The sequence below is a fragment of the Rhizobium sp. BK313 genome, assembly GCF_014193655.1.
GTDB lineage: Bacteria > Pseudomonadota > Alphaproteobacteria > Rhizobiales > Rhizobiaceae > Rhizobium.
In genome coordinates this window covers 113,894-344,579 of the sequence record NZ_JACHZQ010000008.1, presented here as the reverse complement: position 1 = coordinate 344,579, position 230,686 = coordinate 113,894, and the positions used below count along the sequence as shown (strand labels likewise).

Annotated in this window: 215 protein-coding genes and 12 pseudogenes (2 of these 227 cut by a window edge); 123 read left to right on the top strand and 104 right to left on the bottom strand. The window is 59.3% G+C overall.

Annotated features, from left to right (window positions below; all coding sequences use genetic code 11):
- The 4 genes from FHT86_RS32075 to FHT86_RS32060 all read right to left on the bottom strand — a co-directional run.
- Positions 1-458, bottom strand: the 5' portion of a protein-coding gene (locus FHT86_RS32075) for an NAD-dependent epimerase/dehydratase family protein (protein ID WP_133710703.1). The gene continues 439 nt to the left of window position 1, outside the view; 458 of the gene's 897 nt are visible here — the first part of the coding sequence; its start codon is at positions 456-458; its stop codon lies beyond the left edge, outside the window.
- A gap of 30 nt (positions 459-488) precedes the next feature.
- The gene (locus tag FHT86_RS32070) at positions 489-1,991 is read right to left on the bottom strand and encodes a sugar ABC transporter ATP-binding protein (RefSeq protein ID WP_133710704.1); all 1,503 of its coding nucleotides are present in this window, start codon (positions 1,989-1,991) and stop codon (positions 489-491) included.
- Positions 1,992-2,057: 66 nt separating this feature from the next.
- Positions 2,058-3,002, bottom strand: coding sequence for a sugar-binding protein (locus FHT86_RS32065; RefSeq protein ID WP_133710705.1), 945 nt, complete (start codon positions 3,000-3,002; stop codon positions 2,058-2,060).
- Positions 3,003-3,066: 64 nt separating this feature from the next.
- Positions 3,067-4,077: an ABC transporter permease gene (locus tag FHT86_RS32060; RefSeq protein ID WP_208116691.1), complete on the bottom strand. Its 1,011-nt coding sequence runs from the start codon at positions 4,075-4,077 to the stop codon at positions 3,067-3,069.
- Positions 4,078-4,391: 314 nt separating this feature from the next.
- On the opposite strand from FHT86_RS32060, the gene FHT86_RS32055 reads away from it, so the two are divergent.
- Together FHT86_RS32055 and FHT86_RS32050 are read left to right on the top strand one after the other, a co-directional pair.
- Positions 4,392-5,066: an aspartate/glutamate racemase family protein gene (locus FHT86_RS32055; protein ID WP_133710706.1), complete on the top strand. Its 675-nt coding sequence runs from the start codon at positions 4,392-4,394 to the stop codon at positions 5,064-5,066.
- 43 nt (positions 5,067-5,109) lie between these two features.
- Positions 5,110-6,171 carry an aldo/keto reductase gene (locus FHT86_RS32050; RefSeq protein ID WP_133710707.1) on the top strand — a complete coding sequence of 354 codons (1,062 nt, stop codon included), beginning with the start codon at positions 5,110-5,112 and terminating at the stop codon, positions 6,169-6,171.
- A gap of 15 nt (positions 6,172-6,186) precedes the next feature.
- Here the strand turns inward: FHT86_RS32050 and otnI are convergent, their stop codons facing one another.
- Both otnI and ltnD read right to left on the bottom strand, forming a co-directional pair.
- A complete protein-coding gene (gene otnI, locus FHT86_RS32045; RefSeq protein ID WP_133710708.1) occupies positions 6,187-6,981 on the bottom strand; it encodes a 2-oxo-tetronate isomerase in 795 nt (264 codons plus the stop codon).
- Positions 6,982-6,984: 3 nt separating this feature from the next.
- Positions 6,985-7,902: an L-threonate dehydrogenase gene (ltnD, locus tag FHT86_RS32040; RefSeq protein WP_133710709.1), complete on the bottom strand. Its 918-nt coding sequence runs from the start codon at positions 7,900-7,902 to the stop codon at positions 6,985-6,987.
- A gap of 188 nt (positions 7,903-8,090) precedes the next feature.
- Between ltnD and otnK the strand changes: the two genes are divergently transcribed.
- The 3 genes from otnK to FHT86_RS32025 are packed head-to-tail and all read left to right on the top strand — an operon-like array spanning position 8,091 to position 10,958.
- Positions 8,091-9,392: a 3-oxo-tetronate kinase gene (gene otnK / locus FHT86_RS32035; RefSeq protein WP_281413739.1), complete on the top strand. Its 1,302-nt coding sequence runs from the start codon at positions 8,091-8,093 to the stop codon at positions 9,390-9,392.
- Positions 9,385-10,026, top strand: coding sequence for a 3-oxo-tetronate 4-phosphate decarboxylase (otnC, locus tag FHT86_RS32030; protein WP_133710710.1), 642 nt, complete (start codon positions 9,385-9,387; stop codon positions 10,024-10,026). Before otnK ends, otnC begins: the two co-directional genes overlap by 8 nt.
- A gap of 35 nt (positions 10,027-10,061) precedes the next feature.
- Entirely contained in the window at positions 10,062-10,958 is an 897-nt protein-coding gene (locus FHT86_RS32025) for an NAD(P)-dependent oxidoreductase (RefSeq protein WP_133710711.1), read from the top strand.
- Positions 10,959-11,290: 332 nt separating this feature from the next.
- Here FHT86_RS32025 and FHT86_RS38285 read toward each other — a convergent pair.
- Both FHT86_RS38285 and FHT86_RS32015 read right to left on the bottom strand, forming a co-directional pair.
- A pseudogene (locus FHT86_RS38285) lies at positions 11,291-11,576 on the bottom strand (hypothetical protein); the annotation flags it as partial.
- A 71-nt stretch (positions 11,577-11,647) separates the two neighbouring features.
- On the bottom strand, positions 11,648-11,764 hold the full coding sequence (locus tag FHT86_RS32015) for a GntR family transcriptional regulator (protein WP_133710713.1): 117 nt from the start codon (positions 11,762-11,764) through the stop codon (positions 11,648-11,650).
- A gap of 386 nt (positions 11,765-12,150) precedes the next feature.
- On the opposite strand from FHT86_RS32015, the gene FHT86_RS32010 reads away from it, so the two are divergent.
- On the top strand, positions 12,151-13,536 hold the full coding sequence (locus tag FHT86_RS32010; RefSeq protein WP_208116692.1) for a uracil-xanthine permease family protein: 1,386 nt from the start codon (positions 12,151-12,153) through the stop codon (positions 13,534-13,536).
- A 99-nt stretch (positions 13,537-13,635) separates the two neighbouring features.
- Here FHT86_RS32010 and FHT86_RS32005 read toward each other — a convergent pair whose 3' ends face one another.
- The 4 genes from FHT86_RS32005 to FHT86_RS31990 form a co-directional block, all read right to left on the bottom strand.
- A complete protein-coding gene (locus tag FHT86_RS32005; protein ID WP_133710715.1) occupies positions 13,636-14,610 on the bottom strand; it encodes an XdhC family protein in 975 nt (324 codons plus the stop codon).
- A gap of 16 nt (positions 14,611-14,626) precedes the next feature.
- Positions 14,627-15,994: a class II 3-deoxy-7-phosphoheptulonate synthase gene (locus FHT86_RS32000; protein ID WP_133710716.1), complete on the bottom strand. Its 1,368-nt coding sequence runs from the start codon at positions 15,992-15,994 to the stop codon at positions 14,627-14,629.
- A gap of 29 nt (positions 15,995-16,023) precedes the next feature.
- On the bottom strand, positions 16,024-16,839 hold the full coding sequence (locus tag FHT86_RS31995) for an alpha/beta fold hydrolase (RefSeq protein ID WP_133710717.1): 816 nt from the start codon (positions 16,837-16,839) through the stop codon (positions 16,024-16,026).
- 80 nt (positions 16,840-16,919) lie between these two features.
- Positions 16,920-17,666: an isochorismatase family protein gene (locus FHT86_RS31990; protein ID WP_133710718.1), complete on the bottom strand. Its 747-nt coding sequence runs from the start codon at positions 17,664-17,666 to the stop codon at positions 16,920-16,922.
- A gap of 230 nt (positions 17,667-17,896) precedes the next feature.
- Here FHT86_RS31990 and FHT86_RS31985 point away from each other — a divergent pair, with 230 nt between their 5' ends.
- The 5 genes from FHT86_RS31985 (at position 17,897) to FHT86_RS31965 (ending at position 21,940) form a co-directional block, all read left to right on the top strand.
- Positions 17,897-18,892 carry an ABC transporter substrate-binding protein gene (locus FHT86_RS31985; RefSeq protein ID WP_166656967.1) on the top strand — a complete coding sequence of 332 codons (996 nt, stop codon included), beginning with the start codon at positions 17,897-17,899 and terminating at the stop codon, positions 18,890-18,892.
- 25 nt (positions 18,893-18,917) lie between these two features.
- Positions 18,918-19,694 carry an ABC transporter ATP-binding protein gene (locus FHT86_RS31980; RefSeq protein WP_133710720.1) on the top strand — a complete coding sequence of 259 codons (777 nt, stop codon included), beginning with the start codon at positions 18,918-18,920 and terminating at the stop codon, positions 19,692-19,694.
- A gap of 12 nt (positions 19,695-19,706) precedes the next feature.
- Positions 19,707-20,534, top strand: a complete 828-nt coding sequence (locus FHT86_RS31975; protein WP_133710721.1) for an ABC transporter permease — start codon at positions 19,707-19,709, stop codon at positions 20,532-20,534.
- A 146-nt stretch (positions 20,535-20,680) separates the two neighbouring features.
- Complete coding sequence (locus FHT86_RS31970) at positions 20,681-21,193, top strand: TIGR02444 family protein (protein ID WP_246779748.1); 513 nt, start codon at positions 20,681-20,683, stop codon at positions 21,191-21,193.
- 96 nt (positions 21,194-21,289) lie between these two features.
- On the top strand, positions 21,290-21,940 hold the full coding sequence (locus FHT86_RS31965) for a glutathione S-transferase family protein (RefSeq protein WP_133710723.1): 651 nt from the start codon (positions 21,290-21,292) through the stop codon (positions 21,938-21,940).
- Positions 21,941-22,042: 102 nt separating this feature from the next.
- Here FHT86_RS31965 and FHT86_RS31960 read toward each other — a convergent pair whose 3' ends face one another.
- The 3 genes from FHT86_RS31960 to FHT86_RS31950 all read right to left on the bottom strand — a co-directional run bounded on the left by FHT86_RS31960 (position 22,043) and on the right by FHT86_RS31950 (position 25,168).
- The gene (locus FHT86_RS31960; RefSeq protein WP_133710724.1) at positions 22,043-22,606 is read right to left on the bottom strand and encodes a UbiX family flavin prenyltransferase; all 564 of its coding nucleotides are present in this window, start codon (positions 22,604-22,606) and stop codon (positions 22,043-22,045) included.
- A gap of 32 nt (positions 22,607-22,638) precedes the next feature.
- Positions 22,639-23,319, bottom strand: coding sequence for a GntR family transcriptional regulator (locus FHT86_RS31955; protein ID WP_133710725.1), 681 nt, complete (start codon positions 23,317-23,319; stop codon positions 22,639-22,641).
- Between the two features lie 214 nt (positions 23,320-23,533).
- The gene (locus FHT86_RS31950; RefSeq protein WP_133710726.1) at positions 23,534-25,168 is read right to left on the bottom strand and encodes a UbiD family decarboxylase; all 1,635 of its coding nucleotides are present in this window, start codon (positions 25,166-25,168) and stop codon (positions 23,534-23,536) included.
- A 252-nt stretch (positions 25,169-25,420) separates the two neighbouring features.
- Here FHT86_RS31950 and FHT86_RS31945 point away from each other — a divergent pair, with 252 nt between their 5' ends.
- From FHT86_RS31945 to FHT86_RS31925, 5 genes are read left to right on the top strand one after another with little or no spacing between them, the layout of a single operon-like run.
- Positions 25,421-27,868 (top strand): xanthine dehydrogenase family protein molybdopterin-binding subunit, encoded by a 2,448-nt coding sequence (locus FHT86_RS31945; RefSeq protein ID WP_166656968.1) that lies wholly within the window; start codon positions 25,421-25,423, stop codon positions 27,866-27,868.
- Between the two features lie 19 nt (positions 27,869-27,887).
- The gene (locus tag FHT86_RS31940) at positions 27,888-28,823 is read left to right on the top strand and encodes an ABC transporter substrate-binding protein (protein ID WP_133710728.1); all 936 of its coding nucleotides are present in this window, start codon (positions 27,888-27,890) and stop codon (positions 28,821-28,823) included.
- A gap of 27 nt (positions 28,824-28,850) precedes the next feature.
- A complete protein-coding gene (locus tag FHT86_RS31935) occupies positions 28,851-29,501 on the top strand; it encodes a carbon monoxide dehydrogenase subunit G (protein ID WP_133710729.1) in 651 nt (216 codons plus the stop codon).
- Between the two features lie 17 nt (positions 29,502-29,518).
- Positions 29,519-30,010 (top strand): (2Fe-2S)-binding protein, encoded by a 492-nt coding sequence (locus tag FHT86_RS31930; protein WP_133710730.1) that lies wholly within the window; start codon positions 29,519-29,521, stop codon positions 30,008-30,010.
- Between the two features lie 27 nt (positions 30,011-30,037).
- Positions 30,038-30,853, top strand: a complete 816-nt coding sequence (locus tag FHT86_RS31925; protein ID WP_133710731.1) for a xanthine dehydrogenase family protein subunit M — start codon at positions 30,038-30,040, stop codon at positions 30,851-30,853.
- A 30-nt stretch (positions 30,854-30,883) separates the two neighbouring features.
- Here the strand turns inward: FHT86_RS31925 and FHT86_RS31920 are convergent, their stop codons facing one another.
- Together FHT86_RS31920 and FHT86_RS31915 are read right to left on the bottom strand one after the other, a co-directional pair.
- Positions 30,884-31,516 carry a GntR family transcriptional regulator gene (locus tag FHT86_RS31920; protein WP_133710732.1) on the bottom strand — a complete coding sequence of 211 codons (633 nt, stop codon included), beginning with the start codon at positions 31,514-31,516 and terminating at the stop codon, positions 30,884-30,886.
- Between the two features lie 242 nt (positions 31,517-31,758).
- Positions 31,759-32,778 carry a LacI family DNA-binding transcriptional regulator gene (locus tag FHT86_RS31915; RefSeq protein ID WP_133710733.1) on the bottom strand — a complete coding sequence of 340 codons (1,020 nt, stop codon included), beginning with the start codon at positions 32,776-32,778 and terminating at the stop codon, positions 31,759-31,761.
- 287 nt (positions 32,779-33,065) lie between these two features.
- Between FHT86_RS31915 and FHT86_RS31910 the strand changes: the two genes are divergently transcribed.
- The 4 genes and pseudogenes from FHT86_RS31910 (at position 33,066) to FHT86_RS31895 (ending at position 35,745) form a co-directional block, all read left to right on the top strand.
- Positions 33,066-33,593, top strand: a complete 528-nt coding sequence (locus FHT86_RS31910; RefSeq protein ID WP_246779747.1) for a hypothetical protein — start codon at positions 33,066-33,068, stop codon at positions 33,591-33,593.
- Positions 33,560-33,727, top strand: a pseudogene (locus FHT86_RS38705) (sugar phosphate isomerase/epimerase); the annotation flags it as partial. The gene FHT86_RS31910 and the pseudogene FHT86_RS38705, both read left to right, overlap by 34 nt.
- Positions 33,728-33,793: 66 nt before the next feature.
- The gene (locus FHT86_RS31900; protein ID WP_133710734.1) at positions 33,794-34,975 is read left to right on the top strand and encodes an aldose 1-epimerase family protein; all 1,182 of its coding nucleotides are present in this window, start codon (positions 33,794-33,796) and stop codon (positions 34,973-34,975) included.
- Positions 34,972-35,745, top strand: coding sequence for an SDR family NAD(P)-dependent oxidoreductase (locus tag FHT86_RS31895; RefSeq protein WP_133710735.1), 774 nt, complete (start codon positions 34,972-34,974; stop codon positions 35,743-35,745). The genes FHT86_RS31900 and FHT86_RS31895 overlap by 4 nt, the downstream gene beginning before the upstream one ends.
- 63 nt (positions 35,746-35,808) lie before the next feature.
- Here the strand turns inward: FHT86_RS31895 and FHT86_RS31890 are convergent, their stop codons facing one another.
- A complete protein-coding gene (locus tag FHT86_RS31890) occupies positions 35,809-36,501 on the bottom strand; it encodes a GntR family transcriptional regulator (protein ID WP_312862598.1) in 693 nt (230 codons plus the stop codon).
- Between the two features lie 83 nt (positions 36,502-36,584).
- Here FHT86_RS31890 and FHT86_RS31885 point away from each other — a divergent pair, with 83 nt between their 5' ends.
- From FHT86_RS31885 to FHT86_RS31835, 11 genes are all read left to right on the top strand, one after another.
- On the top strand, positions 36,585-37,727 hold the full coding sequence (locus tag FHT86_RS31885; RefSeq protein ID WP_133710737.1) for a mandelate racemase/muconate lactonizing enzyme family protein: 1,143 nt from the start codon (positions 36,585-36,587) through the stop codon (positions 37,725-37,727).
- 46 nt (positions 37,728-37,773) lie between these two features.
- A complete protein-coding gene (locus tag FHT86_RS31880; RefSeq protein ID WP_133710738.1) occupies positions 37,774-39,036 on the top strand; it encodes an ABC transporter substrate-binding protein in 1,263 nt (420 codons plus the stop codon).
- A 71-nt stretch (positions 39,037-39,107) separates the two neighbouring features.
- Positions 39,108-39,974 carry a carbohydrate ABC transporter permease gene (locus FHT86_RS31875; RefSeq protein WP_312862597.1) on the top strand — a complete coding sequence of 289 codons (867 nt, stop codon included), beginning with the start codon at positions 39,108-39,110 and terminating at the stop codon, positions 39,972-39,974.
- Positions 39,975-39,983: 9 nt separating this feature from the next.
- Positions 39,984-40,817: a carbohydrate ABC transporter permease gene (locus FHT86_RS31870; protein WP_133710739.1), complete on the top strand. Its 834-nt coding sequence runs from the start codon at positions 39,984-39,986 to the stop codon at positions 40,815-40,817.
- A 14-nt stretch (positions 40,818-40,831) separates the two neighbouring features.
- Positions 40,832-41,893, top strand: a complete 1,062-nt coding sequence (locus FHT86_RS31865; RefSeq protein ID WP_133710740.1) for an ABC transporter ATP-binding protein — start codon at positions 40,832-40,834, stop codon at positions 41,891-41,893.
- Positions 41,893-42,225: an L-rhamnose mutarotase gene (locus FHT86_RS31860; protein WP_133710741.1), complete on the top strand. Its 333-nt coding sequence runs from the start codon at positions 41,893-41,895 to the stop codon at positions 42,223-42,225. Before FHT86_RS31865 ends, FHT86_RS31860 begins: the two co-directional genes overlap by 1 nt.
- Before the next feature lie 13 nt (positions 42,226-42,238).
- Complete coding sequence (locus tag FHT86_RS31855) at positions 42,239-43,225, top strand: aldo/keto reductase (protein ID WP_133710742.1); 987 nt, start codon at positions 42,239-42,241, stop codon at positions 43,223-43,225.
- Positions 43,226-43,403: 178 nt separating this feature from the next.
- Positions 43,404-44,450 carry a LacI family DNA-binding transcriptional regulator gene (locus FHT86_RS31850; protein ID WP_133710743.1) on the top strand — a complete coding sequence of 349 codons (1,047 nt, stop codon included), beginning with the start codon at positions 43,404-43,406 and terminating at the stop codon, positions 44,448-44,450.
- Between the two features lie 122 nt (positions 44,451-44,572).
- Positions 44,573-45,766: a CaiB/BaiF CoA transferase family protein gene (locus FHT86_RS31845; protein ID WP_133710744.1), complete on the top strand. Its 1,194-nt coding sequence runs from the start codon at positions 44,573-44,575 to the stop codon at positions 45,764-45,766.
- A 1-nt stretch (position 45,767) separates the two neighbouring features.
- Positions 45,768-46,787, top strand: a complete 1,020-nt coding sequence (locus FHT86_RS31840) for a carbohydrate ABC transporter substrate-binding protein (RefSeq protein ID WP_133710745.1) — start codon at positions 45,768-45,770, stop codon at positions 46,785-46,787.
- 8 nt (positions 46,788-46,795) lie between these two features.
- On the top strand, positions 46,796-47,566 hold the full coding sequence (locus FHT86_RS31835) for an enoyl-CoA hydratase/isomerase family protein (RefSeq protein WP_133710746.1): 771 nt from the start codon (positions 46,796-46,798) through the stop codon (positions 47,564-47,566).
- Between the two features lie 90 nt (positions 47,567-47,656).
- Here the strand turns inward: FHT86_RS31835 and FHT86_RS31830 are convergent, their stop codons facing one another.
- Positions 47,657-50,308: a glycosyltransferase family 39 protein gene (locus FHT86_RS31830; RefSeq protein WP_166656969.1), complete on the bottom strand. Its 2,652-nt coding sequence runs from the start codon at positions 50,306-50,308 to the stop codon at positions 47,657-47,659.
- A 555-nt stretch (positions 50,309-50,863) separates the two neighbouring features.
- Here FHT86_RS31830 and FHT86_RS31825 point away from each other — a divergent pair.
- From FHT86_RS31825 to FHT86_RS31815, 3 genes are all read left to right on the top strand, one after another.
- Complete coding sequence (locus FHT86_RS31825) at positions 50,864-51,928, top strand: glycosyltransferase family A protein (RefSeq protein WP_133710748.1); 1,065 nt, start codon at positions 50,864-50,866, stop codon at positions 51,926-51,928.
- A 180-nt stretch (positions 51,929-52,108) separates the two neighbouring features.
- On the top strand, positions 52,109-53,395 hold the full coding sequence (locus tag FHT86_RS31820) for a DUF763 domain-containing protein (RefSeq protein WP_133710749.1): 1,287 nt from the start codon (positions 52,109-52,111) through the stop codon (positions 53,393-53,395).
- A gap of 130 nt (positions 53,396-53,525) precedes the next feature.
- Positions 53,526-54,611 carry a DNA topoisomerase IB gene (locus tag FHT86_RS31815; protein WP_133710750.1) on the top strand — a complete coding sequence of 362 codons (1,086 nt, stop codon included), beginning with the start codon at positions 53,526-53,528 and terminating at the stop codon, positions 54,609-54,611.
- A 182-nt stretch (positions 54,612-54,793) separates the two neighbouring features.
- On the opposite strand, the gene FHT86_RS31810 is transcribed toward FHT86_RS31815, so the two are convergent.
- The gene (locus tag FHT86_RS31810; protein WP_133710751.1) at positions 54,794-55,174 is read right to left on the bottom strand and encodes a GFA family protein; all 381 of its coding nucleotides are present in this window, start codon (positions 55,172-55,174) and stop codon (positions 54,794-54,796) included.
- 471 nt (positions 55,175-55,645) lie between these two features.
- On the opposite strand from FHT86_RS31810, the gene FHT86_RS31805 reads away from it, so the two are divergent.
- Positions 55,646-55,840 carry a hypothetical protein gene (locus tag FHT86_RS31805; RefSeq protein ID WP_133710752.1) on the top strand — a complete coding sequence of 65 codons (195 nt, stop codon included), beginning with the start codon at positions 55,646-55,648 and terminating at the stop codon, positions 55,838-55,840.
- 113 nt (positions 55,841-55,953) lie between these two features.
- Here FHT86_RS31805 and FHT86_RS31800 read toward each other — a convergent pair whose 3' ends face one another.
- The 3 genes and pseudogenes from FHT86_RS31800 to FHT86_RS38280 form a co-directional block, all read right to left on the bottom strand.
- Positions 55,954-56,682: an esterase family protein gene (locus FHT86_RS31800; protein ID WP_133710753.1), complete on the bottom strand. Its 729-nt coding sequence runs from the start codon at positions 56,680-56,682 to the stop codon at positions 55,954-55,956.
- Positions 56,679-57,638, bottom strand: a complete 960-nt coding sequence (locus tag FHT86_RS31795) for an acetylxylan esterase (RefSeq protein WP_133710754.1) — start codon at positions 57,636-57,638, stop codon at positions 56,679-56,681. Before FHT86_RS31795 ends, FHT86_RS31800 begins: the two co-directional genes overlap by 4 nt.
- 171 nt (positions 57,639-57,809) lie before the next feature.
- Positions 57,810-58,043: pseudogene (locus FHT86_RS38280) on the bottom strand (sugar kinase); the annotation flags it as partial.
- Between the two features lie 20 nt (positions 58,044-58,063).
- Here FHT86_RS38280 and FHT86_RS37690 point away from each other — a divergent pair.
- From FHT86_RS37690 to groL, 3 genes and pseudogenes are all read left to right on the top strand, one after another.
- Positions 58,064-58,264 (top strand): annotated as a pseudogene (locus FHT86_RS37690) (aldo/keto reductase); the annotation flags it as partial.
- A 246-nt stretch (positions 58,265-58,510) separates the two neighbouring features.
- Positions 58,511-58,825, top strand: a complete 315-nt coding sequence (gene groES, locus FHT86_RS31785) for a co-chaperone GroES (protein WP_133710756.1) — start codon at positions 58,511-58,513, stop codon at positions 58,823-58,825.
- A 54-nt stretch (positions 58,826-58,879) separates the two neighbouring features.
- Positions 58,880-60,508, top strand: coding sequence for a chaperonin GroEL (gene groL / locus FHT86_RS31780; RefSeq protein ID WP_133710757.1), 1,629 nt, complete (start codon positions 58,880-58,882; stop codon positions 60,506-60,508).
- A gap of 110 nt (positions 60,509-60,618) precedes the next feature.
- Here groL and FHT86_RS31775 read toward each other — a convergent pair whose 3' ends face one another.
- From FHT86_RS31775 to FHT86_RS31740, 8 genes are all read right to left on the bottom strand, one after another.
- Positions 60,619-60,951, bottom strand: a complete 333-nt coding sequence (locus tag FHT86_RS31775) for a cytochrome C oxidase subunit IV family protein (protein WP_133710758.1) — start codon at positions 60,949-60,951, stop codon at positions 60,619-60,621.
- A 10-nt stretch (positions 60,952-60,961) separates the two neighbouring features.
- A complete protein-coding gene (locus FHT86_RS31770; protein WP_133710759.1) occupies positions 60,962-61,684 on the bottom strand; it encodes a heme-copper oxidase subunit III family protein in 723 nt (240 codons plus the stop codon).
- A 12-nt stretch (positions 61,685-61,696) separates the two neighbouring features.
- Positions 61,697-62,401, bottom strand: a complete 705-nt coding sequence (locus FHT86_RS31765; RefSeq protein ID WP_133710760.1) for a cytochrome c oxidase subunit 3 — start codon at positions 62,399-62,401, stop codon at positions 61,697-61,699.
- Complete coding sequence (locus tag FHT86_RS31760; protein ID WP_133710761.1) at positions 62,398-64,176, bottom strand: cytochrome c oxidase subunit I; 1,779 nt, start codon at positions 64,174-64,176, stop codon at positions 62,398-62,400. The genes FHT86_RS31765 and FHT86_RS31760 overlap by 4 nt, the downstream gene beginning before the upstream one ends.
- 55 nt (positions 64,177-64,231) lie before the next feature.
- Positions 64,232-65,035, bottom strand: coding sequence for a cytochrome c oxidase subunit II (locus FHT86_RS31755; protein ID WP_133710762.1), 804 nt, complete (start codon positions 65,033-65,035; stop codon positions 64,232-64,234).
- 231 nt (positions 65,036-65,266) lie between these two features.
- Positions 65,267-65,656 carry a c-type cytochrome gene (locus FHT86_RS31750; protein WP_133710763.1) on the bottom strand — a complete coding sequence of 130 codons (390 nt, stop codon included), beginning with the start codon at positions 65,654-65,656 and terminating at the stop codon, positions 65,267-65,269.
- Between the two features lie 89 nt (positions 65,657-65,745).
- The gene (locus FHT86_RS31745) at positions 65,746-66,573 is read right to left on the bottom strand and encodes a DUF2189 domain-containing protein (RefSeq protein ID WP_133710764.1); all 828 of its coding nucleotides are present in this window, start codon (positions 66,571-66,573) and stop codon (positions 65,746-65,748) included.
- Positions 66,574-66,894: 321 nt separating this feature from the next.
- Positions 66,895-67,605, bottom strand: coding sequence for a GntR family transcriptional regulator (locus tag FHT86_RS31740; protein ID WP_133710765.1), 711 nt, complete (start codon positions 67,603-67,605; stop codon positions 66,895-66,897).
- A gap of 268 nt (positions 67,606-67,873) precedes the next feature.
- Between FHT86_RS31740 and FHT86_RS31735 the strand changes: the two genes are divergently transcribed.
- From FHT86_RS31735 to FHT86_RS31715, 5 genes are all read left to right on the top strand, one after another.
- Positions 67,874-68,962: an ABC transporter ATP-binding protein gene (locus FHT86_RS31735; protein WP_133710766.1), complete on the top strand. Its 1,089-nt coding sequence runs from the start codon at positions 67,874-67,876 to the stop codon at positions 68,960-68,962.
- Positions 68,963-68,992: 30 nt separating this feature from the next.
- Positions 68,993-70,291 carry a PotD/PotF family extracellular solute-binding protein gene (locus FHT86_RS31730; protein ID WP_133710767.1) on the top strand — a complete coding sequence of 433 codons (1,299 nt, stop codon included), beginning with the start codon at positions 68,993-68,995 and terminating at the stop codon, positions 70,289-70,291.
- Positions 70,292-70,360: 69 nt separating this feature from the next.
- On the top strand, positions 70,361-71,272 hold the full coding sequence (locus FHT86_RS31725) for an ABC transporter permease (RefSeq protein WP_133710768.1): 912 nt from the start codon (positions 70,361-70,363) through the stop codon (positions 71,270-71,272).
- A 1-nt stretch (position 71,273) separates the two neighbouring features.
- Positions 71,274-72,095 carry an ABC transporter permease gene (locus tag FHT86_RS31720; protein ID WP_133710769.1) on the top strand — a complete coding sequence of 274 codons (822 nt, stop codon included), beginning with the start codon at positions 71,274-71,276 and terminating at the stop codon, positions 72,093-72,095.
- Between the two features lie 4 nt (positions 72,096-72,099).
- Positions 72,100-72,843: an aspartate/glutamate racemase family protein gene (locus FHT86_RS31715; RefSeq protein WP_133710770.1), complete on the top strand. Its 744-nt coding sequence runs from the start codon at positions 72,100-72,102 to the stop codon at positions 72,841-72,843.
- Between the two features lie 93 nt (positions 72,844-72,936).
- On the opposite strand, the gene FHT86_RS31710 is transcribed toward FHT86_RS31715, so the two are convergent.
- Positions 72,937-73,245, bottom strand: coding sequence for a hypothetical protein (locus FHT86_RS31710; RefSeq protein ID WP_133710771.1), 309 nt, complete (start codon positions 73,243-73,245; stop codon positions 72,937-72,939).
- Between the two features lie 280 nt (positions 73,246-73,525).
- On the opposite strand from FHT86_RS31710, the gene FHT86_RS31705 reads away from it, so the two are divergent.
- From FHT86_RS31705 to FHT86_RS31680, 6 genes are all read left to right on the top strand, one after another.
- Positions 73,526-73,975 (top strand): ester cyclase, encoded by a 450-nt coding sequence (locus FHT86_RS31705; RefSeq protein WP_133710772.1) that lies wholly within the window; start codon positions 73,526-73,528, stop codon positions 73,973-73,975.
- Positions 73,976-74,113: 138 nt separating this feature from the next.
- A complete protein-coding gene (gene ada, locus FHT86_RS31700; RefSeq protein ID WP_133710773.1) occupies positions 74,114-75,205 on the top strand; it encodes a bifunctional DNA-binding transcriptional regulator/O6-methylguanine-DNA methyltransferase Ada in 1,092 nt (363 codons plus the stop codon).
- A gap of 7 nt (positions 75,206-75,212) precedes the next feature.
- Positions 75,213-75,854, top strand: coding sequence for a DNA-3-methyladenine glycosylase family protein (locus FHT86_RS31695; protein ID WP_133710774.1), 642 nt, complete (start codon positions 75,213-75,215; stop codon positions 75,852-75,854).
- Positions 75,851-76,504 carry a hypothetical protein gene (locus FHT86_RS31690; RefSeq protein ID WP_133710775.1) on the top strand — a complete coding sequence of 218 codons (654 nt, stop codon included), beginning with the start codon at positions 75,851-75,853 and terminating at the stop codon, positions 76,502-76,504. Before FHT86_RS31695 ends, FHT86_RS31690 begins: the two co-directional genes overlap by 4 nt.
- Positions 76,505-76,670: 166 nt before the next feature.
- Entirely contained in the window at positions 76,671-77,237 is a 567-nt protein-coding gene (locus tag FHT86_RS31685; RefSeq protein ID WP_133710776.1) for a methylated-DNA--[protein]-cysteine S-methyltransferase, read from the top strand.
- Positions 77,234-77,983, top strand: a complete 750-nt coding sequence (locus FHT86_RS31680; protein ID WP_133710777.1) for a 2OG-Fe(II) oxygenase — start codon at positions 77,234-77,236, stop codon at positions 77,981-77,983. The genes FHT86_RS31685 and FHT86_RS31680 overlap by 4 nt, the downstream gene beginning before the upstream one ends.
- Before the next feature lie 89 nt (positions 77,984-78,072).
- Here FHT86_RS31680 and FHT86_RS31675 read toward each other — a convergent pair whose 3' ends face one another.
- From FHT86_RS31675 to FHT86_RS31645, 7 genes are all read right to left on the bottom strand, one after another.
- Positions 78,073-79,083, bottom strand: coding sequence for a methyltransferase (locus tag FHT86_RS31675; protein ID WP_133710778.1), 1,011 nt, complete (start codon positions 79,081-79,083; stop codon positions 78,073-78,075).
- A 315-nt stretch (positions 79,084-79,398) separates the two neighbouring features.
- On the bottom strand, positions 79,399-80,469 hold the full coding sequence (locus tag FHT86_RS31670; RefSeq protein WP_133710779.1) for an ABC transporter ATP-binding protein: 1,071 nt from the start codon (positions 80,467-80,469) through the stop codon (positions 79,399-79,401).
- A complete protein-coding gene (locus FHT86_RS31665; protein WP_133710780.1) occupies positions 80,466-81,395 on the bottom strand; it encodes a PfkB family carbohydrate kinase in 930 nt (309 codons plus the stop codon). Before FHT86_RS31665 ends, FHT86_RS31670 begins: the two co-directional genes overlap by 4 nt.
- Positions 81,396-82,412 carry an SIS domain-containing protein gene (locus FHT86_RS31660; protein ID WP_133710781.1) on the bottom strand — a complete coding sequence of 339 codons (1,017 nt, stop codon included), beginning with the start codon at positions 82,410-82,412 and terminating at the stop codon, positions 81,396-81,398.
- A gap of 2 nt (positions 82,413-82,414) precedes the next feature.
- Entirely contained in the window at positions 82,415-83,260 is an 846-nt protein-coding gene (locus FHT86_RS31655) for a carbohydrate ABC transporter permease (protein ID WP_133710782.1), read from the bottom strand.
- Entirely contained in the window at positions 83,260-84,144 is an 885-nt protein-coding gene (locus FHT86_RS31650; RefSeq protein WP_133710783.1) for a carbohydrate ABC transporter permease, read from the bottom strand. Before FHT86_RS31650 ends, FHT86_RS31655 begins: the two co-directional genes overlap by 1 nt.
- Positions 84,145-84,218: 74 nt before the next feature.
- Positions 84,219-85,457: an extracellular solute-binding protein gene (locus FHT86_RS31645; protein ID WP_133710784.1), complete on the bottom strand. Its 1,239-nt coding sequence runs from the start codon at positions 85,455-85,457 to the stop codon at positions 84,219-84,221.
- Positions 85,458-85,683: 226 nt separating this feature from the next.
- On the opposite strand from FHT86_RS31645, the gene FHT86_RS31640 reads away from it, so the two are divergent.
- The 3 genes from FHT86_RS31640 to FHT86_RS31630 all read left to right on the top strand — a co-directional run bounded on the left by FHT86_RS31640 (position 85,684) and on the right by FHT86_RS31630 (position 88,748).
- A complete protein-coding gene (locus FHT86_RS31640) occupies positions 85,684-86,883 on the top strand; it encodes an ROK family transcriptional regulator (protein WP_133710785.1) in 1,200 nt (399 codons plus the stop codon).
- A gap of 659 nt (positions 86,884-87,542) precedes the next feature.
- Entirely contained in the window at positions 87,543-87,809 is a 267-nt protein-coding gene (locus FHT86_RS31635; protein ID WP_133710786.1) for a hypothetical protein, read from the top strand.
- 210 nt (positions 87,810-88,019) lie between these two features.
- Entirely contained in the window at positions 88,020-88,748 is a 729-nt protein-coding gene (locus tag FHT86_RS31630; RefSeq protein ID WP_246779746.1) for a DUF1194 domain-containing protein, read from the top strand.
- Between the two features lie 691 nt (positions 88,749-89,439).
- Here FHT86_RS31630 and FHT86_RS31625 read toward each other — a convergent pair.
- Both FHT86_RS31625 and FHT86_RS38275 read right to left on the bottom strand, forming a co-directional pair.
- Positions 89,440-89,775: a hypothetical protein gene (locus tag FHT86_RS31625; protein ID WP_133710788.1), complete on the bottom strand. Its 336-nt coding sequence runs from the start codon at positions 89,773-89,775 to the stop codon at positions 89,440-89,442.
- A 757-nt stretch (positions 89,776-90,532) separates the two neighbouring features.
- A pseudogene (locus FHT86_RS38275) lies at positions 90,533-90,633 on the bottom strand (SOS response-associated peptidase); the annotation flags it as partial.
- Between the two features lie 327 nt (positions 90,634-90,960).
- Between FHT86_RS38275 and FHT86_RS31620 the strand changes: the two are divergent.
- The 4 genes from FHT86_RS31620 to FHT86_RS31605 all read left to right on the top strand — a co-directional run bounded on the left by FHT86_RS31620 (position 90,961) and on the right by FHT86_RS31605 (position 95,185).
- The gene (locus tag FHT86_RS31620) at positions 90,961-92,205 is read left to right on the top strand and encodes an ABC transporter substrate-binding protein (protein ID WP_166656970.1); all 1,245 of its coding nucleotides are present in this window, start codon (positions 90,961-90,963) and stop codon (positions 92,203-92,205) included.
- A gap of 71 nt (positions 92,206-92,276) precedes the next feature.
- Positions 92,277-93,146, top strand: coding sequence for a carbohydrate ABC transporter permease (locus FHT86_RS31615; protein WP_133710790.1), 870 nt, complete (start codon positions 92,277-92,279; stop codon positions 93,144-93,146).
- 3 nt (positions 93,147-93,149) lie between these two features.
- Complete coding sequence (locus tag FHT86_RS31610) at positions 93,150-93,971, top strand: carbohydrate ABC transporter permease (RefSeq protein WP_133710791.1); 822 nt, start codon at positions 93,150-93,152, stop codon at positions 93,969-93,971.
- A gap of 56 nt (positions 93,972-94,027) precedes the next feature.
- Complete coding sequence (locus FHT86_RS31605) at positions 94,028-95,185, top strand: mandelate racemase/muconate lactonizing enzyme family protein (RefSeq protein ID WP_133710792.1); 1,158 nt, start codon at positions 94,028-94,030, stop codon at positions 95,183-95,185.
- 74 nt (positions 95,186-95,259) lie between these two features.
- On the opposite strand, the gene FHT86_RS31600 is transcribed toward FHT86_RS31605, so the two are convergent.
- Positions 95,260-96,075, bottom strand: a complete 816-nt coding sequence (locus FHT86_RS31600; protein ID WP_133710793.1) for an IclR family transcriptional regulator — start codon at positions 96,073-96,075, stop codon at positions 95,260-95,262.
- A gap of 224 nt (positions 96,076-96,299) precedes the next feature.
- Between FHT86_RS31600 and gloA the strand changes: the two genes are divergently transcribed.
- From gloA to FHT86_RS31565, 7 genes are all read left to right on the top strand, one after another.
- The gene (gloA, locus tag FHT86_RS31595; RefSeq protein ID WP_133710794.1) at positions 96,300-96,716 is read left to right on the top strand and encodes a lactoylglutathione lyase; all 417 of its coding nucleotides are present in this window, start codon (positions 96,300-96,302) and stop codon (positions 96,714-96,716) included.
- A 66-nt stretch (positions 96,717-96,782) separates the two neighbouring features.
- Positions 96,783-97,868, top strand: a complete 1,086-nt coding sequence (locus FHT86_RS31590; protein ID WP_133710795.1) for an ABC transporter ATP-binding protein — start codon at positions 96,783-96,785, stop codon at positions 97,866-97,868.
- Positions 97,869-97,915: 47 nt separating this feature from the next.
- Positions 97,916-98,638, top strand: coding sequence for a ribonuclease activity regulator RraA (locus FHT86_RS31585; RefSeq protein WP_133710796.1), 723 nt, complete (start codon positions 97,916-97,918; stop codon positions 98,636-98,638).
- Positions 98,639-98,699: 61 nt separating this feature from the next.
- On the top strand, positions 98,700-99,668 hold the full coding sequence (locus tag FHT86_RS31580) for an aldo/keto reductase (RefSeq protein WP_133710797.1): 969 nt from the start codon (positions 98,700-98,702) through the stop codon (positions 99,666-99,668).
- A 74-nt stretch (positions 99,669-99,742) separates the two neighbouring features.
- On the top strand, positions 99,743-100,741 hold the full coding sequence (araD1, locus tag FHT86_RS31575; protein ID WP_133710798.1) for an AraD1 family protein: 999 nt from the start codon (positions 99,743-99,745) through the stop codon (positions 100,739-100,741).
- A gap of 80 nt (positions 100,742-100,821) precedes the next feature.
- Positions 100,822-101,772: an NAD(P)-dependent oxidoreductase gene (locus tag FHT86_RS31570; protein ID WP_133710799.1), complete on the top strand. Its 951-nt coding sequence runs from the start codon at positions 100,822-100,824 to the stop codon at positions 101,770-101,772.
- A 44-nt stretch (positions 101,773-101,816) separates the two neighbouring features.
- Positions 101,817-102,596 carry an SDR family oxidoreductase gene (locus tag FHT86_RS31565; protein WP_409527637.1) on the top strand — a complete coding sequence of 260 codons (780 nt, stop codon included), beginning with the start codon at positions 101,817-101,819 and terminating at the stop codon, positions 102,594-102,596.
- A 113-nt stretch (positions 102,597-102,709) separates the two neighbouring features.
- Here FHT86_RS31565 and FHT86_RS31560 read toward each other — a convergent pair whose 3' ends face one another.
- The 12 genes from FHT86_RS31560 to FHT86_RS31500 all read right to left on the bottom strand — a co-directional run bounded on the left by FHT86_RS31560 (position 102,710) and on the right by FHT86_RS31500 (position 113,009).
- Positions 102,710-103,792 (bottom strand): ABC transporter ATP-binding protein, encoded by a 1,083-nt coding sequence (locus tag FHT86_RS31560; protein WP_133710801.1) that lies wholly within the window; start codon positions 103,790-103,792, stop codon positions 102,710-102,712.
- A gap of 2 nt (positions 103,793-103,794) precedes the next feature.
- Complete coding sequence (locus FHT86_RS31555) at positions 103,795-104,718, bottom strand: carbohydrate ABC transporter permease (RefSeq protein ID WP_133710802.1); 924 nt, start codon at positions 104,716-104,718, stop codon at positions 103,795-103,797.
- 5 nt (positions 104,719-104,723) lie between these two features.
- Positions 104,724-105,623 carry a carbohydrate ABC transporter permease gene (locus tag FHT86_RS31550; protein WP_312862593.1) on the bottom strand — a complete coding sequence of 300 codons (900 nt, stop codon included), beginning with the start codon at positions 105,621-105,623 and terminating at the stop codon, positions 104,724-104,726.
- Between the two features lie 70 nt (positions 105,624-105,693).
- Complete coding sequence (locus tag FHT86_RS31545; protein ID WP_133710803.1) at positions 105,694-106,938, bottom strand: ABC transporter substrate-binding protein; 1,245 nt, start codon at positions 106,936-106,938, stop codon at positions 105,694-105,696.
- Positions 106,939-107,050: 112 nt separating this feature from the next.
- A complete protein-coding gene (locus FHT86_RS38525; protein ID WP_312862592.1) occupies positions 107,051-107,281 on the bottom strand; it encodes a prolyl oligopeptidase family serine peptidase in 231 nt (76 codons plus the stop codon).
- The gene (locus FHT86_RS31535; RefSeq protein ID WP_409527636.1) at positions 107,278-107,529 is read right to left on the bottom strand and encodes a transposase; all 252 of its coding nucleotides are present in this window, start codon (positions 107,527-107,529) and stop codon (positions 107,278-107,280) included. The genes FHT86_RS38525 and FHT86_RS31535 overlap by 4 nt, the downstream gene beginning before the upstream one ends.
- A gap of 368 nt (positions 107,530-107,897) precedes the next feature.
- Positions 107,898-108,911, bottom strand: coding sequence for an NADP-dependent oxidoreductase (locus FHT86_RS31525; RefSeq protein ID WP_133710805.1), 1,014 nt, complete (start codon positions 108,909-108,911; stop codon positions 107,898-107,900).
- A gap of 54 nt (positions 108,912-108,965) precedes the next feature.
- On the bottom strand, positions 108,966-109,769 hold the full coding sequence (locus tag FHT86_RS31520; protein ID WP_133710806.1) for an SDR family NAD(P)-dependent oxidoreductase: 804 nt from the start codon (positions 109,767-109,769) through the stop codon (positions 108,966-108,968).
- Positions 109,770-109,832: 63 nt separating this feature from the next.
- Positions 109,833-110,261 (bottom strand): organic hydroperoxide resistance protein, encoded by a 429-nt coding sequence (locus FHT86_RS31515; RefSeq protein ID WP_246779745.1) that lies wholly within the window; start codon positions 110,259-110,261, stop codon positions 109,833-109,835.
- Positions 110,262-110,400: 139 nt separating this feature from the next.
- Positions 110,401-111,048 (bottom strand): isochorismatase family cysteine hydrolase, encoded by a 648-nt coding sequence (locus FHT86_RS31510; protein WP_133710807.1) that lies wholly within the window; start codon positions 111,046-111,048, stop codon positions 110,401-110,403.
- 18 nt (positions 111,049-111,066) lie between these two features.
- On the bottom strand, positions 111,067-111,612 hold the full coding sequence (locus tag FHT86_RS31505) for a hypothetical protein (RefSeq protein WP_133710808.1): 546 nt from the start codon (positions 111,610-111,612) through the stop codon (positions 111,067-111,069).
- A 71-nt stretch (positions 111,613-111,683) separates the two neighbouring features.
- Positions 111,684-113,009, bottom strand: a complete 1,326-nt coding sequence (locus FHT86_RS31500; protein ID WP_246779744.1) for an epoxide hydrolase family protein — start codon at positions 113,007-113,009, stop codon at positions 111,684-111,686.
- Positions 113,010-113,259: 250 nt separating this feature from the next.
- Here FHT86_RS31500 and FHT86_RS31495 point away from each other — a divergent pair, with 250 nt between their 5' ends.
- Positions 113,260-116,109 (top strand): ATP-binding protein, encoded by a 2,850-nt coding sequence (locus FHT86_RS31495; protein WP_312862590.1) that lies wholly within the window; start codon positions 113,260-113,262, stop codon positions 116,107-116,109.
- Positions 116,110-116,309: 200 nt separating this feature from the next.
- Here the strand turns inward: FHT86_RS31495 and FHT86_RS31490 are convergent, their stop codons facing one another.
- From FHT86_RS31490 to FHT86_RS31470, 5 genes are all read right to left on the bottom strand, one after another.
- Complete coding sequence (locus tag FHT86_RS31490) at positions 116,310-119,675, bottom strand: AAA family ATPase (protein ID WP_133710809.1); 3,366 nt, start codon at positions 119,673-119,675, stop codon at positions 116,310-116,312.
- 257 nt (positions 119,676-119,932) lie between these two features.
- Positions 119,933-120,541: a DUF2026 family protein gene (locus tag FHT86_RS31485; protein ID WP_133710810.1), complete on the bottom strand. Its 609-nt coding sequence runs from the start codon at positions 120,539-120,541 to the stop codon at positions 119,933-119,935.
- A gap of 306 nt (positions 120,542-120,847) precedes the next feature.
- Complete coding sequence (gene rpsU, locus FHT86_RS31480) at positions 120,848-121,090, bottom strand: 30S ribosomal protein S21 (RefSeq protein WP_133710811.1); 243 nt, start codon at positions 121,088-121,090, stop codon at positions 120,848-120,850.
- A 230-nt stretch (positions 121,091-121,320) separates the two neighbouring features.
- Positions 121,321-121,725 carry a hypothetical protein gene (locus FHT86_RS31475; protein WP_166656971.1) on the bottom strand — a complete coding sequence of 135 codons (405 nt, stop codon included), beginning with the start codon at positions 121,723-121,725 and terminating at the stop codon, positions 121,321-121,323.
- A gap of 213 nt (positions 121,726-121,938) precedes the next feature.
- Positions 121,939-122,133 (bottom strand): ATP-binding protein, encoded by a 195-nt coding sequence (locus tag FHT86_RS31470; RefSeq protein WP_246779743.1) that lies wholly within the window; start codon positions 122,131-122,133, stop codon positions 121,939-121,941.
- Positions 122,134-122,408: 275 nt separating this feature from the next.
- Here FHT86_RS31470 and FHT86_RS31465 point away from each other — a divergent pair, with 275 nt between their 5' ends.
- The 3 genes from FHT86_RS31465 to FHT86_RS31455 all read left to right on the top strand — a co-directional run bounded on the left by FHT86_RS31465 (position 122,409) and on the right by FHT86_RS31455 (position 126,997).
- Complete coding sequence (locus tag FHT86_RS31465; RefSeq protein ID WP_133710814.1) at positions 122,409-123,143, top strand: helix-turn-helix domain-containing protein; 735 nt, start codon at positions 122,409-122,411, stop codon at positions 123,141-123,143.
- A 72-nt stretch (positions 123,144-123,215) separates the two neighbouring features.
- Positions 123,216-124,847 (top strand): putative bifunctional diguanylate cyclase/phosphodiesterase, encoded by a 1,632-nt coding sequence (locus tag FHT86_RS31460; protein WP_133710815.1) that lies wholly within the window; start codon positions 123,216-123,218, stop codon positions 124,845-124,847.
- Positions 124,848-125,122: 275 nt separating this feature from the next.
- Positions 125,123-126,997 carry a methyl-accepting chemotaxis protein gene (locus FHT86_RS31455; protein WP_133710816.1) on the top strand — a complete coding sequence of 625 codons (1,875 nt, stop codon included), beginning with the start codon at positions 125,123-125,125 and terminating at the stop codon, positions 126,995-126,997.
- A 485-nt stretch (positions 126,998-127,482) separates the two neighbouring features.
- On the opposite strand, the pseudogene FHT86_RS31450 reads toward FHT86_RS31455, so the two are convergent.
- The 3 genes and pseudogenes from FHT86_RS31450 to FHT86_RS31440 form a co-directional block, all read right to left on the bottom strand.
- Positions 127,483-127,698 (bottom strand): annotated as a pseudogene (locus FHT86_RS31450) (ferritin-like domain-containing protein); the annotation flags it as partial.
- A 214-nt stretch (positions 127,699-127,912) separates the two neighbouring features.
- Positions 127,913-129,064, bottom strand: a complete 1,152-nt coding sequence (locus FHT86_RS31445; protein WP_133710817.1) for a CaiB/BaiF CoA transferase family protein — start codon at positions 129,062-129,064, stop codon at positions 127,913-127,915.
- 5 nt (positions 129,065-129,069) lie between these two features.
- The gene (locus tag FHT86_RS31440) at positions 129,070-129,867 is read right to left on the bottom strand and encodes a citryl-CoA lyase (protein ID WP_246779742.1); all 798 of its coding nucleotides are present in this window, start codon (positions 129,865-129,867) and stop codon (positions 129,070-129,072) included.
- Between the two features lie 272 nt (positions 129,868-130,139).
- On the opposite strand from FHT86_RS31440, the gene FHT86_RS31435 reads away from it, so the two are divergent.
- The 3 genes from FHT86_RS31435 (at position 130,140) to FHT86_RS31425 (ending at position 134,399) form a co-directional block, all read left to right on the top strand.
- A complete protein-coding gene (locus FHT86_RS31435) occupies positions 130,140-130,943 on the top strand; it encodes an IclR family transcriptional regulator C-terminal domain-containing protein (protein WP_208116693.1) in 804 nt (267 codons plus the stop codon).
- 313 nt (positions 130,944-131,256) lie between these two features.
- A complete protein-coding gene (locus tag FHT86_RS31430) occupies positions 131,257-132,555 on the top strand; it encodes an MFS transporter (RefSeq protein WP_208116694.1) in 1,299 nt (432 codons plus the stop codon).
- Positions 132,556-133,046: 491 nt separating this feature from the next.
- Entirely contained in the window at positions 133,047-134,399 is a 1,353-nt protein-coding gene (locus FHT86_RS31425) for a phosphatase PAP2 family protein (RefSeq protein ID WP_246779741.1), read from the top strand.
- A 367-nt stretch (positions 134,400-134,766) separates the two neighbouring features.
- Here the strand turns inward: FHT86_RS31425 and FHT86_RS31420 are convergent, their stop codons facing one another.
- From FHT86_RS31420 to FHT86_RS31390, 7 genes are all read right to left on the bottom strand, one after another.
- Complete coding sequence (locus tag FHT86_RS31420) at positions 134,767-135,921, bottom strand: sulfite oxidase (RefSeq protein ID WP_133710820.1); 1,155 nt, start codon at positions 135,919-135,921, stop codon at positions 134,767-134,769.
- 299 nt (positions 135,922-136,220) lie between these two features.
- Positions 136,221-136,682 (bottom strand): GntR family transcriptional regulator, encoded by a 462-nt coding sequence (locus tag FHT86_RS31415; RefSeq protein ID WP_166656972.1) that lies wholly within the window; start codon positions 136,680-136,682, stop codon positions 136,221-136,223.
- 128 nt (positions 136,683-136,810) lie between these two features.
- Complete coding sequence (locus FHT86_RS31410) at positions 136,811-137,890, bottom strand: ring-opening amidohydrolase (RefSeq protein WP_133710822.1); 1,080 nt, start codon at positions 137,888-137,890, stop codon at positions 136,811-136,813.
- A gap of 16 nt (positions 137,891-137,906) precedes the next feature.
- On the bottom strand, positions 137,907-138,719 hold the full coding sequence (locus FHT86_RS31405; protein WP_166656973.1) for an energy-coupling factor transporter transmembrane component T family protein: 813 nt from the start codon (positions 138,717-138,719) through the stop codon (positions 137,907-137,909).
- A complete protein-coding gene (locus FHT86_RS31400; protein WP_133710824.1) occupies positions 138,716-140,614 on the bottom strand; it encodes an ABC transporter ATP-binding protein in 1,899 nt (632 codons plus the stop codon). The genes FHT86_RS31405 and FHT86_RS31400 overlap by 4 nt, the downstream gene beginning before the upstream one ends.
- A 3-nt stretch (positions 140,615-140,617) precedes the next feature.
- The gene (locus tag FHT86_RS31395) at positions 140,618-141,319 is read right to left on the bottom strand and encodes an ECF transporter S component (RefSeq protein WP_133710825.1); all 702 of its coding nucleotides are present in this window, start codon (positions 141,317-141,319) and stop codon (positions 140,618-140,620) included.
- A gap of 451 nt (positions 141,320-141,770) precedes the next feature.
- Positions 141,771-142,958: an alanine--glyoxylate aminotransferase family protein gene (locus FHT86_RS31390; RefSeq protein ID WP_133710826.1), complete on the bottom strand. Its 1,188-nt coding sequence runs from the start codon at positions 142,956-142,958 to the stop codon at positions 141,771-141,773.
- Between the two features lie 269 nt (positions 142,959-143,227).
- Here FHT86_RS31390 and FHT86_RS31385 point away from each other — a divergent pair, with 269 nt between their 5' ends.
- From FHT86_RS31385 to FHT86_RS31360, 6 genes are all read left to right on the top strand, one after another.
- Positions 143,228-143,962, top strand: a complete 735-nt coding sequence (locus FHT86_RS31385) for a GntR family transcriptional regulator (protein WP_133710827.1) — start codon at positions 143,228-143,230, stop codon at positions 143,960-143,962.
- A 125-nt stretch (positions 143,963-144,087) separates the two neighbouring features.
- Positions 144,088-145,197 (top strand): ring-opening amidohydrolase, encoded by a 1,110-nt coding sequence (locus tag FHT86_RS31380; protein WP_133710828.1) that lies wholly within the window; start codon positions 144,088-144,090, stop codon positions 145,195-145,197.
- Positions 145,198-145,199: 2 nt separating this feature from the next.
- The gene (locus tag FHT86_RS31375; RefSeq protein WP_133710829.1) at positions 145,200-146,402 is read left to right on the top strand and encodes an NAD(P)/FAD-dependent oxidoreductase; all 1,203 of its coding nucleotides are present in this window, start codon (positions 145,200-145,202) and stop codon (positions 146,400-146,402) included.
- Positions 146,399-147,802: an amidase gene (locus FHT86_RS31370; RefSeq protein WP_133710830.1), complete on the top strand. Its 1,404-nt coding sequence runs from the start codon at positions 146,399-146,401 to the stop codon at positions 147,800-147,802. The genes FHT86_RS31375 and FHT86_RS31370 overlap by 4 nt, the downstream gene beginning before the upstream one ends.
- A 1-nt stretch (position 147,803) precedes the next feature.
- Complete coding sequence (locus FHT86_RS31365; protein WP_166656974.1) at positions 147,804-148,547, top strand: SDR family NAD(P)-dependent oxidoreductase; 744 nt, start codon at positions 147,804-147,806, stop codon at positions 148,545-148,547.
- Positions 148,544-149,452, top strand: a complete 909-nt coding sequence (locus tag FHT86_RS31360) for an NAD-dependent epimerase/dehydratase family protein (protein WP_133710832.1) — start codon at positions 148,544-148,546, stop codon at positions 149,450-149,452. Before FHT86_RS31365 ends, FHT86_RS31360 begins: the two co-directional genes overlap by 4 nt.
- Before the next feature lie 155 nt (positions 149,453-149,607).
- Here FHT86_RS31360 and FHT86_RS31355 read toward each other — a convergent pair whose 3' ends face one another.
- Positions 149,608-150,459, bottom strand: a complete 852-nt coding sequence (locus tag FHT86_RS31355; protein WP_133710833.1) for a sugar phosphate isomerase/epimerase family protein — start codon at positions 150,457-150,459, stop codon at positions 149,608-149,610.
- A gap of 337 nt (positions 150,460-150,796) precedes the next feature.
- Here FHT86_RS31355 and FHT86_RS31350 point away from each other — a divergent pair, with 337 nt between their 5' ends.
- From FHT86_RS31350 to FHT86_RS31335, 4 genes are read left to right on the top strand one after another with little or no spacing between them, the layout of a single operon-like run.
- Positions 150,797-151,684 (top strand): sugar phosphate isomerase/epimerase family protein, encoded by an 888-nt coding sequence (locus FHT86_RS31350; RefSeq protein ID WP_133710834.1) that lies wholly within the window; start codon positions 150,797-150,799, stop codon positions 151,682-151,684.
- Between the two features lie 58 nt (positions 151,685-151,742).
- Complete coding sequence (locus tag FHT86_RS31345) at positions 151,743-152,912, top strand: mandelate racemase/muconate lactonizing enzyme family protein (RefSeq protein WP_133710835.1); 1,170 nt, start codon at positions 151,743-151,745, stop codon at positions 152,910-152,912.
- Between the two features lie 2 nt (positions 152,913-152,914).
- Positions 152,915-153,607 carry a FadR/GntR family transcriptional regulator gene (locus tag FHT86_RS31340; RefSeq protein ID WP_133710836.1) on the top strand — a complete coding sequence of 231 codons (693 nt, stop codon included), beginning with the start codon at positions 152,915-152,917 and terminating at the stop codon, positions 153,605-153,607.
- A gap of 21 nt (positions 153,608-153,628) precedes the next feature.
- Entirely contained in the window at positions 153,629-154,603 is a 975-nt protein-coding gene (locus FHT86_RS31335) for a hydroxyacid dehydrogenase (protein WP_133710837.1), read from the top strand.
- Positions 154,604-154,683: 80 nt separating this feature from the next.
- Here FHT86_RS31335 and FHT86_RS31330 read toward each other — a convergent pair whose 3' ends face one another.
- The 7 genes from FHT86_RS31330 to FHT86_RS31300 all read right to left on the bottom strand — a co-directional run bounded on the left by FHT86_RS31330 (position 154,684) and on the right by FHT86_RS31300 (position 161,401).
- Complete coding sequence (locus FHT86_RS31330; protein ID WP_133710838.1) at positions 154,684-155,760, bottom strand: ABC transporter ATP-binding protein; 1,077 nt, start codon at positions 155,758-155,760, stop codon at positions 154,684-154,686.
- Entirely contained in the window at positions 155,760-156,869 is a 1,110-nt protein-coding gene (locus FHT86_RS31325) for an ABC transporter ATP-binding protein (RefSeq protein ID WP_133710839.1), read from the bottom strand. Before FHT86_RS31325 ends, FHT86_RS31330 begins: the two co-directional genes overlap by 1 nt.
- Positions 156,866-157,069 (bottom strand): hypothetical protein, encoded by a 204-nt coding sequence (locus FHT86_RS31320; RefSeq protein WP_133710840.1) that lies wholly within the window; start codon positions 157,067-157,069, stop codon positions 156,866-156,868. Before FHT86_RS31320 ends, FHT86_RS31325 begins: the two co-directional genes overlap by 4 nt.
- Positions 157,066-158,025 carry a carbohydrate ABC transporter permease gene (locus tag FHT86_RS31315; RefSeq protein ID WP_133710841.1) on the bottom strand — a complete coding sequence of 320 codons (960 nt, stop codon included), beginning with the start codon at positions 158,023-158,025 and terminating at the stop codon, positions 157,066-157,068. Before FHT86_RS31315 ends, FHT86_RS31320 begins: the two co-directional genes overlap by 4 nt.
- A gap of 1 nt (position 158,026) precedes the next feature.
- Positions 158,027-158,932 (bottom strand): carbohydrate ABC transporter permease, encoded by a 906-nt coding sequence (locus FHT86_RS31310; RefSeq protein ID WP_133711008.1) that lies wholly within the window; start codon positions 158,930-158,932, stop codon positions 158,027-158,029.
- A 159-nt stretch (positions 158,933-159,091) separates the two neighbouring features.
- On the bottom strand, positions 159,092-160,402 hold the full coding sequence (locus FHT86_RS31305; protein WP_133710842.1) for a sugar ABC transporter substrate-binding protein: 1,311 nt from the start codon (positions 160,400-160,402) through the stop codon (positions 159,092-159,094).
- A gap of 357 nt (positions 160,403-160,759) precedes the next feature.
- Positions 160,760-161,401 carry a TetR/AcrR family transcriptional regulator gene (locus FHT86_RS31300; protein ID WP_166656976.1) on the bottom strand — a complete coding sequence of 214 codons (642 nt, stop codon included), beginning with the start codon at positions 161,399-161,401 and terminating at the stop codon, positions 160,760-160,762.
- Positions 161,402-161,501: 100 nt separating this feature from the next.
- On the opposite strand from FHT86_RS31300, the gene FHT86_RS31295 reads away from it, so the two are divergent.
- From FHT86_RS31295 to FHT86_RS31275, 5 genes and pseudogenes are all read left to right on the top strand, one after another.
- Positions 161,502-162,698 carry a Tm-1-like ATP-binding domain-containing protein gene (locus FHT86_RS31295; protein ID WP_133710844.1) on the top strand — a complete coding sequence of 399 codons (1,197 nt, stop codon included), beginning with the start codon at positions 161,502-161,504 and terminating at the stop codon, positions 162,696-162,698.
- A 12-nt stretch (positions 162,699-162,710) separates the two neighbouring features.
- Positions 162,711-163,553 (top strand): phosphoenolpyruvate hydrolase family protein, encoded by an 843-nt coding sequence (locus FHT86_RS31290; protein WP_133710845.1) that lies wholly within the window; start codon positions 162,711-162,713, stop codon positions 163,551-163,553.
- A gap of 26 nt (positions 163,554-163,579) precedes the next feature.
- A complete protein-coding gene (locus tag FHT86_RS31285) occupies positions 163,580-163,993 on the top strand; it encodes a cupin domain-containing protein (RefSeq protein ID WP_133710846.1) in 414 nt (137 codons plus the stop codon).
- A 48-nt stretch (positions 163,994-164,041) separates the two neighbouring features.
- On the top strand, positions 164,042-165,214 hold the full coding sequence (locus FHT86_RS31280) for a M24 family metallopeptidase (RefSeq protein ID WP_133711009.1): 1,173 nt from the start codon (positions 164,042-164,044) through the stop codon (positions 165,212-165,214).
- 32 nt (positions 165,215-165,246) lie between these two features.
- Positions 165,247-165,390: pseudogene (locus tag FHT86_RS31275) on the top strand (helix-turn-helix domain-containing protein); the annotation flags it as partial.
- 300 nt (positions 165,391-165,690) lie between these two features.
- Here the strand turns inward: FHT86_RS31275 and FHT86_RS31270 are convergent.
- Both FHT86_RS31270 and FHT86_RS31265 read right to left on the bottom strand, forming a co-directional pair.
- Positions 165,691-167,379 carry an FAD-dependent oxidoreductase gene (locus FHT86_RS31270; RefSeq protein ID WP_133710847.1) on the bottom strand — a complete coding sequence of 563 codons (1,689 nt, stop codon included), beginning with the start codon at positions 167,377-167,379 and terminating at the stop codon, positions 165,691-165,693.
- Positions 167,380-167,407: 28 nt separating this feature from the next.
- Positions 167,408-167,710: a UBP-type zinc finger domain-containing protein gene (locus tag FHT86_RS31265; protein WP_133710848.1), complete on the bottom strand. Its 303-nt coding sequence runs from the start codon at positions 167,708-167,710 to the stop codon at positions 167,408-167,410.
- A gap of 841 nt (positions 167,711-168,551) precedes the next feature.
- On the opposite strand from FHT86_RS31265, the gene FHT86_RS31260 reads away from it, so the two are divergent.
- The gene (locus FHT86_RS31260) at positions 168,552-169,562 is read left to right on the top strand and encodes an alpha/beta fold hydrolase (protein ID WP_133710849.1); all 1,011 of its coding nucleotides are present in this window, start codon (positions 168,552-168,554) and stop codon (positions 169,560-169,562) included.
- A 685-nt stretch (positions 169,563-170,247) separates the two neighbouring features.
- Entirely contained in the window at positions 170,248-170,550 is a 303-nt protein-coding gene (locus FHT86_RS38700) for a hypothetical protein (protein WP_312862588.1), read from the top strand.
- A 27-nt stretch (positions 170,551-170,577) separates the two neighbouring features.
- On the opposite strand, the pseudogene FHT86_RS38695 reads toward FHT86_RS38700, so the two are convergent.
- Positions 170,578-170,628, bottom strand: a pseudogene (locus FHT86_RS38695) (hypothetical protein); the annotation flags it as partial.
- A 181-nt stretch (positions 170,629-170,809) separates the two neighbouring features.
- Here FHT86_RS38695 and FHT86_RS31250 point away from each other — a divergent pair.
- Together FHT86_RS31250 and FHT86_RS31245 are read left to right on the top strand one after the other, a co-directional pair.
- Positions 170,810-170,946, top strand: a pseudogene (locus FHT86_RS31250) (IS5/IS1182 family transposase); the annotation flags it as partial.
- Between the two features lie 22 nt (positions 170,947-170,968).
- Positions 170,969-171,745 (top strand): SDR family oxidoreductase, encoded by a 777-nt coding sequence (locus FHT86_RS31245; protein WP_133710850.1) that lies wholly within the window; start codon positions 170,969-170,971, stop codon positions 171,743-171,745.
- Positions 171,746-171,914: 169 nt separating this feature from the next.
- Here the strand turns inward: FHT86_RS31245 and FHT86_RS31240 are convergent, their stop codons facing one another.
- Together FHT86_RS31240 and FHT86_RS31235 are read right to left on the bottom strand one after the other, a co-directional pair.
- On the bottom strand, positions 171,915-172,709 hold the full coding sequence (locus tag FHT86_RS31240; protein ID WP_133710851.1) for a potassium channel family protein: 795 nt from the start codon (positions 172,707-172,709) through the stop codon (positions 171,915-171,917).
- A gap of 314 nt (positions 172,710-173,023) precedes the next feature.
- On the bottom strand, positions 173,024-173,926 hold the full coding sequence (locus tag FHT86_RS31235; protein WP_133710852.1) for a LysR family transcriptional regulator: 903 nt from the start codon (positions 173,924-173,926) through the stop codon (positions 173,024-173,026).
- Positions 173,927-174,089: 163 nt separating this feature from the next.
- On the opposite strand from FHT86_RS31235, the gene FHT86_RS31230 reads away from it, so the two are divergent.
- The 3 genes from FHT86_RS31230 (at position 174,090) to FHT86_RS31220 (ending at position 177,940) form a co-directional block, all read left to right on the top strand.
- Positions 174,090-175,034 (top strand): amidohydrolase family protein, encoded by a 945-nt coding sequence (locus FHT86_RS31230; RefSeq protein ID WP_183868984.1) that lies wholly within the window; start codon positions 174,090-174,092, stop codon positions 175,032-175,034.
- A 60-nt stretch (positions 175,035-175,094) separates the two neighbouring features.
- The gene (locus FHT86_RS31225) at positions 175,095-176,432 is read left to right on the top strand and encodes an MFS transporter (RefSeq protein ID WP_312862587.1); all 1,338 of its coding nucleotides are present in this window, start codon (positions 175,095-175,097) and stop codon (positions 176,430-176,432) included.
- Positions 176,433-176,548: 116 nt separating this feature from the next.
- Entirely contained in the window at positions 176,549-177,940 is a 1,392-nt protein-coding gene (locus FHT86_RS31220; RefSeq protein WP_133710855.1) for an MmgE/PrpD family protein, read from the top strand.
- A 602-nt stretch (positions 177,941-178,542) separates the two neighbouring features.
- Here the strand turns inward: FHT86_RS31220 and FHT86_RS31215 are convergent.
- From FHT86_RS31215 to FHT86_RS31200, 4 genes are all read right to left on the bottom strand, one after another.
- Entirely contained in the window at positions 178,543-179,232 is a 690-nt protein-coding gene (locus FHT86_RS31215) for a DUF982 domain-containing protein (protein ID WP_133710856.1), read from the bottom strand.
- The gene (locus FHT86_RS31210; RefSeq protein ID WP_133710857.1) at positions 179,229-180,047 is read right to left on the bottom strand and encodes a Ku protein; all 819 of its coding nucleotides are present in this window, start codon (positions 180,045-180,047) and stop codon (positions 179,229-179,231) included. Before FHT86_RS31210 ends, FHT86_RS31215 begins: the two co-directional genes overlap by 4 nt.
- Before the next feature lie 11 nt (positions 180,048-180,058).
- The gene (locus FHT86_RS31205; protein WP_133710858.1) at positions 180,059-180,958 is read right to left on the bottom strand and encodes a Ku protein; all 900 of its coding nucleotides are present in this window, start codon (positions 180,956-180,958) and stop codon (positions 180,059-180,061) included.
- A gap of 617 nt (positions 180,959-181,575) precedes the next feature.
- A complete protein-coding gene (locus tag FHT86_RS31200) occupies positions 181,576-182,199 on the bottom strand; it encodes a hypothetical protein (RefSeq protein ID WP_133710859.1) in 624 nt (207 codons plus the stop codon).
- Between the two features lie 161 nt (positions 182,200-182,360).
- Between FHT86_RS31200 and FHT86_RS38270 the strand changes: the two are divergent.
- Positions 182,361-182,545, top strand: a pseudogene (locus FHT86_RS38270) (SDR family NAD(P)-dependent oxidoreductase); the annotation flags it as partial.
- A 97-nt stretch (positions 182,546-182,642) separates the two neighbouring features.
- Here the strand turns inward: FHT86_RS38270 and FHT86_RS31195 are convergent.
- Both FHT86_RS31195 and FHT86_RS31190 read right to left on the bottom strand, forming a co-directional pair.
- Positions 182,643-183,836 (bottom strand): ZIP family metal transporter, encoded by a 1,194-nt coding sequence (locus tag FHT86_RS31195; RefSeq protein WP_133710860.1) that lies wholly within the window; start codon positions 183,834-183,836, stop codon positions 182,643-182,645.
- Positions 183,833-184,963 (bottom strand): multicopper oxidase domain-containing protein, encoded by a 1,131-nt coding sequence (locus FHT86_RS31190; RefSeq protein ID WP_133710861.1) that lies wholly within the window; start codon positions 184,961-184,963, stop codon positions 183,833-183,835. Before FHT86_RS31190 ends, FHT86_RS31195 begins: the two co-directional genes overlap by 4 nt.
- A gap of 159 nt (positions 184,964-185,122) precedes the next feature.
- On the opposite strand from FHT86_RS31190, the gene mntR reads away from it, so the two are divergent.
- From mntR to FHT86_RS31170, 4 genes and pseudogenes are all read left to right on the top strand, one after another.
- The gene (mntR, locus tag FHT86_RS31185) at positions 185,123-185,584 is read left to right on the top strand and encodes a manganese-binding transcriptional regulator MntR (protein WP_133710862.1); all 462 of its coding nucleotides are present in this window, start codon (positions 185,123-185,125) and stop codon (positions 185,582-185,584) included.
- A gap of 157 nt (positions 185,585-185,741) precedes the next feature.
- Positions 185,742-186,188: a hypothetical protein gene (locus FHT86_RS31180; protein ID WP_133710863.1), complete on the top strand. Its 447-nt coding sequence runs from the start codon at positions 185,742-185,744 to the stop codon at positions 186,186-186,188.
- Positions 186,161-186,544: pseudogene (locus FHT86_RS31175) on the top strand (ABC transporter permease); the annotation flags it as partial. The gene FHT86_RS31180 and the pseudogene FHT86_RS31175, both read left to right, overlap by 28 nt.
- 17 nt (positions 186,545-186,561) lie before the next feature.
- The gene (locus FHT86_RS31170) at positions 186,562-187,314 is read left to right on the top strand and encodes an SDR family NAD(P)-dependent oxidoreductase (RefSeq protein ID WP_133710864.1); all 753 of its coding nucleotides are present in this window, start codon (positions 186,562-186,564) and stop codon (positions 187,312-187,314) included.
- An 18-nt stretch (positions 187,315-187,332) separates the two neighbouring features.
- Here the strand turns inward: FHT86_RS31170 and FHT86_RS31165 are convergent, their stop codons facing one another.
- Entirely contained in the window at positions 187,333-188,010 is a 678-nt protein-coding gene (locus FHT86_RS31165) for a GntR family transcriptional regulator (protein ID WP_133710865.1), read from the bottom strand.
- Between the two features lie 113 nt (positions 188,011-188,123).
- Between FHT86_RS31165 and FHT86_RS31160 the strand changes: the two genes are divergently transcribed.
- On the top strand, positions 188,124-188,558 hold the full coding sequence (locus tag FHT86_RS31160; protein WP_133710866.1) for an aminotransferase class III-fold pyridoxal phosphate-dependent enzyme: 435 nt from the start codon (positions 188,124-188,126) through the stop codon (positions 188,556-188,558).
- A gap of 237 nt (positions 188,559-188,795) precedes the next feature.
- On the opposite strand, the gene FHT86_RS31155 is transcribed toward FHT86_RS31160, so the two are convergent.
- Positions 188,796-189,562 (bottom strand): IS5 family transposase gene (locus FHT86_RS31155; protein ID WP_133710867.1). Its coding sequence is split into 2 segments (ribosomal slippage): positions 188,796-189,250 and positions 189,250-189,562, totalling 768 coding nucleotides; the frame shifts between segments, so codons are not numbered across the junction.
- Between the two features lie 75 nt (positions 189,563-189,637).
- Positions 189,638-189,895: a hypothetical protein gene (locus FHT86_RS31150; protein WP_133710868.1), complete on the bottom strand. Its 258-nt coding sequence runs from the start codon at positions 189,893-189,895 to the stop codon at positions 189,638-189,640.
- A gap of 104 nt (positions 189,896-189,999) precedes the next feature.
- Between FHT86_RS31150 and FHT86_RS31145 the strand changes: the two genes are divergently transcribed.
- Entirely contained in the window at positions 190,000-190,338 is a 339-nt protein-coding gene (locus FHT86_RS31145; protein WP_183868982.1) for a hypothetical protein, read from the top strand.
- A gap of 57 nt (positions 190,339-190,395) precedes the next feature.
- Here FHT86_RS31145 and FHT86_RS31140 read toward each other — a convergent pair whose 3' ends face one another.
- Positions 190,396-191,223, bottom strand: coding sequence for an alpha/beta fold hydrolase (locus tag FHT86_RS31140; protein WP_133710869.1), 828 nt, complete (start codon positions 191,221-191,223; stop codon positions 190,396-190,398).
- 87 nt (positions 191,224-191,310) lie between these two features.
- Between FHT86_RS31140 and FHT86_RS31135 the strand changes: the two genes are divergently transcribed.
- The 5 genes from FHT86_RS31135 (at position 191,311) to FHT86_RS31115 (ending at position 195,512) form a co-directional block, all read left to right on the top strand.
- Positions 191,311-191,922 (top strand): TetR/AcrR family transcriptional regulator, encoded by a 612-nt coding sequence (locus tag FHT86_RS31135; protein WP_133710870.1) that lies wholly within the window; start codon positions 191,311-191,313, stop codon positions 191,920-191,922.
- Positions 191,923-192,214: 292 nt separating this feature from the next.
- On the top strand, positions 192,215-192,502 hold the full coding sequence (locus tag FHT86_RS31130; protein ID WP_208116695.1) for an alpha/beta fold hydrolase: 288 nt from the start codon (positions 192,215-192,217) through the stop codon (positions 192,500-192,502).
- A 124-nt stretch (positions 192,503-192,626) separates the two neighbouring features.
- Positions 192,627-193,490, top strand: a complete 864-nt coding sequence (locus FHT86_RS31125) for a dioxygenase (protein WP_133710871.1) — start codon at positions 192,627-192,629, stop codon at positions 193,488-193,490.
- A gap of 77 nt (positions 193,491-193,567) precedes the next feature.
- Entirely contained in the window at positions 193,568-194,269 is a 702-nt protein-coding gene (locus FHT86_RS31120; RefSeq protein WP_133710872.1) for an alpha/beta hydrolase, read from the top strand.
- 121 nt (positions 194,270-194,390) lie between these two features.
- On the top strand, positions 194,391-195,512 hold the full coding sequence (locus tag FHT86_RS31115; RefSeq protein WP_133710873.1) for an FAD-dependent monooxygenase: 1,122 nt from the start codon (positions 194,391-194,393) through the stop codon (positions 195,510-195,512).
- A gap of 585 nt (positions 195,513-196,097) precedes the next feature.
- Here the strand turns inward: FHT86_RS31115 and FHT86_RS31110 are convergent.
- Positions 196,098-197,030: an AraC family transcriptional regulator gene (locus FHT86_RS31110; protein ID WP_133711011.1), complete on the bottom strand. Its 933-nt coding sequence runs from the start codon at positions 197,028-197,030 to the stop codon at positions 196,098-196,100.
- Positions 197,031-197,165: 135 nt separating this feature from the next.
- On the opposite strand from FHT86_RS31110, the gene FHT86_RS31105 reads away from it, so the two are divergent.
- Positions 197,166-197,945 (top strand): alpha/beta fold hydrolase, encoded by a 780-nt coding sequence (locus FHT86_RS31105; protein ID WP_133710874.1) that lies wholly within the window; start codon positions 197,166-197,168, stop codon positions 197,943-197,945.
- A 497-nt stretch (positions 197,946-198,442) separates the two neighbouring features.
- Here the strand turns inward: FHT86_RS31105 and FHT86_RS31100 are convergent, their stop codons facing one another.
- Positions 198,443-199,024: a TetR/AcrR family transcriptional regulator gene (locus FHT86_RS31100; RefSeq protein ID WP_208116697.1), complete on the bottom strand. Its 582-nt coding sequence runs from the start codon at positions 199,022-199,024 to the stop codon at positions 198,443-198,445.
- Positions 199,025-199,644: 620 nt separating this feature from the next.
- On the opposite strand from FHT86_RS31100, the gene FHT86_RS31095 reads away from it, so the two are divergent.
- From FHT86_RS31095 to FHT86_RS31085, 3 genes are all read left to right on the top strand, one after another.
- Entirely contained in the window at positions 199,645-202,506 is a 2,862-nt protein-coding gene (locus FHT86_RS31095) for an ATP-binding protein (protein ID WP_133710875.1), read from the top strand.
- 66 nt (positions 202,507-202,572) lie between these two features.
- On the top strand, positions 202,573-202,986 hold the full coding sequence (locus FHT86_RS31090; protein WP_133710876.1) for a hypothetical protein: 414 nt from the start codon (positions 202,573-202,575) through the stop codon (positions 202,984-202,986).
- Positions 202,987-203,055: 69 nt separating this feature from the next.
- Positions 203,056-204,003: an ornithine cyclodeaminase family protein gene (locus FHT86_RS31085; RefSeq protein ID WP_133710877.1), complete on the top strand. Its 948-nt coding sequence runs from the start codon at positions 203,056-203,058 to the stop codon at positions 204,001-204,003.
- A gap of 42 nt (positions 204,004-204,045) precedes the next feature.
- On the opposite strand, the gene FHT86_RS31080 is transcribed toward FHT86_RS31085, so the two are convergent.
- The gene (locus tag FHT86_RS31080) at positions 204,046-204,939 is read right to left on the bottom strand and encodes a helix-turn-helix domain-containing protein (protein WP_166656977.1); all 894 of its coding nucleotides are present in this window, start codon (positions 204,937-204,939) and stop codon (positions 204,046-204,048) included.
- 172 nt (positions 204,940-205,111) lie between these two features.
- On the opposite strand from FHT86_RS31080, the gene FHT86_RS31075 reads away from it, so the two are divergent.
- The 4 genes from FHT86_RS31075 to FHT86_RS31060 all read left to right on the top strand — a co-directional run bounded on the left by FHT86_RS31075 (position 205,112) and on the right by FHT86_RS31060 (position 207,896).
- Positions 205,112-205,573: a triacylglycerol lipase gene (locus FHT86_RS31075; RefSeq protein WP_133710879.1), complete on the top strand. Its 462-nt coding sequence runs from the start codon at positions 205,112-205,114 to the stop codon at positions 205,571-205,573.
- Between the two features lie 156 nt (positions 205,574-205,729).
- Entirely contained in the window at positions 205,730-206,254 is a 525-nt protein-coding gene (locus FHT86_RS31070) for a hypothetical protein (RefSeq protein ID WP_133710880.1), read from the top strand.
- Positions 206,255-206,278: 24 nt separating this feature from the next.
- Positions 206,279-206,881: a DUF302 domain-containing protein gene (locus tag FHT86_RS31065; protein ID WP_312862584.1), complete on the top strand. Its 603-nt coding sequence runs from the start codon at positions 206,279-206,281 to the stop codon at positions 206,879-206,881.
- A 304-nt stretch (positions 206,882-207,185) separates the two neighbouring features.
- Complete coding sequence (locus FHT86_RS31060) at positions 207,186-207,896, top strand: response regulator (protein WP_133710881.1); 711 nt, start codon at positions 207,186-207,188, stop codon at positions 207,894-207,896.
- Positions 207,897-207,953: 57 nt separating this feature from the next.
- Here FHT86_RS31060 and FHT86_RS31055 read toward each other — a convergent pair whose 3' ends face one another.
- Complete coding sequence (locus FHT86_RS31055; RefSeq protein WP_133710882.1) at positions 207,954-208,658, bottom strand: hypothetical protein; 705 nt, start codon at positions 208,656-208,658, stop codon at positions 207,954-207,956.
- Positions 208,659-209,230: 572 nt separating this feature from the next.
- On the opposite strand from FHT86_RS31055, the gene FHT86_RS31050 reads away from it, so the two are divergent.
- The 3 genes from FHT86_RS31050 to FHT86_RS31040 all read left to right on the top strand — a co-directional run bounded on the left by FHT86_RS31050 (position 209,231) and on the right by FHT86_RS31040 (position 212,076).
- Positions 209,231-210,019 carry an alpha/beta fold hydrolase gene (locus FHT86_RS31050; RefSeq protein ID WP_133710883.1) on the top strand — a complete coding sequence of 263 codons (789 nt, stop codon included), beginning with the start codon at positions 209,231-209,233 and terminating at the stop codon, positions 210,017-210,019.
- Between the two features lie 202 nt (positions 210,020-210,221).
- Positions 210,222-211,103, top strand: a complete 882-nt coding sequence (locus tag FHT86_RS31045; RefSeq protein WP_183868978.1) for an SMP-30/gluconolactonase/LRE family protein — start codon at positions 210,222-210,224, stop codon at positions 211,101-211,103.
- A gap of 202 nt (positions 211,104-211,305) precedes the next feature.
- On the top strand, positions 211,306-212,076 hold the full coding sequence (locus FHT86_RS31040; protein WP_133710885.1) for an alpha/beta hydrolase: 771 nt from the start codon (positions 211,306-211,308) through the stop codon (positions 212,074-212,076).
- Positions 212,077-212,152: 76 nt separating this feature from the next.
- Here the strand turns inward: FHT86_RS31040 and FHT86_RS31035 are convergent.
- From FHT86_RS31035 to FHT86_RS31020, 4 genes and pseudogenes are all read right to left on the bottom strand, one after another.
- Positions 212,153-212,224, bottom strand: a pseudogene (locus tag FHT86_RS31035) (IS6 family transposase); the annotation flags it as partial.
- 132 nt (positions 212,225-212,356) lie between these two features.
- Positions 212,357-213,493 carry a DNA polymerase IV gene (dinB, locus tag FHT86_RS31030; RefSeq protein ID WP_133710886.1) on the bottom strand — a complete coding sequence of 379 codons (1,137 nt, stop codon included), beginning with the start codon at positions 213,491-213,493 and terminating at the stop codon, positions 212,357-212,359.
- Positions 213,494-213,815: 322 nt separating this feature from the next.
- Positions 213,816-214,439: a DUF5666 domain-containing protein gene (locus FHT86_RS31025; protein ID WP_133710887.1), complete on the bottom strand. Its 624-nt coding sequence runs from the start codon at positions 214,437-214,439 to the stop codon at positions 213,816-213,818.
- A gap of 224 nt (positions 214,440-214,663) precedes the next feature.
- Positions 214,664-215,068 (bottom strand): VOC family protein, encoded by a 405-nt coding sequence (locus FHT86_RS31020; RefSeq protein WP_133710888.1) that lies wholly within the window; start codon positions 215,066-215,068, stop codon positions 214,664-214,666.
- Positions 215,069-215,171: 103 nt separating this feature from the next.
- Between FHT86_RS31020 and FHT86_RS31015 the strand changes: the two genes are divergently transcribed.
- Positions 215,172-215,807, top strand: a complete 636-nt coding sequence (locus tag FHT86_RS31015) for a TetR/AcrR family transcriptional regulator (RefSeq protein WP_133710889.1) — start codon at positions 215,172-215,174, stop codon at positions 215,805-215,807.
- Positions 215,695-216,279, top strand: a complete 585-nt coding sequence (locus tag FHT86_RS38265) for an AAA family ATPase (protein WP_312862582.1) — start codon at positions 215,695-215,697, stop codon at positions 216,277-216,279. Before FHT86_RS31015 ends, FHT86_RS38265 begins: the two co-directional genes overlap by 113 nt.
- A gap of 446 nt (positions 216,280-216,725) precedes the next feature.
- Here FHT86_RS38265 and FHT86_RS31005 read toward each other — a convergent pair whose 3' ends face one another.
- Positions 216,726-216,890, bottom strand: a complete 165-nt coding sequence (locus tag FHT86_RS31005; protein ID WP_166656978.1) for a hypothetical protein — start codon at positions 216,888-216,890, stop codon at positions 216,726-216,728.
- A gap of 335 nt (positions 216,891-217,225) precedes the next feature.
- Between FHT86_RS31005 and FHT86_RS31000 the strand changes: the two genes are divergently transcribed.
- Complete coding sequence (locus FHT86_RS31000; protein WP_133710890.1) at positions 217,226-217,471, top strand: hypothetical protein; 246 nt, start codon at positions 217,226-217,228, stop codon at positions 217,469-217,471.
- Positions 217,468-217,590: a hypothetical protein gene (locus FHT86_RS38520; RefSeq protein ID WP_281413738.1), complete on the top strand. Its 123-nt coding sequence runs from the start codon at positions 217,468-217,470 to the stop codon at positions 217,588-217,590. The genes FHT86_RS31000 and FHT86_RS38520 overlap by 4 nt, the downstream gene beginning before the upstream one ends.
- A gap of 93 nt (positions 217,591-217,683) precedes the next feature.
- Here the strand turns inward: FHT86_RS38520 and FHT86_RS38515 are convergent, their stop codons facing one another.
- Positions 217,684-217,809, bottom strand: a complete 126-nt coding sequence (locus FHT86_RS38515) for a hypothetical protein (protein ID WP_281413737.1) — start codon at positions 217,807-217,809, stop codon at positions 217,684-217,686.
- A 111-nt stretch (positions 217,810-217,920) separates the two neighbouring features.
- On the opposite strand from FHT86_RS38515, the gene FHT86_RS38980 reads away from it, so the two are divergent.
- Positions 217,921-218,088 carry a DUF6362 family protein gene (locus FHT86_RS38980; RefSeq protein ID WP_409527632.1) on the top strand — a complete coding sequence of 56 codons (168 nt, stop codon included), beginning with the start codon at positions 217,921-217,923 and terminating at the stop codon, positions 218,086-218,088.
- A gap of 187 nt (positions 218,089-218,275) precedes the next feature.
- Here the strand turns inward: FHT86_RS38980 and FHT86_RS30995 are convergent, their stop codons facing one another.
- The gene (locus FHT86_RS30995; RefSeq protein WP_409527635.1) at positions 218,276-219,190 is read right to left on the bottom strand and encodes a hypothetical protein; all 915 of its coding nucleotides are present in this window, start codon (positions 219,188-219,190) and stop codon (positions 218,276-218,278) included.
- On the bottom strand, positions 219,183-219,416 hold the full coding sequence (locus FHT86_RS30990) for a hypothetical protein (RefSeq protein ID WP_133710892.1): 234 nt from the start codon (positions 219,414-219,416) through the stop codon (positions 219,183-219,185). The genes FHT86_RS30995 and FHT86_RS30990 overlap by 8 nt, the downstream gene beginning before the upstream one ends.
- A 90-nt stretch (positions 219,417-219,506) precedes the next feature.
- Between FHT86_RS30990 and FHT86_RS30985 the strand changes: the two genes are divergently transcribed.
- From FHT86_RS30985 to FHT86_RS30975, 3 genes are all read left to right on the top strand, one after another.
- Entirely contained in the window at positions 219,507-221,135 is a 1,629-nt protein-coding gene (locus FHT86_RS30985; RefSeq protein ID WP_133710893.1) for a winged helix-turn-helix domain-containing protein, read from the top strand.
- Positions 221,136-221,546: 411 nt separating this feature from the next.
- Positions 221,547-223,358 (top strand): ShlB/FhaC/HecB family hemolysin secretion/activation protein, encoded by a 1,812-nt coding sequence (locus FHT86_RS30980; protein ID WP_246779738.1) that lies wholly within the window; start codon positions 221,547-221,549, stop codon positions 223,356-223,358.
- Positions 223,359-223,368: 10 nt separating this feature from the next.
- Positions 223,369-230,686: the 5' portion of an MBG domain-containing protein gene (locus FHT86_RS30975; RefSeq protein WP_183868976.1), read on the top strand. The gene runs 1,382 nt beyond the window's last position; only the first 7,318 of its 8,700 coding nucleotides appear in the window; it begins with the start codon at positions 223,369-223,371; its stop codon lies beyond the right edge, outside the window.

Below are 230,686 nucleotides of genomic sequence, written 5' to 3'. Positions count from 1 at the left end.
GGATCCACGGGGTAGTCTTCTTCCAACGGAAAATGCACTGGATTGCGCGGTTCATTCGCGAAGACGAGACCGTATGTGGTTTCCGAAGAAGCGATGACGACCTTCTTGATGCCGAGCGTCACGGCCGCCTCGATAACGTTGTAGGTCCCCTGCGCATTGATGCGAAACACCTCGTTGTCCGGCGTGATCATGATACGCGGGATGGCCGCGAAATGGACCACCGCATCCACCGGCTGGCTTCGCAGCGACGGATCGAATTCGTGCAGTCCCATATAACTTGAGAGCGCCTTGAAGACCTGTCCGCTATCGGTGATATCGGTGATAAGTGTACGGACCTTCGGATTGTCGAGAGGCTTGGTGTCGATGTTCAGCACCTGGTGGCCCTGATCGACGAGATATTGAACGACGTGTTTGCCGGCCTTGCCGCTGCCGCCGGTGAACATGATGCGCTTTCCCATGGGGACTACTCCTTTATGTGATGCTGTTGCTCAGGCGGTGGCCGCGAGCATGATATTTTCCTGTGTCGCTTCCGCACGCGGGAAGGTCCCGCTTATGCGGCCTTCCTTAAGGACGATGACACGGTCACTGATAGCCAGCACTTCCGGCAGGTCCGACGAGACGACGATGATGGAAAGTCCCTCGGCGGCAAGCTCGTTCAGCAGTGCGTGAACTTCTGATTTGGCACCGATATCGATGCCACGGGTCGGCTCGTCGACAATCAGGATGCGTGGCTTTCTCGCCACCCACTTGGCGATCACCACCTTCTGCTGATTGCCACCCGAAAGATTGACCACCTTTTGATCCGGGGAAGGTGTCTTGATCCCGAGGGACCGGATGTAGTCGATGCAGCGCGTTCGCTCGCGGCGGCGGTCGACAAAATCGAGACGACAGTAGTCGCCGAGATGGGTGAGGCTGAAATTCTCGCGCACCGACATGCCAAGTACGAGGCCTTGTCCCTTTCGGTCCTCGGTGACGAAGCCCAGTCCCTGTTCGATTGCATCCGATGGGTTCTTGATGCGCACGGCCTGGCCGGCAATCCGGATTTCTCCGCTAGCCGGACGACTGCCGAAAATCATTTCCATGGTTTCGGTTCGGCCCGCACCGATCAGGCCGAAGAAGCCGAGAATCTCTCCCTTGTGGAGATCGAAGCTGATATCGCTGACGCTCGTGGAATGCGACGAGGCCTTCAGCATGTTGAGGTTCCTGACCGATAGCAGGATCTCGTTCGTCATATGCGTTTCGTGTTTGCCGAAGAGTTGCGACAGCTCACGATCGACCATTTTCCGCACGAGGAGATCCCGCGTCATCTCGCCTATCGGGCGACTGTCGACAGTTTCCCCATCACGCAGTACCGTCACGCGATCGGCAATCTCGAAAATTTCGTCCAGACGGTGTGAAATATAGACGATCCCGATGCCCTGCGCCGCAAGCCTTTTTACGACGGAAAGCAGGACAGTTGCCTCGTGATGGCTGAGCGAGGCCGTTGGCTCGTCCATGATGATCATTTTGGAGCGATACGATATCGCCCGGGCGATCTCGACAATCTGCTTGTGGCCGATACTGAGCTCGCTCACCCGTGTCGCCGGGTCTATTTTCATCTCGAGCTCGGAAAGCACGGCCGCGGCATCAGCATTCATCTTGCGGCGGTCGATCAGCCTGGAAGGCGTCAAAGGTTCGCGAGCGAGGAAGATATTCTCTGCAATGCTCAGATTGTCTACGACCGCGAGCTCTTGATAAATAATGCTGATGCCAAGCTGGCGGGCGTGAACAGGATCGCGGATCGTGACGGGTTCCCCCTCAACGCGAATTTCTCCGCCGGCATCATTGCGGTAGACGCCAGTCATGATTTTCATCAACGTGCTTTTCCCGGCGCCGTTTTCCCCCGCGACTGCGTGCACTTCACCGCGGTTGAGCGAGAGGTCGACGCGATTGAGAGCACGAACCCCTGGAAAGGTCTTCGAGATGTTGTGCATTTCGAGAAACGGCGGCATGGTAGACCTGTCTATGGCTAAGCGGCAGGAAAGCGGGTGCGAAGTGTCACTCCGCACCCGGACGGCTTACTTGGTGTAGCTGCCGAGGTTGGCAGCGGTAACGACCGTTACACCGGTGTCGATGTCCTTCGGTGCGGTCTCTTTTCCGTCGATCTGATCAACCAGATGCTCTACGGCAAGCTTGCCCATCGTTACCGGACGCTGGACCATGATGCCGTTGATGAAGCCGTCCTTGACACCGCGAATGGTGTCGGGAAGGTCGTCGAAGGCAAAGACCTTCAGCTTGCCCTTGCGATCCGAAAATTCCTTCTCGGCAAGAACCTTGGCGACGGCCGGTCCGCCGACCTGGCTGATACCGAAGATGCCCTTGAGATCCGGATTGGCGCGAAGCAGTGCCTCGGTTACGGAGACACCCTTGGCAAGATCGTCTTCAGTGCCTTCGGTCGCCGCAATCTTGATCTTCGGATAGGCTTCGAGCGCCTTCTTTACGCCGGCAATGCGTTCATTGAGGTTCGATGCACCCAATTCGCCCGTCACGATCGCGACCGTGCCTTCACCGCCGATGGCTTCGGCCATGGATTTGCCCATGGTCACGCCGGCCTGTTCGTTTACGGTGCCGATATACATGCTGCGGCCGCTCTTGGCGCTGTCACTGTCAAAGGTCAGCACCTTGATCCCGGCCTTGACCGCCTGCTTGATGATGCCTTCGACCGATTTGGGTTCGTTGACCGAAATCGCGATGCCGTCGACATGGCGCGAGATCAGGTCTTCAATGATCTTGACCTGTGTAGAACCCTGCGTGTTTTGCGGCACGACCCATTGGTATTTGACGCCGAGTGCTTCCGCCGCCTTCTGAGCGCCGGTGTTGCAGTCGTCAAAGAACGGAACTGCGACTTTCGGGACGACAGCGACGGTTATGTCCGCCTTGTCTTTTGCCGTCGCGGCCTGCGCCACCACAAGCAAGGAAGCTCCCACAAGCGCGAGCTTTACTGATTTCATAAAAAGATTCATTTCATTCTCCTCCTACAGGGCTCTCCTCGAGCCTCATCCTTTAAGTAACCGAGTGGCCTCAACGTCAGGCCCGTCCTCCCATGATCCGATTTCTGAGTACGTCGAGGCTGACGGCGATCAAGATCACGCCGCCCGTAATGGCCTGCTGCGCATAGGTATTGATGTTGAGCAGAACGACACCGTTTGCGATGACGCCGACAAGTGCTGCGCCGATGACGGCACCGGTCACGCTTCCCACGCCGCCGGACAGACTGGCCCCGCCGATGGCAGCTGCAGCGATCACGTCGAGCTCGGCGCCGAAGCCGGACGCCGGCTCGGCAGAAAGGTAGCGGGAAAATCCGATGACACCGGCGACGGACGCGATCGTGGACGAGATCACGTATACAGAGAGTTTGACGCGATCGACTTTGACGCCACTCAGGCGCGCCGCATATTCGTTGCCACCCGTCGCATAAATATGCCGTCCAAAGCGGGTGCCGCGCATGATGATTGCGAAGACGACCATCAAAATCAGCATCAGCACGACTGGCACCGGCACCGGGCCGATATATCCTTGGCCTAAAAATGCGAAGGAGTCAGGCGTGTCCGGCGTCACCGGGATGCCATGTGTGATCATGTACATCAGGCCGCGCCCGATGCTCAGCGTTCCGAGGGTTGCGATGAAGGGCGGCAACCCGATGACGGTAACCAGAACGCCGTTGATGAAGCCGAAGATGAGCCCGACGCCGATGCCCGCGGCAATGCAGATGCCCATCGGAAGGGCAGCGTCGAAGCAGAGTGCTGTCACCAGAGACGCGAGACCCATCGCCGAACCGACCGAGAGATCGATGCCGCCTGTGATGATCACCAACACCATGCCGATGCTCATGATCGCGGTCAGCGAGAACGCGCGAAAAACACCCATCAGGTTGTCTGTCGTGAAGAAGTAGGGCGTGAACAGGCTGATGATTATTCCGACGGCAATCAATGCAATCAAAACATTGAACTCTCGGACCTGAAACAGTTTCCGGATCTCATCAAGCACAGGCGACGATTGCGTACCTGCTATCGGATGATCTTGATTCGTTGTCGACACGTTGCTCCTCCACACAGGCGCTGCCTTCGAGACGGCGTGCTCCAATGCTGAGCGCTGTCATCCCATACTCGACCATTCTCAAGGCATTTTTCCTCAATGTGGCAGCGCTGTCATTAAATTCTCAGATTTTTTCGCTTGTCAACGAGGCGTGTGCAAGATTTTCGGCAATTATACAGGTGCTGGTGGCGTAGATTGTTCCGATTGCCACGCAGTCAATACAATCTCACGATGTGTTAGATGCACTTTTCTCTATTGTGACAGCGCTTTCATTGTGCTTATGTTGCGCCGACAACAAACGCTTCCGGATTGCCATCATGCCGTCGCTTGCCCTCATCCACACGGTTTCAAGCCTTGTACAGGTGTTCCAGCCGCTGGTATCGACCGCGCTGCCCGGTTGGGGTTCCTTCAATATTCTCGACGAGAGCCTGCTGCGAAACACCATTCGCGATGGTGCTCTGTCGCAAACGACGGTGAAAAGACTCGCTCAGTATGTCTTTTCGGCCACCGAAGCCGGCGCAGACGCGATCGTCGTGACATGTTCGTCGCTGGGTGACGCCGTTGATATCATTCGCCCTTTGGCGTTGGTTCCCCTGTTCCGGATTGATCAGGGAATGGCGAATGCCGCGGTCGCTTCGGCCCAGCGCATCGGCATTCTCGCGACTTTGCCGACAACACTCGTGCCGACCAGGACCATGATTCGAAGTGCTGCCGCGGCGGCCGGGAGAAATTGCGAGATCGTGGAGATGTTGTGCAATGGCGCTTTCGAGCGCCTGGCGCAAGGTGATCGGCATGGGCACGACGAATTGGTGATTGCGGGTTTCAAGGCGCTCGCTTCGCGATCGGAGATGATCGTTCTTGCCCAGGCATCGATGGCAAATGCCCTGGAAGCCCTGGGGCCTGGATCGCCCGACGTGCCAGTGCTGACGAGCCCTCAGCTTGGCATGACCTATGTCGGACAAGAACTGCTGGCTAACGCCGCAGATTCCTGACGAAGGCGATCCTTCGCCCGCATTCTGAACAATGGAGATCGAAATGGAATACAGGACACTCGGCCACTCCGGCCTGAAGATATCCGCGTTGAGCATGGGGACGTTCTCTTTTGCCGGGCGAGGCGATTTTGCCATGGTCGCAAGCCAGGGCGTCAAGGAAGCCCAGCGGCTGGTCGACGTCTGCATCGATGGCGGCATCAATGTCTTCGATACCGCAAACATGTATTCGCTCGGTGGTTCGGAGGAAATTCTCGGCGAAGTTCTGGAGGGACGCCGCGATCGGATCCTCATCTCATCGAAGGCTCGTATGCGCATCGGCGACGGTCCGAATGACGAGGGCGTGTCTCGCTACCACCTGATCCGGGAATGCGAGCGCAGCCTCAAGCGTTTGAGAACGGACCATATCGACATCTATTTCATGCACGAATGGGACGGGCTGACGCCGCTCGAGGAGATGCTTTCGGCGCTCGATACGCTCGTCCAGCAGGGCAAGATCCGCTACATCGGCTGCTCGAATTATTCAGGCTGGCATATCATGAAGGCGCTCCGCGTCTCCGAGCTTAAAAACTATCCGCGGTTCGTCACGCAACAAATCCACTACACGCTCGAAGCGCGCGAAGCGGAGTACGAATTGCTGCCGATCTCGGTCGATCAGGGCCTGGGCGCTATGGTGTGGAGCCCGCTGGCAGCCGGTTTGCTGTCGGGCGCTTTCGGCCGCAACAAGACACCGGCAGATTCTCGCCAGGCTGCCGGCTGGAGCGAGCCGCCGATTCGCGATCAGGAGCGGCTGTGGAACATTGTCGATGTGCTTGATGATATCGCGAGGGTACGCGGTGTCACGCCGGCTCAGGTCGCGTTGTCGTGGACGCTGTCGCGACCCGGAGTTACGTCACTGGTCGTCGGCGGCCTCACGGAGCAGCACTTCAGGGATAATATGGCAGCCGTCGATGTGAAGCTTAGCAGCGACGAACTCGGGCGCCTGAACGAGGTCAGCCGCTTGCCTTATCTCTACCCCTACTGGCATCAGCACAACTTCGCCAAAGAGCGGTTCTGCGCCGGTGATTGGGCGCTCCATGCCGATTACGAGGATCTCGGCAAGGTCTGAATGACGAAGGCGGCCCTAGAGGCCGCCTTTCGCTTTTCCGTTCCGGAACGTGTCCAACCAAAGGAGACCGGATCTCGTGTCGCCAGCCGGGCGGTATTCGCATCCGACGAAGCCCTCATACCCAAGGATGTCGAGTTCACGCAATATGCTGAAATCGTTCAGTTCGCCCGTGCCGGGCTCATGTCGCAGCGGAACGGCTGCAATCTGAACATGACCGATAATTGGCATTAGTTGGCGCAGTCCCGTCAACACGTCTCCGTGAATGATCTGGCGATGGTAGATATCGAACTGCAGCCGTAGATTGGGCTTGTTTAAATCGCGAATGATGTCAGCTGCAAAATCGAAATCATTCAGGAAGTAGCCGGGCATATCCCGTGAATTGATCGGCTCGATGACGACATCGATATCATGCTCGCCAGCACGATCGCATGCGAAGGAGAGTGAGTCGCGGTAGTCGGCAACAGCCTTCGGGCCGGTTCTCGAGGCAATTCCGCTCATCATGTGGAAGCGCTTCGCTCCGGTACTCTTGGCGTAGGAGAGCGCGATTTCGACCGATATCCTGAATTCGTCACGGCGCTCGGGGAGCGTCGCGAGCCCGCGCTCTCCGGCTTGCCAGTCACCGGGTGGAAGATTGAAGAGCGCCAATGTCAGGCCATTGGCCTGCAGCCGCTCGGAGATCACTTCCGGCGGATGCTCGTAGGGAAACAGGAATTCGACGGCGGAGAACCCCGCCGCCGATGCCGCCTCGAAGCGATCGAGGAACGGGACTTCGTTGAACATCATCGTGAGATTGGCGGCAAAACTGGGCATCAGTCAGGCCTTCGGTACACCAGGAAGATCGATGTCAGCGATGCTTGCGAGCAGTCGGGCGATCGAAGCATCGTCATCCCGACCCATCCCCGCCGCCGATGTCATGATGAACATCTGGAGCGCAGCCGAAGCGATCGGCAGCGGGAATTTCTTGTCACGCCCGAGGTCCGAGACGATGCCAAGGTCCTTGTTGAAGATATCGACGGCGCTATGCGGGCTGTAGTCACCTTGGAGGATGTGCGGCACCCGATTTTCAAACATCCACGAATTGCCGGCTGACGCCGTGATGACCTCGTAGACCTTACCGATATCGAGACCCAGCGCTTTGGCAAAGGTGATGGCTTCGCATGCGGCGGCAATGTGAACGCCGGCCAGCAGCTGGTTGACGATCTTGAAGGACGAGCCGATGCCGGGCTTTTCGCCGAGTTCATAGACCTTGAGGGCAATCGCATCGAGCACCGGCCGGACATGGGCAAAGGCCTTGCGTGAACCAGAGCCCATCACCGTGAGTTCGCCGGCAGCAGCCCGCTTCGCCCCGCCGCTGATTGGTCCATCGATATAGTCCAGGCCCAGCTTGTAAGCGCTGGCTGCCAACTGCTCGGCCAACTGGGGCGGCATGGTTGCGAAAGAAAGAATCGTGCCGCCCGTTGCCATGCCGGAGGCTGCTCCATTGTCGCCGAACAGCACACTTTCCGTTTGTACCCCGTTAACGACGACGGTGATCACCACATCCGCATCTTTTGCCGCGGCGGCAGGGTTTTCTTCGGCCTCTCCGCCAGCTTCCGAGAACCGTGCCAGTGTCTCGGCGTTGATGTCGTAGCCGCTCGTCCTGAAGCCCTTGCGCAGTAGCGAAAGCGCTACACCAAAACCCATAGACCCAAGGCCGATGACGCAGACCTTTGAAATCGCCCGTTCGCTCATGTTCCCAAATCCATTGTTCCACTTGCCCGATCGTTCACCAGAAATGGCTTGATTTACGACACTCGGAAAAGTAATGACAGCGTTGCCACTCTATGGTTAGCTTATCGGCGAAACGGATTGCAAGCCTTTATTTGTGACTGATTTGCGTTGCCGGTCGATCATATCGGCACTCATGACGGGAGAATGCCTTGGCGAGGAAAGACGATTTGCTGATAGGAGCAGTGGCCGACGATATCACTGGTGCGACGGACCTGTGCCTGATGCTCTCCCGAGAGGGCATGCGCACGGTGCAATTGATCGGCGTTCCGGAAGCCGGTCAGGAGCTTCCGGAGGCGGATGCCATCGTTGTTGCCCTCAAATCGAGAACCATTCCCGCCGAGGATGCCGTTCAAGAATCTCGCGCAGCGGCGACGGTACTGCTCTCGGCCGGCTGCGAACAGCTTCTGCTCAAATATTGCTCCACATTCGATTCCACCGACCAGGGCAACATCGGGCCTGTTGCCGAAGTGTTGCAGGACCTTACCGGCAACCGTCTGACAATTGCCTGCCCTTCATTTCCGGCCGCCGGCCGCACCGTCTATAAGGGGCACCTTTTCGTCGGCGACCGGTTGCTGTCCGAAAGCCCGCTGAAGGACCACCCTTTGACGCCGATGCACGACCCCGATCTCGTCCGGGTATTGCAGCGTCAGACGAACCGGGCGGTGGGGCTTGCCGATTGGTCAGTGATCTCGAAAGGAGAGGCAGCTATCCGCGCCGACTTCGCTGCCCAGCAAGCTGCCGGCAAGCGCATTCTCATCGTCGATACCTTGTCCGATGCCGACTTGCGCGCACTCGGCGCAGCATGCGATGGCATGAATTTGATTACCGGTGGTTCGGGCATTGCCATGGGGCTTCCGGAAAACTTCCGCAAACATGGAAAGCTCGCAAAGCGTGGCGCGCCGACTGCGATGGCCGGATCACTCGGCCGAGCCGTCATCCTCGCCGGATCGTGTTCGGTTGCGACGCGTGGGCAGATCGACAGGGCGAAGGATGCAGGTGCGCCCGTCTTTCGTCTGGATGTCGATGCGATCGTCAACGGCGGCCAGAGCGCGGCCCAGATTGCCGATTGGGTTCTCGCCCAAACTGGAGAGTCGCCCCCCCTTGTCTATTCCAGTGCCAGCCCGGATGATCTTGCACGGATACAGGGAAAAATGGGCCGGCATGAGTCCGGTGCGCTGGTGGAGCAGACGTTGGGCGAGGTGGCGAAGCAGCTGCTCTCAAGCGGCTTTACGCGTTTTATCATCGCGGGCGGTGAAACCTCGGGTGCGGTCATCAATAGTCTCGGCGTCAAGGCGCTTTCGATTGGACCGGAGATCGATCCGGGCGTACCCTGGACGCGCAGCGTACACGGGCCGGATGTGACGCTGGCGTTGAAATCCGGCAATTTCGGCGCCCCTGATTTTTTCCTGAAGGCCTGGTCCGTTCTCGACAGGAAGCCCGCCAATGAATGAGATCAACCGGGTGCGGGAAGAGATCTGCCGGACCGGGCAATCGCTTTTCGAGCGGGGCCTGACATCGGGTTCGACGGGAAATATTTCGGTCCGACTTGCTGACGGCGGCTGGTTGATGACACCGACCAATGCCTCCATGGGCTCGCTCGATCCTGCCCGGCTGTCGCTCTTCGATGCCGCGGGACGGTTGGTCTCCGGCGATGCGCCGACAAAGGAAGCGTTTCTGCATTTCTCGATGTATGGGGAACGCGGCGACGCCGGCGCTGTCGTTCATCTTCATTCCAGCCACGCGACGGCCGTCAGCATCATGCGCGATATCGATCCTGACGACGTCATGCCACCATTGACTGCCTATTACGTGATGCGGGTCGGGCGCCTGCCGCTCATCCCGTATTTTGCTCCGGGTGACATGGCGCTTGCCGATGCAGTGAAGTCCTTCGCGGGGCGGCATCACGCGATGCTGCTTGCTAATCATGGGCCGGTTGTTGCTGGCACGACGCTCGCCAACGCGCAATATGCGACGGAAGAACTTGAGGAGACCGCCAAGCTCTTTCTGATGCTGCAGCATCACGCCAAGAGAATCTTGACTTCGCAGCAGGTCGATGACCTGCGTAAGCGCTTCAATCTACCTTGAGCATTTCAGTCATCAAGAACGCACAGGAGAATCAAATGACGGCAGCAAACGAGAAGGTTGGCTTTGTTGGTCTTGGCCTCATGGGACACGGCATGGCGAAGAACATCGTCGAAAAAGGATATCCTTTGACGGTAATCGCTCACCGCAACCGCAAACCAATCGAGGATCTCGTTGGGCGCGGCGCTTCGGAAGCCTCGTCGCTCTCGGAACTGGCGGCCAATTCGACAATGATCTTCCTCTGCCTCACGAGTTCGAAAGAAGTTTCAACTGTTATTGAGGGCATGATGGCAACGCTGATACCAGGGACTGTCATCATCGATTGCTCGACCGGCGATCCGACTGTCACGGTCCGCATCGCCGAGGCGCTTGCCGGGCGTCAGGTGCAATTTGCCGATGCGCCGCTCAGCCGTACGCCGAAGGAAGCCTGGGAAGGCACGCTCGACTGCATGGTCGGCGCTGACGAGGCAACGTTGGCCCGTATCAAGCCCGTCATTTCGACTTGGGCGGCAAAAATCGTGCATATCGGTGGCATCGCCGACGGCCATCGCATGAAGCTACTCAACAACTTCATCTCGCTCGGCATGGGGGCGCTCTTTGCTGAAGCGCTAGCTCTGTCGCGAAAAGTTGGAATTTCCGTTGAGCGCTTCGACAGCGTCATTCGCGGCGGACGAATGGATAGCCCGTTTTACCAGACCTTCATGGGCCACGCCCTGGAGGGTAACCGCAATGCTCACCGCTTTACGCTTTCCAATGCCTACAAAGATATGAAGTATCTTGAGGCAATGGCCAATGACGCTACAGTCGCGACCCCTCTTGCCAGCACCGTAAAGAACTCCTACGCGGCGGCGGTCGCCGGCGGCGGAAGCGGGCCGGACGATTATGTCCCCCACCTTGCTGATTTCATTGCAAGGTTGAACAATGTTGTTGATTGAGCGAAGTGAGAACCGCCAGCATCATCCGATGCGTTATCGGCCAATCGAGCGGAGGGAAAGTTTTTAAGTCTGAGCTTTTTGAGAAACATAGAATACCTCAAGCCTCGATAGTACGAAGTATATTCGTTTTTTTGATCTTAGGGCGACGCAATCCACCGTTGAATTCTGCTTTTTCGAGCTTTGAAGAGAAGATACTGTTGAGCTTTCCTCGTATCAAAGCGCGTATACCCCGCGATGAACTATGACGTCCCAAAGTCGGTCTGGCTCGGTGACATGGCCGGCTTGCCGTTCCAGGATGTCGCACTGTGGAGCCCCCGCGCTAGACCGAACGTTCAATCGCACGCGATCCTCATCAGGCCGACATTGCCGCCTGGAGCCGCCGTGTTGATCGATGTCGAAACTTCCTGGACGAGCCAGTTCAGGCAATGGGCCCCGATATCGTTTTTGATCTCGGCTGTGGTCGCCGACTGAACCAGTACCAGAGGACCATCGAGCGCGGCGATCGCCTGGACCATCCTTGTTCCAGTCTGATGTCCACTTGATGCGATGGGCAACGCTCGCCCGCAGATTGTTCAGCACCGACCGAATGCTTGACGCCTCGTCGATGACGAGCTGGTTGCAAGGCAGCCTGATCGTTTCCGATTAGATCTCGCGGCACTGGAGATGGTGCGTCCAAGCGGGTTGAGGTCTCAACGGCAGGCAGTGCGGATGAGACCTTTGCCTGCCAACACTTTGACCGCCTCACGAAGAGCATTGCGGCCGACGCCGAATTGGGCCGCCAGATCTGCTTCCAGCGGAAGGTGCATGCCAGGCTGTTAGTTGCCCTGCACGATCGATCGCCCCATCGATTGGACGGTATCCGCGATGACGCCCTTGGGTAGCAAAGGCTCCTCCTTGAACCAGCAAAAGGCTTTAAAATTCGATCTAGTAATCAGTATCAACGAGGAGCTTGGCGCCATTACCTGCCTGCCGCCATGGTCCGGCAGGTACGCCGGGTCTGGAATGCCTTCTAAAAAGACCGGCAGGCACGCAAAGAGGAAAACGCCCTCTTGAGAAAAAGCATATTGTATGACAATCATACCAAATGACTGTGTAGCGAAGACGCGTTCTAAGCTTCACTATGGAAGGTTTTGACCCTGCGGGGGACGCGGTGTGGCGCGGCAGGCAGGGGATGGTTATGGAGGAAAGAAATTTGTCTGATCAGCCCACAGCGCAAGGCGTATTCGATATCGGTATCAATGGGCGGTTGACACCATCGCAATTCGTGCTTCTCGGCATGCAGAACGTGTTCGGCATGACCGGCATGTTCGTTTTCCCCGGCATCATGGGCCGGGCTTTCAATCTGCCGGCGGACCAGATTGCCTATCTCTATGGCATGACTTTCATCGTCTGCGGCATCATCACCATTCTGCAATCGGTCATTCTATTGCGGCTGCCGATTGCCCAGGGACCGTATGCCGGCAGCTTCGCTGCGCTGTTGACCGTCGGACATTTGCAGAGCGGTGGATTGGGCGTCGCCTACGGCTCGTTCTTCGTAGCATCGTTGATCTGGTGCGCATTGAGCCTACCGATCCGCGGCTGGAGCGTCATCAGCATTTTCGCGCGCTTTCTGCGGGTGCCGATCATCTCGGGCATGATGGTCATGCTGATCATGATCCAGATCGCAAGCGTCGCTTTGCCGAACTGGATCGGTCAGCCGACGAGCCCCGGATTTCCGACGATCAACCTGCTGTCGGGTGCCGTCGCCGTCGTCGGTATCGTCGCTGCCATGCTGTGGGGCGGCCAGCGGTTTCGCCGCGTCGCCATTCTCATCGGTCTGGCGCTGGGTACGCTGTGTTATGCTCTGTTCAGCCCCATTTCTCTTGCGCCGGTCGTCTCGGCGCCTCTTATCGTGGAGCCGAAACTTTTCCCCTTCGGCTACGGTGTCCGTCTGGATTTGGTCATCGTCTTCCTGCTGGTGCTTCTCCCAGCCGGCATGGGCTCCATGGCGCTCTATCAGACGGTGGCGGACTGGGGTGGAGAGAAGCTCACGCCGGGACGCATGTCTGAAGGCATCTTCGGTGTCGGCATAGGCTCGGTGATTGCCGGCCTGTTCGGCGGCTTCAGCACCATCGTCTATCCCGACAATATCGGTATGCTCAGGACGACGCGGGTTGGATCACGTTATGCGACGCTGGCGGCGGGGCTGCTGCTGATCGTCTTCGGTGGCTGCATCAAGTTCGACATGCTGCTGGTGGTTGTTCCCCTGCCGGTCATTTCAGCGGCGGCGACGCTTTTGTTCGGGATCGTCTTCATGCACGGCGTCCATATCCTGGCGCAGGTCGAATGGGACGACCGTCGGCTGATCGCAGCCGGCCTTGCCTTTCTGGTCGGCCTCGGCGGATTGTTCCTGACGCCCGATGCGCTGCATGCCATGCCGTTGGTGTTGCAGATGATCCTGCAGCAGCCTGTGATCTCGGGCGGATTGACGCTGGTCGTCCTGCATTCGCTGCTCTGTTCGGCTTCTCCGGCACGCGCGACCGTTGTCGGCGGAGCGGAGGCCAAGGCAGCCATCAGCAGTGGCCGGGCCAGACATTGAGATCATGTCGCCCTTGAAACGAATTGAGGCCGGTAGGTCAGCCACCGGCCTCAATCGTCAGGATACGAGGGAAACGTATCCCGCCTTTGATCGATAATTCTACGCGGCGGTATCGCGCGTCGGCACGCCGACGCTTGACTCGGCAACACCGCGACTGGCCTCGTCGGCCTGAGCGATCTGCACGATTTCGGCCAGGATCGAGAGTGCGATGTCGCCGGCGCTCTTATTGCCGGCAAAAAGGCCGGCGGGTCCGTGAATCCGGCCGATCTGGGCTTCAGAAATTCCCATTTCCGCCAATTGGCGAACGCGCAGGCGATGCGTCGCTCGGCTACCCATCGCGCCGATATAGAAGGCGCTGGTGCCGAGCGCGGACGGCATCATCTCCAGTTCCCATTCATGATCATGGAACATGAAAACGATGGCCGTCCGCGCATCGGCGTCCATCCTGGGAGGATGTTTCGATCCGGCAAGCGCCACTGTTTTTATCATCTGGGACGCCAGGCGTTGCAGCGTTGGTGGGTCATAGGACCAGACCGTGACATCGAAGCCGCCGATCGTCGCCATGCGCGCCAGTTGCACCGTGGCCGGGCCGACACCCGCCACAATCAATTTCCTCCTCGGCTGGTATTGCCGCAGCGTCCATTCGTCCCCGGCATCATCCGGCATGGGGACTTTCATGACCGCCGGCAATCGCTTCTCCAGCCGCGCATCGATGGCGGCGAGGTCCGCCTCTTTCGTCTCGACATCGAAGACCAGTTCGATGGCGCTGCCGCAGGGGAGTTGGATGTCGATATATTTCGAGCCGCGCCCATAACGGATGGTCCTGTTCTTGCCCTCGGCAATCGCATCCATCGCTTCGGCAACCACGGCGCGCTCGATGCAGCCGCCCGAGAGATAGCCGACCCATTCGCCAGTTTCCGACACCGCCATTTGTGCGCCAATGGGCCGGGGCGAAGAGCCTTCGATCTTGACGAGTGTGACAAGCGCGACCCTTTCGCCGAGCCGCATCCGCTCCAGCGCGAAATCGAGCACGTAGTCGTCAAAGGCTTCCCAACTGCCGTCAGCATTTTTCATGAGACCAGACCCTGTCCTATCGAAGCGACTTGTGTTCCGCCTCGTTCTTCAGAAGTCCGGCGATCATGAAGGCAAGTTCAAGCGCCTGATTGGCATTCAGCCTCGGATCGCAATGGGTGAGATAGCGGTTCGGCAGATCGATCTCGGTCAGGCCGCCGGCGCCGCCTGTGCATTCGGTCACGTCGCTTCCGGACATTTCGATGTGGACGCCGCCGGCGATTGTTCCCTCGGCCCTGTGGATGGCGAAGAAATCCTTTATCTCGCGGGAGATGCGCTCGAATGGCCGCGTCTTATAGCCGTTGCCGGCCTTGATCGTGTTGCCGTGCATCGGATCGCACGACCAGACCACCTGCCTGCCTTCGCGCTCGATGGCGCGAATGAGCGCCGGCAATTTGTCGCCGACCTGATCGTAGCCGAAACGGGCGATCAAGGTTAGGCGGCCGGGCTCGTTGGCCGGGTTGAGGATATCGGTGAGGCGCAAGAGCGTATCGGCCTCGAGCGAGGGACCGCATTTCAGGCCGATCGGATTCTTTACACCGCGGCAGAATTCCACGTGAGCGTGGTCCGGCTGCCTTGTACGGTCGCCGATCCAAAGCATATGGCCTGAAGTCGCATACCAGTCGCCGCTGGTGGAATCGACCCGCGTCAGGGCTTCTTCATAGCCGAGCAGCAGCGCCTCGTGGCTTGTATAGAAATCGGTCCGCGACAATTCCGGATGCAGTTCCGGATCGAGGTTAATGGCCCGCATGAAGGCGAGCGTTTCCGTGATGCGGTTCGCAATCACATGGTAACTCTGACCCTCGGGGCTACCTTCGACGAAATTGAGCATCCATGTGTGGACGTTTTCCAGGTTGGCATAGCCGCCTTGGGCGAAGGCCCGCAGCAGATTGAGCGTTGCCGCCGATTGCCGGTAGACCATCTCCTGGCGGGCAGGGTCCGGTGCACGTGCTTCGGGCGTGAATTCGATGCCGTTGATGACATCGCCGTGGTAGCTCAGCAGTTCGATATCGCCCTGCTTTTCCATCGGAGTCGAGCGTGGCTTGGCAAATTGCCCGGCAATGCGCCCGATCTTTACCACCGGGCGTGAGGCGGCAAAGGTCAGCACGACGGCCATCTGGAGGAAGACGCGGAACATGTCGCGGATGTTGTCGGCGCCGTGTTCGGCGAAACTCTCCGCACAGTCGCCACCCTGCAGCAGCAAAGCCTTGCCTTCGGCCACGCTGGCAAGTCGCGCCTTCAGCGCGCGGACCTCTCCGGCAAAGACCAGCGGCGGATAGGATGCAAGACGTTCTTCGACAAGGCGCAACTGTTCCTTGTCGGCGAAGTCGGGTACCTGCGCCATCGGCCGGTCACGCCATGTGGATGGGGTCCATATCTGCTGCATCTCTTCCTCCCCGATATCCTCTTTTGTTTTTAGGCAGCTTTTGTCAGCGTCTTGAGTGCGTCGGCGATCACCACGGGCACTTCCAGAGGCGAGAAGTGCCGCACGCCTTCCATGATTTCCATCTTCGCACCGGGAATGTGGTCAGCGAGGTATTTTGCCATCTCCGGCGGCGTGGCGTAGTCCTCGGAACCGACCTTGATCTCGCAGGGGAAATCGAATTTCGGCAGAAAGGCACGCAGGTCGGCGGCACCCAACATGGTGCATGTGGCAGCATAGGCGTTCAGATCGTTCGCCAGGAAAACCTGGATGGCGGCGTCGAGAACATCGGGGTTCGCTTCGCGGAAGGCATCGCCGAACCAGCGCGTTTTCTGGAAAGCGATGAGGGAGGAGAGACCTTCGGTCAGTGCCTTGTTGCCGCGCTCGGCCCAGGCTTCCGGTGCATTTTCGCCGTACCAGGCCGTGGTGTCGAACAGGCCGAGCCCATCGACACGTTTCGGATGCCGGCCGGCAAATGCCAGGGTGACGCAGCCGCCCATGGATGCGCCTGCGACCACGGCCGAAGTCCAGCCGACATGATCCATCACATCAGCGATATCATCGGCGAACTGTTCGACGCTGTAAGGACCTTCGGGCTTATCGGACTTGCCGTGACCACGGCAATCCAGGATCAAAACATCACATGCGCCAGCAAGGGCGGCCACAGTCGAATTCCAGAAGCTCTTGTCCATGGCGAGCGAATGCACCAGCACGCAACGGCCCCGACCGTTGCCGGGAACTAGCTGATAGGAAATGCGGGTGCCGTCACGGGTCGTGGCGAAGTCGGATTGTGTCGCTTGGGAGGTCATGTCGGTTTATTCCTGTATGAACGTGGGAAATGCTAAGGCCGCGGCAACGGATATTTCGGCATCCGCCCGCGATGGGAATCCTATTCTGCCGCCTTCCGCGCCGGTCCCTTCGGTAGGTTGAACATGCCGCGCGGCAGGCCCTCCATGAAGGCGAGAACTTCTTCGCTGTCGATCACGTCGGCATATTTGGCGTTGAGATCGCAGAGCGCGATCGCGTGGCTGGCTTCGGATCGCTCGAAACAGGCGTCCTCGACCATGGTGACCCGATAGTTGTAGCTGAAGGCGTCGACGACGGTGGCGCGGACGCAGCCGCTGGTCGCCGTCCCGGCAACGATCAGGCTGTCGCAGCCGAGCAGCGTCAGGTAGCTGACAAGATTGGTGCCATGAAAGCCGCTCGGCTTTTGTTTATAGATGACGAGATCCCGCGGACTGGGGGCGATCTGCGGCATGATCTCGTTGCCGTCCTGGTTGGTGCCTCCAGGCTTTTCGCCGCTGCGGCCGTTTTTCCAGGCCCAGGCGCCGGCATCCCAATTGTCGGCGCGGCGGACACCTGTGGTGTAGATGACGGGCAATTCACGGTCATGGGCGACGTCGATCAAGTTGCGCATGATCGGAAGCGCGTCCCAAGCGGCTTCACCGCCGGATTGGCGCCAGCGCTTGATCGATTCCAACAGAGGCTCGCGGCGATCGCCACAAAAGGCATAGTTGACGTCGACAATCAAAAGGGCCGGCCTTTTGCCAAAGCCCTGGCGCACGCCGTAGCCGGCCAGTTCGAACACGGCCTTGTCCCGCTCGGTCAAAAACTTGTCCCAAATTCTCTCGCCCATGTTCTCTCTCCCTTGAAAAGACGGACCGGAACCCTCTGTGACCAGCACATTACGCAACCCCGATCCGGAAACATTCGGTCCGCGGACTTGACTTATGACATAGTTATGTTTGTATGGCAAACATACACTATGACAAGATGACATCGAATTGCAGCGGGTGGTGAACGGGCTGAAGGTTTGTAATTGGTCAGGTGATCCGCGCGCTTGGCGCCTGTGGGAGGAGAATGCTTATGTTGGCGAAAACGATTATTCGTGGTGGCTCTTTTGCCGTTGCAGGAGCTTTGATGACAGCCGCCGGGTTTGCCTCCGCCGCGCATGCCGCGGATGTGTGGAAACACGGCATCGTCGAAGCGAAGGGCGATTCCGGATTTCTGTTCCAGGCTGCCGAAGGCGGCTTTGCCGCCAAGCGCAATCTCAATATCGACATGGTGGAATTCACCGGCGGCCCGACAGCACTGAAGGCTCTGATCGCCGGAGAACTGGATAGTTTCGAAGCGAGCCCTGTCGTCGCTTTCGCCGCCATGCATCAGCGGGCCGACATCAAGATCATCGGCTGTAACTGGCCGGGCATGACCTATACGATCTTCGCTGCCAAGAATATTGCAACGCCTGCCGACCTGAAGGGCAAGGCTGTCGGTGTTTCTGCGCCCGGCTCGCTTCCTGCGCTGTTCGGCCAGCTTGCTCTTGAGGCGGCGGGCATTTCCGACAAGGATGTCCGATACGCCAATGCCGGCGGCAGCGCCGACCGCGTACGCGCGATCAGTTCAGGCGTGGTCGCCGCCGCCGCCAGCTCGAGCGAGTTTGCCGTCAGCGCCGATACGCTCAACATCAAGCCGCTGCTTTCCGGCGCGGAAGTGACGCCAAAATTCGTCAAGGTCTGCATCATGACGACAGGCGCCAAGATCAAGGAGCGCCGACAGGACATGGTGAACTTCCTTGCCTCCGAGATGGAAGGATTGACTTACGCAGTCAACAACAAGGACGCGATGATCACGCTTGCCCGTAAGGTCGCCCATCTGCCCGACAGCGACAAGACGGCGGAATTCATCTATGACGAGGCCATCAAATACAAGGCGATTGCGACGGACCTGGCGATCCCGCTCGACAATCTGCAATGGACCGACGATCAGATGGTGCGCCTCGGCGCCCTGCGGCAGAGGGCCGATGTCCACAACTTCGTCGACGACAGCGTTCGTACGGAAGCCTTGGCGACCGTCAAGAAATAAGCCGATCTACCAAGGAGGACTCTGCATGGCCCATCTGGAGGTGCAGAACATCATCAAATCATTTCGCACACGCTCGGGCGTCGAATTCGCCCGCGCCCTCGATGGTATTTCGTTCGACGTCGAGAAGGGTGAGATCATCGCATTGATCGGCCCGAGCGGCTGTGGAAAGACCACCGCATTGCGCATCATCATGGGCCTCGAAACGGCAACGTCGGGTCAGGTGCGCGTTGCCGGCCGGCCGATTTCGGGCTGCGGTTACGATCGCGGCATGGTATTCCAGCATGCGGAATTGCTGCCTTGGCGAAGCACCTTGAGCAATATCGGCTACGGCCTCGAGATGAAGGGCGTCAAGGAGCCGGAATTGTCCCGCGCTGCCGGCCATTATCTTGAACTCGTCGGTCTCAATCATGCCCGTACGCTAAGGCCGCATCAACTGTCCGGCGGCATGAAGCAGCGCGCCGGCATTGCCCGGGCACTCGCCATCGACCCCGAGGTGCTGCTGATGGACGAACCCTTCGGCGCTTTGGACTCGCAGACGCGCGAAACGCTGCACGGCGAGCTTCTGTCCATTCACGCCAAGACCGGCAAAACCATCATCATCGTCACGCATGATCTCGATGAGGCGGTCATGCTGGCCGACCGCGTCGTCGTCATGCGCAAAGGCTCGGTCGGACAGATCGTTCCGGTCGAACTCGGCCGCGATCGAGCCGACATGCGCGCCGTTCGCACCTCCGAGGAATATTCGAGGAAGCGGACCATGATTTGGGAAGCCTTGCACGACAGCGAGCGGCAGGCCGCCTAAGGAGTAGGAACTATGACGACAACGGAAGCAGCAAGAACTGTTTCGAAAACCTCCGCCGGCGACAATGTCCGCTGGTCTATGCCGGGCTGGATGATCACGACCATATCGGTCATCATTGCGGTTGCGCTTTGGGAATATTTCGGCCGCAACGCCAACCCATTGCTCGGCACCTATCCAAGCGCAATCTTCGTCGCCTTTCTGGACATGATGCGGGATGGGCGGTTGCTTCAGGCCTTCATTGAAAGCAGCCAGCCTTTTGCGGCTGGTTATATCGCCGCAGCCATAGTCGGCATTCCGGTTGGCCTACTTCTCGGACGTTACCGTTTTCTGGAATCGGCTTTCGGCATCTATATCACCGCCGGTTATGCGACCCCGCTGATCGCTCTCGTGCCGCTGATGATCCTGTGGTTCGGCCTTGGCTTCATGGTCAAGGCCGTCATCGTTTTTCTGCTGTCCTTCTTTCCGATCTGTCTCAATACCTGGTTCGGCGTGAAGGCCGTTCCGAAGACATTGATCGAGGTCGGTACAGCCTTTTGCGCCCCGCAGACGCAGATCATGCGCGGCATCGTCCTGCCCGCGACGATCCCCTACATCATGGCCGGTCTGCGGCTCGGCATCGGCAAGGCCGTCATCGGCATCGTGATCGCCGAATTCCAGACGGCGATCTCCGGGCTCGGCGGTATCATCATCACATCGGCGAATGCTTTTCAGACGGCGGAGATGTTCGTGCCGATCGTGTTGATCATGGTCATTGCGGTGGCGCTGACGGCACTGGTCGGTTGGCTCGAAAAGATCGTTGCGCCGTGGCAGAGCGAAATTGCCGGCCATGACGCGGCCTGAGGCAGATCGCCCATTCCTGCCTATTCGGAACAATAGAAAAGCCGTCGTAGGGGATTTTCGGCGGCTTTTCGCTGTGGGACAGATTTATCCACCGTCATGTTCTTCCGGTCGAAGGCATGGGGGACGCGCCGTGGGGGTGAATGCCAATGCCTGGACCGGATCTATGGAATTTCTCTGTTTCCCTCTATGAAACGCTGGGCGTTTCGGATGCTTGCCTTTCCCTTCAGGACGAAAGCGACGTCGATGTCCCCGTGCTGTTGTTCGCGGCCTGGCTCGGTACCCGCTCCGTTCCACTGCCTGCCGACGATCTGGAGCGTATCGCCGAAAGCGTCGACGCATGGCATGACGAAGTGATCGTTCCCTTGCGAACTCTGCGCAAGCGGCTGAAAACCGGACCGGCGCCGGCGCCCGGCAAGCGGACTGAAGCTTTGCGCAATATGATCAAAGGCGCCGAACTCTCGGCGGAGCGTATCGAGCTCTATGTGCTGGAGGCGGCGGGACTTGCGCTCGCGAAGGCCGACGGTGCCAACCCGCTCGAAAACATGGCCGTCGCCGTCCGCTATTATCGGGGTGGAGATATGAGCGAGCGGGCATCTTCATTGATAGAGACAATCGCCAAGGCTTTACCGCTTCGGGGACGGCCATCTCAGATATCCTAGACATCGGGCGGGACCGCGAAGATTATCTCGAGCGTGGGGTGTCGGAATCTCGTTTAGCCAGTCGTCTTCAAGACAGACAGGTTATGGAGAACACCAATGACCATTACTATCACCGCCTTTGAACGCTCACCCGATCGCGGCAGAGGGCTGGCGCGTGACATGCGCGTTCGCTGGGCGCTCGAAGAAGTCGGCCAGCCTTACGACGTTCGTCTTCTTTCGTTCAAAGCGATGAAGGAACCCGCGCATCTCGCGCTTCAGCCTTTCGGGCAGATTCCGACCTATGAAGAGGATGATCTCGCCCTGTTCGAGTCGGGGGCGATCGTGTTCCATATCGCGGAGCGCCACGCGGGCCTGCTGCCAGACAATGCGAATGCCCGGGCGCGAGCGATCACATGGATGTTTGCCGCGGTTAGCACGATGGAGCCGCCGATCGTTGATCGCGAAGTCGCCAAGCTCCTGGAGGGCGACGAGACCTGGTACGAGCGGCGTCTGCCTTTTGTCGAGGAACGCATCCGTAATCGGTTGAACGAACTTTCCTGTCGCCTCGGCGATGCCGACTGGGTCGACGGCGAGTTCAACGCCGGCGACCTCTTGATGGTGTCGGTGCTGCTCCGGTTGAAAGGATCGGGTATTCTGGACGAATACCCAAACCTCTCCGCCTATGTCGCCCGCGGCGAAGCGCGGCCCGCATACAAGCGTGCGTTCGACGCTCAGTTAGCGGTTTTCACCGCCGCATCGGTCGGCTGACAAAGGTCCGCTCTGGACTCGAAGCCTTCATTCGAGTCTTTCGCCCAGTTTATGGGTCCTGACCCCAGAGCATCCGTGGTGATCCCACTGAAAGCGGATGCTTTAGTCTTCTTTCCAGCGCTTGACGATTGGCAGATGGATGTCGAAGAGGTCAAGGGCGCGGCCGACAGTCTGATTGACTATGTCGTCTATCGTTTGCGGCTTGCTGTAGAAGGCCGGCACCGGCGGCATGATGATCGCGCCGTTGCGCGTCGCCTGGTCCATCAGGGCAATGTGACCGGCATGCAAAGGCGTTTCACGCAGCAGCAGCACCACGCGCCGGCGCTCCTTGAGGCAGACGTCCGCCGCGCGGACGATCAGCTCGTCATTGTAGGAATTGGCAATGCCGCTCAGCGTCTTGATCGAGCAGGGAGCGACGAGCATGCCCGCCGTGCGGAAAGACCCAGAAGAAACGGCCGCGCCGATGTCCCGATAGTTATAGAGCTTGTCGGCAAGGCTACGAATCTCGTCTGCGCTCTGATCCACTTCGTCCGCTGCCGTTTTCAGCGCCGAGGGAGAGATGATCGCATGCGTTTCGACGTCGGATACGTCCCGCAGCAGTTGAAGCGCACGCACGCCGTAGATGACGCCGGAAGCCCCGGTGATCGCTATGATGATGCGTCGCATGCCCTTCGAACTTTCTATGCCTGCATTGAAATCTAGCCGTCGCTTGCGTGCAGTGCGGAGCGAGCGGAATTGGCGACATGGGTTTCCGCAGCGGCATGCGCCGCGCTCTTGTCGCGCTTGCTGATGGCACCGACAATCTGCTGGATCTCCGTAATGCTCTGTTTTCGCCGTTCCGGCCGCACGACCGAGCGTCGGCGAAGCGGCGAGGTGAGAAGCGTCAACTTCTTCAAGAGATCGAAGGCGATCGGATTGCGGGCGCCGGTGCAGATGAGGTCGTAGAAATCGCGCTTGGTGGCCACGATTTCTTCGGCGGTGCCGCTCCGGTAGGCGGCCGTGAGTTTTTCGCTCTGCGCCTTCAGCGCTGTCACTTCCGCATCGGGTGCGTTCTCGATGAACTGCTCGACGATCAGCGGCTCCAGCACACCGCGGATGCGGTAGATGTTTTCCGCATCCGCGGGCGTCACCGTGACGACGGCGAGCCCGCGATTGTTGAGGTCGGTCAGGATGCCTTCGGCCTGCAACTGGCGCAGGGCCTCGCGCAGCGAAGTGCGGGACACGTTCAGTTGCTGGCACAGATCTTTTTCGACCAGCCGCGTGCCTGCCTCGAGAAAGCCGGTCTCGATCGCCCGCCGCAGCGACTGGATGATCTTGTTCCGCAGCGGAGCGGATTCTTGTTTCAATGGCCCAAATGGTTCTCGTTCTGTCGTGTTCATTCTGTTCCCCGCTGACACCATGTCCGCAATTTAACGCCAACCCAATCCCGACGGACGAGCAGACGATCCCACTGTATTGCGCGAAATAGCGATTCACCGTCAAGCGATTGTATCGATCGGACAGATGTTGCGCCCCTCCGTTGTTCCTCCAGCGCCGTCATTGCGAGGGGACCATGGGCGGACACAGGCCTCTTCCCGTGTCCGCCCAAGGGAATCAGCGCTTCTTTTCTATGTCGCGCGCCGGCGTCTCCGGCTTCATGCCGCCCTGGCGGCGGGCATAGGTGTTTTCTCCCGTAGCCCGCCAGTCACCCGTGACGGCGGCATCGGCAAAACCGCTCCAGAGATCACTCCAGTCGCCGAGTGAATAGCCGTGCCACGGCGGCTGCGGCGAAAGACGCGGCAATTGCAGATCCTCCCAGATCTTGCGAGCGCGGGTCATGTAGGGTTCTGCCGGCAGGGCGAGCGGCGGCATCGGCGCCTTCAAGGTGGCGTCGATCAGAAGGGTACCCTCGGCGGTCTTGGCGGCGGATTTCGGACCGTGGCCGCCGGAGCGGTAGGGCGTGATGTGCACGTCGTCTATCATGTTGGCACGATAGGCCAGCGACCAGAACACGGCGTCAGCATTGCGCGAATCAATGTCGTCCGAAACCGCGATGACGATCTTGCCGCACTGGGCCTGCAACGTGGCCGCACCCTGAAGGCCGCGCCAGATTTCCGATTGCGGTGCGCTGCGGTCGAACTCGAGGAAGATGACCTTGCGGATATTGGTCAGCGGCTCATGCATGACGACGCGCTTGATGCCTTTGACGTTCAGCACCTTCTTCAAGTGGTTGAGGAAGAGCGGTTCGTAGGCAACGCGCTTCAGTACGCTTGATTCGCTTGGGGTTACCTGGCTGACGATTGACACCAGCACCGGCTTGCGCTTGCGGGTGATCGCCGTCACCCGCATCGACATGTTGAAGTCCTCGAGGGCGACATGGCCGTGGCTTTCACCGAACGGCCCTTCCGGCTCCAGAAGGTCGGTATCGATCAGGCCTTCGATGACGATCTCGGCGTCGGCGGGGACTTCGAGGTCGATGGTCTTGCACCGCACAATGCGGATCGGCTTGCCGGTCAGCCCGCCGGCAACGCCAAGCTCATCCTGATCGATCGGCAGTTTTTGCGGGCCGGTGAAGAGAACCGCCGGCGCGCAGCCAATGACGATGGCGCAGGGCATGGGCTCGCCGCGCTTCTGGTATTTCAACCAATGCTGATAGCCGCCGGCGCCGCTGAGACGGCTGGCCATCCGCACGCCGAGGCGATCTTCCGCCTTCAGGGCCGCGCGATATGTGCCCATATTGCGGATGCCGTTGTCGGGATCGCGGGTGACGCAGAGCGTCGCGGTAAAATAGGGAGCGCTGTCGAAGCCAGGTGTCGAGATCGGAACCGGCAGGCTGCCGAGGCCGCCGCCTTCCGTCTTCAGAGCGTCGCCGGTGATGACGATTTCCTGGCAGGGAGCGTCGTCGACCGTGACGGGATCGATCGGGTTTTCCATGGCGCGAACCCAGACGTCGCCGATCTCGTCTTCCTCGACGCCGAGGCCGGCGGCATAAATCGCCGGCGACGCGGCGAGAACGCCGACGGCGACCGGGATGTCGTATTTTTCGCCCTTCGCGCCGTGAACGTCAGTGAAAAGAAATCCGCGCCGCTGCTCGTCGGGGAGGCCACCCTGAAATTGCCAGCGCGCAAGCGGATGCAACTCGCTGTCCTTGTCGATCGGAACCTGGATTTTCGTCAGGAGTCCGCGGGCCTCCAGCCGTGCAATGTGCTCCTGGAGATCCAACGGAGCATTTTGCTCTTTCGTCGTCATGGAAATTACGCTCCCAAAAATGCGTCGTCGGGGCCTGAAATGGCCGCCGCCTCCCGCAGAAATGTGTCTGTCTAAACGCTCCCGAAAAGGCTCAATCGAGAAGCACGCGCGAAAACGTTCGTCTTTTTCGATTGCATTACACCGCCATACTGTCATACATTATGACGAAGAGCAACAGCGTGCCGATGGTGATGAAGGTCCGAACCGACCGAAATGTCCCGAGGCAGGTGTCAACGGGATCGAAGAGGTTTTATGGCGAGCCTACTCCAGCAAACTGCGTCGACTGATCGCGAAAACGCACAGGAAAAAATCAGCTATCCCGCGGTGACCCCCGAGATGAAGCTTGTGCAGGAGGCGCTATTCCGCCACGTCGGCAAGCCGATCCCGCGCAAGGAGGATGGACGCCTCATCACCGGCAAAGGCCGCTTCTCGGATGATTTCAGCCTGCCCGGGCAGACCTATGCGGCCATGGTGCGTTCGCCTTACCCGCATGCCCGTATTCTTGGCATCGATACGTCGGAAGCCTTGGAAAGCGCGGGCGTTCTGGCGGTCTTGACAGGTCAGGACATATTGGACGACGGGATTGCGCCGATACCGCACAGCCCCGTTCCCTCGACGAAGTTCGATATGAAGCTGACTGCACCGGACGGCGGCAAGCCGTTTGTCGGTCCACATTATCTTCTGCCGAACGACAAGGCCCGCCATGTCGGTGAGGCCGTAGCCATGGTGATCGCAGAGACGGCGGCACAGGCCGTTGATGCCGCCGAAAAGGTGGCCGTCGACTATGAAGAACTGCCGCATGTCACAAGCACAGCCGCGGCAGCAGAACCCGGCGCGCCGGCGGTGTGGGACGAGGTGCCGGACAATGTCTTCATCGAGACGAAGTTCGGAGATTGGGAGGCGACCGACGCCGCCTTCGCCAAGGCCGATCACGTAATTCGCGCCGATTTCCACATCGACCGCGTGACCGCCGTCACCATCGAACCGCGCTCTTCACTCGGCCATTTCGACGCCGAGACCGGCCGCTATACGCTTTACGCCGGCAGCGGCGGCGCCGTGCGGCAGAAGAACGAACTTTCCAAAGTATTGGGCATCGAGCCGAAAGATCTGCGCGTACTTTCCTTCGACGTCGGCGGCAATTTCGGCGCGCGCAACCGCGCCTATGTCGAGTTCGGCCTCGTGCTCTGGGGCTCGCGCAAGGTCGGCCGCCCCGTCAAGTTCACAGCGACGCGGTCGGAAGCCTTCCTGACCGACTACCAGGGTCGCGACCTCGTGACCAAGGTCGAGCTGGCATTGACCAAGGACGGCAAGTTCCTGGCCATGCGGGCTGATAATCTCAGCAATGTCGGCATGCGCTGCGTGTCGCTTTCGCCGCTGAGCAAGGGGTCGGGTCTGATCACCGGTTCCTATGATATCCCGCATGCCGCGTTGCGCGCCCGCGCCGTTTTCACCAACACCATGTGCACGCAGGCCTATCGCAGCTCCGGCCGACCGGAAGTCACCTATGCCATCGAGCGTCTGGTCGAGATTGCAGCGCGTGAACTCGGCTTCGATCCGCTGGAATTGCGCCGCAAAAACCTGATCCAGCCGTCAGCAATGCCTTACACCAATGCGGTCGGCTCGATCTATGACAGCGGCGAATACGAAAAGAACATGGACCGCGCGTTGGAGATTTCCGACTGGAACGGTTTCGAGGCCCGGCGTGCGGAAGCGAAGCGCCGCGGCAAGCTGCTCGGCCGCGGTTTCGCCAACTATGTCGAATCCTCCATCGGGTCGCCGAAGGAACGCGCCGAAATCGAGATCAAGGACGACGGCACCGTCGAAGTGGTCATCGGCACGCAGCCGAGCGGACAGGGCCATGAGACGAGCTTCGCTCAGGTGGTCGCCGACATGATCCAGGTGCCGGTCGAAAAGGTCTGGATCGTTCTCGGCGATACCGACATCGTCAGCGTCGGCGGCGGCTCGCATTCCGGTCGCTCGATGCGCCATGCTGGCACGGTCATGGCCATTGCGTCTGCCGATCTACTCGCCGAAGGCCGTCGCCGGGCTGCCGAGCTGTTCGAGACGACTGTCGACTCGATCGATTTCGAGGGCGGCTATTTCAAGGTCAGCAGCACCAACAAGGCGATCGACATCTTCGCCCTCGGTCGCCAGACGCGCGCCACCGCCGGGCCGCTTCGCGTCGGCCGCGACAATGAGATGCACACGCCGGTTTTTCCGAACGGTGCCGCCGTCTGCGAAGTGGAGGTCGATCCCGAAACCGGCCATGTGCAAATATCTGCCTATTCGACGATTGACGATGTCGGCCGTTGCATTAATCCGCTGATCGTTCACGGCCAGACCCATGGTGGCATCGCTCAGGGTGTGGGTCAGGCAATGTGGGAACTCTGCGCCATCGATCCGACGACTGGCCAGCCCCTGGCGGGCTCGCTGATGGATTATGGCATGCCCCGTTTCGACAATCTGCCATCCTTCAATTGCGAGATCGCAGAGGTGATCTCGCCGACCAATCCGCTCGGCATCAAGGCCGGCGGTGAGGGCGGCACCACGCCGGCGCTGGTGACTGTGACCAACGCGGTCATCGACGCCTTGAAGGATTATGGCGTCACCCAGATCCCCATGCCGCTGACACCCTTCACCGTCTGGCAGGCGATCCAGCAAGCTGGCACCCCAGGCCAAGCCATAGTGGCAGCCGAATAATTCAGGAGCGTTTTCGATTATGACCGATCTTCAAACCATCCGCATCATCGCCTTTCCGGGCGCTCCGAACCTGCCGACCTTCGCCGCCATTGAAAAAGGCTTCTTCGCAGAGGAAGGACTTGCGATCGAGCTCACGCTGACGCCGAACTCCGTGGCGCAGGCCGAGCGCACGGCCGCCGGCGAGTTCGACATCATCTTCACGGCATTCGACAACGTCGTTGCCTATGGGGAAGGTCAGGGGCCGGCCGGAGCCGCCGTCAATCCGGATTACGTCGTCATCATGGGAGCGACGCAGCTAGAACTTGCGATCGTCGCAGCACCCGATGCCAAGACCTATGCCGACCTCAAGGGCCGTACGATCGCGCTTGATGCGCTCTCCACCGGCTTCGCCTTCGTTCTCTACGAGATGTTTGCACGGGCCGGTCTCAAGCCGGAGGACACGACCTTTGTACCGGTGGGTGCGACGCCGCAGCGCTGGCAATCGGTCAAAGGCGGCGAGCATGCCGCAACGCTCACCATCGAGCCCTTCACCAGCATCGCACGCAAATCGGGTTTCAACGTGCTCGGTCTTTCGACCGAAATCTTCGACAGCTACCAGGGCGGTTCCGTCGCGGCACGGCGGCCATGGGCGAGCGCCAATCCGGAAACGGTGAAGGCATTCATCCGTGCTTATCTCAAGGGTCTTGCCTGGACACTCGATTCGCAGAATCGCGCCGAGGCCGAACAGATCCTGCAGGCGAAGATGCCGGAGATCCAGCCGGCCGCCCTGCAGTCGGTCATGACAAGCCTGCTGTCGCCGCGCTCCGGTCTGACGCCGGACGCCAGGATCCTGCCCGAAGGTATGATGCGCGTCCTCGATCTGCGCTCGCGTTTCGGCAAAAGCGGCAAGGTGCTGACCGATGCGGCAAAATATCTGGACCTTTCCTACTACGAGGCCGCCGACGGCAATCGATGACAAGAACGATAGTGAGGGAGGGGATCCATGGATCTCAAGGGTGAATACCGGATCAGGGCGTCACGCCATGACGTCTGGGCGATGATCAACGATCCGCAGGTGTTGAAGGACTGCATTCCTGGCTGCGACAGCCTCGACGGCAGCCTGGAAGACGGCTTTACGGCGCGCGTCACTACAAAAATTGGGCCGATAAAGGCGACCTTCGACGGTTCGGTGAAACTCAGCAATATTCAGGCGCCGGAGAGCTATACGATTTCCGGTGAGGGCAAAGGCGGTGTAGCGGGTTTCGCCAAAGGCGGAGCGGATGTGCATCTTGCCGAGGCCGAGGGCGAAACGATCCTCTCCTATACGGCCAAGGCGCAGGTTGGCGGCAAGTTGGCGCAGCTCGGAGCCCGCCTGATCGACTCGACCGCAAAAAAGCTGGCCGACGAATTCTTCGCGAGCCTCGCTGCCCGTGCTTCGGCGCCCGCCGCTGCCGTCGAGCAGGGGTCGGCAGCTTACGAAGCGGTCATCGTCGATGGCAATGCGGAGCCGGCGGTAGCGGTCGCCGCGCCGGCCGCTGCCGCACCACCCTCCGTTACGCAGCCGACCGCATCGTCCAACAAGTCCACGCTCTTGCTCATCGGACTTGCCGTTGTCGTGATCGCAGCCATCGTCATCGCTGTGGCTGTCCATTGAAATAATCGAGGTTACCCATGTCCACCGTCACCCTCACCGTCAACAACACGCCGCAGACCAGGGAGATCGAGGATCGCACGCTGCTGGTCCATTTCCTGCGCGATCATCTCGGGCTGACCGGTACTCATGTCGGTTGTGACACGACGCAATGTGGCGCTTGCACGGTCATACTCGACGGCCGCGCCGTTAAATCCTGCACCATTCTGGCGGTGGCCGCCGATGGCGGTTCGGTCACGACGATCGAGGGGCTTGCGACCGGCGACAGGCTGCACGATGTCCAGACGGCCTTCCATGAATGTCATGGCTTGCAGTGCGGCTTCTGCACGCCGGGCATGATCATGGCTTCGGTCGACATGATCCGTCGCCATGACGGCGTGCTCGACGAGCATACGATCCGTCACGAGCTCGAAGGCAACCTGTGCCGCTGCACCGGCTATCACAACATCGTCGAGGCAGTGCTGATGGCGGCGGAAAAATATCGCGGCGAGCATCACGTCGCAGTCGAGTAACAGGGGAGCCGAGGCAACGCCATGTACATGTACGAGACCAAATACCATCGGCCGAAGACGCTCGCAGAGGCCGTCGAGATCTATTCCAACACTGAAGAGCCGGCCTATCTCTCCGGCGGCCATACGCTGATCCCGGCGATGAAGGGCCGGCTTGCCGCGCCCGCCAATCTGATCGACGTGCGGCGGATACCCGAGCTTTCCGGTATCCGGATCGAGGCCGACGGCGTTATCATCGGTTCGGCGACCACGCATGCGGCCGTTGCTGCTTCGAAAGAGATCGCCGCCGTCATTCCGGCGCTGAGCGGCCTTGCCGGCTCGATCGCCGACGTTCAGGTCCGCCATGTCGGCACGATCGGCGGTTCGGTCGCCAACAACGACCCGGCTGCCGACTATCCCTCGGCCGTGCTCGGTCTCGATGCGACCGTCCACACCGACAGGCGTGCCATAGCTTCCGACGACTATTTTGCCGGCCTTTATACGACAGCGCTCGAAGAGGGCGAGATTCTCGCCCGGCTGGAATTCAAGATCCCCGAAATCGCCGGCTATGCCAAGTTCCGCAATCCCGCCTCGCGTTATGCTTTGGCGGCAGCCTTCGTCGCCAGGCATCGCGATGGCCATGTCCGAGTTGCCATTACCGGTGCCGGCAATTCCGGCGTATTCCGCTGGACGGCAGCGGAAGAAGCGCTGACGGCTCACCTTGCTCCGGAAGCCTTGATGGGGCTTCTGCCGGATCCCGCCGATATGATGGGCGATATGCATGCGTCGGCCGAATATCGGGCTCATCTCGTCGCTGTCATGACGCGGCGAGCCGTCGCCAGCCTCGGCGGCGTCGAGATCAACTGACACGTAAGGACTTTGTAGCGGAGGTTTCCGTTACTCCGCCGCAGCGGGTGATGCGGGTCGCATTGCGCGCATCATTGCATTTGCGCTGCGGGCCTCGATGGCCGACATGAGTGCGTGCAGCTCCGTCCGCCGTTTGTCCGCAGCCAGCTCGTCGACGAGTGACAGCCGGCGCAGAACGGTGATCCGGTTGTTCAACTGCGAAAGAATATCGGCGGCAACCCTGTTGCCACTGCCTTTGAGTAGCCTGGCGGTGAATTCGTCCTCGACCGCCAGGATGTCTTCGGGATCCACCAGCGAGTCGAGCTGATGGAGTATTTCCCGAAGCTGCCTGACTTGGAGCTCCGTCGCGTTGCGGCTGAAACCGTCGACAACAAGCCATTCGATCGCTTGGCGCACCGCATAGATCTCCTGCGCTTCTTCGGCACTGATATTTGCGACGACGCGGCCTCTGGGTGGGGCATTGACGATCATGCCCTCGGCCTCGAGATGCTGTAATGCTTCGCGCAGCACGGTCCGGCTGATCCGCATTTCCTCGCAAATCTCGCGTTCGATCAGTTTCTGGCCCGGGCGTAGCTTGCCGGAGAGGATCGATCCCCGGAGGCCGTCGGTCACTTGCTGACGCAACGAGACGGCGCGGGGTACGTTCAATCCGAGATTGGCCATAGACCTATTCCTTTCGAATATTCCCCAGGGCAACACCACCCGACCGTCCTGGCGACGTTCCCAACGGCTTTTGCATCCTGCTGAACATAGTCTTCGTTATATTCGTTCATATATAACGTCAAGTCCAGTGCAGGGCGCGGAGGTCGGCGTCAACCACGTCAGGGAACGCGGAAAAGGCAATTTGCGTATTCCGGCCTGCCCTCGAGACCGGAACGCTGTCGGAAACACGCGTCTGCGCACTTTCAGCTCTCGGGGATGTTTTCCCGAAAAATGACCTGCAGCCGTGGTGGATGATAATCCATCGGCAGACCGCGGATCGCACGGCTCAGCATGGCCAAAGCTTCGCGGGCTTCGACGCGCGGGTTCTGGTCGATAACGGCGTCCAGTGTGCCGTCCAGCAAAAACGCCTTGTTGTGGTCCGTCAGTTCGTGGCCGATGAAAATGATCTGGCCTGCACGGTTGGATTCGATCAAGGCCTGGCCGATCCCCTGATTGCCGGCGCCGATATTGTAGATGCCGGAAAGATCTGGATGTCGCTTCAGGAGAGAAATGGCTTCCTCATAGGCTCTTTCCCGGTCGTCACGAATTTCTCGCAACTCGACGATTTCCAGATTTGGAAAATCCTCGCCCAGGATGTGGCGGAAGCCCATCTCCCGTTCTTCATGACCACGGTAGGAGAGCGATCCGGCAAAGAGCGCAACCTTGTGTTTGATGCCGCCGCCGAGGAAGCGTCCGAGCAGATAGCCAGCAAGGCGTCCGGCGGCACGGTTGTCGATGCCGATATAGCCGATACGGGGCACATGCAGGATATCGGAGGCAAGCGTCACAATCGAGACGCCGGAAGCAGCCAGGTTGCGCATGGCTTCGCGTACCGTCGGATGGTCGAGTGCGATGACGCCGACCCCCAGCGTCTTTCCCTGCAATTCGTGAAGGGTCCGGGCCAAGGTATCGGGGTTGAAGCCCTCTATCGAATGGATATGGACATCGAGTTCATGTTGCCGCGCCGCTTGCCGCTCGATCTGCGCCAGGAGATTGGCGATGAAGGTGTTGGTGCCGGCTGGAAGGACGAAATCCAGCCGGATACGGTTTTGCGGCGACACAAGGGTCAAGCCGGAACCGGCGAGATAGCCGAGCCGCTTTGCGGTCTCGATCACGACCTCGCGCGTTCGCTCTTTGACGCCGTTGCGATTGTTCAGCACCCGGTCCACCGTGGCGCTGGAGACGCCAGCCTCGCGAGCAATGTCGGTCAATGTCGATCGCAAATCGATTCCCTTCTACGCGATGATGGGAAATGATGTATTTCTAATCGCAGGAGATGCAAGGGGCCGAGGGCTGCAAGCCGCGAATATTGCAAACTATCCCCTTGTTCTACACCCATTTTTTCGAGCGTTTATTCCATTGTTGCCTCAATGAGCGGTGACATATTCGTTAGTTTCGATGCATTGTGATGTAATATGATTTGTTATGATGTTGACATCGATCATTTGAGCCGTCAATAATCCTCACGGATCGGCAGAGGAGGAAGCTGCCGACGGGAGGGATCACCACAATGTCAAATCTGTTTCGCATGTCGCGCCGCGACTTGTTGGCGACCGGTGGCCGGGCGCTTGCCCTGACTGCCGCCGCGGGCATCGCCCCGCAATTCATTCGCCCCGGCCGTGCCTATGCTGGCGATGCTCTGGCGCCCGGCATGATCGGCGGCCCGACGGGCTTCGATGGCGCCGAGCGCTATCAGTACGGGCCGGACACGCCGGAAGGCCGCGCGATCGAGGCGATCAAGGAAATGAAGGGTGCCGGCAAGGCGCCGGCCAAGATCGTCCTCGGCCTTTCCGATGGTTCGATCGGGCAGTTGACCAAGCCATTCCCGGCAGGGGCGCCGTCGATCAAGGAGCTGTGGGAGAAGGAAACCGGCATCACGCTGGACATCGTCGGCGTGCCCAATGGCCAGGAATTCACCAAGACGATGCAGGACATTTCCACCAAGGGCGGGTCTTTCGACATCTACGCCGTCGAGTGGAACCGGCTGGGCGATCTCACGGAAACTGGCGGCTGCCGGCGCCTGGCCTCGGGGCACTGAATTACGATCTCTACCTGAAGCGCTTGGCACAGAAGCATCCGAATATCCCCATGATCATCGAGCATCTTGATGAATCGGATGTGCCGCGCGCCAAGAAATTCCTCGACGGCAAACTGCGCGCTCTAGGTCTTTGATGATATCGCGGCCGGGTTTTTATTGGCCCGGCCGTCTCCTACAATACCGAAAGACGGGATGACATGATGGTCGACTTATACGGAGGGACGAAATCGCGCCGCGACATTGCTGCCAGTGCCGGGGCGCTATCGCAATTTGCCGGCGTGCGGCTGATGACGCTCGGCGATGGCGTCGAGCGCGGTATTCGCATGCTTGAGTTCCACAGCGGCACCGGCCTGCGCTTCACCGTACTGATCGACCGGGCCTTCGATATCGCCGATTGCGACTATCGCGGCATGGCGATCGGCTGGCACTCTCCGGCGGGATTCAAGCATCCGGGCCTCGCCGAATATGAGGGCGAGGGTGGGCTTGCCTGGCTGCGCTCCTTCTCCGGCTTGATGGTAACGTGCGGTCTCGACCATATCCTCTTCATGTATGACGAGCCGGCCGATCATTACGTCTACGGTCCGAAGAAGACCGTCAGCCATTCGATCCACGGCCGCATAGGCACGATCCCCGGTAAGCTTTCGGGCTACGGCGAGCGCTGGGAGGGAGATGACTGTTTTCTCTGGTGCGAGGGAATTGTGTCGCAGGGCACCGTCTTCGGCGAACATCTTGAACTCGTGCGGCGCATCGAGATCAAGATGGGCAGCAACGATATCAAGCTCACCGACCGGGTGGTCAATCGCGGCTTCTACCGGACGCCGCATATGTATTGTTATCATATCAATGCCGGTCATCCAGTGCTGGCAGAGGGCTCGCGTTATCTCGCGCCGATCAAGGACGTCGTCTGGGCCGCGCATGCCGGTGAAAACTATCGCAAGCAGGGCGTCGGTTACCGCAGCATGCCGGCGCCGAAGATGAATTTCCACGAGCAGGTCTGGCAGCACGAAATGGCGGCCGATACGAACGGTGAGGTGCCGGTGGCGCTGGTCAACGATCGCCTGGGCATCGGCTTCGAAGTGGTGACGCGCAAGGACCAGTTTCCCTGCATGTATGAATGGCAGAACCTGCAGGCCGGACAATACGCCGTTGGCATCGAGCCCTCGACCAACCATGTGCTCGGCCATGGTGCCGCCCGCGAGCGCGGCGAGTTGATCTGGCTGGAGCATGGCGAAGAGCGCCGCTACAACAGCACCTTCCGCATCCTTCCCGACACGGCGGCGATTGCGGCAAGCGAGAAGCGGATTGCCGGTCTCGCAAAACAGCCTTCCGAAGATTTTCCTGAACCCTCGGGCAACCATCTGCCGATCGGCGGGCGTTCATGACGGAGATGGCGGCAATGATTTCCGTCGCGAACAAGACTATTCTCTATACCGGAGCGGCCGGCGGACTCGGCACAGAGACCACACTGAACTTCCTACGCGCCGGCGCTCCCGTCGTGGCGATCGACAACGATCCCAAGAAGATCGCCAATCTGATGGCTCTGGCCGAGAAGGAAGGTTTGAAGGGGTTGGTCGTGAAAGCGCTCGACCTTTCCGATCTCGCGCATCTGCGTCTTCAGTTGGAGGCGATCTCGGCGGAGGTCGGCGGTTTTGATGTCGTCATCAACAACGCGGCGATCTACCCCTCCAAGCCCTTCGAGGACTATACGATCGAGGAACACCAGGCCGTGCAGCGCGTCAATGTCGATGCCGGCATCATCTGCGTGCAGGTCGCCCTGCCGCATATGCGAGCCAAAGGCTGGGGCCGCATTATCAATGTCGCGAGCGTCACTGCTTATGGCGGTTGGGCCAATCTGTCGCCCTATGTGCAGTCGAAGGGAGCGCTGATCGGGCTGACGCGGGCCTGGGCAAGAGAATTCGGCGCCTATGGCATCACCGTCAATGCGGTCTCACCCGGTGCCTTCCCGACCGATGCCGAGAAAATCCACCCGGATCCCGAAGGCTATACACGCTTTGTGCTCGAGCATCAGGCACTCAAGCGGCGCGGCCGTCCTGAAGACATTGCCAATGCGCTGATGTTCTTCGCCTCGGACGCAGCCTCCTTTGTGACCGGCCAGACGCTGAACGTCGATGGTGGTTGGGTGATGCATTGATCGCCATGAGGTGTGATCCCGAAAGCTGCGAAGCGGTTGTCGAATGAGGTCATGCTCAATCACTCAGATGAAGCCGAGGCTGCGTTGCATGGCGGCCTGGAAATGGGCATCCAGCGCCGCCTTGGCAGCTTCTGCGTCGCGCGCTTTGCAGGCGAGGAGGATGTCGAGATGTTCGCGGAGCGTGCGCAGAACCACCGGCGCGGTGAGCTTGCGGTCGAGCCGCAGCAGGCGGAGATAGTTGTGCATGCGACGGTAGCTCGTCTCGATCAGCGGATTGCGCAGGCTGGCGATGACCGCATTGTGCAGCATCCGCTCCAGCGCCTCCACTTCCTTAAACTGCTCGGGCCTCAGCCCATCTTTTTCGATCGTGGCGATCAGGGCTGTGTGGCGGTCATGGATCGCGTCGATTTCCGCCTCGTCGCCCTGCTCGGCGAAAATCTGGATGGCGGCACGCTCGAGGATGGAGCGGAACTGATATGTTGAGCGCGTCAGCTCCAAGCCGGGCCGCACGAACTGGATACCCGACCGCGGATGGATCTTCAGAATGCCTTCGGCTTCCAGCATGCGCAATGCATCGCGCAGGGGGGCGACAGGAACGTCAACGATCTCAGAGAGTTCGCTCTGCGACACGAAGGCGCCGGCCGGCACCCTGCGCTCGAACAACGCCTCCAATATCCGCTCATAGGCCTCGTCGCTCAGGCGCCGTGCCGGCGCCGCATCCTCGGATCGATTGCTATTTTTTGTTCTCTTCGCCACTTGCACTGTTCTCGCGCTTGCCATATTACATTGCACATCTGATAGATCAGATAAACATTTTAATCGATCAAAGTCCAATCCTCATGAGCATTGTAGCTTTTCGCATCACCCGATTCCAATTCGCCCGCGATCGCGTCATCGGCGACAGCCAGGTACGCGCCGACGACGCGAATGTAGCAGCGCTGGAATTGGTTTCCGATAGCGGCCAGGTCGGGCTCGGTTTTATCCAGACGCTTTTTTCGCCTTTGCCGGACCAGACCGAGATCGAGCGCGTCTTCGCGACGGAGGTTTGGCCGGGCCTTGAAGGACAGAAGGCGATTGCGCTAGTGCATCGGGTCAATCGCCCGCGTGGCGGCAATCAGCGGGCAACGTCGCTGCCTTTCCATGAGGCGCTGCAGGTGGCACTCTGGGATCTGGCTGCGAAGGAGGTTGGACTGCCGCTGCACACCCTGCTCGGAAGTCGCCGCAATCGGGTCAAGGCCTATGCCAGTGGCCTCGATTTCCATCTGTCCGATGAGGACTATCAGGCGCTTTTTGCCCATGCCGCCGCAATCGGCTATCGCGCCTTCAAGATCAAGGTCGGCCATGCCGATTTCGAACGCGACCTGCATCGCCTGACGCTGTTGAAGCAGGTGGTGCCCGCCGGCTCCGAGGTGATGATCGACGCCAATGAAGGCTGGTCGTCGAAGGAAGCGCTGATGAAGCTTGAGGCGATCCGCCGGGCCGGCCATGATCTCCTTTGGGTCGAAGACCCGATCCTGCGGCACGATTACGAAGGCCTGCGCACGCTGCGGCACGCAGCGCCCTGGACGCAGATCAACTCCGGCGAATATCTCGACCTGCAGGGCAAGCGTTTGCTGCTCGAAGCGCACGGCACCGATATTCTCAATGTCCATGGTCAGGTATCGGATGTGATGCGCATCGGCTGGCTGGCGGCGGACATGGGCATACCGGTCAGCCTCGGCAACACCTTCCTTGAGGTTGGTGTGCACATGGCCGTGGCCCTGCCGGAAGTCGAATGGTTGGAGTACTCCTTCCAGAATTTCGATCATCTGGTCGATGAACCCGTCGAAATTCGCGATGGGTATGCCTATGCGCCCGACCGGCCGGGGCATGGCCTTGTTTTAAGTGAAACCGCACGGCGCGATTGGTCGCGGCCGAAGCTTTTGCCGCGCGACCAGCTGGGTGCAGCACCCGCCAATCCGCGTCTTGATCTGACGAAATAAATTTCCGGGCCGCAGGGCTCGCCATCAGTCTCTGGGAGGAACTGAGATGTTTAACACGTTTTCCGCTATGCTCTTGGCCGGGACGGTCCTGGTCGCTGCACCCGTCATGGCGCAGGAAATCACCGTCTGGGACTGGAAGTCCGGCGACCCGGCTGCTGCTGCCTATTATGAGAAGGCCAAGACCGATTTCGAAGCGGCTCATTCCGGCGTAACCATCAAATATGTGATGCAGCCGCTCGATCAATATTACACGCTGCTCGGCACGGCGCTGTCCTCCAATGCCGGCCCCGACCTTTTTCTCATGAACGGCGGCGCGCAAGCCAAGGCCCGCATCCCGGCGCTGTTGAAGCTCAACGACAAGGTGGCCGATCTAGAGAAGACGGTGGTCGGCTGGCCGGAATTTACCGGTGCCGATGGCGGCATCTATGCCATTCCGCTGTCGATCCAGGGCTTCGTCATCTATTACAACAAGAAGCTTTACAAGGACGCCGGCCTCGACCCTGAGAACCCTCCGAAGACTTGGGCCGACCTGACGAAGGTCTGCGCAGCGATCAAGGCGAAGGGGGCGGTTCCCTGTTTCTCGATGGGCAACAAGGAAGGTTACGGCGCCGAATTCTGGTTCTCGGAAATGGCCGCCAATCAATGGACGGCTCAGCAGCAGCAGGATTTCGCCGACGGCAAACTGAAATGGTCGAGCCCGCAGGTAAAAGCCATCCTGCAGAGCTGGGTCGATGCCAACAAGGCCGGCTGGTTCCAGGACGGGCCGAACTCGACTACCAAATTCATGGACGAATATGAAAGTTTCATGCGCGGCGAGGCGGCCAATACCATCGGCCTGATTTCGGATGTGGCGCATTGGAAGCAGTTCGACGATTTCCTTGGCGCTGACAATGATGGCGTCTTCCGGATGCCTTCGCCGACCGTTGCCGCCGACAAGAAGGAAGGCGATCCGATGTTGCCGGTTTCCGGCGGCATCGGTTACGGCATCAACAAGGCCTCGGCGAATGCAGACCTTGCCCTCGAATTCGCCAGGGAACTGGCATCGCCGGCGCCGATGCAGATTTTCTTCAGCGACACCGGCGCAATAGCCTCCAACACCGGGGTCGATACGACAAAGGTGGAGAGTCAGGCCGCCAAGTCCATTCTCGGCTGGCTAAAGACCTACGGTGTGCCGACGGCCCATGCCAACGCCACCGCCAAGGAGCTGGAAGAATGGCATCGCCAGAGCCAACTGCTGCTGAACGGCGACGCAACCGTTGACGCTGCCGCGGCCCGCATGGATGCCGTACAGGCGGATGCGCGGAAATAGCCACAGGATGGAATGACCGGCCGTCCGGGACAGACGTCTCGGCTCGGCTGTCTTGAGAAGGAAATATTCAAGTGGGAAGCAAGGCAGAAAGACGGATCGGCCTGTTGTTCGTGCTGCCGGCGATCGTGCTTGTCGGCCTCTTCCGTATATTTCCGCTGGCCTGGGGTTTCGTCCTTTCCTTCACCAATTCCGACGGCTTCGGCAAATCCGCCTTCGTCGGCATCGACAATTATGTTGCCGTCGCCAACGATCCGGCCTTTCGCGACAGCATCGAAAATACACTGATCCTGATCGCCACGCTGCCGATCTGGGTAATGTTGCCGCTGCTGCTTGCGATCCTCATCCATCAGGGCGTACCGGGCGGGAAAATTTTCCGTGCCGTCTATTTCTTCCCTGCCGTTCTTTCGACCGTCATCATCGGTTCGATCTTCAACGTCGTGCTGCGCTTCGACGGCAGCCTCAATGCCTTCCTCAAGGCAATTGGCCTGATTCCCGTCGATTGGCTCGGCAACGGTGCCACCGCACTCGGCAGCCTGATTGCCGTGCAGCTCTGGGCAACGTTCGGCATGAGCCTGTTGATCTTCATGGCCGGCCTTTCCACCGTCTCCAAAGAGCTGATCGAGGCCGCAAGACTCGACGGCGCCAAGCCGCTGCAGATCTGGGTTCACGTCATCATCCCGGCGCTGCGGCCGATCATCGAATTCGTCGCCGTGGTGACGACGATCGGCGTTCTGACTTCGATGTTCGGACTGATCTACGTATTGACCGCGGGCGGGCCGGGCACCGCAACGACGCTGCCGGAATTCCTGATCTGGCTGGAGCAGGGCAAGATGAACCAGCCGGGCTATGCGGCGGCGATTTCCATGGTGCTCTTTGTGGTGATGGCGGGTCTCGCCTACCTGCAAATCCGCATCATGTCCCGCAACGCGAATTTGTGAGGGGCTGATATGTCCATCTTGGCGAAACGGGAAAAGAGGCTGCTCTGGATTGCCTGCGTGCCGATGACGCTGCTGGCGCTCTCCTGCGTCTATCCGGTGTTCTTCTCCCTTAACAACGCGCTGAAGACTAACAAGGGCTATATCCTCGATCGTTTCGGCCTCGTGACCGATCCGACCTTCGATAATTTTGTGACCGCCTGGCAGCGGGCGCATCTGAGCGACTATTTCGTCAACTCCGTCATAACCACCGGCGGTGCGGTCCTGATTCTGCTGATCGTTTCCTCGCTTGCCGGCTTTGCGCTGGCCATGCTGCGTTTTCCCTTCCGGCGGTTCCTGTTCATGGTGATCCTCGCCTCACTGATGATCCCGGTGCAGGTGGTGCTGGTGCCGTTTTATCGGACGATCATCGCGCTCGATCTGGTCAATACCCGCATCGGGCTGATCATCTCCTATACGGCGTTCTTCCTGCCCTTCAGTGTCTACATGATGACCGCCTTCTATTCCCGCCTGCCGCGTGAGCTGGTGGAGGCCGCCCGAATGGACGGAGCGACCATCCTGCAGATCTGGTGGAATGTCATGCTGCCGATGGGCAAGCCGGCGCTGATTACGCTTGGCATCCTGAACACGCTCTATTGCTGGAACGACGTGCTGATCTCGCTGCTGGTCCTGCAGAAGGAGCGTACGGTCATGGTCGGCATTGCGGCGCTGCGTGGCGAATACACCACAAATGTCCCGTTGCTTACCGCCGGCATCGTGCTCGCCGCGGCCCCCATCGTCATCATCTACGTGGTTTTCCAGAGACAGATCGTCAACGGCATCGCCGTCGGCGCTGTCAAAGGCTGAAACGGATACTTTGAATGTCGCAAATCGTATTGGACAATGTCCGCAAGAAGTTCGGCGCCGTCGACGTCCTTCACGACGTATCGCTGACCATTGAAAGCGGCGAGTTCACCGTCTTCGTCGGTCCCTCCGGCTGCGGAAAATCGACCTTGCTGCGAAGCATCGCCGGATTGGAGGAGATTTCCTCTGGCGACCTTTTCATCGGTGGGAAACGCATGAACGATACCGAGCCCTCGCAGCGAGGCGTCGCCATGGTTTTCCAGTCCTATGCGCTTTACCCGCACATGACCGTCGCTGAAAACATGAGCTTCGGTCTGCGCATGGCCCATCGTCCGAAGGCGGAAATCGATGAAAAGGTCCAGCGCGCCGCCGCCATCCTGCAGCTCGAAGCGCTGCTCGATCGCAAGCCGGCTGCGCTCTCAGGCGGCCAGCGCCAGCGCGTCGCCATCGGCCGCGCGATCGTGCGCAATCCCGACGTCTTTCTGTTCGACGAGCCGCTCTCCAATCTCGATGCGGAACTGCGCGTTCAGACACGAGTCGAGATCGCCAAGCTGCACCAGTCGCTCGGCAACACCATCATCTACGTCACCCATGACCAGACGGAAGCGATGACCTTGGCGCAGAAGATCGTGGTGTTGCGGGCAGGGCGCGTCGAGCAGGTCGGTCCGCCGATGGAGATTTACGAGGACCCGGACAATGCTTTCGTTGCGGGCTTCATCGGCTCACCCAGAATGAATTTCCTGAAGGCAAAGGTTGGCGCCGATGGCCGCTCGCTGCATTTCGGCGATATCGAGGCCACAGCCCCGCGGCTGAACTCGGCACTGAGGCCGGGCGACATCCTGCAGCTCGGCATTCGCCCAGAACATCTGGATGAGGCTGATGGAATCGAGCTGCCGGCCATGGCCGAAGTTGTCGAGAAATTGGGGGGCACCGCCTTCGTTCACGGCAAGCTGGCCACCGGCGAGACGATCGTTGCCGAGAAGCGCGATGTTACAGCCCGCGTGGGAGACGCCTTGATGTTGCGCTTCGATATGGAAAAGGCACGGCTGTTCACCTTGGACGGAGCGAGAATTCGCTGATGGTTAAGCGCATGGGAATGATGATCGGCCTCAAGCCGGAAAAGATCGCCGAATACAAGGCCCTGCATGCCGCGCCCTGGCCGGAGATGAATGCAGCGCTGACCGCGGCCAATATCCGTAATTACAGCATCTTCCTGAAGGAGCCGGAGAACCTGCTTTTCGGCTATTGGGAATATCTGGGCAAAGACTTCGAGGCTGATATGGCTGCGCTCGGGGCAAAGGACGTGACGAAGCGTTGGCTTTCGCTGACCGACCCGTGTCAGCAGCCGATGGCGACGGCGCGACAAGGGGAGTGGTGGAGCTTCCTCCAGAGCGTCTTCCACCTGGATTGAGAGGAAAGACATCATGCGCAAGCGGCGGATCGCATCGGCGGGACTGGATCTGACGGAAATCGGCTTCGGCGCGGCAGGGATCGCCGGCCTTTATGTGGAGTGCACTGAAGAGACGGCGCAGGCAACGCTCGAGCTCGCCTGGCAATCGGGCATTCGTTATTTCGACACGGCACCGTTCTATGGCGCGGGTCTGTCGGAAGAGCGTGTGGGCCGCTTTCTGGTCGGTAAGCCGCGCGAAGACTATGTGATATCGACCAAGGTCGGGCGCCTGTTGCAACCGGCGCCGGCCTCCGCGGTTCCTTCCCATGGTTTCGTCGGCGCCCATGCCCGCGCGATCGAATATGACTATTCCGGAGACGGCATCCTGCGCAGCATCGAGGCCAGTATCAAACGTACCGGGCTCGATCGCTTCGATATCCTCTATGTGCACGACATCGGCACCTATGCCCATGCCGAGGGCGACAATGCTCGCCACATGCAAGCGTTCACGCGCTCCGGCATCGCCGTTCTCGATGAGCTGAAGGCAAGCGGCGTGATCAGAGGATGGGGGCTCGGGGTCAACGAAGTCGCCGTCTGCCTTGACGTGCTGGAGCGGAGCCATCTGGATTGCATCCTGATTGCCGGGCGTTACACCCTGCTCGACAGACGGGCGGAGGAAAGGCTTATTCCGCTCTGTGCCGAACGCGGCACGTCGCTTGTAGTGGGCGGCGTATTCAATTCCGGCATCCTGGCCACCGGGGCGGTCACCGGGGCACGTTTCGACTATGTGGAAGCTAATGCCGATATTCTCGAACGCGTGGGCAGAATCGAATCCATTGCAGCGGAAGCGGGAACTGATATCGCCACCGCTGCTCTGCAATTCCCGTTGCAGAATCCGGCCGTGGCCTCCGTGCTGATCGGTTCGGCCGATACATCGACGCTGGGACGCAATCTGATCTCGCTTACCCGTTCCGTCGAGCCGATGCTTTACGAAGCCTCAAGGGCTTTTACCTTGCGATGAGGCGGCCCCCTGTGTGGTGCCATCTTTTGCTTTGACCAAAATCGGGGATAACGACTAAGTAGTAGGATCGGGCGTTGAGAGGGAGTCGCATGGCAGCGACCATGTTTGTCATGCGAACAGCCGGTGGTGACGTAGCAAGCGGACGGTTGGCATTGCATCGCGGTGCAGAGGTGGCTTCATGACCGAGGTTACCCCCTCCGCCCGCAAAGCGCGGCGAAAGGGAAGCGGCGTCACGATGGCCGAGGTGGCTGCGGCTGCCGGTGTCTCCATGCAGACTGTCTCGCGATACCTCCGTTTTCCCGACACGGTGAGCACTGAGACCAGCAGGCAGATCCAGGATGCGATCGAAAAGACGCATTATGTGCAGAATCTTGCCGCCAGCCACCTTGCGTCCATGCGCAGCAATACGGTTGCGGCCATCATACCAACGCTTTCCGCATCGGTCTTCGCCGAAACGATTCAGCATTTCTCCGAGGTGCTGCACCGCGAAGGCTATCAGATATTTCTCGGCAACACGGATTATCGGTCCGATCGCGAAGAGGACGTGATCCGCAGCCTGCTCGGCCGCCGGCCCGACGGACTGTTCATCATCGGCACACATCATACCCGCAACAGCATCGCACTTCTCAAACGGGCCGGCATCCCGGTCGTCGAAGGCTGGGACATGACATCCCGCCCGATCGATCGGCTCGTCGGCTTTTCCAACGTAGCCGCTATCTCCGAAATGGCCGGTCATCTGACCAAAAGCGGCCGCAGGCGCATCGTTTTCGCCGGTGTCCTGCGGCGGGGCGACAGTCGTGCCGCCGAACGCCGCGACGGATTTGTCACGGCGATCAAGGCGATCTTTCCGGATGAGGAACCGAGACTTTGCATCGCAAGCGACCTGCCTCTTGAAATGGCGTCCGGGGTGGAGCTGCTCAGACGATCGCGTGCCACGTTTCCGGATGCCGATGCGGTGATGTTTTCGAGCGACGTGCTGGCATCCGCCGCGCTGCTCGAAAGCGTCCGGCTCGGCATCGCAGTTCCGGATAGCCTCGCCATTACCGGTTTCGGCGATTTCGAACTGTCCCGTCACCTGAATCCGTCCTTGACGACGGTTTCCGTACCCTCCGATGAAATTGGCCGGCAAGCGGGCCGCCTTTTGCTCGAAGGCATGCGCGGCAAGCTATCCTCGCCGAAACGCATCGACGTCGGTTTCACCCTGAAGATCCGCGGGAGCGGCTGAAGCGCTGCCATGTTTCCCTTGCCGGGAAAATGGGTCAAAAATGTTAGCGCTCACTCTGGACAATCGGAAAAGAAGGCGTAGTTTGCGGCCAATGGGAAGCATGTCGAGGGAGGAATGCGTTTATGGGAGTTCTGTCAGGCATACGCGTGCTCGATTGTTCGATCGCGATGGCGGGTCCCTTCGCCGCGCAGAGATTGGGCGATCTTGGCGCCGATGTGGTGAAGGTCGAACCGGTTACCGGCGAGTGGCAACGGCATGTCTCTGCCGGCGGTGCCGGTGGCAACAAGGTCAACGTCTCCTTCCTGTCGCTCAACCGCAACAAGCGTTCGCTTGCGATCGACCTGAAATCGCCCGATGGCAAGCAGGTGCTGCTGGAACTGGTGAAGAGCGCCGATGTCTTCCTCCAGAACTATCGGCCGGGCGTGGCTAAGCGTCTCGGCGTCGATTACGACTCGCTGTCGGCGATCAATCCGCGGCTCGTCTATGTCTCGATCTCGGGTTATGGCGAAGATGGCCCCTATATGAACCGTCCGGGCCAGGATCTTGTGTTGCAGGGCATGTCCGGCGCCATGCTTTCCGCCGGGCGCGAGGGTGAGGCGCCCACGGCCGCTGGCCAATATCTGGTGGACGCGATCACCGCCTACACGGCCTTCGAGGGCGCGCTTGCGGCGCTGTTCCATCGGGAACGCACCGGGGAGGGGCAGCTCGTGCAGGTCAATATGCTGGACTCGATCACGACGATCCAGATGCAGGAGCTCTCGGTCTTCACCGTCGGTCACAAGCCGCAGAAGCGGTCCACCGAGCCGCATGCGCATGTCTACATCCGCGCGCCCTATGGGGCATTCGCCACCAGCGACGGCTTCATCATCGTCGCCTTTCCCAAGCTTAAGACGCTTGGCCAAGTGATCGGCGAGGAAAGCTTCCTGACGATGGTCGACGAGATCGACACCTGGTCCCGTCGCGACGAAATCTTCGCCAAGACGCGTGAGAAATTGAAGGCAAAGACGACAGCCGAATGGCTGGAAGCGATGCGGGCGGCAGATATCTGGTGCGGTCCGGTCTATGGCTATGCCGATCTGGTCGAGGACGAACAGATCAAGCACAACGGCACCTTCGTGGAATACGAACATCCGACCGAAGGACTGGTGAAGACGCCGGGCTTCCCGATCCGCTTTTCCAAGACGCCTTCCGTCGTCGAGCGCGGTGCGCCGCTAACCGGCCAGCACACCCGCGAAATCCTGGGGGAGGCAGGCTACGATGCGGGCGAGATTTCGGCATTGGAGCGCGCGGGAGCGATCGCCTCGGGAGAGCTGTGACATGCAGCGGCTGGAGGCTCTGACCTGGGATCATCCACGCGGTTACAACGCCCTTGCCGCCGCCGCGCGTTTGCAGGCTTTTGCGGGAAGCGGCCTGTCGATCGCCTGGGACAAACAGCCCTTGGAGGGCTTCGAGTCCCATCCGATCGCCGATCTCTGCGCGCGCTACGATCTCGTTGTCCTCGATCATCCGCATGTCGGCGAGGCGGTTGCCGGCGAATGTCTGCGGCCATTGGAAGAGATTTTTGGCACAGAGGTTATTGCTGGAATCGAGGCTGATAGCATCGGACCGTCATTGTTAAGCTATCGTTTTGCAGGCTCGCATTGGGCTCTGCCGCTCGATGCCGCCACACAGGTGATGGCCTGCCGTGCGGATCTGACGGATGGCCTTACGCCGATCACCTGGGATGAGGTGACGGCACTTTCGGCTTTGACCGGTAAGGTGGCGCTATCGCTTGCCGGCCCGCATGCCATTCTCTCCTTCCTGTCGATCGCCGCCGCCTACGGTGAAGCGCCGGCCGAGGCCGATCCGGATACCCTGGTATCATCCGGGACCGGGAAGGCGGTCTATGAGCTGGTGCTCGATCTCGCCAACCGCAGTCCATCATCCGTGCGCGAGAAGAACCCGATCAGCATTCTTCAGCACATGGCCTCGCAGGACGACGTCATTCTCTGTCCGCTCGTCTATGGATACGTGAACTATGCCGCCCCGGGACAAGGCCGCCTGATGAGCCCTGAGGCCCAGATCGGCTTCATTCCCAGACATCAGGGACAGCCGTCGTTACGGGTGGCTTGGCACGATGCAGGCGTCAATGCGCACTGGGGCCGGTTTTATGACAATACTGCGGAGACCTTGGAGGCCGCCTATGTCCGTCCACGGCATAATGGCTACATCGCTTTCCAGACTCGAGCCTCCGCCTTGCTACGGCAAGCGTTCGATACGCGAGCGCCGGCGCAGGCCATCATCGATGAGCTGCAAACCATCTACCGCCAACACCGTGTCGCCGGTGGCGAACGATAGGAACTGCCATGACCGAAGATGTACAATTTTCCATTGATGGCGCCATTGCCACCATCACCCTCAATCGCCCGCAGAAGTTGAATGCGGTCACGCCCGAAATGGCGGATGACATCGTCGAAGCGGTCAAGACCTGCAACGACAGCGATACGATCCGCTGCGTCATCCTGACCGGTGCAGGGGAGCGTGCCTTTTGTGCCGGATCCGACATTCGCGAGCTCGATACCTATGAGACGCCTTGGCAGTTCCGTAACCGCCCGGATTATTGCGACGCCTTCCGCGCGCTGCTGAAGCCGACGATCTGCGCCGTCAACGGCTATGCGTTCGGCGGAGGTCTTGAAACGGCCATGTCCTGCGATATCCGCATCGCTTCGGACAATGCCCAGTTCGCAGCTCCCGAGATCAAGCTCGGCTGGATCGGCGGTGGCGGGATGGCGGCGCACCTTCTCCATTCCATCGGCGCTTCCAATGCCGCACTGATGCTAATGACCGGCGATCCCATACCGGCCGAAAAGGCATTGCAATGGGGGCTTGTCAGCGAAGTCTTGCCATTGGCGCAGCTTGTTCCGCGAGCCCGCGCCATCGCCGAGGTCATCGCCTCTCGCGCGCCGATCGCAGCCGAAACCGCCAAGCTCAATCTCAAGGCCGCAGTCTCGATGCCGCTTGAAAAGGCGATCGAATACGAACGCGACCTTCAGACGATCTGTTTTGCAACGGCGGACGCCGCAGAAGGGCGCGCCGCTTTCAAGGAAAAGAGGCCGCCGGTCTTCACCCGAAGGTGATGCGGCAGATCCCGACGATCGGATCGAGGCGTTCAGAGTGGGCGAGGTTCAGCAGAGATACCGGGCGACTGCCGAACACGGGTATTCGCCTCACTGCCTATGGCACGATATCCCCGATATCTGGGCCACAAGCGGAAGACAACTGCGAAGATCATATCCGATCCTGTAGAAGAAGCTTCCCACCGGCGCTCCGTGTTTCGTAACTTGTTGCTCTTTGATCTCGGTTATCCGGGAAAACAACGTGCTGAGAGATGCTTGCTCCAGGTCGCCCCTCTTCAGTCCGAAAAGAATGACGGTGCGCCCCTGCAGGTCGGCAGGTTTGAACCAGTAGCCGTACATCAGACTATCTTGGCCGAAAGCGCCCCGCCCCACGGAGGTCCGAACGGCATCGTCGTCCACACGATCATAGAAAGCGATCTCGCTTGCCACGAAATACTTGTCCATTCCAGCCAATAGGACCTGCTTACCCGTTTCCTGCTCGACGCTATGCTCGATCAATCCTGTTTCGCGGCCGAATTCCTGCCATGCGACAGGCAGCGTCCGGATGTTGCCGAAGTGACCGACCATCGGGAATCCGAGGACCAAATAATGCAGACCAAGCCCGTAGACCACGAGCATGGTCGTCACGGTCGGCACCCATAGCCGTTGTAGCACGCCGTCGAATCTCGACACGTTGCTGCTGGCTGCAACAATGGTCGCTGAGATCGCCGGCAGAAGAGCGAGCCAGAGCGGCCCCGTCCAATTCAGCTTGACCTCATGAAAGAGGCTGAATGCGACGAAGACCAGCAGGGGAACGATCGTATAGATCTTGATAAAGACAGATCGGCGGGTGGCGTCAGGGTCCGCCTTGGTGCCGAATATCCCGGCGTTTCTGGTTGTCAGCGCGGCGATCGCAGCCACCAATCCCAACGGTGTCAGCAGGATGGCGGCGCTGCTGATCAGGGCAGGAAGCGAGAAGGTGGTTGCGCTTTGTAGACGGCCCGAACTCTGGAATGCGAACGACGCCCAACCATGCGTCGCATTCCAGTAGATGACCGGCGAGAAAAGCAGGGCAGCGACCGCGACGGCAAGATAAGGTTCGGGACGCAACAACCAACGTTGCGCCCTGGCGTCAAGAAGAAGGAAGAGGAGCGTAGCCGGACCGAGGAGCGCGATCGTATATTTGGAGAGCATTCCGAGGCCCACGCATAGACCAATACCCCACCAGGCCCGACGCTTGTCCCCTATCAGCGCCCGCTCCAGAAAATAGAGCGTCCCAGCCCATGCAGCCGTCAGGGGTACGTCCGGCATCATCATGAAGCCGGTGGAAAAGAAAAACGGCAAGATGGCGACGAGCAGCACGCTGACGAACGCCGCCGATTTGCCGAACAGATTGCGCGAGAACCGGAAAGCGAAGAAGCCGGTCACGATCCAAGCGAGATAAGCGCCGATACGGACACCAAACCCCGTATTGCCAAACAGGCTCGTTCCCGCCCATATAAGCCAGGCGACCATCGGAGGATGATCGAGATATCCGATGTCGAGATGCTGAGAGTAGTTCCAGTAGTAGGTTTCCTCCGGCACAAGATCCACAAGCCCAAGGAAAACCAGTCGTAAAGCAAGGATATAACCCAGCACACCGATTGCCGCCACGCGCCATCGCACGTCGTGTGGCATGCGCGGTCTTGGGGACGGAAATACGAAGAAGGCGTTGCCCAAATAATTGACGATGGCGGCGGCTCCGACGCCGAGAATGATGGCGGCTTGAGGGGGCCATCCGAGAAGCTCGACAGCGCCGGCAAGCATGCCGCCCCGCAGGGCGAAAGCAAGCAGGCAGATGGTCATGAAGCGGATGTAACGTCTCCAATCCCGCTCATGGGGGCTTGGCTCGTTGCTGGCAAAAGCCCACTTGGAGTTCAAGAAATAGTTGGAGATCGTAGCGACGGCGAAGCTGGCGACATGCGCCGTTACCAACCCCAATCCCGCCCCGAACAGAATCTGGAAGATCAGGAGATCGATAGCCAGCCCAATGAGGCCGACGCCTGCAAAACGGGTCGCGTTTCCAAAGGAAACCGCGCCTCCACCAAGGACCAGTAGACGGCGGGCATAGTCTATCATGTGCCCCCATCCGATCTTCGTTTCCCCACGCACTCTGTCGCGAAAGATGATCGGGACCTCGGTTAGGCGAAGCGCATCGCCGCCTTCGGCTATGATCTCCAGACCGATCTTGAAACCGATTGCCTTTGGATCGATCGCCAAAAGCCGCTCTTTGCGCACGGCAAAGAATCCGGACATCGGATCGCGCATATCGGTCAAGGGCCAGGCCAAGGCACCGCCGAGGCGCGAGAGCAGCCGGCGAGACCGCGGCCAGTCCGGCGTGTCGCCGCCCGGCACATAGCGGCTTCCAACCACCATGTCGCTTGTCCCGTCGATGATAGGTCTGACAAGGTTGTGGATCTCCTGCGGCGGATGGCTCAAATCGGCATCCATGACCACCACGATGTCACTGCGGGCATATCTCGCCGCTGCCAAGACATCTCCCGCCAAACCTCCCTTCCCGCCTGAGGCAATAAGCCTAATGGGCGCCTTGACTTCCCATGACCGGACGCGCTCTATCGTGCCGTCGGTCGATCCTCCGTCGGCAATCAAGATCTCCAGTGCGAGGTCACCACCGGATTGCGAAAGCAGGGAGGACAGAAGAATATCGATATTGTCGGTCTCATTGAGAGTCGGAACGACAACCGAAACGGATTGCTGGTGCATCGCGTGATCGGGAGAAACCATAAGCTGAGATGCGTGGACGATACCGGCCGACTTTCGTGGCCGATCTGAAATGTTGTCGGAAGCGCTCACAGGTTTACAGACGAGGAAAAAGCGCCAAGGCGCGGGGACACCAGAGCAACCGTAAACCGGTGCGGTGAGGTCTGAATGCCCAAATAATACACTTGGGCCTGAACTTGCTTCATATGAGACGACTTTCTGTTTCAGTGGGGCGCGACTATCGGCAATGACGCTGACAGCCACCTGAAGACGTCTCTGGGCCTTTGCCGACACAATGGGACAAGCTGAATTGTAGAGCCGGCCGGCCGGTGCTCAGCCATGAGGTTCGAAAGCCATGGTCATTCAAAAGCCATAAAGCTCGGGAGGTTTGTAACGATACAGACAGATCAAGCATAATCTCCGCCACCCGCTGGCCAGCATGTCTGTGACGGCAGTTTTTCAGCTTTGAAGGACTGTTCTTGCTGGAACGGGTTTTATCCACAGGACCTGAATGAGTAGGTTCGCCGCGACCAAAGCAGATTTGCGAGGTTCAATGCGATGCACTCCATCACTGACCGTGTTCCGGTTTCCATCATCATCTCGAATTATAATTACGCGCGCTTCCTGAGACGCTCCATCGACAGTGCTTTGGAGCAAAGCTACGACAATACGGAGGTCATCGTCGTCGACGATGCGTCAACGGACGACACGGCCGATGTCGTCGCTTCATATGGATCTCGAATTAAGACGTGCCTGAGAAAGACCAATGGCGGGCACGCTGCAGCCTTCAACACCGGATTTGCGTCGAGCCGGGGCGAGATCGTCCTTTTTCTGGACGCCGATGATTACCTTTACCCGAACGCGATATCCGAAATCGTCGATGCCTGGGAGGATGATACCGTCCAGGTGCAGTTCAGATTGCACATTGTCGATGAGGATATGGAGGTGAAAGATGTCTTCCCGCCTCCGGAACTCCCGTTCGACTCCGGCGATGTCACCCCGAAGCTGCTGCAGACAGGGCGCTATCAGACCACCGTTACCAGCGGTTTGGCTTTCAAGCGCACGGCTTTGAACGTGATCATGCCGGTTCCAGAGGCTGATTTCCGACAGGGCGCCGATGGTTACCTGGTCACCGTGGCGCCTCTCCATGGACAAGTGACGTCGATCGACGCCTGCCTCGGGGCTTACCGCATCCATGGCGCCAATCATTCCGTCTTTGCGGAGAAGCTTGGCCAACGCGCGCGCTGGCGGGTGGAGCATGATTTTCATCGAATGGAGGCGTTGTCGCATCAGGCGGACGAGATCGGCTTGACGGTGCCGTCAGATGTCAATCTCCATGATCCCATCCATTTGGAAGAGCGCTTGGCATCGCTTTGCATGGACAGGTCCCGGCATCCCATAGTCGGCGATTCCAGATTTGCGCTCGGCGCTGCCGGTGCCGCCGCCAGCTTGAAAATGAATGCGTCTTTCCGACGCCGTGCGATGCTGGCGGCATGGTTTCTGTCCGTCGGCGTACTTCCTAGTCGCATGGCGAAAGCGATCCTGTCATGGAAGCTCGTCGCCTCGTCGAGGCCCGCCTTCCTGCTGCGCCTTTCGAAGACCATACGCCACGCTATCGGATAGGTTTTTGTGGAGTACCCCACAAAGACCGTGCCAAGCCGGTCAATATCCTTCCGGCGTCATCGCTGACCAACTCGGATCTCGCGAAGACGTCGGTTTTCCGCGCCCCGGATCGACATCCGCATGGCGCAATCTAGTTGGGGGTACTACATTGCCTGGGATCTGAGACGGAGAGCAATGAACTTGGCACAAAGAGCGGGCAACGCTGATCTTCCGCTGCATGGAGGGCGGGTGCCGAAATGGCTCGGTGACCGGATGACGCGTTTGGGCGCCGTGATTACCGAGGCCGTGATTCAGCATTACGGGCGTGACGAACTCCTGCGGCGGCTAGCCAGTCCGTTCTGGTTCCAGTCCTTAGGTGCTGTCATGGGCATGGACTGGCATTCCTCGGGCATTACCACCAGCGTCCTCGGTGCGCTGAAACGGGGCCTGACGCCGCTCTCCGGCGAACTTGGGCTGCACGTCTGCGGCGGTCGCGGCGCTCAGTCGCGCAAAACACCGGATGAGCTGGCGGCGATCGGTAATCGTGTCGGCATCGATGGTGCAGCACTTGCGACGACGAGCCGGCTTGTTGCCAAGGTCGACAGCGCTGCCCTTCAGGACGGATTCGATCTCTATCTGCACGGCTTCATCGTGGCGGACGACGGCAAATGGGTCGTCGTCCAGCAGGGAATGAACGGTGATCGACGACAGGCGCGGCGATATCATTGGCTATCCGAAGGACTGACAAGCTTTCTCGACTCTCCACATGCGGCAATCGAGGGACGAGACCAGGGCCGGATCGTCAATCTCGCCGATCGGCGCGCCGATCGATCGCGTGCAGGCCAGCTCGATCTGCTGGCCTCCTTAGGGCCGGACAGGATCGTGCGCGAATTCGCTGCGCTGGAAGCCGAACCGACGGCGGCCGCCGAAAACCATGCGCAACCCATGCTGCCGCACCTGATCATGCCGGCACATCATGATGTCCGCGAGACCGATGTGAACATGCGGCGACTGCACGGAAATCTGGCGGCCGCCGCCGATCGCGGGCCGGTGGATTTCGAGGCCCTGCTGCTGACGCCCGGCGTTGGTGCAAGAACGGTCAAGGCATTGGCGATGGTTGCAGAAGTCGTGCACGGCGCACCCTACCGCTTCTCCGATCCCGCCCGGTTTTCGCTGGCGCATGGCGGCAAAGATCGCCACCCTTTCCCTGTTCCGTTGAAAGTCTATGACGAGACCATCAACGTCATGAAATCGGCAGTGCGGAAGGGACGGCTTGGTCGCGACGAGGAGTTGCAGGCGCTGAAGCGCCTGGACGATCAGTCCCGCGTGCTCGAACGATATGTCACCGGTCCTGATCTCAAGGAGATTGTTGCCGGCGAATTCGACAAATCTTCGCTGTTTGGTGGACGCAGCGTATTCGGCTGGGAGCCTCCTTCCCGTTCCGATGAGGATGATGCGGAAAGACGCTCGCGACCGTTAAAACGTTAAGGGGCGGTCTGCTGGTGGATGTGCCGACCGTTGAGGTTGTGTACAGCTAGACCCAGCGTCAACATGGCCTCCACCTTGATTTTTTCCGCGCCGATGGAACCGAAAAACGCTCTGCATTGTTACAGGCGACATGGATCAACAGCTACGTTGTCTCGCCACCGCCGCGTCGCCTGCCGAGCAGACCACCTCGCCCGGAAGCGCGCTTGTCTACCTTTCCAACCTAGAGGGTGGCATAGCGCGGAAGCCCGGCAAGAATTCATTTCGTTATTATAACAGCGACGGAACGCGGATCACGGATCCCGATGAACTTGCCCGTTTTGCAGCCCTGGCGATACCGCCGGCCTATGCCGACGTTCTGATCTCGCCCGATCCCAATTCCCATCTTCAAGCTGTCGGGACAGATACGCGGGGACGAAAGCAGTATCGCTATCACCCCGAATGGTCGGCCAAGCGCGATAAAGCCAAGTTCGACCAGCTTTGCGCGTTCGGATCCGCGCTTCCAAGGATACGTGAGAAGGTCGATGCGGACCTGCGGTTGAGAAGCCCGACATTGGACAAGGCTTTGGCCATAGTGGTTTTGCTGCTCGACGATCTGTTCATCCGGGTCGGCAACGCGACCTATGCCGTCGCAAATGGCTCCTATGGTTTGACCACACTTCGCAATCGCCATGTAAAGGTCGCCGGTTCGAGCGTGCATTTCAAGTTCAAAGGCAAGTCCGGCAAGGAATGGCGCCTGACCTATACCGACCGGCGCATCGCCAATGTCATCAAGCGCCTCCAGGAGCTTCCGGGACAACACCTTTTCCAATATCTTGATGACAGCGGCGATAGTCGTCCGATCCGGTCGCAGGACGTGAATGCCTATATACAAATGGCATCGGGCGGCGACTTCAGCTCGCGGCAGTTCCGCACCTGGGGCGCAACATGCCTTGCCGCTTGTGCACTTGCGTCCATCAAGGCCGGCGAGACGCAACGACAACGGGCGCGACAGATCAATGAGGTGATCGACAGCGTCGCGGCGCAGCTCGTCAACACGCGGGCGGTATGCCGGGCCTCCTATATTCATCCCAGGGTCTTCGAAGACTTCGAAGCCGGCAGGCTCGTCATTCTGAAACAGATGCGTCCAACGACGAGCGTTCGCCTCTCGCAATGGATGGACGATGAGGAGATCAGAGTTCTCCGATGGCTCAAGGCGATTGAGAAGAACGGATCGTAATTCCTGGCTTTCCGCGAGCATGATGGGCGCCTCATCCTGGATCCCACCGAACTCCTCGGCCAATTCTATAGGAATTGGACGTTCGTCACTTGCGTGTTCACCCGGTGCGACAATCCAGCGGAAATATCCGCGCATTTTTTCGCTGATGCGCGGCAGGTCTTCATGACCATCCCAAGTTCGCGCTATTCGGCTAGTCGGTCCTGATCGTATTGCTCCGCTCCAGGTAGAGGCTGCAGCCAGCGTTCGCGCCGCCTTACCCAAAGTTCGTAAGTCGGAACCAAATTGGTCGGTGCGGTATCGAGGCTGCCGAGCTTGATCTCGGCCTCGACATCGTCATTCGAAAAAAGGCGCGACCCACATTGAGGACAGAACTTCCGGCCTTCGTAGATGGCGGTCTCGCCCGTCGCAGAGAATGCCTCGGCCTCCCAGATGCCAAAGAACGTAAAGGCCGAACCGCTTTCTTGGCGGCAGTCGGTGCAATGGCAGATACCGACGCGTTTCGGCTCTCCGCTGACGGAATAGCGGACCCTTCCGCAGCGGCATGATCCATGTCGCAATATCATTTCAAAGCCTCCCTTTGCATTGACTTGCTGCCGGACGGCATGAGCGCAGCCTGGCGTCCCGTGTGAACCGGAAACCGCCGATATCGGTCAAATGTTCCCGATATCGGAGACCTCTTCGGCCGTGGAGTCTTTTCGAGATCGATATTCTCGCCACGATCCGCTTGGAGATCATGCCCGGCGAAGCAGAACGTCATGGAAATAATGGTGGAGACGACATCGATTGCGGTCGCCGAAAGCAATTTTAGATCGATCCATGGAGACCTCCAAAACAAAATCCTGGGTTGAACGCCGGTATCGCGAAAATGCTCCCCACAACGCCCTGTGTCAGGCGTGCTTGAGACTGGCAAACTCGGCTTGATCGGTATCACCCGAATTAATTAACGAACGTAGTTAATTTTTTAATAATTTTGTGATTACTTATGGAACCACGCGCAGGGCTAACCGTTTCTGCGCCGGACCGGAGGAAACACGATGAATTTCAAAATCGTCACCGCGCAGTCGGAAGTGGAAACCGATGACACCGGAACCTATCCGGACGGTATGGTGGAATTGGAGCACAATCGCGTTGACTTTTCCTCAAGTCGCGAAAGACGCCACCGTAGGTCTCATGAGCGCGACTACGGCGCCGGCAAAAAGCTTGCCCCCATTCCGGTTGGCTTGGTGTAGGCCTCGATCGCTTCGGATGTAGATTTGGCGAGCGGCGACTCGCCGCGATAAGGCCTTCATGGGTCTACCCCTCGGCCATCCGATGCCTTCATCTGGATTGCCATAGCCGATCGTTAAATATACAGCGCCGCCATTTTGCGCCAGGCACCTGCCCGGTGGGCGCGTCCGCCCCAGACATGCAGTTGATGGCCGACCTGCTTATCGACGAGAAGCTGGCTCAGGTGGCGGTTGTTGTCGAGGAAGGGGTCTGCGTCTCCGATGGTGAGGACGATGTCGACCTGGCGCAGCCTTTCAAGCCGCCATTCGCAAGCAAGCCCTGGAAGGAAGTGCGTCGGCGTGTGGAAATAGACATCGTCGTCGTAGTAACCGTCGAACAGATCGCCAAAGGACTCGATCTTCATCGTCAGATCGTAACGGCCGGAAAAGGCGACGAGCTTGCGAAAGAGGTGAGGGTGGCGAAAGACGAGGCTGGCGGCCTGGAAAGCGCCGAGGCTGCAGCCATGCACGATGGTGCAGTCATGAGCGTTTTTCTGCGCCATCAGCGGCAGAACCTCGTTCAGAATATATTCTTCGAAGGCGGCGTGCCGGCGAATGCGATCGGCCGGATGGTGTTGGGATCCGTAGAAGGTTTCGGTGGCCAGACCCTCGATACAGTAGAGCTGAAGATGACCGGCTTGCAATTTGTCGGCAAGGCTGGCGACAATGCCAAGCTGCTCATACTGCCAGAAACGCCCGTCTCGCGTCGGAAACATCAACACCTTGGCGCCGGCATGGCCGAACACCAGTAGCTCCATGTCTCGATGCAGGCGCTGGCTGTACCAGCGCAGGTATTCTCGGTTCATGGCACCTTGAAAAATCGTTCGACCTTTTCGCGAAGGAGCGCATTTTGCTCGCTGCTGCCAACATAGTCGAAATGGCCGGCATCGAGGATGAAGATTTCGTTAAATTTTGGCAGTGCGTTTGCCACTGCAAATTGGCAGGGGGGTGCTACGGCGGGATCGAACAGGGCTGTAGCGGCGAGCATTGGTACCTTGATGCGGGCAGCCGCGCTTGCCGCATCGAACAGGCGCAAGGTTTCGAGCACGCTTCCTTGCTTTTTCTGATAGGCTTGGACGGATTGGGCACTCCCGACGGTCGGCAAGGTCAGCCATAACGGCCGGTGCCCGAAGGTCGGCACGACGAGATGCCCGCGATCGATCCGGCTATCGAACGGGATTGCCAGCGCCCCGATACCGCCGCCAAAGCTGATGCCGCTATAGCCGATATGCCCCGCGAGCCAAGGATAAAGAGCAACAAGCGCCGAGACGGCGATCCACAGATCATCGACGCAGCCGCCGATGATGTAGGAATCCGGGCTTTCGATACCGTGAAGGACATGTCCGCCGGGATCCGCCGGAATCGGTGGACACGCGCTGAGGGACAGCCCGCGAAAGCAAGGAAACAGCATGGCTGTCTCTTTCACCGGCAGATCGAAGTCCGGCAAATTCCGTCCGCCATAGCCGTGCCCGACGACGAGGCCGCGCCGCACCGTCCCATCTCGGGGAAGAAGCAGCCAGCCGCCGATCTGAAATGCGCCGGTCGATGTGTAGCTAACGTCGAGAACGTGCCAGTCGGGATGATTGATCCTGCTGCGGCGAAGTTTCGGCTGGGGGTCGACCGTAACCGCGTGGCGATAGCGCTCGATCCAAAAATCGTCGAAGCCCGATGCTGCCTCGGGCGGCTCGATCGCGAGGAGCTGATCGAGCTGCATGCCATAGGTTGGATCAAAGGCGAAGGGGTGTGTCTTTGGAACGCTCATATGATGCTTGTCTCGTGAAAGGATTGGCGACGCAAGCCTTCAACGTCTGCAATGCCGGCAAAACCACGTCATCTGCCTGGCCGGCCGAAGGTCGAGCTACGCCGGCAGTCGGTTTGAAGGGGAGGGTTGCGCAACAGCGTGACGCGTCTTTGAAGGCTGGAACGCTGCTTTCTAAGCGACCGAAGTTTTGACCAATCCTTCGGTGCCCCCCGTCGTGCCGCCTGATGTCTCGAAGTCAAAGAATTTCTGCGTGACGAGTGCCGCCGCGCCCCGTGCCCAGGAGTTATCCTCCCAATCCGGAAGTAGCGGAGGAGACGCGCGAAAGGTGTGAATGGCCATGGTCGATCTTAGTGGCCCGAAAAGAGCGTCCCAGAAAGACACGGCTTCACCGCCAGTAACAATCACTCCGATGGGTGTTTCGGCCGCGGAGGCCGAGGCGATGCAGGAGGCCGCGAAAACGGCTTGGGAAAGACCCGAACCAGGTCGCGCTCGCCTATGTGTTGCGTCAGCCCTGGCCAGTCATTCCGCTGATCGGTCCCCGTTCGTTGGCCGAACTCAATCACAGCCTCGAGGCCTTTGATATCCAGCTTTCTCCAGTGGAGGTGCGCTGCCTGAAAAATGGCTAAAGTGGTGCGTTTCCAGGAAGAGACATTCGCGTAAGATCGAACGACTGAACCAAATTCATGGCTTCCTCCACGATATTGGCAGTCGACGGCGCAGAGTGCTTAAATTTTCGCCCTCCTCTCTTGAAAACACGTCTTTGGAAGCCAGTTCAAATTTCACCGAACATTGGACAGCTTCGGCACCCGCTGGAGTGTTGTCAGGTCCGGGCAAGGGCGCATTGATCATCATCATTTGTCCTGGAGGAGAACATGACGTTCCGACCGCTTCACGATCGCATTCTCGTTCGCCGCGTCGAGTCTGAAGAAAAGACCAAGGGCGGCATCATCATTCCTGACACTGCGAAGGAAAAGCCGCAGGAAGGTGAGGTCGTTGCCATCGGCCCTGGCGCACGCAATGAGGCCGGCCAGATCCAGCCGCTCGATGTCAAGGCTGGTGATCGCATCCTCTTCGGCAAATGGTCCGGCACCGAGATCAAGATCGATGGTGAAGATCTGCTGATCATGAAGGAAAGCGACGTTCTGGGTATCATCGAGACCCAGGCGGCAGGCAAGAGGGCTGCGTAAGCGGTCTCCCTTCAACCATCAGTCAAAACGTTGCTGCCTATGGAGGAGTGAAAAATGGCTGCCAAAGATGTCAAATTCCACACCGATGCCCGTGACCGTATGCTGCGCGGGGTGGATATTCTTGCCGACGCGGTCAAAGTGACGCTCGGTCCGAAGGGCCGCAACGTCGTGATCGACAGGTCATTCGGTGCCCCGCGCATTACCAAGGACGGCGTCACCGTCGCCAAGGAAATCGAACTGGAAGACAAGTTCGAGAACATGGGCGCACAGATGTTGCGTGAAGTCGCCTCCAGGACCAGCGATATCGCGGGCGATGGCACGACAACCGCGACCGTGCTTGCCCAAGCCATCGTTCGCGAAGGAGCAAAGGCGGTCGCTTCAGGCATGAACCCGATGGACCTGAAGCGCGGTATCGACCTCGCCGTCGACGCCGTTGTCAAGGAACTGAAGACCAATGCCCGCAAGATCTCCAACAATTCCGAAATCATTCAAGTCGGCACCATCTCTGCCAACGGTGACCCAGAAATCGGACGTTATCTCGCAGAAGCGATGGAGAAGGTCGGCAATGAAGGCGTGATCACCGTCGAGGAAGCCAAGACTGCCGAAACCGAACTCGAGGTCGTCGAAGGCATGCAGTTCGACCGTGGCTATCTCAGCCCTTATTTCGTGACCAACCAGGACAAGATGCGGGCGGAATTGGAAGAGCCTTATATCCTGGTTCACGAGAAGAAGCTGTCGAACCTTCAAGCCATGCTGCCGATTCTCGAAGCGGTCGTCCAGTCGAGCAAGCCGCTCCTCATCATCGCCGAAGACGTCGAAGGCGAAGCGCTCGCGACGCTCGTTGTCAACAAGCTGCGCGGTGGCCTCAAGATCGCAGCGGTTAAGGCTCCGGGCTTCGGCGATCGGCGTAAGGCCATGCTGGAAGATATCGCTATCCTGACGGGCGGCACCGTCATTTCCGAAGATCTCGGTATCAAACTGGAAAACGTCACGCTCAATATGCTCGGCCGCGCCAAGAAAATCGTTATCGAAAAGGAAAACACCACCATCATCGATGGTGCCGGATCGAAGAGCGAGATCGAGGGTCGTGTCACGCAGATCCGCGCCCAGATCGAGGAAACCACGTCTGATTATGATCGCGAAAAGCTGCAGGAACGTCTTGCCAAGCTTGCCGGCGGCGTCGCTGTCATCCGTGTCGGCGGCTCGACCGAAGTCGAGGTGAAGGAAAAGAAGGATCGCGTCGACGATGCGTTGCATGCAACCCGTGCCGCGATCGAGGAAGGCATCCTGCCGGGTGGTGGCGTGGCGCTGCTGCGGGCGGTCAAATCACTCGACGGGCTGAAGACCGAAAATGACGACCAGCGCGTCGGCGTCGATATTGTCCGTCGGGCGATCGAAGCACCAGTCCGGCAGATCGCCGAGAATTCCGGCGCCGAGGGCTCGATTGTCGTCGGCAAGTTGCGCGAGAAAGCTGATTTCTCATTCGGCTGGAACGCTCAGACCAGCGAATATGGCGATCTCTACGCCATGGGTGTGATCGATCCCGCCAAGGTCGTGCGCACCGCGTTGCAGGATGCGGCCTCCATCGCGGGGCTTCTGGTAACGACGGAAGCGATGATCGCCGAGAAGCCGAAGAAAGATGCCGGTCCGGTCTTGCCTCCCGGCGCCGGAATGGATTTCTAAAGCTCCCCATGATGGCTCGCCCGGTTGGGCGGGCCACTATCCTTGTTTTCTTCGTACACTTGAACAACTGGCGCAGGGCAACACTGTTCCACAGATTTTGGGTTTACTCCCTACGGGCCGGCGCCGAAAAAGGCCATCCGGGTAAGCTCCGTATAGTGCGATTCCGACACCATCAGAGCGACGAAGACAAGCACCAGGACTGGCGGAACCAGGATGGCATAGATCAACGCCAGGCGTTCCCAGGCCATGTGCATGAAAACGGCAACGATCAGCCCCGCTTTCAGGATCATGAACAGTAGGATCAAGGACCATCTGAGATAGCCCTGAATGCCGAGATAGTCGACGAGGTAGGAGAAGGTGCTGAGGACGAAAAGCAGCCCCCAAACCACCATGTAAAGTTTTATCGGATGCTGCTGTCCGGAATGTGCCTGCGCCTGTGCCATGATGCCATCCTCACCACAGATAGAAGAATGCAAAGATGAATACCCAGACCAGATCGACGAAATGCCAGTATAATCCCGTGATCTCGACGATCTCATAGTTGCCTTTGCGGCTGGTGAAAAAACCCCGTCTTTCCTGATCGAAGTCTCCCCGCCACACCTTGCGTGCCATGATCAGAAGAAAAAGGACCCCGATCGACACGTGGGTGCCGTGAAAGCCCGTGATCATGAAAAAGGACGAACCGAACTGCGCCGCCCCCCATGGGTTCTCCCAGGGGCGGACTCCTTCCCTGATCAGTTTGGTCCATTCGAATGCCTGCATTCCGACGAATGTCGCGCCGAGAACGGCCGTCGCCAACATCAGTGCGGCGGTCTTGCGGCGATCATGGCGGTAACCGAAGTTGACGGCCATGGCCATCGTGCCGCTGCTGCTGATCAAGACGAAAGTCATGATGGCGATCAGGATCAGCGGGATTTCCTTGCCTCCGATCGTCAGGGCGAAAACCTCGCTGGGATTGGGCCAGGGGACGGTGGTCGACATCCGCGCCGTCATATAGGCCAGCAGAAAACAGCCGAAAATGAAGGTGTCGCTCAGCAGGAAGATCCACATCATCGCCTTGCCCCAGGAGACGTTCTTGAACGCCCGCTGGTCCGATGACAGATCAGCCGCGACGCCGCGCAGTCCCACGGGCCGCAGAAGTGGATCGCTTGTCGGTCTTTCTATGGATTCGGTCATCATCGAAACTCCTCAGGTGACCAATTGACGGCAGAGATCGACGAAACTATTTGCCCAGCCGGCAAAGAGCGCAAAAAGGATGAGCCAGACAACGAGCATGAAATGCCAATAGATGGCGCAGAGATCTACGCTCAGGCGGACTTTCGCGAGCATTGGGCTGGCCCGGGCGCGGATTGTCGTCCGTCCGAGCACGAAAAGCCCGCCCAGAATGTGCAGGCCATGCAATCCGGTGATCATATAGAAGAAGCTGTTCGATGGATTGTCCGCCAGCAGATAGCCTGCGGACACCAGTTGCCGCCACGCCAGAACCTGTCCAGCCAGAAAGAGAACGGCCAGTGCGAATGCCACTGCAAGAGCCGTGTTCAGCATCTCGCTGCGGTCAAGCCTGGCTTCGGTTTTTGCCCATTGCAACGAGACGCTGCTGGCGGCAAGGACGGCCGTATTCACCCAAAGCAGTCGTGGGATCGGAATGCTCCACCAGTCGGTGCCGCTGAGGCGCGTAAGATAGGCGCTGATGAGGAGCGTGAACAAGGCGCCGACGACGGCGAGAAAGATGCCGAGACCGACTTTCGCCGTTGTCGCCGATGACCCTTGCATCTGCGGCGCATCGCCTGCCAACCCGGTTTCCAGCCAGGGTTTCGAGGTTAACCGCTGCTTCGCCATCCACCAGACGATTATGCCGGCGATCCCTGCCAGGAAGATCAGAATGGCGCTCATGAGAAGGCCCTTTCGGGCAGTCCGCCCGAGTCCGGCTGGTTCTGCGGCAGGAAGTCCTGTTCCGCTCCGGGGACACTGTAATCATATGGCCAGCGGTAGACGATCGGCAGCTCCTTGCCCCAATTTCCGTGAACAGGCGGCGTTTGCGGTGTCTGCCATTCCAATGTCGTCGCCCGCCATGGATTGCCGCCTGCCTGCCTGCCCCAGCGAAGGCTCCAGGCGAGATTGAACAGGAACAGAACTTGAGCTGCCCCGACGACCAACGCAGCGACAGTGATGTACATGTTCAGCGTATGTGCCGACGGCGGGATGAAGGCCGTTTCGCCCAGCTCGTAATAGCGGCGCGGCACGCCCATCAGGCCGAGGTAGTGCATCGGGAAGAAGATGGCATAGGCGCCGAGGAAGGTGATCCAGAAGTGGATATGGCCCATGGTCACGTTCAGCATGCGCCCCGTGACTTTCGGATACCAATGGTGGATTGCGCCGAAGATCACCAGGATCGGCGCGACCCCCATCACCATGTGGAAATGAGCAACGACGAACATGGTGTCGGACAAGGGCACGTCGACAACGACATTGCCGAGAAAGAGGCCGGTCAGTCCGCCATTGATGAATGTGACGATGAAGGCCAGGGCAAACAGCATCGGTAATGTCAGATGGATATCGCCGCGCCAGAGTGTCAACACCCAGTTGTAGACCTTGATCGCCGTCGGGACGGCGATGATCAACGTCGTGGTCGCGAAAAAGAAGCCGAAGTTCGGATTCATGCCGCTGACATACATATGATGCGCCCAGACGACAAAGCTTAGCGCTGCGATGATGAGGATCGCCCAGACCATCATCCGGTAGCCGAAGATATTCTTGCGTGCATGGGTGCTGATCAGATCCGAGACGATGCCGAAGGCAGGAAGTGCGACGATATAGACCTCCGGATGGCCGAAGAACCAGAACAGGTGCTGGAATAGGATGGGGCTGCCGCCTCCGTGCTGCAACTGCTGGCCCATCTCGACAATGGCTGGCATGAAGAAACTCGTGCCGAGCAACCGGTCGAACAGCATCATGACGGCGGCGACGAAGAGTGCGGGGAAAGCAAGCAGCGCCATGACGGTCGCGGTGAAGATGCCCCATACCGTCAGGGGCATTCGCATCAGCGTCATGCCGCGGGCGCGTCCCTGCAACACCGTGACGACATAATTCAACCCACCCATCGTGAAGCCGATGATGAAAAGGATCAGTGACGACAGCATCAGGATGATGCCCCAGTCGCGCCCCCCCGGTGTCCCCGACAGAAGAGCCTGCGGCGGATAGAGCGTCCAGCCGGCACCCGTTGGCCCGCCGGGCGCGAAGAAGCCGACGACCAACACGATGACTGCGAGCAGATAGAGCCAGTAGCTCAGCATGTTCGCATAGGGAAACACCATGTCGCGCGCGCCGAGCATCAAGGGGATCAAATAGTTGCCGAAGCCACCGAGGAACAGCGCCGTCAGCAGGTAGATCACCATGATCATGCCGTGCATGGTGATGAACTGATAATAATGTTCCGCGTCGATAAAAGAAAAATAGCCGGGAAACCCGAGCTGCAGGCGCATCAGCCAGGACAGCACCAGCGCTACCATGCCGATCGCGATGGCGGTCAAAGAGTACTGAATGGCGATGATCTTGGCATCCTGGCTGAAGACATATTTCGTCCACCAGCTTTTCGGGTGATAAAGCTCCACATCCTCGACTTCAGCGGGTTGGATAACCCGCTCAGTGCCGGATCCGATGTCGACCATATTCCATCCTCCCTGTTCCCTGCTATGCGGCCTCCTCCTCAGGTGCGCATGGCACTTACTTTTCCGCCGACGCCAGCGACTTCGAGAAAGTCGGCTGTTGCTGCAGCCAGGCTTGATAGGCAGTCTCGTCATCGACGACGACTGTGCCACGCATCTGCGGATGACCAACGCCGCACAATTCCGCGCAGAGAACCTCGAAGGTTCCAGTCCGCGTCGGGGTAAACCAAAAATAGGTGACCGTGCCGGGGATCATGTCCATTTTGGCTCGGAATTCCGGCACGTAGAAATCGTGCAGGACATCGATCGAGCGCAAAAGCATCTTGACCGGCTTGCCGGCGGGCATATGCAGTTCGCCACCTTCGACGATGACGTCGTCCAGTCCCGCGGGATCACTCTTGTTCAAACCGAGCGGGTTGTCCGGAGTAACATCACGGGTATCCGCGCGGCCGAGCCGCCCGTCCGCCCCCGGCAGCCGGAAACTCCATTGCCATTGCTGACTGACGACTTCGACCTCGCTGGCATCGGCAGGGACCGTGACGAACTGTTTCCACACGAATAGGCCGGGCGCGAGCATTGCAGCCACCCCAATCGCGGTTCCCCCCGCGAGCCACCATTCCAACCGCTTGTTTTCGGGCTGGTACGCGGCTCGGTTTCCCGCACGGTGTCTGAAGCGGAAGACGCAATAGGCCATGAACAGCACGACCGCCGTGAAAACGAAGCCGGTGATCCAGAAGGTGATGACAATCGTGTGGTCGATGTAGCTCCAGTTCGAAGCGATTGGCGTCCACCACCATGGGCTAAGCAGATGGAACGCGATCGATCCCACCACCAGCAGAACGAGAATCAATACGACAGCCATCGGCTCCTCCCTGACCCGGCCGCGAACATTTCCACAATCCCATCGCGAAACGTTTTAGTATTATCTCATGAACGAGTCGGACGGGCAATTGCAACAACTGCAGCGGTTCATCCCGGCAAACCGCACGGGGCATAATGACGCCTTCGGTAGGATCGGCGGCGTCTGGTCGCTGAGCCGAACCTCGCCGATCCAACCGGCGACGCAGGAAACAACTCGTCCATATCGGGAATCTCACTGTTTTGAGTACTGCTTCAGATAGGCGATCAGATTGGTAATCTCGGTATCATCCTTTACCCCGACGAAGGTCATTTTCGTGCCCTTCACCTTCGCCTTAGGGTCGTGCAAATAGTCGCGCAGCGACGTCTCATCCCATACGAGGCCGGCCTTGCCAGCCTGCAGCATCGCCGGCGAATAGGCGAAATTCGGGTGTGTTCCGGCCGGTCGGCCGAACAGGCCGTTCAGCGAGGGACCGACCTTGTTCTGGTCCGTTTCGGCTACATGGCAGATGGCGCACTTCTTGAAAACGGTGGCCCCGGCGGCGGCATCGCCTTGCTGCGCGAGTGCGCCAAGCGGGGAAGCAATGGCAAAAAGCAGACAGATCGGAAGAAAACGGTAAGACATGGCAATCCTCATTCTCTTCATCGCTATCCCAACCAACGCGACTGCCATCTGGCAGTCGCAACGGCTTGGAGGATGATCCGGGGTAAATTTCATTTGCGATTTGAAGGCGTGCGGTTCGGATAGGCAGGAGCAATCAATTTTCGATACAAGTGCCAGGTCGAATGCCCGAGGATAGGCATGACGACCGCAAGACCGGCAAAAATTGGGATTGTGCCGACAACGAGCAGTGCTGCGACGATCAATCCCCAAAGTGCGACCGGCACTGGATTGGTAAGTGTGGCGCGTATGCTCGCGTCCACGGCTGCGACGGCGCCGACGTCCCGGTCCAGCAGTAACGGGAAGGTCACCACCGTCGTCGCCAATACGATTATCGCGAACACGAAGCCGGCTAAGTTCCCCCAAAGCATGAGCGAGTAACCTCGCGAGGTCGTCAGCACGTCTGACAGCAGGACGGATATCGAGGTCACGCCGGCTTCGTCGACGGTCATGGTGTAAATGAGCTGCGCAACGATCAGCCAGGCAACGAAAAGCGCCAAGAGCATGAGGCCGACCGCAATGATCGAGGGCAGTGCCGGAGAGTGACGAACCTCCAGTGCGTGATGCCACGAGCTATCCAATTCTTGTTCGCGCCGTCGGCTGATCTCGTAGAGGCCGAGGGCCGCGATCGGACCAACCAGGGCAAAGCCCGACATCAAGGGATAGAGCAGTGGCAGGAGGTCGGCACCGGAGCTCCACATGACCAGAAAGATGCCCGCTATCGGATACATGAGACAGAGAAAAACGTAATGGGATGGTTTCTCTCTAAAGTCGTCCAGTCCCAACCTCAGCGCATCGATAAGGTCCGCAACACCTATCTTGCGGACTTCCGGGCGTGCAAATTCGCCGCTCGCACCGGCCATGACATGGAATGCCGCCATAGCACCTCTCCTCCTCCACCATGGTCCGGCTGGCGGTGCAAAGACGCCCGGCAAATTTTTACCGACACGTCAAACCGCAACCGGTGGTCATAGATTTATCAAATCTTATTGCCTTTGTCGCCTATTCCTTAAATTAGATGTTCGTCATTTCTTGCATTGGGCTGGTTGAACTCAGAACGCGTGATTTCGAATAGCTTTCGCGGCGATCCGCTCGCCCGTCGTCCTTCAAGACATCACCAGCACTTTCGCTTTCGTGATCGCGACATTCAGTATTCAGATGAGGGCGGAGTTGAGCCGTGGGCGGCGCACGGCGGGCTCGTGCTAGCGCTCGAATGCTTCTTTCAAGCCGAAGCTCTTGCGTTCCCGCAGATCGAGATCTCCTTCGATATGCGAAATATGGTGGAGCATGAGATGGCAGGCCGTTTCTATATCCCTCCGCTCGATGGCGGCGATGATGTCGCCATGCTCCGCATGGCCACAACTAGAGGCACTCGATTGGCCGTAGAGCGCAATCACCAGCGACGAGCGGGCGACGAGCTCCTCCATGAAGCGCTGCATGATCAAATTGCCGGAGATCGAGGCGAGCATGAGATGAAAATCGCCGGATGCCTTGATCTCGGCGCGGCGTGCCGACTGGCCGCGCTCACTCATAAGCCGGCCTTCTTCGAGCAGGAGCTGCTTCAGGTGTTGAACCTGCGAGGGCGTGATCCTCTTCGCCGCCTCGCTGAGAATACCCGGCTCCACCAGACGGCGGGCGGCAAAGATTTGCCGTGCTTCGTCCGGAGAAGGATAGGCCACGAAAGCGCCGCGGTTTTTCTCGACGCGGACAAGCCCTTCATAGGATAGGGCCTGCAGAGCGGCGCGCGCCAGCGTCCGGCTGACCTTGAACAGATTGCCGACATCGCTTTCCGAAAGTTTCGTGCCCGGCGAAAGCCTGCGCTCGACGATCGCTTCACGAATGGCATCGCGGATCTGCTGTGCACCGGTTTCAGCGGAATCGTTGGTCTGGAGCGCGTCGGCTGTGGAATTCATGAAATCGGATACCTGATAATCGGCGGGATGATAGCCATCTTCGTCGCAAAAGTTAAACGGAATTTGTCGCGCAAACCCAGGCGTGATTGTATACGATTTAGTGCACGTATTGCGGACGAAAGCCTATTTCATGTGCAAACATGTATTTGCCTATCGCAAGGACATCCGTGGGAACTGCAGCAAAAACCCATGAAACACAAGGGGTTGGTGCAACGCAGCAAAACTGGCACGGCAGATGCATTGTCTTTCTCAAACAGAGGGAGACACGATGTCGAAAGCGGCAGAGATCGATATAGCATCCGTTTCGAAGGTCTATGGTACGACGACCGCCGTGCATGCGATCAGCCTGAAGATCCCGGCCGGTTCCTATTGTTGCTTTCTGGGTCCGTCCGGCTGCGGCAAGACGTCGACACTTCGCATGATCGCGGGCCATGAAAGCATCTCGTCAGGCGATATCCGATTAGGAAATATCGTTGTCACCGATTTTCCGCCGGCCAAGCGCGGCACGGCGATGATGTTCCAGTCCTACGCGCTCTTTCCGCATCTCGACCTCATCGACAACGTCGCTTTCAGCCTCAAGATGAAGGGCGTGGACAAGGACGAGCGTCGGGCCAAGGCGCTTGATATGCTGAAGCTGATGCAAATGGAGGCCTATGCCACGCGGCGTCCGGCACAGCTTTCCGGCGGACAGCAGCAACGCGTGGCGCTTGCCCGCGCGCTGATAACAGATCCCGAAGCCCTGCTGCTCGACGAGCCGCTGTCGGCGCTCGATCCGTTCCTGAAGATCCGCATGCGCGCCGAGCTGAAGAAGCTGCAGAAGACGCTCGGGATCACCTTCGTACATGTGACGCACAGCCAGGAAGAGGCCATGGCGCTCGCCGACATCATCGTCATCATGAACGACGGCAGGATCGAGCAGGCGGCTGCTCCGCGCCAAGTCTTCGAGCGCCCGGCAACGGCTTTTGTCGCCCGCTTCATGGGAGACCACAACGTACTCTCCGGCCGGGTGGCATCCAGTGAAAGCGGGATGCTGACGCTGACCGCCCCTGAGGGGCAGACTTTTTCCGTGCGCGGAACCGGCAGGGATGTGGGCGAGGCTATCGATATCGGCATCCGCACCGACCGCGTGCGCCTCCAGGAGGCCTCGGAAAAGACCCTCGGCTTCAACGGCATCGTCTCCAACATCGAATATCGCGGCGCGTCGGTGAAGATCACCGTCATCGGCGCGGGTAGCGACGACTTCACGGTCATCGCGAGCGACGGCGATTATTTCGCCAAACCCGTATCGGTCGGCGATGCGGTGTCTCTGAGCTGGGCCCTGGAGGATGCCATCCTCCTCGGCCGGGTTTCCGCATGAATCGTAAGCATCACAAAAAGGGGAACTGACATGACGACTGAAACGAAGACAACCAAGGCAGCAAAGGGAATCTCCCGTCGCTCGCTATTGAAAACTGGCGCTGCCGCCGCCGGCGCGATCGCCGGCTCCGGCCTCATCACCGGCTTTCCGACCATCTGGGCGCAATCGAACATCACGCTTCGCCAGTTCGGCACCGGCGTTTCGAACATCAATGCCATCGCCGAGAAGTGCAAAGCCGATCTCGGCATCACGCTGGAGATGACGGCAACCGACTCCGACGCTGCGGCCCAGCGCGCCGTCACCCAGCCGGATAGCTATGACATCGCCGACGTCGAATACTGGATCGCCAAGAAGGTGTTCCCGACCGGCGTCATGCAGCCGATGGACGTCAAGAAGCTCAAATACTACGACAAGATCGTGCCGCTGTTCATTAACGGCAAGCTGAAGCCGGACAGCGTCATCGCCCAGGGCACGGCCCCGCACACGGTCGGCTTCGTCGAAGCGCAGGGCTCCAAGAAATTTGCCAAGGAGCCGACGCAGTGGATGACGATGGTTCCGACCATCTACAACGCCGATACGCTCGGCATCCGCCCCGACCTGACCGGCCGCCCGATCACGAGCTGGGCCGATATTCTCGATCCCGCCTTCAAGGGAAAGACCGCAATCCTCAACATCCCGTCGATCGGCATCATGGATGCCGCGATGATCATGGAAGCTGCCGGCAAGATCAAATATGCCGACAAGGGCAACATGACGAAGGCGGAAATCGACAAGACGATCGACTTCCTGATCAAGACCAAGGGTGACGGCCAGTTCCGCGCCTTCTGGAAGTCCTTCGACGAGAGCGTCAACCTGATGGCGTCGGGCGAAGTGGTCATCCAGTCGATGTGGTCGCCGGCTGTTGCCGCCGTCCGTTCCAAGGGTATCGCCTGCACCTTCCAGCCGCTCAAGGAAGGGTATCGCGCCTGGGGCGGCGGCCTCGGCCTCGCCTCGCACCTCAAGGGCGCGCAACTCGACGCGGCTTACGAATACATCAACTGGTACACATCCGGCTGGGTCGGCGGCTATCTCAACCGTCAGGGCTACTACTCGGCCTGCATGGAAACCGCCAAGCAGTACATGTCGGCCGACGAATGGGGCTACTGGATCGAGGGCAAGCCGGCGCAGGGCGATATCCTGTCTCCGGAAGGCAAGGTCATGGAGAAGGCCGGCGCCGTTCGCGACGGCGGCTCGTTTGAAGCGCGCATGGGCGCAGTTGCCTGCTGGAACTCGGTGATGGACGAAGACCGCTACATGGTCCGCCGCTGGAACGAGTTCATCGCCGCCTAAGCATTGCTTCCCAAATCAATCCTCTCCCCGCAAGCGGGGGGAGGAAGCCGCTAACGGAGAGACCGGAACATGGCGACGATCACTTCATCAGAGACAGACCAGGCAGCACAGAAGGCAGGTGGTGGTTTCGGCGTGCCGCTATGGCTCGTCTCCTATCTGCAGGCAGCGCCGCTCTTCCTGATTTTGGGCTTCTTCTTCCTGCTGCCGATCGCGATGATCGGTGTCGTCAGCTTCTGGGACTATGATTTTGCCGGTCTCTATCCCGCCTTCCTGACCACGAACTACACCGACACGCTGGGATCCTGGGTCACCTGGAAGACCTATCTCAACACGCTGAAATTCACCGCCATCGTCTGGGCGCTGACGCTAGTGATTGGCTTCTGGGTCGCCTACTTCCTCGCCTTCCACATCCGCCGCACCTCGACGCAGATGATCCTTTTTCTCGTCTGCACTGTGCCGTTCATGACGTCGAACATCATCCGCATGATCTCCTGGATCCCGGTGCTCGGCCGCAACGGTCTTGTCAATTCGACCCTGATCCAGATGGGCCTCATACCAAAGCCGATCGAATGGCTTCTCTATTCCGATTTTGCCGTCGTGCTTGCCATGGTGCATCTCTACACGCTGTTCATGGTGACGCCGATCTTCAATACGCTGATGCGCATCGACCGCTCACTGTTCGAAGCCGCCCGCGATGCCGGCGCCAGCGGCTGGCAGGTCCTTTGGAACGTGGTGATCCCGCTTGCCAAGCCCGGCATGGCGATCGGCACGATCTTTGTCGTCACATTGGTCATGGCGGATTTTTCGACCGTGCAGGTCATGTCCGGCGGCCAAAGCGCCTCCATCGCGCTGATGATGAAAAACCAAATGTCGCTGCTGCAATATCCGGCCGCGGCGGCCAACGCGGTGGTGCTGTTGATCCTCGTCCTGCTGATGGTCTCCGCCATCCTGCGGGTCGTCGATATCCGCAAGGAGCTTTGAGATGAACCGCGAAAAGCGCAGCTTGGAATTCTATATTCTGGCGATCTTTTTCATTGTCTTCGTGCTGTTTCTCTATGGCCCCCTTTCGGCGATTCTCATCCTCTCCTTCCAGGGACCCGACGGGGGCCTGACCTTTCCGTTGAATGGCGTCTCGCTGCATTGGTTCGCGAACCTGTTCGAGAAGCAAGCGGTCGGCGATTTCGGCGCCTCGTTCCGCCGGTCCTTCATGCTCGGGCTGATGGTGATGATCGTCACCGTCGTCGTCTCGCTGCTGGCAGGCCTGGCCTTCCGCCGTCGTTTCCGCGGAGCGTCGCTGCTGTTTTATGCGACCGTTGCCAGTCTCGTGGTTCCGTCCATCATCATTTCTCTGGGCATCGGCGTCGTTTTCCAGCAGGGCGGCCTTCCTCCGGCCTGGTATTCCTCGGCTTTTGGCGCGCATCTGACCTGGACGCTGCCCTTCGGCGTGCTGATCATGTTCGCCGTCTTCAATCGCTTCTCGCCGGCTTACGAGGAGGCCGCGCGCGATCTTGGGGCGACCTCATGGCAGACCTTCCGCCACGTCGTGCTGCCGATGATCGCGCCCAGCCTGATCGGCGTCGGGCTTTTCGGCTTCACGCTGTCCTATGACGAGTTTGCGCGTACCCTGATGACGTCGGGCACCTACAATACGCTGCCCCTGGAAATCTACGGGATGACCACCAACGTCACCACGCCTGTGCTTTATGCGCTGGGAACGGTGACGACACTCTTTTCCTTCACCATCATTCTCGTGGCGCTCGGGATCATGGCCATGCTTGGCCGCCGGCAGGCCAAGAAAAGCTGAGATCATGCGTTTATTGCTCATCAATCCGAATACCAGCGCGTCCATGACGGAAAAGGCGGCGGATGCCGCCCGCGCCGTCGCTGCATTCGGGACGGAAATCATCGCCGCCACATCGCGGATGGGGCCGGCCTCCATCGAGGGATACTATGACGGCGCGCTTGCGGTTCCCGGCCTCCTGAGCGAACTCAAGGAGCAGCGGACGGCGGGTTACGATGCGGCGATCATCGCCTGTTTCGATGATACGGGTCTCGAAGCCGCACGAACGTTTTCGGATGTCCCTATTCTCGGGCTTTGCGAATCCGCCGTGGCGACAGCCGGCTTTCTCGCCCAGCGTTTTACGGTCGTGACAACGCTGGAGCGTTCGCGCGTTCTGATCGACAACCTCATCCAACGCTACGGCATGGGCGGGCGGGCTAAGGTGCGTGCCTCCGATATCGCCGTACTGGAACTCGAGGATGCCGCATCCGGCGCGATCGGCAAGCTGCGGGCGGAAATCGAACGGGCGCTCGATGAAGACGGGGCGGAGGCGATCGTGCTTGGCTGTGCCGGGATGACCGATCTTGCGCGCGAGCTGCAGGAGATTTACGGCGTGCCGGTAATCGATGGCGTCGCGGCGGCAGTCAAACAGGCGGAAGCTCTGGTGTCGCTTGGTCTCTCCACCAGCAAACGCGGCTCCTATGCCTCGCCGCTTCCGAAGCCGTTCAGCGGCGCGATGAGCGATTTCACCCCAATGCGAGCCTCCGGTTGAGCCATGACCGTTTCATTCGATTGAGGCATTGATCGAAGGGAGTGTGGCGAGCGGATGATCGTCGGTGACGATGGGGCGGCCGTCCTCACTCGATCACGGGCGCAGATCGGTGCTGGAGGCGCAGATCCAGATGGCGCAATTGCGCTTGTCCCTCGACGGCACATAGCTTTGTTCACCGAAGCCGTTACCAAGGCAAACATCGGAATTGGCGACGGCGCGTTCATAGAGCAGACCAGCGGAACTCCACGCCGCCGGATACTGCAGGATAACCGCACGGTTCGCCCGAACGAAGGATTGGATTTCGGCACACGACCTCGTGGCGGTTTGCAGCCGTTCGATTGCGGATGCGGGAGAGGCCGCGAGGACCGCGAGCGCGACAAGCGCGGTGATTTGAGCTTTCATCTGCGTTCTCCTTCTGGGACAGGCGAACTTTCCCACCGTTTCCATCGGCCGGCACCCCGTTCCTTGCTCTCAAACCGAATCATCTCCTTTTATGCGGCGTCTGTCACCATGGGTTGTCGAAAGCGCCATCCGCGATGGTCGCGTGCGGCTTTGCAACTCGACCGATTCGATTGTGGAGCAAGAACCGGAGTTTTGACCCCGCTGGATCAGCCTATCCCTTTGCTCAGGTCGTCGACCGAGATCGATGATCCCTGCTGGATACATCAAAAAGGAAATCCACATGAGCAAAGAAGAAGACAACAAGGCCATCGTCGCGCGCTGGTTCACCGAATTCTGGGGTGAGACCTGCAATCTGTCTGTCGTCGACGACATCGCCGCGCCAGAGATGCTGCTGAAGTACTCATTGCATGAGCCGCGCCGCGGCCATGACGACATCAAGGCCTTCATGACCGGCTTCCGCACGGCATTTCCGAACCTGAATTTCTGGGGCACTGCCGGCCTCATTGCGGAAGGCGATTATGTCGTCGGCCAGTGGGAAGGCGGCGGCACACATACGGGGCCGGCCTTTGCCGATTTCCTGGTTGGCTCGCTGCCGGCTGCGACCGGTCGCAAGATGCATTTTACCGGCACCACTATCCTGCGCATCGAGAACGCAAGGATCGCCGAGGAAATCGGTCTCGACGACGGAGTGACGGCGCTCACGCAGCTCGGCCTCATCAAGGCTGCCTGACGGAAGGTCGCCGCCCATCATCTTGGGCGGCGACCTTTGGGCGATCCTTGGTCATGCAGGAATCGGGTGGCTGTGAGCCTTTCCTGGTGCCACGAATGGCACGCTTACTCCGGATCAGATAGGGACGAATGAACCGACATGACCATGATGCTCAGAAACCGCACGGTCTTCCCAGAAAAGACGGTGGCCGATGATCCGCGTTGGGCACGCATCGTTGCCCGCGATCGGGCCGCAGATGGCCATTTCTGGTATTCGGTGGCAACGACCGGCGTCTATTGTCGGCCGTCCTGTCCGTCGCGAACCGCAAACCCCAAAAATGTGCAGCTGCATGCTACGCTCGCAGCTGCCAGAGCAACCGGCTTTCGCGCCTGTAAGCGATGCAATCCGGAGGGTCTTTCCGCCGACGGTGAGAACGCCGCAATCGTCGCGCGGGTGTGCCGCTTGATCGAAGAAAGCGAGGAAGAACCGTCTCTGAACGAACTGGCGGACGCGGTTGGACGAAGCGCCAGCTATTTTCACCGGCTGTTCAAATCGGCAACCGGCCTGACGCCCAAGGACTACGCCTCCGCGCGTCGTGCGGCAAAAGTTCGTGAGGGCCTTGCAAACAGCAACAGCGTGACGGAAGCGATCTACGATGCCGGGTTTAATTCGAGCGGTCGTTTTTACGAGAGGGCCACCGATATACTCGGAATGACGCCAACCCAATATCGGTTGGGAGGTGCCAATGAGGATATCCGTTTTGCGGTCGGCCAATCGTCGCTTGGCGCGATCCTGGTTGCGTCGAGCAGGAAAGGCGTTGCGGCCATTCTCCTCGGCAGCGATCCCGACGCGCTGGTGCGCAATCTTCAGGATCGTTTCCCCAATGCCAACCTGATCGGTGCCGATGGGGATTACGAGGCCCTTGTGGCGCGTGTCGTCGGCCTGGTGGAGGCACCAGGCCTTGGGATCGACTTACCGCTCGATGTCCGCGGCACGGCATTTCAGCAGCGGGTTTGGCAGGCGCTGCAGGAAATCCCTCCTGGCCAAACCGTCAGTTATGCGGAAATCGCCCGCCGGATCGGCTCGCCCAAAGCAGTGCGCGCTGTCGCTGGAGCATGTGCCGGCAATAGTCTGGCCGTCGCGATCCCGTGCCACCGGGTGGTGCGAAACAACGGTGCGCTTTCCGGTTACGCCTGGGGGGTAGAGCGAAAACGCGTTTTGCTTGATCGTGAAGCAACCCACGGCCACTGATATCCCGATGAGCATCTTCGCACGCTATGACGAATCCGTCGCATTCCTGCGCGACATCGACGATGATTGGGCGGCTCTTGTCGCATTGGTAGGTCCGTGCAGACACGATCCCAAGGCGGCACGGGAGCCTTACGAGGCTCTCGTCCGCGCGATAAGCTATCAGCAGCTTACCGCGAAGGCCGGCGACGCAATCATTACCCGGCTAAAGGCGCTTTACCCGGAATCCGCGTTCCCGACGCCGGAAAATATCATTTCCACCGAGTTCGACCGTTTGCGTGCGTGCGGCTTCTCCGCAACGAAGATCGCCACCATCAGGGCGATTGCCGAGGGCTCATTGTCCGGTTTGGTGCCCTCGCGAGACGTCGCCGCCACGATGGACGATGAAGAGCTGATTGCGCAGATCGTAACGATCAAGGGGATCGGACGATGGACCGTCGAGATGCTCCTGATGTATTCACTAGAGCGCATGGATATTTTGCCTGTCGATGATTTCGGCGTGCGTGAAGGGTATCGAGCCCTAAAATCCCTCGTCGAACAGCCGAAACCCAATGAATTGCGCAGGATTGGGGCCGAATGGGCTCCGCATCGCACCGTTGCATCGTGGTATCTCTGGCGTATGCCGCGCAAGCGAGGCAATGTTCTGACATGAACGCTCCGCTTCAAAACCGCGTCACCCCCTTCGGCGATATCGTGGCGATTTCGCAACGAGGGCTGTTCACGGGCAATCGCGGCATTATCCACGATCCGGCATCCAAAATGCTGTTGAACAGACGCTGGTCGAGCAAGGCATGGCTGGTCTGCAGTTGCGAATACAAGGGTCGTCGCCGCGATGTCATGGCCAATCGGAGCTGGACCGAACTCTTCTTTCTCGATGAGGCGGTGGCATTGGCGGCGGGCCATCGTCCCTGCTTCTTCTGTAGGCGCGACGACGCCAAAAAATTCCGCGCGGCCTGGGCGGGCGCGAGGGCGAAGGCAGAGCTCTCCGCTGCCGCCATGGACGCCGTCCTCCACGGCGAACGCATGGAAGGCGGGCGCAAGCGGATACATCCGCTTCCGGGACCACCTTCCGAGCTGCCGGACGGCACGGTAGTCGTGGCATCCGGTTCGGCTTACATGATCGCCGACGGCCGCGCTTTTCGCTGGACCGAGCATGGCTATGAGCCGTCGCGGAAGCTTGCTCACACAGAGGGCATGTTGACGCCGCACTCCACCTTCATGGCACTTCGGGCCGGCTATCGGCCGATCCTCCACCCGATGATCGGGACTTTGCGATTGGCTCAGCGCGACCGGCTCGTTTGATGCGATCAATTCTCTGGCCCGAGGCTCAGTACCACAGGTATTGCGAAAATCGACGGTGCATCACCGATAACCAAGAGAACTTGCCGATTTGAAAGCAAGGACCGGAGTGAGGACAGACGGCCGCAGCTCTATTGTCGATGATCATAAGGATCATGGAGCTAAGCAAATGAACCTCGTCAACGTGAATACCTCCTCGCGGCCAGAGTTATCGGCGAAGAGCCCAGACACCTCAACCGACATCGCTTATTCGATCGGCGATAACGCCCTAGGCAAAATTCTCGTCGCTCGCAGTGCTGTTGGGGTCTGCGCTATACTGATCGGATCGGACGACGATGAGCTGACGAATGATCTCGCGGCTTGCTTTCCGATGAGCAGACTGATCCCGAACGAGCCGCGCCTCCGCGACGACCTGGACAGGGTCGCTCGGTTTGTCGAGAGACCAGACGCCGGACTTGACCTGCCGCTGGATATGCGGCGCGGCACACCGTTCCAGCGCCGGGTGTGGGACGCTCTTCGCGCAATTCCATGCGGCACGATGGTGACCTACGCCGCGCTTGCCCGACGCATCGGCGAGCCGAAAGCAGCCCGCGCGATTGCCACCGCCTGTGCAGCTAACGCGATCGCTTTGGGCATACCCTGCCATCGGGTCGTCCGCAGCAATGGCACTCTGTCCGGCTATCGCTGGGGTATCGAGCGAAAGCGCGCGCTCATCGACAAGGAAGCTAGGCCATGAATGCTCCTTCGAAACTCGATCCATCGGCCTCTGCGGTTCGGTCCGCAGAGGCGCGGGTCGCCGCATATGATTGGCAGAAGCTGTCCGAGGAGCTGAGTGGGTTCGGCTGCGCCGTCATGGAGAAGCTTCTGTCGCCCGAGGAGTGCCGGAAGATCGCGGATCTTTATCCGCAGGAAGAGCATTTTCGCAGCCATATTCACATGGCGCGCCATGGGTTTGGCAAGGGCGAATACCGCTATTTCAAATATCCTCTACCTGATCTTCTTGGCGGTCTGCGCACGGCGCTCTATCCGCGGTTGGCCGAGGTCGCCAACGATTGGAACAACCGCATGGGCATCGACCGGCGCTACCCTGCGGACCATGCAACCTTTCTCAAGCAGTGCCACGATGAAGGCCAGACGCGGCCGACGCCGCTGCTGCTGCAATACGTCCCAGGGGACTTCAACTGCTTGCATCAGGACCTTTATGGCGACCTCGCATTCCCACTGCAGGTGGCGATCCTGCTCTCCGAACCGGGGAGGGATTTCACAGGCGGCGAGTTTGTTCTAACAGAGCAGCGCCCGCGGATGCAAAGCCGCGCCGAGGTCGTCCCGTTACGCCAGGGCGATGCGGTCGCATTTGCGGTCCACAATCGTCCGGTCCAGGGCTCCAAGGGGAGTTATCGCGTCAACCTCCGGCACGGCGTCAGCCGCCTTCGTTCGGGCATGCGCCATACCGTCGGCATCATCTTTCACGATGCGAAATAACTACAGCGTGGACTCACTAACGCGCAGCGGACCTCGCGCCATTGCACAATGTGACGCATCCGATCGGCAAACCCACTCACCTGGATAGGTTACTTAATTCCGATCACCATCGAATCTGGGCCAACAAGCGGTGCGACCCGCGTTTTTGAAAATCCGATTTCGCGCATCCAAGCCTGACAGGCTTCTCCTGTATAGTCGAAACCACCAGCAGTTTCGATCAGCATATTCAAGCTCATCATGAGGCCGAAAGCGTTTTCGCGGCGATCATCATCGATGATGGCATCATAAACGACGACTGCGCCGCCTTTCGAAATAGCATCAAATGCCTTGCCGAGAAGCACCTTTTTCTGGGCAAGGTCCCAATCATGAAGGATGTGACCCATGACGATGACATCAACCTTCGGCAGAGGGTCCTCGAAGAAATTTCCTCCTCGAAACCGCACTCGGTCATCCACCCCGCTGCGAGCAATAAATTCCTCGAAGACTGGCTTGACCGGGGGCAGATCGAAGCCGATGCCGGTGAGGTGGGGATGGGCGCGGGCGAGAGTGGCGGGTACCATGCCCTGAGCTGAACCAAGATCCATGAAGGTCTTGTAGTCTTTCCATGGGAAGTTGCCGGCAATGGCCTGGGCCGCACCCGCACTTATTCCACTCATCGCGTTCAGAAACCCGCGCAACCGACCCGGATCGGCATACAACGCCGCAAACATGTTTTCTCCCCCACCCTTACTCTCGTTCTGTAATTCACCGGTGTGCAAGGCCTCTGTAAGCGATCCCCAGAAGCCATAGAGCCGGGCATTCGCCATCTCTAGAATACCGCCGATATAAGATGGCTTGGCTTGATCGAGAAACAGGTCCGTGTCTGCGGTGTTGCTATAGATGCCGTTCTCGCGATCCAGCAACTTGAGTGCCACCAGCGCATCGAGGAAGTCGCGGGCTGATCGCTGGTGCAGCGCAAGCTTTTTTTGAAGCGTTGGCAGGTCGGCGGGTGCATCGGCCAAAGTACTAAACACGCCTAGTTCGACGGCACTTAAGAGCGTTTTGGACGCCCAAAAGCCCAAACCAACTCGCATAATATTTTCCGGTGTTGCTGCGCTCATGACTTTATCTCCAAGTTGGCTGTCACCGCTTATGCAGCCGAATGAAATTTCGCCCGTAGTTCGAGCGTGCTACACAGGAATAGTTGCAGGGGCTCGCTACCGCGTCATTTCAAATAACGGCGAAAACGATTACCATCGTAACACTCAGCTGGGTGGACGCAATCTGCGCAGATGGCGGGTCGTCAGCTCCGTTCCTGGCCCTTTTTGTGAACTCTGGCGACGTTTGCTGTGGCGCCGCTAACGGCGGACAGGCGGACATCAGACGTGCCTGACCCAAGCACCCGATTTATGCGTACACCGGCTTAGCCGATCCTCCTAACGAAGGCAGCTAAGACCCGTTTCCGCATCAAAAAGGTGTATCGCTTCATCGTCGAAGGATAGCTTTAGCTTACCGTTGCTGATTGGCGTGCGGGGAGGAAGACAAGCCGTCAATCGCTGATCTCCGGCAATGGCCGTGACGACGAGTTCAGGGCCAGTCAGCTCCGCGATTTCGGGCCTTGCTTCGATCGATAAAGCAGCCTGTTCCAGACGCAGCGCCTCAGGCCTTATGCCGAGAACAAGTTGCTGGCCTTCTTTGACCTTGCCCTTGAAGCGTTCGGGAAGCGGCAGGCAAGTGGCTGCAGCCTCCAACTGCAGCCCATCCGGGCGAACCGTGGTCTTCAGAAGATTCATCGGCGGTACGCCGACGAAAGTTGCGACATAGAGCGTTGCAGGGCTGTTGTAGATCTCCTCCGGCGTGCCCAACTGCTCGATCCTTCCGTCCCGCATCACCGCAATCCGGGTGGCGAGCGTCATCGCCTCGATCTGATCGTGGGTGACGTAAACGACCGTCGTCTTCAGCATCTGATGAAGACGCTTGAGCTCTGTGCGCATTTCCATGCGCAGTTTGGCGTCGAGGTTCGAAAGCGGCTCATCGAAAAGGAAGACTTCAGGCTTGCGCACGAGTGCGCGGCCGATTGCGACACGCTGCCGCTGGCCGCCGGAAAGCTGGCTTGGCTTGCGATCCAGCAGATTTTCGATCTGAAGCAGCTTCGCAGCATCGCGAACGGCCTTGTCACGCTCTGCCGCCGGCACTTTACGCATCTCAAGGCCGAAGCCGATATTGCGGTGGACCGTCAGGTTTGGATAGAGCGCATAGGATTGGAACACCATGGCAATATCACGGTCTTTGGGATGGACGCCAAGAACCGAGCGTGCGCCTATCCGCACATCGCCGCTGGTCGCCTCGGCAAGACCGGCGATGATATTCAGCAATGTGGACTTGCCGCAGCCGGAAGAGCCGAGCAGCACAAGGAATTCGCCACTCTCAAGTGCGATATCGATGCCCTTCAGCGTCTCGACCTGACCATAGGTCTTGCGGATATTCTGGATTTCGAGCGCGCTCATCGTGCGGCCTCCCTGGAAGCCTTAAGCTCGCCATAGCTGCGGGGAAGGGTGGAAATGGCGCGCGATGCGATCTCTGTTCCTGCAGTCAAACACGCAGAAAGCATTTCGCCGCGAGCCAGTGCCGCCAGGAACGCGGCATTGAAGACGTCACCGGCGCCGATCGTGTCCACGACCTTCACCTGAGGCGCGGCAACCGCAACGAGTTCGCCATCCCTGTCGATGGCGATCGCGCCATCGGGGCCACGTTTGACGATGACGATCGCACCATCCGGCATATGCGAGCGAAGATGGCGCGCAGCGTCCGCGGGATCGTCCAGGCCTGCGAGCGTGGTCGATTCCACCTCATTCATCAGGGCGATACCGCAGCGCGACAGCCATCCTCGCGTGGCGGCGCAATTATCATTCGTCCAACCATCGAGCGGCCATCCGGTATCAAGTGCGATGGTTATCCGGTGCTCATCGGCCCAGTCGAACAAGGCGTCGTAGTCTTGCGTCAGGTCGTCTGTCAGGAAGGGGCCGCAGAGAAGAGCATAACCGCCGGAAAGCGTCGATCCGTCGAGAACGGCAAGGACATCGGCAAGGCTAAGACGCGGTAGGTGACCGCGTGTCGTGAAAAAGGTCCGTTCCCCATCTGGATGGGTGATGCCCACTGAAAGCGTCGTTCGCTCGGGTCGTACCGGCCATTTCTCTCCCCGTTCGCCGAAGGCTTCGCGCAGCCAGCGGCCGAACTCATCGTTGCCGACATTGGCGGCGATCTCGAAGTTGATGCCCATCCCATCCCAGGCAAGCGCACTATTCCCCGCCGCGCCGCCGACGCGGAGTTCGTCGTGGTCGACGATGATCTCGGTGCCTGCCTTGGGCCAGGGTGCCGCAGGTCCGAGGATCAAGTCGACATTGACATTGCCGATGACAGCGAGTGGCTTCATTCATTCACTCCGCGTGATTTTCGTCGAGCGGACCGGTGTTCCGGCGTTGTCGACGCGGGCTTCGGCAAAGGCGATCATCAGCCGTTGCGCAACGGGCAGCATGGCGAAGATTGCCGCAAGACCGGTCGCCGCCTCGAAGCCGAGCGTCACGGCTCCTGCCACTGGCTCCTCGCCGGATGCATCGAAGACGACGGTCGGCGCACCGGTTTCCACGGCAGACACGATCATCGCGGTGACAAGGCTTGCCGTACTATCCTGCCCACGAAACAGAACGACGCCGATATCAGGCCCGAGCATTTCCATCGGTCCGTGCCGTAGCTGTCCGCCCTCGAGTGAGAAGCATGGGCGGCGGGACAGCTCGGTCAAACCGAGCGCGAGTGCTTCGGCGACGCCCTGCAGCCTGCGGCCTGATGTGACGACCGTTTCGACATTCGCAAGTGCGGAAAGTGCTGTCGCGATATCGACGCTTTGAGGCGACTTGAGCACGGCAAGCGCAGCCACCGGCTCTTCGCCGAGCGCAGCAAGGATCGCGAGATGGAGGGCAAAAGTGACGGTCAGGCTGCGTGTTGCGGCGAAGGCCAATTCCGTGCCGCCGGCACCGACCAAGGCCGGCGCAGCCCCTGCCAGGAACGATTGGCCTTCGAGCGTCAGCCCGAATGTCTCGTCCGTGCCGCCGGTCTCGTTGAACCAGCGCACCACCTCGGCGCTTTCGCCGGATTGCGAGGTTATGAAAATCGTCCGGCCCGCCAGCGATAGCGGCTGGCCGAGTTGTTCGGAGAGCGGCGCTGCGATCGCATCGATACCCAATGCGCGATAAAGCGGTTCGACCGCGCGGTTGACGGCGTGCGATCCACCCATGCCGAGAAGCAATAGCTTACGCGTTCTCTTCAGCGAGGCGGCCGTCTTTGCGGCCATTTCGGCGGCGCCTTCGTAGGATGCGATGGCATCCGCGTGCTGGCGTGCCATTTCGCGATCGATTGCAGCCAACCCCGCTGGCCGTGTTTGTTGTCCGGTCATGATCACCCCTTGACGCCGCCGCTTGTCAGCCCCGATATCAGGGCACGTTGCATGACGAGACCAACCAGCACCGGGGGCAGGGCGGCAAGCACACCGGCGGTCGCTATCAGTCCGTAATCGGATACCCGGCCACCAGCCAGATCGGCGATGGCGACGGTCAGGGTCTTCGCACGCTGGTCTGAAGTAAAGAGCAGCGCGTAGAAGAATTCATCCCAGGCCAGCAGGAAAGCGAAGAGTGCCGATGTCGCGATCACCGGCATGGCAAGCGGCAGCGTGATGATCTTCAACGTCTGGAACAGGCCGGCGCCATCGATCATGGCTGCGGATTCGATCTCTTTCGGAATGGAATCGAAACCGGATTTCATCAGCCAGGTCGTGAACGGCGCGAGGATGGTGAGATAGACGAGCGCAAGTCCGAAGACGTTGTTCAGCATGCCCAGATAGGCAAGGCCCATGTAGAGCGGCACGGCGAGAGCCACCGGCGGCAGCATGTAGGTGGCGATCACCATGGACAGCGACCAGCCGACGGATGGCGTGCGCGATACCGCCCAGCCCGCCGGGATTGCAAGCGCAATGGCCGCGATCGTCGCCATGGCTGCAACCTCGATACTGTTGCGCAGCGAGGAGGTGAAGGCGGCGCCCGTACTGTTCTCGATCGTCGAGAACAGCAGTCGATAGCGGGAGAAATCCGCTGTTTGCGGCCACCAGCGCAGTGGCTTTGCCGCGAGATCGGCCGCCGGCGAAATGCTCATGACGAACAGCCAGAGGATCGGCGCGAGAATGACGGCGGCCAACACGACTGCTGAGATGTAGATGAATGCGGTGAAGATCGGGCTCTTGCGTTCCATCAGGCGGCACTCCCCACCGTCTTGCGCACCAAGGCGGCATAGCCGGCGGCGAGCACGGTCACCAGCAGCGTTACCACCAGTGCCAGCGAGGCGCCGGATCCGGCGCGCTGGAAGGAGAAGGCTTCCTGATAGACAAGGATCGACAGTGTGCGTGTGCTGTTGGCGGGACCGCCGCGCGTCATGACCCAGATGATATCAAAGACCTTGAAAGCTTCGATGGTGCGCAGCACCAGCGCTACCATCAGCGGACCTGCGAGATAGGGCAGGATCACGAAGCGAAAGCGGGCGATCGGCCCGGCGCCGTCGACCAGCGACGCGGCCGTGATATCGCGCGGGACGGCCTGCAGCGCCGCCAATGCGATCAACGCGACCAGGGGGAAATTCTTCCAGCAATCGGCGACGATCAGCGCCGCCAGCGCGGTGCCGGGTTCTCCCAGCCATGAGCGGTAGGCATCGATCAGACCTAGCTGCGTCAGCGCCGCATTCAGGGCACCATATTCGGGATTGTAGATCAACCGCCAGAGCGTCGCGTTCACGACGGTCGGCAGTGCCCAAGGCAGGATCATCAGTGCGCGCAGCGCCGTGCGGCCACGGAATTCCTGATTGAGCAGCAATGCGGCAAGCACGCCGACCACCATCTCGGCAGCAACGGAAACGATCGCAAAGATGGCCGTCGTGACGAGAGTCCGCTGGAAGTTCGAACCGGAGATCATCTTTGTATAATTGTCGATCCCGACGAAATTGCCTTCGGTGCCGACGAGCTTGGCATCGGTTAAGGAGAGACGGACGGTATCCACCAAGGGCCATCCGATGACGGCGATCATGACCACGAGGAGCGGCAGCATCAAAAGCCACGCGCGGGTTGTCATCCAGGTGCCGGACATTTAGGGCCACCCTTTTTGTTCGTCGGACTGGATTGGAAACGGGCGGCACTTTGCACCGCCCGTCGTAGACGGCCTCAGAGACCGCTGTTATCGGCAGCCGATTTCAATGCATCTTCCGGCGAGGATTGGCCGAGCAGCGATTCCTGGATCGCTTGCTGAAGTGCAGTCGAAAGCTCCTGGTATTTCGGCGTCGTCGGGCGCGGGTACATGGCTGCAAGGCCGACCTTTGCCGCCGCGATCAGCTCTTCCTGTCCCTTGGTGACAGCCGGGTCGTCATAGGAAGACGCCCAGATCGGCAGGCTGAGCTTGGCATATTGGTTCTGCGTCGCCTGCGAGGTCATGAAGCTGATGTATTTCCAGGCTTCGTCCGGATGCTTGCTGGCCGTCGTGACGCCGAGGCCCATCGAACCATTCACGGCAGAGGCTTCGCTCTTACCTGCAACGCCCGGAGCCGGTACGACACCGACCTTCCCGGCTACTTTGCTGTCCTTCGGATCGTTCGCCATATTGTACATGTAGGTCCAGTTCAGCGCGAAGGCGGCGTCGCCGTTTTCGAAGACCTTGCGGACGTCTTCCTCCAGGAATTCCTTGGAGTTCGGATTGGTAAGGCCGGATGTATAGCTCGAAACCATGTATTTCAGGGCATCGAGACCGCCACCCGTCTGGAAGGCCGGCTTGCCGTCCTTCAGCAAGTCACCCTTGTAGGCGCTGACGAGCGTCGTGTAGTCGCAGATGGCGGCTTCGGCCTGTGACCAGCTCCAGGCGATCGGTGTCGCCAGCAGTCCCTTGCCCTTGATGGTCTTTGCCTGTTCGGTGAGCTCGTCCCAGGTCTTCGGCGGGGTCTTGATGCCCGCCTTTTCGAGGATTTCCTTGTTGTAGAACAGATATTTGGTATCGAGAATCCACGGCATGCCGAAATATTTGCCGTCATATTGAACCGTGGTCCAGGCACCGGGCAGCACGCCCTTTTTCATGTCGTCTGATATGCGCGAGGACACGTCGACGAGGACTTTGTTGGTCGCATATTCGGCCGGCCAGATCACGTCGAAGAGGACGACGTCATAGCCGCCGCCGGAGCCCTGGGCCAGAACGGTCTTGTCGTGGAGGCCCTCATAGGGAACAAACTCGAGATTGACCTTGATGTCCGGGTTCGCCTTGGTGAAGGCGTCGGTCATGGCGCGTACGTCGGCTTCGCTATAGGCGGCCTGCGCCATGAAAAGTGCGTTGATCGTCGTTTCGGCAAAGGCATGCGATGCAAAGGACACGCCGATCAGTGCGGCGCCGAACAACGTCTTGTTTATGGATTTCAACATTACACCCTCCAGTTTTTGACTTTCACGCGATTTCCGATGGCGGCTTGCGTCGCGACCGGTTGTTGAAAAGGCAGCCGGGAATCGGATGCCTAATCCTTGTCGGATCATCGTCGGGGCCTCTTCCGGCCCGATTTGTTCCCATGAAACTCTTTGGTTTCTTATTAAGTCAATTGTCTTGACTTAATTACTTCTTCAATACTCTACTGGTGTCAAGAGGGAATTGCGCATGAACGATACCCGCCCGATCCGCGCCAAGAGCGGCACCAATCACGAAGGCACCAGTGCTCATAACCGCCGGGTGATGATCGATGCATTGCGCGTCAATGGAGCGCTTTCACGCGCGGATCTGGCGCGCGCGACGCGACTTGCGAAACAAACGGTTTCCAACATTATCGACGAGCTTGAACGTGACGGCCTCGTTACATCGCAGCAAACGGTACGCAACGGCCGTGGGCAGCCTTCGACGCCCTATGCTTTGGTCCCGGAAGGGGCGTTTGCGATCGGCCTTCAAATCGACCGGCACATGACAAGGGCGATCGCCGTCGACCTCATTGGAAATGTGCTTGTCCGACTGGAGGCGAAGCTCCCCTCGGGAGGGCCGACGACGGGCACCAGGGTCATTCTCGACCTTGTTGCCGCCGTCCGGCGCCAACTGGCAGCCATCGCAGCGCAATCCGAGCAAAGGCTCGTTGGCCTCGGCGCGGCAATGCCGGGTCCCTTCGGTGTCGCCGGGAATGGCGACGACCCCTGGATGATGGAGGCCTGGCAAAAATTTCCGTTGCTTGAAACCCTTGCAGTCGGCACCGGCCTCGACGTCAGTATCCAAAACGACGCCGCCGCGGCGACGATTGCCGAACGAATGGTCGGCGCCGCGCATGGGCTGGATCATGCAGTTTGCCTCTATATTGGCTATGGTATCGGCGCAGGTCTTATCCTCGGCGGCGAGCTCTATACCGGCGCGAACGGCAATGCCGGCGAAATCGGCATGGCTTTGTTGGCTGTCGGAGGCAAGTCGACACCGCTTGAACATCGCGCGTCCCTGGCCTCGCTCTACCAATATCTATCCCTCGATCCGGCCGATCCAGGTCTTTTTGCCAGGATCCATGATCTCGTATCCACCGAGGATCGCCGGATCGTCGAATGGATCGAGGCGGCGGCCTCCGATCTGAGATGGAGCGTACACTTGATCGAAACGGTCTTCGATCCGCAGACCGTCATTCTATGCGGCAGCGCACCGCCGATTTTGGTGCAACGGCTCATCGCTGCCATGGGGCCATTGCTACCGTCGCTCGCCGAGCGTACGGATCGCATAGTTCCACGCTTGCAGGTTGGAATGGCCGACCCTTGGTCCGTCGCGCTGGGAGCCGCCGCCGGGCCGATCAGCCTTGAATTCGATCCGCGCTACGCTGCAATTTTGAAAGACTAGCCTCCCGTTCTTGCCCAAGCGGACTCCGAGCAACGATCTGATCGAAAGTCCAATGAAGGTCGGCGAATACGTCTAAATCGGCGGTCCGAACCCACGTGTTGATCCGACCCTTGTGACAATTCGTTGGCTCTCAAAATCGCCTTGCTGAATCCATTCTCGATCAATCTTTTGAGAGTTCCTCTGGACACTTCCAACCTCCTGCGTACGGCATCCAGCATGATCATCTCATGGTCGAACTCCCGCTCGTCGGTCAAGCTATCCCGGTTCAGCTGAACAAGCTGCTCCTTGACTTCCGGTCACATCAAAGAGGAGCCCGCCTATTCAGAAATCGGCTGCGGGATAACCAATCCGCTTTATGTGACCTTCGACCGCAAACTCGATTAGGTAATTCGGATGATCTCATGGAGTATGTCGCGCTTGTATTAATAGCTTTATCGCATACTACATCGTTGCTTCTGATTTGGCGATGAACGCAATCTTCCGGAAGAGTTATTGTCTCAGGCGGCAGCTCGCCGTTTCGCGAGGTGCTGCCTCTCGTTTGTTCTCAACATGTTCTGGGTAGGCGAGGGAGTCAATACTTCCCGCGGAAGACATCTGCCACGAAATCTGTTATGGTAACACTTGTCTTCTGAATCGGCCATTTCATGATGGAGAGGCAGATGGTTCGCATCCTTGCATTATCGTTCGTCTTCGTCACGCTCGCGCTGTCGACCCTTAGCGCGGCGCCTGTCGATCCGGCCGCTGTGACCTGCAAAGAGTATAATTCGGACAGTCACCAGGGCATGCTGGACATCATCTCGGCGGTGTATGATGCCACAAGAGGCGACCCAAAGCTTGGTGCGCTCGGTGAGAGCAAATTGGGCGATACCATCGACAAAGTCTGCGCTGCAAAGCCAGACGCGAAGGTGATCGACGCGCTGCAATGATCACGCCCGTCTATGCCCCCATCCTCGTACAGCTCCCGCACCGGCAGGTAGGCTCGACCAAGTGTACCCGAGGGGCACTTGAATAGGCATCGGGTCTGCAGTAGCGCTGCTTTCGCAGCCAAATGGTGGGTCGCTTTGATTGAACCACGTCGCATGCTTCTGGCTGCTTCCATTCCTCTCGGCGTCAGTACGGCCGCGGCTCAAGATCCATTGGCCGTCGATCTCAAGCTGGTAATTGCCGTCGATGTCTCCTACTCGATGGGTTTAGAGGAACTGCAACTCCAACGCACGGGTTATGTTGAGGCGTTTCGTGCGCCTGAGATAGTCAGGGCAGTCAAAACCGGGCCGCTTGGTAGGATTGCGGTGACCTATGTCGAATGGGGTGGCAAAGCCATCCAGATCCTGCCTTGGACCGTCATCGAAGACTCGCTTACCGCCGAGCAATTTGCCGAAACATTGCGCCGTCAGCCTGTGAGGCGGATCTCGTTCACCTCAATCTCAAATACGCTCCAGTTCGCACGAAGAATTATTCGCTCTAGTGCCTATCGGGCAAGTCGGCGCGTCATCGACGTCTCTGGCGATGGACCGAACAATGCCGGGGTGCCGGCGCCTGTCGCCCGAAATAACACCGTCGCCCAGGGGATCGTGATTGATGGACTTCCGATCATGTTAAGGAACGCTCCGGATTCGGCATCGATCCCAGATATCGATGTCTATTACGAGAAATGCGTCATCGGAGGTGAAGGTGCATTTGTCGTGAAGGTATCGGACGCCAGCCAATTCTCCGCAGCTATCCTTGCAAAGCTCACGGCAGAGATATCCGGGCTAAACGTCAGCGGCGTCCTGCAGCACCATATGAGACCGAAATCTGCCAAATATGATGAGCCCTACGATTGTCTTATCGGCGAAGAGATGCAGGAGCGTTCGATTGGAAGGTAGATCCGCCAGCGGCACATCAGCAATCTGATTGGCGGCATCTTTTAGAAGAGTGGAGAGGTGCCGGTCAGTAATGTGTTTTCTCGCTTCTTAAGTCCCGGTCATTCGGATCATCTCCGGTCGATTTCAGGATTGCCACGCCCAATTCAGCTTGAACATTGCAATCAACTGTGGACACGCGAAGTGTGGTGGGTCGTTGTCTCCTGATTGTGGTGGTGTCCGGATTGGTGAGCCGCGCGTAAGACGTATGGGAGCGAGCTCGCACCGTGACGCGCTATACAGTGAAGGAGTTGAAGAACGGCCACGTGATCTCGTGGCAGCAGCGTGACGTCAATCGGCCGCCCGACCCCGTTCTAAAACTAACGGCAGTCGCGTTCTTCGAGGGTGTCTATAGTATCGGCAGTGACAAGCAAGCTAGATCGGCTCACTGCAAAAAGATTGCCCTTAGTCTGTCAACATCGACATTTCGGACATCGGCTGGCACTTCGCTCGCGGGATGAGCCCTAAACCACGCTGCCGCTTCCCGCACGCGATCACCATGCGGCGATGGATACGAGCCAAGGCGCAAGATCCACTCACGGACGGTCTCCCTCTCTATGCGTCCTCTTTCGTATCGGTCGCAGACGGATTCAGCTGACGCAATCAGGTCATTGATTTTCAACATGTCGCCGGCTCTCCCGGCCGCCTTCGCCTCTCAATGAGGGGTTTGTGGCAAATCACAAGATGCGATCGTGTTATCGCCACTCGCGGACGATTTCAGATTCAATTTCCATGGATCGCCATCGAAAAAGATGTGCTTCTCCATGAGCGAACTTTCGATGGTCTGGCAAAGCTCCCGAGCGTCCCCACCTTGCGTCCCAACCGAGACGGTGACCGTTTTCGCTTCTTCGGAGTACGTGCACGGAGAGAGCGAAATCGTGGTATCAATCGCTCGGCAAAGCGTCTGCGCGTTAGCGACTGCATCGGTATCAGCCATCACGTGCCCAGCGCTCATCGATACACACAAAGCCACGATCATCAATCGACCCATTCTCTCTGCTCCTTAGGCTCAAGCTTTGCGCCTGACACAAGCGCAAATATCCCAATTTCGCAACCGTGACAGGCCGTCGCGCCTCGTGGTCAAGACTTTGTCTTTGTCTTTGTCTTTGGCTCCGGATCCTCTTCGTTCCGGTAAGCGTCGCCGATTGCCTGGCCGTCGACTTCTCGGCCCCCTGCGGTATGACCGGCTCGCGTCTGCTGACCAAGAAGGATGCCAGGTTCGCCAAGAGCGACGATCTCAACACGTCCGTTGTCGGGATCGATATGACCCGCGTTGCACCGCCGAGAAGGTCGTTCCGACAGTCGTTCCAAACGCCCAGCTTATTCGGCTCTACAGCATGGTTGATCAGACCCCGGCACTGGGCCGCCGGTCGGATCGATGCGATGAGTTTTTGGAACGCTTGCACAGACGGTTGCGGCCGTTCCGTACCGTGGACAACGCATTCAAATTGGTGCGGACCTGGGCACGGAAAAGGTCTCTGACGGCACGACGATCTGGGTGCGTGTAGACAAATCGCCTGGCAATATTTTGGCTTTCGACAACCTTAAAGATCACCGGGACGGCGGCTGGCTGTTTGGTGATGACGACTGGAGGCGTCGGAGGCTTGTGATTGACGTGCCACCCGATGGCCGGCGCGGGGTTCTTATTGAAAGGAACAGGCACGGTTTGGTCTGCGGATTTTACTCTGACGTCAATCGGCGCGGATACAGGCCCGATCAGAGTTCAACCTTCAGCATGTCGCGCGAATCCCGGCGATGCAAAAGATTGGCTCGTTACGCTTCGGGAGGAGCCATTTATCCTCCGCTTCTTCTTCTTCTTCTCGTCCTTTGGATCAGTGAATTCGTAGAAGAATAAAATCGGCAGATCAAACCGTCGAACTAGCGTCAGTTCCCAATCCCTTCTCAAAAGTCGGGCAGATTCATCGCTTTCGATGTCCTAGCGCCAGTCCGGTACGGCTGGGAGCCTGCGTTCTCTCACCAACGGGCCACTGCGCGTTAGGGCGATAGACCGCGTTTCACATTCATACCCTTGACATCCCTCTCAGAGTACTAGAGAAATTCATTGTAGACCTGTATCTATTCAATATAGAACATTAAGCTGAGGTAATGGCCTGCGGAAATCCTGAGGAGTGATGACCGCCTTGGTGCCATGGGCCACATCTTGGGAGGAGCACACATGTTTATCGATCTAAGAAAGATCACGACTATAACCTGCACTCTGTTGGCTTCGGCCACGGCCAGCTGGGCGGGCCAGATCAATTGGTGGGTCACCGAGCCTGGTTACAAAAAGGCACAGGAGCTTGTTCAGAAATTCGAGCAGGCGAATCCCGGCATCACCGTGAAGCTGCAGTCAAACCCCTATGGCGGTTTGGAGGGCAAGACATTGATTGCGCTGAAATCGGGCAGCCCGCCGGATCTGATGGAGGTCCAGACATCCTGGGTGCCGTCCTACATCGCGACTGGCACACTGGAGCCGATTGGCGACACCATCGCCAAGACAACGCCGCTCGATCAGTTTGTTCCCGCCGCCATCAGCAGTGCGTCCGTCGACGGCAAGCTTTATGCGCTGCCGTTCCAGGCCGAAGCATTGGCGATGATCTATCGCAAGGATCTCTATCGCGCAGCAGGCCTCGACCCGGAAAAGCCGCCGCAGACCTGGGATGAGATGATCAAGGACGCGCAGGCACTCACCAAAGTCGAAGGCGCCAAGGCGCAGTATGGCTACGGTATTGCGGGCGGTGGCTCGGAAGGTCAGGGCAACACGCTCTATCGGTCGCTGCCCTATCTTTGGATGAACGGCGGCGGCATTCTTAGCGACGATGGCAAAACGGTCATCGTCAACAGCCCCGAATCCGTCAAGGCGGTGACCTTCTATACGGACATGTACACCAAATATAAGGTCTCGCCGCCGTCTACATTGGAAAACGGCGGGCTGGAGCTGCGCCGCCTGTTCATGTCCGGCGCGATTGCAAGCTATCAGGGCACGCCGACGGAAATCGAGCGCTTCCAGCAGGATGCGCCCAATCTCGACTATGGCGTGGCCATCATGCCGCATCCGGAAGGCAAGCAAACCTCGGCTCTTCTTGGCGGGTGGGGATTCATCGTTCCAGCAAAGCGAGCCAACAAGGATGATACGCTGAAACTGGTGCAGTTCCTGGCGACGGCGGAGAATGTCGGCTACTACACGCGCACCTTTCCGGCGGTCAATGCCGCGCTCGATTTGCCGCGCTTTGCCGATCCGCGCCTGAACGGCTTCAAGGAGATGTTGAAATATGGACAGCCGCAGCCCGCGGTTCCGGGCTGGCTGGAGATTACCAACATCTACTACAGGCACATTCAGGAAATTCTGATCGGCGATTCCACGCCGCAGGAAGCCATGGACGCGGCGGCCAAGGAAATCACCGCCGTCATCAAACGCTAGATCCGGCTTGATCGACCGGCGCCCGATCTCTCGGCGCCGGCACTCCATCTATTCTCACTAAGGTCAATCCGATGCGAGCAACCGCGCGTGGCCAAGGCCCGATAACCTTCATTCTGCCAGCTCTGCTGCTGCTGGCCATTTTCATCGTCTATCCGCTGGTATCGACCGTCTGGATGAGCTTTACAAACGACAGCGACCAGTTCGTCGGACTGGACAACTATCAGAGCGTCGTCGAAGCCGGGCGCACGGCGCGCGCCGTCAAGAATACGATCTATTTCGTCGGGGCCTCGATCGTCGTGCAGCTTCTGCTCGGCACGATCGCCGGCATCGTGCTGAACGAGAAGTTCAAGGGGCAGGCGATCGCCAGGTCGCTGACGCTCGTACCCTGGGTCGTGCCCGGCATCGTCGGCGCCATGACCTGGGCATGGATGTTCCACACCGATTATGGGGTCATCAATTACATCCTGCTCAGCACCGGCCTCATTTCGACCCCGGTGCGCTGGCTGTCGGACCCGAATATCGTTCTTCCATCGTTGATCGCCGTCAACGTCTGGAAGATGTTTCCGTTCGTCGCGATCATGGTGCTCGCGGGCCTGCAGGCCATTCCAAAGTCGCTTTATGAAGCGGCGCAGGTCGATGGCGCCAATTTCTGGCATGAGATTCGCTATATCACGCTGCCGCAATTGCGGCCGATGCTGATATCGATCACGCTGCTGCTCGTCATTGCCGGGGTCAATTCCATTACCATCATCTATTCGATGACGGGCGGCGGGCCTGCGGACCGATCGCTGATCACATCCATCCAGATCTTTGTCGAAGCCTTTCAGTTCTTCAATTTCCACACCGCCAGCGCGCTGTCGATCCTGTTCTTCCTCGTCTCGACGGCGATCATCGTCGTCTACATCGTCGCGGACAACAACAAACGCTCGGCCCAGGAGTAGGACATGTCAAAGAATCTGAATTGGGTCTATATCCCGCTGTTCCTGATCGTCGGCTTCGCGATCATACCGTTCCTGTGGATGGCACTATCCTCGTTCAAGACGCTGGCGGAACTCTACAGAATACCGGTGACCATCCTTCCGGATCAGCCGACGTTCGAAAATTACCACAAGATTTTGTACGAATCGAACGTACCGCGCTACTTCCTCAATTCCACGATCGTGTCGTTGGGGTCGACGGCGCTTGGCCTGGTTTTCGCCATTCCCGCCGCATACGCCTTTGCCCGCATGCGGTTTCGCGGCAGCGCCTTCTGGCAGGTCTGCGTCCTGGTCGCGCATCTGTTACCGTCGGCGACGCTGATCGTGCCGCTTTACATCATGCTCGGCTATTTCGGGCTGTTGAATACGCTGCTTGGCCTGACGCTGGTCTATACGGTCTTGACCTTGCCCTTGAGCATCTGGATGCTGACCTCCTATTTCCGGCACATTCCGGTCGAGCTCGAGGAGGCGGCGTTCATCGATGGCGCGTCGCGGTGGGGCATTCTGTTCCGCATCATGCTGCCATTGTCGCTGCCGGGCATCGTGGTCATCGTTCTCTATGCCTTCGTGGCGACGTGGAACGAATTCATCTTCGCGTTGACGTTCGCCAACGACACCAGCGTCAAGACGCTGCCGATCGGCCTCGCCGAATTTTCAACGGAATACAACACGGACTGGGGCGCGATCATGGCCGCCTCCGTCATCATGACACTGCCGATCGCGGCGATCTTCCTGCTGTTGCAGAGGGTCTTTGTCGGCGGGCTGATGTCGGGCGCAATGAAGGGATAGCGGCACGCCGGTAAGGGCGGGCACAGCTGGTGAGACCCAATTTCTGAGGAAGACACATGAAGATCACATCCATCACACCCTGGATCGTCGAAGCGAAGGGTACGTATTTCGGCGAGTTCATGTTCGTCGAGGTCAAGACCGATGAGGGCATCGTCGGATGGGGGGAGGTCACCACCTCGACCAAGTTGGCCAATCGATCGGTCGCCGGGGTTATCCGGCAATTGGAGGAGCTCCTGAAGGGAAGCGATCCGACGCAGATCGAAAGCATCTGGAACCGCTCCTTCCGCAACTTCACCTATATGGGCAGCCGCGGCGCCGCCTGCCTTGCCATCAGCGGCATCGACATCGCTCTGTGGGATATCCTCGGCAAATCCCTCAACCGGCCGATCTATGCATTGCTCGGAGGCAAGGTGCGCGACGATGTGCTGCTTTACACGCATCCGGATCAGACAAAGTTCACGGACCCCGGCGCTGTGAAGGAAGAAATCATGGGTATCGTCGAGTCGGGGCATACCGCTTTGAAATTCGACCCGTTCCCGCATCTGCGCGGCCTGCAAGTCCGCCGAAACGGCTATCTCGACGGCGAGTTGAGCCGTGAGGCCGAACGGATCGGCGCGGAACTGACAGCTCTCATCCGCGAAACGACGGGTCCCGAAATCGAAATCCTGATCGACGCACATGGGCGTTTCAATGTGCCCACAGCCGTGCGGCTATGCAACCGCCTCAAGGATGCCGGCCAGATCGATTGGTTCGAGGAACCCGTTCCGCCCGAAAGCTATCACGCGTTGCGGCAGGTTCGCGAGCAGATCGATGTTCCGATTGCGGTCGGCGAGCGCCTGCACACACGATGGGAATTCGTGCCGATCCTGGAAAACCAGCTGGCCGACTACATCATGCCCGATGTGACGTGGGCGGGCGGCATCAGCGAACTGAAGAAGATCGCGACGATGTGCGAGGCCTATTATGTCCCGGTCACGCCTCATGATGCCAGCGGCCCAATCAATGTCGTCGCTGGATCGCACGTTATGATCACGACGCCGAATTTCTATCGGGTCGAGACCAGCCTGCATGATCTTTCTTCCTATAACCGCTTCATCCAGGAGCCGCTGGACAATTCCGGCGGCAGCCTGAAGCTCACCGATAAACCCGGTCTGGGAATCGAGATGGATATGGATTTCCTGCGTGCGCATGCGCTCGATGGATACGGCGGCTAAAAGTGTTCGAGAACATCACGGACTGCTCCGGCGTTGCGGGTCGGAACAGTCCCATGTTTGCCGAACACGGCCGTTCAGGAGGAATGCCGTCTCAATTCTTTGGAAATGGCTTGGGCCGTCTTGATCAGGGATTGCCGCATGACGGTCAGGTCGGCGCGCGCATGCGTGCCGAGATAGGGAATCGATATCGCAGCGACGACGTTGCCATCGCCGTCGCGGATCGAAGTCGCCATCGCATGAATGCCTTCGCCATGCTCGCCGACGTCGACCGACCAGTCAGTGGCGCGGACTTCTTCGAGTTCCTCCCGCAGCTTGTCCGGATCTGTGATGGTTTTGGAGGTGAACGAGCGGAGCGGCCGCGACAATATTTTCTCGCGTTCCGCCTCCGGCATGTTGGCAAGCAGGATCTTGCTTGCCGCGCCGGAATGCAGAGGGATGGTGCGACCAGGCCGCACGGTGATCGCAAAATCCTGTGTGCTCTGGGCGCAGCAGACGACGAGCGCAAGCCCATTGTAGACGATCGATACTTTGACGGACTGTCCGATGTCCAGCGACAGGCGCTCAATCGGTCCGACCGCGATCTGCGCGATGTCGGTGCCGCGCGTATCCGTGACGTTGGCCGCGAAATTCATCAGCCGGGGCCCGAGAACATAGGCGCCGCTGGCGGCGCGTTTGACCACGTCGCGCGCTTCAAGCGTGTTGAGGATGCGATAGACGGTCGAGCGCGGCACGGAGAGGCGTTCGCAGAGATCCTTGATGACGATACCCGATTGGCGGAGCTCGATCAGCTCGAGGATGTCGAGCATGCGGTCGATGACCGGAATATGATTCTTGTCCTCTCTGGCAAGGCTGGAGGCGGAATTGGAATCGCTCTTTTGCGTCACACTCATGCAGTCATCCGGTTCTGTGTCGGAGTTTATTATCAAGATCGGCTTGAAAGTTGCAACCCTCCTTCGTTGCACCGCGCTAGCGCGTCGCGGCCAAGAATTGATGTTGACAGCTTCTGCTATCTGTTGTCCTATATGAACATAGCCTGATCAAATGAGAATAGGTAAATCGAATTTTTCGTAAATTTTCATGGCAGGCCACGACATGGCCAAATGGAGGAGAAATCATGTCTGACAATCCAGCCGGCACGTTCCGCATCATGCACACCATGATCCGTGTGGGCGATCTGGAGCGGTCCATCCGCTTCTACAGCGATAATTTCGGCATGCGGGAGGTAAGTCGCAGCGACGTACCGGAAGGCAAATACACGAACGTCTTCATTGGCTACGGCGACGAGGCCACCGATCCGATGATCGAGCTCACCTACAATTACGGCCGTGAATCCTATGAACGCGGGGACGGCTTCGGCCACGTCGCCATCGGCGTCCGCGACATCTATGCCGTCTGCGACAAGCTGAGGGCGGCGGGCATCAAGATTGTCCGCGAACCCGGTCCGCTCAAGTTCGGGAAAATTCATATCGCTTTCGTCGACGATCCCGATGGCTACCGCATCGAATTGATCGACCTGGATACGCGGGGCTGACGGGGCAGGCGCGGTAAGGGTGGCGCGGCGTGCCGGGCCCCCGACAGTGAAGCAGGGAGGGAATCGATGGGACGAGTAGCCATAGAGAGCGTTTACAAGAGATACGGCGCTCTTGAGGTCATCCACGGGTTGAATGTCGACATAGACGAGGGGGAGTTCGTCGTCCTTGTCGGACCCTCGGGGTGCGGCAAGTCGACATTGCTGCGCATGATCGCTGGCCTGGAGGAGATTTCAGGCGGGACGATCCGGATCGGCGAGAAGCTCGTCAACGATCTCGCGCCGAAGGATCGGGATATCTCCATGGTCTTTCAGAATTACGCGCTCTATCCGCACATGAGCGTCGAGCAGAATATGGGCTTTTCCCTCAAGCTGCGCGGCCGGCCGAATGAAGAGATCAGGAAACGTGTGAGGGAGGCAGCAAGCATTCTCGGCCTCGCCAATTTGCTGGATCGTTATCCGCGACAGCTCTCGGGCGGGCAGCGCCAACGCGTTGCAATGGGACGCGCCATCGTGCGCGATCCGCAAGTCTTCCTGTTCGACGAGCCGCTGTCCAATCTCGACGCCAAATTGCGCGTCCAGATGCGCGCCGAGGTCAAGAATCTGCATCATCGCCTCAAGACCACGACGGTATACGTGACGCACGACCAGATCGAAGCCATGACGATGGCGGACAAGATCGTGGTCATGCTCGATGGCAACATTCAGCAAATCGGCTCGCCGCTCGAGGTCTACGATCGGCCGAATACCCGCTTCGTGGCCGGGTTTATCGGTTCGCCGGCCATGAATTTCCTGCAGGGACGCATCAGCCCCGAAAACAGTCAGGAATTCGTGGCCGGAGACGGGACGAAGATTGCCGTTTCGCCTGCCAATGGTGCGGAGGCGGGACGGCCGATCGTACTCGGTATCCGCCCGGAACATATCGAACTCTGCGATGCGGCTGATCCCGGCGCCATTCCCGGCGCGATCGTGGTGGTGGAGCCGACCGGGTCGGAAACAATCGTTCAAGCCGAAACCGCCGGCGCTCCGATCACCGCGCTGGTGCGCGAGCGGATCCATATCGCCCCGGGCGCAAAGGTCGGTTTTCGCTTCAAGCGCCAACACATGCACCTTTTCGATGGCGCAAGCGACAACGGGCGGCGGTTCGGCGCTTGAGATTTTTGGCCCATGGGGGCGTTCGTGATTATCTGAAAGGTTTGGAAATGACGGAAGATCAACAGACGGCGATCGTTGAGGCGCTAAGGAAAGTCCCTACGGCGGCCATCACGGGACAGCTCCTGAAAAAACACGGACTGCGATATCAGGCGATCCGCGGTATCGTACCTCTTGACCAAGGCAATTGCAGTTTCGCCGGACCGGCATATACACTTCGCTACGTTCCTCAACGGGAGGATCTGAACACATCGACCGATCTTGGCTCGCCGGGCAGCGTCGTGCTTGCGGCCATGGAAGGAATTCCGGCCGGTGCGGTCCTCGTGCTCGACATGCAGAAGAACTCCGCTGTGGGAGCGCTCGGAGACGTGCTGGTATCGCAGTTGATCTATGCCGGCGTGGCGGGTCTTGTCGCCGATGGCGGCATGCGCGACGTCCAGCAGCTTCGCAAGCTGGGACTGCCGATCTATTGCTCCGGCCCGGCCGCGCCGCCATCGCCGGCCGGCCTGATGCCCGCCGACGTTCAAACCCTTATCGGCTGCGGCGGCGTTGCCGTTTTCCCAGGTGATTTCATTGTCGCCGATGAGGATGGCGTCGTGGTGCTGCCCGCCCACCTTGCCGCGGAAGTTGCCGAAAATGGCGCCAAGAAGGAACGTCAGGACAATTGGGTTCAGAAGCAGGTCGCCGCAGGCAGCGGCGTGCGCGGCTATTATCCCCCGAGCGACGAGACCTTAGCCCGCTACCAAAGCGAAGTGCCCGAAAGCGAACAGTGACAGGATGTAGGTTCATCCTTGCCGGCGGCAGAGGGTCGAACCGGAGACGACGGAGATAGACATGCGCAAGACGATCTTGGGCCGCACCGGGCTGAATGTCTCGGTTCTCGCGCTCGGAGGCCACGAATATCTGCCGAGCGGCAAATCCAGGGGCTTCAACGAGAACATGGCTTTGGCGGTGGCGCCCGGCCATATCGGTGAGGGTTATGGCGGCCCAAAGCGCGTCGCCCTGCTGAAGACGGCTTATGATCTCGGCATCAATCTGTTCGACGTCACGATCGATTCCGAGAAGGAAGCGCTTGGGCGCAACCTGCGCGACAATCCGCCGCCCTATGACATCGTGGTCCAGACCAGACCGGAGGGCATGTGCTACTCCTATGACAAGAACAATCGCAGCATGCTCGATCTCGGCAAGCTGCGCGCCGAGTTGCAGCGCGGCCTGAAGCTCATCCGCCGCGATGCCATCGATCTCTTGAATGTCGGGCTGCTGGCCTGGTCGATCGACAACGATCCCGAATATCTTCAAAAACTCGCCTACAATATCGGCGAGTTGAAGCGCGAGGGTCTTATCCGCTTCGCCGTTGCCGACTCTTTTTCCGGTGAACGTCTCTATCTCGCGATGATGGCTTGCGGCGCCTTCGATGCCGTGAACCTTGATCTCAGCATCGGCGATGCCACCTGCCTGGAAACTGTCGTCCCAAGAGCGCGCCAGCAAAATCTCGGCGTGACTGCGCGCGAGGTCTTCTTCAAGAGCGAGCTTTTCCGCATCGGCGCCGCCGCCGGCATCGAGGACCGTGGGCTTCTGGCGCGTGCCGCGTTGAAGTGGGTCGCCCAGCAGCAGCCGGATACAGTGCTGATGGGCGTCGACAATAGCGAACAGCTGATTGCGAACGCCAGATCCTACGACACGCCGATGAACGAGGAGGAAGTTCTCGTTCTCAGTGCCGTCCGTGCCCATCCGGACTTCGTGAAGTTCGAGACGGCGAAGCGTATCGAATTCTTCGAGCTCCCGGAAGATGAGACGGCGTGAGCTTCGATTTAACGAATTGAGGCATTCCGATGCCCGATTGTTGGCCGCTTGTTGCAGGCAGATAGGAAAAGAAGATGCGACTGATTCAATTTGAAACCGCCGATGGCTCTCGCGCCGTTGGGCTTGTCGACGGCGAGACCATCCGGCAGGTCAAGGTGTTTGCGACGACGCGCGAACTTGCCCTTGAGGCAATTGCGCGGAAGACGACGCTGGCATCGCTCGTGGGCCACTTGGGGACAGCGGAGCAACATTCTTACGCGACGCTGCTTTCCGAAGGCCGCGTCCTGCCGCCGCTCGATCATCCCCGCGCGACCAACTGCATGATCGCCGGCACCGGCCTCACGCATGTCGCTAGCGCTGCCGCGCGCGATCAGATGCACAAGAAGCTTTCCGATGACGGCGAGGCGAACCTCAGCGATTCCATGCGCATGTTCAAATGGGGCCTCGAGGGCGGCAAGCCTGAAAAGGGCAAGGCGGGCGCTCAGCCGGAATGGTTCTACAAGGGCGACGGGTCGATCGTGGTGCGCCCCGGTCAGCCCTATCCCGTTCCCGCCTTTGCCGATGACGAAGGCGAGGAACCGGAAATCGTCGGCCTCTACGTTATCGGGCCCGACGGCATGCCCTACCGGCTGGGATTTGCCATCGGCAACGAATGTACCGATCACGTCATGGAGAAGAAGAACTATCTCTACCTTCCCCATTCCAAACTTAGATATTGTTCCTTCGGGCCGGAGCTGCGCGTCGGCGAGCTGCCTTCCTCGCTTCTCGGCGAGGTGCGCATTCGCCGAAACGGCGAGGTGATCTGGAGCAAGGCCTTCCCGACCGGCGAGGACAATATGAGTCATTCCATCGCCAATCTCGAATATCACTACTTCAAGTACGATCAGTTCCTGCAGCCGGGCAATGTGCATGTCCAGTTCATGGGAACCTCCGTTGCGTCCTTTGGCGACGGCGTGAAGACGATGGATGGTGATGTCTTTGAAATGGAGATTCCGGAGTTCGGAAAGCCGTTGATCAACGGCACGTTCCGCAGGCCGGAAAAAGTGCGACCCAACGGCGTGGTTGCACTTTAGAGCATTCCGTTTTCAGGGGGCCAACGAAGCCATCTTGGACGTTCACTGAACGTGTGATCTCAGCAAAGGACGAGGGCGGGATGCGGCCGGTCATTGCTTGCAATATGGATGAATATCAGGTCGAGCGATTGCGTGCGCATGAGAGCAAACCGATCCTGCTGAACTATGCCGAGGCTCATTCGGTCTGGGACGTTCCCGCCGATGCGGAGATCCTGTTTACCTTCTTCAAAGGCTGGAATTCGGCCCCGGTGGAGCGCCCGCCAACTTGGCCCCGTAACTTGAAATGGGTTCAGGTGGGCGGTGCCGGGGTCGATGCCTTTCCGTCATGGTTCTTCGATGCGCCTTTGGTGACGACGGGCCGGGGGATCACGGCCGATGCGATCGCCGAATATGCGATTGCCGCGATTTTTGCGCATGAAAAGCAATTGTTCGACGGACTTCGGGTAAGTTCCGCCGAGCAATGGAAAAGTCGCACGCTCGGCCTGGTCTCGGGCAAGCGGCTCGGCATTCTCGGGCTGGGAGCGATCGGCGTGCAGACAGCCACCAAAGCACGCGCGCTTGGAATGGAGGTCGGTTTCGTGCGGCGCTCGTCGGGTATATCGAATTCGGCCGCCGGCCTTCGCCAGTTTGCATCGCTGCGGGAAATGGTCGCCGATGTCGATCATCTGTTGCTCGCTGTCCCGCTGACGCGGGAGACACGCCGCATCCTTGACCGCGATATATTGAGGAACGCAAAACCCGGCCTTCATGTCATCAATGTCTGCCGTGGCGAGGTCATCGATGACGATGCACTCCTAGAGGCACTTGACCAGAACCGGATCTCGGCGGCGACGCTGGATGTTACGTTCCCTGAACCGCTGCCGGAGGGACATGCTTTCTATCATCATCCGCGCATCCGCCTGACGCCGCATATATCCTACACATCCGAGGACACTGTCGAGCGCATGTCTGCGCGGCTGCTCGCAAATCTCGATCGCTATCTTGCCGGCGAACGATTGGACAATGCGGTGGACGCGGCCAGGGGCTATTGACGGCCGAAACTGTCCAATTTCAAAAAACGATCTTTCCGGGAGGTATCATGTTCAGTTCGAAAGTCGCGTTGGTGACGGGCGCAGGGGCAGGAATCGGGCGGGCCTGCGCGAGGCTGCTGGCCGCGCAAGGCGCGACGGTGCTTGCACTGGACCGCAACGAGGAGACGCTGGCGGGAACTTGCGAGGAGATTAGCCGCGCTGGCGGCAAAATCCGCTCCGCGACCGTCGACATCGCCGACTTTCAACAGGTTGCGGATGCGGTCTCGGCTCTGGTCGGCGAGGGTGGCCTGGACATCGTCATCGCCAATGCGGGGATCAATGGCGTATGGGCGCCGATCGATGATCTGCAGCCGCAGGAATGGTCGAAGACCATCGATGTAAACCTGACCGGCACCTACAATACGCTGCATACCACCGTTCCGCTGCTGAAAGCGGGGGGTGGCGGTTCGATCGTCATCATTTCGTCGATGAACGGAACCCGCATTTTCACAACCGCCGGCGCCACGGCCTATGTCGCGACCAAGGCCGCGCAATTCGCCATCGCGCAGCAGCTTGCCCTCGAACTGGCGAAGCATCGGATACGGGTTAACGCCGTCTGCCCTGGGCAGGTGACGACCTCCATCGGCGAGAGCACGCTGAAGCGCAACACGATCGAGGCCGCCATTCCAGTGCAATGGCCGGAAGGCGATATTCCGATCACTGGCGGCAAGCCGGGACAGGCAGAAGATGTCGCGGAAGCGGTGGTTTTCCTAGCCTCGGATCAGGCAAGGCATATTACCGGCACGCCCATCTGGGTCGACGGCGGTCAGTCACTGCTGCGCTGATCGATCGGTCTCTCAGAGCAATTCCAGGAAAAGTGAGCGGCGGTTTTCCGTTGGAATTGCGTGAAAACAAAGAGATAGAGCGGTTCAGCCTTTCCGTGAAAAGCTGAACCGTTCTAGAGACGTTCGCCGTTTTCGCCGAATAGCGATGCTTGCGATGCCTGGAAGAACACATCGATCGGCTGTCGCAAGGGCACTTCGAAGTCCGGCGCCGTACGCAGGGACATGGTGGTATCCGCCGCCGTTGCCCATAGCAGCTTATCCGACCCCATGGGTTCGACCAGATTGACGATGGCGGGCATGCTGACGCTCCTGTCGCTTTTCGACAGGGATATCTGCTCGGGGCGGATTCCAAGTGATGCCCGCGCGTCGGCGGTGGGGCGGCTTGCGAAGGCATAACCATCGAGATCCAGCGTCGGACCGCCTCGAACTTCGAAGCCGATCGAACGGCCTCTGGTCACGACCGTACCGTCGAAAAAATTCATCGCCGGCGAGCCGACGAATTCGGCGACGAAGCGATTGTTCGGCCGGCGATAGACGTCGTCGGGCGTATCGAACTGTTGGATGATGCCGCCATTCATGACTGCGATGCGGTCGGCAAGCGTCAGCGCCTCGATCTGGTCGTGTGTGACGAAGACCATGGTGGTCCCGAGCTCCTGATGGAGCCTTTTCAGCTCGACGCGCAATTCCGTTCTAAGCTTTGCATCCAAGTTCGACAGCGGTTCATCGAACAGGAACACGCCGACATCGCGCACGAGTGCGCGGCCGATGGCGACGCGCTGCCGTTGCCCGCCCGAAAGTTCCGAAGGACGGCGTTTGAGATAGGGTTCGATGCGCAGGATCTGGGCGGCCCGCGCGATGCGCTTCTCGATCTCGGCCTTGGCTACGCCCGCCATGCGTAGCCCGAACGACAGGTTTCCCTCTACCGTCATGCGCGGATAGAGCGCATAGGATTGGAAGACCATGCCGATGTTGCGATCGCTGGGTTCTTCCCAGGTGACGTTGCGCTCGCCGATCCAGATCTCGCCGTCCGCGACATCGATCAGGCCGGCGATCGCATTGAGCAGGGTGGATTTGCCGCAGCCCGACGGGCCGAGCAGGACGATGAACTCGCCGCTGTTGATTTCGAGATCGAGGCCCTGAAGCACCTGGAATGCCTCGAAGCGAATTTCGATGTCGCGGATGGAGATGCTGGCCATGTCTACCCTTTCACGGCGCCCGCAGCGATCCCGCGCACGAACCAGCGGCCCGACACCATATAGATCACCAACGGGACGATTGCCGTCAGGATGGTTGCCGCCATGCTGACGTTGTATTCGATTTCGGCGCCGGACGGCGCGACGATATTGATGAGCTGCACCGTCATCGGACGGTTCTGCAGGCCGCCGAAGACCAGACCCAGTACATAGTCGTTCCAGATGCCGGTGACCTGAAGGATGGAGGCGACCACCAGCATCGGAGCGGACATCGGCAGGATGAGATAGATGAAGATCTGGAAGAAGCCGCCGCCGTCGACACGCGCGGCCTTGAAGATTTCCTGCGGCAGGCTGCTGTAGAAATTGCGGAACACCAGCGTCATGACCGGCAGGCCGAACAGGACGTGGGAAAAGACCAGCGCGAACATCGTACTGTTCATATGCAGCAGCGAATAGGCCCGAACCAATGGATAGAGGAAGATCTGATACGGCACGAACGCACCGAAGAGCAGCACCGCAAACAGAAGATTGGCATGGCGGGCTCGCCAGAAGGACAGCGCATAGCCGGTGATGGCGCCGACTAGGATCGAACATATGGCGCTCGGGATCAGGATGCGCACGGAGTTCCAGAAGCCGACGCTGATGCCATCGCATTCCAGGCCGGTACAGGCGGTCGCCCAGGCCTTGATCCATGGCGCGATGGTCCAGACCTGGGGCGGCGAGAAGACTTCGCCCAACCGGACTTCGTCCATCGACTTGAAGGACGTTACCAGCATGACATAAAACGGCAGGACAAAGAACGCCGATGCCATGATGAGAAACACGTAGAAACCCGCGTTGCCGACGGAGAAGCGCCTTGGCTTTTTTCCGCGTGGCCGTACAGGGGATTTTTCGCCCGATGTCTGCGAGAGTTTTGCGCTGGTGTCCATTTGCGTCAGCTCCGCGCCCGGGACGGTCGAAAATATTCGTGGTAGAGCCACGGCGCGAGAACACTTAGGACGGTAATGAGCAACACGGTCGCCGCTGCCGTCGCCAATCCGATGTTCTGGCGAATGAAGAGATTGTCCATGACGAACTTTGCCGGGACTTCCGACGATATGCCGGGGCCGCCGCCGGTCAGGACTACGACCAGGTCATAGAGCTTGACGACGCCAAGCGAGAGCAGCACTACAGCGGTGATGATATTCGGCCGCAGCAGCGGGATGACGATGTGCACGTAGACGCGCCAGGTCTTGATGCCGTCGACGCGGGCGGCCTTCCAGAGATCGGGATCTACCCCGCGCAGGCCCGCCAGCATGATCGCCATCACCAGGCCGGCGGCATGCCACACGGCGGCGAGCACAACGCAATAGATCGCGGTGTTGTTGTTGACGATCCAGTCGAAACGAAAACTCGTCCAGCCCCAGCTCCGCACGGCATGCTGAATGCCGAGCTCGGGATTGAGGATCCATTGCCAGGTGAAGCCGGTGACGATGAAGGACATCGAATAGGGGTACAGAAGGATGACCCGAAAAATGCCCTCGCCACGCAGATGCTTATCGAGCGCGATGGCGAGCAGCAGCCCGATAGCAAGGGAGATCACGATCATCAAGCAGCCGAAGATGACCATGTTCTCAAGCGAGGTGATCCAGCGTTCGGTGCCGAAGAGACGGACGTACTGATCGAAGCCCGCGAAGCGGGCCACGGGCAACATCTTTGATTCCGTGAAGGAAATCCCGATGGTCCAGACCATGGTTCCGATATAGCCGAAGAGGGCGATCACAGTTGCCGGCAAGAGGCCGACATAGAGGCTCCACTGGATTCGGCGTCGCGTCAGGGCGGCGGCTGGGGTCACGAAGGTTCTCGCTGGTTTGAGAGGGGCGGGCGGGCACGGAGTCTTTCCTGGGTCCGTGCCCGCCTGAGCGTCACTCTTTGAACTTCGCGACCACGGCCGCGTATTTGTCCGCGAACTGTTCCGGGGTCATCGTCTTGCTCGCCCAGAATTCGACATTCACGTCTTCAAGCGAGTTGAGCATGTCCGGCGTCGCCAGCCAATCCGGTCCCGGCAGCTGCTTCTTCGGGTCCTGCAACACTTTGATGCCGATCTGCGCGCAGGCGTCCAGCGTGCTTGGATCGATATCGGTGCGGACGGGCAGGTTGCCCTTCTTGTTGTTGAATGCGATCTGAACATCCTTGGAGAGCAGCATTTTCGCCAGGATGTCCTGAGCCTTTTCCGTATCCGGATTTTGGGTTACCGGCATGACGAAGACGTTGCTGTCAGTGAGGAATGTCTGGTCGCCCATGCCGACGACGCAGCCGTAATCTTTGCCGGCGGTGAGGCCGGCGACATTGAATTCGCCCTTTTCCCAGTCGCCCATGATGTGCATACCCGCCGTTCCGCGAATGATCATGGCGGCGGCTTCATTGAAGCTGCGGTTGGGGCTGCCCGGATCGATATAGTCTCGCAGGCGGCTGAAGGTCTTTGCGGCGTTGAGGAAGGCCGGCGACTTGACGGCGTCGGCGTCCTTGTCGCGCATGATCTTCAGATACACGTCCTGACCGCCGGCGCCGACAAGAACGCCGTTAAAGAGCTGGTTGATCCATGGCGGCTGTGCGCCGACCGCGAGCGGGATCACACCCGCCTGTTTCAGCTTGTCGGCATCGGCGAAAAACTGATCCCAGGTGGTAGGCTCGGTGAGGCCGTTCTTCTGGAAGATGGCCTTGTTGTACCAAAGCCAATTGGGTGTCTGCAGGCCGACTGGGACGGCATAGATGTGTCCGTTCCGGCTCACAGCGTCAAGCACATCGGCCGGCAGCACCTTCCGCCATCCCTCGGCGTCGGCTATGGCATCGAGATTGCGGAGCAAGCCCTGGTCGACGAGTTCGTCGAACTGCTTGCCAGCGTTCATCTGCATCATTGTCGGCGGATCGCCGGAGACGACGCGATTGATGCCGATCGATCTTGCCTGCTCCGGATTGGCGATGGCGTTATCAACCCATTCGCCGCCGGCCTTGGCATAGGCATCGGCTAGCACCCTGACACCAGCCGCCTGGCCGCCGGATGTCCACCAATGCAGGACCTCGGCCTTCAACCCCGCTGCATGCGTATTTGTCGCGATCAGAGCAGCAAATGAAAAAGCAGCAACAGCCACTTTGAGACCTTGTTTCATAATTCTCCTCCCAGAGTCGAAACAGCATCAGTACCTATTATCAGTTATAAAACTATTCCTATTTGAATAGAGCCTGTGAGCATTTGATCATAGTTGGAAGTTTTCGGTGCTGTCAAGTTGGCGTCTGCGGCACAATCGTGTTGATCAACGTGACCAGGTTGAAGGTTCCCACAAGGTCAATGGCGCGGGCGAATTTCTCGGGTGTGAAGGTCAGTGGGGCCAGAGCGGCGTATCCGCCACAACTTCCACCCATGATCGCAATTCTGGAAGGGCCGGCTATGCCTTTGGAGATTGCGGACGCACTTCCAGAAGCTCCCGCCCGAACAGGTCGCGTTGCGGTCACAGGATGAGGAATTCCCGAAACACCTGTCGGAATGCGGCTTGGTTCACACGGTGGAAAGCGGCGATCGTGCGGAAGTCCGGCTTCCGATGCCGCAGCAGCCAGATCACCTCGATGTTGCGATGTGTTTCCGCTTCCAGCCTGCTTCTCAATCGCACGCGGTTGATGCAACCGTAGATGTAAAGCTTCAGGAGGTCGGCCGGATGCGCCTCGGAGGAAGGCTGATTCTGTCCCGGCGTCCAAGTGAGGATGTTGCCCTTGCTGTGCTTGGCACCAGGGCTCTACTTTCCAAGGGGCGCTGGTGACTGCATGTGTAAGGGTTGGCGAGCGCGAAATACATAGATGGAACTCAAGGCCAGTTGTCTGTCTCTCCCCTTTCGACCTGAGGCCTATCCAGGGCCTCCAGGAAACGCCGGGTGTACTCACGACGATCCATCCGACCGTCGCCCTGCCGACCGACGTTTCCGATTTCTGGGGATTTGCCCGGAAATTCGGCGAAGCGATCAAAGTGTCACGGACTATCGAAGCCGCAAGAGCGGGTGCGGTAGCCGTGGCGCATGCGATGGCTGCCGAGCGGGACGCGGCAACTATGCGCCGTTAGTAGACATCGCTTGTCGGCTCAATGGGAAATGCGGACGAGCAGCTTTCCGAAGTTGCTGCCCGAAAGCATTCCTATGAATGCATCTGGGGCGTTTTCGAGGCCGTCAACAATGTCTTCGCGATACTTTATCTGGGCCGAAGCGACGAGCGGACCGATCTCCTGTTGAAAAGCTTCGTAATAACGTTCGACGAATTCGGTGTTGATGAACCCCCTCAAGAGAAGGCTCCGGCGGAGGATCGCCGACATCGTGGCAGGGAGCCGATCCTGCTCGCCTTTGCCCGGATCGTTGTATTGGGCGATAAGTCCGCAGACAGGTACGCGGGCGTATTGGTTCAGCAGCGGAAACACCGCATCCCAGACATGGCCGCCGACATTTTCGAAGTAGACGTCAACGCCATCGGGGCAGGCTCTGGAAAGCTCAGATACGAAATCGGCTGAGCGGTGATCGACCACGGCGTCGAAGCGCAGCGCGTCTTTTACATAGTCGCATTTGTCCTTGCCTCCAGCGATGCCCACCGCGCGTGCGCCGGCCCGCATTGCAAGTTGGCCGACGAGTGATCCGACAGGTCCGGAAGCGGCGGCAACGACCACCGTTTCGCTGGCTCTCGGCTGGCCGATGACCTTCATTCCGCCATATGCCGTGAATCCGGGCATGCCAAGGACGCCGAGCGCAGTGGAAATGGGGGCGCCGTAAGTGTTCACGTGCCGAACGCGCTTGGCGTCCATGACCGCGTGAGTGCACCATCCCGTCATTGCACGAACGATATCACCCGGTTTGAATTCCGGGCTCCCGGACTGCGTGACTTCGCAGACAGTCTCGCCTTCCATGATGCCGCCGACGGGAACCGGCTTGGCATAGGATTTGGCGTCGCTCATGCGACCGCGCATATAGGGATCGAGCGAGAGATAGAGAACACGAAGCAAGACTTCGCCCTCATGTGGCTCGTTGATCTCGATCGCCTCGGTCCGAAAATGCTCGGGCCCTGGTGCGCCTGTCGGCCGACTGGCTAGGACGATTGCTGACGATCTCATCGCGGGTTCCTTTCACTGTGGTAAGCGGCCATGTCCGGGGGATGGCTGAGCTGTCTACGTTTGGGCGGTCTTGAGGTAGCGCTGCGCCGGGGCATTCAAGGATATCTTCGGAACGAGTTGCTGGCGTGCCGCGTCGTATGCCTCCCACTCCGATACATCCGGCAGCGAGGGCAGAGTGACCAATTCACCGAGGTCGAGGCCGGCAAGAGCGGCATCGACGGCATCTTCTGCGCGCATGACGGCGCGGCTGGGCAGATGATCCAGCGATCCTCCGGAGGTTTCCCAGAACTGTGTCGCGATTGCGCCTGGAAGGACGGCCTGGAAGCGCAGGCCGCTTCCGGATAGTTCCTCGTCGAGCGACTGCGTGAACGACACCACGAAGGCTTTTGACGCTCCGTAGACACCGTTGAACATGCCGGGAGCGAGCGCAAGCGCGGACGCAAGGTTTATGATCGTACCGCGTTTACGCTTCGCAAATGCCGGGACGGCGGCATAGACCAGCCGGGTCAACGCGACGACGTTGATCTCGATCATACGTTCCATGTCGTCGACATCGGCTTTCAGGAGCGGCGCGACGGAACCTACGCCCGCATTGTTGACGAGCATGGTGATCGAAGGATCGGTCATCAGGATGGTTTCGATGCGTCGGAGATCCTCCTTCCTGCCAAGATCGGCCGGAACCGGTGTAACGACTCTACCCGTCGATTCCGAGATGGCCAGGGCGACTTTGGCCAAGGCATCTTTCCCTCTCGCCACCAGGACGAGGTCAAACCCCCGCCGTGCAAGCCTGTCGGCGTAGATCGCGCCGATACCCGAAGATGCGCCTGTTATCAGCGCAGTACCATTTGCAGAAGTCATTGCATGCACTCCTTCTTGGCATCGGCCGCGACCTGCGGCGAGGGGGCTGTCAGTCGGTTTTTGTCAGACCAGCTTGATCGTGACGTCGATGTTTCCACGCGTTGCCTTCGAATACGGGCAAATCTGATGCGCCTCGTCGATCAGCGACTGGGCGACGTCGCGCTCCACGCCTGGAATGCCGACGTTCAGGCGAGCGGTCAGCGAGTAGCCGTCGGTGTCGGACAGGTTGAGATCAACTTCGGCATCGATGGTCACATCGCCGGAAAGCGCGATCTTCCGCTTCTGCACGATGAGTCCGATGGCGCTCTCGAAGCAGGCCGACCAGCCTGCCGCGAAGAGCTGTTCCGGATTGGTGCCGATACGCGCCGTGCCGGGCACGCCCAATCTAACGTCAAGACGCCCGTCGGAACTGCGGGCGACCCCGTGTTCGCGGCCGCCAGTAACGTGCGTCTTTGCCGTGTAGAGGATTTTCGAGTTCATTTTCTGGTCCATGACGGGCTCCTGTTTGGTTTCGTTGGGGACGCCCTGCGGGCGGTGATGGCTCATTCGATCAGGCGCGTTGACGCCGATAATCGCTTGGATGAGGGGAGGACGGCCGCATAGCCACCCTCCGAAGCATTTGACTGATCGGTTATGCCGCCGGTGCCATCGTCTCCATGGCAGCCAAAGCTTTGAGGATTTCCTCGGTCGTCACGATGGCGCTGGCGTAGTTCGGCATGTTGATTTCCAGAGCTGCGTGCATCATTTCGTCGGAGTAGTCGGCAACCGCGTCCTTCACGACCGTCACGTCGTAGCCAAGTTCGGCCGCGAACCGCACAGTTGCCTCGATGCAGGTGTGCGCGATCAGGCCGATGACGATCAGTCTGTGGATGCCCCGCCTTTTGAGCTGGTTGTCGAGGTCGGTGTTGGCAAAGCCGCTGGAGCACCAGTGCTCCGAAGCCACGACTTCGCCTGCAGCAGGAACGAACTCGGCCTTGAATTCGCCGCCCCAGGTGCCGAACTCGAAGGTCTTGCGCTTCCAGGCCAGTTTCTGAATGGGGGCAATATACTTCCAGTTCTCGTAGTCGCCTTCGCGAAAGCGGTGGTGCATCGCGAAGAAGACGGGGAGTTTGACCTGCCGTGCCGCCTTGAGGATCTGCTCCATGTGCGGGACGCAATTGTTGGCCTCGGCGACCGCCTGGATGCGCGGCCAGATCTTGCCGCCTTCAGAAATGAAGTCGTTATACGGATCGACCACCAGAAGCCCGGTGATGCCGCGTTCGTAGGACAGTTCGTTCATCGTAATCTCCTTCAGCGTTCAGGCGGCTCTCGAAGATGACTGGTTGCGAAGCGCAAAGCGCTCGATGCTTGCTGCAAAGAGCGGCGTCTCGCCTTTGTTGTGGGCGATCGACATCGGCTGGCGCTGCGTGCGGAACACCTCGAAGGGGATGCCCTGCCGGTCGAGGTTCGCCAACATCTCGTCGGTTGCGAAGGACTGGACGCGGTTGGTGAACTCGCAGCGGTCCTTGTCGATCGCCTTGACGCTCAGTTCCCAGGTAACATGGATGGTCACCCGGCCGGTCGGCGTGAAGACGTCCGAGTCGGAATCGAGGATCAGGTGATCCTTCTCGCCGATCGTTTCGTGATAGTGCTGGACCATAAGGCTGCCGCCGATCGTTTCCACATTGATCGACATGCGCGTGCCGTCAGGCGCGGTCGTGAAGCCGGCGGCGATATGGGCGGGCGAGCAGCCCTGATATTCCTTCTCGGGTAGCGAGAAGCACCACGTCGGGATGTCAATCTTTTCGATCGGCGCGTTGATGATGGCGGTGAAGCTGGAATCGACGATCTGATTGTCACGCATTGTCTGTCTCCTTCTGCGATAAGGGGGTGGGATTGTTGTGTCGGGCGGCGCACACCGCGCCGCCACTGTTGTCAGATCGATTTGCGAAGCGGCTTGAATGCAGCGCGCAGATCGGCTGTCAGGAGCATGGGCTGCTCCCAGGCCGCGAAGTGGCCGCCCTTGGGCGGACGGTTGTAGAAGATGAGCTGCGGATAGGCCTTCTCGGCCCAGCTCTGCGGAGCCTGGTAGATTTCGTCGGGGAAGGCGCTGACGGCGACCGGTATCTTGATGCCACGGGGATCGAAGAAGCCGCCCGACGGGAAGTGGGCGTTGTCCCAGTAGAGGCGAGCGGAAGAGATCGCCGTATTGGTCAGCCAGTAGAGCGTGACGTTGTCGAGGATATCGTCCTTTGTCAGGCCTTCGGAGCTGCCTTCGAAGACATGAGCGATCATGTCGTAGCTGCGGATGTCATGGTCGAGCATCCACGCGGCCAAGCCGATCGGGGAGTCGACGATGCCGTAGAGGGTCTGCGGCCGGTTGTTCATTTCGATCGCATAGCCAAGTCCGTTCTTGTAGAAATCGTCGAGCTGGCCGTAGGCGCGCTTTTCGTCGTCCGAAAGACCGGCGGGAGCCGGACTACCCGCTGCGAGTGACTTGGCAATATCGGCGGGCACGGTTGCCGCCATGTTGGTGTGGATGCCGAGCAGGCCCGGAGGCTCCTGGACCGCCATCAGTTCGGTGACGGCATTTCCCCAGTCGCCGCCCTGGGCGACATATTTCGTGTAACCCAGGCGCTGCATCAGCACGGCCCAGGCCTTGGCGATGCGTGGCGGATTCCATCCGGGCTCGGTCGGTTTGCCGGAGAACCCGTAGCCCGGCAGCGACGGGATCACGACATGAAAAGCATCTTCGGCGCTGCCGCCGTGCGCGGTCGGATCGGTCAAAGGCTCGATGATCTTTAGCTGTTCGATGATCGAACCTGGCCAGCCATGGGTGACGATGATCGGCAAGGCGTTTTCATGCTTGGACTTCACATGAATGAAGTGGATGTCCAGTCCGTCGATCTTCGTCGTGAACTGCGGGTAGGAGTTGAGCTTCTTCTCGATCTTGCGCCAGTCGTAGTCCTTGCCCCAATAGTCGGCGAGTTTCTTGATGGTGGAGAGCTGTACGCCCTGTGAGTGGTCCTTGACCGTTTCACTGTCCGGCCAACGGGTAGCGGCGACGCGACGATGGAGGTCTTTGAGCGCCTCGTTCGGAAAATGAACTTGGAACGGCTTGATCGCCTCATTGGCGGTGGCGGCAAGCAGATGGGACGGCAGAAGCGCGCCTGAACTTGCAACTGCCACGCCCAGGGAGGCGGCGGCTAGAAAACGGCGGCGGTCCTGGTCGATGGCATCAGCGACTTCGGTCTTGATCATGGCTTTCTCCTCGGGGGTGGGGTGTTTCGGTTGCACGTTCGTGCTGGCTGAAACCTACTGCCGTATGCCGAGAAGCGCCCGTTATGCGTTATTAGCTGTTGTTAGGACACGAAAGCGGAGCATGCTAACAATTGGCAATGTTTGCGCATCGACTGTTTTTCTCCCGTTTCGATAGCTTCGAGTAGTGGCATGGTTTGGACTGCTGGACTAATCTCCGCCAGCGCAGAGACGTCGGCGTGAGGGATGAGCCATGGCGATGGCAGCAGTCGGTGATAGCACGGGAATTCGCTTTGGACCGTTCAAGCTGGTGGTAGGCGAAAGACTTCTGACCAGGGAAGGTGTCCCGGTGGAACTGGGCGGACGTGCCCTCGACATTCTTATAGCGCTCGTGACGTCCCCAAACGAAATCGTCAGCAAGAAGGACCTGATGGACCGGGTCTGGCCCGACGCGATCGTCGAGGAAGGCAGCCTTCGCTTCCATATGGCCGGGTTGCGCAAGGCCCTCGGAGATGGCCAGGACGGCGCACGCTATATCACCACGATTGCGGGGAGGGGCTACTGTTTCGTCGCCCCCACTGTAGCCGTGTTGGCCGATCATCGCGATAACCCGCCCGTCGAAGACGCGTTTCCGCATGCGAACCTTCCTCCACGGCTAGCACGAATGGTCGGCCGTGACGTCGATATCATGAAGCTGGGCGCGCAGCTGACGGATTCCCGGCTCGTCACGATCGTCGGCCCGGGCGGAGTGGGTAAGACGACCGTCGCGATTGCGGCAGCGCATCAGGCAGCCGAGGTTTTTGCCGGACACGTGCTGTTCGTCGATCTCGGCGTAGTCGCCGATCCAAGACTTGCAGCGACGACGATCGCTGCCCTGCTCGGACTTTCGGTGCAGGCCGAAGACGCGACACCCGATGTCGTGCGGTTTCTCCGGGGCAAACGCCTTCTCCTGATCCTCGATACCTGCGAGCACCTGGTGGAAACGATCGCCAACATTGCTTCGTCCATTCTGGATGCCGCACCACAGGTGCACATCATAGCGACGAGCCGTGAGGCGCTGCGCATCGATAGCGAGCGCATCTACAGATTGGATGCTCTGGGATACCCACCGGAAGTCACTGAAGCGCCATCGACAGCCGTCCAGCAGTATCCGGCAGCACAGCTCTTCGTCGAACGAGCGATAGCCAGCGGTGCCCAGCTCGACGGGAACGAGGCCGAAGCCGCGATAGTCTGCGACATATGCCGAAAGCTCGATGGGGTCGCCCTGGCCATCGAACTCGCCGCCAGACGCGTCGAGGCCTATGGTCTGGAACAGACCGCAGCACTGCTCGATCAACGGCTGACGCACCTGTGGCAGGGTTTGCGGACGGCCCCGCCGCGCCAGCAAACGCTGCAGGCCACCCTCGACTGGAGCTATGGGCTTCTGTCCGAAACCGAACGTGCTGTGCTGCGCAGGCTCGCGGTGTTCGTGGGAAATTTTCCACTCGATGCTGCTTTGGACGTGGTGACGAACGACACGCTCGAGCGTGCTTCGGTTTTCGCGGCTATCGACAATCTGGTGGAAAAGTCGATGGTGGCCGCCCGCCCGATCGGTGCGATGATGCGTTACCGGCTTCTCGACACCACGCGCGCCTACGTGATCGAACTCAGCAAGGATGATGAGTGGCGGGAACTGGCGAGGCGGCACGCGGCCTACTGCCGCCTTTGGTTCGAAAATAACGGCAGTGAGTGGACGTCGCTCTCGACCCCCTTGGAGCGAGCGCCGCACTTCAATGCGGTCGACAACGTTCGCAGTGCGCTCGAATGGTGTTTCGGGGAGAACGGCGATACGCCGCTCGGAGTCGGCCTTGTCGCCTCTGTTGCTCCTGTCTTCCGTGCGATGGGCTTGCTGCCCGAGTGCCAACGATGGACGGAGCGCGCGCTCCAGTCGCTGGACGATGCCACCCGTGGCACGAGCGAGGAGATGCAGCTCCAGGCGGCGTTCGGAGTCTCGATGATGTTCATGAGAGGCCACAACGAGATGTCGGCTGCCGCGCTGAACAGGAGTCTGGAAATTGCCGAAGCGCGCGGTGACGATCTCAATGCCGCAAGACTGTTGGGACCGATACATTTCTTCCATCTGCGCAGCGGCGAGTTCAGGCGATGCGTGGAATACGCCGAGCGCTGCACCCAGATCGCCGATCGAATAGGCGATCCTGCTGCGACCACGCTGTCCAAAGCTCTTCTCGGTCTCTCCTACTGCCTCGTCGGGCGCCTTGCTGAGGCGCACGCGACACTGGAACCCGTTGTCGAGCACGGTCTCTCGCCAGCCAGCAAGCAGACGCACTACGGCTTCGATCACTACACCTGGGCCAGGATAGGATGGTCGACAAATCTCTGGCTGGAAGGCCATACCGACCGGGCTCGCGCGGTGATCCGCCAATGCTTCAAGGATGCGGAGACGATGCGCCATCCCGTCTCTTTCGCGATCTCGTTGAGTTCGATCGCGACGCTTCTGTGGATCGGCGATTTCGACGTGGCGGAGGAACATCTGGTTTCCTTCATCGCCAGAGCGGAAACCCAGGCTTTCGGCCCTTATCTCTCCATGGGTCATGCCTACAAAGCCGAGATCGCGATACGGCGCGGTGACTTCGAAGCCGGCGTTACGGCACTGCGTAAGCAGCTGGAGGACCTGCACGCCACGCGCTTCGAACTCTTCACGGTGCGGTTCCACTTCGTTCTCATCATGGGCCTGCTGGCCGGCGGGCGATCCGCCGAAGCATGGGAACTCGCGGAGGAAACCGAGCAGTTGATCGAGGAAAAGGGCTACTATTCCTATCTTTCGGAGCTTCTGCGGCTCAGGGGCAGCATTCTGTTGGCGGCACCCGGACTGAGTAACATGGATGCTGAGACCCACTTCGCGCTGTCATTGGACGTGAGCCGCAGGCAAGGCGCTGGAGCCTGGGAAATCCGGGCGGCGACTGACCTGGCGAGGCTGTGGACGGTGCAAGGGCGGACTGCGGAAGCCGATAGGCTGCTTCGACCCGTTTACGAGCGGCTGATGGAGGGGAGAGACACGCTCACTCTTCGTGCAGCCGCTGACGTCCTTGCGGGACTTGGTTAGTCAATCTGGCCCTCGGCTGTCGCCTGATCAGAGACCTCAGGTCCTACCTAACCCGAACGCCGATAATTTTACAGTGCCGTTTAACGAGGTCTCCGATGAAATGTCGTCTCACCGCTACCGGCACCGCCAAGGATAGGGCATGCCAGTGTGGTCGCCCATCAATATTCTTTTCCGTTTTCGCCATCGCCAAGGTTATAGGGCTAACCGGCGCAGGGTCGATCCTGCTGCAGCTTATCGAGGAGCGCCGTGGCATCGACAAGATCTCCGGTCTCGAAGCCTTCGGTGAACCAGGTATAGATTGGGGCGAGAATCCCGCGACCCTTTTTGCCTCGACCCTCGTCGAAGTAGAAACGGGCAAGGCTTGTTGCAGCTCTCAACTCCGCCGATTTCGCGCCCTCGGCGCGGGCCATTACTAGCGACTTTCGAAACCACCTCTCGGCAGCATCGCCGTGTGGTTCCAGGCGCGACAAGAGTTCACCCTTGGTGCGCAGTAGTTCGGGCAGTTTATATTTTGAGCGGGTCATGGCCGTGGTTGCGAACGCCTTCTCCAACACGATTAGCCCTTCGATTGCCTCGCCGAACTGCCCGTGCGCTTGCGCCAGGATACAGAGGCGGAACGCCATGCCCATGTCCGCGCCGGTAGCCGCAACGGCTTCAACGGCTTCGTGCATTTCCTGGATACCCCGTTCCAATTCTCCCTGTTGAGCCAGCGCCCAGCCAATGTGGAAACGGGCTATCCCTGCCATGAGCGGCAGGTCGAATTTTGCGGATATCTCAAGCTGCTGCTGCGCCGCTTCGAGGGCTGCCCTAGGTTCACGGCGCAGGAGGTGGACATTGGTCAAGTTGTTCAGTGCGGTGGCTATGCTGACGGAATGAGACACGTGTCTGGCCAGTGCCAGCGCCTCTCGGACGCGGTGCAAAGCCTGGTCGGGGTAACCGCGAGTCCAGAGAATTTCCGAAAAGTAATTCCTGCAACACACTCCAGGGTCATGACCCGTAAAGACATAGGTCAGGCGATGATCCCGCTCGCGATCATAGGTCGCGATCCCCCAGCTTGTGTGCTTCTCGGCGGCCCGATAGTCACCAAGAAAGAATTTGCTCGACCACACCTGATGATGCGCTTCGAGGAGGAGGCCTAAGTCATTTGCCGACTGAGCGATCCGCAGACATTCACGGCCGAGGTTGTCTGCCTCGCGCAGGTGACCAGATACAAGATGATATGAAGCTTCGCCTCGAACCGCAATAAAGAGTTCGTTGCTATCGCCCAGTTTCTCGCAAAGCCTGCGTGCCGAAGAGAAGGCAAGCAAAACGTCTGGCGCGCCCCAGCCTTTGACAGCCATTGCGGCCACTCCCATGGCGCGCTGCAAATGAATCTCGCGCCGCAATCGGACCTCGTTGCGGGGCAGGGACGCGACCGCTTCCAGTCCCTTTCCGAGGTGATCCAACGCTTCGACATTCGCCGACCGCTTCAGCGCCTGCTGCCCTGCCTTCAGCCAGTACCCTGCGGCCTGATCGGCAAGCCCGGCGGCCGTGTAGTGATGCGCGAGCGTCTCGGGCTCGGTCTCGGCGATTTCCGGGAACTGCAGCTCCATCGTTGACGCGATATTTGCGTGGATCTGTTGCCGTTGGCTCTTGAGCAGGCTCTGATACGCCGCGTCCTGCAATAGTGCGTGCTTGAAGGCGTAGGTGGCCTCCGGTGCGACGCCATTTCGCAAAACGAGCTCGGATTTTTCCAGCTTCTGAAGATCATCCCCGAGCTTGGCGGCATCGCATCCGGTGATTGCGGCCAGCAACCGGTGATGGAAGACACGACCAATGCACGCGCCGATCTGTGCCATGCTCTTGACTGAGGAGGCTCGGTCGAGACGGGCCATGAGTGAATCCTGCAGCGTCGAAGGAATCGCAAGTGAAGGCAATGGGGCCTTCAATCGATAGTGATCGCCAGCGTCGACAAGCAGGCCGGAAACAAGGACGGTCTTGGTCAGTTCTTCGACGAACAACGGCACGCCCTCCGTCCTGGCCAAAATCTGGTCCCTGACTGCCGAAGGCAGGGTTTTGCCGCCGGCTACACGGTCTACGATTGCTGCTGCCTGATCGTGGTCAAGACGGCCAAGCGCGATCACCGTCACATGTGACAATCCGAGCCAGGATGGCCGGTATTCGGGGCGAGAGGTGGCGATCAGAAGCATCCGCAGGTCGCGTAAGCGTGTGATGAGCATGTCGAGCCATTCGGCAGTCGTCGGGTCGATCCACTGCGCATCTTCAATGACCATCACAACGGGCTGGTTTGCGGTCATTCCTTCAAGCAGTTGAATGAGAACGCTGAGCGTACGGGCTTTCTGCGCTTGTGGTGTCAGCGTCGTCGGCGCATAGCGGCCAGTCGTGTCGATTGACAATAGTGTCGCCAAAAGCGAGGCAGCTTCGAATGTGTCCGATGTCGATTGCAGCTTCAATGCCTCAAGCTTGTCGAGCTTCACGCTCGCGCTATCGCTCCGTTCAAGTCCGGCAGCACGCTCAAGCTGTTTCAACACAGGGTAAAGGGCGCTGTTGACGTAGTATGGCGAACAGAAGTAGCGAAGCCGTGCGTGTGGCTCGTTGCTCAGTCGCTCTTCGAAGGCGGCCGTCAGGCGCGACTTGCCAATGCCGGGCTCACCCGACAGCATCACCGCATGGCCTTGTCCTTTCCGGGCTTGCTGCCAGAGTTGAAGTAAAAGCTCGAGTTCCTCTGATCGCCCCACCAGCGGCGTTGCGATGCCGTGCAACGCATCGAAACGTCCATCGACATCGGCCTCGCCGGTAATGCGCCAGGCGGGGACAGGTGCTGCGAAACCTTTAAGCTGGTGGAGACCGAGATCGATCATCTCAAACAATCCGGCAACCAACCGGTGCGTGCCGTCAGCGATCACGACGGTGTTTGGCTCGGCCAAGGCCTGCAAGCGGGCAGCAAGGTTCGGCGTTTCGCCAACGACGGCTTCTTCCTGTGCTGATCCTTCACCTATCAGGTCGCCGACCACGACGAGACCGGTGGCTATGCCTATCCGGGCCGCCAGCGATTTGCCCATTGGAGTCGTCAGGCGAGCGGTCGCCGTCATTGCCGCCAGACTCGCTCGCACTGCTCGTTCAGCGTCGTCTTCATGCGCCCTTGGCCAACCGAAATAGACAAGCACGCCGTCACCCATGAGCTTGGCAACGTAACCGTCGTATCGTGCAATCTGCGTTGACACCGCACTTTGATAGGCGCGTAAAATGTCGCGCATTTCCTCCGGATCGAGCCGTTGTGACAACTCGGTCGAACCTACGAGATCGATGAACATCACGGTCAGCTGCCGGCGCTCGGCTTGGACACGCGAAAGCCCAGTTACGGACACGGAACTCGCTGGCGACATGCCGTCCATCGCGGCAATCGCCGCCAGGAGCTTCCGACGCGGGCCGAGGGGTAAGCCCAGCTCCCTCAGGTCCTCTTCGCTGAGATGTCGCAGCGTATCAAAATCAACTTCGTTGGCGGTGAACGCCCCCGCGTACTTGTCTAGCCCGAGACGGGCCAGCCACGAGGCGATGTCCGACATGACAACTACCTCCTTGTGGGCGGATCATACCATGACTCTCGGTCTCGGGATAAATCCCGAGGAAGATCTCGGCAGGAAAGCAGTGGCGCGTGTTGCGCACATCGCCGGAGGCAGGAGTATTGTCGATCATACCTTCTCGTACGCGGCTACGCCTGCCCAGGCGTTAAGGAGACGCCGTCAGGCGCAGAACTGATCTGACAATCAGATTGACTCGAGAGCGGTGTCGATATCAGCGCAATTGGTCGAACTTCCGCAGATCACCAGGCGCCAGTGAGGGAATTGCCGACAAGGTGAACAGTCTTGGTTCTCCCGCGCTGATCCTGAACGGCGATTGACGCCTGCATTTGCTTAGGCGATTTCCGAAACCAGTTGGTGGCGACGGTGGCGAGGTCTCCGATCATCGGATGCTTGCGCCAATCTGCGAAACGCTGGCTCATTGCCTCAGGCTCAGAGCGATAGAAGAAATCGCCGGATTGGCCGAGGTCGTTGATAGATGGAGCCATTGACAAAAGCGGGCGCTGAAACATCTTCGAAGGCATCGCCAGACCCGGGACACTCTCCGAGAACGTTGGGGCCATGAAGTCGATTGCCCAACCGTCCGCCTCGACCCAGCAGTGAAAGTTTTCTCCAGCGCCAGAGACGTAGCCGTCTTCGCGGTGATCTGCGAAAAGGATGCGTGTTCCTTCCAAATTATATGCGGCGAGCCCGCCCTTCGGTTTCGCTTTTACCTTGTAATGATGTTCGAGGATGAAGGCTCCAAATGTGCTGAAATACATCGACGCTGTGGCGGGATTGGCATCTTCGCCGATCAGCAGGCTGTTGATCACCTTGTAAATCCGATGATAGTCGCTTTGCTTGATCAACACGATCGTTCACCCCATTAGCTCGTGATTTCAGCCATCCCGCATTGCCCATGCGGTCTGGCTGTATCTCCGCTTACCGCTCAGCTGCGGACGGCCGAGGAAAAGTTGGGGGAGTGCGGTATCGTCGTGTCCATTAAGTCCATCCGATACCGGGCCACGAAGTTTGGTCCGGACTATGCTCTTCGCTTTGGACACAAAGCTGCAAGCCCAAGGGCGGCAGCGCCGTATCGGGCACGACCGACGGCAAAGGGATCTCGCCGGCAAGCGAAAGTCTCACCCCTCACGGACGAAACATCCGCCGCCCCATCCTCACTTGCGACCAGAAGTTCTGGCCTTCTTTGGGGCCGAAATGCCGCTTTCCCGCTCAAGCTTTTTGCGGGCGAGTTTACGGACACGCCTAATACCCTCGGCCTTTTCACGAGCACGTTTTTCGGAGGGCTTTTCAAAACGCTCCCGCAGTCGGGCTTCCCTGAAAACGCCCTCCCGCTGCAATTTCTTTTTCAGAAAACGGAGCGCTTGCTCAACGTTGTTGTCACGTACCAGAACTTGCATTCCAAACTCCTAGGGATCACTGACGCCTCATTAGATCTATGGGCATTAATGATCAAGGCTTAGAAGACAGTTTGCTCAGATTACTCTGTCGCCACTGTTTTTATGAACACGGTCGCGAATGGCCTAGAGTAAGCTCAGCTAGCGATTGGTGGGTCAAAAGTTCACATTCCTTCAAGAGCCAGCAGCTGGTTGTGCACTATCACTCGAGACAGACATCGCATAGGTCAGCTTCAAGAAGCCACCCGCTCGATTTCCAAGGGAAACATCCGCTTCAGCTCCATGAAAAGGCTGCCTGTAACGATTGAGCTATTCAATGGAACAAGTTGTTCGGTCGGAAGTTGGTCATTTTCAACCAAACAGGATTCCAACATGCGAATTTTACCGGCCATGGCGCTGGCTTGCGCGACCTGTTTTTCGTCAAGCGCGTCCGCTTCGGAGCAAGCCTTCTTGAGGTCGATAGAAGGGCAGTGGACGGGCGGCGGAGCGGTCCTGACAAAGATCGGCGGAAACAAGGTTAATGTCTTGTGCAGCATGCAATCGGATGCCAAGTCGTCCAGCTTTTCGATGAACGGCACATGCCGGACTCTCGCCATTGTCACACGCAGCTTCACCGCGAATGTCAGGGCGTCCGGCAACTCGTATTCTGGTAGTTATGTCGGAGTCTCTGGTAAGCCGTCTAAACTCCTGGGAAGGCGAGATGGGAACACCATCAATCTCAATGTCACCTGGGCGAGTGCCATATACGGGGATCGCAAAGCGAAAATGACGATCGAGAAGGTCGGAGAGGACGGCCTTCGAATTCGAACGATCGATCAAGATCCTGAATCTGGGAAGTCGATTGTTACCACTCAGTTAGATTTGCGGCGACGTTGAGTTATTAGTGAGAAGCTGTTCACAAGGGCAAAGCCAATCCCTAGCCCGCCTTGTGCATGGTCAAGATGGTCACCCGCCTGAGCAAACATCTGGAAGACCTCGGACTGCATGCCGGCCCGTATGCCGATCCCGTTGTCCATCACCTTGATTGGGACATCTTTATCCACCATTCGCACCGAATTCATGGACGGTCTTGAGCGTATTATCGAGGCCGAAATGCTTGAGCCCGGGCAGATCGTCCGCTTCTTCCGCCTGTGGAAGCGCCAAGCGACCGCGGGTGAAGATAGGCCGAGATCGAGTTGCGGCTGTGCCGAGTTCTATCGCCATTCTGATCGTTGGTCACGGACGAGTGACGGTCAGCTCCTTGCAATTTGATTTTGTCTATTTTCTCATTCCGCCTAAATTGCTCAGAAATTGTGCACAGCTGAAAGTAGTTTGAGTAAACATGCCGGTTGTTCCGTTTTCGCTTTTTGAACCCAGTTCCTTCGCCCATTACATGGATTTGCCGTCCCTGCCACCGCATCGGCATTTGCGACTGAATTTTCTGACGGAGTTTCTGCGCTCCAGCATTACGTTCGATTATGTGTCAGTTGGCGGGCTCAAGCTTGCGGGATTCGAATTCGGCAATGCTCGATCGATCGATTCGAGCATGCCACCATTGATGCTGGAACAATATTTCGAGCGCGATCTAGGTAAGTCTGATCCCCTGGTGCCCGCCGGGCTCCTGGGACGCAGGGCTATCACGGAGACCGAGGCGTCCGACGAATTTGGCATATCGAATGATGTGCTGGCATTGACGCGTCAGTTTGGCGTCATGAATCGAACGCTCTTTCCAGTTGGAACTGACGAAAGCATTTACGGCTGCGTGATCTTTACTCGAGAACAGCCCTTCACGAGTGACGAGAAGCAATTTCTCTCATTCGTATCGACGCCGTTGCACGCAGCTTTGACCAAACCGATCATGGATCGATATGCAAGCCAGCATCTCGAAATAACGCCAGGCGAATTGTTGTGCCTGCAGCTTGCCAGTCGCGGGTACACAAGCGAAGAGATTGCCGTTGAAAGCAGGTACGAAATTCGAACCGTTGACAGCTACATTAGATCGGTAACCAAAAAGCTGGATGCATCAAATCGCGTTGAAGCGGTCGCGGAAGCTATTCGGCGAGGTTTGATCGCCTGATGCCTATCGAGCCAACCTTGACAGGCATCACGGATGCGTGAGCAGCGATATAATTAATATGCCATTAATAATTTGACCGCATTTTCCGACCGACTCGAACAATCCACAAAGAAAATGGATCACGGACCTCAGTTTCGTTTTCCGGTCGGCTCAATGTTAACAGCGCATTCCTTCGCAGCCAGGCAGACAAAGTCGTGGTTCCGCACCCTCTCATTGTTGGGGGGTACTTTTATCTGCTACTTTGCTTGGGCGATTAGCGTCTTTGATGAAAAAAAGATCGTTAGCCCAAGACATGTATCGATACAGCTCGATGAGGCTCTGTCGCTCGGTCTCGTGATCACCATGGCGCTCCTGGCTTTTGGAGCATGGCAATATGTATCCCAGCGGCAGGAGATCGAACGGCGTATCATCGCCGAGCGGCGTGCCCGACACCTTGCCTATCATGACAGCCTGACAGGCTTGGCAAACCGTCGTTCGCTTGAAGAAGAACTGACAATCCTGACGACAGCGGTATTCGAACATGATCCAATCGGCGCGGTCCTGATGCTTGACTTCGACCATTTCAAGGAAATCAATGACGTTCACGGACATGGGGTCGGTGACGAGTTCTTGAAGACGGTCGCCGCTCGCATGCGGCAAGTCGTGCAAAACGCGGGCACTGTCAGCAGGCTTGGCGGCGACGAATTCGCGATAATTCTCAAGATTCAGGATTGGCCCAGCGCGGCGCTTGATGTCGCGTCCCGAGTGATCGCCGCAATCAGCGAGCCGATGGAAATCAACGGCGTCGAATTAACAGCGGAAGTCTCCATCGGCGTCGTCGAAATACCTGACCATGGGACATCGTCGAACGAATTGCTGAGAAAGGCGGACATTGCCCTCTATCGCGCAAAATCGGAGCAAGGCAGCTGCTTCCTTACTTATGATCCTTCCATGGAAGTGGAAAGTCGGCGCCGGCAAGTGGTCTTGGAAGATCTTCGTCATGCGTTGAAATTGGGGCAGTTTCGCATCTTCTATCAGCCGCTTGTGAATAGCAGTTCGGGAAAGACATGCTCATACGAGGCGTTGCTACGCTGGATGCATCCGCAGCATGGGATGATATCGCCGGCGGAGTTCATACCACTTGCAGAAGAAAACGGCTTGATATCGTCGATCGGCGAATGGGTGCTTTACCAAGCGTGCCGCGATGCCGAGACATGGTCGGAATCGACAACCGTCTCCGTGAATGTATCGCCTCGGCAATTCCGAGACGGTTCCGTTCCTTCGATTGTTGAGGCCGCACTTCAAGCCAGCAGATTGCATCCAAGCCGACTTGTCCTGGAAATCACCGAATCCATCCTGCTGCATGAAACGGATGCGAACTTGGAGATGCTGCACCGAATCCGCGCGCTCGGCGTTGTCATCGCCCTGGACGATTTCGGAAAAGGATTTTCATCGCTTAGCTATCTCCAGAGCTTTCCCTTCGACAAGGTCAAGATCGACCGTTCGTTTGTGCAGCACGTTGGGACATCGAAACAATCCGAAAAAATATTGGAGGCAATGACTGGACTTCTCAGTTCACTTGGCATCTCCGTAACGATCGAGGGAGTGGAAACGGAGCAACAACGTGATTGGCTCTCTCGATTGAACTGCCAGGAGATGCAGGGATTTCTTTTTGGCTACCCACGTCCGATCGAGAAATTCATCACGCAAACGAGTTGTAGTTAAATTGAATTGCTGAATATTCTTTAGAGACTATGATAATACTTTCATTTTTGTATCCTTCACAGGAAGCTTAACGGGACATAAAGGTTTCGACTGTAATTTTCACAGAAGAAAAATTGGCTCGCTTTCTGTGAGCTGATCTCCCGCATTCAACGAGACATGACCCTCCTCGCCTCGTCCGGTACCCGCGGCAGAATGACTTTGTTGGTGGGCCCGTCCTGACATTTCCGAAATCATCAGGCTTGTCGCTGACGCGACAGGCGTAGGGGAACCTTGGCATGAAAAACCTTTCCATCGTAGGCAAGTTTGCCGCGCTTTTGGCAGTATTCGGAGTATTCACTCTCGGTGTCGCCACCTATTCTGCAAGCCAAATATCGAAGATAGACGAAAGCTACACCGATCTCTTGAGGCATGACTCCATTGCTGCGCTCGCCCTCGGCAAGGCCGACAAGGCTTTCGAAAACGGTCGGGCAGCGATTGGCGATCTTCTGATGCTGACAGACGATGCCCTCAATGCCAAAGCGATCAAGGAACTGAAGGACGCGCACGACGCGTTTCTGGGCGACATGGACCGCGCGGTCGCGGCCGCCCCACAAGAGGCAACACTTGTTGACCTCAAGGCTGCGGGGCTGAACGTGCTTGACAATGTCTGCAAACTCACCATCCAAAAAGCGATGGTCGCGACAATTGCCGCGGATGTCGCAGCCTCGCAGGCAATATTCCTCCGCGATTGTCAGCCGCAATTTCCGGCATTGAGCGTCAAGATCAGCGAAGCGGCAAAACGGCTCGAGGACCAGGTGGGCATCAGAAACCATGATCTCTCTGACCTCTCTCAGGATACCATCCGCATGACCTTCGCCATCATCGTCGCGGGCCTGCTAGTGGTCATGACGGCCTCATTTTTCGCAATCCGGGCTTGGCTCGTTCAGCCGATCAAGCAGCTGGCCGCAACGATGGTGCAACTCGCGAATGGCGATCTTGCCGTGCCTGTAGCAGGCGCGGATCGGAAGGACGAGGTCGGCAGCATGGCCAAGGCCGTGCAGGTCTTCAAAGACAACGGTTTGCGAGCCCGCCAGGTCGAGGCCGAGGCGAGTGCAATGCGTGACCAGAGCGAGAGAGAACGCGAACATAACGCGGCCGTCCAACGCGCAAGGTCTGAGGAGATGGCAACGGCAACGTCGAATCTCGCCGGCGGCCTGCAGCGGCTTTCAACGGGGGATCTCACCTTCCAGCTCAGCGAGCCTTTTGCGCGTGATTTCGAAAGCCTGCGCTCCGACTACAACGCGGCTGCCGATCAGCTGCGACAAACACTTGCCGCGGTTGCCGAAGCAACCGGCTCCATCGACAGCGGCACGAGAGAGATCAGTCTCAGCGCCGACGACCTTTCCAAACGCACGGAACAGCAAGCCGCGTCGCTGGAAGAGACTGCGGCCGCTCTCGACGAGATCACCACAAACGTTGCCAATGCCTCCAAGCGGACCGATGAAGCACGGTTGCTTGCAAAGCAGGCTAACGAAAGCGCCGTCCAGTCCGGCATCATCGTCGCCGGTGCCGTCGAGGCCATGCATAAGATCGAAAACTCATCGCAGCAGATTTCCAGCATCATCGGCGTCATCGACGATATCGCATTTCAAACCAATCTTCTCGCCCTCAACGCGGGCGTGGAGGCGGCGCGTGCTGGCGAAGCGGGAAAGGGCTTCGCTGTCGTGGCTCAAGAGGTCCGTGAACTGGCGCAACGGTCGGCGCAGGCGGCACGGGAAATCAAGGAGCTGATCCGCAATTCTTCGGTCGAAGTCGAAGGAGGCGTGAAGCTCGTCAGCCAGACCGGGGACGCGCTGAAGACCATAGAGAGCTATATCGTCGAGATAAACCGGCACATGGAGGCAATCGCCACTTCGGCGCGGGAGCAATCAATAGGCCTTTCGGAGGTCAACATGGCGGTGAACCAAATGGACCAGGTCACTCAAAAGAATGCGGCGATGGTAGAGGAGAGCAATGCGGCGAGCGCAACCTTGGCTACGGAGGTCGGTCGCCTTCGTTCGCTAGTTTCTCAGTTCCGGCTGGAGATGACGGAAGCAACGCACGCGGTTCGTAAGACGGGCGACAATGCGCTGGCTATTGGACCAAAACTTGCGTGGTCAAGGCGCCTGTAAGGTCATCTGGTGCAATTGCGATCAAGCAGGGGTGAGTATTGACAAGCCGAAAACGCCGTGAGGCAGGATGAACCTTCTCGAATCTCGCGCGCTGGATGTGAATCGGTACCGAAGGCTGACCGCCGCGACATGAGCGTAAGGTTTTGAATTAGAGACAAAAATAGAAAACTGCGTGGGTCACCATTGGCGCCGGTGTTGATCCCACCAATGCTAAGAGTTTGGCATTTAAAGACGCCGCGCAGAGAGCTGCCACCGCCAATTGGTCTGATGCTTCTACGAAGCACTGGTTGCCCGCCCTACGGCGAGCAACTACTGTTATGACTGCCGTAGCGTTTTTCTACCCGAGCATTTGGGCTCGGCGCCCGCTTTATATCGAAAGTGAAAAAGGGGAAGTGGTCTTCATGCGAAAGCGAATTGGCCGTGAGCTTCCACCATTTGTAAAATAAAAGAGGTCCAACCGTCGCAGGCTGGACCTCTTTGGCAGATTAGGCTGCCTTCTCAGCGTTCTGGTTCACGACGTTTGTCGCGATCGCGGTGAGGGCGGTGTCCGTCGCCTGTTCCTCGTCTAGCGTGGTCTGCAGGAGTTTTGCGGCGTCCTTCATGCCAAGTTCAAGCGCCCAAGTTCTCAGCGTGCCGTAGCGCGACAGCTCGTAGTGTTCAACGGCTTGGGCTGCCGCGAGGAGACCGGCGTCGAGAGCAGGTGTGTACAACAATCCGATCTTCCGTTGTGCCTGATTTAAGCCGCCTGTGCAGCAGTGGCCGGATCGGATCGATTGGTTCAGGTTCAACTTCCATTCAATTTGCCCCATGCATTAAATAAGACGACAGCATTGTTTGCTAGAATCGGCCCCGGCTTAGAAATGCATGCAGCGCCGGCCCTCCGAAGCCGCCCGGCGCTGCAGTGACGAGAGTTTGTCAGGCTGCGGAAATCCGCCGAAGCTCCTGGCGGATCTCCTCGGAATGTTCTCCGAGCGTCGGGGGCGGAAGGAATTCGACCGGAACATTGCCATCGATGGTGATGGCGGGGCGGATGGTGCGTACCTCTCCTTCAGTCGGATGCACCGCCCTGATTTCGAGGTTCATGAACTTTGCCTGAGGGTCTTCGAGTGCCTCATCCAGATCGTAGACCGGCGCACAGGGAACATCGTTAGCGACGAGAGCGTCGAGCCATTGTTGCCGGGTCTTGGCGCGGAACAGCAAGGCAAGTTCGAGCCGCAGCGCCTCGTGATGGTCGACGCGATCCATGCGGGTGGCAAAGCGCGGATCGGCGGCGAGCTGCGGATGCTCCGTCGCAGCGACGAGGCCGGTCCAGAATTTTTCAGGCGAAGACAGATGCAGGGCCACTAGCTTGTCGTCGGCGCAGGCGAGCACATAGGACTGCGATACCGCGGCACGGCCGTAAGGTCCCGGCGTGACGCCGGAATTGAAGTAGTTCGAATAGGGCTCGATGGAAAAATGCGTCATCGCTTCCAGCATGGAGACCTCGATCAAGCGCCCTTTGCCGGTGATTCCACGTTCGATAAGCGCCGCCATGATGCCGTTGGAGGCATAAAGTCCGGTCACCGCGTCGGCGATCGCCGGTCCCATGACCTTGGGAGCCGCGGGATCGACCAGCATGTTGAGGAAGCCGCTCATCGCCTGGGCGACGGTGTCGTAGGTCGGCCGGTCAACATAGGGGCCGCCGCTGCCGAAACCGCTGATCGAGCAATAGATCAGCTTCGGGTTGATTTTCATGAGTCGTTCGGCGTCGAGACCCAGCTTCTTTGCAATGCCCGGCCTTGAATTCTGGATGAAGACATCAGCGGTCGAAAGCAGCTCATCGAAAACGGCAAGATCGTCCGTTTGCCGCGTGTCGAGAGTGATGCTCCGCTTGTTCCGGTTATAAGCCTGGAAATGCGGACTATAGAGACCGCCGCGAAAGCTGCGGAACGGGTCGCCGCCATCCGGCCGCTCGACCTTGATGACGTCGGCCCCCATGTCGGCAAGCAGCATCGACGCATAGGGACCAGTGATGAAACCGCCGCATTCAAGCACGCGAATTGAACGGAGAGGCTTTTCGTTCGCCATTGAATTTATTCCTTGTCTTCTGTTTTTGATGCGGGGCCGTCATAGGCCACGTGTTCCTCGCCAATGCTGGAGAGGGCGAAACCGATGGGACGATCCATTTCCTCCAGCAGATGGGCGAGAAGGCTTGCTGTTCGGCCGATCAACGGAATGCCTTTGAGCGCTCTCATCGGAAAACCGACATCGAGCAGCACGGCGGGAATGGCGCCAGAGACATTGAGAGGCAGGTGACGGCCATAGACATCAGGCACGGCCTCGACGACGGCGATCAGCGCCTCGCAATGGCGTCCGAACGTGCGTCGTTCGCGCGCATAGGCGAGCAAGCGTGTCGAGCGCGGATCTTCTTGCCGGTGAACCGGATGTCCGAAACCCGGGAGCGGCGACTTCGTCGCCCTGAGTTCGGAGACATGCTCGCGCACGATGGTCCGCAGGTCGCCTCCCGTCTGCTCGACCCGGACCACGATGTCAGCCAGCATGCGGCCTGCGACTTCCGAGCTGCCCAGAATGACGGAACCACAGCCGAGGAGGCCGGCCGATACCGCCCCGTGCAGGGCTTCGGGGGCGGCCGCAAAAGTCATGCGCGCCGCCTGCACCGATGGCACGAGGCCATGCTCGGCAAGTGCTACGAGACAGGCGTTCAATATCGCCGACTGATCGTCGGAAGGCTTTTCGCCGGCAATCAGCAGAAAAGCATAGTCTGTGAAGGAGATCTGCCCGATAAGATCGGCGCAGAGATCGTATCCGCGAACGGTGATACGATCGGGCTCGACATGGGCGATGGCGGACGAAGGTTGGAGACGGGTCATCGGCATTTCCATTTTTCGTATAGCGAAAGTTTATTCGTTATACGAATTATCGGATAAGCTCTTGAAAGCTGTCAAGGGAGGACTGGTATCGAAACCAGCGGAAGTTCAGAGAAAGAATGGGCTTTACGCTCTTGCGTTGCCGTCGAGACATCGACGCTTCTGCGCGATTATGTGAGTATCGCCAAAGACTTCGCCGAAGGAAGCGGTCTGGCGATCCTTGACATTCCGCGCTGCGAAAATTAATTCACTGGGCGGAGATTACGGAGATCACATTGGAACTATCCCCCGAAAGTCCCGATTTCGTGACGGCGCTTGCCCGCGGGATAGAAATTCTTCTGGTCTTCAGCAGGGAAAAACCGGAGCTGACGCTGAGCGAAGTCTCGGCGCTTGCCAATGTCGCGCCCGCCACGGCGCGCCGGTCGCTTTTGACCCTCCAGGCGCTCGGCTATGTGAGGAGTCACGGCAGGCGCTTCGTGCTGACGCCCCGGGTTCTGAAACTCAGCGCCTCGTTCCTGTCGTCGATGAACCTGCAGGAGGTTGCGAACCAGTATCTGCAGGACGTGGTCGACCAGACGGGCGACAGTTCCTCCGTTGCCGTCCTCGATAGCGGCGAAGTGCTCTATATCGCCTCCGTCTCCTCGAAACGCTCCGTCCGCCTGACTGCGGGTCTCGGCACGCGCTATCCCGCCTATGCGACCTCGCTCGGCCGTGTCCTCCTCGCCTATCTCCCCCCGGATCGGCTGGATCGATACTTCGCGGAAACCGACCTTCGCAAGCTGACCGAGAAGACGGTGACCGATCCGACAGAGCTTCGCGCGATCTTGGCTGAGATCCGCGCCGCCGGCGTCGCCAGTATCCAGGACGAGCTCGATTATGGCGTCGTTTCGGTTTCCGTCCCGGTGTTTGCCGAGAGTGGCGCCGTCGTTGCCGCCGTAAATTGCTCCACATCCCCTTCGCGGATTTCGCGGGAAGAAATGCTCGCGAGCCGGCTGCCGCTGCTGCAAGTGACCTCGCGCCAGATCTCGGAGACGTTGCGGCACAATCCGGCGCTTGTTCATTCCGTGCTCGGCTACTGACGGCGGAACCGGCCGCCACCGCAGGCATCCTCGGCAGGCCTGCCTGTCGTCACACCCACCTCTTCGTCCCCGAAAGACAGGCAGTCTGCCAGCTACGGGTGGCGGTTTGCGCAACGCAATTTCACGGCCAGTTGACAAACCCGACTCATTGCCGCAACATTCGCACTACGAAAACTTTTTCGCTATACGAAATATCCGCGGAGGCGGTGTTTCGCGGAGCCGGGAGCGTATGGTCGGAAAATAGCGACACATCCGGCTTTCGCGGATCTATGAATGTAGTTTTTAGACAGGGAGGATTTTTATGGCTGCCCCCATGACCAGAGTCGCATTTGCTGCGACAGTCGGTACGACAATCGAGTGGTACGATTTTTTCATCTATGGTACTGCCGCCGCGCTGGTGTTCAACAAGCTCTTTTTCCCGCAGGTGGATCCGTTGATTGGCACGCTGCTGGCGTTCGGCACATCGGCAACGGGCTTTCTCGCCCGCCCGCTCGGCGCAATCGTCGCCGGTCATTACGGCGACCGTGTCGGCCGCAAGGCGTTGCTGATGATCACGCTGGTGTTCATGGGCGGCGCGACCTGCCTTATCGGCCTGCTGCCGACCTATTCGTCGATCGGCATTTTTGCACCCATCCTCCTTTTGGTTCTGCGTGTCATCCAGGGATTTGCCACGGGCGGAGAATGGGGCGGAGCGGCGCTGATGACCGTGGAGCATGCCGGCGATAAACGCCGCGGATTATGGGGAAGCCTCATCACGGTCGGCATCGTCCTAGGGCTGGTGATCGCCTCCCTCGTCTTCAATCTCTTCACCCTGCTGCCGGATGCCGCCTTCATGAGCTGGGGCTGGCGCGTTCCGTTCCTGCTGAGCGCAGTCCTCGTCGTCATCGGCCTTTATATGCGTCTGAACATTGCGGAATCGCCCGAGTTCAAGAAAATGGCGGAACGTGGCGAACGCGAAAAACAGCCGATGATCGCCGCTTTGCGGGAATGGCGGAGCATTCTGACGATCTTCCTCATTCGCACCGCTGAGAATTTCAGCTTCTACATTTTCGCAGCCTTCAGCCTGACCTATGTGTCCGGCGTGCTCGGTTTGCCAAAGACGATCGTCCTCAATGCCGTCATCGTCGCCGCTCTCGCTGAATGTGTGACATCGGTGCTGTTCGGCCTGCTGGCGGACCGAATCGGCAGCAAGAAGGTCATGCTGATCGGTCTGACGATCCAGTTGCTGCTGGCATTCCCGTTCTTCTGGCTTCTGGAATCGAGGTCGCCGGGCCTGATCACGCTGGCCCTGACGCTCGGTTTCGGCCTTGCCAATGGCGCCATCTCTTCGGTGCAGCCGGACTATTTCGCGCGCTTCTTCACTGCGAATATCCGCTACAGCGGCATCTCGCTCGGTCGCGAGGCGGCGACGGTCATCGGCGCCGGATTGGCGCCTGTCATCGCCACGGCACTGGTCTCGTGGTCAGGAGCTTCGTGGCCGGTCGCGCTCTGCATGGGCGGAACAAGCCTGCTTGGCCTTGCGGCGGTCATTTTTGCCGGCCACAAGGGCGACGTTGCCGATCATCATGGGCTCTCCCCCCTGGAAATATCCGGCCAAATTCGCAAGGCTTGAGACTTCCGCCATTTTGGCAGGAGCCCGCCTATCTCGGCTCCTGCTGCCCTTTCTCCTCAGAGCATGAATACCGTCGTTAGCTAGAGGTTGCTGGCAGTCGCGAGGCTTCCAGAAAGGTGGCTAGGAACAAGGGCCCTCTCGACCGACCGAACTGTGCACAGCAGCGGGCCCAGGGACTTACAAAACACTTGACTGCCATGGAGGAACCGGCCGTGTGATGTCGCAGATCGGTGCAGAGCCGACAGGTCCCTCCAGCGCAGATGCGATCGTCGCGCGCGGATCAGCGTCATGGCGTCACGTGGATGGCCGAGCGGCAAACGGCCGCTGCGGGTCGCTTCGGACGTGATCTTTCACAACGCAGCCCTCTCTCATTTTTGACGCTTTTACTTAGCAGTGCCACGAGATATAATTAGTAATTGCTAAAATTAAGTTGAAGCGTCAAAACAAAAAACCTCCGTCTTCGCGCCGGGGGATGAACTAGGGGGGCGAACATGCTTAGCGGGTTCAGCAAGGTCTGTGCGGTAATCCTTTTGTCCGCGAACTGCGCTTTCGCCCAATCTGATCCGATAGAGCCTAAGGCGGGAACGTGGAAAACGTGGGTAATTACGTCGGGCAAAGACTTCCGAGTACCGCCCCCACCGGATACTTCCGCGACCGAGTTGCGGCAGCTCCGTGAACTTCCTGCAGCAAACGATGCGCAGGTCGCCGCCAAGATCAAGTTCTGGGACGCCGGCTCGCCCGGCTATCGATGGATCGACCTGGTCAACAACCGTCTTCTCGCAAACCAAACGATCCCCAATGCGCACCGCGTCTATACCTATTTGACCATCGCGATCTACGACGCCACCGTCGCGGCTTGGGAGTCGAAATACTTCTACAATCGCCCCCGCCCAAGCGAGGTGGATGCGACACTGCCGACTGCGCTGCCCACCCCTCGGAGTCCCGCTTATCCATCTGAACACGCGGCAGTCGGCGGAGCCGCCGCGACCGTTCTTGCCTATTTCTTCCCAGACGAGGCGTCGTCGTTCCAGGCGATGGCCGAAGAAGCGGCGCAGTCGCGTGTCCTTGCGGGTGTCCAGTTCCCAAGCGACTCTTCCGCTGGCCTGGAACTGGGGCGACGTGTGGGAGAGCAAGTGATTGCGCGGGCAAAGGCCGATGGGTCCGATGCCGTCTGGACCGGAACGGTCCCGACCGGTCCGTGCATGTGGGTCGGAGACAAACCCGCCAATGTGACCATGCCAAACTGGAAGCCGATCCTGCTCGAGGCACCCAATGAATTCAGACCGTCCGCTCCGCCCGACTGCAAGTCCGCGGTTGTGAAGGCTGAGACGGATGCGGTCCGACAGTTTGATCGAAAATTCCCCAACAACTACAAAGCGTTCTACTGGCAAAGTCCATCCGGCCTGTTTACCAGTTGGTATGACTACGCAAGCAAGTGGATGTTCGAGGACAAGACGGACTCGAACCCTCCGCGCGCCGCGCGGGCTTACGCGTTGCTCGCAACGGTCCATTTCGACGCATTCATTGCAAGCAACGACGGGAAGTTCGCTTATTGGTATCTGCGGCCCAACCAGCTTGACCCCAGCATAACTCCGCTGTTCGCGGTGCCGCCCTTTCCCAGTTATCCGTCGAACCACTCCACGCTCTCGACTGCCCGGTGCGAGGTTCTTGCGTACCTATTCCCCAGCCGCGCGGAGTTCATCCGCACAGTCGGCAAGGAGGCGGGAGATTCCCGCATCTGGGCCGGCATCCACTATGAAATGGACAACCGGGCCGGTGTCGCACTTGGCAAAGCGGTCGCGGCGAAATTCATCGAGCGGGCAAAAAAAGATGGGGCAGACTAGCGGAAGGGTGGAGGCTTATTTGATACGATCTCGTACCGTCTGCAATTGTGCCTATCGCAGTTGGTCGAGTAATTTCCTCGCATCGACGAGAGCGCGAGGTTCCGAGATCTCAAATTGTGCCGAGCAGATATCGGCGGTGGGTATTCTCATGAGATAGCAGGCGCGAAGTCTACTACCGAATTCACAGTCCCCCGAAGCTGCGGTCAGGTGCGGCTCAGGATCAACGTACCGCCGGTCCTCACCACTACTGGACGGGCAGTCAGCGGATGACAGCCAGCGCCTTCTCAACTGCCGTAATCCCAAGCGAAGGGTTCTCGGTCGAACGTACCCTTTCCTCCTTAGCCGTCGTACGTGGCGGCAAAGCTTCTTAAACGATGCGGATGCGGCGTGTCACCTGGCCATTGCTTTCCCAGTATGTGTGTTTTTTGGCGATCAACGGATCGTCCATTGCCGGTTGAATCTGCCCCGTGGTACCGATCGCGCGTGAGGTCACAGTGTGTTCTCCAGGAGAGGGATTTGCCCAATCCAAGGACCAAATTTTCCAAGCGTGTTCGGCCTCCTCACTGTGATCAATGACCGCTGGTTTCCAGGGCCCTTGATCGATTCTCACTTCGACCCGGTCGATCGGTGCTCCCCAGGCCGCGCCAATAATGCGGTAACCTGAGTCTGTCCGGGTGACTTTGGCGGGTGCGGACTTTATCAGGGCTCGGCCGACTGAGGTCTCGATCCACCTGGTCTCGCCGTTGTGCTCTTCCTCCCGGATGGTGACATAGTCGCGGGCCATCAGCAGGCTCATAAAACGGGTGTCGCGAACCTCGATGGCCTTCAGCCACTTGACGTTGGCGATGCCGTACCAGCCCGGAGCAATCAGCCGCAGCGGGAAACCATTGGGCGTCGGCAGCGTCGCGCCGTTCATTTCATAGCAGAGTAGATTGTCGGGGTTCATTGCATCGGCGAGCGACATGCTACGAGCGAAGTTCTGTTGCATCTTCATGTCGCGTATTTCGACGTCGCCTCTGTCGGTGCCGAAGAACACAACCTCGATGCCATTATCAAGGATGCTGGCTTCCTTCAGAATCGGCGCAAGCGGCGTGCCTGCCCAGCGGGCATTGCCGATGCCGCCGGTGAAAAATGGGAAACCGTGGTTGCCCGAGCATTCCACTGTGAAAACGACCTCCTGTCGCGGTCGCGCCTTGATGTCAGCGAGCGTCAATTTAAACGGCTTCTTGACCAGGCCGCCGATATCGAGGGACCACGATTTCTCGTCAATCGTCGGTCGATTGAAATGCGAGATGCTGAAGAACTTGTCATTTGGAGTTATGAAGGTATTCAAATCTTCCCAGACGAGCTGCGTCTGGATACCGGCCGGATTAGGGTTTTCCGTCGGCTGATCGAGCCATGGAAGGACCTTCTCGCCGGTCTGCGTCGGAAAAGCGTTGACCTTCGAAGCGTATAGACCCGCGATTGCGGCGAGAGCCGCACTTCCTTGAACAATAAATTCTCTGCGTTGAAGATCAGGCATGTGTTTCCCTCCGGACGCCATCCGGAACGGACTGCAATGCGCCTTAGGTGGTAGCCTAAAGGACGGATATGCAACGATTTTTCCCCACCCGGAAATGCCCGAACGAAGTCAAGCGTCAGCTTCGCATATCAAACATGCAGCACCGGACGACTTCTACTTTGCCTCGTATCCTCAATGTGCGTGATTGCTAAATAATAGTCCATAGTCGTGGACAGAATATCCTGACGCAAACTCGCTGCAATGAGATCGACGAGCTTCTCGTGCTCGTCGACGAGACACAGAACGCCGCTTCGCTTTTCCTAAAGCGACTGGATAAGACAGACGCGTCGCATCAGCAACGTCAGCATCCGCGCCAGCACCGCATTGCCGGCGGTCTCGGCAAGCAATACGTGGAAATCGCCCGCGATACGGTTCATCTCTGGCCGCAAATTATCGAAGACGTCGCGCTCGGCAAGCAGATGATCCCGCAGCCGGGCGATATCGGCTGGCGTTGCGCGTTCGCAGGCGAGACGGACAATGATCATCTCGAGGTTTTTGCGCGCCTCGAAGACGTCGCGCGCCTCGGCGATTGTCGGTCGCGATATGAAGGCACCGCGATTGAGCTCGATCTCGACCACAGCCTCGTCGCGCAGACGCTCCAGCACGCGACGGACGCGGGAGCGGGGTACGCTATAGGTGGCTGCGAGCTTGACCTCGTTCAAATGTTGGCCCGGTCTCAGGGTCTTGTCGATGATCGCATCCACCAGCCGGTCGTAGAGCAAGTGCTCTTCCGGCCTCTGCCCCCGCGAACTCTGCACGCTTTCGCGGGCACGGTTTTGGCAGACTTAACCGAGGAGAACGGGGAGGCGCAATGGTCTAAAATCGCGGAGGCTCGCGGAAACGGCAGTTCTCAGCTTTCGCCGCAACGGACGATTGCCGCAATCGGCGCCTCGCCGGGTGCACATTGATGCTCCGTGCCGCCGGAAACGAAAATCGCCGGATCGCCCGTCACCGAGGCAATCACGGCTCCCAGGGCGGCGCGCGCGTGGCGCTCGTAATTGATGTCGGCATCTGACAGCATCGTGTTGCGCCAGCCGCGCAACCGACCTGTCGGGCTTGCCTCGGCCTTGGCGAAAATGGCGGCGATCCCGGCCGACGATTCTCCGGCATTTTCGATGGCCGCGCGGACGCCAGCCGCATCGATCACGTCCTTGAGGACGGCATGGCCGATGCGGAAGTCGCTGGCCGCGCCCGGCGCATTGCCGAACAGCAGCACTTCGCAGGCCTTCAGTTCGCCGCCTGCGGAGGTCGACGCAACGGCCGAAAACTGATCGAGCTTCCGTCCGATCATTGCGTCGGAGAGCTGCGATTCCTCGACCTCGCCAAGCGCAAGCGCAACGCCGAGGCCCATGGCGCCGCGGGCATAGACCTTCGAACCGTTCGGGTCGCGCGTCACCACGGCAACGCCGCGGCTGTCGGCATCCGATATGGCCGCACCCGTCAGAAGCGGTCCCTTCACTTGCACGTAATGGACATCTGCCGGATTGACGACGCCTGCTTGCCGAAAAGCCTCACGGACAGCGTCGGCAACCAAGCGGACATGAATCGTTGTGCCGACCTCTTCGGGTGAGAGCGCACGGGTCTCCGAGATGCCGAGCACAAGCCTTCGCTCGCTGCGCGCCAATGTTTCGTCCGTGCGAGTAAAAATCGTCGCGTGCGGCGAGAGCACCCCTTCGGTGCCGCCGGACCAGACAAAGGCGATGCGGCGGACGACGTCGTCGAATTCAACACCCAGTTTTTTCGCCAGAAGAAGACGAAAGGCGAGCGTCGCATAACCCCGCGTGAAATCGTTGGCACCGCCATTGCCTTCGGTTTTGCCAATGACGGCAACGATATCCGCCGGGTTAACCTCACCTGCGTCGATCAGCTTTTCGAGTGCGGTAACATCGTCGGGCGATGCCATTGCGATCTTGTGGACACCGATTTTCATTGTGTGTGTACCATATTCAATTTGGCGCGAAGACGTAGACGGAATGGACCACGCCCATCGCAAGACTTGTATACCAGGCGACGACTGCCGCAAGTGTCACGACGATGAGCGCGATGCCCCGAGCGCTCATATGCGGCGCGTCGACGAATGTTCTCTGCGGATAGGCGCCAAAGGCGCGGCCTTCCATCGACATCACCATCATCGAAGCCTTGCGCAGGCTGCCGACGAGAAGCGGCATGGCATATCGCTTGGTTTCAAGGATGCGACCGGCAATGCCACGCTTTCGTGCGACGCCGCGCACGGCTTGAGCCGAACGGATGATCTTGATCTCCTCCTCGATCGTTGGAACGATACGCAGGGCGATGAAGAAGGCATAGGCGATGCGATAGGGAACACGCATCTGCGTGACCAGCGCGATAGCAAGATCCCGCGGGTCGGTGGTGCGCACGAAAACCATTGAGGAGAGGATGATGGTGTAAATGCGCAGAGCCGAGGCCAGCGCATAGTCGGCGCTCTCGGCATAGATCGGCTTCGAAAGGATTTGGAAGGCGACCGTTTGGCCCGGCAGTGTCAGACTCTGGACCACCAGGAAGCCAATGCAGGCAATGATGAAAAGCCATGTGCCGCGGACAATTTCCAACGGCGTTAGGCGCGCCAGAACGAGGGCGGTGAGGAGGACCGCGACCGCGATCGTGATCTGTATCCAGGCTATGTACGCGCCGAAGGCAAGGAGCGAGATCCCGATCAGCCAGGCGAACTTCGACAGCGGATCAAGCCGATGAAAGATCGAACGGCCTGCGCGGAATTGAAATGCGTTCTTGCTTCTCACAACACCCTCGCTTGCAACGTGGCGGCCAGGCAGGAAACCAGGGACTCCGATGACAGTACGGGGCGAAGTCCCCGACCCGGATCACGATCCGCCAGCCGGCGGCTCACCTCGTAGATCGGAGGAGCGAGCAGGCCGGAGCTTTCGAGCAGCTCCGCCTTGCCGAAAAGCTCGATCGGGGCGCCATCGAAGGCGATCTCGCCAGAGCGGAGCACCAGCGCCCGGTCCGCCCATTCAGCCACCAGCCGAACGTCGTGCGTGATCATCAGGATGGTCGTACCATAACGCTCGCGAAGACGGGTCATGAGGCCCATCAGCTGCTGTGCTCGTTCGTGATCCTGGCCGATGGTCGGCTCGTCGAGCACAAGAAGGCGCGGTTCGAGTACCATCATCGTCGCGACGCTGAGGCGCCTGCGTTCCCCAAGGCTTAGGCTGAATGGTGAACGATGTCGGTAGCGCGCGAGATCAACGATCGAGAGTACATCTTCCACACGCCTCTCAACCTCGCTGTCGGCAAAGCCACGAACGCGCAGGCCGTAAGCGACTTCCTCATCCACCTGATCGGTAACGAATTGATGGTCGGGATTCTGAAAGACATATCCCACTTCCGCCGCGATCTCGCGCGCGCCGAGTTTGGCGATATCTCTGCCGTTGAGATCGATCGTGCCGACAGGCGCATCGTTGATGCCCACGAGCATGCGGGCAAGTGTCGTCTTGCCGGAGCCGTTGCGCCCGAGCAGGGCGACGATCCGGTTGTTTTCGAGTGCAAGGTTGACATTTTTCAGGATTGGGTTCTTGCGATCGTAGCAGAAGCGCAGCGAGCGGATCGAGAGAAGCGGCAAACCCAGAGGTTCTGCTGCAACGCTCGCGGATCTCGGATCGAGAGATTGTGTCGGCTGCATGATGTCGCAGAGAGCTACGGCCTCGCCAACGGAGAGGGGCACCTGATCACTCGCCAGCGGGCGCCCCGCAGCCTGGGAGAGAGCCATTGCGAACTCTGCGACCTGCGGAAACCAGCTTGCGGTCGGAACGACGCCGGCTTCTTCAGAATGGACGACGCGGCGAGAGGAGAATGCGGCGCGCGGCGCGCCGTCGAATACGATGGTGCCGCGATCCATCATGACGACACGGCTGACTTTATCTGCGAGCTCGTCAACGCGGTGTTCGACCATGATGATCGTCGTACCGTGCTCGCGATTGAGGCGCGCAAGCACGGAGAACACCTCTGCCATACCGGCGGGGTCGAGGTTCGCGGTGGGTTCGTCGAGCACAAGGAGGCGCGGACGCGCGGCAAGGACGGCTGCTATACTGACGCGTTGCTTCTGACCGCCCGACAATTCGAAAATCGACCGATCGCCGAAGTCCGCAAGACCGACAAATTCCAGCGCCCGGGACTGTTCCACCAGAATTTCCGGAGTAGGTCGGCAAAGATTTTCAAGCCCGAAGCAGACTTCGTCGCGGACCCGCGTATTGATGATCTGGGCGTCGGGATCCTGGAAGACCATGCCGACATCGGTTGCGAAGGATGCAACCTTGGTATTGGCCACCGATTTTCCGCAGATAGTGGCAGACCCCTGCAGTGTGCCGCCGAGAAGATGGGGAACCGAGCCGTTGAGAAGATGCAGCAGGGTGCTTTTGCCGCAGCCGCTCGGGCCAAGGATCAGCACGAATTCGCCTTCCCCGACTGTGAGGTCGACATTGTGGAGAACGGGCTGGGCTTCGCCCTCATAGGTGTAGGTGATGCCCGAAAGATCGACCAGATGACGCGCGCGGGATGCACCGCTCTCGCATTTGTCGCTGCCGGGTTCCGCGAGGATCGCTTGTCCGGCAGACTGGGGGGCCGGAGAGAGGGCGCGGTCAAGCGCACCCTCATCGGCGTGAAAGGAGGCGGTGCTCATCGATCAAGCCCGGGTCGGCTGGTTTGCGGCCACGACCGGAGATTGATCCTTGGCGATCGCCGTGCCACGGAGCACACCGGCCTTGGCAAGGCCGTGGGCGATCGGCTTGACGAGGATGATGGCGTAGACCGCGCCGCTGATCATGCGGATCACAAGGGCGAGCAGATTATAAGAAATGCCCATGTCGCCGACGCCGAAGAAATAGACTTCCGGAATTTGCTGAAGCAACGGGGCCAGGGCGCCGGAGAGGGCCAGAACCGACAGGGTCCACCGGCGATAGCCGTAGAAGGCGAAGCCAACGTCGGACATGAAGCCCTGCAGGAATCCGGCGCCGAGAACCATGATGCCGTTCGGATTGCCGGAAAGCACTTGCGCCACGCCGTTCATGGTTTCTGCGATGGTGGCCGCGCCGGGCTTTCGGATGATATAGCCGCAAAGCGGGCCGGCAATGTAGAAGCCGCCGCAGATGGCAGCAAATGCCAGGAAGCCATAGGCGCCGGAAAAGGTCATGAAGAACCGTCCGATCATGGCGTTCGGCGTGCCGAGAACGCCGTTGATGACGCCGATGATCGCCATGATGACGATCTCAAGCAGCGTGAACGCGACGAACGTCTTTCCGCCCTGTCCGCGATTGATGAAGAAGGCAAAGGCGGCGAGTGCGACCGCGATGATGGCGACGATGAGATAGATGAGACCGACGGACATGGTAGGATACTCCGCGAGTTGGGGGATCAGGCTCTCACACCTCCCTGACGGCGCCTGCACCCGCCAAAGGGATCATTCACACGGCAACCGTCTTCCAACTCTCGGGCCTTTGAAGCGGGCACCGGTCGAAGATGGGCGGCTAGATCTGGCGATCGACAATCGACTTCAACAGTGCGTCCGGGCGCACTCCGATGCCAAGCGCTACGGTGAGGGCAGGGTTTCCAACTTTTTAAGTGTAGTCACGCAGCCCCGTGAAGCTGACCGGTTATATACCCTGCCTGCAGCACTGAAATGCATTCTAAATTCAATTTTTACCGCAATGCAAGAAGATAAAGTCGGCAAATTGACGTTAATTTTTAGCCATTTTGCATTCAAATGAAGCATTTGGAAGTAATAAATCAAATTATAGGCATATTGCACAAAATATACATATGCATTGCATAAAAAGTCATCATTCGGCGGCGGCCGCCATGGCGTTTCGTCCACTCAGCGAATCGATAGCGGCCATGACGCCGCCACTCCTGATGGGAACGGCGGCGCTCGTAAGTCCCGCTTCGATCGCGGCGAGGGTGCCTAGAAGCGCAGCATCATTGAAATCTCCGAGGTGGCCGATCCGGAAGACGCGATCGGCGAGCCGTCCGAGGCCATTGCCAAGCGAAACGGAGGATTGGCTGAGGATCGTCGCGCGCAGAACGTCCGCCGAATAGCCTTCCGGCACAAGAACGGCTGTCAGCGAACTGGAATAATCATCCGGCTCGGCGCACCAGATTTCGAGGCCCCAATAGCGAACGCATGCGCGTGCGGCCGCCGCCGCCCTGTCGTGGCGAGCGAAAACCGCCGGGAGGCCCTCTTCCTCAAGCAGTTCAATGGCAACCTTCAGTCCCTGCAGCATGTTCGTCGCCGGGGTGTAGGGAAAATAACCTTTGCCGTTCATGGCGATCATGTCCTCCCAATCCCAGAAGACGTGCGGCAGCCGGGCGTTTTGGGCCGCTTTGCGCGCTTTTTCGGACACGGCGTTGAAAGAGAGGCCCGGCGGTAGCATCAGGCCCTTCTGCGAGCCCCCGACTGTGACGTCCACTTGCCATTCGTCGTGACGGTAGTCGATCGATGCCAGCGAGGAAATCGTGTCGACCATGAGGAGGGCCGGATGGCGGGCCGCGTCGAGGGCCTGGCGAACCGCGCGGATGTTCGATACCGCGCCGGTAGACGTTTCATTGTGGACGACCGCTACGGCCTTGATCTTGTGTTGACGGTCGCCGCGTAGATGGTTTTCGATCGCCCCGAAATCCGCTCCGCGTCGCCAGTCGCCGTGCAGGAACTCGATATTCAGCCCGAGGCGTGTCGCCATCGTCTTCCAAAGAGTGGAAAAATGCCCCGTCTCTGCCATGAGGACGCTGTCTCCCGGCGACAGCGCATTAACGAGGGCGGCCTCCCAGGCGCCCGTGCCCGATGCCGGATAGATCACAACATTGTCCTGTGTCCGAAATATACGCTTCATTCCCTCGATGACGCCGAAGGTCAGCGCCGGAAAGTCCGGCCCTCTGTGATCCACCGTTGGCTGGGCGATTGCCGCAAGAACCGGAAGCGGCACGTTTGTCGGTCCGGGGATCTGCAGGAAATGGCGGCCGGCTGAGCGCATCGATAACAAACCTTGTCTTGGTGGATGGCATTTTCAGAAATTGCATTATGAATGCTATTTTGCGGAAAACTGCAAGGCAAGGCTCAATAATGTCGTCAAAACATCCAAATTGCACTTTTAATTTCGGGAGATTTGTTTAGAAATACATCGAAAGAAAATCTCTCACCTGCGTGACTTGGCGCAGGCAATGCAAATTCGAGCGGTTCCAACGGTGTGAAACTGCATGCGATTGCTGGTGCAGCGGGAAGGAAGCTGGAGGGCGTGGCCGAGTGAATACCATAGACCGATATCAAGGTATCGTGCGCAAGACGCTGCATCATGAAGTCGTCGTAGACGCGTTGCGCGAGCTCATTCTGGAAGGCGAGTTGGAGCCGCGTTCAAGGATCAACGAAGTGGCGCTTTGCGAGCGTTTCGGAATTTCCCGGACGCCGCTGCGTGAAGCCATCAAGCTGCTGGCGGCGGAAGGGCTGCTGGAATTGCTTCCCAATCGCGGCGCGCGCGTGGTGGCACTTTCCGAAACCGAGATCAGCGAGATCCTGCAGGTCGTCGGCGCGCTGGAGGGGGCGGCTGGCGAACTGGCTTGCGGGTTGATAACAGAGGCGGAACTTAGTCTTATTGAGGCGGCGACCGAGGCAATGATCACGGCCTGGAAGGCTGGCGATTATCCGATCTATTTTGCTCGAAACCGTGAGGTCCACGATGCGATCATGGCGGCGGCACGCAATTCGGCGCTGCAATCGACTTATCGCAGCCTTTCCGGTCGTGTGCAGCGCGCAAGATTTTCTGCACACAAGACCGATGAGCAATGGGCACGCGCCATCGACGATCATCGTCTGATGGTCATGCTTTTGCGTCGCCGTGATGGCGCGGCGCTGGCCCAACTGATGCGTGATCATATCAAAAGCAAATGGCCGGTCATCGCTGCGGCTTACAGCGAGACGAAGCCGTTCAAGCCTGTCGATGGAAAGCACAGCCGCGCGGCGGAGAAAGCTAGCAAGGGGTAGGTCAGGCTGTGGCGAGGGATTCGACATTGGTCGCATTTCCTCTTGCGCCGATGAGAATTGCATTTCCAAAGGACAGACGTCTGACCTCTGTCCAGTTGTGATCGTTACTTCCCTTGGAGTTCGCCATGCAGGCAGGCGTGCATCGTTTCAGTCTCCCCGATCCAGGCGACGTTTCCGCTCTGGCTACGGCGATTGTCGAGGGAATCATCGATCCGGAGGCAATCATTGCGGTGATCGGTAAGACGCACGGCAACGGGTTGGTGAACGACTATACACGCGGATACCTCTCGCAATCTTTGTCGCTTCTGATCGGGCAGGCGACGGGCCAGCCACCCGAAACCGTTTGCAAGCGCGTTCCCTTCATCTTCTCGGGAGGCGTGGAGGGTGTGCTCTCGCCTCACTATACGGTTTTCACCGCATCGCCGGATACCGTGCCGTCGGCCCATAAGGCGCTGGCAATAGGCGTGGCGTTCACACCGGATCTCCGACCGGAAGAGGTTGGCCGGCAACGACAGATCGACCTGACCGCGGAGGCGGTTGCCGAAGCGATGCGAAAGGCGTCGATCGACGCTGCAGATGACGTGCATTTCGTTCAGGTGAAGGGACCGGCCTTTGCGCAGGCCGATATTGCTTCCAGTGTCGCGGACGGCCATCCGCCGGCGACGGACAATCCGGGCAAATTGATGGGCTATGGACGCGCCGCGTCGGCGCTTGGCGTCGGCAGGGCGCTCGGACATATAGCGGAGGAGCGCTCGGTTGCAGAAGCTGTCCTCAAGGACTTCAGCCTGTTTTCGCCCGTTGCCAGCATCTCGGCCGGTGTCGAGGTCAGATGCAACGAGGTTGTGGTGATCGGTCTCAGCCAAAAATGGAGCGGCAACCTGACGATCGCGCATGCGTTGATGGCCGACGCGCTCGATCTCTCCGGCATCCATGCGATGCTAGCGGAACTCGGTTTTGACCGCGGAGCACAGATATCCGCCGCCGAGAGCCGAAGGATAAAAGCGGCTTTCGTGAAATGCGAGGCGTCGCGCGACGGGCTCGTGCGCGGCAAGGCGCATACGATGCTGAACGACGGCGACATGGATCAGCAGCGACATATCCGCGGTGCTGTCGGCGCGATCATCGCCAGCGTGCTCGGCGATACCGCCCTTTTCGTTTCTGGCGGCGCCGAACACCAGGGCCCCGATGGAGGCGGCCTTGTCAGTCTTATTGTCGAACGCGCAGGGAGAAGTTGAGCATGGCAAGTCGCCAGCAGCGTATTGTCGTCGCCGGTGCGGGTATCGCCGGAAGTCTAATCGCGTCCGGTTTGTCCGGGCGGGAAGACGTCGAGGTAATCTGCCTGGAGCGTGTGGGTGCCACCGACCACATGGACGCCGGAACCGGCCTGAACATCGGTCCCAACGCCATTAAGGCATTGAAAGCTGTCATGCCTGAGCGGGCCGATGCAATCGTCAGCAACAGCCTGGCGTGGCAAAGCTGGTCGATCGCGCTGACCAGCGGTCGCAGTCTTATGAACCTCGCTCTGAGCGATGTCGCCGACAATGCCGGCATCCGCATCCGCTGGGCGGAGCTCTATGCGTTGCTTCGCAAGCCGCTCACGAACGTTATCCGCTATGGTGCCGCGCTTTCCTCTTGCGGACGCGACGGAAACGGGCTCTTCGTGACCTATCACGACAAGGAGGCGGCAGCTGATATCAGGATCGACAACATCGATCTCATAATTGCTGGCGATGGGCGATATTCGAGAATCCGAGAGCATTTCGTGTCAAAGGAGGAGCCTCGCTTTCTGGGTGTCTGCCTCTATCGCTTGCTCTTTCCCGCTGGAGCGGACTGCCCGATCGACGACTACGGTCAATGGTTCAATGGGCCGAACCGGCTTCTGGCATTCCGCGTTCCCGGCGATTTCGTCTATTGTGCGGGCTCGTTTCCGATTGGCGACGACGGTGTTGTCAGCGACGAGATGAAGACACCCGAATTTCTGCGCGGCGCTTATACCCCCGAGGGCGGAATGCTCTGCGCCGAGGCTGCCTATCTTATCAGCGCCCTCGAGCAATATACCGACCGCATCCATTGGGCCCGTCTTCAGGACGGCACGACGCGTTATGATGCCGGCGCGGGCGTCGTTCTTGTCGGCGATTCCGCCCATCCGATGGTGCCGACACTTGGACAGGGGGCAACCCAGGCCGTCGAGGACGCGTGCGTCGTCGTCGACGAGGTCCGACGAGCCCTGATGAACGGCGCGTCGCTGGAGGACATACCCGCTAGCGTTTCCGCACGCCGGACGGAGCGGGCCGAGTTCGTCGTTTCGTTCTCTCGCGACGCGACCGACACCATGCTGGCAGGCTCCGACCCGGTTGCGGGCACGCTGAAGAAGCTCGAGCCGGCGTTTACCTCTCGGCTTGAAAGACTGTACCGCGATGTGCCGGTGCCGCTCTCATGAACACGGATCTATGGCAACTCACGGCATCCGAACTCGCTAAGGGTTACCGCGCTGGCACCTTTACGCCGCTGGATGTCCTTTTTTCGATCGAGGCGCGCCTTGATGCCGTGAATTCCAAAATCAATGCGGTCGTCGCTGAGAACCGTGGTGCGTCTCGGGCGCAAGCCGAGGCCGCGACCGCTCGATGGCGATCCGTCACGCCGCTTTCGCCTATCGACGGCGTGCCGATGACTATCAAGGACAACCTCTTTCTGGCCGGCTTGCCGGCGACCTGGGGCAGCAGGCTCTACGCGGACAATGTGCCAACGGCGGACGAGGCACCGGTTGCAAGGCTCAGGGCTGCGGGCGCCGTGTTCATAGGCAAGACGAACGTTCCAGAATTCACCCTGCAGGGATACGCCTCGAACCTGGTCTTCGGCACGACCGGCAATCCCCACGCGCCTGACATGACACCGGGAGGCTCGACAGGTGGAGGTGCGGCAGCAGTGGCGGCAGGTATCGGCCCGATCGGGATCGGGACGGATGGCGGTGGTTCGCTCCGCCGACCCGCCGCCCATTGCGGCCTTTTTGCGCTCAAGCCTTCGATCGGACAAATCGCCCGTTATGGAGGCTTCCCCGAGATCCTTCTGGATTTCGAGGTCGTAGGCCCAGTTACCCGCAGTGCGGAAGACCTTGCCATGATCTTTCCCGTTCTCAAGGGTTATGATCCGACCGACCCGTCTTCGCTGTCGGGGCTCGCGCTGGCCCGACCTTTTCCGGAGCGTGCCCGGATTGCCTATCTGCCGAAAATGGGAACTGCGCCCGTCGATCCGGCCATTGCCAGCGCCGCGGATGCCTTCGCGGCAGAGCTGGCGGCGGCCGGACATCATCTCGTAACCATCGAAACCCCTTATGACGCCGAGAGCGTCGCTGCTGCCTGGGGCACCATTGCCGCGGCCGGACTGCACTGGCATCTGGATGCCGCCGGAACGCGTCAAGGCCTTGGCGCCAACGCGCTGGCGCTCGATGCGGTAGGTGCATCGCGCAGCGCGGGAGACTATGCGGCTGCGATTGCCGTCGCTCGCGCGGCGCGTTCCGATGCGGGTCGGCTGTTTTCCACCTATGACCTGCTTCTGTGCCCTTCGATTGCCGCCCTCGCCTGGCCGGCGGCTGAAGCCTATCCGCCGGAAATCGACGGACAGCCCGTCGGCCCGCGCGGGCACGCCGTGTTCACCGGCTGGATGAATGTGACCGGCGTCTGCGCTGTCAATGTTCCGGCCGGCATGACCGCGGACCGCGGAGGCATCGGCATGCAGCTCGTAGCCGCTGTCGGCAGGGATGCCGAACTCATCGACTTTGTGTGTAATTTGCCGGCTTTACGGACCTCTGGTCCGGTGCCGCTTTCAAGGAGACTCGACTGACATGGCTGAATTTGCGGGCAAGGTGGTGATCGTAACGGGCGCTGGCGACGGGATCGGCCGTGCAGCGGCACGGGAGTTCGCAGAGAAGGGTGCCAAGATGGTGCTGATCGACGTCAAGGGTGTCGAGACCATCGCGGACGAACTGAAAGCCAAGGGCAGTGAAGTCATCGCCGCATCCATGGACGTGCGCGACGGTGCGGCCTGGGGCGAGTTGGTGGAGGATGTGCTCGCCAAGTTCGGAACGATCGACGCGCTCGTCAACAATGCGGGTGTTGCCGTTCCCGGGGATACGGCGGCCGATGTATCCGAGGACGTCTGGGACAAGATCATGGACGTCAACGCCAAGGGCGTATGGCTCGGCATGAAGGCCGTCCTGCCAACGATGATCGAGAAGAAGAGCGGCAAGATCTGCAATGTCGCTTCGACGGCCGCACATATCGGCTTGAAAAATGCCGCCGCCTATTGCGCGTCCAAGGGCGCCGTGCTGGCTCTGACCCGTCAGGCTGGCGTGCAATACGCGCCGCTGAACATCCAGATCAACTCGGTTTCGCCGGGCACCACGATGACGGGCCTTCAGAGGGACGTGACTGAGGAGCAGCGCGCCGCCTTCCTGCCGTTGACGCCGATCGGCCGCTTTGCAGCGTCTGAGGAGGTCTCCGGCGTCATCGTCTTCCTTTGCTCGAATGGTTCTTCCTTCATGACTGGTGCAGACGTCAGCATCGATGGCGGGATGGTCGCGCTATGAACATTCTCCTGACGGGTGGCGCGGGCCTGATCGGCATGGCGGCGCGAGAAACGCTTGCCGGCGCTGGCCATGCGGTGACGGCGGTCGATATCACTGATTTCGGCCGCGGCGACACGATGCTTCGGATCATTGGGCTGGATGACAGGGATGCACTCGATGCCTTGATCCAGGCGAAGAACATTGATGCTGTCGTCCACTGCGGCGCGATCTCGGGGCCAATGATGGCAAGGGGTGAGCCGCTGAAGATCGTCTCGGTCAATATCGATAGGACGGCACTGCTGCTCGATCTCGCCCGCATCCACAGGATGAAGCGTTTCGTGTTTTGTTCTTCGATCAGCGTCTACGGCGATGCAGGTCCGATCACCATCAATGAAGAAACGCAGCTTCACCCGACATCGGTCTACGGCGCCAGCAAGGTTGCAGGCGAGCAACTGGTGGAAGGGTTTGCCTCCGAGTACGGTCTCGACGGCGTGAGCCTCAGGATCGGTCGGGTCTACGGTCCCTATCGCCGTGCCAACTGCTTCCTCAACGATATCATCCGAAACGCCGAAGCTCGGAAGCGGACGACCATCCCCTGCGATCCGGATTTCATCTATCATTATGTCCATGTTGACGATGTTGCCGGGGCCATTGCGGCGGTGCTTGCTGCACCGGCATTTCCACGGCGCTCGTATAATGTAGGAGCCGGTGAAGCGCTGACGATGCCGCAGATTGCCGACGTCGCCGCCGATGCGATTGCCGGTGCGGATATCGAGCTCGTTCCGGGGGCGGACGACGTGCCGGATGTGCAAACCGATTTCGATACAGGGCGCATCGGCCGCGATCTCGGCTGGCGGCCGCGTCTGCCGCTTGCGGCAGGGCTGAGGGCCTATAGGGACGCCATTCTCGCCGGTCGATCCGCCTGATCGACGCAACAGACATGACCTAATCCTACGCTACACCCCTGCTTGCGCCGGGTTGCCGCTGGATGCGCGTCCGGGATGCTCAATTGCAGATCGGAGAGGGCCCAGATTTTAGTGATCGCTACAGATAGCCAAGATGTCGATCAATGTCACCGCCTTTATGCCGCCGCGTGCCATCCGTCTCGGATATGACGGAGGCCTTCGCGATAGACCGCTTCCGGCGTCTCGGCAAAGTCGCGCCAGACCTTTGTCGCGGCGGCAAGGTCCTTGAGCGCCCGACCGAAGGCCTCGATCGTCAGCCAGCCGTCGTAGCCGCTCGCGCGCATCGCCTTGAACGTCTCCGCCCAGGGAATGTTGCCACGCCCCGGTACGCCGCGGTCGTTCTCCGAAATGTGGACATGGACGATGCGGTCACGGTTTCGCGTGAAGGCGCCGATGGGATCGGCCTCTTCTATATTGCTGTGGAAGGTGTCGTACATAGCGCGGATATTCGGATGCCCGACCGCATCGACATGGGCCGCAAGTGCATCCATCGTGTTGAACAGGTAGCATTCGAAGCGGTTCAGCGCCTCGAGCCCGATTGTGACGCCGCGCTTTGCTGCATGATCGCCGATCGCGCGTTGCGAGGAGACCGAGCGCTTGAGTTCTGCCGCGCTCGGCCCGCTTCCGGAAAATTTGCCAAGCGTCGAATGCAGCGGCCCGCTCAGCATCGTGGCGCCGAGCGCATCGCTGCAGTCGATTGCCCATTTCATGTAGTCGATGCCACGTCTACGGGTCGTGGCGTCGGGGGCGATCAGGTTCATCGACGGGTCGCCCATGGCGGAAACGGCGGTCCGTTCCAGGCCGATCCGATCGAGCAGGGCCCCTAGTCGGCGGTAGTCGTCTGGCGTGCCAGAAAAGACCGGGATCTCGACGCCAGCAAACCCTGTGTCCTTGATGTCTCGCAACAGTCCTTCGTGCTTCCGGCTTACACTCGTCGTCCAGAGGAACATGCACATACCGATCTTCACGGTTCCTCCCTTCGGCCCTTGGCCCCACACGGTGGCAAAGTCTTTCACTTCGCGATTTGGTAATACCAAAATTGGAAATCTGGTCAAGCCAATTCCCGTATCGCCCTCCCTCAGTTTGCGCATAAAACCAAAAAAGTGGGATTAAATGTCGGCATAATCAGAGGTATTGTCGTTCTTCACTCCATCTTGCCGAGGGGCGAAAAATGCGCTAGAGCTTTCAACTCATAATAATTGGTCAAACCAGATTACCGACGATGATGGCGCTGACCAACGAGAAAGGTGACCGTTTGCCGCCCCGCTGGCGGTCGAGCGAGCTGCAACAGTCTGGGAGGACTTCATGCATCTTTCGACACATAACTGGATGCGGGCGGAACCGCTTGCCGTCACGCTGAAACGCATTAAGAAATATGGCTATGAGAGCATCGAGATATCCGGCGAGCCGACACAATACGACGTCAAGGAGACGCGCGCGTTGCTGAAGCAGCATGGCATCCGCTGTTGGGGGGCCGTCACGCTGACGCTCGGTGAACGCAATCTTGCCGCCAGGAACGACGGCCAGCGCGCGAGGTCAGTCGACTATGTCAAGAGCGTCATCACCATGGTCAGCGAACTCGAGGGCGAAATCGTCACCCTCGTGCCGGCGACCGTCGGGAAGGTCGTGCCGGATGGGACCGAGGAGGAAGAGTGGACATGGGTGGTGGACGCCACCAGAGAGTGTTTTGCCCATGCCCAGAAGAAGGGCGTGCGCATTGCCGTCGAGCCCCTCAACCGTTTCGAGACCTATTTCTTCAACCGCGCCGCCCAGGCACTGGCGCTCGCCGATGCCGTCAGCCCTGAATGTGGCGTCTGCCTCGATGCCTTCCACCTGAACATCGAAGAGGAAGACATGTACCAGGCGATCCGGCTCGCTGGAAAGCGCCTGTTCGATTTCCACGTTGCCGACAACAATCGCTTCGCCGCCGGCCTCGGCCAGCTCGACTGGCCGAAGATCATCGGCACGCTGAAGGAGATCGGTTACGACGGCGCAGTGACGAACGAGTTTGTCGCAACCGTCGATCGCACGCCGGCCGCCAAATATCCGGATATGGTGGAGCGCAATCCCGTCGATATCTCGCCGGAGCAACTGAAGTTCATCCAGGACCACGGCTCGAGCCTTCTCACCGAGAAGTTCTACGACGATCAGATGCGGATCACTGCCGAGACGATCCTGCCGCTGATCAAGTAACGAACGGAAAGGCATGTGCCCTGCGGCCTGAAGGTCGTGAGGGCGGGGGACCCGACAGATGCGTATCAAGACCGCAAAAGCCTGGTGGGTGAAGATCCCCATCGAGGCGAGCCGCCAACACCGCAGCGACTTCGGCCGGCTGACGACGTTCGACGCTGCGATCTTGCGTATCGAGACAGACGACGGCATTGTCGGCTGGGGAGAGGGCAAGAATGCCGCCGGCAGTGCAGGCACCTACGGCACGCTGGTGGACATGCTGAACCACGAGGTGGGGCCGAAGCTCATCGGCCGTGACCCCGCTGACATCTCCGCCATATGGGAAATGCTTTATAACGGCGTACGCCATGAGATGGCGGCGATTTCCGGTCACGCCATGCCGGACATCGCGCGGCGCGGTCTATCTGTCGCGGCGATCAGTGCAGTCGACATGGCGCTCTGGGACATTCTCGGTAAGTCTCTCGGCGTCCCCGTCTGGAAGCTGCTGGGCGGCCGCAAGGCGGACAGGTTGCCCGCCTATGCCTCGGGGGGTTGGGAGAGTGCGGACCGGATCGGCGAGCAGCTCCAGTCCTATATTGCGGTTGGCGGTTTCAAGTCCGTCAAGATGCGCGTCGGCGCGATGGACCGTGCGCCGCATGTCTCGGCGTCGCGCGTGCGGGCGGCCCGCGAGGCGATCGGCCCCGATGTCGACCTGATGGTCGATGCGCACGGCACCTATACGGTCGCCGAGGCGAAGCGCTTCATCCAGATGGTGGCGGATTGCGATCTCGCCTGGTTCGAGGAACCGGTGATCGCCGACGACAAGCCGGGCATGGCGGAGGTGCGCGCCGCGGGAAACGTGCCGATCGCCGCGGGCGAGAGCGAGGCGACACGTTTTGCCTTCCGCGATCTTGCTATGCTGCGGGCAGCCGATATATTCCAGCCCGATCCGGCCTTCTGCGGCGGCATAACGGAGGCAATGCGTATCAGTTCGCTCGCCAGCGCCTTCAACCTCCGTTTCGCGCCGCATTTGTGGGCCGGTGCGCCCTGTTTCTTCTCTGGCCTGCACCTGTGCGCGGCTTCCCCGGCAAGCTTCGTCATCGAATATTCGCTTGGCGCGAATCCGATGATCCATGATCTTGTCGAGGACACAGTGTCGGTGAAGGACGGTATGATAGAGATTCCTGATAGACCCGGCCTGGGCTTCACGATCAATCAGCGGGTCCTGGAGGCTCACGCGCAAAGACAGTGACGATGAAAGAAAATTCCCTTCTCTCCGATCTCGCGGCATACCTTTTCTCGCACTTGAGCGGCAACGGCCGCACGCCCTCAGAACGCGAACTTGCGGAGCATTTCGGCGTCAGTCGCGGCCAGATCCGCGAGGCGCTGGCCATCCTGGAGGCGATGCGTATCGTCGAGCGCCGCGCCAAGTCGGGCATCTACCTGACAACCACGGAGGCGAGCGTAGAGGCCATGGCCCTTTTTGCCCGCGCCGGCGTGCCGCTCGATCCGATCCTGATCTACGAGACCGTGGAGCTTCGCAAGATCCATGAGATCAAGGCCGCGGAACTCGCCTGCATGCGGGCGACGGCAGAGAATTATCAGCGCCTGCGCGATACCCTCGCCGCGTCCGAAGCGAGGCTTGCCGCGGGCGAGGGGCTGGCACGCGAGGACCGGGATTTCCATCTGGAGATCGTCCGAGCCACCAAGAATAGCGTCTTCTATCGCGTGTGCAGCGTCTACTACACGATGGGCGAGCAGCGCTTACCGATCTATTTTAGCGACGCCGCCCGCAGCCGGCGCTCGCATGAGGAACATATCCGCATCTACGAGGCGCTGCTTGCCCGCGACGGCAATCTCGCCCAGGCGCTGATGAATGCGCATCTCCAAGGTGCGGAAAGCTATTGGAAGGGTCTTATCGGCCGGCCCGCGACGGTCGCCGGATAGGCGTAACCGGCGGGAGAGCTGATGAGCTTAATCTTTTCCACACATCCCCTGCATCCCGCGGCCGAGGCGATGCTTAGGGCTGCTGGCGATCTGCGCGTCGCCTCCGCCCCCGATCCCGAAACGTTACTGCGAGAAGGGCGGGGCGCGGGCATCGTCGTCGTGCGCGCGCCGATCCCGCCGGCCTTCTTCGAGGATGCACCTGCACTTCGCGCTGCGATCCGCCATGGCGCCGGGGTCGACATGGTGCCGATGGATGCGGCGACCCGCGCCGGCGTGCTTGTCGCCAATGTGCCGGCTGTCAATGCCCGGACGGTCGCCGAGCACGTCTTCCTCGTGACGCTGGCCCTGCTTAGGCGCTTCCGCCCGATGGACCGGGACCTGCGGCAGAAGGGCTGGGTGGTGGGGCGGCGCCAGTCGGATGCGGCTGTGGACCTCGGCGGCCGCACCTTTGGCATCGTCGGGATGGGCAATGTCGGCAAGGCGATTTTCCGGATCGCGAAGTTCGGTTTCGATCTGGAGGTGGTCGCCACAAGCCGGACGCCGGAGAGCATGCCGGATGGTGCGCGTTTCCTGCCGGTCGACGATCTCGTCGCGGCGGCCGACATCGTCGTGCTCTGCTGCCCGCTGACGCCGGAGACAACCGGTCTGCTCAATGCCGGGCGCATTGGCCGGATGAAGCCCGATGCCATTCTGGTCAATGTCTCGCGCGGCCCAGTGATCGATGACGCGGGGCTGATCGAGGCGCTGCGCAATCGCCGCATCGGCGGAGCCGCGCTCGACGTCTTTGCAACCGAGCCCCTTCCGCCCGACCATCCATATTTCGGCTTCGACAATGTCATCGTCACTCCGCATCTCGCCGGTCTCACGGATGAGAGCATGATGCGGATGGGAACGGGCGCGGCAAGCGAAGCCCTGCGCGTCATGAAGGGCGAACTCCCCGTCAATCTGCGCAATCCCGAAGTGGTCGAGCACTATCGCCGGCGCTTTCCGGTATAGCTCCGCGCCCCTTCGCGGCAACCCGAAGCGCTGGCCTGCGGTGTCTCCGAGGCCGTCGGCATCTTTTCGGACCTATCATGTCAGCCCGCGTGCCGCAGGCTGACGCCGCTTCCGCTGTCGAACAGCACCACCTTTTCCGGATTCCACGAAAACCGAACCGTATCCTCGATTCGGAGCACCGTCTGCGCCGGCACCGTCGCGTGGATGAACTTCTCGCCGATGCGCAGCGTGACGATCTTGGCTACCCCGTGGTTCTCAATGTCGTGCACCGTCGCCTCACCGGGACCTCCGCTTTCGAGTTGCAGGTCTTCGGGGCGGATGCCGAAGGTCATTGAACGTCCATCCGTTGCGATGCTGTGTCCGCTGCGGAAGGGCAGGCGGTAGCCATCGTTCGATACCGCCTCGCCGCCGGTGAGCTTTCCGTCGATCAAGTTCATCGGCGGCGAGCCGACGGAGCGAGCCACGAACGTGTTGAGCGGGTTGTTGTAGATTTCATGCGGCGTGCCCGTCTGCACGAGATGGCCGTTGTTCAGCACGCCGATCTTGTCGCCCATCGACATCGCTTCGATCTGGTCGTGTGTGACGAAGAGGAAGGTTGCGCCTAGGTTCATCTGCAGGTTTTTCAGCTCGGTGCGTAGCGCCTCGCGCAGTTTCGCATCGAGCGCCGCAAGTGGTTCGTCCATCAGAAAGACGCGCGGCTTGCGCACGATGGCCCGGCCGATCGAGACGCGCTGCATCTCGCCGCCCGACAGCCTGTCAGTCTTGCGGTCGAGCAGGTGCTCGATGCGCAGAGTTCTTGCAACTCGGTCAACGCGTTCCTTGATCTCAGCGGGTTCGACGCGGCGGATGCGGGATTTCAACGGAAATTCCAGGTTCTCCCGCACCGTATAGCGCGGATAGAGCGAATATTGCTGGAGCACCAGGGCCACGTCGCGCTCGGCGACACCCCAGCCGGCGACATCCTGCCCGTCGATGAAGATCTGCCCAGCCGTCGGCTTTTCGAGTCCGGCAATCAGGCGCAACGTCGTCGTCTTGCCGGCGCCGGTCTGGCCGAGCAGCACGAAGAACTCGCCGTCGGCGATGTCGATGTCCATGTTTTTCAAGGCCATGTGGTTGCCGAAGGTCTTGGTGATACCCTTGAGTTCGATGTGCGCCATCAGAGTCTGATCCCGAGTGACGAGCCGGTTGCCGTGTTGAAGAAATGCGCCTGCGCAGGGTCGATGCGGGCCCAGACGGCTTGGCCAGGACCAGGCACGAATCCGCTCTTGGTGCGGGCCCTAATTATCTGGTCGCCGACCTTCAGGTCGACGATATCGTGCGAGCCGAGCGGTTCGATGATATGTGCCTCGACCGGCATGAAGCCCTCGCGGGCCTCGCGCGAGACGAGCACGCCCTCAGGCCGGACGCCGAGCGTCAGCTTGCCGTTTTCCGCCCTCGCGTCCGAGAGGCGGTTGGCAAGGGCGGCGGGAAACTCGAAGCCCTTTGCGCCACCGCTGACCTGCACGCGGGCATGGCCGCCCGTTTCACTGACGGTCGCCTGCGCCATGTTCATGACGGGGCTTCCGACGAACTGGGCGACGAACATGTTGGCGGGCTGCGAGTAGACCTCTTCCGGCGTGCCAACCTGCTGGAGGATGCCTTCGTGCATGATGACGATGCGGTCGGCGAGCGACATGGCCTCCACCTGGTCGTGCGTCACGTAAACGGTGGTCGAGCCCTGCTTGATGTGCAAACGCTTGATTTCCGCCCGCATCTCTTCGCGTAGTTTCGCATCCAGCGCACCTATTGGCTCGTCCATCAGCATGGCCTTCGGGCGTCGCACAAGCGCGCGGCCGATCGCAACACGCTGCATGTCGCCGCCTGATAACGCCGATGGCTTGCGGCCCAGCAGGCCGGTGATGCGCAGCACGCCGGCGATCTCGCGCACCAACCTATCGACATCGTTCCGGCTCATCCGGGTGGCGCGGAGCGGAAAGGCGATATTTTCGTAGACCGTCATGTGGGGATACAGCGAGAACGACTGGAATACCATCGCGATGTCCCGGTCGGATGCCTTGATATGCTGCACCGGCCGACCGTCGATCAGGATGTCGCCCTCATCGATGGTCTCCAGGCCCGCAACGGCGCGCAGCGTCGTGGTCTTGCCGCATCCAGATTGTCCGAGCAGCACGATGAATTCGTTGTCGGCGATGGCGAGATTGAGGTCCTTGATGACCTGGACGGCACCGAAATATTTCTGAATGCCACGAAGTTCGATCTGCGTCATGAACGGCTGCCTTCGTCTTGCTGCTCGTCCCGCGGAATCTTGGTCGTCACCATGAAGGCGATCAGCCCGACGAGCGTCATCGTCAGCCCGTAGCGGTGGAGAAACAGGTTCCAGGGCTGGCAGAGCGCGATGATGCCGAAGATCATCAGGTACTGCGAACCGGGTTCGAGATATTTCTGGTTCAAGGCGCGAAAGGTCATTTGCGGATCGCTCCGAAGCTCATGCCGCGCAGGAGATGGTTCCTGAGCAGGAAGGTGAAGATGGCGACCGGCAGCAGAAACAGGAACGTGCCGGCGGCAATCACCGTCCAGTCCGGCAGGCCGGAGCCGACCTGGCTCGGAATGAAGGGCGGCGCGGTCTGCGCTCTCCTGTTGGTCATGATCAGGGCGAAGGCATATTCGTTCCAGGCCGTGATGAAGCAGAAGACGGCCGTGGCGGCGATACCGGTGGCGGCTTCCGGGATGACGATCTTGAAGAAGGCCTGCATGCGGGTGTAGCCGTCGACGAGTGCCGCCTCCTCATATTCCTTCGGAATTTCGTCAATGAAGCCCTTCATGAGCCAGACCGAAAACGAGAGGTTGAAGGCGGTATAGAGGATGATCAGGCCCCAATGCGTGTCGTTAAGGCCGACGACGCGGTACATGAGGAACATCGGGATCGCCACGACAACGGGCGGAAGCATCCGCGTCGACAGGATGAAGAAGAGAAGGTCCGCTTCCCCCTTCATCTTGAAGCGCGAGAAGCCGTAGGCCGTGAAGGTTCCCATGCCGACGGCCAGCACGGTGGACGTGATCGCAACGATCAGCGAATTCATGAAGCGGTTCGGATAGCCGGACAGCTGGACTTCGCCGCGGCCGTCGCGGACGATTTTCTCGCCGCCGTCAAACACCATCCGCTCCCACCAGGGGGCGGCGGCATATTCTTCCGGCGTCGGCGGTTCGCGCAGTTGCGAGCGCTTGGTGAAGAGCTTCACGAAGGGCGAGATTTCCGGCTTGAAGAGCACCGTCGGCGGAATGGTGGTGGCGAGGTTTCGCGGCTTGAAGGCGGTTGAGGTGATCCAGTAGATCGGCGCCAGGAAGATCAGCGTGATGACCAGCACGGCGGTGATCGCCACCCGGTTCAGCGCGCGTTCGGAGCGGGTTTGGACGGCAGCCATCTCAGCGCTCCTTCACCTTATTGAGGTATTTGACATAGATGTTGGTGATGGCGAGCACCAGGATGAGCACGATGTAGGCGAGTGCGCAGGATCGCCCCGTCTGCCATTCCTGGAAGGCCATCTTGTAGAGTCGGATCGAGATCATCTCGGTCGTCGGTTGGCTTGTCAGGATGTAGGCGAGGTCGAAGGTCTTGAAGGCTTCCATAGTGCGGAAGATGATCGCGATCATCAGGATCGGCGCCACCAGCGGCAGCGTGATACGAAAGAAGGTGTAGAGCGGTCCCGCCCTGTCGATCGCCGCTGCCTCGTAGAGATGCTTTGGTACGGCCGAAAGCCCGGCGAGCGATAACAGCATGACGAAGGGTGACCACATCCAGATGTCCGTTATTGCGACCGCGTAGAGCGCCATGTTCGGATTCGACAGCCACTCGAACGAGCCGAGGCCGAGCGCGTAGTTGATGATGCCAAAGGACGGATCGTAGAGCAGCTTCCAGAAGAGGCCGACCACTGCCATCGACAGCATCATCGGCAGCAAAAGCAGCGTCGTCAGCAGGCCCTTCAGCGGAATGTCGCGGTTGAGCAGCATTGCGGTGCCGAAGCCGACGATCACCTGCCCCGTCACGGAGACGATGACATATTTCGCGGTGATGGCGAAGGTCGTCCAGATGAAGGGGTCGTTCAGCAGCTCGCGATAATTCTGCAGGCCGACGATATTGGCCGGCGCGTTCGACGAGGCGCGGAAGTCGGTAAAGGAATAGCCCAGCGAATAGATCAGCGGAAAGATGTTGAAGACGATCAGGAATAGGATCGTCGGAATGATGAAGAGATTGCGGATCCGGATGTCGCTCATGCCGTGGGGTGCAGCCCGCGATTTCTTGTCCAGCGATGTCATGACAGCGGTGGCCAACACTCTCCTTCTCCTCCGAGAGTTCGGCGCCGGATGCAGGGACGAGCATCACAATGCGCGGAGTTAATTCGGGGCGCCCCGCCCACTCGAACCGCGCCCCTTGGCGCGGAGATGCAGAATGAAAAGGGAGGGGGCTGGCCCCTCCACGGGACGCGCTTGCTACTTGTGGCGTCCATACTTCTCGAAGGTGGCGTTCCAGTCCGTTGCCAGAGAGTCGAGCGCTTCCTTCGCCGAGCCTTGACCGGCGGTAACGAAGGGATAGACACGCTGGTTCATCTGAATCAGCAGTTCGGCGTATTCAGGCGTCGCCCAGAAGTCCTTCACCTTGAACATGGTCTCGTAGAAGGCCTTGTTATAGGGTGTCGCATTCTGGAATTCCGGCGATTCAAGCACCTTGGCGCTTGCGGTGTAGCCGCCGAGTTCGGCCCAGCGCTTCTGGGTCTCGTCCTTGATAAACCATTCGAGGAATTTCATCGCCTCCTCCTTGTTCTGGGAGTAGGAGACAATCGAGATGCCCTGGCCGCCGAGCGCTGCAAACTGTTCACCGTTCGGACCTGCCGGATTGGCAAAGAAGCCGGTAACCTTGGCGTTCGGGTTGGACGCCTCGTTCACCAGAGCCGGGAAGAAGGCGAAGTAGTTCATGCTCATCGCCGCCAGGTTCTCGGTGATCGCCTGGTTGTTCTCGACAAAGAAGGTCTTGGCCCAGCCGGGAGGTGTGAAGCCGTAGAGCTCGCGATACATTTCGAGCGCCTTGACGTTCTTCTCCGAGTTGATGATGCCGTCGACCTTGTAGCTCTGATAGTCGCCGAGTTCTCCTCCATAGGAGAAGATCGCGTTCTCGACACCCATGACGAGACCGTCATAGGAGTTGTCGGTGTAGATGGCGATGCCGTAGCGCTTCTTGTCCGGGCGGTGGAAGAACTCGGCAATGTCGCGCATCTCGGCCCAGGTCTTCGGCGGGGCCAGATCATAGCCGTACTTCGCCTTGAAGGCCTCCATTTCCTTTGGATCTTCGAACCAGTCCTTGCGGTAGGACCAGCCGACGGCGTCGCCTTCAGCAGGGATCGACCAGTACTTTCCAGAGTTGGAGGGGTATTCGGAGTAGTATTTCACCGTCGCCGGGGCCATGACTTCGTTCAGCTTGTGCTTGTTGAAGAAGTCAGTGAGATCGACGTAGTGCCCGGCTTCGGAGGCAGCACCGATCCACTGGCTGTCGCCGACTACCAAGTCGTAGGCCGAGCCCTTGGCATTGAACTCGGTAAAGGCCTTGGTCTGGAAGTCGGCCCACGGCGTGGTCTCGACAGTGACCTTCACGCCCGTTTGAGCCTCGTATTCATTCACGAGCTCCTGAAGGTAGTTTGCCGGGTCCCACTCGGCCCAGAAGATCGTCAGTTCCTGGGCTTGTGCGGCCGTTCCGCAGGCCCACATCAAGCCAATCCCGGCCAAGAGACTCGTCATAGTTTTGCGCATAACGTTTCCTCCCCTTATGCACGCTTCCCGCGTCGTTGCAGGCTTTTCGATCCGACTTTCCAATCCTCCCGGGTGGTGTAGGCGCTTGGGTCCTCCCCGACCCTTTGCCCGTTTCAGTCGCAAGCCTGATTTCTTAGTTTCTTCATCTGGTAGTACCAAATGTGATTGTCGTCAAGACCAACTTTTGGTAGGGCTTCCACCAAAACTGACCTTAAAACTCCTCAATCGGCTGGGTCTTCCTAAAAGCCTCCCGTCGGGCAACCTGATGCCATGACTGATCTGGACTACCACAAAAACGGGAGTATTAATCAATCTGGTAGAACCAGTTGTCGCTACCAGGTCGTGAAGTCGTCAATGTCAGGCCGCGTTCCCCGCCTCCCGAACCGCAGCTTCGACGAGCGCCTTGGCCGCCCATTCGGCAACAGCCTGCGCGCCTTCGGAGGTCAATCCCCAAATATCCTTCAACACGATCAGCACCTCGACACCGAAGACAAGGGAGAGCGCCTGTAGAAGGCGTTCCCGCGACTCGGGCGGCACGGTGCCCTGCAGGGGTGCAGTCGCACACTTCAGCAGATCGACGCGGTGACCACGCTTGAACAGCGGCTCGTTGCCGAGCGTGCCCGCCTGGCGCTGGGCCCACTGGTCCAGCGAAAGCTTCAGCGCCGCTTTAAAGGTGGCCTCAAACTCGTCGATGCGCGGCATCGCGGTCGCCAGCAGGTCGGCGACGCGGGTGCGTGCATCGGGACTGTCGGACGACCAGTCAAGTATGGGCCCCAAAGCTTCGTCCACTACGGCATGCACGAGCACCGCCTGGCTGGGAAAGTAACGGTAGGCCGTTGCGCGCGACACTTCGGCCGCTTCGGCGACTTCGCTTACCGAGGGAGTGATGCCGGATTGCATGAGCCGCGTTGCCGTTTCCAGCATCAGTTTGCGCGTGCGAGCACGCGGGCCTCGCTCGGCGGCGCCAAAAGCTTCGTTGTGTTGACGTGAGACGTTCATTTCGTTATGATACGCGCGTCTCATAAAATTGCAAGCGCCGATCGGTGGCCCAAAAAAGTGGGAATGTGGCGGAGGGGGAATCCGCGGTCGCGGAGGAGAAATGAAGCGGATCTACGTGGTCGGCACGGCCGATACGAAGGGCGAGGAGCTTGCCTATCTGGCGGCTTGCATCGAGGCGGCCGGAGGCGGTGTCGTGCGCGTCGATGTCGGCACGCGTGAGCCTGCGACCGCCGTCGATGTAAATGCCCGGACGGTTGCGGCCTGCCATCCGGAGGGCGTCGCAGCCGTCCTTGCCTGCGACGACCGCGGCAGGGCGGTCGAGGCGATGGGCATTGCCTTCTCGCGCTTCCTCGCCGAGCGCCAGGACATTGCCGCCGTCATCGGTATCGGCGGAGGCGGGGGCACGTCGATCATCACCGCAGGCATGCGACAATTGCGGCTCGGCCTGCCAAAGATCATGGTCTCGACGCTCGCGTCCGGCGATGTTGCGCCCTATGTCGATGTTTCCGACATCGTGATGATGCCCTCGGTCACCGACATGGCGGGCCTGAACCGGTTGAGCCGGGTCATCCTGCACAATGCGGCCCAGGCGATCACGGCCATGGCCAGCCGGCCCGCTGAGGTGGCGGCATCGAAACCGGCTCTCGGGCTTACCATGTTCGGGGTAACCACTCTTGCCGTAGCCGCCATGGTCGAGCGCCTCCGGGCCGACTACGATTGCCTGGTCTTCCACGCCACCGGCACCGGCGGGCGCACGATGGAGAAGCTCGCCGACAGCGGGCTTGTCTGCGGCGTGCTTGACATCACGACCACCGAAGTTTGCGACCTGCTTCTCGGTGGCGTGCTGCCTGCCACACCGGACCGTTTCGGTGCGATTGCTCGCACGGGCTTGCCCTATCTCGGCTCCGTCGGCGCCCTCGACATGGTGAATTTCTGGGCGCCGGAGACGGTGCCCGGGCACTATGCCGGCCGGCAATTCTACCGCCACAACCCAAACGTCACCCTGATGCGCACAACAGCGGCCGAATGTACACAGATTGGGCGCTGGATCGGCGAGAAGCTCAATCTCTGCCACGGTCCCGTGCGCTTCCTCATTCCAGAGAGGGGCGTCTCGGCCCTCGACATCGAAGGCGGCGCATTCTTCGACCCGCAAGCCGATGCCGCGCTCTTTGCTGCGCTGGAGGCGACCGTGAAGCCAACGGCGGCGCGACGCATCGTCCGCCTGCCGCTCCATATCAACGACCCGCAATTCGCAGAGGCCGCAGTCGCGGCCTATCGCGACATCGCCAACCCCTAAGAGACAAGATCGATGCCAGCCATACCTCGCAAGACCATCCTCGAAAAATTCCACGGCATGATAGCAGCCGGCGTGCCGATTGTCGGCGGCGGCGCCGGCACGGGCATCTCCGCCAAGGCCGAAGAAGCCGGCGGCATCGACCTCATCATCATCTACAATTCGGGGCGCTACCGCATGGCGGGCCGTGGCTCGGCGGCCGGCCTGCTCGCCTACGGCAATGCCAACGAGATCGTGAAGGATATGGCGCTCGAGGTGTTGCCCGTCGTGAAAAAGACGCCGGTGCTTGCCGGCGTCAACGGCACGGACCCCTTCGTACTGATGCCGCGCTTTCTCGCCGACCTGAAGGCAATGGGCTTTTCCGGCGTCCAGAATTTCCCGACAATCGGCCTCTTCGACGGCCGAATGCGGCAGAGTTTCGAGGAGACAGGCATGGGCTACGGTCTGGAGGTCGAGATGATCGCCACCGCCCACGGGCTTGACCTGCTGACGACGCCCTATGTCTTCAACGAGAGCGAGGCGATCGACATGACGGTCGCCGGCGCCGACATCGTCGTGGCGCATATGGGGGTGACGACCGGCGGCACGATCGGCGCCACCTCCGGCAAGTCGCTCGATGACTGCGTCGATGAAATCACGGCGATCGCCAAGGCCGCGCGCTCCCTGCGCGATGACGTCATCGTGCTCTGCCACGGCGGCCCGATCTCCATGCCGGAGGATGCGCGCTACATCCTGGAGCGCTGCCCTGGCTGCCACGGCTTTTACGGTGCAAGTTCGATGGAGCGACTGCCGGCAGAGGTGGCGATCCGCAAGCAGACGGAAGATTTCAAGGCGCTCGCCATCGGCGCTGTCGTCTGAGGAAGAAGACGGGAGGAGACCAATTCATGGCGGATGACACGTACTTCAACTATCCGGAGGAGGTGAACACCTTCGGTTTCGATTGGGGCAAGCTGTCGCTGACGGTGGGGCCAGAGGTCAACGGCGCCAGCCGGTTTTCGGGAGGTGTCGTCGACCTGCCGATTGGCGAGGGCCATGCCCGCCACAATCATCCGGGTGCGGAGGAGATCATTTTCATCATCTCCGGCGAGGGCGAGCAGATGGTTGAGGACGAGAGCGGCAATCCTATCACAAGAAAGGTCGGCCCCGGCTGCACCATCTACGTTCCGGAAAGCCGCTTCCATTCGACGAGGAATACCGGCTCTGCGCCGATGCAGCTCTTCGTCGTCTATTCGCCGGCAGGCCCGGAGCTTGCGCTTCGCGAGTTGCCGGACTTCCGCCTGCTGCCGCCAGGCCGCTGAAACCCGGCCATTCATTTTTTGGGAGGAAAAACGGTGAACAACAACGCAATGGATACAAGGCCCACCGTGCCGCCGTTCGATACGGCCAAGCTCGACCGGCTCATGGAGGAGGCAGGTATCGACGTCATCGTCGTCACCTCCAAGCACAACACGCAATATTTGATGGGCGGCTACAAGTTCATCTTCTTCGCGGCCATGGATGCGATCGGTCATAGCCGGTACCTTCCGATCGTGATCTACGAGAAAGGCGCGCCGGACCATTCAGCCTATGTGGGCAACCGCATGGAAGGGGCAGAACACCATAACAATCCGTTCTGGACGCCCGCCGTGCATACGGCGACCTGGGGCACGAAGGATGCGGCCGAGCTCGCCGTCGAGCACCTGAAGAAGATCGGCAAGGCCGGCGGGCGCATCGGCATCGAGCCGGCCTTCCTGCCTTCCGACGCCCGGGACCTTCTTACCTCGCGGTTGGAGGGCGCCCGGTTCGTCGATGCCACGCATGCGCTGGAGCGGCTGAGGGCCGTCAAGACGCCGGATGAACTGGCAAAGCTGAAACGCGCCTCCGAACTGATCACCGACTCGATGCTGGCGACGATCGCGGCGGCGCGCGCGGGCTCGACAAAGACGGAGATCATCGAGCAACTGCGACGGGAGGAAACGAACCGCAGCTTGCACTTCGAATATTGCCTGCTGACGCTCGGCTCCAGCCACAATCGCGCCGCCTCGCCGCAGACCTGGGGGACGGGCGAGGTCCTGTCGATCGATTCCGGCGGCAACTATCACGGCTATATCGGTGACCTCTGCCGCATGGGTGTTCTTGGCGAGCCGGATTCCGAGCTGGAGGACCTTCTCGCCGAGGTGGAGTCCATCCAGCAGACGGCTTTCGCCAGGGTCAGGGCTGGGGCTGCGGGCAGCGAGATGGTCGTGGCGGCGGAAGCGGTGCTTAAGGCTTCGCCGTCGGCGGCCTTCACTGACTTTTTCTGCCACGGCATGGGCCTCATCACCCACGAAGCGCCGTTCCTGATGACGAACCACCCCGTCGCCTATGAGGGCATAGATGCCGACAGGCCGCTGGAAGCCGGCATGGTGATCTCGGTCGAGACGACGATGCTTCACCCGCGGCGCGGCTTCATCAAGTTGGAGGATACGCTCGCCATCACCCCTGGCGGCTACGAGATGTTCGGCGACCGCGGTCGCGGCTGGAATCGCGGCGGCCTCTAGGCGATCGGCTCTCGCCATCTCGCCGCCCCGAGCGACCGGTCGACCAGATTGCCTGGTCTGTCGGCTATGAAGACCCGGCTGCCTTCCGACGAATTTTTCAACGCTTGATCGGGCTTTCACCAAGCAGCTATCGTCGCCGTTTCGAGATAGGCAGAAACGAGGAATTGGCTGCGTAGCGTTACGTTCGTGAAAAGGCCGCTTTGCCAGGAACGTTTCGCTTATCGAAGATCGTGGTAACTAAATCCGCAGCAATCGGCACAAGTTAAGAAAGCGCATTTCGTTGTTGCCGACACAAGGGGATATCGCGGAAATGCTGCAAATGGCGCAAAATACGCTCTCTCTTACGAGAGCGATAGTTCCACAAATCATTGTTGCGCTTCAACCCCCCCACTATCAGCAGGTTAGTCAATCTCTTAGCCAGAAAAATATAGGGGTCCTTGGTCCCAATCCGTTCAAGGCGATCATTGCGACAACCTTCAGCGTGAAATTCGCTCAGTGACGTTGTTCATCGATTTGAGGGCCGAGTGGATCTGAGCGACGACCGCCGCGCCCTCGCCAACCGCCGCGGCCACTCGCTTCGTCGAACCCGATCGGACGTCGCCGATGGCGAAGAGGTTCGGCACGCTTGTCTCCAGGGGATGCGGGTGTTGACCGGACCGGTCTGACGCTGCGTCCGCGCCGGTCAGGATAAAGCCGCTCTTGTCACGAGCCACGCGGCATCTGACCCAGTCAGCGTTTGGATCTGCTCCGATGAACAGGAACAGGTGCCTCAGCGCGAGCTCGAGGTCTCGTTCTGCTGCCGCATCGCGCAGTACGGCGCCTGACAATCCCGTGCGATCGTTGCCGGATACGGATGCGATCTCGCAGCCGACATGAAGGACGACGTTCGACAGGGCGGCGATGCGATCGATCAGATAGCGCGACATCGTCTCCTCGAGCGGCCTGCGCACGACGAGATGGAGCTTTCTAACCTGCGGCGCCAGGTATGCCACGGCCTGTCCGGCAGAATTGCCGCCGCCGATGAGGGCGATCTCCTCGCCCTGACACAACCGTGCCTCGACCGGCGTTGCCCAATAGGAAACGCCTGCTCCTTCAAAGGTGTCGATGCTTTGGACCTTCGGGCGTCGGTAGCGTGCTCCGGAGGCGATTACGACGGTTTTGGCGCGCACGGATCGCCCACCAGTTAGTTGGAGAAAATGCGGCGCCCCCGCGTGCTGCGCCGGCTGGAATTCGAGCACCGCAAGGGGCAGCGCGATATCCGCGCCAAACTTGAGCGCCTGATTGAATGCGCGTCCGGCAAGGGCCTGCCCCGAAATTCCCGTCGGGAATCCAAGATAGTTTTCAATCCTGGCTGATGCGCCCGCCTGTCCGCCAGCCGCACGCTCATCCACGACAATGACTTTCAGACCCTCGGAGGCAGCGTAGACCGCTGCCGCCAGCCCGGCAGGACCTGCGCCGACGATCGCGACGTCGTAGAGTGCTTGCGGGTCAATGTCGGGCGTAATGCCAAGACACATGGCCGCTTCGAGCTCAGTCGGATGTTTCAGAACAGTCCCGTTCGGACAGACCATCACAGGGACATCCTCGGGCGCGACCCCCAACCTCTTGACGAGGGCCTGCCCCTCCTCGTCGACCGTGCAGTCGAGAACCAGATGCGGATAATTGCTCCTCGTCAGGAAACCCTGAAGGCGAGTCAGGGCGGAACTGCCCGGCACTCCGAGAAGGATGGAGCCCGCACCCCCCGTGTCGATCAACGCGACCCTTCGCAGAATGAAAGCGCGCATGACCAGTTCGCCGATATCGGCCGATCCGATGACCATCGCGCGAAGGTGTGGGCCATCGAAGGGCAGGGCGACGCATCCTTCGGGACCCGCCACACCCCTGACGAGCGAGGGGCGGCCCGCGAGCTGGCTGACCTCTCCTGTGAAGTGACCGGGCTTATGGACGACGACCTCAGTTTCGTTCAATGGGCCGTCATGGCGAAAGACCTCAAGCGACCCTTCGAGAACAATCCATATCGGTGCGGCTTTTTCGCCGAAGCCGAAGACGGTCTCGCCCGCTTCGAACTTGCGAGCATCCGCGCTCGCGAAGCGTCGGGCTGTTGCCATCTGATGGGCGGTAAGAACGGGGAACATCTGCTCAATGCGGCTGCTAGAAGTCGACATGGCGGCCCTCCGGTAGTCGTAGTCGGTTTCAAATGTATCGCGGGATCGGACCGTTCTGTGGCGTCTGGTTCGGCAGGTCCACCATCGTCTCGTCGACATAGCACCACCCCCAGCCCTCGGGCGGGTCGTAGCCCTCGATGATAGGATGACCCGTCTCCTGGAAGTGCGCCGTCGCATGGCGGCCTATGGAATCGTCGCAACAGCCGACATGGCCGCATTCCCTGCAAAGGCGGAGATGGACCCAACCCTGATCGCTTTCGAGGCATTCCTCGCAACCAAGCGTTCGGGGGACAACATTCCGGATCGTCATCAGATGTCCGCATGGTTTCATCGAAACGCGTCCCCTCGGCTTTTCACCAGCCGTTCCTCAGGTTGAAGACACAGGTATAGCTACTATCAGTGTCTTCGGTTGTCCACGCTGACAATCTGACATCAATTTCTATCTATGACCATCGGACGTAATGAGCCTAGAATTCCGACCATCAACGCAATCGCTCGCGGGATCTCAACAATGATTGGTTGCCTGTTTCCAGTTCTTCTGCTCCTCATCGGCGGAGTTATCGGCGGGGTGCTGGGTGGCACAACTGGAGAGGTTTGGGGCGGAGCCGTCGGCTTCCTGTTGGGGTTAGTGCTCTTTGCTGTACTTATTGGAGTGCTCGCGCGCGCTCGTCACCGATAATTGACGGCACTTTTTGTTGATTCACAGTCTACGCGCATTGCGCGACGAAGCGAGTGTCGATATTGCGCGGCAAGCGTTCGTTGATACCGCTGCCTATGCGAAGATGCTAGCATAAAGCCACGGCAACCCGCGCGGCAGCTACCTCCCGAGGAAGAAAAGTCAGGTTTGAGCGCGGGCACGTAATACCCTGTCGTGCGTGTTGATCGCCCGACACGCCAGAACGTCCTTCTCCAATATCCAAACTTTGCCGTCTTCACCCTCATGACGGTAGATTGCCGCGTTGGCCATCTGGCGATAGAGATCGGCATACCGAAGCAGGCGCTTGAGCGGTGTTGTGACACAAAACGGTTCGTTTTTGATACTTTTGTCGAAATAACAAAGGCATCTTCCGCGGCCGCAGACCCGCTTGACAAAACCAATCCTGGATTTAGGTACCTGGCACGTCGAACGGTGCTCGCAGGCAAGGCACGCAGATTCCAGGAGAGAAAACCCCATGACCATGGCAACCAAGACAGGCCGTTTCGCGCTCGGCGACCTCGCGCTGCAATCGGGCGAAGTGATGCCCGGCGCGAGCCTTAGTTGGAAGACCTATGGTACGCTGGCGCCCGGCCGCGACAACGTTGTCGTCTTTCCCACCAGCTACACTGCCCAGCATACCGATCAGGAGTGGCAGATTGCGCCCGACAAGGTTCTGGATCCTACGCGCTGGTTCATCATAACGCCGGAGATGTTCGGCAATGGGCTGTCGTCGAGCCCGTCCAACACGCCCGACTACCCGAGCCTGGTGACGACTGCCGACAACGTTCGTGCCCAGAAGCGTTTGCTGGCCGAGGTATTCGGAATCGAGCAGGTAGCCTGTGTCTACGGTTTCTCCATGGGGGCCCAACAGGCCTACCATTGGGCGGCGCTCTTCCCCGAGGCCGTCGAGCGCGCCATCGTCGTGTGCGGCAGCGCCCGGACGGCGCCCCACAACAAGGTATTTCTGCTGTCGCTGCTCGCAACCCTCGAGGCGGCGCCCGAACACCTCGGCGGCGGACGCTTTTCGACAGAGCCCCGCGCGGCGCTGCGTGCCTTTGCCCGTATCTACGCCGCCTGGGCGATGAGCCAGGACTGGTATCGCGCCGGACTGCATTTAAGCAGCACGGATGCCGCGACGCTGGAGGATTTTCTCACCGACAGTTGGGAACCGGGATTCTCCCGGAGGCCAGCCGCAGATCTATATGCCCAGGCTTGTACCTGGATTGCCTCCGACATCAGCGACAATGAGATCTACCGGGGCGACCTGGTGCACGCGCTCAATGCGATACGCGCTCGCGTTCTGCTCCTGCCGGGGCGAACCGATCTTTACTTCCCCGTGGCCGATAATGCTGCCGATATCCCACATCTCGCCCGCGCTGAACTGCGGCCGATTCCTTCCATCTGGGGCCATCGTGCCGGCAGTCCGAAAGACAACGAACTCGATCTCGACTTTCTGCGCCGCGCCGTAGAGGACTGGATGAAATAGTCCGTAGCCGACCTTCCGCCGTTGGAGCAGGCAGATAGAATTCGCCACTGCGCTTTCCTTCCGAACCAGCGAACTGGCCGACGCCTAGCCATTGGTATCTCGGCCTATGCGGCAAAAAAGAGACCGCCTCAGCGGTGATGCGAGGCGGTCAATGTTGTTGCGTCGGTGACGGGGGAGGAAACACACCGACGCCAACTTGTCGCCCAACTGGGAGGAACTTGTTGCGGCGATAATCAAAAGCTACCACGGCACGGCTTCCGCCGAAATTAGACGGAGGTCTACCGAAACTAGACCTATGGATACGACCTCTGCATGTCTCTGATTACATAGGCCGACGCATCGCCATGGGGCGAAATTCCATGGGGTTCCGGAAGTGGCCGTCTTCCGCTGTCGGCCCTTTGCGGTCATGAGGATGAGCCCGAGAGCGGGATCCGTCGCGACGTCGAGCGACTTCAAGCCCTGAAGGGTGTCCTCCCACATCCTGGGCCTGATCTCCTTCAGGCGCAGGATGATATCGAGAAGGCTTCCACGCTCGAGACTGACCGCGCGGGATCCGGTTCTCAGTGTCCGGCGATAGAGGAAGCCGCATTGGCGGCGGTGTTTCGTCCTCAGCTAGACTGCGCGTGTAGTAGGTCTTCCCGGTGAAATCGTCTTCCGCTTCGTCGTACCATCCTCGGAAGGTCACGTGGACCGCAGGGATCGACAAGGAATCATCGAGTTCATCGGCGCTACCGTTGAAGAAGGCTTCGGTGGCTTCGTCCCACCATTCGATGTTCGAACTGAAGTGATCCTGCTGTTCTTCCGACAGTCGGGTTACGGTGAGCTCGATTTCGATTATTGGATTGCCGGCCTCGGCCGCTGCCGGATTGTCTCCCGCTTGTTCCGAGGCCACTTCAGTGACAGCTTCCGCTGCGCCGCCTTCGGGAAGGGCGCCATTACTCGCCAAGTATCGGCCGAGATGGAAATCGTGCTCGTCGATTGGAGGTAGCCTGTTGAGCCGATCCGGTCCCAGGCACAAATCGATCGCCTCCAGAACGGTGGATTTGCCAACGTTGTTGTCGCCAATGAGAACGGCGTGGGCGGGCAGAAGTAAGTTGGCAGTCTTGATGCCTCGTAACCGGCGTTTTTGACCTGTCGATCAGATGATGGGCGTTTGCCTCGCCGCCGCGTGACCGGCTTTAAGCGTTGGGAGGATTCAATGCTTGAACTCTATGCGTCTGGAACCGCGATCACCGCGGTGCCCGACCATGCCGCATAAACACAACACCGCCCGCCATCATCGCATTGACAAGGTGAATTCAAGGTGACGAACTGGCGGGACTATGAGGCAGGTCTTCGCCGACGTGGCAGCCTAACCCTGTGGCTGGCGTCGGAGGCGCATGCATGCGAGGGAAGGAAAATCTCAGATGGGGCAACCCGAAACCGCACAAAGAACCCAGATCGCCCTCGTCACTGGCGGAGGTACCGGCATCGGTCGCTGCATCGCCAAGGCGCTGAGCGCGGAGGGTTATGCCGTTATCATTACCGGCCGCCGCAGCGATGTGCTGGAAAAAGCCGCTAGCGAAATTGCCGCCAAGACCGGCGGCACGATGCGGGCGATCGCCTGCGATATCGGCGTTGTCGAGCAGGTCGCCGACCTCTTCGACAAGGTCAGAAAAGAGTTTGGTCGGCTCGATCTCCTCGTCAACAATGCCGGCAGCGGTGTTCCGGCGATCCCGCTGGAAGACGTCACTTTCGATCAGTGGAGCGGTGTGGTCGCGGCCAACCTCACCGGTGCCTTCCTTTGCACGCAGCAGGCTTTCAGGCTGATGAAGTCGCAAGAGCCCCGCGGCGGCCGCATCATCAACAACGGGTCGATTTCGGCGACGACGCCGAGGCCGAATTCCGCCCCCTACACTGCGACCAAGCACGCAATCACCGGCCTCACGAAATCAACCGCGCTCGACGGGCGGCCATTCGATATTGCTTGCGGCCAGATCGATATCGGCAATGCCGCAACAGAAATGACCGCGAGGATGAGTTCTGGTGTGCTGCAGGCGAACGGAGAAATCGCCAGCGAACCGACGATTCCCGCCGAGCATGTTGCTCGCGCGGTGGTCTACATGGCAGGCCTTCCGTTGGAGGCAAATGTCCTGACCATGACGGTGATGGCGACAAAGATGCCGCTCGTCGGCAGGGGGTAGGGTGTTGAAAACGAATTGGTTGGCGTCCTGGCGGTGATATCCCGGAGGAGGGGATGACCGGCAGGTATGGGACTTGTGCGCATCCGCCATCGGCTCATCGCCGCCGGCCGGAGGACTTCTCGAGAGTGCACATCGACGGTGCTGGCGGCTTTGTCGGAGCGCCGGGTTCTCAGGAGCCTTCGTCGGGAATGTTGAGGATTTCTCCGCAGGCCTTGCAGTGAACAGCATCCCCATCGTGCCGCTGCAGCCCGCATCTGTGGCATGGAAAGGTGACCTTGTGTGGTCGAACTATCGCCTGTGCTAGCCTGACAAAGAGCGAAATGCCGACAATCATCGTGACAACGGAGGTCAGCTTGCCGAGCGTTCCGGGAAGGGTGATGTCGCCGAAGCCAGTCGTGGTCACCGTCGCGACCGTGAAGTACAGAGCGTCCACGAACCCTTCGCTCCCCTCGCTGTTGTAGAAGAACGAGGTGTAGACGAAGCCAGTAATCAAGAAGAGGAAGACGACGAAGTTGATCACTGCCCGCACCACGTCGAGGAAGTCGTCATAGCCCATCATCCGAAGACCTTCTTTTAGAAGCGGGCTTCGCCCAATCGCCCACAGCCGCATCACCCTCAGGAAGGCAAAGTTGAAGAGGACGTCCGGGAACAGAAGGGTAGACAGGACAACGATGTCGATCCAGGTCATCGGGCGCAGGATCCATGCGCGGAAAGACGGCGCGGCGATCGCGCGGGCCACCAACTCGGCAGCGATCCAAATGGCGATCACATAGTCGATGACGAGGTAGGTCGGGCCCGTACGAAGGTAGGGCCCGAGTACGAAGAAGACGAGGATGGCGACATCAACAATTGCGAATATGGCCTGCAGGAGGATCGCATCCTTTCCCTGTGCTCTTTCGAGCCGCCGCAGTCCCCGCAGAAATCTCTTGCGATGCGAGCCATCCATGGTTCGGAAGATGTCCATGCTGCAGAAAATAGCTCATCCGTCTCGTCCATCAAGACGTAGGCATTTCGAATGCCCACCGATACCGCGGGTCACAGAACGGCAACTTTTTGTTGATCTCTGAGGATGGCGCGCTCTGGAGAGAATGTCGATCATCGGCGAAAGTTCTGGCCGCAGTTCTTTCGGCCGCTTGGCGATGACGAGCCAAATCAAGGTCTCTGAGATCGCGAAATTCGGTATCCGGGTGCGCCCGGTCCGTTGCCAGGCTGGGATGGCACCCAGATCCGTTGCCCGCCATTATGAAAATCGAAGGCGGGACTGTCAGCTTCTGGCAATCAGTCCTTCCGTAGCGCAGGGAGTTGTTCGATAGTGGATGCCAGGTGTAAGAGGAATGCCTGTGCCACGACGGACTTCGCGGTGTTCCGGTTATGGAGCGCAAGCGTGCTCACCTCGATCGCCGGATCCAGCGGCCGGGCGACCAAGCCGGGCAGCTCGAGCGATGAAAGCAGAAGTGGCTCCACGACAGCTATCCCGCCGCCGAAGCGCGCGAGCATCATTCCAGAGAGCGAGATACTGACCTGCGCCGCGAAAACCGGAGATACGTTCGCTTCACTGAAGGCGAGGTCTACGAACGTCCGCATCGGCGACTGGTTGAGATAGGTAATGACTCGCTCGTGACGGAGTTCGGCGACCTTGATCGAGTCCTGACGGGCCAGCCGGTGCCCCTCCGGAAGAACACATCCGATGCTGGAGTGGAACAGCGTCTTCGTCGAAACCTCCGGGTGGGTGACGGGACCATAGGCGATCCCGAGATCGACCTCCCGATTGACGACCTTGTCGACGACGATTGGCGACGCGACGGCATAGAGGGAAATCTTGATATCCGGACGGGCCTGCATGAACGTAGCGACCGCGCGGGCGATTACGCCGTTGGCTTCCGGGAAGCAGGCGGCGATCGATAGCGTACCTTGTAGGCCTCCGCGCAGGTCTTGTCCCAGACGTTCTACCGCCCTGACGCGTTCGAAGATTTCGGCGACGTCGGGGAAGAGCGTCAGGGCCTCGGGCGTGGGTTCCAGCCGCGATCCTTTCCTGACGAACAGGCGCATCTGAAGTTGCTGCTCGCAATGTTTTAGCACGGTGCTCACCGCCGGCTGCGTGACATTGAGCTTCCTCGCGGCCCCCGTCACCGAACCAGTGCTCATGATCGCGTGAAACACCTCCAACTGTCTTAGATTCATCCTGCCCTCGTACCTTCAACGGCGGCCCTACGCGGTCCTATTCGCCGCGGCTACAAGCCCGCCAGTGTCTCGGCAGTATAAATACAGTTTATGCTTTTCCCGCAATTCATGATTGGACAGTTATGCTTTTTCCGCGAATTTTAGCGCGTCATGGAGAAATGACGTGTCTCAACAGTATAAAGATTTGCACGACCTCGAACTGAACGAACGCCTGTCGAGTGCCGAATCCCCGGCTCCAGACGGGAAGCCTAAGGAATTCCCGCTGCCAGCGGGATCGTGGGACTGTCACGTCCACGTCTTCGAACAGTTTCCTGAGTTTCCATTTGCCGAGGACCGCACCTTCACGCCCGGCGAGGCCTCGCTCGCGTCGTTGCGCGCGTTCCGCAAAAGCCTTGGCCTCGCACACAGCGTCCTGGTTCAGGCAAGTGTCTACGGCAGCGATAACCGTCTCCTGTGCAACGTATTAGAGCGTGAGCAAGGCGAGAGCCGTGGTGTCGCCGTGATCGATCCGTCGTATAGCTACGGCCGGTTGAAGGAGATGCATGCGCTGGGCGTCCGAGCGGTTCGCCTCAATCTCGAGACATTCGGCCTTGCCGATCCGAGACGGGCTACGATGCAGCTCTCGTCGATGGCGGAACAGGTGGCACCTCTCGGATGGCACATACAGATCTACTCTCGTGCCGAAGTTCTGGCCTCACTCGCGGGCGCAATGGTCGAGCTACCCTGTCCAGTCGTCATCGATCACTTCGGTGGGATCGACGCTGCTCAGGGGCTTGGCCAATTCGGCTTCCTGGCGATGCTGGAGGCGCTCGGAAGTGGAAATGTCTGGTTGAAGCTGAGTGCGCCGTCCCGCGTAAGCAAAACCGCTGAGCACGGCGACCTGGAACCATTTGTCGCGCGCCTGACCGAGGCGCGTCCGGACAGAATGATATGGGGATCGGACTGGCCACACACAGGGGGCTATTCCAATTCGGAGCGGACCCCGGACCGGATCGAGCCCTTCAAGAAGATAGACGATAACCGCAACGCCCGCACGCTCGCGGGCTGGCTCGACGCTGAGCGAAGGCAGGCGCTCTTTGTCGACAATCCGGCGAAGCTCTACGCATAGATCGACCAAGCTAGCCGGAACAACACGACATCAGAACTGATTCCCATGGAGGAGAGCATCGTGCGAGCAGCACACCAAACAGGAAATACATTGGAGGTTTCGAGCGGGCGCGAGGCTCTTGAGCTGAGCACGATGCGGCAGGTCACGTGGAGGATCCTGCCATATCTGATGATCTGCTACCTCGTATCCTACATCGACCGCGTCAACATCGGCTTCGCCGCCCTGCAGATGCGGTCTGAAATGGATCTTGGCAACGACGTCTTCGGGACCGGGGCCAGCCTCTTTCTCGTTACCTACTGCATCTTCTCAGTTCCGGCCAACCTCGCGCTCCAGAAGTTCGGCGCGCGCCGCTGGATCGGCACCATGATGGTCGTCTGGGGCGCCGTTTCGATCGGCATGGTCATGATTGACGGACGCTGGTCGTTCTACGCCTTCCGCCTCCTCTTAGGCGCTGCGGAAGCAGGTTTCCTGCCCGGCGTTATCTTTTATATCTCGCGCTGGTTTCCGAAGGCCTATCGTGGCCAGGTCTCGGCACTGTTCCTTGTTGCGATTCCTGCATCGAGCGCCATCGGCTCACCTATCTCGGCCTCGCTTCTGCAATTGCATGGCGGCCTCGGCCTGAGCGGCTGGCAGTGGATGTTCCTGCTCGAGGGCCTCCCCGCGGTTCTTCTGGGGGTGGGCTTCGTCCTGTTCATGAACAACGAGCCGGAGGACGCACGCTGGCTGAGCCGCGACAGCCGGCAGTGGCTGCAGCATTCGTTGGAAGCGGAACGGTCCCAGATCGCGGAACTGAGCGGCGCCAAGAAGGCCAGCGTGTGGACGGCTCTCTGCAATCCTGCAGTGATCGCGCTCTCGCTCATCTATGCGGGCGTCATATCCGTGGGCATCTGCCTGTCCCTTTGGCAGCCGATCATCATCAAGTCCTATGGCCTCACGGACTTCCAGACCGGACTGATCAACTCGGTTCCATTCTGCATCGCAACCGTCGCGATGATCTGGTGGGGGCGCAGCTCCGACCGCCACAATGACAGGACCTGGCACACTTTCTGGCCGTTGGCCCTGTCGGGCGCCGCTCTCCTGGCGGCGATGGTCTTCCATTCACTGCCGGCCGTCGTCGTCATCCTCACCCTTGCGCTGATCGGCACCTACGCCGCCAAGGGGCCGTTCTGGGCGATGGTCACGCAGTGGTGCCCGGAGAACATCTCCGCGGTTGGCATCGCAGTCGTCAGTGCGGTCGGCAGCATTGCGGCGGCGCTCAGCACCTACCTCCTCGGAGAGATCCAGAAGGCGACCGGCAGCTTTTCCCTGGCTCTACTGCCGCTGATCGCGCTCGCGGTGGTCGCGTCTGTCGTCCTTCTCGTTGCCGGCCTACGACGGCGCGCGCTCGAGAAGGTGTGATCGCACCTTAGCGACCATCACAAGACCGCTGTCGCGTCTGAAGGCGCGGCGGCCCAACAGGCCGACCGGAGGGGCGGCCCTACCGACCAACCACTAAAGTGCGGATAGGAAAAGCTGTGACTTTCGCCCTCGAACTTGCCCGCCTGATCCACGAACGACACACCGGAGAAATGACGCCCGAGGCGATTGCCAACGCGAAGACCGTGATTCTCGATACGATCGGATGCGCTCTGGCGGGCGCGGACGAACCTGTCGTCAGGACGCTTCTCGCCACGCCAGGCCTTACCAGCCGTGGCACGATCTCCCTGTACGGAAGAACCGAAAAGCTCGACCTGCTCTCGGCAGCACTGGTCAACGGCGCGTCGGCCCATGCTCTGGACTTCGACGACGTCAACATTGCCATGGGCGGCCACCCGACCGCGCCGGTCCTTGCCGCCCTTCAGGCCCTTGCCGAGAGCAGGGGAGGGAACGGGCGCGACTTCCTCCTCGCATTCCTGACCGGGTTCGAAACCGAGACGCGGATCGCCCGAGCTGTCAACTTCCATCACTACGACAAGGGGTGGCATCCCACGGCGACGCTTGGTGTATTCGGCGCTGCGGCTGCATGCGCGAAGTATCTCGGCCTTACCGTCGAGCAGACGGCAACGGCGTTGGCGCTCGCAGTGTCGCTGTCCAGCGGAGTGAAGGCGAACTTCGGCACAATGACGAAGCCCTTCCATGTCGGCCACGCGGCGAGACATGGGTTGATGGCGGCCTTGATGGCCCGAGAAGGCTTCACCGCAAGCATGGAGGCCTTCGAACACAAGCAGGGCTTTTTCAACGTCTACAATGGGAAGGGCAACTTCGATCCGAAACATGCCCTGTCGAACTGGGCAGCCCCTTGGGACATCGTCGATCCGGGCATCGGCATCAAGCTGTATCCGTGCTGCGACAGCACCCACAGCAGCATCGATGCGATCCTGATGCTCATGCGTGAACATGGATTCCAAACTTGCGATATTGCGGGCATGAAGACGCTGATCCATCCCCTTAGGCTGACGCATGTCGACCGCCCGGAACTGCGCACCGCCCTCGACGCTAAGTTTAGCGTGCAATACTGCCTCGCGCGCGCTGCGATCGACGGAGCGATCACGTTCGAAAGTTTCGAACCTGAAGCGTACCAAGCAGCCGATGCAAAGAAACTGATGGCGGGGGTCGTCGCAAGGCCGCATCCCGACCTTTCGCAGGCGACGGACGGAAACTATTTGACGGAATTGACCGTCAGCTTGAAGGACGGCCGCAGCTTCCGTTTGCAGCGCGACCGGCCGTTCGGACGGACGAAGGACGATCCTGCCCCGCCGGAGCTTATCACGAGAAAGTTTGAAGGCTGTGCGGCGAAGGTGCTGCCATTTGAACAGGCGGTTGCCTTGAACGAGGCAGTCTCTTCGCTCGACGCTGCCGACAATCTCCACGATCTGACAAATCTTTGGGTTCCGACAGAGAATGGTCGTTTCCGAAAGACCGGCTAACGGATCGATGACCGGACCGAGGCTGATATACAGCGCCTTGTCCCCTCGTCAAAACCCGTGGTTGCCTATCAGCAACCTGAACAAGGCCAACCGATGTCGGGTTATCGCTACAAGGTCTCCCTGCCAAACATCTAGGCGCATTGTGGGATGGCGGCAGGGGTACTTACGTTAAGTTCGGCTCAGCGTCAGGAGCCATGAGTGGTCAGGAGATCAAGCGGCACCCATGACCTAACGGCGTGGATCGACCGTATCGAACGAACCCCGAGCCATCCCAGCACCCGACTAAGCCTGCAATCCCCGGTACGGGCCCCTTCGACGAGTTCGACTGTCCCTTCCAGATCGGCTCCCAGATGTCGCAGAACCTGCCGCGTGACCAAGGGTATGGCCAACCATGGTCCTACTTTTGGGTAGACCGGGGCCACACCTGATCACTTGGTAGCCCAAGGGTGTCCGAGAGTGTAGGCCACCCTATCAGGGAGCCCAGACTAGGGTCGACCATAACTCCCCCGGCTGGTCGACCCTAGACACCAGAGTCCCACCCGATGGGCTTGGCAACCTATTCATTCATACGATGAAATCAAAGTCAACCTCAGATCATCATCCTAATGCCGGATACCCACCCGCGATCGGCCGTTGTCAGTGGCAGGAGTCGGACGGGCCGCCGGACGGGTTTGACCGGACAGAACGCGACGTTGCCTCGAGGACTTGACTGGCGCGGGATCGGCAACCTCGACGTGGGCTTCGCTCGCCGCGCTGAGAAAGGCAGACCTGACTGCGTTCGGGGCGATTTCATCGTTAAAGCACGTAACGATGGCCAGTCGTAGAGCACGCTGCGCCGGGCCGTCGATCAATGGCCAGCGATCGTCGAGGATGGTCTTGGCGACATCCGTCACCGTGGAGATTGTTTGTTTCCAAGCTCCTAGCTTCACTGATACCGGAGGAAAGCTCCGACGGTTCGCCCGTCTGATAAGCCGTCTTCCATGTCGACCCGGATGCTTGAATGAGCGTCGCGTTGGAGACGCCAGCACGTCCTTCTCGAAGATCCAGACCTTGCCGTTCTGATCTTCACCGCGCTGGATCGCGGCTGCAGCCATGTTCCGATAATACCGAGCATATCGCGCGAGTCGCTCAAGTGATGCATCCGGCGGATTGGCGGTTGCTTTCATAGCTTCTTCGGTGACGACGACGATCCAGACGGTCTTGCCATCGGTCACAGCAAGATGGCCGTTTTCGCCAAAGATGATTGGAGCAGGCTTGCAGAGTTCCAATTCGATGAGGGAAGTGTCGGTCATCTACGCTGCTCCTTCTTGCTTTTCAGATTGGCTTCGACGCTCTTGCGTAGGGCGTCCATGATGTTGACCACGTTCGATGCTGGAGGGGTCTCGTCCTTCTTGCCCTTCGTCGCCCTCTTGGGCCTGAGAGCCTTCCTCTTCTCTTCGATGATCGCCAGCAGGCTTTCCTGTATGGGATCCGACACCATCGTCGGCGACCACGTCTTGGTCTTCTGCTTGATGAGCTGCTGCACCAGCGGCGCCAGCTCCGGATCGGACTTCTCGTCGATATCCTCGAAGTAGGATTCCTCCGGACGGACTTCGTTGCCAAACCTGAGGGTCCAGAGAACGATGCCTTCGCCACGAGGTTCTAGAACCACCGCGCGTTCCCGGCGGCCCACGACGAGCTTCGAGACGCCTACGACCTTGTCGGCAGCCATGGCATCTCGAATAACCGCGAACGCCTCCTGGCCGACCGGGTCATCCGGCATCAGGTAGTGGGGCTTCTCGAGGTAGACCCATTCGATGCTCTCCGCTGGCACGAACGTATCGATGTCGATCGTCTTGACGGTGTCCAGCGCCACGGCGTCGAGGTCGTCGTCCGTCAGGATGACGTAGTCGTTTTCGCCGCGGGCATAGCCTTTCGCTTCGTTCTCTTCCTTCACGCGCTTGCCAGTGACGGAGTCGACGTACTGGGAAACCACCCTGTTGCCGGTCTCCTTGTTGAGCGTATGGAAACGGACCTTTTCGCTCTCGCTTGTCGCCGGAGTCATCGCCACGGGACATGTGACGAGAGACAGTTTGAGATACCCTTTCCAATATGGGCGCGGTGCCATGGTCTACCTCCTCAGCTTGCCTTGCGGCGCGGCACAGCGCCCGTCGCGGACTTGGGCGATACTCGGCTAGCTTTCTCGCGGCCCAATCCTGCATTGGCGTTCGCGGCGGCGCGCTTCGGCTTGTCTGTGCCGCCACCCAGCATCCCGGCGCTCTCGCGGAGAGCCTTGAGCAGGTCCTTCGGTTCGGAGACCTTGACCGGCTTCTTCTTCGGAAGAGCCCTGCCTTCGATCTTCGCCTTCACCAGCTCGGCGACGGCCAGCTCGTAGCGGTCCTCGAATTCGGCCGGATTGAACTTGCCCTTCTTGGTGCCGATGATGTGCTTGGCGAGATCGAGCATCTCGCCCTTTATCTTTATCTTCGGCATCTCCTCGAAAGCCTTTGCGGACGAGCGCACTTCGTAATCGAAGTTTAGCGTCGTCGCGATGAGGCCCTTGCCGTGGGGCTGAACGAGGACGGTGCGTATGCGTCGGAAGAGGACCGTGCGGGCGATGGCGGCAACCTTCGCCTTTTTCATGCCGTCCCGGAGCGCAGTGAAGGCGTCCGCTCCGATCCTGTCCGGTGTAAGGTAGTAAGGCTTGTCGAAGTAGACGTCGTCGACTTCGGCGCAAGGAATGAACGCATCGACCTCGAGTGTCTTGTTGCTCTCCGGGATCGTAGCGGCGACCTCCTCCGGATCGATCATGATGTACTGACCGTTCTCGATTTCGAAGCCCTTGGTCTGAGCTTCGCGCGGCACCGGATCATCGGTCTCGCTGTCTACAAAAATTCGGTTCACCCGATTCCCTGTCGCCTTGTTTATGGTGTTGAAGGCAATGCGTTCGGATGTGGATGAAGCCGTATAAAGGGCGACTCCGAATGAAACCTCTCCGAACTTCAGGAAACCTTTCCACTGCGCGCGATGCGCTGCCATGCCCGCCCCTCCGACTCACAACCAAAGCGAGTCAACGGCTGGTCAAGTGATTCGTTCCGAAACAAAATCGAATCTAATGTCAATGGGTCAATGGCGGTTATCAACCGATGATATCGGACAATCAAGACTAGCGAAAAACAGCGAAGCATTCCGCGGAAGTTGTGATTTCTGTGAATCGGTGATGAGCTTGCTCAAAATGGCCGATGGAGAGGCGTCATCCACGCCTGGATCGCTTGCGGTTCGCCAGACAAACCGTCGGATGTCAGAAACGGAAAGCTCGGGACATCGCCAACCTTTACCCTGCTTCTTGAGGTCCTTGCGATTCAGGCAATAACCACGTAGCGGTCATTTGCGTCCGCTTGGGGCCGGCAAGGAGAGGGTGGGATGCCTCGGGCGCAACCATATCCCCCTGTTGCAGAGGCGGCGCTTCAACACGCTTTCGCCCCCATCGTCCGGCAGAGCGTGTGTTCCCAAGTCTCAGCGCCAAATCTGAAATGAAAAGCCCGCCTCCGGCTTACGGTGCGGACTGCAATGGCCGAGCAATCTCTGCCCTCATCCGAAGGACGGGAACCGGGCGCTATGGCCCGGCATTCCATCTCAGGCAGGCGACCTTTGGGTTAGTCTGCGGCGAAGCAATAGAATAACCCTTCACCGCCAGTTCCTTTGAAGGCCTCAACCGTGCAGCCGCCCCGCGTCGAATGCGACGCATTCCAGGACTTGGCCTCGGCTGAATCGTTCAGACCCGTGCGGTCACTGTGGCCAACAATCGCAGCACCATCCGCGCTGCCCATTGTCCAATTGCCACAGGTTTCGGCCGCCGCAGTTCCATCAGCTTTCGAGCCTGTCAGTATGTCGTGGCGGTTGGGTGTATCACCTCTACCGTTGATGATTTCCCCCTTCTCGTTAAGGGCTGACTGTTTGGTCAGATTGTTCGTGTCACCATGGAGCGATGCAACGTCGTCAGCGATCTTTTCGCCCTTGGCGTTATACCAAGGGCCACCACCGATGCGATCCTTGGCGTTTTCCGTATCCGTAGACAGGTAGGCTTTCCAGGTCTTGCCCGTCGACCCGATAGCTCTCGCCAGCGTGTCGCAGTGGGCGTCAGCTCCCTGTAGGCCGCCGAGATCGCCACCCTTCCCAGGATTAACGCTAGTAACAAAGAAACTCATGCTGGTGTCTTGCGCATAGACCACCCCGGACCAGGCCAAAGCGACTGCGGCAACGGCATAACGGCGTTTCATTGGTCTCACTCCCCGATTGCGAAGACTTCGGAAAGCCTAGCGCGAGCCCCTCCCGGAGTAAAATCGAAATGCCGTGATGGCAGCCGCTGGGCGAAAAGATTCGTCGTGAGTACCCTTCTGAAACGGCGTCTGCGCAGCGGATCGCCGGTTGAATGCGGGACAGCCCGGCCGGTTTGATGCCTCCGGCCTCCAGGCCGGATTACTCCGCCTGCAAGGCGGCCATGGATGCAATGACGGCGTCAATGGCCAAGGCGGTCGCGTTGACGGAGTGACCGTCAATACGGTCTCACCCGGCACAATCCATAGCGGCAAACTGGACGTCCGGTTTCGTCAGGTCTCCATAGAGTCGTCATTCAACGGCCATCGCTGTCCCCGGCTGTATCGTGACATTGCCACTAGCATGGAAATCATTCCTAGCGTCACTGGAGAAGGCGAGGGTGGTGTCAGATCTTGACGAGCATAGCGGTCGCATACATGAGCGCCAGCCCCGCCGCGATGCCGCCGAACGCCGCAGGACTGAGGGCCTGCGTGTATTCCGCTCGGTTGCCGCTCCTTACGAGCAGCGCGGTGACTTCGACGATGACCTGTGCGATAGCGCCGGCGCCAATCGCCAGGGCGATCGCGGTCCAGTGCGGCGCGACGGCCAGGCTGCCGAGCCAGATGCCAAGAACCGCAGGGCCGCCGGCCAGCAGCGTCAGACCCACGAAATGAACGAGCTTAGGCCGGATCTTCAGGATGGGGGCGGCGATGCCGATGCCCTCGGTGATATTGTGGAGAGCGAAACCGAGCACCAGGAAGGTTCCGAGCCCCGCCGCGCCTGCTGCGAAAGCGGCGCCGATGGCAAGACCTTCACCGAAATTGTGAAGCCCAATGCCAAGCGCGATGAAGGTGGCAAGAGCCACTCCCGTCGGGGAGCCGCCGCGGCGGCCGACCGCCATGAGGACAACGAAGCTGGCTGCAGCCGTCAGAACGACCATGATGCTTCCCTGGAAGATGGGCGCTGACGCGTTGGCAAATTCAAACGCTTCCACAATTGTATCGACCAGCAGGAACACAAGCAGTCCCACGGTCAAGGCGAGGAGGAACGTCATCGTCCCTTGGCCCGCGCCACGCAGGGCCGGATAGCACATGAGACCAATGGCAACGGGCAGGATGCCGACGAACGCCCCGAGAAGGGCCTGCGACCACAGACTGCCAGATGTCGCAATAGGCGTGGGCACGGCGACGGCGATTTCGTGCTCGAATGTGGCACCGGTATTGGTGACGAAGGTCATGCGATGGGTTTCCCCCAGAACCCACGGGAACGGGAGGCCGATCCAGGCCGTATCGCCACGGGCGATCGGGCCTTGCGGCTCTTGACTGAAGTTCCAATACGCCGCATCCACCTGGACCTGGGCGATCGTCATGGGGTCCGATCCGCCGGCGCGGACAAGCAATCGCACTCCGTCGTGATCGAGGACGGTGCGCTCGATCGTTAGGTTCTCCACCGGCGGCGCGCCGTTATTGAAGCCTTGCAGCGGATTTGTCTGGAGCAGCCAGACGATTGCCACCGCAAGAACCGCGACGGGAACCAGCAGCCAAAGATAGCGAGACAAACAGGAGGCCGGAGTGACAGCGTTGATCTTTTCGTGGATCATGACAGCGTCTCCACAACGTCGAACATGCCCATCCAGCCAAGTTCGGTAAATTCCGATTGATGGGCGTGGAACATGTAGAGCCCAGGCTCATGTTCCTCGTAGGTGAATTCGAGAATTCCCCGTTGTGCCTGGCACTGCACGATGAGATCGACGGTCTTCAGCGTCGGCGTCAGGGTCGTTCCCTGATCGTAGTAGTCGAAGAAATTGGCATGCAGGTGGAATGAGTTGATCGGGTCGAATTCAACGATATTGACGAGGTAGATGCGGACCGGTCGGCCCCTGACGACCTTAATTGGTTCCTTCGCATAGCAGTGCGCGATCGTGTTGCAGGCATAGAACTCGTTTTCGCCATCGAAATTCGTGTCGAAGGCGTTCATCACCATCGCCATTTCCTGCCAACGCGCATTTTCCGGTGAGCCGAGAAGCCGCGACTTGGCAACCTCGATGTGATCGGGGTGGCGGGTCGGATCGGGATCGATGACGAAGAGGCCGTACATACCCTTGTGGATGTGGCGGGTAAGCGGCAGGGAATGGCAATGATAGAGATGGCAGCCAAAGGGTCTGGCATCGAACTCGTAGACGAACTCTTCGCCGGGGCCGACAACACCGGCGCCGGGCACGCCATCCATCCGAGCCGCGTGAATGCCGTGGAAGTGCAGGGAATGAGGGTGCGAGCCGTTGTTGACGAGCTTGATTTTCAGCCGCTCTCCTTCGGTCACTCGAAGGGCGGGGCCGGGGACACGGCCGTTGTAGGTCCAGGCGGGAAACATGACGCCGGGGGCGATCTCGATTTCCTTTTCTTCGACCGTGATTTCGAAGCTGCGAAGTTTGCGCCCGTCCGGCAGGTCGCTCAATTCGCCCGTGTACCAATCGGTGAGCATGCTCGTCGGATCGAAGCCGTTGCGAATATTGTCGACCGTGCCCACGGTGATCATCGCGCCATGCGCGGATTCGTGGGCGGGAGCAACGTCGCCGCTCTTCACTGCGCGCGCCGCAGCGCCATGGTCGCCGGAATGGGCTTCCTCAGCCGCCGTGTTGCTGCTGCCGAAGCTCGTGGCACCGAGCGTTACGACCCCCCCGGCCAGGAGGCTGCGTCTACTCAAGGCCATCTGTGCCCACCTCAGCATGTTAGAGGACACTCCAATTAGCAATTTAAAAGAAATAGAGCATGATAGCATGATTATAGCAAGAGCTATATTCACGATAACTTGCAGATGAAGATTGGAATATAGCTATTGCTACGTTATCGTAACGCAGGAGAAAAATTATAAGCAGGCGGAATTAAATTGAACGAGAAGCATGGTCAGTCGATCGAAATCGAGGGTTCGCTTATCGCCCCCGATACCCAGATGGAGAGCTTCAAACAGGCGCGGCACAACCGCCGCAGCGAACTCGTGGAAGACTACGTCGAACTCATCGCCGACCTTCTCGCCGACGGCGGAGAGGCGCGGCAGGTGGATATTGCCCAGCGCCTCGGCGTCGCCCAGCCGACCGTCGCCAAGATGCTGAAGCGGCTGATTGCGGAGGGCTATATCCAGCAGCGCCCGTACCGGGGTGTTTTCCTCACAGGTGTCGGCAAGGAGTTGGCCCGCGTCAGTCGCGAGAGGCACCAGATCGTGGAAACGTTTCTCTGCTCTATCGGAGTCAGCGTCGAAACGGCGCGGATGGACGCGGAGGGCATAGAACATCACGTCAGCCCCGAGACCTTGGAGGCCCTGAAGAGGTTCACGCCGAAGCGGCATCTTTGAGGACCCCGTTGGATGATTGCCGTGGAATACCCCCAGGTCTCTCCTCCCGGTCCATGCCATTGGGCATCCAGGCTATGTTCGGTGATAAAGTGGTCGGCGGGCACATAGTCTAAATGAGGAAGCGGCACGCGAGCCCAATCCAAGAGATCTCGAACTCTTGACGCGTGTTCACAATCAGCTGCCCGAGAGTTTACGTGTTTTCCTACACCCACATAATTTTGGAACAGCATTTCGTAATGATCAGCTCAATCCAATCCATGAGATGAATGAGACGTGGCGGGGTGCGCTCTACGAGTTTCTTGACGCGCAAGTTCAGGTGGCTTTCAATGGATTACGCCAGAAGGCATCAGCTTTTGGAAGTCTAATCCTCGAACGCATTTTCCCAATCGATTCCAACCCGAAGATGGGATTGCCCAAGACCGACATCGATATTCGACAGGGTATTCAGCCGACAACGATGCGGGCGATCGACAAGATGAACACCATGGCAGTCGAACTCTCCAAGGCGATCGACGATTTTGATCGAATTGCACGTAATCGAATATCGGTCGCAATAAATGCCGCTCGTATTCCTCTGCCGTTGTCCCGCCTCCCTTCGTGGTGATCACGGTGACCGCAACGTTGAAGAACTTCGATACCAACCTGGTACGTGCAGCAGCCAGTCTCGGCGCGTCACCCGTTCGTGCCTTTCGAACTGTCACCCTGCCGCTGATCGCGCCGGGTGTCGTATCGGGCGCACTTTTCGCCTTTGTCTTTTCGTTGGACGAGGTCGTCGTCGCATTGTTCATCAGCGGACCGGTTCAGCGAACATTGCCTCGGCAGATATTCGATGGGTTGAGAGATAATATCGATCCTTCGATACTTGCCATGTCGACGCTGCTCGTCATCATCTCGGTCGTCCTCATGAGCGGTGGGGCTCTTGTACAAAAGCGGGCGGCGGCCAACAGAGCGCCGGTCTGATAATTGGAGAAAACTGCATGATCATCGTCACGGGTGCCACGCACGGAATTGGGCGAGCGTGCGTGAAGACGCTTGCGGCAGCAGGCAAGAAAGTGCTGGCGACCGGCAGGGATGCGACCGCCGGCGCCGAGCTCGCGGCCAGCAATGCGAACATCACCTTCGTCCCGGGAGACGTCAGCCTTGAGCGTGACTGCAGGCAAGTCGTCGAGCACGCCCTCGAGCTTAGCGATGGACGGCTGTCGGGTCTGGTCAACAATGCCGGAATGTCGAAACGCATTTCTTTTGCGTCCGCCAGCCAGGCCGACTGGGATGAGGTCCTGGCGGTTAACGCACGCAGCGCTTTTCTCTTCACGCGTCATGCCCTGGATGGCCTGCGCAAGGGCAGGGGCTCAGTCGTCAATATCGCAAGCGTTGCCGGAAAGACCGGTGAGGAAGGGCTTGCCGTCTATTGCGCGTCGAAGGCTGCGGTCATCGCAATGACCGAGGCTCTGGCACTCGAATTTGGCGAGGAAGTGCGGTTCAACGCGGTCTGCCCGGGACAGATCGCCACGCGCATGATGGAAAAGATCATCGCAGATCCCCTCAGGAAAAAGCAGCTCGAACTGCGTATCCCCGCCAATCGCTTCGGTACGCCCGAGGAAGTGGCGGATGTCGTCGCCTGGTTGTTGTCGGACCACTCCAGCTATGTCAACGGCACCGTCATCACCGTGGACGGAGGCGAGACCGCGGGCTTGCGAACGCCGCGGGTCGCAGATATTTCCGGCGGCTGACCCGTAACATCCGGGGAGCTAGGCTAGGTCCCGCTCCTCGAAATATCTGACGAGGCTCGTCGCGGCGCGCTTGATGTCGTTCTCGATACTCTTGCGCGCCTTCGCCTTGTTCCGGGAGCGCAGCGCATCAAGCAGATGGTCGTGTTCCTCGGCCCCGACATAATCATACGGGATCTCGCGGTAGTAGACATTCAGGATAGGGCCCATAGACACCCACATGCTCTCGATCTGCCCGATGAGCATCGGCATTTTTGACAGTCGGTAGACGCCGAAGTGGAATGACCGGTTTGCTGCCCGCGCCGACCCGAAATCGCCAGTCTTTTCGCTTGCCACGAAGGTGGCGTGCACATCGGCCAATTGATCGATCTGGGACTCCGTCACGTTTTCGGCCGCCAGTTCGGCGGCCAGTCCCTCGAGGGCCATCCTGATAAGCTTGATCTGGATATATCTCGAGAGGCTGAGGTCCGGAACGTTGACAAATCTGCCGGAGCGCAGCTCGAGCGCTTGTTCGCTCACAAGCCGAAGGCAGGCCTCACGGACCGGGGTGACGCTGGTTCCGAGCTGTTCGGCGAGGTCCTGCATCAGGAGCCGTTCCCCGGGAGCGAAGTTGCCCACGATCAGACCCTCGCGCACCTTATTGTAGATCCGGGCCGACAGACTGCCGATCTCGCCCGGCTGCATCTCCATGACGGTCATCAAATTCTCCTAGTATCTACCTGCAGCCATACCGAAAACCGGCGCGGCCGCCTACCACTTATATCCTGTATCGCGGAGGGATCCCTTTGCTGAATTCGCTGAGGTCACGCGACATGGCGTACCATTTCCATTCCCTGACAAGTCCGCGCGGCCATGAAATCGACGGGCCGTTGATGATCACGAAGGCCAAGGCTGCTACGTCGTTGACACAAGGCAACCGTTATCTCGAGGGCATGGGCGGGCTTTGGTGCGCGTCGCTGGGTTCGAGACCGAGCGGCTGGTCGATATTGCTGCTGCCCAGAGGAAGAAGCTTGCCACCTACCTACCACATCTTCAACCATCGCTCGAATGATCCTTGCGCTGACGTTTTCGAGCAGATCGCCGAGCTCTCGCCGATCCCCGGCAGCAAGGTGTTCCTTGTCAATTCAGGCTCCGAGGCGAATGACACGATGGTCAAGCTTGCCTGGTATTACAACGTCGCCCGAGGCAAGCCAGCGAAACGGAAGATCATCAGCCGCAAGGGGCCTTTCACGGCAGCACAGTCATGAGCGCGGCCCTTAGCGGGCTTCCTCACATTACTTGTCGCCGACACGGGGTCACGAACGCCGTTCGATCCGGCGCTCAAGGTTGGCGCACTCGTCGAGCGACGCTGCCGCGCCCATGGCATCATGATCCGCAACATGGGAGACGTTATCTCCATTTGCCCGCCCTTCGTCATGACGCCGGATGAGATCGATCAGCTCGCCGGCGGCATAGCCGCCGCCCTTGAAGACGCCCGCTCCGAGCTAGGCCGTAGACTCATAAGCACGCAGCCACAACCGCATTGAAGCGAGCTGGACCATGGCGAGGAAATTTGCGGCGAGCTTGTCGTAGCGAGTAGCGACGCGGCGGAAATGCTTCGGGTTAGAGAAGAACGGTTCGATGAGGTTGCGCTGTCGGTAAAGCCGACTGCTGAAGGAGGGCTTCGAACGCCGATTGCTCTTCGGCGAGATGTTGGGCGTAGCTCCCCGCTGCTGGATCAGCTCGCGGATGCGATCGATATCGTAAGCCTTATCCGCTAGCACAATGGTGCGCGGGCCGACATGATCGAGCAGCGCGTCGGCGATCTGCCCGTCGTGCGCCTGGCCTGCGGTCAGGCCGAGCCGTATAGGGAGCCCTCGCGCATCGACGACGACGTGGATCTTGGTCGTGAGCCCGCCTCGGGAGCGACCGAGACAATGATCTGTGTCCCCCTTTTTGCCGTCGCAGCCTGTTGGTGAGCGCGAACGGAGGTGCTGTCGATCATCTGGATGCCTCCGACGTGAGTGGCGGTGATGGCGTCCATCATCCGATCCCAGACGCCCGCCTTCCGCCATCGTACGAAGCGATTGTAGCAGGTGGTGCGAGGGCCATAGCGCTCTGGCAGGTCACGCCATGGCGCCCCCGACCGCAGTACCCAGAAGATGCCGTTCAGTACGCGCCGGTCATCGACGCGCGGCACACCTCGCGACTTGTTGGGCAGAAGCGGCTCGATCACGCGCCACTCGAGGTCGGTCAGATCATATCGGCTCATGCCGATGCTGAATCATATCCCGAAGTGATATGGAAGCCGACAAGCCGCAAACGCCCCAATAGCAAACATACCCTCTCAAAGCGAGTAAACGCCTGCCGAAGGATCGACATAGAATTGGGCATTGTTCTCGTGGCACCACTTTTCCAATTCTCGCTTCAGCTCCGGCCAAAGCGATCGCGTCCATTCCGGCGCACGACGTCTCCACTCTGCTTCGGTAGGAAGGTAAGCGGATAGCACACCCATTGGCAGTTCCAGTACAAAGGAACCGCCACTTCCCGAAACGACCAATTCTTCTTTCCAACGCGACTGAAAGTGGAAAAGCTGCTCTATCATGCGCTCAAGCCTGTGGTGAAATTACGCGCGGCACAACGATACTAACCACCAACCTCGGTCATTCCCAATCTATGAGTTCACGGCCTAGGGAAGTGACGGTCGACATGGACGATTTTTCCGGATTTGATCTCATTGCTCAGGCTGAGCTCGTCAGGGCGAAAGAGGCGACGGCCGAGGAACTCCTTGAGGCCGCAATCGCCCGCGCCGAAAAGGTGAACCCCCGGCTGAACGCGATCATCGCGCCGCTTCATGAGCAAGCAAGGGCTGAAGCGCGCTCGTCTGTTAAAGACAGCCGTCTAATAGCGAGATTTGCAAGCGCCTTTTTAGGTACGGGTGGCTGTTTGCCGGAGCATGGTCGTCTACGCGGTCGACATAGATCGCCGCATTATGGTGCTTCGCGGGTTTCGCACGCTCCGAGCAAACTCGCGGTGCAACGGTCTTAACGGAATGGGCAATTCTTGACCGAGGCGGTGGATAGCCTACCGCCCCGGTCAAAGTTCTCAGCGAAGGAAGTCGAGTGCCTGTTTGACGAATACGGCCGAGTACTGGAAAATACTGCCGTGGCCGGCATCCGGGAAAATGCTGAGCTGCGCATTGGGGAGCCGGCGCGCCAGCTCGAACGAATTGATGGTCGGCGCCATCACGTCGTCGTCGCCGTTGACAACGAGAACGGGGTGATGAATTTCGCTGAGCTTTGACGGGTCTGCCTGCCCCCAGGCATGAATAGCGGTCAGTTGCGCGCCAATGGTTGCGTTACTGATGGCTGCATCGCGATCACCCTTTCGTTCGTTCAGACGGGCAAGAAAGGCATTGGCTGCGGCTTGACCGTTGTCGGTCTGAGAAAAGAACAGAAAATGCTTGGGATGTTTCCCGGCTGCGCCGGCCTTGGCAAGAGCGTCCTGTAAAACGGCGCCCATATTTGAGATGCCTTCACCGCCCGCCGGACCCGAACCGGCGATGATTACCTTGCGAACGAGGTCCGGCTGCAGCTGCACGATGGCCTGAGCCACAAACCCGCCGAGCGAGAAGCCGAGCAGATCTACCTTGCTCAGTCCGAGGGCACGGATGAAGGCTACCGCATCGCGGGCCATCTCCTCGACTGAGCTGGGCGTCGCGCCGCCCGACCCGCCTACCCCACGATTGTCGAATACGATGACCTTATGCGCGGCGGCGACGCCATCGACGACTCTGGGATCCCAATCGTCGAGTACGGCCGTCAGGTGATGAAGGAAGATAACCGGCACGTGGCTCTCTTCGCCGATTTCTCGATAGACGAAGGACGTGCCATTCACATCGATCGTTTTTGTTGGTGCATTTTCAAAACTCATGACTTTGCTCCTTTTGGTGAACTGCGTGATCAGCGATCAGGCACTGGTGGAATGAAATAACGATCGTTATATAACGAGCGTGATTTTATGATGCAAGGCCACGACAGGCAAAATATTCGGAGATTGAAAGTGCGATATCCCCCAGACCAAAAGGCAAAGGCCAAGGAAGCAATCCTGCGCGCTGGAGCGCAGGCCCTCAGAGTGAATGGATTCAACGGGATCGGAGTCGATGGTCTCGCCGCCGCCGCTGGCGTGACGTCGGGTGCATTCTATTCGAATTTCCCGAACAAGGAGTCGCTCCTGGAGGGCGTCATTGAGGCTTTTCTAGGAAAGCCCTTCGTTGATTCTACCGGAAGCGTGGCTGAACGACGCGAGGTTCTCAAACAATGGCTCCATGAGTACATCAGCGCTTATCACCGCGAGAACCCTGCCGTCGGCTGCGTTATGCCAACTTTGAGCGCCGACGTCGCACGCGCCAGCCCAGCAGTTCAGCAGACTTACCAGCTTAAGATGACGGAACTGATCCGGAAGGTTTCGACGGTGCTCGGTGGCCCGGCGGCGAACCGTGAGAGCCGCGCGTGGAGCATCGTTGCCTTGATGGTTGGGGCAATTGAGATCGCACGCGCCATGCCCGATGGCGACGAGGCCAACCGTGCCATGGCGTATGCCCTTGAGGCCGCGATCTCGCTCATCGGCTAAAGCTTCCGATAAGCAGCGGTCAACTGCGATGATCGTTTTGGCGGAGGAGCTGTCCCGGGCATGCGTTCAGCTTCGCCTTTGCGGCCCCGATCATCCAGAGGACTGCCGTTACGTCCGGCGGCAGGCCGCCCGTCTCCTATTATCGAGTGAGTATTTGGCCGCCCTCAAAGGAAATCCGGACGATCGATCATGCAATCCGGCGGCCATGACATAGCGCGACATGGCTCTGATGAACTAATTTCTTCCTCGTGGCGCCGATGGCAGCGCCGAGCAATTCAGAGGAACTCCGAAAATGAAGCTGTTTATCGCCGCTCTCGCCGCCTCCGCCGCCTCATTTGGCGCAAATGCCATGGCTGCAGAAAATCCGCCAATCGTCCTCGTCCATTGCGCCTTCGAGAATGCCCAGGTCTCGGGTCACGTCACCGCGAAGCTGCAAAAGGACGGCTACAAGGTCGTGACCGTCGATCTGCCGGGCCGGCCCGGCAATCCGATGTCCCCCGACAAGGTAAGCCTCGACCTCTACCGCGACACCGTCGTCAAGGCCTTGGGCGTCAGCAAGCATCCTAATCAGGGTGAATGAAATTACAGATGTAGCCAAGCGCCTGGATGCTTGAAATCCGGCTGTAGCGCTCTTCCAGCAGAAAGCCGTTGGTACAGCATGCGAACGGTCTTCTCCACTTTGCGGCACGAATGGAACGATTGCCATGAATACATCGATCAGCAGTGACTCGAACGGCTATTTTACAGCGGACAGGTCCGCGGATGTCGTGAACGCTCGGATGGGCAAGGCGATCAATCCGCGACTGGCTGCTTTGATGCGTAGCGTCGTCGAACACCTGCACACCTTTGCTTGGGACGTGGGGCTGACGCAAGAGGAGTGGGAAGTTGCGATTAAATTCCTCACTGAGGTCGGACAAATGAGTTCACCCGAGCGGCAGGAATTCATTCTTCTCTCCGACACCCTCGGACTGTCGATGTTGGTGGATTCGATTAACAATCGCCGACCAATTGGGGCCACCGAGACCACTGTTTTTGGACCATTCCATGTGGAAGGCGCCCCTATACTCGATATGGGCGCGAACATCTGCCTGGATGGCAAGGGGGAGCGATGTCTTTTCGAAGGCCGAGTTCTAGACATGGACGGCAGCCCGGTTGCCGGTGCTTATCTTGATGTATGGTCCGACAATGCTGATGGATACTATGACGTCCAACAGCCGGGCATCCAGCCAAAGTGGAACAACCGGGGCGTATTCGTTACGGGCGCGGACGGCAAATATAGTTTTTGTGGCATTAGGCCCATTCCCTACCCAATTCCACAGGATGGGCCGGTCGGCCAAATGCTGACGGCCCTCGGGCGCAATCCCTACCGCCCTGCACATATGCATTTCATGATCAAAGCACCCGGCTTTCAGAAGCTGATAACCCACACATTTTTTAGCGGCGACCCTTATCTGGAGTCTGACACAGTCTTCGGCGTTAAGAAGTCGCTGGTCGCGGCTATCGAGCCGGCCGACGGACAAGGTACATGGCGCTCAACGTTTGACTTCGTTTTAGCCCCGCTTGTCTGAACGCGCTGAAATCTCTTTCGGTGGAAAGTCAGGTCCCAAAATTCTCGTCGGGCTTTCTCCCTATCAAGGATATTCGAATGGCTAATTTTGTGCTTGTACATGGCGGATGGCGCGGTGGTTGGGTCTGGGATAGATGTGTTTCCTTGCTCCGTGCAGAAGGTCATCGCGTCTATGCTCCAACCTTGACAGGTCTCGGCGATCGTAGCCACCTAATCAGCTCGTCAATTAATCTTTCCACGCACATTCAAGACGTTTTAAATTTGATAAAGTTCGAGCAGCTGAACGACGTTGTGCTCTGCGGGCATTCTTACGCAGGCATGATAATCACCGCTGTTGCGGACACGATACCCGATAAAATTGCTTCCCTCGTCTATCTCGATGCTTGGCTACCTAAAAATGGCGATAGCATCGCAAGCCTTGCTGGACCGGGGATAGGCGAACTCGTAAAGAGTGCTGGCGAACATGGGGGCCTCGCGGTATCTCCCATTCCGCTCGAAGTTTTCAATCTCAATCAATCGGACAGGGCAATGGTAAGCGCACTCTGCACGCCCCATCCGATTGCAACGTTCTTTGAACCCGTGACGCTGAGCGACAAATATCAATCGATTCCGAAAAAGCACTACATTTTGGCGACCGGATGGAGCCCGAATCCTTTCGAGGGTTTCATGATATCTGTTCGCGAGAGCGGTTCGTGGATCGCAAGAACGCTTCCAACAGGACATGATGCCATGCTTGACGACCCCGTCTCGGTCGCACGCCTGCTGGTCCTTGCCTCCTAATGGCACTCCCGACCGTCCCCTTTTAAGATTTGAATTTAGAGGGCGCGCCTTAGCAATTCCAAGGCGGTGGGAAATCAACTCCTGCCGGCCAACTGGAAGATAACCAATAGGAAACTGATAGATGCGCGTGCTTGTTGTAGGAGCGGGTATAGCAGGTCTAGCCATGGCTAGAGCACTGCAACTGAGGGGAATAGCTTTCGATATCATCGAAACACGTCCTGAACTTCCGCAGGGCGGTGCTGGCATATTCCTTCTTGGGAATGCGACTCGTGCCCTCAGGGAGCTTGGTTTGCTTGATCGGATCACGCCGTTTGCGAGGCGAATCCACGAACAAAAGATCTTCTCCCAGAGCGGTCGACTTTTGAACGAGGTGTCGACACAAGAGGTCTGGGGAGAAGTGGGACCGTGCCTGGCGCTAAGTCGGAAAGAACTCGTCAAAGCACTTTTTGAATCGCTCGAAAGCAATACTGTCGGCTTTGATCGGCGTCTGGACGCCCTGGAATTCACCGACTCCCATGCGGTTGCCCGGTTTTCGGACGGGAGAACCCTTGTATATGATCTGGTTGTCGCTGCTGATGGTACAGAATCGGCACTGCGTGGCTTCGTCACAAAAAGCCCTCCGACACCACTCGACATCATGTGCTGGCGGCTGGTGACTGAAAACTCGAAGAACATCAACGCCTGGACCGCGGTCCTTGGTCGTCGTCGAACTCTTCTGGCCATCCCAATAGAGAACTCGAGGTTGTATATATATGGCGACTGCTCCAGGGCTATATTTACTGACGGCACAGTTCCGGCAATGAAAGCGATGTTTGCAGATTTTAAAGGACCAGTGAGTGCGACCCTCAAAGACTTGCCTGACACTACGTCCGTCCAAAGTCTCGCACTGAAGGAAGTTCCGGCGACCTGGTCAACGCTGCCCAATCTCGTCATCATAGGCGACGCCGCCCATGCAAGTTCACCCAGTATGGCACAAGGAGCCGGAATGGCTCTCGAGGATGCGGTCGTACTCGCAGATACAATAGCATCGCAGCCATACTCCCGACAGATCGCAAACAGATTTCGAGAGCTGCGTGTTCCAAGAATAGATTGGGTTCAGAAAAATGCGAGGAGCCGTGACAGCTTGCGCAATGCATCGTCCCTGGTGCGCAACATCGTCATTCGCACCATGGGAACCAGGCTTTATAAGAAGGCCTATACGCCCCTTACCCGTCCACTTATAGGGCCGACTGATTTAGCCTGACGCACGCGATTTCGTCTCGCAGCCGCTTGGTGTCTGTCGTTGCCCGTTTAATGACAACTGTAGTCATTCTGATCGAACATCAAATCGTCTCAAAGCCTTGCGGGTGCATTTGATGCATTCAATGTTGCAAAGGACAATCGAGATGAGTGAGCAATTATGGGATGGAGGCAGCGCAGGCCGAACCGTCTTTCCGGTGCGTGAAATCGCACCGGGTCAACCATCCTCGACAATCGTCCGCGTGGCAGAACCGACCAAGATGATTTTGATGACGAGACGACGACACACCCAGATATCCAAGGGGCTGCCAGGTGACGCGTATGACGGGCTGGAACCACTGGACTTGCTTGCCGGTTGGCAGGGAAGGCGACCGCGACTGTTAGCCCGCCTGAGGGCGTGGATCTGCCGGGCGCTTGTGAGCCGGCATCGGCTCAGATGAAATGAGCCGGGTGCCGATACCAGCTGCCCGAGCCACTTCTGCTACACGAGCGAGAGCCTCAAGCCGCACTCGCCAAGCGGCTGACTGATCCTGGGCGCCCGCTCTCCATACGTTGGCGCGTGCCATCGCTGCACCGCCTTTGACAAATTTCACGGCAATTGCTGTGCTCTCGCCTCGCTTGGCGCGTAGCCGAAATGCGCCTTGAAGGCGCGGCTGAAGGCTGCATCCGAAGCGTAGCCGCTTCGATACGCTGCTTCCGTCACTTTCAATCCGCCGCTGCGGAGCAAATCCGCGGCTATGGTAAGGCGCCACCGCGAAAGATAGCGTAGCGGTGGCTCCCCAACCGCAGACGTGAACCGCTCTGCGAAAATCGACCGGGACATTCTTGCGACCTCGGCAAGCGATTGCACAGTCCAGCGCCGGAAGGGATCAGCGTGCATGGCGCTCAGGACCCGGCCGATGCGCTCTTCGCCCAGTCCTCCAAGCCAGCCCATGCGGTTCGCCTCGCTCGCTGCCCAGCTGCGCAGCGTTCGGATGACCAGCAGGTCGATGAGGCGGGAGATCATCAGCGACGAGCCTGGATTCGGTTGCTGGGCTTCTGCGACCAGGAAGTGAGATATCGCAGCCAGCCATGGGGGCGCACCAGCGTCGCCTCGAGGAATATGGATCAAGGGCGGAAGCGCCGACATCACCGCCGGAAGCGGGCTCCCCTCGAAGCTGAAAAAGCCTCCGACCAATCTCGTAACAGGTCCATCTCCGCCGTGCCGCAACACGAGTTCTTCGCGATCGAAATGACTGGCGGCAACGATGCCGATGTTTTCCACCGGGGAACCCAAGGCGTCGGCAATGACGTGGCCTTTTCCCAACGGCAACAAGACAAGATCGCCCTCAATGACCCGCGTCGGCCTCTCGCCGGCTGGCGTCACCCAGGCCTCTCCTTTCTCGATGAAATGGAAGTGAGCGGGTCCGGGTTGAAACTGAAGCCCCCAAGGCTCTCCGAGAAACGCAGTATAGACCAGCTCTCCTCGCAGACGGATCAGCGTCAGCACCTCCGACAGCACGTCGTTGCGTGCTGCCGACATTCCAAAGTCCTGTGTCATTTCGGATGATCCATCATGAATTCCGGAGGCCGCGGCATATCCCCAAACCCTCCGCCAGATTAGTTTTTGCCCATCGGCCCACGACAAATTACCAAAAAGTCGCAAAGGAACAATGAAATGACCGCTGAAAATCAAACTTCCTTCTCTTCCACGAACAAATCCGGCGTGGCTGCAGAAAAGCCGCCCGTAATCCTTGTTCACGGCGCATTCGCGAGCGGTTTTGTTTGGGGTCATGTTGCAGCCAAGCTGCAGGGCGCTGGCCACGAGGTTGTGACGATCGACCTGCCCGGTCGTCCGGCAAACCCGATGACGCCCGACAAGGTCAGCCTCGACCTATATCGCGATATGGTGGTCACAGCGCTCGACAACATAAAGCGTCCGGCGATCGTTGTCGGCCACAGCTTTGCTGGCATTGTCATCGCTGCGGCCGCCGAGAAGTCGCCGGATAAGATCAAAACACTTGTGTTCGTCGCCGCTTACCTGCCGCATGACGGCGACTCGCTCCTGTCGTTGGCCCAGCAGGATCACGACGCCAAGATCGGCCCGCATTTGCAGATCGACAAGGAGAAGGGGATCGCAGTTGTCGAATATACGGCGCGCGCCGAGCTCTTTGCCAACGATGGTCCGGAACCTCTGAAGGCGAAGCTTCCCTCCCTTATTCTTGATGAGCCGGTGACGCCCCTGGTCACCCCCGTAAACGTTACGGACGCCCGGTTTGGCCGTGTTGACAGGGTTTATGTCCACACCACTATGGATCAGGTCATCAGCCCCGCCTTCCAGGCCAAGATGGTCGACCGCACGCCGGTGCGGAAGTCAGTAACGCTCGCTACGGGACACCTCCCGTTCCTGACCGACGCGGAAGGCCTTGCGCAGGCTATTGGGAGCGCGACCGAATAAGGCAGAGGCACAACGCGGCTCTACGCGCGGGGGCGGATGACATTCGCCCCCAAACTTCTTTGCAGCAATATACGCCGCACGCCTTACCACCAACGTCCGTCCTTAAGGAATAATCCTATGGGTACGGGCGGCGAATGCCTGGGCGTCCAACACATCGGCCGTGTTGGGGGATTATATATTATATTTCGAGCGGTAAATTTGTGGTGAAGTTCCTTTTTTCCTCACCATTCGAATAGACCAATTGACTTATAAGATATAAGAACCGGTCCGGTAGGCTGGGTAGCGGGGATTTTTGATTGCAGGTCATGGGGCTTTATCCTAGCGAAACGAGCAAGGCATCCGGCGCAACCCACGACAAAAACCGTGAGCCGCTTATCGAGATCAGCTTCGGTTACGGGCGGATATGCCGGAGGTGGCCGGAACTTCGAAAGCAAACCTGGTCGGTTGCCAGCCTCGCGTGGGTGTTAAATTTCAGCTCGTCTCGCAGCTTCAATCGATCATGGCACCGCCGCGTCAATGATTTGCTTGGCGATCTGCTTAGCCTGCCGCGCGGCGTCATCGATGCCACGAACCTGAGCCGTGACGATCGCGCCTTCTTTCAGGAGAGCAAGTTGCTCGGCAAGCTTTTGTGGTTCATGCGCTCCCGCAGCCGTTGCCAGACCGGCGAGGTAGTCGACGATCAACTGCTTATGCTCCGCCGAAGCGATATGTGCGGGGTGATCGCTGCTGTCGAACTCACCTGCGGCTTTGATAAAGGCGCATCCGTGAAACCCGAGCGCAGCAAACGCTCGTCCATGAAACCAGTCATCCAACGCGTCGAACATCGCGAGCATTTTCGCTTTCGGGTTCTCTCCCGCTTGTTCCATGGCAGCGGTGAGCCAGTTCCGAAACACTTCGTCGCGCTTCTTGAGTGCCGCCAGAATGAGCTGGTCCTTTGAGCGGAAATGTTTGTAGAGCGTCATCTTCGCAACGCCGGCCTCATCGAGGATTTTGTCAATTCCGGTTGCGTGGAACCCGTGGGTGTAAAAAAGTCGCAAGGCGACATTCACAAGGTGTTCGCTTCGCGGCTCAACCATCATGCTCTCTCAAGGATTGGACTGGCTTGTTCACGTAATATCCGAGGCAAAATCAATCAGTGGAACTGAAAGGACAAAAACCGAAAAAATCATTTTACAGATACAGATCTGTCTGTATACCTATCGCCGATGCAAGGCAACCACGTCGAACGCAACGACAAAGCTGTTACGATGGAGACATGCGGGCATGGTTTGGATGACGGTCTCGCGAAAGCGGCACTCGACAAACCCGCGAAACGATCCGCCAAAAAAATTGGTTAGTGACCGAGCGGAAACCAAGACAACGAAGTCCTAGGCCGAATACCCCCGAGCAGCACCAGCCGATAGGAGTTACCCCTGCCAGTCCTTCTTCCGTCATTCACCCTCAAAACCACTCACCGGAGTGTCCGCCTTGCAGAAGACGGTTGCAATGCTGCGGGAGAGATCAGGCGGCGGTTCGCTTCCACCAATGAGCTTCCGTTCCAGGAATCCAAGCGTAGATTTCTTTGGCCCTTGAGCCACCCGGACGGTCATCCGGATATCTCCAGCTCGGGTTTGTAGGCCTTGGAGGGCGTGCGGTTTGGTTGCCTCAATCAAAGATCTTTGTTCGAAAAACCTTTCACCGGGTTATCAGGCCTAATCCCATGGCTATAGAGAGCGCTTACTGCTTTGGTCCCTACAGGCTGTTTCCGGCGCAACGGCTGCTGTTCAAGGACAAGGAAAAGATCGAGGTCGGAAGCCGCGCTTTCGATGTGCTTCTTGCTCTTACCGAAGTGGCCGGTGAACTCGTCGGTCAACGCGAACTCCTGGAGCGCGCTTGGTCGAATGTCGTCGCTGAAGGGAGTCTCAGGGTCACTATCGCAGCGCTGAGGAAGATCCTGGGAGAAGGAAAAGACGGCGCGCGATATATTCAAAACGTCACTGGCCGGGGTTATTGCTTCGTGGCGGAGGTAACGCGCGAAGAAAATATGCTCCCTGCGTTCGGCTCGCCTGGTCAATCCGCGCGGATTCAAAACACCGCGAGGCTGCTGCCGTCGCGGCTGACGCGAATGGTGGGTCGCGACGCCGAACTGGAGAAGGTCTCCCTTCTATTGTTGTCGCGACGTTTCGTCAGCATCGTTGGGACCGGCGGTATGGGGAAAACCACGGTTGCCGTTTCCACCGCCCATGCCATGCGTGACGTTTTTGACGATGCGGTCTATTTTGTCGACTTGAGCGCCATTAGCGACCGCTCTCTGGTGTCGAGCACGGTTGCTGCGGCCCTGGGCGTTGTCGCCCCCACTCAGGATCCAATCCCGAACATTCTCGCGTTCTGCCGTGATCGCAGGATCATGCTGATACTCGACAATTGCGAGCACGTCATCGAGGCCGTCGCCGGCCTTTCGGAGCGTCTTTATGGCGAAGCTGGTGACGTATATATCCTGACCACGAGCCGGGAAGCGTTGCGTGTTGAGGGGGAGCATGTCCATATTCTCGCTCCGCTCGAATGCCCGCTCGTTGTCGAAAATCTTACAGCGCTCGAGGCTCTTAAATGCTCCTCGGTCCAGCTCTTCATGGACCGGGCGTATGCTGCCGGATACAGGGTTGAATTGACCGATGATGACGCACCGCTGGTCGCTGGCATCTGTCGCAGGCTGGACGGCATCGCGTTCGCCATTGAACTGGCGGCCAGCCGGGTTGCGGCTTACGGGCTGCAGTCGGCCTATGACCTTCTTAGCAACCGCTTCAGACTACTTTGGCAAGGACGCCGAAGCGCCCCGCCGCGGCAGCAAACCCTCGCCGCTATGGTGGACTGGAGCTACAATCTCCTGTCTGGGAAAGAAAGACTGGTTCTCGTTCGACTATCGGTTTTCGTCGGTGCGTTCACTCTGGAGGCCGCCGAGAAGGTGCTCGTCGATGACGATGTAAGCTCGATGGAAGTTGCCGAGGCTATAACCAGTCTTGTCGATAAGTCTCTCATTTTGATTGTCATCAGCGACGGCATCCCACACTACAGATTGCTCGACGTTACCCTTGCTTACGCAGCCGAAAAGCTCGGACAGGCCGCCGACGCAAGCGCGGTTTCCCAAAGACACGCCGAATTCTTTGCATCTTGGCTACCGCGAGACATCGAGGCTGATTTTACAGCCTTCGGACCGCAAGTCGGCAACATCCGCGCAGCGCTGGAATGGTGCTTTGGTGAAACCGGAGACAAGACGATCGGCCTTGCATTGGCCGCGTCATCGGCACCAATCTTTTTTGCGCTTTCCCTTTTCCAGGAATGCAGCCGAATATGTGAGCTCGGCTTGAGCGCCTTTGCCACGGAAACCGGCAACGAACGGGCACATCTGGCACTCCAGTCCACCCGCGCGGCTTGCCTGATGTTTACCCGGGGCAACAGTGACGAGATCAGGCAACTTCTCGAAGTGTCTTTCGAACAGGCTGTCGCTCTTGGCGAGACGTCCTACCAGTTCCATCTGCTCTCAGGTCTGAGTATCGCTCTGACAAGGTCGGGCGAGTTTTCGACAGCGGTGGAGGTCGCTCGCAAAGGCCTGCCCATCGCTCAGGTGATCGGGTCACCAAAAGCGATCGCTGTCGCCGAGTGGATGCTTGGCGTTGCCCTGCACCTGTCGGGCGACCAGGCTGCGGCCCTTGCCCATTGCGAAGCGGGTTTCAACGAAATTTCAGCGCGTGGACCAGAAAGAATCGTCTATTTTGGTTACGATCATCGCCTTCGTGCGCTTGTCGCCCTTGCCCGTAGTCAATGGCTGGCGGGATTTCCTGATCGCGCCGCGGTTACGGCACGGCTTGCAATAGACGGCGCTGCGGATGGGGTCCATCCTGTAAACATGTGCATTTCGATGATTTATTCTGCCACCGTGTTTCTGTGGCGCTCGGATTTTGCCGAAGCAGAGAGCCTCATCCAGAAACTGCAAACCTATGCGGCGAGGCATTTTCTTGCGCCCTATCAGGCGGTCGGCTTGGCGCTGACAGGCGCGTTGGCCGTTGCCCGCGGAGACGTGGAATGCGGCATACCCACGCTCAGAACTGCTTTAGGAACCCTCGGAACGCAACACTATTACACGCTGACAACGCTGTTCCAAAAAGCATTGGCCGAGGGACTGATGATCTCCGGCGACCTTCGAAGCGCCAGAGATGTCGTCGATGAAGCCATTCAGCGATGCGAAGCCCTTGGCGAGGAACTCGGGATAGCTGAACTTCTGCGCGTACGTGGCAAGATAAACTGCCACGTGGACCGATGGGTGGCCGAGAAGGATTATATGCTCTCCATCGAGCATGCGAGACGCCAGTCCGCTTTAAGCCTGGAGTTGCAAGCCACCAATGAACTTGCTCGTCTCTGGTCGGAGCGTCAGAACACCCTGGAAGCGATCAATTTGTTGGACGCGATCGTAAAACGCTTCACCGAAGGGTTCGACACGCCTGACCTGATGATTGCCGAAAACTTGATTTCACACCTCAAAAGCCAGAGCGTTTCGATCGGCGAGGCTCGGAATAACGCCAATTAACGTCACATAACGTGCCACATTGAGAAAACTGCGGCAAAATTTCTTACCGATATAGAGGATAGAATTTTGGCCGAAAACACATTTTCTCCTGGCGATCCTCCAGCGATTGACAGTGAAGATCGATTTGTAGCCGACCTGCCACCGGTTATCGCGAAATTCGTCCGTGCGACGAATTCGGGAGATCTTCAGCTACTGCTTGAAACATTCGTTGATGACGCTTTGGTCAATGATCAACTGCACGACTATTGGGGACTTCAGGAAATATCGACCTGGGCTTTGCGAGACGTCGTCGCGGAAGGTTTGAGACTGAAGATCGTGGGTGTTATCCATCACTATGGGCACTCGATCGTCACGGCGCATGTGGATGGAATTTTCGACAAGCGCGGCCTTCCCGATCCTCTGGTGCTCGCGTTCTATTTCTCGTCTCAAGCGGAAAAGATCGTTCAGCTCATAATTTTGCGTAACCACGCCGGAATCTAATCGGCGCAATGCAACTGCCGACCGCCATCTTGAATATCTGCTGCGGTTGAGAAAACGAAGGAGTCAGACATGATCGTGATCGGCGCCGAAGACGTGGCAAACAGGCTGGGACGCGAAAAGTGCATCGCGCTCATGCGAGAGGCTATGATCGGACTGTCGACTGGAACGTCCAGACAGCCTCTTCGAAGCGTCATCGATCTCGGCAACGGCAACCTATTCGGCGTTATGCCTGGTGTAGTGGATGGCGCAGGATTCGGTGCCAAGCTCGTCAGCGTCTTCCCGTCCGCCGCAGCACACGGCCGATCGCATCAAGGTGCAATCCTGCTTTTCGATCGAAGCTCCGGGGCGCCTGTCTGTTTGGTCGACGCGGGTGCGGTCACCGCCATAAGAACCGCCTGCGCTTCTGCTGCGGCAACCGACAAATTGGCTCGCGCAGACGCCAAACGTCTTGCGATACTCGGCACAGGGGAACAGGCATGGCAGCATGCTCTCGCGATCCCCTATGTGCGCCAAATCGAACACATTGCGATATGGGGCCGATCGACGGAAAAGGCGCGACATCTGTGTGAGCGTCTTCAAGAGGAACTGGCCATATCCGTGGAGGTTGCACCAAGTCCAAGGGCTGCGGTAGACACTGCGGACATAATCTGCACGACAACATCGGCCCGGGATCCGATCCTCTTCTCGACAGACGTCCAGGATGGGGCGCATATCAATGTTGTCGGATCCAGCTACGCAGGGCCGGCCGAGATCGACGAAACGCTGGTGAAGCGGGCACGGTTCTTCCCCGACCATCGAGAAGGCGTCCTTGCGCAAGGCGCCGAATTCCTGAGGGCGAAGGCGGCAGGGCTCGTCTCCGAAACCGACGTTCTTGCGGAAATAGGGACAGTGTTTGCCGGCGCGGCCGAGGGCAGGGTGGGCAAGGCGGATGTGACAATCTACAAATCGCTCGGATCCATAGTCCAGGATCTCGCATGTGCCGCCTTTCTTCATCGCACATATGCGGATGCCGTCTGAGACCTGCGAATGGCAGCAAAAAAATGCGGTCAAGGTCGCTCGTCAAAGGACATGCAAGGCGCTTTCCTTGCGCCACCGGCCCGGCGTTTCATTCACGAAGTGTTTGAAAACCGTCGAGAAATGAGCCTGATTTTGGAACCCGACCGCGAGTGCGACTTCGATCAGGCTTATCGAAGGATCAAGAAGCATTCGCTTTGCAGCTTCGACACGTTGAAGCAGTATATATTCGCGTGGCGTGCACCCTGTAGACAGGCGAAATTGGGCTGTGAACTGACTTCTCGACAGCCCCGCCGCCCCCGCCATGTCGTCGATGAGGATTGTTCTGCCAAGGTTCGAGGCAACGAAGTCGAACACCTGCCGCAAACGCCACTTGGCGAGCGGCGCAACTCGTTTGTTCGGTCTTACGATCTGCGTGCTTCGCAGGGCGATCGCCTCAGCGAGCGTTTCCTCAGAGCTCTCATCGATTGCCTCCGGCAGCGTCAATATCGCGCGTGCGAGCTGGTATACGAGACTGTCGCGGGGAAGCATTTCTCCGCCAGCCTCTGACGCGGCTGCAAACAGCTTACGCCTGACGTCAGATCTCCTTATGTGAAGCTGAAGAAAATCCGCCGGACCTGACACGTCAGCCATGACGTTCCGATTTGGCATGCATATGCAAGTCATGCCGGCCGTCATGACGCCGTCGTAAAATACGCCGTGGTCGTCGATGCTCAGGCGCAAGGTGGCTGCTTCAAGCGCCACCAGGAGTATCATTTCGTCATGACGCGCCGACACGGCATGGTGCTGCCCGTCGCTGCACGTTGACAAACACCGCCGCACAAAACTCCGAGGTTCAGTTCCATCCCGCAATTCGTCAACGTCGAGTCCCGGACCGCGGGCGATTGGCGATGGCTTGAAACCTTGTGACGAGGGTTCCGCGGAAAGCAAAGTGATCATGTCAGTCATCCGTTGGCCGCGTGTGATCGCAGGCACCTTTGCCAGCACCTGCGGCAGTTCGCAGCGAGCTTATCAAGCAGCGTGCAACGACGGGCATGATCCGGCGTGAAGGTTTATTATTTCGAATTATCTGAAAATCGCAGTGTTAGGCGCCGTTATTTCGAGTTCTCGTTTGCAACAAGAACGCCCAAATCGTCCGATTTCGAAAAAACGGGTCGATTTTCGAAATCTTGAATTGCTTCTTTTCTCCATCTTCAGCTGGTCGCCAGTGAGCGACGACAGCATCGATTGGGACCGACAAGTGGACAGGATCGAACGGGCAAAGGCTGCGCCGTCAACTGAAAGCCCTCCAACTCCCTCGCCCGCATCATCGATGACGCCCAAACCTTATAAGGATCAAGAGATGAAAGTGTTTATTGCTGCCCTGGCAGCTGCCGCATTCGGCCTATCAGTTAACGCTGCGGCCGCAGAAAAGCCGCCGATCGTCCTGGTTTACGGCGCTTTCGAAAACGATCAAGTCTGGGGCCATGTGACCTCGAAGCTGGAAGCCGATGGATACAAGGTCGCGACCGTCAACCTGCCTGGTCGCCCGGGAAATCCGCTGTCGCCCGACAAGGTGAGCCTCGACCACTGACGGATCCTGACGGTCTGGCAAAGGCCATTGAACAGTCGGCGCAATAGAGAACCTCATGGCGGGTCGGCTGGTCGGTCGATCCGCCCGGGGAAAGCGCCGGACCACACGCAATCTCACTGGCCGCAGGCCAACTAAGGTTTGAACAGGATGGAAATTGTGAAGAAGACCATTGGCTCTGCCGTCATTCTGATTGCTGTCTTGGGCGCCTCCTTGTCAGGGGCTTCTGCCGCGGAAAAAGCAGCCGAAAGCACGCGCGATGTCAGAACTATCGAGCTCCGGTTCAAGAGGCTGCTTGATCTCGCGAACAAACACGACATCAACGGCATCCACGCTATGTTCTGGCAGTCTCCCTTCGCACTCCTGGTGGCGAAAAGTGCGGTCCCGTCCGAAGGCGAATGGGCCGGATTTTGGGGCAACGACGCGATCGATCAGAAACTGCACGATATCGCCGATTCCGGTCCTGTCGTCCTTAAACCAGACCTCTCCAGGCTGAAGGTCGTGACATTGAGTTCCAACATTGCGCAATCCTACGATCCGCTGGAAATTACCGTCTCCTACGCCGGACAAGACGGAACGCCAAAGCCATTTCTGATGATCATGACGTGGAAGAAAATTTCAGGTGACTGGAAGGTCGCTTCTGAAATCATCCTTCCGGTGCCTGCGAAAGCGCCCAAAGCCTAGACCGAACAAATCTGGCTTCCCGTGGTGACGCCCAACCTCGACGCGGTGAAGAAGACCATGAGGGAACGGCGGGACCGACGATGTCGGATTGACGAAGCCGTGCTCCTTATCCTTGCAACCCATAGAAGGACCATCTCGATGGTAATCAAAACGATCGACATCCAGACGATCAGTATCGATCATATTACGATCCGCTCAAGCAAAGACTTTGGCACCGTCAAATCAAAGCTCGAGAGCACGATCTTGCGGATCGATGACGGGATATTTACCCTGCTTCGCTATCGCGAAACCTCGCGTGCCCTTCGCGAACTGGAGGCCCTCCCGGCGCTTTCCATTTTCAGCTTCAGGGATCATGGCGTTCTGCTTCAGGTCGCCGGTCTTGAGCGTCGGGCGATACAATACGACATCGGCAATCCTCTCACTGCGTCGAAGATGACGCGACACCGGATTTCCGCAGGTCTCTACGCGCCAGTTCGGGTGCTGTTGCGCGAGGACAGTGATGGGGTCGCGTTTGAATACGATCGACCGATGACCACCTTTGGCCAGTTTGCCGACCCAGATCTTATTGCAACTGCTCAACAGCTCGACGTCGATTTGCAAGCCGCTTTGGAAACCGCCGCGCAGTAGCTGGGCACCTCGCCTGGTGCCGACGGCCGCTCATCGAGCGCAAAGCCTCGGCGCAGAGCTCCCAGCTATGTCGATGACCTCTTCTGCTGGTGAAAAATGTTCGATTTTCCATTCACCACAGCGGACGGCAGGTCGCCTTCCTTCCGCTAATCGAGATGCCGGTAGACCCCACAGGCGCTCGCTGCTCTCCCCCGGCCGTCGACGGCCGGGGGAGAGATCCCCCGGTTTCCGCCGGTCATTCGGGGATCCTGATCCCCCCGGGGCGTACCGTCAAATATAAGAGTTGCCAACATTAGGTGGTATATTGAAACACGTGGCGATCGTAGACGACGACAGCACTATCAGAGCCATTCTGGTCGAACTCCTTTCTCATCATGCCTTCAAGGTAAGCGCGGTTGCGGACAGTCAGCACTTGAACAGGATTCTTGCGTCGGATCCTGTCGATTTGGTTCTCGTCGACCTTAATCTCAGGCACGAAGATGGATTGGACATAGTCCGCAAACTGACCGCGCGCGACGACATTGCCGTCATTATCGTGAGCGGCGACCGCCTTGAAGAAGCCGACAAGGTCGTGGGGCTTGAACTGGGAGCGGTTGACTACATTACCAAGCCGTTCGGAATGCGGGAGCTTATCGCACGCATCAAGGCAGCCCTTCGCATCAGAAACTTCAGACCAGTTGCTTTGGACAAGCGTACATATCACTTTGCAGGGTGGACTCTGAATATCAGACGGCGACGCCTGACATCCTCGACGGGATTGGAGGTCAAACTGACATCAGCAGAGTTCAACCTTTTGGTGGCACTTGTGAAAGCGCCTCATCAAATACTCTCGCGTGACCAACTGATCGCTGCAACGCGTATGCACAACGAAGAGGTTTTTGATAGAAGCGTCGACGTTCTGATCCTGCGCCTCAGGCGCAAGCTCGAAGATGATCCCTCCAAGCCAAAATTGGTCAAAACCGAGCGTGGTGTTGGCTATTTCTTCGGTGTCAATGTCGATGTGGCCTACGCATGATCGAACCTGATCGCCAGAGTAGCTATCGCCTAGATGTCGCTCATGCCTCGGCGCCGGTCAACGTTTCCCGGCGACGATATTGGAGATCACTTTTGCGACTGTCGCGTCTGCCGGCAGTAGTCTGATATCCGCCGCCGCCCAGACAATGCAGCACAATATGACGTTGAAGCTTAGGATGATCTGAACCGCCGTACCGTGCTCCGCTCGGACAACCCCGACTGCGGCAGCACATATGGCCGGAATTCTGCTCAGCAGGACCAACTCCTTAAAAAAGGTACTGCGGCGGTTCGGCATTCCTGTAGATTTGCTCTCGATGCTGAATGCGCTGCCGAACTTTCCCAACGCATGCATGGCGCCCCCCGAAGCCGCGAGAACAGGGCTGCCCAAAATCGCGACACCGGCGCCAAAAGCAATCGCGGCGATACCCGAAAGTCCGTCTCCCACCTGGCTCATTGTCCGATCGGGAGCGGTACCGTCCCGCCATGCGCGCGTATAAGCCAATCCAGCAACAAAGAAAATGAGCGTTGCAAGCGATAGCATCAGCGCCGATGTGTTTCCGAAGGCGTAAATCTCCAACCGGCCTAAAGCGCTCAAGCCGGACGCGTCGCTACGCCCGGTAGCAATGGCAGCGCCGGCGCCACCGAAAAATCCGACGACGTTTCCGAGATTATAGAGACGGCCAGGGTCCCAGTATTGGCGGGATAAGATCGTGCATGAAAGCGGTACGAAGGAGGCGATTTTCTTTATCGACATGAGGGGCATGGCGTTGTCTCGGGATGCTGGAATGATCCTTGACGCTTTGAATCAGCAAGCGTCTGGAAGTGCGCCGATCCAATAGGAGACACCAATTGCTCCGCAATTTCAGATTTGCTGAAGCACATTACAATTGGAACCCAGCCGGTGAGCTTGCAGCGCCTGCTCATCTGTGACGCGGTCCGAGCGCTGAATGAAGACCTGGCCAGGCAACCACCACGTCCGCGGTTAATTTGGCGGCACGGCCGCTAACGGCGTGCAACGCTGCGGGCACATTGAATTAACACGAGATTACGCCCTCTTTCATTTCATAACAGGCAATTCTCGGCACGCCATGGCACGTTTCGCAAGCCGCTAAACAAGGAGCGGTTGTCCAAGCCGCAGGAGGCCAAGCCACCATCCCTCGCGATGCCACCGCACCTTCTGAAGCCTCGGGTATCGTCTACCTCAGTCGCTGAAATCCGGACGATCGATCATAAAAATGGGAGCGCACGGCATGGCCGAAACTGGTGCCAGTCTTCTATTTTGACCCCATCAAATCACGTCAGCATTCTTCAATCTCTCACAAAGGAACCACGAAAATGAAAGTTTTCATCGCTGCAATCGCCGCGTCTGTCTTCGCATTCGGCGCAAATGCCATGGCTGCAGAAAAGCCGCCAATCGTCCTCGTCCATGGCGCATTCGAGAATGCCCAGGTCTGGGGTTACGTCAGCGCCAAGCTGCAAAAGGATGGCTACAAGGTCGTGACCGTCGATCTGCCGGGCCGCCCAGGCAATCCGGCCGCCCCCGACAAGGTTAGCCTCGACCTCTATCGGGATGTCGTCGTCAAGGCTCTGGGCACCTCCAAGCGTCCCGCCGTCGTAGTCGGCCACAGCTTCGGCGGCATCGTCATCTCCGCCGCAGCCGAAAAGGCGCCGAAAAAGATCAAGACGCTGGTCTATCTCGCAGCCTACCTTCCCCACAACGGCGACTCACTGGTGTCGATGGCCGAGCAGGATCATGATGCAAAGATCGGTCCGCACCTTCAGATCCAGAAGGACAAGGGTATTGCCTCGATCGAATATTCGGCACGTGCCGATCTCTTTGGCAACGGTGGATCCGAAGGCCTGCGCAAGGCGATCCCGGATGAGATCCTCGATGAACCGCTGGCGCCGCTGGCCACCCCGGTCAAGCTCACCGAAGCCAAGTTCGGCAAGGTCGACAAGGCCTATATCCACACCGCCATCGACCAGGTCATCAGCCCATCCTACCAGGCGCAGATGGTCGCCAGCACCCCGGTGCGTGTCGAGTACACTCTTCAGACCGGTCACACCCCGTTCCTGACCGATCCGGACGGCGTGGCAAGCGACATCGAAAAGGCCGCAAAATAATCGCAGACCAATCCATCCAGGGGCAGGTCGCCAAAGCCTGCCCCTGGAAACGGAAATCTGCGCTTCCAGTCGAGCCGATCGTTGCGGCAAGCCCATCCCCGCTTCACCCACTCTGACAATTCGAAAGTGTGTTATGACGGCGTTCCTCTTCATCAGACCCTTGGGATCAAGAGCGCATCTGCGCTGTTTTGCGGCGCTATTCGTGTCGATTGCCTTTGGCGCCGGAAACGGTGCAGCCGTCAGCGCTGCGGACGGGATCGAGACAACCGTTGCGACCGATATCGGCTTCCCGGAGGGAACGATTTTCGTCGGGAAACGGCTCTACTTCGTTGATTATCTTCGCTCCAATGTCCTGCGTTTGGTCGACGGCAGGCCAGAGGTCGTTTGGCATCGGCCAGGGTGCGGGGCAAACGGTTTGGTCCAAACGACGGGCGGATTGATCGTCGCCTGTTTCGATAGCGGTACGCTTGTCGCGATCACGCTCGACGGCAAGACGGTCTCTGAAATCGACCAGGATGAAAGCGGGCACCCTTTTGAGGCACCAAACGACCTTGCGGCAGCCAAGGATGGCGATGTCTACTTCTCGGCCTCCGGCAATTCCAGAAACCCGGGAAAAGTCTTCTTCCTGAAGCCGAACCGCGCTGCCGTCGAGGTAGCATCCGACCTCGGTTTCGCGAATGGAGTGGGGCTGTCTTCCGACGGAGACACGCTGTACGTCGCCGACTCAGCGACAGGTCGGATCCTTGCGTTTTCGATTGCCCTGGACGGCTCGCTCGGACCGAGGCGCGATTTCATTCGGCTTCGAGACACGATCCCGGATGCAAAGCCTGATTCATTCAAAATCGACGGGCATGGAAATCTGTTCATCGCTCTCTATGACGCAGGAGGCCTGGCAATAGTATCGCCTGCCGGAAAGCTCATCAGCGTCTTGGGCGTGCCGGGCGATCATCACACCAATGTCGCCATAAGTCCGGACGGCGCCAGCCTCTATGTCGCCGCCATCGATGACGATCCCGCAATCACCTTCCCGGGGAAGATCGTCCAAGTGTCCAACCCGATCGCCCCTAGCCGTTCCGGACGATAGATCATGTCTTGCGGCGTTCCAGATATGGCGGATCTTCCCATGCCTGGTTAAATTCTAGACGTGTTCAGCAAACAAAACCTTTAATTATCAGTAGCCTGCCAAACGAAACCGGAAAGCTTGGCGTGAAATTACGGCAAGCAAGAGAATTGCACATTGTCCGAAAGCAACGAAGCCTTCGACACCAACTCAAATGGAGCTTAAAATGAGAAATATCCTTCGTTCCGCCCTTATGCTCTCCGCTGCAGCCTTCGGCTCGGCACCAGCTTCGGCGCAGTCAGTCCTTCCAGCCGGTACCGTCAAGAACATCGTGCTCGTCCACGGCGCCTTCGTCGACGAAACCAGCTGGAACGGTGTCGCGTCAATCCTGACGGCCAAGGGCTATAAGGTTACCGCAGTCAAGAACCCGCTTACGTCGCTTGCCGATGATGTTGCCGCCACCAACGCGGCGCTCGACGCTCAGGACGGACCGGCTGTGCTCGTCGGCCACTCCTGGGGTGGCGTGGTGATCGGCGAAGCCGGTGAAAACGCCAAGGTATCGGCCCTTGTCTATGTCTCGGCCTTCGCACCCGAAAAGGGCGAAAGCGTCTCGGCCTTGGCAAAGGGCGGACCTGCGACCGAGGGCGTCAAGGCCATTCGTCCCGACGCCAAAGGCTATCTGACCATTGATCCGGCGGTATTCCCGAGTGCCGTAGCGGGCGATTTGCCTAAGGAAATCGGCGAACACCTTGCCGCCCATCAGATGCCGATCAACCATACCGCCTTTGATGATGCGGCCCAGGTCGCTGCCTGGCATTCCAAGCCAAGCTGGTATGTCCTCAGCTCGAAGGACATGCTGCTCGACCCGCACGCACAGACCTTCTTTGCCGATCGGATGAAGGCCAAGGTGACGACAGTTGCTGGCAGCCACTCGTCGCTGGCTTCCCACGCCGAAGAAGTCGCAGCGGTTATCGAATCCGCTGCTGCCGCCAAGTAAACCTATCGCTATGCGTCGCCGGCGGTCGAGCCTCGATGGCCGACGGTGACGCGCTAATCTCTACAAACCTTAAGCTCGCCAGCATGTCCTCGACCATCCGCAAGCTGAGAGGAAAACGGAAATAGAGCCAGACAGCATGGGCGATGATCTCGGGAGGAAAGCGATGGCGGGGTAGAGTGGGTCACGGTCTGTCATGGCCTGTCATCTCACATCGACGTCCGCGTTTCGTTAAGTTGACGATGCCGATCGTCTCCCGCCGCAATGGCGGCCCGTGACCGCATCACAATGCCAAAGCAAGCTGCGATGCATCTCTATCGTCGACAGCATCGAGGGATGAAAGCGTCACGCCGAGCAATCGAATACCCTTTGAAACAGGAAAGATTGGCGACAACAGCAGCTCCACGATCTCGGCAAGTTCTGAGGCGCTCGCCACCGGCGCTGCGGCCGTCTTGCTTCGGGTAATCTGGGTGAAGTCGGCCCATTTCACCTTCAGCGTTACGGTCTTGCCGCGGATGCCATTGGCCTCGCAATATCGCCAAACTTTGTCGACGAGTGATTGCAGGCCAGCCCGGGCCGTCGCGATATCATGAATATCTTCCCGAAACGTATCCTCGGCGCCGACCGATTTTCGGGTGCGATCCGGCTTGACCTCACGCTCGTCGATACCGCGGGCGATCCAATAGAACCACGGTCCCGACTTCCCGAAATGCTGCTGCAGGAAGGTGAGATCACGCACTTTGAGATCGGCGCCGGTTTCGATTCCGAGCTTCGCCATCTTTTCTGCCGTCGCCGGTCCGACGCCATGGAACTTCTTGACGGGGAGTGCCTCGACGAAGGTCGGACCGTGCTTCGGCGTGATGACGAACTGGCCGTCAGGCTTGCGCTGGTCAGACGCCATCTTGGCGAGGAACTTGTTGTAGGAAATTCCGGCGGAGGCCGTGAGCCTGGTCTCGGCCTTGATCCTGGTCCGGATCTCCTCGGCGATCTCGCTTGCGAGCTCCATACCCTTCAGGTTTTCCGTGACGTCGAGATAGGCCTCGTCGAGTGACAGCGGTTCGATCAGCGGTGTGTAATCGGCAAAGATCGTATGGATCTGCTGCGAGACGGCCCGATAGACATCGAACCGATGCGGCACGAAAATCAGCTCCGGACACTTGCGCCTGGCCGTTACCGAGGGCATTGCCGAGTGAACGCCGAATTTACGGGCCTCGTAGCTTGCAGCCGCCACCACGCCACGCGCCGCCGGATGACCGACGGCGACTGGCCTGCCTCGAAGCTCGGGATTGTCGCGCTGCTCGACGGAGGCATAGAACGCATCCATGTCGATATGGATGATTTTGCGCACACGGCCGTGAGCGGAGGGGATCGCTTCCGCTCCACGTCTGTCGTTACCTTCCGGCTCTCGTGCGCTCAACATCCATGTCCTTTCAATCGCCGCCACCTATCTTATCCGCAGCGCTGACGGGATCGAGCAACAGGCTGTCGTCGAAATTTTTCTGCGAGAGCATCGCCCGATCGGCTTCTCAGTATCCCGCTGTGTTTCATCGATGAATCCGCAAATAAGTGCGCGCGTTCAAATCCATCGATCGCTTCACCTGAAAGAGTCGCTTAGTGGCTGATTGACTCCATTTCTGATCCATTTCAGATTGCGCCATTCACGACTAGCTGAACAGCTGTTTCTCCAAAGCGAAATCCTGACGCTGGCGCCGCCGCGCCAGCGCCGTCCAGCGGCTGGAAGATCAATTGGGTGGGGTTACGCCGTCGAGACCGACTGAAACGCGGTCTGCTGCGACCATGTTGTCGCCGCTCATGACGCCCTGTACGGAGACACCGGCACCCGCCTTCAGGTCATCCTTGGTAGCTGGGGCGAGGGCGACGATCTTCGTGCCATCAGGGATGTTAATCTTGCGCTCTCCGCCCTTGTAGGCCAGCGTCAGGGTAGGGCCATTTACGTCCTTGACGGCATTCGCAACGGTAGCGTTGGTCATCGATCCATTGGGTTTGACGTCCCAAGGGCGGTCGCCTTCGCCCGTGCCCTTCATCGAAGCCGGGAAGATGACGACCTGCACCGCGCCGTTGATGCCGCTGGCGGTCGGTTGCGAGCCGACACCGACAAAGTCACCCGGCTTTATGTCTGCGGCAGAGGCGTTCTTGACCCCCAAGACGTTCATGCCGGACTTCATCATGACCGTCACGTCCTTGCCATCCGGGCTCTTGATTTTCAGCGTGTCGCCGTCGAGGCTTTCAACTGTGCCATGGACGCGAATTCTGTCCGCGGCATCGGAGCTTTGCATCGATGCGAGCGCGACGAGGGCGCTGCTCGCAAGAATGAGGGCAGTCTTCTGAAAATAGCTGAGACTCATGGTGTTCCTCCCCTGGTGGCCGCCAAACGGCAAGCCGTCAAACTAAATCGCGCGGCCGACCAGATACCGCTGAGATTGTCGAAAAAGATCCCAAATCAAACAAGGGCATTCTAGCGAAGTGGTCCAGCACCGCCAATCAAGCTCGATCAAGGAATAGTGAGGAAAGGCATCAATCGTGAACCGAAGCGCGGAGCTTCGGTTCGAGCCGCGGTCTTACCAGGCGGCTAATTAGCCGGCGCTCCGGCCATCCAGATCAATTCCCATACATGGCCATCAGGATCTTCGAAGCTGCGGCCGTACATGAAGCCATGATCCTGCTTGGGATTGGGATCGGCGCTGCCGCCGGTCTTGGCGGCTTGATCCACGATATTGTCCACGTCGGCGCGATTTTCGACCGTGAGGGCGATCAACACCGCGCTGGACTTTTTGGCATCGGCGATGGGCCGCTCAGTGAACGATTTGTATTTGTCGTGCGTCAGCAGCATTGCGTAAATCGTCTCTGAAAACACCATGCACGAGGCCGTCTCATCCGAGTACTGTGGATTTTTGGTTCCTCCCACCGCTTCGTAAAACGCGGTCGATTTAGCAAGATCGCGAACCGGAAGGTTCACGAAGATCATCTTGGTCATCTGTCTATTCCTTCGCTCTGTTGACGAGTACTAGTCAGTCCAGTACCGTACCGCACGACTAACATTTGGGTACGGTACTGTCTAGTACCGGTTGAAGGACCTTATGAAAATCGACAACGAAACGAGATCCGCCCGCAAGGACCGCGAGATCATCCAGGCAGCTACGACGGCGTTTGTCAGTAAGGGTTATGATGGAACGAGCATGGAGGAAATCGCCACCAATGCCGGCGTCTCCAAACAGACCATCTACAAGCATTTTAGGGATAAGGAGACGCTTTTCAGCGAGGTTGTTCAATCGACCGCGACCCAAACCAACGATGTCGTCGAGGTCGTAACGGCACTGCTGTCCGAAACGACGTACATGGAAGGCGGCTTGCACCAGCTCGCCCGACGTTTGATGGCGATGCTGATGGATGACGAATTATTGAAGCTGCGGCGTTTGATCATCGCAAATGCTGATCGCATGCCTCAACTCGGCTGCAGCTGGTACGAAAAGGGCTTTGAGCGGATGCTGGCTTCAATGGCGTCCTGCTTTGAAAAGCTCACAAGTCGTGGGCTAATGCGAACCAATAACCCTCAACTGGCGGCCAGTCACTTTTTTGGAATGCTCCTTTGGATTCCCATGAATGAGGCAATGTTTACTGGAAACAGCAGGCCTCGTTCAAATGCGGAACTTGAACGACATGCCGATGCCTCGGTCGAGGCATTTCTTGTCATTTACGGGAAGCAGTCGAAATAGTTGTTACGCAGACAGGCGGCACTTTAAGCGCAGAATCCGGTCAGACCTTCGAGACTTACTTGATTCCAGTCCTGCAGTGGCGCTGATTGGCCCGCGGCAGGTGGGCAAGACGACCTTGGCGCTTGAGATCGGCGAGATACGACCATCGATCTATCTCGATCTCGAATCGGATGCGGATCGCGCCAGGCTGGGCGAGCCGGAGCTGTATCTAAGCCGGCATGCCGGTAAACTGGTAATTCTAGACGAAGTCCACCGACTGCCGAACCTATTCCAGAATCTCTGTGGCCTTATCGACCGGGGCCGCCGATCCGGTCGTAAAGCCGGCCAGTTCCTCCTTCTTGGATCGGCGTCGATCGACTTACTGCGACAGTTCGGCGAAACCCTTGCCGGGCGCATTGCCTATCTGGAAATGCATCTCGTGCCTGCTCCGCAGGTGCATCAAGCTGAGCGCAAATTTCATCCATATTCGTGAGCACTTGTTTGATCATTACGCATTCCCACAAAGAACACGTAAATTAGGTGCAGCGAATGGACAAAATCAACGTCCGACGAAGCGGTAAGCGATGGCCAGGTCGCTAGACGAAGAATGTGCATCCGAGTGCAACGGCAAAAATGCCTAGAGGCCATGTAAGCACTAACACGGCACTGATCCACTCACTTTCGAAGGAAGGTTGGTGCTCGTTGTTGTTGTCATTGGCTGCCCGCATGCTGGATTCCCCCGTTACGGGACCAGCATATCCAGCATTTTAGTCTTGTCTGATCAAAGATCATGTCGGCGCGTAACGCGGCCGGCCACCACCCTCACAAATCCAACCTTCACGCCTGCCTTGCGCGGGCTTTTTTGTGCCCGCCACACGGCCAGGGAGACCATCATTTGGTCGCGCCAAGAACGCCAAAGGCGAAAGCCGTTGGCGTGAATCAGTCAGATTTCACCATATCGCCGAGCTGCCGCAAGCGCACAACGGCGTCATTAGTTGCTTGGATGGCGCGTTCCATATCTCGCCTGACGACCGCATTCCTCAACTCGTCGAGTTGAGATTCTGCGAGCCGATGCAACTCGACCTCGATCCGTTGCTTATCCATTACCAAGCCTCTCTTAGTATTAGGACGCTATATCACAACCCCCAGTAGGCCGTCAATCTGCCCTCGGTATGAAAACTAGACTTTCGCCATCTTGGTTGTCTCCTCGATTGACACTTTCACTCTCAAATTAAAAGCCTTTCGGATCACTTGGTTCGCGAAGCGCAGGCGTCTTCGACATTCCTGACCGCTTCCTTTTGCTCCTCATTCATTGAATGCATCCACTCGGCACGTTCGGCGCGGCATCCGAACGCAAACGTATCGGCCGGGCCGTGTGCCTTGCAGAGAAACGCGGAAAAGGCGAAGTGTAGGGAGTTACGGCGAAAAGAGGAGCGTCCATGAGCGAGATAATAGAATATATTGAAGAGGCAGCCCAACGCCTGTGCGAGAGGCTTGGCATTCCGGCCAATCACGGATCCGTCTTTGCCATTACCGACGAAATCATGAAGCACGTCCTGGCCGAGCGGGAAAGATGCGCGATGATTGCCGAGCGAGGAAGCGCGTCGCTAGGGGTGACTTATGACGATAGTTGGTTGAACCGGACCCCCTTGGATATCGCCATCGCTATCAGGATGACCGAATGAGCGACGACGAACTCTTTGAGATAGGTCGCGCCGCGTCGGTCGACACTCTCAACGCCGAATGCCGAACATCATGGCAGGGTGAAGAATGGCGAGAATCAGAAAGCAGCGTGCGAAGCTGATGAAGGAACCTTGCTAGAGCCGGGGAGGGCGAAGCTTCCAGAAGATATCCGATGGATCAACAGCAGTAGCAAGCTCGCTCGCCAGCCCGTTCGTCAACCCGCCCCCAAAATCGCGTCGAGCTGTAAGATCCCGCGCTCTGACATCGAGTTGCGGCTGATGACGGCGATGAAGACAATCAGAGCTGTGCCCGACAGAGAGCGGAGGTTCTTCGTGGTCAAATCAGATTCCCCGGACTACATCTGCGAATACATCGACGCCTACGACCCAGAGAACAAAATCATTCCTCGATTCCGGCCTACACCGGCGGACGTTTCGGACTCCTGACAGCCTTGTCTTGGGTAAGGCATTTGGGAAAGCCGACCTGGCAGATCCTTTGGTGGCGGTCATTTGATCTGTCATTCCGCCTGATAGGCAAATACATCGGCCGTAGCAACGAGACAGCGCGGAAGCGGTATGAAACCGCCGTCACTGATGCGTGGATCGCTGCAAACACCTGAGGATTTATTAATTTTTCTAAAAAATGTACTTGGCAAGCTTGGCAATATCGGTCATTGTTCGTGATATCCTGAGTCATTTGCGTTAGCGTTCGGTCTGTCGACGCAGGCATAAGACTTCGGTTCGCTTAAGTTCGCCCCACCCTGCGCGTTGGACATACAACATCGTAAGAAGCAGACTGAGCCAAAGCTATAAAACGGCACAATCCTCGTCTTCCCTTTTTGACGGCTGCCCTTCGATCTCTGCGAAGGCCTCGTGAAAGATGATGAGCTTGCGCGCCTGTGCCATCGCGTATTCCCTATAGAAACCGTCCGAAATCCAGATGCGCGAGCGCCCCCGTCGGCCATTCCAGCCTAAGCCTCCGATCGATTCCGCTTCGGTAAGCTTGCGGCTGGTATGTGCCCGTGAAAGCGCGAGGAAATCGGCGAGATGCGAGATTGATCGGACATCCGTGAGGTAGCCGCCCAGCTGCGATGCGTGTCGGTCGATGCCCGCGACTAGCCGGTCCATCAAATGCCCGCCCGCATCCGTCCAAGCGAAGATCCGGTAGAGCGGCCCCGGCATGCGTATCTCGGGGCTCGCCAGGAGGCGATCGCCTATGGCCGGCGCAAGCAGCGGAAGCAGCCGTTCGGGCGCGCTGCGGAAGCGGCTGCCCCTGTCTCCTCCGTCGATACAGTCGAGCGCGGCAAGATGCACCTCGTACCACAAGCAAAGTACCGACATGGCTTCCGGTGCGGGCACCACGTCCCCCACCCGGCTCTCTTCGGGCGCCGGGAGGACGAGGCCGTACTTCAGGATTTCGTCGAAGAAAGCATAGGCGGTGTTGCGGCTGGCAATATTGTGCTGGACCGCAAGATGCCCGACCACCCGTCGCGACACACCCGGTCCGCCGATCCTTGCGGCACGAAAATGCCGGGTGAGCGCTGCCTGGGAGAGCAGCCAGCGCTGCTGCGAGGCAAACAGCGCCGATGGACGCGGCGCCGCGACATGGCTCGCAATGAAACTCCGCGCCAGCAACCCGATTGCATCGGCAAAGGTTTCTGCCGCCATCATACGGTCGATGCCGCTCGCTTCCGGCACGAGGCGCAAGCGCTGCTCAAACATGGACGTCACGGCGCGACACCCCAGGGATATAGAGCCATGACGGACAGATCTGCACTTTCTTCCTTTTATCAGGCACGGTCATTCCCCGGTCATGCATCACCGGCCGCAATCCTGCGACCCGTTCGATGGATAGCCGGGATGCCGGCGCAACGTCCTGAAGGCCGGCAGTCGGAATTCTGAAATCTTCTGATTCTTTTCTGAAACCGCCCGCCATCGGCTGCGTCATACTGTCCGTCACACGTCCGACCCTACCGGTTGACGGCTCCGCCGGATGCTCATTATGGTGCGCGCCGTGTTGCGAAAGGGCGGGGGGCACTTGTTCTCATTTTCGGGCTTCGTGCTGGATCCGGACCATGCCGAACTGCGCAGGCCCGACGGGTCCGTGACCCGGCTGCGCCCAAAAGCCTTCGAACTGTTGAAACTGTTCGTTACCAACAGTCATCGCGTGTTCAGCAAGCAGGACTTGATGGAGGTCGTCTGGCCAGGCATCCATGTCGGCGAGGACAGCCTCTTCCAGTGCATCCGCGAAATCCGCACCGTGCTCGGCGACAGCGAGCGGCAAATGATCAAGCTGGTCTCCGGCCGAGGCTATCTCTTCGCCCTCGATGTCACCAACGGACACGAACGCGAGAAGGCGGCGCCGCAGCTTCCGCAAACGGGAACCCAGCCAAGCGCAGGGCCGCGCCGGAGATTCCGCGCCGTGGTGCTCGCCAGCTTCGGCGTTCTAGTTGTAGCGCTTTTCATTCTCCTCGGTCGTTCCAATCTTTTCCAACCATCCCGACCCGTGCTGGAAGTGCTGCCGATCACGGAAGCCGCCGGTAGCCCCGAGGGTATCGCGCTCTCCCGCGGCATCACCGCCGAGCTGGTCAACGGCCTTTCCAAGATCGAAGGTATCGATCTCGTCGCGAGCGAGGGATCGACCACGCGCGCCACCTACCGGGTGCAAGCTGATCTCAGCAAAACTGCACAATCCTTTACCATTCAGGCGCGCCTCATCAATGTCGCCAGCGGCGAGATCCAGACAGTCGCCGAGATATCGGTGGACGCCGCGCAAACCGATCCACAACGCCTTCAGTCTCGGCTTGCGGCTGGTGTCGGCTATGCGCTGGCGGTCCGGATAAACAATCTCGGTGAATCAGACAGCACACAACGGACGGGCGGCGCGGATATCGCGATCCAACAGGCGCTCGCCTCGATTAACGAGACGACGCGCGAGCGTTTTGCAACGGCGCGGGCGATCCTTGAGAAATACCGCGCCGCCGATCCTGAAAACGTCGACCTGCCAGTGGCACTTGCCGACCTGCATCTGCGCGGGGTGCAAATGGGCTGGTATAACCCCGACGAAAGCGCCGCTGCCGAAACCGATGCCCGTGCTCTTCTGGAAGATGCTTTACGGTCGCGACCGCAATCCATATCTGTGCTGGGCGCATACTGCCGCTTCCTGACTGCGACCAACCAGTTCGCCGAAAGCCTTGTCGCTTGCGCGCGCGCGCTGACGCTCAATCCCTGGGACGGCGCGGCGCTCTATCAGATCGGTCTCGCAGAGGTCCAACTCGGCCGCTTCGACGATGGGCTGCGGACATTCGCCGAGGCCGACCGCTTTGATACGCCGGCGGTCTCTCGCTGGACCTGGCTGCTCGGGGCTGGCTGGGCGAACTTGCTGCTCGATCGCAACGCAGAAGCAATCGGGTTGCTGGAACGCTCGATCGCCATCACTCCTGGCTCCGGCCGCTCCTACATGCTGCTGGCGACCGCATACCGGCGCCTCGGCCGCAAGAAGGAGGCATGGGAAGCGCTCCTGAAGGGCATGGCGCTGCGTCCCGACTTCACCGTCCGCACTCTCCCGCTGTCAAGTCGCAACGCCAGCGATACCTATCTCGTCGCCACCCAGGCCATTCTGCGAACGCTTGTCGAAATAGGCCTGCCGACCGGCGACCCGCGATAGAAGGCTTACGACCCGAAGCGGCGCGGCTCCCTGGTAGAGGGGGCGAGGGCGTCCCATGCTCGCGTCGTTGCCGGTGCCGCCGGCGGCCGCTGCATAATCGCATGGCTCTGACGTTGGTCGGCAGCAGCCCGTCAAACAACCCCTGAAGCATATTGGATCGCGGATGCCGGTCCACGGGCAGTCAAAAATGGACGCAGACATTTGCGGAGAATTTTCCTAGCTCTTGCGCGGAACAGGTTCCCCCGAACGGCCTGTTCTCACGATTGCAGGCAAAGATAGCCGCTAAGATGGACGGATTCTGCATGGTTCTGCCTGAGGCGAGTGACTTTTGCGGGCTGCCTCAAACGTCGCAGGGCTCGCCTTCGATCGTCGGGAAAAGCATACGGGGAAACAGGTAGGTCGGGGTTAATTTTGATTTCGAGATATGACGATGCGCGGCGGGCCGCGCTTTTCGCCGGAACGGCGATCATGCTGTTTTCGGCGGGGCCGGTCCTGGCGCAGACCGCCTCGCAGGTGACGCCGCAGACGTTCGAACCACAATTGCAGAAGCAGGCGCGCGGCATCGTGATCCCCGAAGGCGCGGGGCAGGCTGCACCCGCCGGTGCGGAAAAGCTCGACGTCCATATCGCAAGTGTCGTCGTAGAGGGTGGCCTGCCCGCCCTGGCGGAGGACGCGGCGAAGTTGAAGGCGGACCTTGCAGGCAAGACTGTCACCGCTGCGGATCTCTTTGCCGCCGCGAGCCGTTTGCAGGCAGCCTATGCCGCAAAAGGCTATCCGCTGGTGCGCGTGCTGCTTCCGGCGCAACGCCTCGTGAACGGCGCGACCTTGCGCATCACCGTCATCGACGGCTTCGTGGAAAAGATCGACACCTCGCATCTGCCGGACAACATCCGTGGCCGTATCGCCAAACTGCTGGCGCCGCTCGTGGGCAGGAAAAGCATCACCAATGCCGAGATCGAACGAAGGGTGCTGCTGGCCGGCGACCTGCCAGGCGCCGTACTGCGCTCGACCCTTTCCAGGGGGACGACGGCTGGCGGCAGCGTCCTCACGATCGAGGCCCGTTACAAGCCAGTACTCTTTTCCCTCAACACGGACAACCGGGAGTCGGACCAGCTTGGCAGATACAATACGGGCATGGGCGTCGACCTCAATTCGGTGTTCGGCTTCGGGGAGCTCGTCTATCTGCGCGCCTCCGGCTTACCGAGCTTCGACAACGACACCGGCTTCTTTTCGGGGTCGCCGCGCAACCGCATGCTGGCCGGCGGCGTCACCCTGCCGCTCGGCAATGACGGACTGAGCCTCAATCTGGAGGCGACGGCCTCGCGCACCGCGCCGGAAGCCGAGGCCGGCAGCAATGCCTTCCAGTCGGACTTCACCCGCTATTCCGCCAGGCTCAACTACCCGCTGATCCGGTCGCGCAATCTGACGCTCAACCTGACCGGCGCGTTCGACGCGCAGGACGAGGAACTGAGCGCCATCAATCTCGGCGGGGTCGCTCTGTCGAAGGACCGGCTGCGCATCCTGCGCACCGGGGCGGACCTCTCCTGGTATGTGTTCGGTGATTCGGTGCTGACGACCGGGCTGACCGGCTCCTTCGGCATCAATGGGCTGGGCGCGCGCAGTGCTGCGGACGCTGCCGCCAGCGATACGCCGCTGTCGCGGCAGGGCGCCAACGACGATTTCCAGAAGCTCGATCTCACGCTTGGCTATCGCCAGCCGGTCGCCGAACACCTGACCTTCGATCTGGCCGCCGAGGCGCAGACCTCCTTCGGCCAACCGCTGCTCGATTCCGAGCAGATCGGGCTTGCTTCGACCACCGGCCTTTCGACGTTCCCGTCCGGCTTGATGCAGGGCGATGACGGCTTCGTCGTCCGCGCCGAGGCGCAGTTTCCGTTCACGATGCCGTTCAGCCTGCCGTTCGCGCTACCCGCTTTCCCGGCACAACAGGGCACCGGCCTTGCGGCGGACGGGACAACGAGCGGCGGCCTCCTCGTCTCGCCCTATCTGTTCGGGGCCTATGGCGGCGTGCTTCTGCACGATCCCACCGCGCTGGAAATGGCCTGGACGCAAGGGGCGTCCTATGGGGCGGGCCTGGCTCTCGGCGCCGCCGAGCAGGCCAGCTTCAATTCCATGACCCTCAGCCTCGAATACGGCCGCACCGAGCGCTTCGGTGATGGTTCGAACGACAACCGTTTTACGCTCTCGGCAGCGTTCCAGTTCTAGGGCTCTCGCCATGTTTCGCTCAAACGACCGCAATACCATCTCTCACAAGGCAAGGCTCGTCGCCCTGCTCGCTTCCACGGCACTGGTCGGGGCCAATCCGGCCTTCGCCCAGTCCCTGCCGACGGGGGGGAGCGTCGCGGCGGGCAGCGCGACGATCGGCACGCCATCAAACGGCACGCTGACGATTAACCAGACGAGCGCCAACGCCGTCGTCAACTGGCAGAACTTCAATATCGGCCAGGGCAACGGCGTCACCTTCGTCCAGCCGAATACTTCCTCGGCCATCCTCAACCGCGTCACCGGCTCGACGACGACGACGATCGCCGGCAGCCTTACCGCCAATGGACAGGTCTATCTGGTCAACCCCAACGGCATTGCCATCACCCCGACGGGCACCATCAATACCGGCGCCTTCGTCGCCTCGACGCTCGGCATCTCTGACAATGACTTCATGGCCGGCAAGCGGACGTTTACTGGCAATGGCGCATCCGGTTCCGTGACCAATGCGGGCACGATCACCATCAATCGTGGCGGCTATCTCGCCTTGATCGGCGGCTCGGTCGAGAACTCCGGCGTGATCACCGTGCCGATGGGCAAGGCAGCACTTGGCTCGGGCGAGCAGGCGACGCTCGATCTGGCCGGCGACGGCTTCCTGCAGGTGGCGATCCCGACATCGGCTACGGGCACGAAAGCGCTCGTCTCCAACAGCGGCAAGATCTCCGCCAATGGCGGTACGGTGCAGCTTTCGGCCGCCGCCGCGAGAGACATGGCGCGTCAGGCGGTCAACATGTCCGGCACGATCGAAGCCAAGGGCGTTTCCGGCAGGAGCGGCGACATCACGCTCACCGGCGGCGACGGCGAGGTGGCGGTTTCCGGCACGCTCGATGCCAGCAATGCTACCGGCACGGGCGGCAAGGTCACCGTGACCGGCCGGTCGATCAAGCTCGCCTCTGCCAAGGTGAATGCTTCCGGCAAGACCGGCGGCGGCACCGTCAATATCGGCGGCGAGCGGCAGGGCGGCGGCACCTTGAAGCACGCCGAGACGCTCACCGTCGATACCGGCACCATCATCGATGCCGATGCGATCACATCAGGCAATGGCGGCAATGTCGTCTTGTGGTCGGACAATCTCACCAGCTTCGCCGGCACCATAACCGCCCGCGGCGGTTCGCTCTTTGGCAATGGCGGCGAGGCGGAAGTATCCGGCAAGGCGCTGCTTTCCTATACCGGTCTTACCGACCTGACGGCCGCGCATGGTTCCTTCGGCAACCTGCTGCTCGATCCCTACGACGTGACGATCTCGTCCGGCACGGACAGCAATACCGACGGCAGTTTCAACGCCACCGGCAATGACAGCGTCATCAACGTCAATACACTGACCAATGCGCTCGCAACCGCCAATGTCACGGTGACGACGGGATCGTCGTCGGATGCCACCAATCCGCAGGCCGGTACGATCACCGTATCGGCGCCAGTCGCCTGGAATGCGCTGACGACGCTGACGCTCGCGGCGGCCTCGGACATCAACATCAACAGCGCGATCACTGCAAATGGCGGCCTGATCGTCTCTTCCGGCGGCACGATTTCCGCGCCGGCGGCGGTCAATGTCGGCGCCTTCGTGCTGGCTTCGGGCAACTGGGTGCAGAACAGCGCAACGCTGCCCGCCTTCTCGGCCAAGGACTTCCGCATCACCAACGGCGCTTCGTTCCTGCGCGCCACCGGCGGCGATGGCACGAGCGCCACGCCTTACTTGCTCACGGATGTCTACGGCCTGCAGGGCATCGGCTCGTCATCGAGCTATCTCGCAGCACAGTGGTCACTCGCAAACGATATCGACGCATCCGGCACCGCCACCTGGAACAACGGCGCGGGGTTCGCGCCGATTGGGACAGAGAGCGTGGCGTTCACCGGCTCGTTCAATGGCGGCGGCAATGGAATTTCGGGGCTCACCATCAACCGCCCCAGCACCGATAACGTTGGTCTGTTCGGCTATCTCAACTATAGCGCGACTATCGCGAATATCAGTTTGATCGGTGGGACCGTCAGTGGCCGCGACGAGGTCGGCGGCTTAGTGGGCTATGGCGCCAACAGCACGATCAACAACGTTTATACCACCGGTGCAGTCAATGGCCGCAATGAAGTCGGCGGGCTTTTGGGTGAGAATGGGAGCACAATCACCAATGCCTACGTGACCGGAGCCGTCCGCGGAAGCGGCAACGAGGTCGGCGGCTTGGCGGGATTCAGCTGGGGCTCAATCGAGAATGCCTACGCCACCGGCGCCGTAAGCGGAAACTTTGAAATCGGAGGCTTGGTCGGCACGGGCTATGGCCCGATTACCAACGCCTATGCCAGCGGCGCTGTCACTGGCACTGGCGCAAGCCCTAGTTTCCTCGGAGGCCTGGTAGGGATGAATACCTATTATTCCGATGTCACGAACAGCTTCTGGGATGCAGGAACCACCGGTCAGTCGTCCGGCTATGGTCTAAATATCGGCTCGTTCTCAGCGGTTGGCCTAACAACAGCGCAGGCACGGAATGCCTCCAGTTACACCGATTGGGACTTTTCCAACACCTGGTTTCAGAGCGGCGATATGCGGCCGATCCTGCGCTCGGAAGCCGCGGCAGCCGACGCAAACGGCGTTGTCACCATCTCCAACCTGCACCAGCTGGCGCTGATGGGCGCAAACCTTGCCGGCAGCTACAAGCTCGCGAGCGATCTCGACGCCAGCGCAACCTCCGGCACCAATGCCGCCGATATCTGGTCGACGAGTGGCTGGGTGCCTGTCGGCGACTACAATGCTGCCTTTACCGGCAACTTCGACGGTGCCGGCCACACCATTACCGGCCTGACGGTCAACCGAGGGACCAATTATCTCGGAATGTTCGGTAACTCGGCAGGGACCATCGAAAACATTGGACTGACTAGCGAGTTTATCAATGGCTACTCCTATACGGGCGGATTGGTTGGATACAATACCGGCACCATCAGCAACGCTTACACGACTGGTACGGTGAACGGCAGCCAGGATGTCGGCGGTTTGGTTGGATACAATTCCGGTTCGATCAGCAATACCTACGCCACCGCTGCGGTCTCCGGTGGCTATGAAGTCGGCGGATTGGTCGGCTATAATCATGGATCGATCAGCAATAGTTACGCTACCGGCGCAACCTACGGTTCGGGTTCGGACGCTGGCGGCTTGGCCGGCTTCAATGATCACACAATCAATTTTGCCTATGCCACTGGCTCCGTAACCGGCAATACATATGTCGGCGGACTAGTGGGCTATAATGATTCCGGAAGCTCCATAGACAATGCCTACGCCTCGGGCGCGGTTAACGGGAGTGTTGCTGTTGGGGGCCTGGTGGGCCGAAATTTCTATAGCACCATCACCAACAGTTTCTGGGATGTCTCCACGACTGGTCGATCTAGCGGTTACGGCCAATCCTTTTCCGGCACGTTTTCGGCAACCGGCCTCACGACCGCACAAATGCGTGATTCGGCCAACAACGCTACGAATTATGCTGGCTGGGATTTCGCCAACACTTGGTATCAGGCCGGCGACATGCGGCCTATCCTGCGCTCGGAGGCCGGAACGGCGGATTCGAACGGCATCATCGCCATCACCAATCTCCATCAGCTGGCGCTGATCGGCGCAAACCTCAGCGGCAGCTACACGCTCGCCAATGATATCGACGCCAGCGAGACGTCGGGCACAAACGCCTCCGGCATCTGGTCGACGGGCGGCTGGGTGCCGCTCGGAGACGTCAACACGGAGTTCAGAGGCAGTTTCAACGGCAACAACCACACCATCAGCGCCCTCACCGTGACTGGCTACGACCAAGTTGGTTTGTTCGCAGTTTCGGCAGGATCGATCAGCAATCTTGGGCTCGTTGGCGGATCGGTCACCGGCGTCCGCAGCGACGTCGGCGCACTGGCCGGTTGGAACTACGGTTCGATCAGCAATTCCTACAGCACCGCTACGGTCTCCGGCAGTTTTGACGTTGGCGGGTTGGTCGCCATGAACTTTGGTACGATCAGCAGCTCCTATGCGACCGGTGCCGTCAGCGGCAACAACGCTTTTATAGGTGGGCTGGTGGGCTACAACTCCGGCGCGATCATCGACTCCTATGCCACCGGTGCCGTCGGCGGCGGCGCTGTCGGTATGGGTGGGCTGGTGGGCAACAACTCGGATAGGGGCGGTACGATCATCGGCTCCTATGCCACCGGCGTCGTCAGCGGCGGCAGCCGGGCGGGTGGGCTGGCGGGCGACAACGGCGGCACGATCACCAATAGCTATGCCAGCGGCGCTGTCAGTGGCTCCGACACGGTGGGTGGGCTCGTAGGCGGAAACTACGCCGCTGCTACGATCAGCAACAGTTACGCGATTGGCGCGGTCACCGGCGGCGGCGGGCTGACCGGCGAGAACGACGGAACGGTCACCGCTTCGTTCTGGGACACCGAGACGACCGGACAGGCCTCCGGCACCAGTAGCGGCGCCGCGACCGGCATGACCGGCCTGACCACGGCGCAGATGGCCGATCCCTTCAGCTTCATCGATGCCGGCTGGGATTTTGCGACAGTCTGGGGCAAGTCGACAAGCGGCGCCAATGGTGGCTACATGATGCTGCGCGCGCTGAGCACCGGGCTTTATGACGACTATGTCTCGATCGGCAGCGGCACCCGTACCTATGGCGACGCGAATGCTGCGATCAGCGGCGCAACGCTTTCGGGCGTCGGCACAGGCAATGTTTCGTTTGCCTGGGGCAGCGCCATCGGGGCCACGACCAATGCCGGAACCTATAATTATTCGGACGCCGACATCGTCTCGGTGACGGAGACCGGTTCCCGCACGGCCTATGTCGATTATAGCGGCGCGCTGACGATTTCGCAGCGCGTACTGAACCTTACGGGTGGCCGCGTCTATGACGGTAGCACCGATGTCGCGGCCGCCAATCTGTCGCTCGGCAATTTCGCCAATGGCGAGACGCTGACGCTGACAGGCGCGGGCTCCATGGCCGACAAGAATGCCGGCACCGGCAAGGCATTGTCGCTCGGCACACTGTCGCTCGGCGATGGCACCGGTTTGGCCTCGAACTATGTTCTCAGCATCGGCACCGTCGATATCACCAGGGCCACGGTCTCAGGCATCTTAGGTATCACCGCCGACAACAAGACCTATGACGGCGGCACGGACGCGGCCCTGAATACGTCGGGTGCGGGCTTCACCGGCATGGTCGCCGGCGACGCGCTGACGGTCGCGACCTCCTCCGGGGCGTTCTCCGACAAGAATGTTGGGACTGGCAAGGCGGTGAGCATCACCGGCCTCTCGCTGGGCGGCGCGGATGCTGGCAACTATACGCTTGCCTCCGATACGGCGGCGACCACGGCTGATATCACCAGGGCGACGATCTCGGCCATCACCGGCATCACCGCTGACAACAAGACCTATGACGGCTCTACGAGTGCGACGCTGAACACGTCGGGTGCGAGCTTCACCGGCATGGTCGCGAACGATGTGCTGACGGTTGCAACCTCCACCGGCGCCTTCTCCGACAAGAACGCCGGAACCGGCAAGACGGTCACCATGTCCGGGCTTTCGCTCGGTGGTGCCGATGCGGGCAACTATACGCTCGCCTCCAACACCGCAACGACGACAGCCAACATCGCTAAGGCGACGATCTCGGCCATCACCGGCATCACGGCCGACAACAAGACCTATGACGGCTCCACGAGTGCAACGCTGGAGACCTCGGGCGCAGGCTTCACCGGCATGATCGCCGGCGACGCCCTGACGGTTGCGACCTCCGCCGGCGCCTTCGCCGACAAGAACGCCGGAGCCGGCAAGACGGTTGGTATCACCGGGCTCTCGCTCGGGGGCACGGATGCGGGCAACTATACGCTCGCCTCCAATACCGCAATGACGTCCGCCGACATTGCCAAGGCCACCCTGTCGCTGACCGGCATCACCGCCGACAGCAAGACCTATGACGGCTCGACCGTTGCGACTGTGTCCAGCGCCGGATCGCTGAACGGTGTCGTCACCCATGACGATGTCTCCTTCGGCTATTCGGGAGCGACATTCTCGGACCAGAATGTTGGAAGCAGCAAGGCCGTGACGCTCTCGGGCGTCATTCTTTCCGGCGCGGACGCCTCTAACTATACGATCGCCCCGACCGCGACGACGACCGCAGACATCGTCCAGCGCGCGATCACGGTCACTGCGGACAGCATTTCCAAGACCTATGGCGATGCCAATCCGGCCATGACCTATTCGACCTCGGGCCTCGTCAATGGCGACACGCTCTCCGGATCGCTTTCGACCTCGGCGGGCCAATATTCCAACGTCGGAACCTATGGCATCACACAGGGAACGCTGGCGAACGCCAACTATGCCATCACCTATAATGCCGCCAATCTGACGATCACCCCGCGAGCGCTGACGGTGACGGCGGATGCGCTGTCGAAAGCCTATGGTGAGGCCAATCCGACGCTGACCTACACAACCTCGGGCCTTGTCAACAACGACATGCTCTCCGGATCGCTTTCGACTACGGCAGGGCAGTATTCCAATGTGGGCGGATATGGCATCACCATCGGCAGCCTCAGCAATGCCAACTACGCGATTACCTATAATGCCGCCAATCTGACGATCACCCCGCGAGCGCTGACGGTGACGGCAGACGCATTGTCCAAGACCTATGGCGATGCCAATCCGGCGATGACCTATTCGGCCTCGGGCCTCGTCAATGGCGACACGCTCTCCGGATCGCTTTCGACCTCGGCGGGGCAATATTCCAATGTTGGCGGCTATGGCATCACCATCGGCAGCCTCAGCAACGCCAACTACGCGATCACCTATAATGCCGCCAATCTGACGATCACCCCGCGAGCGCTGACGGTGACGGCAGACGCATTGTCCAAGACCTATGGCGATGCCAATCCGGCGATGACCTATTCGGCCTCGGGCCTCGTCAATGGCGACACGCTCTCCGGATCGCTTTCGACCTCGGCGGGCCAATATTCCAATGTTGGCGCCTACGCGATCAGCCAGGGAACGCTGGCGAACGCCAACTACGCGATCACCTATAATGCCGCCAATCTGACAATCACCCCGCGAGCGCTGACGGTGACGGCAGACGCATTGTCCAAGACCTATGGCGATGCCAATCCGACGCTGACCTATTCGACCTCGGGCCTCGTCAATGGCGACACGCTCTCCGGATCGCTTTCGACCTCGGCGGGCCAATATTCCAACGTCGGAACCTATGGCATCACACAGGGAACGCTGGCGGACGCCAACTATGCCATCACCTACAATGCCGCCAATC

Coding starts and splice junctions, on each gene's coding strand:
- FHT86_RS31495 (WP_312862590.1), top strand. CDS start 113,260: ATGGCGATGGCAGCAGTCGGTGATAGCACGGGAATTCGCTTTGGACCG.
- FHT86_RS31930 (WP_133710730.1), top strand. CDS start 29,519: ATGTCCACCGTCACCCTCACCGTCAACAACACGCCGCAGACCAGGGAG.
- FHT86_RS31330 (WP_133710838.1), bottom strand. CDS start 155,760: ATGGCGCACATCGAACTCAAGGGTATCACCAAGACCTTCGGCAACCAC.
- FHT86_RS31835 (WP_133710746.1), top strand. CDS start 46,796: ATGACCGAAGATGTACAATTTTCCATTGATGGCGCCATTGCCACCATC.
- FHT86_RS31920 (WP_133710732.1), bottom strand. CDS start 31,516: ATGGCCAATCTCGGATTGAACGTACCCCGCGCCGTCTCGTTGCGTCAG.
- FHT86_RS31050 (WP_133710883.1), top strand. CDS start 209,231: ATGAAAGTTTTCATCGCTGCAATCGCCGCGTCTGTCTTCGCATTCGGC.
- FHT86_RS31410 (WP_133710822.1), bottom strand. CDS start 137,890: ATGAAAATCGGTGTCCACAAGATCGCAATGGCATCGCCCGACGATGTT.
- FHT86_RS31500 (WP_246779744.1), bottom strand. CDS start 113,009: ATGATCAAGACCGAAGTCGCTGATGCCATCGACCAGGACCGCCGCCGT.
- FHT86_RS31350 (WP_133710834.1), top strand. CDS start 150,797: ATGCATCTTTCGACACATAACTGGATGCGGGCGGAACCGCTTGCCGTC.
- FHT86_RS31395 (WP_133710825.1), bottom strand. CDS start 141,319: ATGTCCGTCGGTCTCATCTATCTCATCGTCGCCATCATCGCGGTCGCA.
- FHT86_RS31640 (WP_133710785.1), top strand. CDS start 85,684: ATGAACGATACCCGCCCGATCCGCGCCAAGAGCGGCACCAATCACGAA.
- gloA (WP_133710794.1), top strand. CDS start 96,300: ATGTCTGACAATCCAGCCGGCACGTTCCGCATCATGCACACCATGATC.
- FHT86_RS31885 (WP_133710737.1), top strand. CDS start 36,585: ATGAGCATTGTAGCTTTTCGCATCACCCGATTCCAATTCGCCCGCGAT.
- FHT86_RS31825 (WP_133710748.1), top strand. CDS start 50,864: ATGCACTCCATCACTGACCGTGTTCCGGTTTCCATCATCATCTCGAAT.
- FHT86_RS31770 (WP_133710759.1), bottom strand. CDS start 61,684: ATGACCGAATCCATAGAAAGACCGACAAGCGATCCACTTCTGCGGCCC.
- FHT86_RS31280 (WP_133711009.1), top strand. CDS start 164,042: ATGGATACAAGGCCCACCGTGCCGCCGTTCGATACGGCCAAGCTCGAC.
- FHT86_RS38265 (WP_312862582.1), top strand. CDS start 215,695: ATGAGGCAATGTTTACTGGAAACAGCAGGCCTCGTTCAAATGCGGAAC.
- FHT86_RS31965 (WP_133710723.1), top strand. CDS start 21,290: ATGACCATTACTATCACCGCCTTTGAACGCTCACCCGATCGCGGCAGA.
- FHT86_RS31900 (WP_133710734.1), top strand. CDS start 33,794: ATGGTCGACTTATACGGAGGGACGAAATCGCGCCGCGACATTGCTGCC.
- FHT86_RS31375 (WP_133710829.1), top strand. CDS start 145,200: ATGGCAAGTCGCCAGCAGCGTATTGTCGTCGCCGGTGCGGGTATCGCC.
- otnC (WP_133710710.1), top strand. CDS start 9,385: ATGAATGAGATCAACCGGGTGCGGGAAGAGATCTGCCGGACCGGGCAA.
- FHT86_RS31100 (WP_208116697.1), bottom strand. CDS start 199,024: ATGATGGTTGAGCCGCGAAGCGAACACCTTGTGAATGTCGCCTTGCGA.
- FHT86_RS31265 (WP_133710848.1), bottom strand. CDS start 167,710: ATGAAACCATGCGGACATCTGATGACGATCCGGAATGTTGTCCCCCGA.
- FHT86_RS32000 (WP_133710716.1), bottom strand. CDS start 15,994: ATGCAGCAGATATGGACCCCATCCACATGGCGTGACCGGCCGATGGCG.
- FHT86_RS31720 (WP_133710769.1), top strand. CDS start 71,274: ATGAACCGCGAAAAGCGCAGCTTGGAATTCTATATTCTGGCGATCTTT.
- FHT86_RS31970 (WP_246779748.1), top strand. CDS start 20,681: ATGCCTGGACCGGATCTATGGAATTTCTCTGTTTCCCTCTATGAAACG.
- FHT86_RS31585 (WP_133710796.1), top strand. CDS start 97,916: ATGACGGAAGATCAACAGACGGCGATCGTTGAGGCGCTAAGGAAAGTC.
- FHT86_RS32025 (WP_133710711.1), top strand. CDS start 10,062: ATGACGGCAGCAAACGAGAAGGTTGGCTTTGTTGGTCTTGGCCTCATG.
- FHT86_RS31850 (WP_133710743.1), top strand. CDS start 43,404: ATGACCGAGGTTACCCCCTCCGCCCGCAAAGCGCGGCGAAAGGGAAGC.
- FHT86_RS31730 (WP_133710767.1), top strand. CDS start 68,993: ATGACGACTGAAACGAAGACAACCAAGGCAGCAAAGGGAATCTCCCGT.
- FHT86_RS31105 (WP_133710874.1), top strand. CDS start 197,166: ATGACCGCTGAAAATCAAACTTCCTTCTCTTCCACGAACAAATCCGGC.
- rpsU (WP_133710811.1), bottom strand. CDS start 121,090: ATGCAAGTTCTGGTACGTGACAACAACGTTGAGCAAGCGCTCCGTTTT.
- FHT86_RS31000 (WP_133710890.1), top strand. CDS start 217,226: ATGAGCGAGATAATAGAATATATTGAAGAGGCAGCCCAACGCCTGTGC.
- FHT86_RS31945 (WP_166656968.1), top strand. CDS start 25,421: ATGGCGAGCCTACTCCAGCAAACTGCGTCGACTGATCGCGAAAACGCA.
- FHT86_RS31020 (WP_133710888.1), bottom strand. CDS start 215,068: ATGACCAAGATGATCTTCGTGAACCTTCCGGTTCGCGATCTTGCTAAA.
- FHT86_RS31870 (WP_133710739.1), top strand. CDS start 39,984: ATGTCCATCTTGGCGAAACGGGAAAAGAGGCTGCTCTGGATTGCCTGC.
- FHT86_RS31715 (WP_133710770.1), top strand. CDS start 72,100: ATGCGTTTATTGCTCATCAATCCGAATACCAGCGCGTCCATGACGGAA.
- FHT86_RS32005 (WP_133710715.1), bottom strand. CDS start 14,610: ATGAAAAATGCTGACGGCAGTTGGGAAGCCTTTGACGACTACGTGCTC.
- FHT86_RS30990 (WP_133710892.1), bottom strand. CDS start 219,416: ATGACGCAGCCGATGGCGGGCGGTTTCAGAAAAGAATCAGAAGATTTC.
- FHT86_RS31320 (WP_133710840.1), bottom strand. CDS start 157,069: ATGACCTTTCGCGCCTTGAACCAGAAATATCTCGAACCCGGTTCGCAG.
- FHT86_RS31125 (WP_133710871.1), top strand. CDS start 192,627: ATGAATACATCGATCAGCAGTGACTCGAACGGCTATTTTACAGCGGAC.
- FHT86_RS31055 (WP_133710882.1), bottom strand. CDS start 208,658: ATGCCCCTCATGTCGATAAAGAAAATCGCCTCCTTCGTACCGCTTTCA.
- FHT86_RS31445 (WP_133710817.1), bottom strand. CDS start 129,064: ATGGCGAACGAAAAGCCTCTCCGTTCAATTCGCGTGCTTGAATGCGGC.
- FHT86_RS31830 (WP_166656969.1), bottom strand. CDS start 50,308: ATGCACCAGCAATCCGTTTCGGTTGTCGTTCCGACTCTCAATGAGACC.
- ada (WP_133710773.1), top strand. CDS start 74,114: ATGACCATGATGCTCAGAAACCGCACGGTCTTCCCAGAAAAGACGGTG.
- FHT86_RS31080 (WP_166656977.1), bottom strand. CDS start 204,939: ATGATCACTTTGCTTTCCGCGGAACCCTCGTCACAAGGTTTCAAGCCA.
- FHT86_RS31980 (WP_133710720.1), top strand. CDS start 18,918: ATGGCCCATCTGGAGGTGCAGAACATCATCAAATCATTTCGCACACGC.
- FHT86_RS31210 (WP_133710857.1), bottom strand. CDS start 180,047: ATGGCACCGCGCCCATATTGGAAAGGGTATCTCAAACTGTCTCTCGTC.
- FHT86_RS31340 (WP_133710836.1), top strand. CDS start 152,915: ATGAAAGAAAATTCCCTTCTCTCCGATCTCGCGGCATACCTTTTCTCG.
- FHT86_RS31685 (WP_133710776.1), top strand. CDS start 76,671: ATGAACCTCGTCAACGTGAATACCTCCTCGCGGCCAGAGTTATCGGCG.
- FHT86_RS31745 (WP_133710764.1), bottom strand. CDS start 66,573: ATGGCGGCATTCCATGTCATGGCCGGTGCGAGCGGCGAATTTGCACGC.
- FHT86_RS31845 (WP_133710744.1), top strand. CDS start 44,573: ATGGGAGTTCTGTCAGGCATACGCGTGCTCGATTGTTCGATCGCGATG.
- FHT86_RS31710 (WP_133710771.1), bottom strand. CDS start 73,245: ATGAAAGCTCAAATCACCGCGCTTGTCGCGCTCGCGGTCCTCGCGGCC.
- FHT86_RS32065 (WP_133710705.1), bottom strand. CDS start 3,002: ATGAATCTTTTTATGAAATCAGTAAAGCTCGCGCTTGTGGGAGCTTCC.
- FHT86_RS31190 (WP_133710861.1), bottom strand. CDS start 184,963: ATGCTGAGGTGGGCACAGATGGCCTTGAGTAGACGCAGCCTCCTGGCC.
- FHT86_RS31645 (WP_133710784.1), bottom strand. CDS start 85,457: ATGTTGAAATCCATAAACAAGACGTTGTTCGGCGCCGCACTGATCGGC.
- FHT86_RS31465 (WP_133710814.1), top strand. CDS start 122,409: ATGCCGGTTGTTCCGTTTTCGCTTTTTGAACCCAGTTCCTTCGCCCAT.
- FHT86_RS31555 (WP_133710802.1), bottom strand. CDS start 104,718: ATGGACACCAGCGCAAAACTCTCGCAGACATCGGGCGAAAAATCCCCT.
- FHT86_RS31440 (WP_246779742.1), bottom strand. CDS start 129,867: ATGACCCGTCTCCAACCTTCGTCCGCCATCGCCCATGTCGAGCCCGAT.
- groES (WP_133710756.1), top strand. CDS start 58,511: ATGACGTTCCGACCGCTTCACGATCGCATTCTCGTTCGCCGCGTCGAG.
- FHT86_RS31545 (WP_133710803.1), bottom strand. CDS start 106,938: ATGAAACAAGGTCTCAAAGTGGCTGTTGCTGCTTTTTCATTTGCTGCT.
- FHT86_RS31165 (WP_133710865.1), bottom strand. CDS start 188,010: ATGACCGTCATGGAGATGCAGCCGGGCGAGATCGGCAGTCTGTCGGCC.
- FHT86_RS31635 (WP_133710786.1), top strand. CDS start 87,543: ATGGTTCGCATCCTTGCATTATCGTTCGTCTTCGTCACGCTCGCGCTG.
- FHT86_RS31570 (WP_133710799.1), top strand. CDS start 100,822: ATGCGGCCGGTCATTGCTTGCAATATGGATGAATATCAGGTCGAGCGA.
- FHT86_RS31505 (WP_133710808.1), bottom strand. CDS start 111,612: ATGCGTGACAATCAGATCGTCGATTCCAGCTTCACCGCCATCATCAAC.
- FHT86_RS31295 (WP_133710844.1), top strand. CDS start 161,502: ATGAAGCGGATCTACGTGGTCGGCACGGCCGATACGAAGGGCGAGGAG.
- FHT86_RS31590 (WP_133710795.1), top strand. CDS start 96,783: ATGGGACGAGTAGCCATAGAGAGCGTTTACAAGAGATACGGCGCTCTT.
- FHT86_RS31160 (WP_133710866.1), top strand. CDS start 188,124: ATGGCGTACCATTTCCATTCCCTGACAAGTCCGCGCGGCCATGAAATC.
- FHT86_RS31960 (WP_133710724.1), bottom strand. CDS start 22,606: ATGCGACGCATCATCATAGCGATCACCGGGGCTTCCGGCGTCATCTAC.
- ltnD (WP_133710709.1), bottom strand. CDS start 7,902: ATGAGCGAACGGGCGATTTCAAAGGTCTGCGTCATCGGCCTTGGGTCT.
- FHT86_RS31510 (WP_133710807.1), bottom strand. CDS start 111,048: ATGAACGAACTGTCCTACGAACGCGGCATCACCGGGCTTCTGGTGGTC.
- FHT86_RS31650 (WP_133710783.1), bottom strand. CDS start 84,144: ATGTCCGGCACCTGGATGACAACCCGCGCGTGGCTTTTGATGCTGCCG.
- FHT86_RS31315 (WP_133710841.1), bottom strand. CDS start 158,025: ATGGCTGCCGTCCAAACCCGCTCCGAACGCGCGCTGAACCGGGTGGCG.
- FHT86_RS31990 (WP_133710718.1), bottom strand. CDS start 17,666: ATGGGCGAGAGAATTTGGGACAAGTTTTTGACCGAGCGGGACAAGGCC.
- FHT86_RS31675 (WP_133710778.1), bottom strand. CDS start 79,083: ATGAGCGCAGCAACACCGGAAAATATTATGCGAGTTGGTTTGGGCTTT.
- FHT86_RS31865 (WP_133710740.1), top strand. CDS start 40,832: ATGTCGCAAATCGTATTGGACAATGTCCGCAAGAAGTTCGGCGCCGTC.
- FHT86_RS31680 (WP_133710777.1), top strand. CDS start 77,234: ATGAATGCTCCTTCGAAACTCGATCCATCGGCCTCTGCGGTTCGGTCC.
- FHT86_RS31615 (WP_133710790.1), top strand. CDS start 92,277: ATGCGAGCAACCGCGCGTGGCCAAGGCCCGATAACCTTCATTCTGCCA.
- FHT86_RS31515 (WP_246779745.1), bottom strand. CDS start 110,261: ATGGACCAGAAAATGAACTCGAAAATCCTCTACACGGCAAAGACGCAC.
- FHT86_RS31200 (WP_133710859.1), bottom strand. CDS start 182,199: ATGAAACGCCGTTATGCCGTTGCCGCAGTCGCTTTGGCCTGGTCCGGG.
- FHT86_RS31115 (WP_133710873.1), top strand. CDS start 194,391: ATGCGCGTGCTTGTTGTAGGAGCGGGTATAGCAGGTCTAGCCATGGCT.
- FHT86_RS31470 (WP_246779743.1), bottom strand. CDS start 122,133: ATGGTGGATAAAGATGTCCCAATCAAGGTGATGGACAACGGGATCGGC.
- FHT86_RS31025 (WP_133710887.1), bottom strand. CDS start 214,439: ATGAGTCTCAGCTATTTTCAGAAGACTGCCCTCATTCTTGCGAGCAGC.
- FHT86_RS31525 (WP_133710805.1), bottom strand. CDS start 108,911: ATGAGATCGTCAGCAATCGTCCTAGCCAGTCGGCCGACAGGCGCACCA.
- FHT86_RS31810 (WP_133710751.1), bottom strand. CDS start 55,174: ATGATATTGCGACATGGATCATGCCGCTGCGGAAGGGTCCGCTATTCC.
- FHT86_RS31260 (WP_133710849.1), top strand. CDS start 168,552: ATGACCATGGCAACCAAGACAGGCCGTTTCGCGCTCGGCGACCTCGCG.
- FHT86_RS31985 (WP_166656967.1), top strand. CDS start 17,897: ATGTTGGCGAAAACGATTATTCGTGGTGGCTCTTTTGCCGTTGCAGGA.
- FHT86_RS31840 (WP_133710745.1), top strand. CDS start 45,768: ATGCAGCGGCTGGAGGCTCTGACCTGGGATCATCCACGCGGTTACAAC.
- FHT86_RS31760 (WP_133710761.1), bottom strand. CDS start 64,176: ATGGTCGACATCGGATCCGGCACTGAGCGGGTTATCCAACCCGCTGAA.
- FHT86_RS38520 (WP_281413738.1), top strand. CDS start 217,468: ATGAGCGACGACGAACTCTTTGAGATAGGTCGCGCCGCGTCGGTCGAC.
- FHT86_RS31085 (WP_133710877.1), top strand. CDS start 203,056: ATGATCGTGATCGGCGCCGAAGACGTGGCAAACAGGCTGGGACGCGAA.
- FHT86_RS31130 (WP_208116695.1), top strand. CDS start 192,215: ATGAAGCTGTTTATCGCCGCTCTCGCCGCCTCCGCCGCCTCATTTGGC.
- FHT86_RS31145 (WP_183868982.1), top strand. CDS start 190,000: ATGGACGATTTTTCCGGATTTGATCTCATTGCTCAGGCTGAGCTCGTC.
- FHT86_RS31240 (WP_133710851.1), bottom strand. CDS start 172,709: ATGGACATCTTCCGAACCATGGATGGCTCGCATCGCAAGAGATTTCTG.
- FHT86_RS31205 (WP_133710858.1), bottom strand. CDS start 180,958: ATGGCAGCGCATCGCGCGCAGTGGAAAGGTTTCCTGAAGTTCGGAGAG.
- FHT86_RS31095 (WP_133710875.1), top strand. CDS start 199,645: ATGGCTATAGAGAGCGCTTACTGCTTTGGTCCCTACAGGCTGTTTCCG.
- FHT86_RS31580 (WP_133710797.1), top strand. CDS start 98,700: ATGCGCAAGACGATCTTGGGCCGCACCGGGCTGAATGTCTCGGTTCTC.
- FHT86_RS31300 (WP_166656976.1), bottom strand. CDS start 161,401: ATGAACGTCTCACGTCAACACAACGAAGCTTTTGGCGCCGCCGAGCGA.
- FHT86_RS31560 (WP_133710801.1), bottom strand. CDS start 103,792: ATGGCCAGCATCTCCATCCGCGACATCGAAATTCGCTTCGAGGCATTC.
- FHT86_RS31170 (WP_133710864.1), top strand. CDS start 186,562: ATGATCATCGTCACGGGTGCCACGCACGGAATTGGGCGAGCGTGCGTG.
- FHT86_RS31380 (WP_133710828.1), top strand. CDS start 144,088: ATGCAGGCAGGCGTGCATCGTTTCAGTCTCCCCGATCCAGGCGACGTT.
- FHT86_RS31120 (WP_133710872.1), top strand. CDS start 193,568: ATGGCTAATTTTGTGCTTGTACATGGCGGATGGCGCGGTGGTTGGGTC.
- FHT86_RS31705 (WP_133710772.1), top strand. CDS start 73,526: ATGAGCAAAGAAGAAGACAACAAGGCCATCGTCGCGCGCTGGTTCACC.
- FHT86_RS31935 (WP_133710729.1), top strand. CDS start 28,851: ATGGATCTCAAGGGTGAATACCGGATCAGGGCGTCACGCCATGACGTC.
- FHT86_RS31610 (WP_133710791.1), top strand. CDS start 93,150: ATGTCAAAGAATCTGAATTGGGTCTATATCCCGCTGTTCCTGATCGTC.
- FHT86_RS31955 (WP_133710725.1), bottom strand. CDS start 23,319: ATGAACACGACAGAACGAGAACCATTTGGGCCATTGAAACAAGAATCC.
- FHT86_RS31880 (WP_133710738.1), top strand. CDS start 37,774: ATGTTTAACACGTTTTCCGCTATGCTCTTGGCCGGGACGGTCCTGGTC.
- dinB (WP_133710886.1), bottom strand. CDS start 213,493: ATGTTGAGCGCACGAGAGCCGGAAGGTAACGACAGACGTGGAGCGGAA.
- FHT86_RS31455 (WP_133710816.1), top strand. CDS start 125,123: ATGAAAAACCTTTCCATCGTAGGCAAGTTTGCCGCGCTTTTGGCAGTA.
- FHT86_RS31625 (WP_133710788.1), bottom strand. CDS start 89,775: ATGGGTCGATTGATGATCGTGGCTTTGTGTGTATCGATGAGCGCTGGG.
- FHT86_RS31490 (WP_133710809.1), bottom strand. CDS start 119,675: ATGTCGGACATCGCCTCGTGGCTGGCCCGTCTCGGGCTAGACAAGTAC.
- FHT86_RS31370 (WP_133710830.1), top strand. CDS start 146,399: ATGAACACGGATCTATGGCAACTCACGGCATCCGAACTCGCTAAGGGT.
- FHT86_RS30995 (WP_409527635.1), bottom strand. CDS start 219,190: ATGTTTGAGCAGCGCTTGCGCCTCGTGCCGGAAGCGAGCGGCATCGAC.
- FHT86_RS31110 (WP_133711011.1), bottom strand. CDS start 197,030: ATGTCGGCAGCACGCAACGACGTGCTGTCGGAGGTGCTGACGCTGATC.
- FHT86_RS31655 (WP_133710782.1), bottom strand. CDS start 83,260: ATGGAACGCAAGAGCCCGATCTTCACCGCATTCATCTACATCTCAGCA.
- FHT86_RS31735 (WP_133710766.1), top strand. CDS start 67,874: ATGTCGAAAGCGGCAGAGATCGATATAGCATCCGTTTCGAAGGTCTAT.
- FHT86_RS31140 (WP_133710869.1), bottom strand. CDS start 191,223: ATGAGTTTTGAAAATGCACCAACAAAAACGATCGATGTGAATGGCACG.
- FHT86_RS31040 (WP_133710885.1), top strand. CDS start 211,306: ATGAGAAATATCCTTCGTTCCGCCCTTATGCTCTCCGCTGCAGCCTTC.
- FHT86_RS31815 (WP_133710750.1), top strand. CDS start 53,526: ATGGATCAACAGCTACGTTGTCTCGCCACCGCCGCGTCGCCTGCCGAG.
- FHT86_RS31015 (WP_133710889.1), top strand. CDS start 215,172: ATGAAAATCGACAACGAAACGAGATCCGCCCGCAAGGACCGCGAGATC.
- FHT86_RS31600 (WP_133710793.1), bottom strand. CDS start 96,075: ATGAGTGTGACGCAAAAGAGCGATTCCAATTCCGCCTCCAGCCTTGCC.
- FHT86_RS31235 (WP_133710852.1), bottom strand. CDS start 173,926: ATGAATCTAAGACAGTTGGAGGTGTTTCACGCGATCATGAGCACTGGT.
- FHT86_RS31950 (WP_133710726.1), bottom strand. CDS start 25,168: ATGACGACGAAAGAGCAAAATGCTCCGTTGGATCTCCAGGAGCACATT.
- FHT86_RS31795 (WP_133710754.1), bottom strand. CDS start 57,638: ATGAGCGTTCCAAAGACACACCCCTTCGCCTTTGATCCAACCTATGGC.
- FHT86_RS31800 (WP_133710753.1), bottom strand. CDS start 56,682: ATGAACCGAGAATACCTGCGCTGGTACAGCCAGCGCCTGCATCGAGAC.
- FHT86_RS31285 (WP_133710846.1), top strand. CDS start 163,580: ATGGCGGATGACACGTACTTCAACTATCCGGAGGAGGTGAACACCTTC.
- FHT86_RS32070 (WP_133710704.1), bottom strand. CDS start 1,991: ATGCCGCCGTTTCTCGAAATGCACAACATCTCGAAGACCTTTCCAGGG.
- FHT86_RS31620 (WP_166656970.1), top strand. CDS start 90,961: ATGTTTATCGATCTAAGAAAGATCACGACTATAACCTGCACTCTGTTG.
- FHT86_RS31290 (WP_133710845.1), top strand. CDS start 162,711: ATGCCAGCCATACCTCGCAAGACCATCCTCGAAAAATTCCACGGCATG.
- FHT86_RS31755 (WP_133710762.1), bottom strand. CDS start 65,035: ATGGCTGTCGTATTGATTCTCGTTCTGCTGGTGGTGGGATCGATCGCG.
- FHT86_RS32050 (WP_133710707.1), top strand. CDS start 5,110: ATGGAATACAGGACACTCGGCCACTCCGGCCTGAAGATATCCGCGTTG.
- FHT86_RS31605 (WP_133710792.1), top strand. CDS start 94,028: ATGAAGATCACATCCATCACACCCTGGATCGTCGAAGCGAAGGGTACG.
- FHT86_RS31365 (WP_166656974.1), top strand. CDS start 147,804: ATGGCTGAATTTGCGGGCAAGGTGGTGATCGTAACGGGCGCTGGCGAC.
- FHT86_RS32055 (WP_133710706.1), top strand. CDS start 4,392: ATGCCGTCGCTTGCCCTCATCCACACGGTTTCAAGCCTTGTACAGGTG.
- FHT86_RS31195 (WP_133710860.1), bottom strand. CDS start 183,836: ATGATCCACGAAAAGATCAACGCTGTCACTCCGGCCTCCTGTTTGTCT.
- FHT86_RS31335 (WP_133710837.1), top strand. CDS start 153,629: ATGAGCTTAATCTTTTCCACACATCCCCTGCATCCCGCGGCCGAGGCG.
- FHT86_RS31975 (WP_133710721.1), top strand. CDS start 19,707: ATGACGACAACGGAAGCAGCAAGAACTGTTTCGAAAACCTCCGCCGGC.
- otnI (WP_133710708.1), bottom strand. CDS start 6,981: ATGCCCAGTTTTGCCGCCAATCTCACGATGATGTTCAACGAAGTCCCG.
- FHT86_RS31895 (WP_133710735.1), top strand. CDS start 34,972: ATGACGGAGATGGCGGCAATGATTTCCGTCGCGAACAAGACTATTCTC.
- FHT86_RS31305 (WP_133710842.1), bottom strand. CDS start 160,402: ATGCGCAAAACTATGACGAGTCTCTTGGCCGGGATTGGCTTGATGTGG.
- FHT86_RS31690 (WP_133710775.1), top strand. CDS start 75,851: ATGAACGCTCCGCTTCAAAACCGCGTCACCCCCTTCGGCGATATCGTG.
- FHT86_RS31775 (WP_133710758.1), bottom strand. CDS start 60,951: ATGGCACAGGCGCAGGCACATTCCGGACAGCAGCATCCGATAAAACTT.
- FHT86_RS31420 (WP_133710820.1), bottom strand. CDS start 135,921: ATGCCTGATCTTCAACGCAGAGAATTTATTGTTCAAGGAAGTGCGGCT.
- FHT86_RS31940 (WP_133710728.1), top strand. CDS start 27,888: ATGACCGATCTTCAAACCATCCGCATCATCGCCTTTCCGGGCGCTCCG.
- FHT86_RS31520 (WP_133710806.1), bottom strand. CDS start 109,769: ATGACTTCTGCAAATGGTACTGCGCTGATAACAGGCGCATCTTCGGGT.
- FHT86_RS31860 (WP_133710741.1), top strand. CDS start 41,893: ATGGTTAAGCGCATGGGAATGATGATCGGCCTCAAGCCGGAAAAGATC.
- FHT86_RS31660 (WP_133710781.1), bottom strand. CDS start 82,412: ATGACCGGACAACAAACACGGCCAGCGGGGTTGGCTGCAATCGATCGC.
- groL (WP_133710757.1), top strand. CDS start 58,880: ATGGCTGCCAAAGATGTCAAATTCCACACCGATGCCCGTGACCGTATG.
- FHT86_RS31925 (WP_133710731.1), top strand. CDS start 30,038: ATGTACGAGACCAAATACCATCGGCCGAAGACGCTCGCAGAGGCCGTC.
- FHT86_RS31425 (WP_246779741.1), top strand. CDS start 133,047: ATGCTTAGCGGGTTCAGCAAGGTCTGTGCGGTAATCCTTTTGTCCGCG.
- FHT86_RS31765 (WP_133710760.1), bottom strand. CDS start 62,401: ATGAGCGCCATTCTGATCTTCCTGGCAGGGATCGCCGGCATAATCGTC.
- FHT86_RS31325 (WP_133710839.1), bottom strand. CDS start 156,869: ATGACGCAGATCGAACTTCGTGGCATTCAGAAATATTTCGGTGCCGTC.
- FHT86_RS31665 (WP_133710780.1), bottom strand. CDS start 81,395: ATGAAGCCACTCGCTGTCATCGGCAATGTCAATGTCGACTTGATCCTC.
- FHT86_RS31270 (WP_133710847.1), bottom strand. CDS start 167,379: ATGTCGACTTCTAGCAGCCGCATTGAGCAGATGTTCCCCGTTCTTACC.
- FHT86_RS31245 (WP_133710850.1), top strand. CDS start 170,969: ATGGGGCAACCCGAAACCGCACAAAGAACCCAGATCGCCCTCGTCACT.
- FHT86_RS31150 (WP_133710868.1), bottom strand. CDS start 189,895: ATGATAGAGCAGCTTTTCCACTTTCAGTCGCGTTGGAAAGAAGAATTG.
- FHT86_RS31910 (WP_246779747.1), top strand. CDS start 33,066: ATGTCAAATCTGTTTCGCATGTCGCGCCGCGACTTGTTGGCGACCGGT.
- FHT86_RS31670 (WP_133710779.1), bottom strand. CDS start 80,469: ATGAGCGCGCTCGAAATCCAGAATATCCGCAAGACCTATGGTCAGGTC.
- FHT86_RS31995 (WP_133710717.1), bottom strand. CDS start 16,839: ATGACCTCCCAAGCGACACAATCCGACTTCGCCACGACCCGTGACGGC.
- FHT86_RS31855 (WP_133710742.1), top strand. CDS start 42,239: ATGCGCAAGCGGCGGATCGCATCGGCGGGACTGGATCTGACGGAAATC.
- FHT86_RS31695 (WP_133710774.1), top strand. CDS start 75,213: ATGAGCATCTTCGCACGCTATGACGAATCCGTCGCATTCCTGCGCGAC.
- FHT86_RS31740 (WP_133710765.1), bottom strand. CDS start 67,605: ATGAATTCCACAGCCGACGCGCTCCAGACCAACGATTCCGCTGAAACC.
- FHT86_RS31400 (WP_133710824.1), bottom strand. CDS start 140,614: ATGAGCACCGCCTCCTTTCACGCCGATGAGGGTGCGCTTGACCGCGCC.
- FHT86_RS31005 (WP_166656978.1), bottom strand. CDS start 216,890: ATGGATAAGCAACGGATCGAGGTCGAGTTGCATCGGCTCGCAGAATCT.
- FHT86_RS31390 (WP_133710826.1), bottom strand. CDS start 142,958: ATGCGCTCAGCCGGCCGCCATTTCCTGCAGATCCCCGGACCGACAAAC.
- FHT86_RS31805 (WP_133710752.1), top strand. CDS start 55,646: ATGAATTTCAAAATCGTCACCGCGCAGTCGGAAGTGGAAACCGATGAC.
- FHT86_RS31360 (WP_133710832.1), top strand. CDS start 148,544: ATGAACATTCTCCTGACGGGTGGCGCGGGCCTGATCGGCATGGCGGCG.
- FHT86_RS31430 (WP_208116694.1), top strand. CDS start 131,257: ATGACCAGAGTCGCATTTGCTGCGACAGTCGGTACGACAATCGAGTGG.
- araD1 (WP_133710798.1), top strand. CDS start 99,743: ATGCGACTGATTCAATTTGAAACCGCCGATGGCTCTCGCGCCGTTGGG.
- FHT86_RS31135 (WP_133710870.1), top strand. CDS start 191,311: ATGATGCAAGGCCACGACAGGCAAAATATTCGGAGATTGAAAGTGCGA.
- FHT86_RS31345 (WP_133710835.1), top strand. CDS start 151,743: ATGCGTATCAAGACCGCAAAAGCCTGGTGGGTGAAGATCCCCATCGAG.
- FHT86_RS31215 (WP_133710856.1), bottom strand. CDS start 179,232: ATGACCGACACTTCCCTCATCGAATTGGAACTCTGCAAGCCTGCTCCA.
- FHT86_RS31750 (WP_133710763.1), bottom strand. CDS start 65,656: ATGTCTTACCGTTTTCTTCCGATCTGTCTGCTTTTTGCCATTGCTTCC.
- FHT86_RS32015 (WP_133710713.1), bottom strand. CDS start 11,764: ATGCACCTTCCGCTGGAAGCAGATCTGGCGGCCCAATTCGGCGTCGGC.
- FHT86_RS31725 (WP_133710768.1), top strand. CDS start 70,361: ATGGCGACGATCACTTCATCAGAGACAGACCAGGCAGCACAGAAGGCA.